Genomic DNA, 225,807 nt, shown 5'->3' with positions numbered 1-225,807 from the left:
CGCGCATCGCGGCGGGTTCGCGGGTCGCGCGGAGCCGGAACGGCAGGAGCGGGACTTCAGCGGTCTTGCCGTCGTCGTCGGCCGGGGCCGGGCCGTACGGCCAGCCGTCGGCGCGGTCGTGGACGTGGGCGGCGACGTAGACGCGGCCGTCGCGCACGACCGGGGCCGCGGACGTGTCGACGGTGAGTTCGTCGAGGTCGCCGCCGGGGACGTCGAGCGATTCGGCGCAGAGGACGACCGGGCCCTGTTCGACGGCGGCGCAGCCGCGGACGGCGTCCACCCGCGGGTCGGGCAGGGTCCAGCGCGGCTCCACGGGCAGGTCGAGGCGGATCTCGTCGCCGGCCTGGAAGTCGGCGGTGACGCGGGCGAACGTGCCGGGCTCGGCAGGCCGGGTCTCGCCGTCCGGGCCGGTGACCGAGGCGCCGGCGGCCCAGGCCGGGACGCGCAGGGAGACAGTGCGCTCGCCGCCGTCGTTGGCCTCGACGCTGACGGTGATCGCGCCGTCGTCGGGGTAGGCGGTGCTGATCCGGAGTGCGAAGCGCGTGCCGGCGACGCGGGTGTCGATCGCCGCCGGGGCGTGCTGGTGGATCTGGACGCCCTGGTCGTCGGCGGTGGCCACGTAGACGGCGAACTGGGCGAAGGTGCGGGCGAGGTTGGTCGGGCAGCAGGAGACGTCGAACCACTTGGCGCGGCGGCCGCCGGCGTGGACGTGCGAGAGGGCGTCGCCGTCGGACGGGTCCGGGTCGGCGGTGCGCTGGTGGAGCGGGTTGGCGTAGAAGAACGCCTTGCCGTCGGGGGCGACCGCGCCCGCGAGGACGTTCCACGCGATCCGCTCGATCATGTCGCCGTAGTGGGACTCGCCGGTGGCGAGCGTCAGGCGCCAGGCGGTCATGACCGCGCCGATGCCGGCGCAGGACTCGGCGTAGGCCCGGTCGGGGCCCAGCGCGAAGTCCCTGCCGAACGCCTCGTCGGCGTACTGGGAGCCCATGCCGCCGGTGAGGTGGGTGCGGCGGGCGACGGTGCGGTCCCATTGGCGGCGGACCGCGTCCAGGAGTTCCCGGTCGCCGGTCTCGACGGCGACGTCGATCGCCCCCGAGGAGAGGTAGAGCGCGCGAACCGCGTGGCCGCGAAGGACCTCGGCGTCGCGGACGGGGACGTCGTCCTGGTAGTAGAACCCGTTCTCCCGCAGGGTCTTCCGACCGTGCCGTTCGATGAAGAGCCGGGCCTGCTCGAGGTAGCGGGCCTCGCCGGTGGCGCGGGCGAACTCGGCGAGGGCGACCTCGATCTCGGCGTGGCCGCAGATCCGCTCGATGCCGCCGGGGCCGAAGGTGTCGCAGACGTGGTCGGCGACGCGGCGGGCGATGCGGACGAACTCGTCCTCGCCGTGGTTGCGCAGCCGGGCGACCGCGGCCTGGATCAGGTGGCCGGCGCAGTAGAGTTCGTGGCCCCATTCGAGGTTCGAGTAGCGGGGCTCCTGCCCGGGGTTGCCGAACGCGGTGTTCAGGTAGCCGTCCTCGTGCTGGGCGGCCCCGATGCGGGCGGTGAGCTCGACGAACGTCGCCTCCAGGTCCGCGTCGCCGGTGCGGCCGATCTCCCAGGCCATGGCCTCGGCGAGCTTGTAGACCTCCGAGTCGGAGAACTCGCGCCCGGCGCGCTGGAACGGCCGGCCCGCCGCTTCGCCCGCCGCGACGCGGTCGAAGTTGGCGATCCAGTCGAGTTCCTCGAGCCAGTGCAGGCAGTGCCTGATGGTGGCCGAGGCGTTCACCGCCTGCCGTTCGCTCCAATGGCCGCCGGTGAGGCGGACTTCCTCCGTCCCCAGGGGTCGCAGGGCACCGGTGGAGGGCATTACGGGTGTTCTCATGATCATCCTTTGATCGCTCCGGACATGAATCCTCGGACGTAGTGGCGCTGGAGCAGCGCGAACAGCACCAGGCACGGCAGGGCCATGACGACCACGCCCGCCTGGGTCGCCCCGAAGTCGACCGCGCCCATCGACTGCTGGCGGAGGTTGGCGATCGCCACCGGCAGCACGGCCTTGTCGGCCGAGCTGATGAGGATGAGCGGGGCGATGAAGTCGTTCCAGGCGGCGAGGAACGAGAACAGGCCGACGGTGATCAGGCCGGGCCAGACCGCGAACAGCATGATGCGGGTGAGGACGCCGAACGTGCCGGCGCCGTCGCACATCGCCGACTCCTCGATCTCCTTGGGGACGGCCTCGAAGCTGATGCGCATCATGAAGACCGCGAACGGCAGCTGGTAGAGGGTCAGCACGAGCGCGAGCCCGGCGAGCGTGTTGCGAAGGCCCAGGTCGCCGAGCATCGAGTAGAGCGGGATCAGCAGGGTCGAGTACGGGACCATGAGGATCGCGAGGGTGAGCAGGAACAGGGTGTCCTTGCCGCGGAAGGTGAACCGGGCGAAGGCGTAGCCGCCGGCGATCGAGAGGGCGAGGGTCAGGGCGACGGTGAGCACGGAGACGTACGTGGAGTTCCAGAGGTACCGCAGGAGCCCGGCGTCGTAGTCGAGGAGGCTCGCGTAGTTGCCGAAGCCGAAGCCGTCCTGCTGGTTGGTGGCGCCGTGCGGGGCGACCGAGGCGTAGCCGGTCCACACCAGCGGGAACAGGAACAGCACGGCGAGGCCGCCGGCGAGCACGTAGTAGGAGGTGCTCCAGAGCCTGGTGCTCATCACGCGTCCTTTCTGAGGGCCCGGAACTGGACGATGTTGAGGACCAGGAGCGCGGCGAGGACGACGACGGAGATTGCGGCCGCGGCGCCGAGATCGAAGCGCTGGAACGCCTCCCGGTAGATGAGCTGGACGACGGTGACGGTGGAGTTGTCCGGGCCGCCCTTGGTGAGGATGAAGAACTGATCGAAGGCCAGGAGCGAGCCGGTGACCGAGAGGATGAGGACGAGTCCGAGCGCCGGCCGCAGGAGCGGGACCGTGACGTGCCAGAAGGACTGCATGCGGCCGGCGCCGTCCAGCCGGGCGGCCTCGTAGACGTCCGGCGGGATGGACTGGAGGCCCACGAGCAGGATGATCATGAAGAACCCGGCGAACTTCCACACGATGAGGACCACTGTGGACCACAGTGCGGCCGTCGGGGTGCCGAGCCACGACACCGGTTCCAGGCCGAGCGCCTCGAGCATCGGGTCGAGCGGACCGATCGCGGGGCTGTAGAAGCCGAAGAACAGCAGCGAGGCGGAGGCGAGCCCGAGCGTGGTCGGCAGGAAGTAGGCGCTGCGGAAGAACCCGGTGCCCTTGCGGCGGTCGGCGACGATGAGCGCCAGCAGAAGCGAGAGTCCGATGAGGAGGACGACGACGATCCCGGTGTACTTGAGGGTGAAGCCGACCGCGGGCCAGAACAGCGGGTTGTCGGCGATCCCCTCGTAGTTCGCGGGGAGGTTGATCCCCCGGTCGCCGGCCAGCAGCGGCCAGTCGGACGCGGACATGCGTCCGACCAGCAGCAGCGGCGCGACGAAGAAGACCAGCACGAACACCGCCACGGGGGCGGCGTAGAGGGCGCCGGCCAGCTTGCGCGAATGTCGCATTGAGTTGTGGTTCCTAACTTCCGAGGGAGGCCGTCACGTCGTCGTTGAGCGCGGTCAGGTCGGCGTCCGGATCGCCGTAGACCGCTTCGCGGACCAGCGGCAGCCACGGGCCCTGCGGGTCGTTGAAGGTCTGGCCGAAGTTGAGCGAGTAGGGGGTGCGGCCGACCTGGACGAGGTCGTTGATGACGGCGGCGTTCGGGTTCTCGGCGTAGTACTCGTTGTCGGCGAGGTCGGTGCGGGCCATGACGTCGCCGTTGGCGGCGAGGAGTTCGACCTGCTGCTCCGCTTCCAGGCTCCAGCGCAGGAAGTCCCACGCCTGGTTCGCGTTCTCGGAGTTGGCGCTGATGCCGATGGAGTCGCCGCCGACGAAGGTGGACTCGCCGCCGTCGAGCCCGGGGATGGGGGCGACGCCGATGTTCATGTCCTCGGGCATGAGGCCGAGCATGGTCGAGGGCATGGGCATGACCCCGATGTTCCCTTCGGGGAAGTAGGACACCCAGGTCGCGCCGGTCTCCTCGTTGTGGCCGGGGGCGACGACGCCGTCCTCGACGAGGCCGCGGTAGGTGGCGTAGACCTCCTGGGCCTCAGGGGAGTCGAGGAGGGACTCGGTGCCGTCCTCGTTCATGACCTCGGCGCCGGAGGCCCAGATGGTGGGCCACCAGGTGAAGACGAAGCAGCCGCCGCAGTTGCCGCCGAAGAAGGTGCCCTCGACGTCGCCGCCGAGGGCGTCGACCGCGCGGGCGTGCTCGGCGAACTCGGCGAAGGTGGTGGGCGGCTGCTCGGGGTCGAGGCCGGCCTGCGCGTAGAGGTCCTTGTTGTAGAACAGGACCGAGAGGTCGAGGGTGTGGGGCACGAGGTACCGGGCGCCGTCGACGGTGCCGACCTCGAGGTGCGAGGGGGCGAGGGCGTCGGCGAAGTCGAGGGCCTCGATCCGGTCGGTGATGTCCAGGTAGGCGCCGGCGGTGGTGAAGTTGGGGGCGAAGACCACGTCGAGCGCGAAGAGGTCGGGCAGCTCCTGGTTGCCCGCGGCGGTGCCGACGCGGGTCTGGTAGTCGTCGGTGGGGATGACGGTGAGTTCGATCTGGTTCTCGTGGCTCGCGTTGTAGGCGTCCACGAGCGCCTGCGACTGGGCCTCGGTGGCGGCGCGGGTCCACATGGTCAGGGTGGTGCCGTCGTCGACGCCTTCGAGGACGACCTCCTGGTCGCCGCCGCTTCCGCCGCCGCTGCACGCGGAGGCGACCAGGGCGGTCGCCGCGGCGAGGACCGCTGCCGCGCGCCGTTTCGGGAATCTCATTGCCTACTCCTCACTGAACAGGGGTTCAAGGGGTCGGGCGGACGGCTACTGCCGCCGCCAGTACAGGTGGTACGGGTCCTCGTCGCCGAGGTGCAGGGGTGCGAAGGTGTAGCCGTCGGCGGTGAAGTGGAGCGGTTCGCCGGTCGGTTCGAACGCCGCGTCGAGGTCGTCGCCGACGGCGATGTCGATCAGGCCGGTGGCGGGGTCGGTGCCGACGGGGCCGTGCTTGATCGCCAAGACCGTCGGTCCGTAGTAGACGGATTGGATCTGCGGGTCGTCCAGGGCCGCTTCGGTGTAGAGGCGCAGGGGCATCGCGATGTCGACGGTGTCGCCGTCGCGCCAGCGGCGCCGTACGGTGGCGTAGGTGCCCGGTTCGGCGTCGATCCACTGGCGGCGGCCGTTGACCTCGACGGTGAAGGTCGTCGCCCAGGAGGGGACGCGCAGTTTGAGGTCGAAGCGGCCGCCGCGGCCGCTGAACTCAAGGCGGCTCGCGCCCTCGAACGGGTAGCCGGTGGTCTGCACGACCTCGGTGCGCCGGTCGGACCAGTCGAGCGTGGACGCCATGTAGAGGTTGACGTAGAGGCCGTCGTCGCCGGCGAAGTAGACCGACTCCTGGTGCTTGGTGTGGTTCTCCATGCCGGTGCCGCCGCAGCAGGTGCCGGTGTTGCCGTAGCCGCGGCGCTGCCCGGGGCGCACGGGCACGAAGTACGTGACGTTCGGGCTCGCGGTGCTGTCGGCGTCGCGGCGGGAGGCGAGGATCTGGTTGAACAGGGCCCGTTCGCAGTACTCCATGTACTTGGGGTCCACGGTGTGGAGGAACAGGTTCCGCGCGAGTTTGATCAGGTTGTAGGCGCAGCAGGTCTCGGCGTGGTTGGGGTCGTTCGGGTACTGCCACAGGGAGCCGGCGATCACGCCGCGGGCGCGGAAGATCTCGCCCACGCCGGTGCCGCCGTGGGCGTAGGCGCGGTGCGGCACCACCATGTCCCAGAACCGCTTCGCGGCGGTGAAGTAGTCCTCGCCCGCGCCCTGCTCGTACATCCGGAGGTAGCCGGTGAACTGCGGGATGTGCTGGTTGGCATGCTTGCCGTCGAGGAGGTCCTCGCCCGCGGCGGTGGCGGCGAGGAGGGCCGTGTTGTCGAAGTACGCCGCGGTCTCAAGGAACTCGGGCCGGTCGGGGACGGCGGCGGCGAGGTCGGCGAGGGACTCGTTGATGCCGCCGTACTCGCCGGCGATGTAGATCGACCACATCCGGTCGAGCCGGGCGCGGTCGAGAACAGACAGTCGCGAGTGGACCCACTCGCCGATTCCCGAGGCGATGTGCAGCGCGTCGGTGTTCCCGCCGACGCGGTGGGCGTCGAGGAGTCCGGCGAGGATCTTGTGGGTGGTGTAGTACGGGGCCCAGATCCCGGCGTTGCCGCCGTAGGTCGCGAACTCCTCGAGCCGCAGGAACTGGGTCTCGGGGTAGGCGGCGAGGAAGCCGGGGTGGCGGCGGCCGTCGTAGGGGGCGACGACCTCCGCGTGCCGGCCGTTTCCGGAGGAGTCGGCGCACACCGGGCCCGGGTCCTCGTCGAACCGGTAGGAGGCGAGGTCGCCGCCCGGCCCGGATCCTTCGGCCAGGGCGGCGACCTCTCCTGCTCCCAGTGCGTGGCTGAAGAGGTGGAACTCGTCCACGTCGGCGCCGAGGTACTGGACGCTCCCCTGCGGGAACTGCCCGCGGCCGATCCAGTTCGCGGCGGTGGCGCCGAGGTCGGCGGGGGTGAGCGCGACCGGGCCGGAGGCCGCGGCGGCGCCGTCGACGTAGAGGGTGGCGGTGCCGCCGCCGAGGACGACCGCGAGGTGCGTCCATGCGCCGGCCGGCAGGGGCGCGGCGGCGGTGACGCGCTGCTCCCCCGCGGTGCCGCCGGTCGTGATGGCGAAGCGCGGGTACGGGTTCGCGTTGTCGGCGCGCACGGTCAGGTACAGGTGCCGGTCGGCGTCCGCCCCGAAGTCGAAGACCTTGGCGCCGTTGAGCAGCGGCGCGGGGTCCTGGCTCGGGTCGGGCAGGCGGGTCCGGTCGATCGCGGCGGGCTTGATCCAGGTCGCGACGGTGAGCTCGGTGAGGGCGTCGACGAGTCCACTGGGGAGCCGCACGTGTTCGGCGTGGCCCAGCGGGGAGCCGGTCAGGCGCAGGGCGGTGCCGCTGCGGCCCGGGACGCGGGGGGTCGCTTCCGCGGCGGCCGCGGCGAGCGCGTCCCGGCATTCGCCGAGCCCGGAGACGAGGTGGTCGAGTTTGCGGCGGTACCGGCCGTCGCCGGTGCTCGCGTACGCCTGGGCGAGCATGGACAGGAAGTGCCCGGAGTAGTGGCCGCGCAGGTAGCCGTTGGCGTCGTCCCAGCTCCCTGGCGGCGCGATGCCGTCGGGGTTGGGGATGCCGGCGTTGGCGCGGAAGTTGTAGAGCATCCGGTCGGGTCCGGCGAGTTCGCCGCGGGCGGCCTCGTAGCCGCTCGCGTAGTGGAGCATCCGGTCGCGCTTGTCGGCGAAGATCCCGTCGCCGAGCGCGACCTCGTCGAGGCCGAAGGGGCGCACCGCCCAGGATGCGGGGCCCTGCAGCTCGGACGCCGCGGGGGCGGCCCCCGCCGGACCCTGGTGCAGGAGCCCGGCGGGGGCCAGGGACGCCAAGGCGCCCAGGCGAAGTGCGTTGCGGCGGTTGAGGTTCATCAGGCGGCTCCCCTGGTCTGGACTACCTTCTGGATGGTGCCGTCGGCGTTGAAGTACAGCCGGTCCATGGCGACCGAGCGGCGGAAGTTCCCGCCGCCGGGCGCGTCGGCGGTGTGGTAGACCATCCACCACTGGCCGTCGAACTGCATGATCGCCGGGTGGTTGGTGGTCGAGGTGACCTGGCCGAGGACGACGCCGCGGTGCGTCCAGGGCCCGGCCGGGTCGGTGGCGGTCGCGTACCGGATGCACGCGTAGGCGGAGCCGGTGACGCAGTCGGCGCCGGCGTTCGAGGCGTAGGCCATGTAGTAGGTGCCGTTCCGTTCGAACATCCAGGGCGCCTCCCAGAAGTCCGTGAGGCCCTGCGGGGTGGTCACGGCGCTCGCGAGCGAGGTCATGTCCTGGTTCAGTCGCACCATGCGCGGCTGCCAGTAGGAGCCCCAGTAGAGGTAGATCCGGCCGTCGGCGGCGCGGAAGACGGTGGGGTCGATGTTGAGGGCCGACGAGTTCGGGGTCGAGTCGGAGATGAGCGGGCCGCCGATGGCGTCCTCGTACGGGCCGAGCGGGTGGTCCGCGACGGCGACGCCGATGTTCATCCACCCGTTGTCGGTGCTGCCGTCGACCGAGACGAACCAGTAGTACCGCCCGTCGGGTCCCTGCTCGACTTCGGAGGCCCAGGCGTTGGCGCCGGCCCAGTCGAAGACGTCGAGGGAGAGGCGGGCGCCGTGGGCGGTCCAGGCGGACCGGCTGTTGGCCGGTGCGGTGGAGGAGTAGGCGTGCCACTCGTCCATGACGAAGGCCTGCTGGCCGGCGGCGGCCTCGTCGCGGCCGGTGAAGAGGTAGGCGGTGTCGCCGACGACGAGGGTGGCCGGGTCGGCGGTGTAGATGTCGCGGATGATCGGGTTGCCGGACTGGGCGGCGGAGCCCTGGCCCCACACCTTCCATTCGAGGACGCCGACCGAGGCGGTGCCGCTCTGGAGGACGGCTCGGAGCGCGGTGGTGGTGACGGCGGTGAAGTCGGTGTGGTTGTAGGCGTTCGCGTTGACGCCGTAGCCGCTGGCGCCGGTGACGGGGGTCCACGAGCCGTTGTTGAGATATTCGATGCGCCAGCTGGAGGGCAGGCGGACGCCGCCGGGGCCGCTGTTGAACGAGTCGTCGAAGAAGTACAGGTCCGATGCGGACACGGTGACCGGGCCGGCCCAGGTCAGCTGCACCCATTGCGTTCCGGTCTGGGGCCAGGTGCCCCAGCGCGGGTTGACGGTGTCGTTGGAGCCGGGCGGTTCGATGCCGTCGTTGACGGCGGCCGTGGTCTCCCACGAGGAGGTGTAGGAGGCCGAGGGGGTCGCCGAGCGGGCGACGTTCACGGCCTGTGCCTGGGCCGGGGTCGCGGTGATCTGGAACAGGGTCCAGGCCAGTGCCGCGGCCAGCGCGGCGGCGAGTGTTCTTCGGAGGGCGAGGTTTCGGTTCGCGGTGCGGTGCATGGTGTTCTCCTGTGCCGGTTGGAGATCAGGTGACGGTGACGTGGGCCTGGGCGCGCAGGGAGGTGCCCGCGATGGCGCCCTGGACGGTGAAGGTGCCGGGTGCGGCGTAGTCGGCGGGGTCGACGGCGTCCCAGGTGACCGCGGTGCTCACGTTGTCCTTGGAGCCGTCGTTGTAGACGGCGGTCACGGTGGGCGGGAGCTGCGGCGCGGTGCCGGCCGGGGTGGTGATCTCCTCGGCCTCGAGCGCGGTGATCTCGACCTGGTCGGTGAGTCTGACGTGGACGGTGGCGTCGGCGGGGAGGGCGAGGCCGGTGACGAGCCCGCCGACGTGGAACGCGGTGGCGGGCTGGGCGACGTCGGCTTCGGTGATCGGGCCCCAGACGACGGGGAGGTCGAGGCGGGTGCCGTCGCCGTAGACGCAGGTGACGGTGGCGGGGAGGGTCGGGACGGCGCCGGCGAGGGTCGGCTGGTGGACGGCGCGGACCTGTTGGGGCGCTTCGGCGAAGACCTTCCATTCGAGGACGCCGACCGAGGCGCCGCCGCTGGTGAGGACGGCGCGGACGGCGGTGGTGGTCACGGGGTCGAAGGCGACGGCGTTGTACCGGTCGGTCGCGGTGCCGTAGGGGCCGTCGGCGGTGACGTCGGCCCACTGGTCGCCGTCGAGGTATTGGATCTTCCAGTCGGCGGGGGCGCGGACGCCGCCGCCGTCGTCGAAGAAGTACATGTCGGAGGCGTCGATGCGGACGGGGGTCGCCCAGTCCAGTCGGACCCACTGCTCGCCGGTCTCGGGCCAGGTGCCCCAGCGGGGGTTGACGGTGTCGTTGGAGCGGGGCGGGTCGATGCCGTCGTTGACGGCGGTGGTGTTCTCCCACGGGGAGGTGTAGGAGGCGGTGGGGGCGGCGAAGAGGGCGGCGTTGGTGCGGTCGTCCGGTTCGGCCACATGCACTTCCACAGTGGAGGCGGTGGTGGCGGTGCCGTCGGCGGCGGTGAGCCGGAGGGTGTAGTCGCCCGGTTCGGTGAAGGTAGCGACGGTGCTCGGCGCGGTCGGGTCCTCGAATACGACCGCGCCGGGCCCGTCGACGGCCGCCCACGACGCGGTCAGCGCGCCGTCGAGGGGGAGGCCGTCGTCTTTGACCGTGCCGGTGAGCAGCCCCTGCATGGGCTGGCGGAAGGAGAGGTCCTGTCTGGCCAGCGCGTAGGGGGCGGTGTTCTCCGGCGGGTCGGCGTCGTGGTCCGTTTGCAGGACTTGGACTTCCTTGAGTCCGGTGGCGCGTCCGTCCTGGTGGTCGAGGAGGATGCGGACGCGGTCGGTGGTGATCTGCGGGAACTGGACCTGGTTGTAGTTGGCGCGCGGGATCGCGGGGGTCTTGGTCTGGTCCTCGACGGTGGCCCAGTCGGTGCCGTCGTGGTACTGGACCTGGTAGACGGCGGGTTCGGCGAGGCCGCCGGGGGTGCGGTCGCGGTAGAAGTAGAGGCGGAGCTCGTCGATGCTCGTCTGCTCGCCGAGGTCCACTTCGTACCAGTCGACGGCGTTGCCGGAGCCTTCGCTGGACCAGATGGGGGCGTTGACGGTGGTGCCGTCGACGGCGCCGTCCGTGCTGGTGCCGGCCGCGGTGAAGGAGGCGGTGGCCGGCCGGCCTTCGGCGAGGTTGTCGGCCTCGCCGGTGAGGTCGGCGCCGGCTTTGGCGAAGACGTCGACGACGCGGCCTTCGAGTGCGACGTCCTCGGGGGCGGAGAGGTGCTTCATCTTGCGGCTCTTGATGACGGCGCCGCCGTCGGCGAGTTCGACGCGGCCGGTGTCGGGGTCCCAGACGGCGGGGACGAGGCTGTCGAGGGTGAAGGCGCGGGTGCCGTCGATGTAGACGGAGTATCCCTCGGGGGCGCCGGGGTAGTGGTCGGCGCCGTCGCCGGGCCGGTCCCAGACGATCGTGAGGTCGGCGTCGCGGTAGCGGAGGTCGTCGACGGTGAAGTGGTCCCAGCCGATGTCGATCGGGGAGAGCTCGACCTTGTCGTCGGTGCGCGGGCGCAGGCCGGCGACGTCCTCCACGTAGGTCCAGATGCTGGAGCCGAGGGTGGTGTGGTGGATCCAGGAGCGGTAGCCGATCTCCTGGCCGTCCCAGTCGGCCCAGAACTCGTTGGCGTCGGGCCAGGCGGTGTCGCCGTCGATGTAGGTGGACCAGGCGTTCCAGTACAAGAGCTTCTTGTAGTCGTCGGTGGTGATGGCGTCCTGGTCGTAGTCGCGCAGCGCAGACGAGAAGAGTCTGAACTGGACGGTGGAGTTGATCTGGGAGAAGTTGTTGGAGCCGGGGTTGCCCTGTTCGGCGGCCTCGGCCTTGTCGGCCTGGTTGGCGGTGTAGAAGGGGAAGACCGGGTACTCGTTCGGGTCGGCGAAGAGGCGGAGGGCGTCGGTGTAGGGCTCCTCGTTCGGGACGGCGCCGACGGCGAACGGGTAGTAGTTGTTGATCTCCTTCCACGGCACGTGGTCGCCGGAGGCGACGTGGACGTGCTCGAAGAGCTGGGTCTCGGGGTTCCAGAGGACGTCGGTGATGGCGCTGCGGATGTTCTCGGCGATGGCGCGCATCTCGTCGGCCTTGGCGGTGTTCCCGGCGAGTTCGTAGGCTTCGGCGGCGGCGAGCGCGCCGGAGTACTGGTAGGCGGATTCGGCGCGGTCGAGGTCGCCGTCCCTCCAGTGGAAGGAGACGGCGTCGGCGTCGTTGCCGGTCATCGCGCCCCAGTCGTACTCGATGAGCCAGTTGCCGTTGGAGTCGAAGGTCTCGAGCTGGCCTTTGACGTCGCCTTCGGCGTAGCGGGCGAGGTTCTCGGCGACCGCGGTCGGGCCGCCGTGGATCTGGTAGGAGCGCCAGGCGGCCTCGGCGATGTACTGGGTGTAGGAGTTCGACCAGTTCTCGGGGTCGCCGGGGTTGTCCATGAAGCGGCCGCCCATCGAGGACTCGCCGGTGGAGACCCAGGGGCCGTAGGAGTAGGCGGGGTCGCGCAGGTACTTGAGGTCGTCGATGAACATCGGGACGGTGAGCGCGATGGCGTTGTTGTAGCCGGTGACGCCTTCGATGGAGGTGGGGAACTGGAAGTCGTTGCCGGGGATGTCCGCGTCGAGGTAGTTGTAGCGCATCAGCCACCAGCGGTAGTAGATGAACTTCTTGTGGGCCTCGTCGGGGACGTCGAAGTAGGGGAGGTTGTCGGCCCACCACTTGTTGTAGGTCTGGACGTGGGCGGCGAAGGCGTCGTCGGGGGCGGCGTCGCGGTAGGTCTCGTACTCGGTCGCGGATTCGGGGATCTCTTCGGCGATCATGCCGAGCTGGACCTTGAAGGTGGCGGATTCGCCTTGGGCGAGTTGGAGTTCGCCGGTGAGGGCGCCGCCGTCGGGGGTGAGTCCGGTGCCGGACAGGCGCGGGAAGACGGTGGTGAGTCGTTCGAGGCGGGAGTTCTGGACGTCGAGGACGCCGGTGAGCTCGTCGCCGTCGGCGGTCCAGGCGAAGTCGGAGTCGACGCGGAGGGGGACGGCGGCGTCGGGGCCGTGGTTGGTGACGGTGACGTTCGCGACCGCGGTGTTGTGGCGGGTGATGAACTTCTGGACTTCGGCGGTGAGGGTGCCGTTGTCGTGCACGGAGGTCCAGTGGCTGGGGGTCTGGCGGCGCTGGTCCACGTTCTCGGTGAAGCCGCCGTCGCCGATGTCGATGGTGAAGCCGTCGGTGTTCGAGGCGCGGTCGAAGTAGGGGTCGTAGTAGGCGAGCTGGCCGCCGAAGCCGATGACGCTCGGCTCGTGGACGCGCATGAGGAGGGCCCGGCCGCGGGTCATGAGCCACTGGTCGCCGGCGGGGTCGGCGCCTTCCCGGGCGAGGAGGCGGTCCATCCAGAAGTCGGTGCCGTCGCCGCCGTCGAGCTCCTCCTCGTACATCGCAGGCATCATGCCGCCGAGCTCGAAGGGGACGGGTTCGTCGGGGACGGCGTCGCCGCCGGTGAACTCGGGGTAGCCGATGGTCTGCTGGGCCGCGGCGGGGACGGCGCCGACGGCGAGGAGTCCTGCGGCGAGTGCGGTCGCGGCGGCGGTGGCGAGGAGTCGGGTGGACGGGGGGCGGTGCACCATTGCGTGCCTCCGTGCGCTTGAGGTGTGCCGGATCGAGTGGGGGGCCGGAAAACCGAAAGCCTCCGAAAACCTTTTCGGAACGCCGTGGAGACGATCGTAGGGGTCCCGGCAACGCGCTGTCAATGCATAGATCCCGATGAATTCCGGCCGGCGCGGGGACCAGCGGAAGTGTGGCCGAAAGCAGGATTAGCGGGATTTCCGCGCGTCGGATACAGTCGAGCCGTCCCGCCCGGCAGCGGGACCCGGCACAAGGAGGACGAGGTGGCCCGACCCCCGGCACCGCGCGGCACCCGCGCCGCCACGCTGACCGACGTGGCCAGGCTGGCGGGCGTCTCGGTCGCCACCGCCTCCAAGGCCCTCAACGGCCGCAACCACGTCAGCGCCGTGACCCGCGAGCGGGTCATGGAGGCGGCCGCCCAGTTGTCGTTCTCCCCCAACTCGCTCGCGCGCGGCCTGCTCGCCGGGCGCACCGGCACCGTCGGGCTGCTCACCTCCGACCTGGTGGGCCGCTTCAGCCTCCCGATCCTCATGGGCGCGGAGGACGCCTTCGGGGCGGGCGAGATGTCGGTGTTCCTGTGCGACGCCCGCGGGGACGCGATCCGCGAGCGGCACCACGTGCAGGCGCTACTGAGCCGGCGCGTCGACGGCCTCATCGTGGTCGGCTCCTCGACCGACCCGCGACCGCCGCTCGCCGCGGCCGTGGACGTCCCGGTCGTCTACGCGTACGCGCCCTCGGAGCATCCCGAGGACCTCTCGATCGTCCCCGACAACGTGGGCGCCGGGCGGATGGCCGTCGAGCACCTGATCGCCTGCGGGCGCACCAGGATCGCGCACATCAGCGGCGACCGCGGGTACAGCGCCGCCCGCGACCGCGTCACCGGCGCGCTCGCCGCCCTCGAGGACGCCGGGCTCGCTCTCGTCGGCGACGTCGCCTACGGCACTTGGGAAGAGGGCTGGGGCCGCGCCGCTGCCTCGATGCTCCTCGACCGCGAGCCGGAGGTGGACGCGATCCTGTGCGGCTCCGACCAGGTCGCCCGCGGCGTGCTCGACACGCTGCGCGAGCGCGGCCGCCGCGTCCCCGAGGACGTCGCGGTCATGGGCTTCGACGACTGGCAGGTCATGACGACCGGCGCCCGCCCGCAGTTGACCAGTGTGGACATGAACCTGGAGGAGCTGGGCCGCACCGCCGCCCGGGCCCTCTTCGAGGCGATCGACGCCGAGCACGGCCGGGGCGTGCGCACCGTCCAGTGCCGAGTCGTCGTCCGCGGCTCCACGGCCCCCGAAGCGTAGATCCGCGGCCCCGTACGGCCGAGTGGCCGGACCGGTCCATAATGGTGTCACCCTCCGCCCCTCGAACGAACGGCCGACGCCTATGCACCCCTTCGGCAGACTCGCCCCCACCGGACTCGCCGCCGCCGCGGCGCTGACGACGGCACTCGCCTTGACCTCCTGCACCGACATCGAAGGCACCCCGGAGGACGCGGTCCGCGACTACTACGCCGACGGGCACCCGGCGATCGCCGGCACGCTCCTGCTCGGCGGCGAAGCCGACGCCATCAGCGACGCCGCAGCGGCGCATTTCTGCGAGGAGTACGTGGGCACCTTCAACGAGTTCGCCGAACGCGCCGACGGCGAGGTCTCCGCGCTGGCGAGCAACCTCACCGATCTCACCGAAGCGGACATCGTCTACGAGGTCGCGATCGTCGAGACGACGCAGGACGGCGAGACCGCCACCGTCGAGGCCGAGGTCTTCGGGCCGACCCTGCCCGACGGCACCGTCACCACCGAGACGAGGACCCTGGACCTCGCCGTCGAAGACGGCGAGTGGAAGATCTGCGGCCCCATCGACTAGGGCAAGTCCTGTCCATCAGAGCGCGGCGGCCGACCGCGCCGGGCGGCCCGGGGCCGCAGCGGCGGCGTTCGACCACGCTGCGACCGTGCCGGTCTGACGTAATGGCGTGCCCCGGAGCCGCCGTTCGCCCGCGGCTCATCAAGGAGCCGCCGCCGCAAGCGCCGGTTCGCCGAGAATTTGGCGATTATTTTCGCGTACAGGACTTCCGATGTAGCCGATTTTCATGGGATCTTGGGTGTGACCCTGCACCCGAACTCCCCCGAAGGCCAGGCCCCCATCGTGCGAACGACCCCGTGGATCGCCGCTGCCGCCCTCACCGCGGCACTCGCCACCGCCCCGCCCGCCCTCGCCCAGGAAGGCACCGACACGGCCGTCCCCGTCGGCGCCGGCTCCGCGGTGATCGCCCCCGGCATCACCCTCGAGTCCTTCGACCGCTGGGAGGACCAGGGCTGGATCCGCGGCGACGCGGCCACCGTCGACCTCACCGCCGGCGCGAGCCCTCAGTACCTCTCCCCCGGGTCGGTCGCCGCGTCCGAGCCCGTCCGCGGCCAGCTCGAATGCGTCGCGGACGCCGTCCTCGCGTTCAACGCCGACTTCTTCGACATCAACGACACCGGCGGCGCCGAAGGCGTCGCGATCGCCGACGGCGAACTCGTCAAGTCCGCCGCCACCGGATCGTCCAATGTGATCGGATTCGACGCGGACGGCACCGCCTCGATCCAGTCGATCGCCTTCGAAGGCACCGCGACCACCGACACCGGCGTCCTGGACCTCCACGGCCTCAACACGACCGCGCTGCCGGCCGGCGGTATCGGCGTGTACGACGCCGCCTGGGGCACCGCGAGCCGCGCCCGCGTCGCCGACGGCGCCCCCGTCACCGAAGTGACCCTTGTCGACGGCATCGTCACGGCCGTCACCGACGCGCCCCAGGAGGGCGCGATCGCCGAGGACGCCGTCAGCCTCGTCGGCAAGGGCACCGGAGCGCAGGCCCTCGCCGCGCTCGCCGTCGGCGACGAGGTCGCGGTCGAATACCGCGCAGTCGAGCACGGCGACGGCGCCGACGGGGACCTCCCCGAGACCGCGGTCTCGGGCCGCCAGATCCTCATCCAGGACGGCGCGATCGTCGACCACGCCGACCAGGCCCGCCACCCGCGCACCGCCGTCGGCGTCTCCGAGGACGGGACCGAGCTCTACGTCCTCACCGTGGACGGCCGGCAGGCCGCCAGCGGCGGGTACACCCTCGAGGAGACCGCCGAGCAGCTCCTCGCCATGGGCGCCCACAGCGCGCTCAACCTCGACGGCGGCGGCTCCTCGACGCTCATCGCCCGCGCCCCCGGCACCGGCGACCTCGTCACCGTCAACAGCCCCTCGGACGGCACCGAGCGCTCGGTGGGCAACGCCCTCGCGTTCACCGTCCCCGCGGGCGACGGCGAGCCGGCCGGATTCGCCGTCGCACCCCAAGCGCCGTTCACGCCCGGCGCCATCGAAGGCGCCGACTACGACCGCGTCTTCCCCGGGCTGACCCGGCCGCTGTCGGTCGCCGCCTACGACGACGCGTACGGGCCCGCCGACGCCGACCCGCGGTGGCGGACCTCGCCGTCCCGCCTCGGCTGGGTCGACGACGACGCGGTCTTCCACGCCCGGGGCCGCTCCGGCACCGCAGTGGTGACCGCGAAGGACGGTTCGGCGAGCGGCTCCACCGAGCTCACCGTGCTCGGCGCGCTCACCGCCCTCGAACCCTCCCAGCGGCTCCTGTCGCTTCCCGGCGGCGACTCGACCGCCGCGTTCCAGGTGATCGGATCCGACGCGCAGGGCTTCACCGCCCCGATCGACCCGCGCGACATCGACCTCGACTACGACGAGGACCTGTTCACGATCGAACCGGACGGGCGCGGCGGGTACACCGTCGCCGCGACGGCCGGCAGCGGCTCCGGCACCGTCGCGATCACCGTGGGCGGCATCGCCACCGCGCTCGCGGTCACCGTCGGCCTCGAAGCGGCGCCCGTGACCGACCTGAGCGACGCCGCGCAGTGGATCTTCTCCACAGCACGGGCCACCGGGTCCATGGCGCCCGCGCCGGGCCACGACGGCGAGGCCGGTCTCGCCCTGACCTACGACTTCACGCAGTCCACGGCGACCCGCGCCGCCTACGCCCGGCCGCCGGCCGCGATCCCGGTCGCGGGCCAGCCGCAGCGGTTCGGCATGTGGATCGAGGCCGAAGGCGACGGCGAGTGGCCGTCACTGCACCTCAAGGACGCCAATGGAACCGATGTGGTGCTCCGCGGCGCGTACCTGACGGAGCCCGGGTGGCAGTGGGTCGAGTTCGAGGTCCCGGACGGCACGAACTACCCGGTGTCGGTGTACCGCTTCTACGTCGCCGAGACCCGGCCCGCGGCCTCGTACCACGGGTCGATCACCATCAGCGGCCTCGTCGCGTACACCGCGCCGGACGTGGAGATCCCCGCCGCGGCGCCGCACGCGGACCCGCTGGTCGCCGGCGACCTCGACGGCGCGGACTGGACGTTCGCGGTCATGTCCGACGGCCAGTTCACCGCCGAGAACCCCGACAGCGCCATCGTCGCCTCGGTCCGCCGCACGCTCCGGGAGGTCAAGGAGTCCGGCGCCGAGTTCCTCATCGTCAACGGGGACCTCGTGGACGAGTGCGAGAGCGACGACCTCGCCCTGGCCGAGCGGATCCTGGACGAGGAGCTCGGCGACGACCTCGAGTGGGTGTACGTCCCCGGCAACCACGAGGCCATGGGGTGCAGCATCGCCGACTGGTCGGCGGTCTTCGGGCCCGCGTACCGGACCTTCGACCGCGGCGGCACCCGGTTCATCACGCTCGACACCTCCGGCCTGACGATCGGCGAAGGCGGCTGGGAGCAGATCCTCATGCTGCGCACCGCCCTTGACGAGGCCGCGGCCGACCCGGAGGTGGACTCGGTCGCCGTCGTCGCGCACGTCCCGACCCGCGACAAGTCCCCGCAGGCCGCGAGCCAGCTCGGCGACCGGCTCGAAGCCGAAGTGGTCGAGGAATGGCTCACCGGATTCGAGACCGGCAGCGGCAAGGAGGCCGTCTACATCGGAGCGCATGCGGGCTACTTCGACGCCTCCCGCGTCGACGGCGTGTCCTACTGGGTCAACGGCAACTCCGGGAAGTCGCCCTCCACGACCCCCGAGGACGGCGGCTTCGTCGGCTGGACCGAGTTCGGCATCGGCGCCTCGGGCCAGGAATGGCTCACGGCGCAGGTCCGGCCCCGGGTCGACGGACTCCGCGTGGACGCGGCCGACCTCGCACCCGGCGAGACCGTCGTGGTGGGAGCCGAACTGACCCAAGGCGATGCGACGATGCCCGTCGTCTACCCGATGGGCGTCGCCTGGTCCGGGACGAACGTCTACATCGGCGAGCACCCGCCCGGGCCGCTCCACTGGTGGCGCTTCGACGCCTGGTTCGACCCCGAGACCCGCGAACTGCGGGCCTGGCGTTCCGGGACCGTGGAACTGACCGCCACCGTCAACGGCGTCGCCGCCGCCGACACGATCACCATCGGATAACGCGCGGCTCGGCGGGGCCCGGACGAGCGGTCCCGCCGAGCGCGCACTCGGGGTCGGCGCCGCCAGGACGCCGACACGCTGGAGTCAATGCAGCGGCCTCACCTCCGCGAGCCCGTGCTCCCGGTGGCCGCGGCGCCGCCGCCCAGGGCAACGGCCCCGGGGCGCTAGGGCAGTTCGGGCACGTGGCAGTCGGCCAGGTGGTCGTCGACCATCCCCACCGCCTGCATCATCGCGTAGGCGGTGGTCGGGCCGACGAAACGGAAGCCGTGCTTCTTGAGGGCCTTCGACAGGGCCGTCGACTCGGGGGTGACGGCCGGGACGTCCGCCAGTCGCTTGGGCCGCTCGCGCCGGTCGGGCGCGTAGGACCACACGAGCTCGCTGAGGCCGCCCACCGCGGTGCCGGCGAGTTCGGCGGCGGCCTTCGCGTTCGCGATGGTCGCCGCGATCTTCAAGCGGTTGCGGACGATGCCCGCGTCGGCCAGAAGCCGCTCGGCGTCGTCGTCGGTGTAGGCGGCGACCTTGGCGATCGAGAAGCCGTCGAACGCCTTGCGGAACGCCTCGCGCTTGCGCAGGATCACCAGCCACGACAGGCCCGACTGGAACGCCTCCAGGCTCACCCGCTCGAACAGCTCGTCGTCGCCGCGCACCGGTCGGCCCCACTCGCCGTCGTGGTAGTCCCGGTAGATCTCCGGGGCCGCACCCCATGGGCACCGCGCCAGGCCGTCCTCGGCCGACATCACCGCGTCACTCATCGCTTCCCTCCTGACCGACGCGAGCCTACGCGCCGGGTCCGACACGTCCTCGCCGATCCGCGACCTCGCGCTCGGGAATGTCGGTGGCTTATTGCAAGATAGTTGCAATAGAGTCCAGGTGTTCGCACCGTACCGAAGGAGCCCCCCATGACCAGCACGCCCACCGGCCACACCCTCCCCGACCTCGTCATGGCCTGGGGCCGCGGCCGCGCCCACTCGCGCATCACCGCGCAGCCCGAGCCGATCGACGGCGGCTTCGAGGTCGCGGTCGGCCCGCCGAGCACCGAGATCCGCCGCGTCTTCCACACCTACACCCCCGAATCCCTCGCCGAGACCGCCGCACGGCTCGACGTCCCCGGCCGCCAGGTCATGATCGCCGGGCCGTCCGAGCTGCTCCGCTCGATCGTCCCCGCCTCCTGGACGATGGACGAGGGCGGCCACCTCATGACCGTCGCGTTCGCACCCGCCGCCTACGCCGTCCCCGACGGGTACCGGCTCACCGTCGAGACCGAAGGGCCGCTCACCGTGGCGCGGGTCTTCCACGCCAACGGCGACCTGGCCGCTTCCGCGCGCCTCGGCCGCACCGACGACTTCGGCGTGTTCGACAAGGTCGTCACCGCCCCGGCCCACCGGCGCCGCGGCCTCGGGACCCTGATGATGCGCGCCCTCGCCGTCCAGGCGCACGCGCTCGGCATGGCCTGGGGCCTGCTCGTCGCCAGCGACGACGGCCGCGCCCTCTACGAGCACCTGGGCTGGTCCTTCGTCTCCGACTTCCCCGGGGCTCGCAGCAAGCGCGATTGAGGCAAATCGCTTGCCGGTCAACGCCACCGCTGTCACAGTGTGCCTATGACCGCGACCTCCGGCGCCCAGTGGCGCGACGCCAACCGGGCCATGTGGGACGAGCGCGTCCCGATCCACGCCGCGAGCCGCCACTACGACCAGGCGGGCTTCCTGGCCGGCGGCGGCGACGTCAACGCGTTCGAAGTCGAGGAGGTCGGCGACGTGACCGGCAAGCGCCTCGTCCACCTGCAATGCCACATGGGGCAGGACACGCTCTCGTGGGCCCGTCACGGCGCCGCCGAGGTCGTGGGGCTCGACTTCTCCGAGCCGGCGCTCGAGGTCGCGCGCGGCCTCGCCGCCGGCCTCGGCTTCGGGCCCGAGCGGGCTTCGTTCGTCGCCGCGGACGTGTACGACGCCCGCGAGGCCCTCGGCGGGCGGACCTTCGACATCGTCTACACCGGCATCGGCGCGCTCGTCTGGCTGCCCGACGTCGAACGCTGGGCCGAGGTCGCCGCCTCCCTGGTCGCGCCCGGCGGGTTCCTGTACCTCGCCGAGTTCCACCCGGTGGCCGACGTCCTCGACTGGGACACCGGCACCCGCTTCGAACGCGACTACTTGGACGAGGAGGCCATGGTCTTCGACGAGCCGGGCACCTACACCGACGGCGAGGCGAACACCCGGAACAACCTCAACTACGAGTGGAACCACTCGCTCGGCTCGGTCGTGTCCGCGATCGCGGCGACCGGGCTGCGCATCGAGTTCCTGCACGAGCGCGACTGGACCCTGTTCCAGAAGTTCGCCTCCCTCGAGCAGACCGGCAGGCACTTCCACCAGCCCGGCGGCGTGCCGCGCGCCCCGCTCATGTACTCGCTCAAGGCGAGCCGGGTGTGACGCCCGGTTCCCATGCTTCTCTGATCCGCCTTCCAGCCGCACCGGGACGAGCCCCCGAAGAATGGCGGAACACGAGGTGAGAGGGGTGGGACAGTGACCGCCAAGCAGGACGTGAAGCCGACCTATGAGGGCCGGCCGTACGCCAGGCCCGACGAGGAGCTGGTCGACCAGGGCCTCCAGTTCGACATCGGGACGCTGCTCAGCCGCCGCGGCGTGCTCGTCGCAGGCGCCGGGGCCGCGGCCCTGGGACTGGCGGCGTGCACGGGCTCGGGCGACGACGGCTCCAATTCCGGGACGGCCTCGTCAGGGGAGCTGACTGAGATCCCGCAGGAGACCGCCGGGCCGTACCCGGGCGACGGCTCGAACGGCCCCGACGTGCTCGCCGAGAGCGGCGTCGTCCGCAGCGACATCCGCTCCAGCTTCGGGAGCAGCACGACCACCGCCGAAGGCGTGCCGATGGGCATCGAGCTGACGGTCTACGACATGGCGAACGACAACGCCCGCTTCGAGGGTGCGGCCGTCTACCTGTGGCACTGCGACCGCGAAGGCCGGTACTCGATGTACTCCGAAGGCGTCGAGGGCGAGAACTACCTGCGCGGGGTGCAGGTCGCCGACGCCGACGGGGTCGTCGCGTTCCAGAGCGTCTTCCCGGCCTGCTACTCGGGCCGCTGGCCGCACCTCCACTTCGAGGTCTACCCGGACGCCGACTCGATCAGCGACAGCGCCAACGCGATCGCGACCTCGCAGATCGCGCTGCCGCAGGACGTCTGCGAGACCGTGTACGCCGAGGAGGGGTACGAGCAGTCGGTCGAGAACCTCTCGCAGGTCTCACTGGAGTCCGACGGGATCTTCAGCGACGACGGCGGCGCCTCGCAACTCGCGACCGTCACCGGCGACGTCGCCGGCGGGTACGCGATCGCGCTCGCGGTCGGCGTCGACACGGCGACCGAGGCGGCCGCCGGCGGGATGTCAGGCGGCGGAGGGGACGGCGGCCCCGGCGGGACCCCGCCGGGCTCGGAAGGCTGAGCGCAGGGAAAGGCCCGCGACCGCGCTGCGGTGGCGGGCCTGCTTGCGTTCGGTTCCGCGCGGCGTCGCGTCGAGCGGGTTCAGATCAGGACCACGAGGCCGGACTCGCCGAAGAGCGTCGCGGCGAGGGCGCCGCGGTTGCCGGCCTTCATCGGGAGCTTCGCGCCGATGGCGTCGATGTGGGGTCCGACGCGCTCAGGGTGCGGGTGGACCGCCTCCAGGCCCACGAGCGGGACGACCGGCAGTTCGTCGGCGGGGTGCGGGGTCAGGCCCCAGTCGATGAGGAAGGGCACGGGGCCGCGGTGGCGGCCCTCGCGGTCGAGGGTCAGGCGCCAGTTGAGGGTGCGGCCGTCGGCGGTCGTGCGGGTCATGTCCCACGGTTCGCCGGGGTCGTATCCGGACTCGCGGGAGGCGGCGACCGCGTCGTCGATGTCCTCGACCCGGACGGCCCAGGTGACGAGCCGGGCGTCGACGAGGTTGTCGATGCCGAACGGGCGGGGCCGCCCGGGGTCGGGCTGCTCCCGGTCCGGGCCGATGATCTCGAGGTAGGCGCCATCGCCGAGGCCGAGCAGGAAGTTCCTGGTGCCCAGGCCCTGGTGGACGCCGCCCGGGACGGGTTGCGTCCCGGTCAGGCGGCCGACCTCCTTGACCGTGGCGGCCAGGTCGGGCGTGGCGAGAACGAGGTGGTCGAGTGAGGACATGGGCCGGAGTTTAGTCACGATGCGCCACAGCCGTAACCGCCGTCCTGAAACCGCACCGAACTCAGCGGCGGCCGGGGTCCGTCAGCGCCTTGAGGACGTCGTCGGCGGGCCCGGCCATGAACCGCTCGAGGACCTCCTCGGCCTCGGCGCGGCCGGGCTCGTAGCCGATGCGGCAGCCGTCGGGCGTGAAGGCGGCGTCGGGCGCGGGCGGCTCGCTGTCGCGGCGCATGAGGTCGCCGATGCCGTGCTCGAGCAGCCCGAACGCGTGGTGGGCGGCGGTGACGGCCCGCTGGTGGAGCTCGTCGATCGGCTCGCCCTCGAGGATGTGGTGGACGTTGACCTCGACGAGGATGTGCTGGGTGTGCAGGAGCTGGGAGGCGACCAGTCGGGAGGTGAGGCGCGGGTGGCCCTCCTCGATGAGGACCTCGGCCAGGAGCACCGCCGACCGGCGGCGGTAGTCCATGGCGCTCACCATCAGCGCGGGGGTGGTCTGGAGGAGGCGCTGGACCTCCAGGAACCGCGGATTGTCGCTCAGGCCCGTCTGGGGGGCGCGGTGCTCGAGCAGCTCCAGGTAGCGGTCGCGCAGGGCCGCGTGCGGGGTCTGGCCGCGCGGCCGCTCGCGCACGACGCGCGCGGGGTCCTCGACGTGGTGCTTCATGCCGCCGATGACGAGGTCTTCCTTCGTCGGGAAGTAGTTGAACACCGTGGCCTTGGAGACCTCCGCGGCGGCGGCGATCTCGGCGACGGAGACGTTCTCGTATCCGCGTTCCACGAACATCTGGAGCGCGGTCGCCTTCAGGCGCCCCCACATGGCGTTCTTCTTGCGTTCGCGCAGGCCGCTCCGTTGTTCCATGCCGCAACTGTATCAGACTTGGATGGACCGAGACCAAAATTAGTCCTGGAAAAACTTTGTACCCGGTCAAAGTTCGGTGCTACGCTCGGCGGCATGACAGGAAACCCACCGCCCGACACCGTCCGCCGGACGGCACCCCCCGCCGGCGGGGAGGACGAACCGGAGGCGTCGATCCTCCGCCTCCTCGCCGACTACCTCCGCCCCCACCGCAGGCCGCTCCTCCTCACGGTCGTCTTCCAGATCGTGCAGACCCTCGCGTCCCTGTACGTGCCCACCCTCAACGCCGACCTGATCAACAACGGCGTCGCGGCCGGCGACACCGGCTACGTGATCCGCCACGGCGCCCTCATGCTCGCCGTCACCGTCGTCCAGCTCACCGCGGCCGCCCTCGGCGTCTACTACGGCGCCCGCGCCTCCATGGGCCTCGGCCGCGATCTCCGCGCCGACCTCTTCGCCCAGGTGCAGCGCTTCTCCGCCGCCGAGATGGACCGATTCGGCGCCCCCTCGCTCATCACCCGCACCACGAACGACGTCACCCAGGTCGTCACCATGCTGGTCATGGGCCTCACCCTGTTCCTGACCGCGCCGATCACCGCGATCGGCGGCCTGTCGCTCGCGCTCACGCTCGACGTGCCGATGACCGGCGTGCTCCTGGCCGCGATCCCCGTCGTCGCCGTCGCCATCTCGTTCATCGTCACAGCGATGATCCCGGCCGGCCGCGTCATGCAGCGGGGCATCGACGGCATCAACCGGGTCATGCGCGAGCACATCACCGGCATCCGCGTCATCCGCGCGTTCGTCCGCGACGACCACGAGCAGCGCCGCTTCAGCGACGCCAACGCCGAACTCACCGCCGCATCCCTCCGCGTCGGCCGCGTCCAGGCGTTCTTCGGCGCCACCGCCATGGCCGTCAGCAACCTCACCTCGATCGCGATCGTCTGGATCGGCGCCGCCCGCATCGCCGACGGCCGCATGCAGATCGGCGACCTGATCGCGTTCCTCACCTACGCCGGGCTCATCCTCGGCTCGGTCATGATGTCCATGGGCGTGTTCATGATGGCCCCGCGCGCGAAGGTCGCCGCCGGGCGCATCCGCGAAGTCCTCGACACGGCGCCGTCGATCATCGACCCCGTCGACGCCGTCGGCGAACTCCCCGGGCGCGGCGAACTCGACATCGACGGCGTCACCTTCCGGTACGCCGGCGCGGAAGAGGCCGTCCTCCGCGGCGTCGACCTCATCGCCCGGCCCGGGCAGACCACCGCGGTCATCGGCTCCACCGGCGCCGGCAAGACCACCCTGCTCAACCTCGTCCCCCGCCTCTTCGACGTGGACGAAGGCGCCGTCCGCATCGACGGCGTCGACGTCAGGGACATGGACCGGGCCCTCATCGCCCGCACCGTCGGCCTCGTCCCCCAGCGCGCCTACCTGTTCTCGGGCACCATCGCCTCGAACCTGCGCTACGGCGACCCCGACGCTGACGACGCGGCCCTGTGGCGCGCGCTCGAGACCGCCCAGGCCGCCGACTTCGTCCGCGCCATGCCCGACGGCCTCGACACCGTCATCGGCCAGGGCGGCACCACCGTCTCCGGCGGACAGCGCCAGCGCCTCGCCATCGCTCGGACACTGGTGGCACGGCCCAAGATCTACCTCTTCGACGACTCGTTCTCCGCACTGGACACGGCCACCGACGCGGCGCTGCGGGCCGCGCTCGCGGCCGACATCGCCGACGCCGCGCAGGTGATCGTGGCCCAGCGGGTCTCGACGATCCGCGACGCCGACCGCATCGTCGTCCTCGACGCCGGACGGGTCGTCGGCACCGGCACCCACGAGGAGCTCCTCGAGTCCAATCCGGTGTACGCCGAGATCGTCAACTCCCAGCTCACCCTTCAGGAGGCGCGGTGACCATGCGCGGACCGGGTCTGGCGGCGCCGACCCTGAAGAAGGCCGACGACTTCCGCGGCACGCTGCGCCGCATCATCGAGCGCCTGCGCCGCGACCGGCTCCGGCTCGCCTCCGTCGTGGGCTTCGGGGTCCTGATGGTCCTCGGGATGCTGGCCGTGCCCGCGGTCCTGGGCCGCGCGACCGACCTCGTCATCGACGGCGCCTCGGCGGGCGACGTGGACTTCGGGGCGCTCGCGCAGGTGCTCGGGCTGGCCATCGCGATCTCGCTGGCCACCTTCGGGATCACCGTGAGCAACGGGCGCACGATCGCGAAGATGGCGCAGCACATGGCGTACCGGCTGCGCGAGGAGGCCGACCGGAAGATCGCGTCGCTTCCGCTGTCCTACTTCGACTCCCGGCCCCGGGGCGAGGTGCTGTCGCGGGTCACCAACGACATCGACAACCTGACGCAGACCGTCGGGCTGGTGACCCAGCGGATCGTGCAGGGCCTGCTGTTCCTCGTGGGCGTGCCGATCATGATGCTCACGATCTCGCCGCTGCTGACGCTGATCGTGGTCCTGACGCTGCCGCTGACGGTGCTGGCGGCGCGGATCATCGGCAGGCGCAGCCAGCCGCGGTTCGCGCAGCAGTGGGCGACGACCGGGAAGCTGAACGGGCACGTCGAGGAGATGATCACCGGGCACCAGCTGGTGACCCTGTTCGGCCGCCGGGCCGAGGGCGCGGCGGTGTTCGAGCGGCACAACCGGGACCTGTACGAGAACACGGTCCGGGCGCAGTGGGTGTCGGCGCTTCTCGGTCCTGCGATGGCGTTCCTGGGGCTGGTGACCTATGTGCTCGTGGCGGTGGCCGGCGGGCTCCAGGTGGCGGCCGGGGCGCTGACCTTCGGGCAGATCCAGGCGTTCATCCAGTACACGGGCCAGTTCTCGAACCCGCTGAACATGCTGGCGGCGCTGTTCGGGCAGGTGCAGTCGGCGGTCGCCTCGGGCGAGCGCGTGTTCGAGTTCCTCGACGCCGAGGAGCAGTCGCCCGAGCCCGCCGCTGCGGGAGACGAGCTGACGGCGGTCGAGGGGCGGGTGGCGTTCGAGGACGTGTCGTTCCGGTACCTGCCCGACGAGCCGCTCATCGAGCACTTGTGGCTCGAGGCGCAGCCGGGTCAGACGGTCGCGATCGTGGGGCCGACCGGGGCGGGGAAGACCACGCTGGTCAACCTGCTCATGCGGTTCTACGACCTGGACGCGGGCCGGATCACCGTCGACGGCGTCGACGTGTCCACGGTGGAGCGGGAGCGGCTGCGGCGCCGGATCGGCATGGTCTTGCAGGACACGTGGCTGTTCGAGGGCACCATCGCGGAGAACATCGCGTACGGCAGGCCGGGAGCGACCCGCGAGGAGGTCGCCGCGGCCGCGCAGGCGGCGCACGCCGACCACTTCATCCGGACGCTGCCGGACGGCTACGACACGATCGTGGGCGCCGACGAGGGCGGGTTGAGCGCGGGCGAGCGGCAGTTGGTGACGATCGCCCGGGCGTTCCTGATCGATCCGTCGATCCTCATCCTCGACGAGGCGACCAGCTCGGTGGACACCCGCACCGAGATGCTCGTCCAGCAGGGGATGGTCGCGCTGCGGCAGGGGCGCACGAGTTTCGTGATCGCGCACCGGCTCTCGACGATCCGCGACGCCGACGTGATCGTGGTGATGGAGCACGGCACGGTAGTCGAGCAGGGCCCGCACGAGAAGCTGCTGACTTCGGGCGGCGCGTACGCGCGGCTCTACGAGGCGCAGTTCGCGCAGCCCGCGGTCGAGGAGGAGGAAGCCGCGGCCCGGACCTGATCTCGGGCGGGGAGACGCTCGCTCAAGCGGAGCCTCGGGCGGGCGAATGCCGCCCGGGATTCGAGACTCGGTGCGCTGCAATGGAAACCAGGGCCCGTAGGAACCGGCGCCCGGGCCGATCGGCCCGGGGCGCCGGTGTGCGTTCGTCGGCCCGCACCGATGGCGGGGTCAGACGGTCGATTCGACGCCGTTGGGGATGCGCTGGAAGGGCTCGCCGATGAGGTTCGCGAGCATGCGGTCGACGATGGCGAGGCCGTCGTCGTTGAGGATCGCGTCGTGGATGGGGTAGACGGCCGGGGCGTCGACGGCGCGGATGAAGTCGATGGCCTCGGCGAGTTTGAGCCAGGGCGCGGCGACCGGCACGAGAAGGGCCCTGACCGGGGCGTCGGGGACGGTGAACGAGTCGCCGGGGTGGTAGATCCCGTCGATGAGGTAGCCGACGTTCTGGACCACGGGGATGTCGGCGTGCGCGAGCGCGTGGTGTTCGCCGAAGACCTTCACTTCGGTGCCGGCAACGGGGATCACGTCGTCGGCGCTGACGACCGTGAACGGGACGTCGGCGAGGGTCGCCGAGACCCCGCTCGGTCCGAATATCCGGACGTCGGGCCGGTCTTCGGCGAGCAGCCGGAGGGCGGGGTCGTTGCAGTGGTCGGGGTGCTGGTGCGTGATGAAGACGGCGTCGGCGCCGTCGAGCGCGGCCGGGTCGGAGAAGACGCCGGGGTCGATGACGACGGCCCCTTCGCCGGTGTCGAGCCTGACGCAGGAATGACCGAACTTGGTGAGTCGCATGGTCCCACCGTAGGACGACGGACGGCCCCACCGGGGCTCGTTCGGACAATGTGCCGCATTGCCGCCGAGGCGGGGAGCGCACCGAACGAAATCGCGGAGCGGGCGTCGCCGACGGCGGGCGGAGGAGTGAAGGGGCCGTGCGGGTGCGCGGATGCCGTTCGTTCGCCGCTGTGACACCGGTGGCGGCTCAGACGGTGAAGGTCCCGGCGGCGACGCTGACGGCGACGGCCGCTGCGGCCGCCCCGGCCGCCAGAGCGATGACCGCCCAGTCGCCCGGGCGCATCCGCTGCTCGCGGGCGTGGGTCCGCGGGATCTCGGTGTCGAAACCGCGGGCGTCCATGGCGGCGGCGAGGCGTCCGGCGCGGCGGATGGCGCCGACGAGGAGCGCGAACATGGTGGAGGCGAAGAGTCTGGTGCGCCGCACGGGGTTCCAGCCGCCTTCGAGGCCGCGGGCGCGGCGCGCGGTGGTGATCTGGTTCCATTCGGCGCCGAGCAGCGGGAGGAGCCGGAGCGCGGCGAGCGACCCGATGGTGAAGCGCGGCGGGGCCTTCAACTGCTGGGTGAGCGCGTCGGCGAGGTCGGTCGGATCGGTGGTGGCGAAGACCAGGACGCCGGCGGTGGCGGCGACGCAGACGCGCAGGCCGATCGCGACGCCGTCGAGGAGCGCGCCGGAGCCGATCGCGACGGGGCCGAGGGTGAGCAGGATGCGGCCGGTCTGCTCGGCGGCGAACAGGGCGTTGACGATGACCACCGTGCCGGCGGCCAGCCACAGCCAGCGCAGGCGCCTGGCGAGGGGCCGGGCCCGGATGCCGGTGAACGGCAGGACGATCAGCATGGCGGCGAGCAGGAGCAGCGGGGTGAGCCAGTCGCCGGCGACGAGCGCGACGACGGTCACCAGCGCGACGGCGGCGAGCTTGGCGACGGGGTTGGCGCGGGCGATCGGCGCATCGGGTCCGCAGACGGGGGCGAAGGTCAGCACCGGACCTCCCCGGCCGTGCACAGGATCGAGGCGGGTCCGCGTACGGCGTCCAGGATCGACAGGGCATCGCCCCGGCAGTCGGCCCTTGCGGTCGACCAGGGGAGGCCGACGACCGGAACCGGGCTCAACACGGCCTCCCCCGCGGTTCGCAGGATCGAGGCGGGCCCGCGTGCGGCGTCCAGACTCGACGGGGCATCGCCCGGGCACTCGGCTCCCGCAGCAGCCCAGGCAAGGCCGAGGACCAACACTGGGCTCAACACGGGACCTCCCCTGCGGTGCGCCCGTTCTCCAGGGCGAGTTCTCGTGCGCCGAGTGCCGCCGCGAAGTCGCGGTCGTGGGTGACGGCGAGGAGCGCGGTGCCCTCGTCGCGGATGTCGGCGGTGAGGTCGACGAGTTCGCCCCAGGTGCGGCGGTCCTGGCCGAAGGTGGGTTCGTCCAGGAGGAGCACGCCCGGAGCGGCGGCGAGGGCGCCGGCGACCGAGAGGCGGCGGGCCTCGCCGCCGGAGAGGGTGTGCGGGTTGGCTTCGGCGAGCGGGGCGAGGCGGAGGCGGTCGAGGAGTTCGGCGACGCGGGCGTCGATGCGGTCCTTCGGCCATCCGGCCTGCTTGGAGCCGAAGGCGAGTTCGTCGCGGACGGTGGCGGTGACGAACTGGTGCTCGGGGTCCTGGAAGACCGACCCGACGCGAGTGGCGAGCCGCCGCGCGGGGAGCCGGTGCAGGGGACGGCGCTCCCCCGGGACGGTCGCGGTCCCGGCGTCGGGCTTGGCGAGTCCTCCGGCGAGGAGCGCCAGTGTGGACTTTCCGGAGCCGTTGGGGCCGGTGACGGCGAGCAGTTCGCCTTGTCGCAGTTCGAAGGTGACGCCGTCGAGGGCGGGCCGGGCCGCCCCCGGGTAGGTGAGCGCGAGGCCGTCTCCGCGCAGGGCGGTGTCGCCGGGGGTGCCGCCGGGACGGTGCGGCAGCGGCGCGCCGGGCACCCAGACGCCTTGGGCGGCGAGCGCGTCGCCGTGGTCGGCGAGGACGCGTGCGGCGGGGCCGTCGGCGATGGGCGTGCCGCCGGGGCCGAGGGCGATGACGCGGTCGACGAGGTCGAGGATGTCGGCGACGCGGTGCTCGACGACGATGAGAGTCGCGTCCGTCTCGGCCAGCGCGGCCCGGAGAGCGTCGCGGACGCCTTGGGCGCCTTCGGGGTCGAGGTTCGCGGTGGGTTCGTCGAGGAGGATCAGCTCGGGGCGACGGGCGAGGACGCCGGCGAGGGCGAGGCGCTGCTGCTCGCCGCCGGAGAGGGCGTGCGTGTCCCGGTCGGGTCCGTAGGGGAAGCCGACGGCGCGGAGGGCGTCGTGGACGCGGGGCCAGATCTCGCCGCGGGGGACGGCCTGGTTCTCGAGTCCGAAGGCGACGTCGTCGCCGGCGCGGGCCATGACGAGCTGCGTCTCCGGGTCCTGGAAGAGGATGCCGACGCGGCCGCGCTGGTCGGCGGCGGACTTGCCGTCGAGGAGGACCTCGCCGTCCTGGTCGCCGGCGTCCTCGGTGAGGAGCCCGGCGAGCGCGGCGAGCAGGGTGGACTTGCCCGACCCGGAGGGGCCGAGCAGGAGCACCCGCTCGCCGGGCTCGACGCGCAGGTCGACGCCCGTGACGGCCTGGGCTCGCCGTCCGGCGTGGCGCCAGGCGTAGCCGCGGAACTCGACCGGGATCACGGGGTCAGATCCGGGCCCGCTCGCGCCCGGCGGGGAACCGGTCGAGGACGCCGGTGGGCAGCATGGCGGCGACGAGCGCCTTGGAGCCGAGGCCGGCGACGATCGCGCCGGAGAGGGCGGCGAAGGCGATGTAGGGGATCTTGAACGCCCAGAGAGCGGTGTCGGGGTACCAGACGACGACGTCGAAGAGGGTGGCGGCGACGCAGGCGAGCGCGCCGGCGGCGACGGCGGTGGCGGTGCCGAAGCGGCGGTAGCGTCCGGCGGCGAATGCGATCTCGCCGCCGAGGCCCTGGAGGAGACCCTGGTAGATGACGAGGACGCCCCACACGGAGCCGAGGAGGGCGGAGACGGTGGCGGCGAGGGCTTCGGTGAGGAGGCCGGCGCCGACGCGGCGGACGATGAGCGGGGCGAGGACGGCGGGGATGAGCCAGACGCCGTAGAGGATGCCCTTGAGCGGGGGCAGGAACGCGAGGACGGGGTCCAGGCCGGCCCAGACGAAGTTCCAGGCCCAGAAGACGACGCCGAAGGCGACGGCGAGGACGGCGCAGGTGAGGATGTCGACGGTGCGCCAGCGGCCGGGGGCGGCCGGAGCGGTGCTGTCGGTAGGCATGGGCTTGCCTTTCAAGTGCATCGAGGGACACGGCGCGACAGCGGCACACGACGACTTCCTACGCCGGTATTACCCGGATCAGGTGTGAGGGTCTGCGGTCGGTTCCGCACTCTCAGCCAATCGGCTCCCCTGTCGGCTTCGACGTTAACACCTGGTGCCGCGTTCGTAGCCGGGCGCGGCCGGGCCAGTGGCCCGGCCCGCCGCGGGGACTGGTCGGGCCGCCGCCGGGCGGGGGCGTCCGGGGTGCCGGTTAGGCTCGCGGGCATGACGACTGAGCAGGATTGGGACCTGGTGAAGCGGGTCGTGGAGGCGCTGCCGGACGGCACGTGGACCTCGTACGGCGATCTCGCCGAGCTCATCGGCACCGGCCCGCGCCAGGTCGGCGCGTACATGCGCGACGGCGACGTGACCCGCGCCTACCGGGTGCTGACCGCGGGCGGCACGGTCTCGGAGGGGTTCCGGTGGTCCGACGGCCGCTCCGGCAGGGACGTGCCCGACCTGCTCCGCGAGGACGGCGTGAGGGTGAACACGAAAGGCCGCGCCGACCAGGCCCAGCGGATGTCGGTCTACGACCTGAAACTCCTTGCCGCCGAGCTGGACGGAGCGGCACCCGCCGAAACAGATGACCGGGATTAACGGCCTAAATCATGATATTTCCGGCTTAAGGGACCCCTGGCGCAAAAGTACACCTGGGGTCCGACATCACTGCACCGCAGCGAACGCGAGCGGGACTCACCCGAGCCGGGAACGCCACCGTCCGCCCGAAGACGAGTCGGCTAAGGCGCGCCCGTTGACTCGCCGCCCTGCACCGGATCCCGAACAGCGGCCCCGTGATCGGTGCCGTGATCGGCGCCGCGTCCGCTGCGGCGACCGTCAGTGCAGGTCCGCGTCTGGTTCGGTCAGGCGCCACGACGTGAACTCGACAGTGAGGCCCGCCCGGGAAGGCGCGCAGCAGAACGGCCCGGCCTCGGCGGGCGCGTCCGGGTCGAGCGGGGCGAGGCGCACGAGGCGCCACGGGTCGTCCTCCCCCGCGCGGGCGCGGATGACGACCGCGTCGTTGAAGCGGGAGGCGCGGATCGTCACCTCCCTGCCGGCCCATTCGGGCACCGGCGCGGTCGACCAGTCCGAGCGGCCGTTGGTGACGACGGCGCCGAGCTGGAGCGCGCCGTCGGCGAATTCGAGACCGGTCTTCACCCAGCGCTCGGCGTCGAGGCGGATGAAGAGACCGGCCTGGTCGAACTGCGCGTCGAAGGCCGCGATGAAGCTCACCTCCACCGCCTGCTCCGGATTCCACGCCTCCAAGAGGGCGTGCTCGCTGTCGTGGACGAACCCGTAGGCGGTGTGCCGCCAGGCGTCGCTGCCCTCGGCCGCGGTGACGCGCAGCCGCCCGCCGGCCTCTTCGGCCGCGACCGGCAGCGCCGTCCAGGCGCCGGACTTCCATGGGACTTCGATCGGTGCGTCGGTGTGCATCGGTCCGAGCCTAGCGGCGGCGCCGCTGTCACACCAGTGCTGTAGAACAGTGCCCATGGCGGGAAGCACCACGGAGACGCTCAGGGACGAGGCCGAGGCGCTGCTGCGCGCCCTCGCGGGCGAGCACGCGCGCCTGCGCGACGACCAGTGGCGGGCGATCGAAGCGCTCTGCACGGGCGGGCCGGAGGAGCCGGGGCGCCGCGTCCTGCTGGTGCAGCGCACCGGGTTCGGCAAGTCCGCCGTCTACTTCACCTCCACGGCGCTGCTGCGGCGCCGCGGCGCCGGCCCCACGGTCATCGTCTCGCCGCTGCTCGCGCTCATGCGCAACCAGATCGAGGCCGCCGAGCGCGCCGGCATCCGGGCCCGCACCATCAACTCCGCCAACCCCGAGGACTGGGACGCCATCGCCGAGGCGATCGCCGAGGACGCGGTCGACGTGCTCCTCATCAGCCCCGAGCGGCTCAACAACCCGTCCTTTCGCGACTACCAGCTCCCCAAGCTCGCCGCCGGATGCGGGATGCTCGTCGTCGACGAGGCCCACTGCATCTCCGACTGGGGCCACGACTTCCGGCCCGACTACCGCCGCATCGCGACGTTCATCGACGACCTGCCCGAACGCGTCCCGGTCCTGGCCACCACCGCCACCGCGAACGCCCGCGTCTCCGACGACGTCGCCGAGCAGCTCGACCGGCCCGGCACCCCCACACTGGTCCTGCGCGGCACCCTCGACCGCGAGTCGCTGCACCTGTCCGTGGCCGATCTCCCGGACAACGCCCACCGCCTCGCCTGGCTCGACGAGGCCCTCACGCGCTTCGACGGCTCCGGGATCGTCTACACGCTCACCGTGGCCGCCGCCGAGGAGGTCAGCGACTACCTGTCGGGCCGTGGCCACGCCGTCGCCTCCTACACCGGCCGCACCGACAACGCCGAGCGCCTCGCGCGCGAGGACGACCTGCTGAACGACCGCATCAAGGCGCTCGTGGCCACCAGCGCGCTCGGTATGGGCTTCGACAAGCCCGACCTCGGCTTCGTCGTCCACTTGGGAGCGCCGTCGTCGCCGGTGGCGTACTACCAGCAGATCGGCCGCGCCGGGCGCGCCCGCGACCGCGCCGAGGTGGTGCTGCTGCCGGGGGCCGAGGACCGCGCGATCTGGGACTACTTCGGGTCGCTGTCGTTCCCGTCCGAAGAGGCGGTGCGCCGCACGCTCGACGTGCTGGCCGCCGAGGGCCGGGCCCTGTCCACCGCGGCCCTGGAGACCCGGGTCGACCTGCGGCGCACCAGGCTCGAGATGATGCTGAAGGTCCTGGACGTGGACGGCGCGGTGCGCCGGGTCAAGGGCGGGTGGGAGGCCACGGGCATGCCGTGGACCTACGACGCCGAGCGGTACGCGAAGGTCGCCGCCGCCCGCCGGCACGAGCAGCAGCGGATGCTCGCGTACGAGGCGACCGACCGGTGCCGGCTGGAGTTCCTGCGCGCCGAGCTCGACGACGCCGAGGCCGCGCCGTGCGGGCGCTGCGACAACTGCACCGGCACCCGCATCGAGGTGAAGGTCGCCGCGGAGGCGGCCGAGGACGCGGCCGCGGCACTGTCGAAACCGGGCGTCACGGTCGAGCCGAAGCGCATGTGGCCCACGGGGATGCAGGCGCTCGGCGTGGACTTGAAGGGCAAGATCGCGCCCGAGCTGGGCGCAGAGCCGGGGCGGGCGCTCGCGCGGCTGTCGGACATCGGCTGGGGCGGGCCGCTGCGCGCGCTCCTGGGCGACGGGGTCGACCGGGACGTGCCCGACGACGTCTTCGGCGCCGTCGTCAAGGTCCTGGCCGCGTGGGACTGGTCCGAGCGGCCCTCGGCGGTGGTCTCGACCGGTTCGCTCTCGCGCCCGCGCCTGGTGGACGGCCTCGCCGAGCGGATCGCGCGGCTCGGCCGCATGGAGTACCTCGGCGCGCTCGGGCGGACCCCGGGCGCGGTCTCCGGCGCGCACCGGGCCAACAGCGCCCAGCGGCTGCACCAGGTCCTGGACGCGTTCACTGTGGACTTCCCGGTGCCGGCGGTGAGCGTGCTGCTCGTCGACGACGTGCGCGACAGCGGCTGGACGGCGACCGTGGCCGCCATGCGGCTGCGCGAGGCGGGTGCCACGGCGGTCCATCCGCTGACGCTCGCGCTCCAGGCGTGACGGCGGTCTCGAAGCCCGTCGGCGGCCCGGCGGGCTGAGCCGCCGGGCCGCCGCTCGTGCGCGGTCAGAGCGCGCCGAGCAGGGCGGGGTAGTAGCCGGAGCTGTGGCCGGCGGCGTTCGGGTGGTAGGGGACGTCGAAGATCGTGAAGCCGTGCAGCCAGGGGGTCCTGGAGCAGATCTCGTGGCCCGCGAACTCGTCCCGCACGTCCACATAGGTGAACCCGTGGCTCTCCGCGGCGGCCTGGATGACCCCGGAGAGCAGGTCGGCGCCCTGGTTCATGCGGATCTGCTCGGCGATGCTGATCGACCCCAGGGCGTCGCAGGCGTTGCGGGCGGCGAAGAGCCGCGGGTAGCCGGTCACGTAGACCTCGGCGTCGGGGGCGCGCGTCTCGATCTCGGTGTAGACGGCGTCGAGCCGGGCCGGCAGCTCCTCGGTCGCCCGCCGCTCGGCCTCCTCGATGGCGGGCGTGCAGTTCTGGAACGGGGTGATGCAGGCGATCACGGCGTCGGACCAGCCGATGTCGTTGCCGCCCACGCCGATCGTGACGAGGTCGGTGCCCGCGTCGAGGGCCTGGACCTGTTCGGCGAGGACGTCTGCGGTGGTCGCTCCGCCGCAGGCGACGAAGGTGAACTCGGCGCCGAGCTCCGCGGCGAGGAGAGCGGGGTGGGCCTTGTTCGAGCGCTGGCAGGCCGCATCGGTGTAGGGGCCGGCGCCCGAGCCGGAGGAGTAGGAGTCGCCGAGGGCGACGTACTCGGTCTGCTGGGCTTGGGCCGCAGCGGGAATGACGAGGAGCGCGGCGAGGGCGGCGATCGCGGTCGTCGCTGATCGTCGGAGTCGGTCCATGGGGGTTCCTTCGCGAGTCGGGGGAAGACTTGCCCCATATTGTGAACTCGCCGGTAACTTGCACGGAACCCTTTCATGCTGATAAATCGGGAAATTTACACATCTCGTTCTGAGGGTGGCGGCGGCCGGGGCGGGTGTGCTTGAGGCGCAGGCGTGCCGGGGCGGTGCTCCGCCCCGGCACGCGGGAACTCACACCGCGTCGGCGACGGCCGGGAGGTAGCCGTTGGCGTGTCCGAGGGCGTTCGGGTGGTAGGACTCCACGGTCGGGAGGCGCAGAGCGTGCAGGTAGGGCTCGAAGTCGCACACGGCGTGGCCGGCGAAGTACCCGCGGACGTCCACATAGGTGAAGTCGTGCCGGGCGGCGGCGTCGGAGAGGACGCCGGCGAGGAGGTCGGCGCCCTGGTTCATGCGAATCTGCTCCTCGACGGTGGGCTGGTCGAGGGCGCCGCAGGTGCGCTGCTCGTTGAACAGGCGCGGGTAGCCGATGACGAGGACCTCCGCGTTGGGGGCCCGGTCGGCGATCGCACTGTAGGTGTCGTCGAGGAGGCCGGGCAGCTCGTTCCGGATGAGCCCCTCGGAGGCCTCGATCTCGTCGGTGCAGTCGGCGAGCGGGGTGATGCAGGCCGTAAGGGCCTCCGCCCAGCCGATGTCGTTGCCGCCGACGGTGACGGTGACGAGATCGGTGGCGCTGTCCAGCGCTCCGAGCTGCTCGGCGAGGAGGTCGGCGGTGGTCGCGCCCGAGCACGCCGCGAAGGCCAGGTCGGCGCCGAGCCGGTCGGCGAGCAGTCGGGGGTAGGCGAGATCGGAGCGGAGGCACTCGTCGTCGAAGTACCGGCCGGCGCCGGTGCCGGAGGAGTACGAGTCGCCGAGGGCCGCATACGCGGTCGGCGGCTTCGCTTCGGCGGCGGCGGGGATCAGGACGAGAGCGGCGGACGCGGCCAACGCCGTCGCCGCCTGACGCACAGGGTTCATTTCGGGCTCCGTTCCAAGTCGGTACGAGATGGAACTGTATTGCCCTGTCTGTACGAATCACCGTAAATTCCGGGTTTTACGGAAGAATCACCTTATATCGCGATATTTCCGCTCTTAAGGGACCCCTGGCGACAAGTGTACCGTGGGGGTATGACACCGCCCGAGCACCTGAAAACGCGAGGAAGTCGCGCATCACGGCGTCGCGAAGCGGACGCCCGGACGGCGCTGCGGGCCTAGGCTGGGTCCATGGGCGAATCGACGGCGCGGCGGCGGGAGAGCATGTCCGACCAGGCCCTCATCGAGGGCACGGGCGCGGACTGGAAGACGTGGCTGGCCCTGCTCGACGAGCGGGGCGCGGCGGCGCTCGACCACACGGCGATCGCGCGGATGCTGGTGGACGAGTTCGAGATCGACGGGTGGTGGGCGCAGTCGATCACCGTCGGGTACGAGCAGGAGCGGGGCATGCGCGAGCCGGGCCAGCGCCCGGACGGGACCTTCAGCGCCACCGCGTCGAAGACCGTGCCCGTCGCGGTCGGAGCGGCCTTCGAGCAGCTCGCCGATCCCGAGCACCAGGCGGCGTGGCTGGGCGGCCTCGAGCTGTCGCAGCGCAGCGCGTCGCCGCCGAAGTCGGTGCGGTTCGACGCCTCGGACGGCAGCCAGGTGTACGCGAACCTCTCCCCGAAGGGCGAGGATCGGACCGCGGTGCAGGTCGAGATCGCGAAGCTCGACTCGGCCGAGGCCGCGGCGGCGGCCAAGGCCGCATGGAAGGACCGGCTCGAGCGCCTCGCCGAGCGCTTGGCCTAGCGTCGGCATGGCCGGGCCGGGGTCGGCCCGGCTCTGTCGCTACGACGTGGCGGTCGGCGCGACTTCCTCCGCCGGCGCGGCGGGCGGGGCCGCCTTCCTGCCCGCGCGGCCGCTCGAGCGGGAGATCGCGACGCCCACCAGGGCGACGGCGCCGCCGGCGAGGGTGAGCCAGGTGGGGACCTCGCCGAGGAGCAGCCAGGACATGACGACCACGATCGCGGGGACGACGTACGTGGTGGCGCCCATCTTCCCGGCCGTCGTGTACCGCAGCGCGTAACCCCAGGTGAGGAACGCCAGCGCGGTCGGGAACAGGCCGAGGTAGAGGACGTGCAGCGTCGCGGAGGCGGGGGCGTCGCCGAGCTGCGAGAAGAGCTGGGGCGCGAACGGCAGGCACAGGACCGCGGCGATGGCGTTGCCGAAGGCGGTGAACTGGAGCGAGGAGCAGTGCTGGAGCGTGGGTTTCTGGACGACGACGCTGACGGCGTAGGTGATGGCCGAGACCAGGCACAGGAGGACGCCGAGGACGGAGGCGGCGCTGTCGCGGGACATGGAGAGGCTCACCAGGGCGACGCCGGCGAAGGCGACGGCGATGCCGAGGAACAGCCGGGGCGGGAAGCCCTCCTTGAGGATCCAGCCGCCGAGGAGGGCGATGAGGATGGGTCCGATGTTGACGATGAGCGCGGCGGTGCCGGCGTCGACGAGCTGCTCGCCCCAGTTGAGGGCGACCATGTAGACGCCGAACCAGAGGACGCCGGCGGTGGCGATGCCGGGCCAGGCGCGCCGGCCGGGGAGTCCTTCGCGGCGGACGGCCCAGACGGCGAGGAGGACCACGGCGGCGACGGCGGCGCGGCCGAGGGTGAGCGGGCCGGGGTCGAGGTGGCGGCCGGCGTCCCGAATGGAGACGAACGCCGAGGCCCAGCAGAGGACGGTGATGCCGACGGCGATCGCCGCGCGGGTGTTGAATCGCTCGCTCATGGGCGATGGCTCCTGTGGGTGGGCGGGTGGGGCGCCGCTGGGTGGCGGGCTCCGGGCTCGGGCGCGGGTCGCACCCGGGAAAACCTAGCACTGGGGTGCGACTCCGGGCATCTGTGAATCGACTGGGAACCGGGGGCCGCGGTGCGGCGTCGAACCGGCATGAGCGGACATGTGATGCGACGGGGGTGGGTGGCGGTGGCGGCGGTGCTCGCCCTCGCGGCCTGCGGTGACGGCGGCGCGGACGAAGCCGGCGGCGCGAGCGGGGCCTCGGACGGCGCGGTGACGGCGGTGGCCGAGGACGCGGTGGTCTACCAGGGTGGGCTGACGGTGCTGCAGAAGGCGGACGCGGACGTGCCGGAGCTGTGCGGGATGGCGACGGCGTCGATCCCGCCTATATGCGGGGGCATTCCGGTGTCGGGCTGGGACTGGGAGTCGGTGGAGCACGAGACGCTGCACGGGGTCCGGTGGGGCGATTACATCGTGACGGGTGTGTTCGACGGGGAGTCGCTGGTGCTCACCGAAGACCCGGTGTCGAAGGCGGAGGTCGACATGGCGGACTATCCGCATCTGCTGCCCGAGGAGCCGGAGTTCCCCGAGCCGGCGGAGGTGCTGCCGGTGGAGGAGCTGGAGGCGTTGGCGAACGAGGTCACGGCGGCGTTCCCGGGGCTCTTGTACTGGGCTCGGGTCGACGAGGCGCACAGCGTGGTGCTGATACACGCGCTGCTGGCGACGCCGGAGTTGGAGGCGTATGCGGCGGAGCGGTTCCCTGAGGGCGCGGTGCTGATCACCTCGGCCCTGGTTCCGATCGGGTAGTCGGCGGGGGTCGGCGTCGGCTCGATGTCGGCGATCGGCGGCCCCGGGTCGGGTTGGGGCCCTGGTTTCGGGGCGCGGGCGGCACCCCTAGGATAGAAAGCGGTATCTATGCGAGTGGTCCGGCATGTGCGACGCCGGACCGGGCCCGATCGGCCCGCCGGAACGATGGCGGACAATGGTCGGGCCCCTCCCGTCGAACCGAGACGAGGCGGTCGCGCTCTTGCGCGGCAGCTCGACGGGAGGGCTGGCAGTCCGGTGGACCGGCGCCCCAGGGCGGGCCGATCCGCCGCCGCGGCGCGGCGGCGGGCGGACCCGGCCGAGCGGCGCCGCCGCCGGGCGGATCGCTGAACGGAAAGGGAACCCTGGCTCATGAGCCGAACCGATTTCTCCTATGTGGAAAGCGTTAGCCCCGGCAGCGGGCGACGCGATCCGCGAGCGGCGCTGGCCTCCGACGCCGCCGCACTCCACCTCGACCGCGACTGGCGATTCCGGCTGGGCGCCGGACTCCACGACACCACCGACGGCTTCGAGGACCCCGCCTTCGACGACGACGCCTGGGACTGGGTCAACGTCCCGTCGATGTGGCAGATGCACGACCTCGACGGCGACGCCCCGTACGGGAAGCCGCAGTACACGAACGTCGTGTACCCCTTCCCGGTCGACCCGCCCCGGGTGCCGGATGCGAACCCCACCGGCGAGTACCGGCGGACGTTCACCCTCCCGGCCGACTGGCCCGCCGGCGGCCGCACCGTCCTCCGCTTCGAAGGGGTCGACTCCTGCTTCGCGGTGTGGGTCAACGGGGTGCGCCTGGGCGACGGGAAGGGCTCGCGCCTGCCCACCGAGTTCGACGCCACCGAGCACCTCGAGCCCGGCGAGAACCTGCTCGCCGTCCGCGTCCACCAGTGGTCCTCCGCGTCCTACCTCGAAGACCAGGACATGTGGTGGCTCTCGGGCATCTTCCGGCCCGTCACGCTCCTGCACCGTCCTGAAGGCGGCATCGAGGACGTGTTCGCCCACGCCGACTACGACCACCGGACCGGCCGCGGCACCCTCACGGTCGACGCCCCCGAAGGCGCCCGCGTCACCGTGCCCGAGCTCGGCATCGACATCGCCGCAGGCGAGACCGCGAGCGCCCCGGTCGAGCCGTGGACCGCCGAGACCCCGCGCCTGTACGACGCCGTCGTCGCCACCGCGAGCGAGCGCGTGAACTTGCGGATCGGATTCCGGACCGTCACGGTCGAAGGCGGCGTCCTCAAGGTCAACGGCAAGCGGACCCTCCTACGAGGCGTCAACCGCCACGAATGGGACCCCGACACCGGCCGGACGCTGTCGGTCGAGGCGATGCGCCTCGACGTCGAACTCATGAAGCGGCACAACGTCAACGCCGTCCGCACCAGCCACTACCCGCCCGACCGGCGCTTCCTGGACCTGTGCGACGAGCTCGGCCTGTGGGTCATCGACGAATGCGACCTCGAAACCCACGGATTCGTCTTCTACGAGTGGCGCGACAACCCCAGCGACGTCCCCATGTGGCGCGAGGCGTACCTCGACCGGATGCGCCGCACCGTGGAGCGCGACAAGAACCATCCGAGCATCATCATGTGGTCCCTCGGCAACGAGAGCCACACCGGCCAGAACCTCGCGGCCATGTCCGCGTGGGCCAAAGATCGCGACCCCGGCCGGCCAGTCCACTACGAAGGCGACTGGGACTCCGGCTACGTCGACGTGTACTCGCGCATGTACGCCGACCACGCCGAGACCGACCGCATCGGCCACCGCACCGAGGAGTCCACCAAGGACCCCGCGCTCGACACCCACCGGCGGAACCTCCCGTTCATCCTCTGCGAGTACGCGCACGCCATGGGCAACGGCCCCGGCGGCATGAGCGAGTACCAGCGCCTGTTCGAGCAGCACGAGCGCTGCCAGGGCGGGTTCGTCTGGGAGTGGATCGACCACGGCGTCCGCCGGCACACCGACGGCCGCGAATGGTTCGCCTACGGCGGCGACTTCGGCGAACCCGTCCACGACGGCAACTTCGTCGTCGACGGCCTCGTCTTCCCCGACCGCGAACCCTCCCCCGGCCTCCTCGAGTTCAAGAAGGTCGTCGAACCGGTCCGCATCGGCGTCGACGCCGGCTCCCGCCGCATCACCGTCGAGAACCTCCGCGACTTCGCCGACACCGGCGACCTCGAGTTCGCGTGGGCCGTCGAGGACGACGGCGACACCGAGCACGAAGGGCGCCTCGACCTCCCCGCGATCGACCCCGGCAACGCCGCGATCGTGCCGTTCCCGCCCGCCGTCGCCGAACTCGGCGAACCGAAGGGCGAGCGCTGGCTCACCGTCCGCGCCGTCCTCGCCAAGGACGAGCCGTGGGCCGAGGCCGGGCACGAGATCGCCTGGGGCCAAGGACGGCTGGCCGCAGCCGTCGCCGCTCCCGCCCCGGCCGGCGCTGCGGCCGCCGAGGCCGCGGACTCGGGCTACCGGCTCGGGAACGCCACATTCGACGCGCTCGGCCGCCTGACCGCCATCGGCGGCCTCGAACTCGACGGGCCGCGCCTGGACCTGTGGCGGGCCCCGACGGACAACGACCTGCGGTCGTGGAACGCGCCCCTGGCCGACAAGTGGAAGGACATGTCCGCGGCCCTGCACCGCCTCGAGCACAAGGTCCTCGGGATCGACGCCGCGGGCGACGGCCTCACCGTCGCCACCCGCGTCGCCGCGGCCGGCGCCGAGATCGGCATGGGCGCGGTCTACCGGTGGCGGTTCGCCGACGGCCGGCTCTGGCTCACCGTCGAGGTGAACCCCGAAGGCGAGTGGGACTTCCCGCTGCCCCGCCTGGGCGTGCGCGCCGCGGTCCCGAAGGACCTCGACGCCGTGTCGTGGTTCGGCGGCGGCCCCGGCGAGGCGTACGCCGACACGCGCGAGGCCGCCCGCATCGGCCGGTTCACGTCCACTGTGCTCGACCTCCAGACCCCGTACGTGTTCCCGCAGGAGAACGGCTCGCGCATCGACGTGCGCTGGGCGAGCCTCTCGGGCGGCGGCCGGACACTGCGGTTCCTGGGGGCCCCGCACTTCGCGTTCACGGTGCGGCCGTGGACGAGCGAGGACCTGGAGGCCGCCAGGCACCGCAGCGACCTGGTCGAACGCGACCGCCTGTACATCAACCTCGACGCGGGACTCCAGGGCATGGGCTCGGCCGCATGCGGACCCGGCGTGCTCCCCGAGCACCGCCTGCTGCCGCGCGCGACCGCGTTCACGCTGGGATTCGAAACGAGCGAGTGAGGTCGGGGCCGCCGGGGCGACGGGTTCGCGCGCATCGGGTGTCCACGGTGTGAACTACCCTGAGTGCGGACCCGTCGCATCCCAACCGGTGAGAGAAGGACCCCTGTGCCCAAGAAGTCGAATGCCGAGGTCGGCAAGCGCCCGACGATCCGGGACGTGGCCGCCCGCGCCGGCGTCTCGGTGCCGACGGTCTCGCGGGTCCTCGCCGGGAACTACCCGGTGGCGCCCGCGACCCGCTCGAAGGTGCTGCGCGCCATGCGCGAACTCGACTACGTGGTGAACGCTCACGCCCGGGCGCTGGCGGGCGCGACGACGAAGACCGTCGCGTTCGTCGTGGACGACGTGACGGGGCCCTTCTACGCGTACATCGCGCGCGGCGTCGAGCAGCAGGCGGCCTCCGAAGGGCGGCTGTGCCTGCTGTGCACCACGCACGGCGACCCCGAGCGGGAACTCGCCGTCGTGGAACTCATGCGGGAGCAGCACGCCGAGGCCGTCATCGTCGTCGGCGGCGGATGGGACAACGAGCACTACCAGGAGCGGATGCGGTACTTCGCGACCGCGCTGGACCGGTCCGGTTCGCGGCTGGTGCTGTGCGGGCGGCCCTCCCCCGGCGACGACGTGCCGGCCACGGTCGTCCACTACGACAACGAGGGCGGGGCATACGCGATGACCTCGCACCTGCTGTCGGCCGGGCACCGCCGGATCTGCTACATGGGGTTCGGCGAGGGCTTGACGACCACGGACGAGCGCATCCGCGGGTTCAAGCGGGCGCACGCCGACCACGGCGTCGAGGTCGACGAGTCGCTCATCCTGCCGGGCAGCTTCAGCAAGGCCAGCGGCCACGAGCTCACCCGCAGGCTGCTCGCCGAACGCGACGACGTCACCGCGGTCTTCGCCGCGACCGACATGGTCGCGGCGGGCGTGCTGAAGGCGCTGCGCGAAGCGGGCGTGAGCGTCCCCGAGGACATGTCGGTCGTCGGGTTCGACGACATCCCGCTCGCCTCGGACCTGACGCCCGCACTGACCACGGTCCACGTGCCGCACGAGCAGCTCGGCCGCGAGGCCGTCCGGCTGGCCCTGCACCGGGGCCCGGAGCTGGACGACCGGGTCGTCCTCGGGACGCACATCGTGGTCCGCGAGACGGTGGCCCCGCCGCGGCGCCGCTGACGGCACGGGCGGAACGTACGAGGGGCCGCGATACAGGGCCCGCGGGAACGGGCACACGAGGGGCCGGGACGATCACGTCCCGGCCCCTTGCCGTCTCCGTCAGCGGCGTTCTTCCCCGCCGCGGCCGGTCATGCGCTCTTTGGCGTCGTGGAGCTTGTCACTGCCCTCTTCCTTGAGGTCGTGCCACTTCTCCTTCGCCTTGCCCTTGAGCTCATCACCGCGACCCTCGTTCTCGAGCGTCTCGTTGTCGGTGGCGTCGCCCCACTGCTCCTTGGCGCGACCCTTCATCTGCTCGCCCTTGTCCTTGGCCTTGTCGAAAGCACCCATGGTTTCCGAACCTCCTTTGGTGCGCGTCGACCGGGGGTTACCCCTTCAGCGGCGGTTCATGCACGGCCCTCACGCCGTGGGCGTGACATAGGTGCTCTGACCTGCGAGTTCAGTCGGATCGTCGGGGTAGGGCAAGGGCACGACCGGGACCCATTTGCCGCCCGGGTTGCCCGACCGGTCGCTGGAGAAGCTCAGCGTGCCCGTCGCGCCGCGCACCACCTGCTCGCTGTTGAGCAGCAGCAGGTGCTCGCGCACGTCCTCGCGCGGCGGCGCCTCGGCCTCGCCCTGGTTCGTGATCCGGACCGCGCCGATCGCCGTCGCCAGCGCGTCGTGGTAGGTCACCGCGTAGCCGTCGGAGAGGGCGGCGGCGTCGCGGCTGACGAGGGTGCGGAAGTGCTCGTGGAAGGCCGCGAAGCCCTCCGGTGCGGGGACCGCGCCGGAGGCCCAGCCGGGGTCGGAGCCGGCCGCGTAGCGGACCTCGAGGTTGCCGTCCCGGATGTGGTCGAGGGTCTCGGTGTCGTGCTGAAGGTCGGTGCCGGTGACGCCGAAGAGGATCGCGAGGGGCTGCTCCTCGCGGCAGGCGCGGATGCTGAGGGCTTCGAGGAAGACGCGCAGGTCGGGTTCGCGTCCGGCGAAGAGGACCGTGTCGGCCTCGGCGGCGCAGATGTTGCGGACGATGGGGTCGAAGACCTCGGGTCCGCCGGTCTCGATAGAGCGGCCGGGGAACGGCTGGTCGGCGCCGTCGAGGTAGGTGCCGAGTTCGGTCTCGTAGGCGGTGCGGAGGGTGGTGGTGTAGCGGTCCTGTGTGGTGCTGTCGTAGACCAGGATCGCCGAGTCGAGGTCGCCGCGGGCGTCGAGGTGGCGGCGGAGGGCGACGGCGAAGTCGGTGTTGCTGGGGGCGGTGCGGACGAGGCCGTCGATGTGGGCGTGGTCGATGCCGTCGGCGGTGGTGACGCCGGTGACCATGGGGACGCCGAGGTCGGACAGGCGTTCGGCGGCGGCGACGGTGGCGTCGCTGCTGACGCCCTGGCCGATGACGGCGACGAGCGGGACCTCGTCGTCGAGGAGGTCTTCGATCTGGTCGACGGCGACCTCCCAGTGGGTCTGGCGGGCGCCTTCGTTGGCGAGGTAGAGCTGGATGTACGGCTGGGGGTCGCCGAGTTCGCGGGTGTGGTTGGCGCGGTGGAGGGCGACGTAGGCGCCTTCGAGGGCGCTCTGGATCTTGTCGGCGCTCATGGCGCTGTCGTCGGTGGTGGTGAGGGTGGTGAGCAGGGCGATGCGCACCAGTGGGAGGTCTTCGGCTTCCGCTTGGGCTGCGGCCCAGTCGTTCTCGGCTTTGATGTTCTCCTGGACCTCGGTGAACTGGGGCTGGAAGACGAAGCTGCCGTCGGTGACGCCGATGCACTCGCGGTCGATCATGCGGATCTGGAGATCGCCGAGGCCGCATTGGAGCCGCGGGTAGGCCCATTGGGCGCCGATGCCGAGGGCGGTCGCGGCGAGGGCGATCGTGGTCCAGAGGGCGATGCGGCGCCGGCGGCGCAGGTGCCGGCGCCACCACTTGGCGCCGGGGCTGGCGTCGATGTGGTCGTCGTCCTCCGACGCCTCGATGTCGATCATCGCGGCCGCTCCTCTCGCGGGTGGTCGTCGGGTGCGGGTTCGAGCGGTTCGCCGTCGGTGACGGCCAGGAACGGGGCGGGGTCGACTTCGGCGCGGTCGAGCCGGTCGGTGACCTCGGTGAGCCGGGCGACGAAGGACCTGCCGGCGTGGGCGTCGGCGTTGCGCAGCAGGGCGACGCAGGAGTACCACTGCTGCTTCGCGAGGCGGCCGCGGCCGTAGGCGAAGCGGAGGTCGCCGAGGAACGCGGCGATGAGGGCGCGGTCGCGTCGGCGCAGTTCGACGTCGCGGGCGGGGCCGGTGACGCGGGGGTGGGCCCAGAGGTTGAGGTTGGCGAGGTAGTCGAGGGGTTCGTCGAGGGCGCCGATGTCGCGGTGGCCGAACCATTTGTAGAAGCTGTAGAGGGTGGGGAAGCGCGCCTGGTAGAGCCCGGCGAGGAGTGCGGGGATGCCGCCGGCGCCGGGCGCGACCTGGCCGAGGACGGCGCCGCCCTCGGCGACGGCGGTGTTCGAGACCGGGTTCGGGGCGAACGTGGATTTGGCGGCCTGCTTGATCTGGCGCTGGGCGGCCCGGTGGTTCCTGAAGTTGATCGACTGCTCGATGACGGCGAGCGCGAACTCGAGGCGGCGGAACTGGAGCCGGGGGTAGGGCTCGCAGCGCTGCATGAGCTGGCGCTTGATCTCGGTGAGGAGGTCGGGGACGGGGTCTTCGGTGAACTCCTGGCAGTTGATGAGCGCGACGGGTGCGCGGCGCCTGAGCTTGTCGTGGAAGTCGCGCAGGAGGTCGGTGCGCTCGGGGAAGGCGAGGACCTTCGGCGGTGGTTCGCCGGGTTTGCGGGCGGTGAGCTGGTCGCGCAGCTCCCGGATCGCGGCGGTGGTGTCGTCGGTGGGCATAGGGGTGTCCTGTCGGGGTGGCGGACTCGGCGCGGGGATCGCACAGGCGACGCGACGCTGCGTCCTGTGAGGTGCATCCTAGTTCACTCGCGGCGGGACCGGTGACCGGTTGTTCACGGTATCGGTTCGGGGGGTTGGGTTCCGGTTCACCACCCGGTCGGTCGACCGATGGTGCGGTGGCGGTCCCGCGCGGCACAATCGCGGGGTGACCTCAGACAGCGTGCTCCAGATCCGTGAAGTGCTTCCGAGCGAATACGACGCGCTCGGCGAGCTGACCGTCCGCTCGTACGACACCGGCGGGTTCCTCATCGGCGGCCTCGAGGACGACTACGTGCCGCACCTGCGGGACGTGGCCGAACGCGCCGCGAACGCGACGGTGCTCGTCGCCGTCGACGGCGACCGGCTCCTCGGCGGCGTCACCGTCGCGTTCCCGGGCAGCCCGCTGATGGAGCTCGGCGGCGAGGGCGACGCCGAGATCCGGATGCTCGCGGTCGACCCGGCCGCGCACGGGCGCGGCGCCGGTTCGGCGCTCGCCGCCGCGTGCGTCGAGCGGGCCCGCGCGGAGCCGGGGACCAAGCGGATCGTGCTGTGCTCGCAGGAGACCATGACGACCGCGCACCGGATCTACCGGCGGCTCGGGTTCGAGCGCGAGCCGGCGCTGGACTGGGAGCCGCTGCCCGGCGTGCGGCTGCAGGCGTTCGCCTTGGCGCTGTAGCGGACCGACCGCTACAGGAAGGCGCCGTAGATGCGCTTGTAGTCGGCCAGCGCGTGGTCGACTTCGGCGCTGCCGAGCCCGTAGCGGGCGAGGTCGTAGCGGTGGTCGCGGGGGCGTGAGGCGAGCGCGGACTCGAGGGCGGCGCGCTCGTCCGGTCCCCATCGGAGGCCGAGGCGCTCGAAGAGCGCCGGGACCTGGTGGCGCGCTTCGCCGGTGAGGTGCCGGTAGGGCACGTCGACGACGGTGTAGGCGGGGAGCCGGGAGCGTTCGGTGCGGGCGCGGTCGACGCCGGTGGCCAGCAGCCCCAGCCACATGCGGCCGATGTCCTTCGGGTCGGCCTCGGTGGTGTTGAGGGCCATGGCGGTCTCGGTCATCGAGCACAGGGAGGCGAGTGCGACGGCCGGGTCGCGGTGGGTCCACACGACCTGGGCGTCCGGGAAGGTCTTCATGAGGGCGCCGAGGTTCCACAGGTGCGCGGGGGCGCGCAGGACCCAGCGGCGGCGGGCGGCGCCGTGCTGGAGGACCTGGAGCGTCTCCTTGAGGTAGCGGTAGTCGGGGGTGTAGTCGCGGTCGAGCATCCACTGGACGTAGCCGGGCGGGTGGACGCGGACGAGGTGCCCGATGCCGTGCGGGAGGACCCACACGCACGAGTCGGGCCGGTCGGGGTGCATGTCGTAGATGCCGCTGAAGCTGGGGATGGCCCGCTGCACGGCCTCGACGGCGCGTTCGGCGCGGCGGCGGCGGTCCTCGTCGGGGGTGCCCGGGAGGCCGGGGTGCATCAGCTCGTGGAGCAGGGGCGCGCGGTGGCCGGCGGGGGCGGCGAGGAGGCGCTGGAGGACGGCGGTGCCGGTGCGGGGGACGCCGGTGACGATGATCGGCCGGTCGATCCGCTCGTCGGCGATCTCGGGGTTGAGGGCGTGGAGTTTGCGGATGCGCAGGCGGTTCTCGAGGCGGTCGGTGATCTCCTGGACGGCGCCGATCCAGCCGAGCGGGGTGAGCCCGGGGGTGTCGGCGTAGGAGCGCAGGAGGAAGCGCAGGTCTTCGACGAAGTGTTCTTCGCCGTGGGCGGTGGATCCGGTGCGGCCCTCGGCTTCGCGGACGGCCCGCTCGATGAGGCGGTCGACCTTCTTGCGCCGGCCGGCGATGGCGGGGGTGAAGACCGTGTTGACGGCCCTGAGCCAGGGCGCGACGCGCTCCATGGTGACTCCTTATGTGCCACTTGCACTGTGCCGCTGAGGAAATGAGGTGAGCCTACAGCCGGTTCCGGCTGCAGGCTCACCTCGGGGACCTGTCTGTGCAGTTTGTTACTGCGACTGGGCGGGTTCGAGCGGGATCGCGGTCGCGAGCTGCGGGATGAGTTCGGCGACGAAGCGGGCGGTCAAGTGGTTGGAGTCGCGGTAGACCAGGAGGTTGCCGACGACGACCGGGCAGGTGCCCTGCTCGACGTCGCAGAGCCACGGGATCGGGTCGACCACTTCGGCGCCGGCGTCGGCGACCGCCTCGATGGTCGCCTCGCGCCGTTCGGGATCGATGACGGACTCGTCGAGGTCGCCGACGCAGACGCTGGCGTTCTGGGGGTTGCTGCCGAGGCAGTCGGGGACGTTGTTGCCGACGTCGGGAGAGTCGGCGAGGTAGTAGACCTCGGCGCCGGTGTCCTGGAGGCGTTCGACCGACGCGACCCAGCCGTCCGTCCACGCCTGGGCGGGGTCGTCGGCGATGATCTCCTTCTCGTCGAGCGCGGTCGCGACGACCACGTCGGGCTCGACCTCCTCGAGCAGGTCGAAGACGCCGTCCTTCCACTCGGGGCACTCGGTGTACTCGCGCTCGAGGACCGGGTCGTACGTGTCGACCTCGGGGACCGAGCAGTTCGACTTGGTCATGACCAGCAGCCGCCAGCCCGACGCCTCGGCGACCTGGTTGAGCGCCGGGAACCACTGGGCGGCATGGGAGTCGCCGAACAGGACGACGGTCTTCTCGCCGTCGGGGTCGCCGTACCAGCAGTCCTCGTTCACGTTCGGGTCGTCGCGGTCGACCTGGCAGCCGTCCTCGTACAGCGCCGGCGTGTCCAAGGTGGCGTCCTCGATGGACGGGGTGAGGTTCACCGGGACGGTGTCGACGTCGGAGGAGTCGTCGAGGAGCTCCCACACGGTCGAGTCGTTGCCGGTGATCTCGGCGGCCTCCTCGTTGGAGGCGACCGGCATCGGCTGGAGCGAGGCCAGGATCGACAGGGCCAGCGCGGCGGTGATGAGCCCGCCGCCCATGGCGAGCGCCCGCGAGGGCACCTGGACGAGCGAGCGGCGGGTGCGGATCGGGTTCTCCACCAAATGGAACGTGACGACGGCGAGGATGAACGCGGCGGCCATGAGCAGCAGGTAGTGGCGCAGGCGCGGCTCGCCGAGGCCGAGGATCGCGGGGCCGATCATGATCAGCGGCCAGTGCCACAGGTACAGGCCGTAGGAGATCTTCCCGACGTACTGGGCCGGTGCGATGCCGAGGAGGGCGGTGGCGCCGAAGCGGTGCGGGGCGCAGCCGGCGGCGATGACGAGCGCGGTGCCGGCGACGGGGAGGGCCGCGGCGGTGCCGGGGAAGGTGGTGCGCTCGTCGATGAGGAGCACGGAGGCGACGACGAGGCCGAGGCCGGCCCACGAGAGCGGCGCGGCGGCCCAGGCCGGGAGCCGGCGCAGGCGGTCCGCGGCCACGGCGACGCCCGCGCCGGCGGCGAGTTCCCATGCGCGCGTGTGGATGCCGAAGTAGGACCAGACGGGGTCGGGGTCGGACCGCGTGGCGCTGAGGTAGAGCGAGCCGGCGCCGACGGCGATCAGGACGATCGCGACGAGGGCGGTGCGGCGCCGGCGCAGGTGGCCGGCGTTCGCGAAGCGCCCGCCCCAGATGCGGCGGGCGAGGAGGGCGACCGCGAGCAGCAGCAGCGGCCAGACGATGTAGAACTGCTCCTCGACCGCGAGGGACCAGAAGTGCTGGAGCGGTGAGGGGGCGGCGTCGGCGTTGAGGTAGTCGGTGCCTTCGCGGGCGAGGCGGATGTTGACGACGTTGAGCGCGGCGGCCGCGGCGTCGGTGGCGATGTCGGGCAGGCGGGTGCGCGGCAGCCACATCCAGGCCGCCGCGAGCGTCGCGGCGAGGACGATGGCGGCGGCGGGCAGCAGGCGCACGGCGCGGCGGGCGTAGAAGCCGGCGATCGAGATCCGGCCGGTCCGGTCCATCTCGCGCAGCAGCAGGGAGGTGATGAGGAAGCCGGAGATGACGAAGAAGACGTCGACGCCGGTGAAACCGCCCGCTGCGTAAGGGAAGCCGATGTGCGCCGCGATGACGGCGCCGACGGCCAGGGCCCTGAGGCCCTCGATGTCCGGTCTCCAGTGGCTGGGGCGCGCACTGGGGGTCTTCGCTCGCGCGGCCGGTGGGTCGGCCGCTTCCTGTATGGGGGCTCCGCCCGAGGGCGTCGCCGTTGGCTCCGCGTTGGTCAGACGCATCTATTCGGTCTCCGCAATGTGCTCCGGGCAGGGACTCGCCGGTCGGGCAAGACCGGCGCGGACGATGGGGGTCGGTACCGGGGACGAACGCCGACCATAACATTCACCTATTACCAGGACCGACCCCCTTGAAACCGGTGAAATCGGTCTCAAGGGGGTCGGTCACTGTCGGTGAAGGGCGTCCTGATCTGCGGGACGCCGCGACCGGGCCGCCACGGGACGGGGTCGCTTCAAGACCGGGCCGCTACGGGACCCCGCCGCTACGGAACGCCGGGGGATTCGGGGGTCTGCCGCAGCAGGCCCTCCTGGGTCGCGGAGGCGATGTGCACGCCCGAGGCGTCGAAGAACCGGCCCTGGGCCAGGCCGCGGCCGTCGGCCGCGGTCGGGGAGACCGAGTCGTAGAGGATCCAGTCGTCGAACCGGAACGGCCGGTGGAACCACAGCGCGTGGTCCAGGCTCGTCCCGAGGTAGCCGCCGGGGCCCCACACCGCGCCGTGGCGGGACAGGACCGAGTCCAGCAGCGTCAGGTCGGAGGCGTACGTCAGGACGCAGATGTGGATGAGCGGGTCGTCCGGGAGGACCCCGTCGGCCTTCATCCACACCCGCTGCCGCTCCAGGGCCGGGCGCTCGCCGGAGGCGGAGAAGCCCGAGCCGCCGATGTACCGCACGTCGATCGGCCGGGGCACGCGCGCCCACATGCCGAGCCGGTCCGGGTGCGACTTGAGCTGCTCGCTCAGGGGCGGGATCGACTCGGGGTCCGGCAGGTCGTCCGGGGCCGGGTCGGTGTGCTCCAGGCCCGGCTCGCCGGTGTGGAACGACGCCGACATGAAGAAGATCATCTGCCCGCCCTGGAGGGCGACCGTGCGGCGCACCGAGAAGGAGCGGCCGTCGCGGATGTTCTCGACCTGGTAGATGATCGGCTTGGTGGAGTCGCCCGGGCGCACGAAGTAGCCGTGCAGCGAGTGGACCCGGCGGTCGGCCGGGACGGTGCGCCCGGCCGCGACCAGGGCCTGGCCGGCGACCTGGCCGCCGAAGACCCGCTGGAGGCCGACCTCGGCGCGCGGCCCGCGGAACAGGCCGGTGTCGATGCGCTCCAGGTCCAGGACGCCGAGGAGCGAGTCCACGGCGTCCTGTCCCACGAGGACCTCGACCATCTACGAGCCGATCTGGTGGACCCGGACCGTGTTGGTCGAACCCGGCGTGCCCGCCGGGGTGCCCGCCACGATGACGACGAGGTCGCCGGGAGCGGCCAGGTGGTGCTCCTGCAGGGTCTTGTCGACGAGCTGGAACATCTGGTCGGTGTGGTCGACGTGCTCGACCAGGTACGAGTCGGTGCCCCACGAGAGGGCCATCTGGTTGCGGACCGACTCGATCGGGGTCAGGCCGTAGATCGGGCGGTCCGGCTTGAGGCGGGCCAGGCGCTTGACGGTGTCACCGGTCTGGGTGAACGCGACGAGGGCCTTCGCGCCGATCGCGTCGGCGATCTCCGCCGCCGCGTGGGTGACCGCGCCGGACTTCGTCTTCGGGTCGTGGAGCAGCTCGCGCAGGCCGATGGGGCCGCACTCGGTGGTCTCCACGATCTTCGCCATGGTCCGGACGGTGCCGATCGGGTACTTGCCGACCGAGGTCTCGCCGGAGAGCATCACGGCGTCGGTGCCGTCGAGGACCGCGTTGGCGACGTCGGAGACCTCGGCGCGGGTCGGGCGCGCGTTCTCGATCATCGAGTCGAGCATCTGGGTGGCGACGATGACCGGCTTCGCGTTCTCGCGGCAGAGGCGCACGATCTCCTTCTGCACGATCGGGACCTCGTCGAGGGGCATCTCGACGCCCAGGTCGCCGCGGGCGACCATGACGCCGTCGAAGGCCAGGACGATCTCCTCGAGGCGCGCGACGGCCTCGGGCTTCTCGACCTTCGCGATGATCGGGCGGCGCACGCCGACCTCGTCCATGACCTTGTGGCCCAGGCGCACGTCGTCGGGGGTGCGCACGAACGACATCGCGATGAGGTCCACGCCGAGGTTCAGGGCGAACTTCATGTCCGAGATGTCCTTCTCGGACAGCGCCGGGACGGAGATCGCCACGTTCGGCAGGGACAGGCCCTTGTTGTTCGAGACCGGGCCGCCCTCGACGACCAGGCACTCCACGTCGGTGTCGTCGGCGCCGAGCACTTCGAGCGCCAGCTTGCCGTCGTCGACCAGGAGGCGGTCGCCCTTGGAGACCTCGCCCGGCAGCTTCTTGTACGTGCAGGAGACGCGGTCGTGGGTGCCCTCGACGTCGTCGGAGGTGATCTTGATCCGGTCGCCGGCGTTCCACTGCTCCGAGCCGTTGGCGAAGGTGCCGAGGCGGATCTTGGGGCCCTGCATGTCGGCGAGGATCGCGACGGGCTTCCCGGCGGCCGCGGCGGCCTCGCGCACCATCTGGTACACGGCCTCGTGGTCGGCTTGGGCGCCGTGGGAGAAGTTCATGCGGGCGACGTTCATACCAGCGTCGATCAGGCCGGCCATGCGCTCGGGCGTGGCGGTCGCAGGCCCGATGGTGCAGACGATTTTAGCTCTACGAGTCACCCTGCGATGTTATATCGGACGCTCACTCGCACTCACGGGGTCACCGCAGTTGAGAGCTGGAATTCACCGCACCGGAAATGCAAAAAGAGCGTAGGCGGAATTGAGCGCAGTGCGTCCGGGGCACGCGCGCCCCAACGCATTTACTGCGCTCAATTCCGCCTATTGCATTTATGCCGCGAGCGGCTGTGCGGACGCGGTGACGGGCGCCGGAAGCGCCGTCTGGCCGCCGAGGTAGCGGTGCGCCGCGGCGGCCGCGGCGCGGCCCTCGGCGATCGCCCACACGATGAGCGAGGCGCCCCGGTGGGCGTCCCCCGCGACGAACACGCCGGGCGCGTCCGTCTGCCAGTCCTCGCCGCAGTCGATCACGTTGCGCCGCGTCCGTTCGATGCCGAGCTGCCGCAGCAGCGGCTGGTCCTCGGTCCCGGCGAAGCCGATCGCCAGCAGGACCAGGTCCGCGGGGACGACCCGCTCGGTGCCCGGCACCGGGATCACGTCGCGGCGGCCCTGGGACTTGTCGACCCGGACCTCGGACAGGCGCATCTGGCGGACGTGCCCGTGCTGGTCGCCGATGAACTCGGCCGCGGCCGAACCGTAGTCGCGCTCCCCGCCCTCTTCGTGGGCCGGGTAGTTGCGGACGATGACCGGCCAGGTCGGCCACGGGTCCTTCTCGGCATCCCGGTCGGCCGGCGGCATCGGGTACAGGTCGAGCTGGCGGACCGAGGCCGCGCCCTGCCGGTGGGCCACGCCCAGGCAGTCCGCGCCGGTGTCGCCGCCGCCGATGATGACCACGTGCTTGCCCTTGGCGTCGATCGGCGCGAACGGGGCCTTGCCCGCCACCACCTGGTTGGCGCCCACCAGGTGCTCCATCGCCTGGTGGATCCCCGCGAGCTCGCGGCCGGGCTGGTCGGTCTCGCGGCCCTCGAGCGCGCCCACGGCCAGCACCACCGCGTCGTGGCGCTCGCGCAGATCGGCGGCGCTCAAGTCGACGCCGACGTTCACGTCGCACAGGAACTCGACGCCCTCGGCCTCCATCTGGGCCACGCGGCGGTCGATGTGGTGCTTCTCCAGCTTGAAGTCCGGGATGCCGTAGCGCAGGAGCCCGCCGGGGGCGTCGTCGCGCTCGTACACCGTCACCGAATGGCCCGCGCGGGCGAGCTGCTGGGCCGCGGCCAGGCCGGCCGGGCCGGAGCCGACGACCGCCACCGACTTGCCGGTCGCGAACGCGGCCGGGCGCGGCTCGACGTTGCCGTCGTCGAAGGCCCGGTCGATGATCTCGACCTCGATGTTCTTGATCGTCACCGGGTCGTCCCCGATGCCGAGCACGCACGCGGCCTCGCACGGCGCCGGGCACAGCCGCCCGGTGAACTCCGGGAAGTTGTTCGTCGCGTGCAGCTGCTCGATCGCCGCGCCCCACCGGTCGGTGCGGGCCAGGTCGTTCCACTCGGGAATCCGGTTCCCGAGGGGGCACCCGTTGTGGCAGAACGGGATGCCGCAGTCCATGCAGCGCGACGCCTGAGCCTTCACCAGCTCGTTCGTCGTGCGGGTGTACACCTCGCGGTTGTCGAGGATGCGCACCGGGATCGGGCGCTTCTTCGGCACCTCGCGCTGGTGCTCGAGGAATCCGCTGGGGTCAGGCATTGGCGGCCTCCGTCTGGGCTTGCTGGAGGGCGAGAACGGCCTTGTACTCGCGGGGGATGACCTTCGTGAAGCCGCTGGCGGCCTTGGGCCAGTTGCCGAGCAGCTCGGCCGCGACCGCCGAGCCGGTCGCCCGGCCGTGGCGCAGCAGCAGCGAGTGGACCAGGTCGATGTCGGAGGCCGACAGCGGGTCCAGGTCCGCGAGCGCGGTGTTGGTGCGGGACTCGTCCAGGCGCCACACGTAGGCGACGCCGCCGGACATGCCGGCCGCGAAGTTGCGGCCGGTCGGCCCGAGGACGAGGACGGTGCCGCCGGTCATGTACTCGCAGCCGTGGTCGCCCACGCCTTCGACGACCGCGACGGCGCCGGAGTTGCGGACGGCGAAGCGCTCGCCGACCTTCCCGCGGATGTACGCCTCGCCGGAGGTCGCCCCGTACAGGAGCGTGTTCCCGGCGATCACGTTGTCCTCGGCCGCGAACGGGGCCCCGGCGTCGGGCGTGAGCACCAGGCGCCCGCCCGAGAGGCCCTTGCCGACGTAGTCGTTGGCGTCGCCGACGAGCTTGAACGTCGCGCCCCGGGTGAGGAACGCGCCGAACGACTGGCCGGCGGTGCCGCGGAAGGTGATCTTGATCGAGTCGTCGGCCAGGCCCTCGCGGTGCGCGCGGGAGACGGCCGCGCCCAGGAGCGCGCCGACGGACCGGTCGGTGTTGCGGATCTGGAGGTCGGCCTCGACCCGCTCGGCGTCGTCGATCGCCGGCCGGGCGAGTTCGACGAGCTTCGCGCCGAGGGTGTCGGCGACGCCGTGGTCCTGGACCGTGGCCTGGACGCGCGGGCCCGCGACCGGCGCGGCGATCACGTTCGCGAGGTCCACCCGGGCGGCCTTGCGGCCGGGGGCGGGGACCTGGCGGAGCCGCTCGACGTTGCCGATCGCCTCGTCGAGCGAGCGGTAGCCGAGCTCGGCGAGGATCTCGCGGACCTCTTCGGCGATGTAGCGGAAGAAGTTCTCGACGAACTCCGGCGAGCCGGTGTAGCGCTGGCGCAGGACCGGGTCCTGGGTGGCGACGCCGACCGGACACGTGTCGAGGTGGCAGACGCGCATCATCACGCAGCCGGCGACCACGAGCGGAGCGGTGGCGAAGCCGAAGCCCTCCGCGCCCAGGAGCGCGGCGACGACGACGTCGCGGCCGGTCTTCATGGCGCCGTCGACCTCGAGCTTGACGCGGTCCCGCAGCCCGTTGCGGACGAGCGTCTGCTGGGCCTCGGCCAGGCCGATCTCCCACGGGGTGCCCGCGTGCTTGATCGAGTTGGCCGGGGAGGCGCCGGTGCCGCCGTCGTAGCCGGAGATGAGGATCGTGTCGGCCTTGGCCTTGGAGACGCCCGCGGCGACGGTGCCGACGCCGACCTCGGAGACCAGCTTCACGTGGACCTCGGCGTCGCCGCCGCCGGCGTGCTTGAGGTCGTGGATGAGCTGGGCGAGGTCCTCGATCGAGTAGATGTCGTGGTGCGGGGGCGGGCTGATGAGCCCGACGCCCGGAGTCGCGTTGCGGGTCTTGGCGATCCACGGGTGGACCTTGTTCCCCGGGAGCTGGCCGCCTTCGCCGGGCTTGGCGCCCTGCGCCATCTTGATCTGGATGGCGTCGGCGGTGGCCAGGTACTCGGAGGTGACGCCGAAGCGGCCGGAGGCGACCTGCTTGATCGCCGAGCGGCGCTCGGGGTCGTAGAGGCGGTCGACGTCCTCGCCGCCCTCGCCGGAGTTGGAGCGGCCGCCGAGGCGGTTCATGGCGATGGCGAGGGTCTCGTGGGACTCGCTGGAGAGCGCGCCGTAGGACATCGCGCCGGTGTGGAAGCGCTTGACGATGGCCTCGACCGGTTCGACCTCCTCGAGCGGGACCGGCTCGCGGGAGTCGTCGAAGCCGAGCATGCCGCGCAGGAGCCCGGAGTCGGCGGCGATCGCGTTCACCTTGTCGGTGTAGCGCTTGAACACCTCGTACTGGCCCGAGCGGGTGGCGTGCTGGAGCAGGAACACCGTCTCGGGGTTGAACAGGTGGACCTCGCCTTCGCGGCGCCACTGGTAGTCGCCGCCCGGGGGCAGCGGCTCGCTGGCCTCGACCGGGCGCTCGTAGGCGGCGCGGTGGCGCTCGGCGACCTCCTTGGCGAGGGTCTGGAGGCCGATGCCGCCGACGAGCGAGTCGGTGCCGGTGAAGTAGCGGTCGACGAAGTCGGCGTCGAGCCCGACGGCCTCGAAGATCTGCGCGCCGGTGTAGGACGCGATCGTGGAGATGCCGATCTTCGACATGACCTTGAGCACGCCCTTGCAGAGCGCGTTGATGTAGTTCTCGACGGCCTGCTCCGGCTTCACGTCGACCACGCCCTGCGCGCACAGCTCCTCGACGGAGTCGAACGCCAGGTACGGGTTGATCGCGGCGGCGCCGTAGCCGAGGAGGACCGCGGCGTGGTGGACCTCGCGGCAGTCGCCGGTCTCGACCAGAAGCGCGACCTTCGTGCGGGTCTGCTCGCGCACGAGATGCTGGTGCACCGCGGCGGTGAGCAGGAGCGACGGGATCGGCGCCAGGTCGGCGGTGGAGTCGCGGTCGGAGAGGACGAGGATGCGCACGCCGTCCTCGATGGCCTCGGACACGTGGCGGCAGATCTCGACCAGGCGGTCCTTCATGCCGCGGGAGCCGTGGCGGGCCTTGTAGACCCCGGAGACGCGCACGGCCTTGAAGCCGGGCATGTCGCCGTCCTCGTCGATGTGAAGGATCTTCGCGAGCTCCTCGTTCGACAGGATCGGGCGGGCCAGTTCGATCTGGCGGCACGAGTGCGGGCCGGGCTCGAGGAGGTTCCCCTCGGGGCCGACGGTGGTGCCCAGCGCGGTGACGAGCTTCTCGCGGATGGCGTCCAGCGGCGGGTTGGTGACCTGCGCGAACAGCTGCGTGAAGTAGTCGAACAGGAGCTTCGGGCGCTTCGAGAGCCCGGCGATGGGCGTGTCGGAGCCCATGGAGACCAGGGGCTCCTCGCCCTTGGCGGCCATGGGGGCGAGGAACATGCGCAGCTCCTCGTCGGTGTAGCCGAAGGTGAGCTGGCGGCGGCGCACGGTCTCGGGGTCGTACGGGACGTGGCGGCGCTCGGGCAGCTCCTCGAGGCGGATGAGCCCGGCGTGGAGCCAGTCCCCGTAGGGGTGCTCCTTCGCGAGCGCGTCCTTGACCTCTTCGTCGTCGACGATGCGGCCGGCCTCGGTGTCGACCAGGAACATGCGGCCCGGCTCGAGGCGGCCCTTCTGGGCGACCTTGGCGGGGTCGATGTCGACGACGCCGGCCTCGGAGGCGAGGACGACCAGGTCGTCGGTGGTACGCCACCAGCGGGCGGGGCGCAGGCCGTTGCGGTCGAGGACCGCGCCGATCTGGACGCCGTCGGTGAAGCAGACCGCGGCCGGTCCGTCCCAGGGCTCCATGATCGAGGCGTGGTAGCGGTAGAAGTCGCGGCGCTTGGGGTCCATGGTCGCGTTGTGCTCCCACGCCTCCGGCACCATCATGAGCATCGCGTGCGGCAGGCTCCGCCCGCCCAGGTGCAGGAGCTCGACGACCTCGTCGAAGTTGAGCGAGTCCGAGCCGCCGGGCGTGTTGATCGGGAACAGGCGGCGCAGGCGGCCGGGCAGGGCCGCGGTCGCGAGCTCGGCCTGGCGGGCGGTCATCCAGTTGCGGTTGCCGCGGATCGTGTTGATCTCGCCGTTGTGGGCGACCATCCGGAACGGGTGGGCCAGCGGCCACGACGGGAACGTGTTGGTGGAGAACCGGGAGTGGACCAGGGCGATCGCGGAGGCCAGGCGCTCGTCGGCGAGCTCGGGGTAGAACTGCGGGACCTGCGCGGGCGTGAGCATGCCCTTGTACACGACGGTGCGGGCGGAGAGGCTGACGATCGCGGCGCCGTCGAGGTGGCGCTCGCGCAGTTCGCGCTCGGCCTGCTTGCGGACGCAGAACGCGAGCCGGTCGAGGTCGATCCCGGAGGCGGCGGCGTCCTCGGCGGCGAGGAAGACCTGGGAGACGCGGGGCTTGGAGGCCAGCGCTGCGGCGCCGAGACCGGACGGGTCGGTGGGCACGTCGCGCCATCCGAGGACGCGGCAGCCCTCGGCGACGGCGTACTTCTCGAGGATCGCGCGGGCGCGGAGGGTCTCGTCGTCGCCTTCGGGCGTGAAGACGAGGCCGGCGGCGTAGTGCCCGGCGGCGGGCAGCGGGAAGTCGACCGCGTCGCGGTAGAAGGCGTCCGGGATCTGCAGCATGATCCCCGCGCCGTCGCCCGAGTCGGGGTCGGGTGCGGTGGCGCCGCGGTGCTCCATGCGCACGAGCGCGGAGAGTCCGCGCTCGATGACGTCGTGGGCGGCCCGGCCTTGCATGTCCGCGACGAAGGCGACGCCGCAGGCATCGTGTTCCCAGGCGGGGCGGTAAAGACCGGGTTCGGTGTGCAGGGCAGAAACCAACCGTGGCCTCCTTCGTCGTCGAGCGCTCGCAGCAGTGTGGGGTCGCCGGAGCACAGCGGTGTTTCATACGGGACGACGTCGGCCCGAGAGAATGCAAAGTGTCAGCCGAGTGTAATGCATCGCTCATCTGGCGGACACCATCGTCCTACGATCCGAGCAGGTCGCGCCGTTTTTCTGAACGCGCGCTCAGGTCGAGCGCAACGGACGCGTAATGGTGTTGTAACAGCGGATCGGTCGGGGGCGGGCCGTGCGGGCCGGTGGATACGGGTGGTTAGAGTGATCCCATATCGCACGGTGCCCATCCCGTGCAAGCACCCCTCTCTCAGAGTACGTTCGCAAGGAGCCATTCACCAATGACCTATCCCCCGCCCCCTGGCTACGGACAGCAGCCGCAGCAGCCGGGCTACCCGCCGCAGCAGCCGGGCGGGTACGCCCCCCAGCCGCAGCAGCCCTCGCAGCCCGGTTACGGCCAGCAGCCCGGCTACCCGCCGCCCCCCGGAACGCCCGGCGGTCCGTACGGCGCCCCGCCCCCGATCCCGCCCGCCGGCGGCGGTGGCGGCGGCGGCCTGGTGTGGAAGATCGCCGTGCCCGTCCTCGCGGTCCTCATCATCGGCGCGGTGTTCGTCTTCCGCCTCGTCCAGAACGACGGCGACGCCGGGAACGCTCTCGACGACCTCACCGACTCCGACACCTCGGCTTCGGTGGCCGAAGGCGACTGTCTGATCGAGGACCTCACCACCACCACGGACACCACCGACACCGACCCGACGGCCGGCCTCACCGCCGAGTGCGAGGCCACCGAGGCGTTCTGGACGGTCAACAAGGTCGTCGACGACCCCGACCTGCGCGCCGACTCGCTCGGCGAGCTCGAGGACTACGCGGGCATCGAGACCGAGTGCGGCGCCGTCGCCCTGCGCGGCGCGTTCGGCCAGGTGTGGGAGTCGTACTTCTACGTGTACGACTGGGACGGCGGCAAGGTCGACTACCTGCTGTGCCTGACCGCCATCGAGAAGGAGAACGCCAACGGCGCGCTCCCGGTCACCCCGACCACCGGCGACTGCACCGACGGCGAGGGCTACAAGATCGACTGCTCCGCGGCCGGCGCCGTCTACATCGTCGAGGAGACCGAGGCCTACGACCCGCCGGTCGAGGAGGCGAGCTGGGACTACACCACCGCCGTCGGCGGGTGCCCGAACTCCGGGTACTACGCGACGCCGCTCATCGGCGGCGACGGGCTCGTCTGGGGCGCCTACTGCTCCAGCGACAACGTCTAACGACGCGGTACATGAGGGCCGCTCCCGCACCGCGGGGGCGGCCCTCGCCGTTTCCGGGCCCGGGATCGAAGAGCCGGTCGCCCGCAGTCGGCCGTCGCCGCATGAGGGTCCCGCGGGCGGAGATCGCCACCGGAGAGCCCCGCGGCCGGAGGCCGTCATCGGAGGGCCCTGTCGCGCAGGCGCAATATGATGGACCCGAACCGCCCCGAGCACGGCCACCCGACGGAGAGCCGCCATGACCTACCCGCCCCCGAACCCCTTCGACCCCTCGCAGCAGCAGCCGGGCTACGGCCAGCCCTCGGCGCCCCAGCACTACACGACGGACGCCGACCCGTACTCGCGCCCGGACACGTACGGGCCCGGCACCGGCTACGGCAACCCGCCGCTGAACGTGCACCCCGGCAGCGCCCCGCCCGGGCAGCCGTACTCCCCCGGCGCGCCCGGCTACGTGCCCGGCCAGCCCACCGGCGGCTTCCAGCCGCCACCGCCGCCCGGCCCGCCGGGAGGCGCCTTCCAGCCCGGCCAGGCCGCGCCTCCGCCGCCGCGCAGCGGCGGCAACACGACGCTGATCGTCGGCCTCGTCGCCGTGATCCTCGTGGTCGCGATCGGCGGCACGGTCCTCGCGCTGAGCCTCGGCGGGAACGAGGACGACCCGGTCGCACAGGAGACGACCGAGGCGGCCGAGGAGACGACGGAGGCCGAGGAGGAGACCTCGGCGGCCGAGCCTTCAGAGGAGGCCACCACCGCCGAGGGCGAGTCGACATACCGCGTCCCCGAAGAGGGCGAGTGCATCGAGAACGTCGAGACCGGGTTCTACGTGGTGGACTGCGAATCCGCGGACGCGTACTGGTACGTCGTCCACATCGAGCAGAGCCCCGCGGACCCCGACCCGACCGATCCGTACCACGCGGTGGCCGCCGCTGACGCGTGCGACGGATTCGAGTGGACCCAGTACTACTACACCGACACCGCGATCGCGGCCGGCCGCGACTGGGACCCCGAGATCGATTCGATCACCGCGATCTACTGCGTCCGACCGGTCGAATAGACGGCTCGGAGCACACCGCCGAGAGGCGCCCGGAAACGCATTCGAATAGCGCGATCATCATTGCGGGCGAGAGCCGCAGCCGCGAATGGGAGCCGAATGGCCTACGGCCCCAACGAGGCCGCTCTCGCCCGCCGTGCGCGTTAGGATCGCCCCATGACCCTGACCGCGAACGACGTCGACCGGTTCGAGGCCGCCCGGCCGCGCCTGGAGGCCATCGCCTACCGCCTCCTCGGCTCCGCCGCGGAAGCGGAGGACGCCGTGCAGGAGGCGTTCCTGCGCTGGCAGGCCGCCGACACCGCCGCGATCGAGGTCCCCGAGGCGTGGCTGACGAAGGTCCTCACGAACCTGTGCCTGAACCAGCTCACCTCGGCGCGGGCGCGCCGCGAGACCTACGTCGGCGAGTGGCTGCCCGAGCCGCTCCTCGGCGGCGACCCGATGCTCGGCCCGGCCGACACCGCCGAGCAGCGCGAGTCGGTCTCCTACGCGGTGCTGACGCTCATGGAGCGCCTGTCCCCCAACGAACGCGCCGTGTACGTGCTGCGCGAGGCGTTCGACTACCCGCACCGCGAGATCGCCGAGATCCTCGACATCAGCGAGGCCGCGAGCCAGCAGATCTTCCACCGCGCCAAGCGCCACATCGCGGAAGGCAAGGCCCGCACCGAGATCGACGGCGCCGCAGCCCGGAAGATCGTCGAGGAGTTCCTCGCGGCCGCCACGAGCGGGTCTGTCGCACCGCTGGTGGAGCTGCTCACCGGCGACGCGACCGCGATCGGCGACGGCGGCGGCAAGATCCCGGCCCGCACGAAGCCCTACGTGGGCGCGACCGCGGTCGCGAAGTTCCTGTGGGGCCTGTTCCGGCCGGCCGAGGCCAAGCGCAAGATCATCGGCGGTTCGCCGGAGGTGTACGCGTGGACCGCCAACGGCGGCCCCGCGGCCGTCGCGGTCCTCGACGGACGCGTCATCGGCGTCATGTGCCTGGAGGTCGGCGAGGACGGCATCGCCGCGTTCCGCAGCCAGGTCAACCCCGACAAGCTCGAGCGGGCGACCGCCGTGTGGGCGACCGCCGAGCACGGCGAGCCCATCCTGCTCGACGCCTTCTGACGCTCCGATTCCACGCCCCGTGACGCCGTGTGGCGTGCTTCATAGCCGGATCCTGTCAGGGATCGCGGGCCTGCCCGGTTCAAGGTGCGAACCCACGCAGACAGGAGCACGACCATGCAGCACCGCATCATCGTCCTCGGCGCCGGCTACACCGGCACCCTCGCCGCCGGCCGCCTCGCGAAGCGGCTGCACCCCGAGGACGTCGCCGTCACCGTCGTCAACGCCGAACCCGACTTCGTCGAGCGCGTCCGGATGCACCAGGTGGCCGCCGGACAGGACCTCAAGCGCCGGCCGTTCAGCGAGATCTTCGCCGGCACCGACGTCGAGGTGAAACTCGCGAAGGTCACCGCCGTCGACGCGGACGCCAAGACCGTCACCGTCGTCGACGCGAACGGCGTCGAACAGCTCGAGTACGACACGCTCGTGTACGCCCTCGGCAGCGGCTGGAACGACCAGGGCGTCCCCGGGACCGCCGAGCACGCCTACGAGATCGCGAGCCGCCCCGGCGCCCTGCGCCTCCGCGAGCGCCTGGCCCGCCTGGACGCCGGGCAGACGGTGACCGTCATCGGCGGCGGCCTCACCGGGATCGAGGCGGTCACCGAACTCGCCGAGTCCCGGCCCGACCTTGATGTCGCGCTGGTCGCCCGCGGCGGCCTCGGCGACTGGGTCTCCCCGAAGGGCCGGGCGCATCTGCAGGAGGTCTTCCGCAGGCTGGGGATCACGGTCCACGAGCACACCGAGGTCGCCGAGGTCCGCGCCGACGCGGTCGTCACCGGCGACGGCGAGGCGATCCCGTCCGCGGTCACCGTGTGGACCGCCGGATTCGCGGTCCACCCGATCGCGGCCGCCACCACCATGGAGACCACCGCGAACGGCCAGATCGTCGTCGACCGGGACATGGCCTCCGTCTCGCACCCGGACGTGTTCGCCGTCGGCGACGCCGGCTACGCGATCGGCGACACCGGGAAGGCGCTGCGCATGTCCTGCGCCTCGGGCACGCCCATGGCGTGGATCGCCGCCGACTCGATCGTCGCCCGGCTCACCGGGGCGACCGCCAAGCGGCCGCCGCTGTCCTACTCGCAGCAGTGCGTCAGCCTGGGCCGCAACGAGGGCCTGATCCAGTTCGTCACCCCCGACGACCAGGCCAAGCCGACGCTGCTCCGCGGCCGCTTCGCGGCGCGGTACAAGGAGTTCATCTGCAAGGGCGCGGCCTGGTTCCCCGCCCACCCGACCTTCGGCCTCCCGGCCCGCCGCCGGCGCCTCGCCGCCGCCCGGCGCCAGGGCTCGACGGCGACCAAGGCCCTGGCCTAGCGACCGACACCCCAGGAAACCGGGCGGGCGCCCTCGGGGCGCCCGCCCTTTCTTCGTCTGTTTCCGGCACCCGCTTATCGGCGGTGCCATTCGGAGGTGCCTCTCGGTGGTGCCGCTCGGTAGTGCTCCTCAGCGGTACTCCGCGCCAGTGCTACTCGTCAGTGCCGTCGGCGGTGATCCGCGGGTGGAGGTCCTCGGCCGGCGGCTCCCACGCGTCCACGTCGACCGTGACCTGGTCGCCCGAGCGGATGTCCTTGATCTGCGTGCCCTCCTCGTTCGCGAAGAGCACGAACGGGATGCCGCGCTTGTCGGCGAACTTGATCTGCTTGCCGAACTTCGCGGCCGAGGGCGAGACCTGGGTCGGGATCCCGCGGCGGCGCAGGCGCTGCGCCAGCGTGTTCGCCTCGGGCCGCTCGTCCTCGTTCGCCAGCGCCACCAGCACGCAGGTCGGGACCTCGCGGGTCGCGTCGAGCCGCCCGGACTGCAGGAGCGGGACCAGGATCCGCGAGACGCCGATCGACAGGCCCACCCCCGGGTACGTGTGCTTGCCGTCCGAGGCGAGCTTGTCGTAGCGGCCGCCCGAGCAGACCGAGCCGAGGCGCTCGTAGCCCTCCATGAACGTCTCGTAGACCGTCCCGGTGTAGTAGTCGAGGCCGCGGGCGATCCGCATGTCGGCCACGACGAAGCCCGGGGCCTCCTTCGCGGCGGCGTCGACCACGGCGGCCAACTCGGTCAGGCCCTCCTCCAGGAGCGGGTCGGACACGCCGAGCGCGCGGACCTCGTCGACGAAGGAGGTGTCGGCGGCGCTGATCGAGGCGAGCTTCAGGCAGGCGTCGGCCTGCTCGGGGGTCGCGTCGACCTCGTCGATGAGGAGCTTCGCGACCGCGTCCGGGCCGATCTTGTCGAGCTTGTCGATGATCCGCAGCGCCTCGTCGGTGTCGCGGATGCCCAGGCCCTGGTAGAAGCCCTGGGAGAGCTTGCGGTTGTTCACGTGCATGGTCACCCGCGGCAGCGGGAGCCCGCGGAGCGCGTCGGCGATCACCAGCGCCACCTCGACCTCGTAGTGGGCCGGGAGCTCCCCGAGGTCCACGATGTCGATGTCGGCCTGCATGAACTCACGGTAGCGGCCGTCCTGGGGGCGCTCACCGCGCCAGCACGGCTGGATCTGGTAGCGGCGGAACGGGAAGTTGAGCTTCCCGGCGTGCTCGAGGACGTACCGCGCGAACGGCACGGTCAGGTCGAAGTGCAGGCCCAGTCCGGCGTCGCCGCCGTCCGCGTCGGCCTGGAGGCGGCGCAGGACGTAGACCTCCTTGGACGTCTCGCCCTTGCGGAGGAGCTGGTCCATCGGCTCGACCGCGCGGGTCTGGAGGTTCGCGAAGCCGTGGAGCTCGAAGGCGCGGCGGAGATGGTCGACGACCTGCTGCTCGACGATCCGCTGCCGGGGCAGCAGTTCGGGGAAGCCCGAGAGCGGCTGAGGTCGTGACATGGGTGTCTCCTAAAGGAATTCGATGGACTGAGCGGAGCGGACGCGCCTAATGCGCGTTCGCGGCCCGCTTCAGGTACGGGTTCCGGGCGCGCTCGGCCGCGATCGTGGTGGCCGGGCCGTGCCCGGGGAGGACGACGACGGCGTCGTCGAGCGGGAGGACCTTCGTGCGGAGGGTCTCCTGCATGGCCGCGTCGGAGCCGCCGGGCAGGTCGGTGCGGCCGATGGCGCCGCGGAAGAGCACGTCGCCGGTGAGCGTGTACGCGGCCTCGTCGCCGGCGGTGTGGAACATGGCCGACCCGGCGGTGTGCCCGGGCGCGTGGTCGACGGTGAAGCGCATCCCGGCGAGTTCGACCACGCCGCCGTCGGCGAGGACCTGCACGTCGTCGGGTTCGGTCCAGTCGAGGCCGGTGCCGACGAGCGACATCATGTTCGCGCTGAAGCCCTGGGCGGGGTCGGCGAGCAGGTGGGCGTCGTCGGCGTGGATGTAGGCGGGGACGTCGTTCGCGCCGCATACGGGGGTCACCGAGAAGGTGTGGTCGAGGTGCCCGTGAGAGATCAGCACCGCAACCGGTTTCAGTTTGTGCTGTTCGAACACGTCGTCGAGCCTGGCCGCGACACCGATACCGGGGTCGACCACAACGCATTCCGAGCCGCGAGCCGAGGAGAGCACGTAACAGTTCGTACCGAACGCATCGGCTACGACTGTTTCGATGAGCACTTGGCTTCTCCCTTATAACCCCGCGGAGGCGGGGACCACGTCGTTCTGACCCATGGTCAACTTGACCACACGGGCTCATCCCCGCGGGAGCGGGGAGCACGGCCCTCTGAGCCGACCCCGGCAGCGCCGATTTTACATACGGCATCCTGCGGTGACGCGCCTGACTTGACCCGGTTAGACTGCGGAACTCGTAACCCCCAACACAAGCGAACGTCATGAGGAGTCCAGGTGCCCGCGAAGTCCAAGCACATGGAGCAGCGCAAGCAGCGCATCGCGAACGCGAAGAAGAACGCGCGCCTCGCGGGCAAGCTGCGCCGTCGCCGCCGGCTCCAGGCGCTGGGCGGGCTCCTCGCCGTCGCGGCCGTGATGACGCTGGCCTACCTGTGGCAGGACGGGTTCTTCGAGGACGAGCCCCCGGCCGAGGAGACCCCCACGTCTGAGGTCTCCGAGTCCGTGGACCCGCTGGCGACCGAGACGGCCGCGCCGACCGACGGCGCGGCGACCCCCACTGCCGAGACCACAACTGCGGAGTCGAGCGCGACTCCCACCGAAACCGAGACCGAGTAAGCACCCCCGCGAAGGAGATCCGACGGTGGCCTCGAAACAGGCACAGCGACTGGCGGCCCGCCAGCAGTTGCAGCAGCGCATGGCCGTCAAGGCCGAGGAAGAGCGCAAGAAGCGCACCGTCGCGTGGAGCATCGGGGGCGTGGCCGCCCTCGTCGCGCTCGGCCTCCTGGCGTGGGGGGCGTTCACCTGGCTCGGCCCCGACGAGGGCGGCTCCTCTGCCGACCCGGACGTCTCGCAGCTCGTGAACGACGCCGAAGCGGCCTCGACCCGCTGCGAGGGCGTCGAGCCCTCCGGCGAGGGCGCGACCGGCACGCCGACCGAAGGGCTCACCGACGGCCGGCCGGCCCAGGACGTCTACCTCGAGTGCCTCCAGATGAGCACCCCGGACGCGTCCGAGACCGAGGCGTGCATGTACACGTCGATGGACGGCGCCAGCCCGGTGCCGCTCTCGACCCAGCCCGCGGCCGGCACGCAGGTCATGACGATCGTGACCAACCTCGGCGTGATCACCGCCGACATCGAGACCGCCGAGGCCCCGTGCACCGCCGGCTCCTACACGTTCCTCGCGCAGGACGGCTACTTCGACGGCCAGCAGTGCCACCGCCTGACCACCGACGGCATCTGGGTCCTCCAGTGCGGCGACCCCGACGCGCGCGCCGCGATCGAGGCCGGCACCCCGGAGATGGCCGGCGCGGGCTCCCCGGGCTACCAGTACGGCGAGGAGAACACCCCGGTCGAGGCCGAGGCGAACTACCCGGCCGGGACCATCGCGATGGCCAACGCGGGCGCCGGCACCACCGGCAGCCAGTTCTTCATCGTCTACGAGGACACCACGCTCCCCGCGGACTACACGATCCTCGGCCGGATCACCTCCGGCCTGGACATCGTCGAGCAGGTGGCGGCCGCCGGCGTCATGTAGCGGTGCCGTCCGGCAGCGGCGGGGACGCCGCTGCCGGCGACGCGAGCGCGTTCCGGCACCGCCGGAGGCGCATGTGACCCAGTCGCGGGCGCAGTCCGGGCAGCTGAAGCGGCCCGGGCGGCCGCCCGCGGCTAGGATTAAGCGTGTCGGGGCCGCACCGCGGCCCTGGACGACTCAAGTGCCGTGGGAGACCGAGGAGGCGTGCGTGGTGACCGAGCGAGCCGCGTCCGGGAGACCCGCTGACGCCGCGCCCACCTCGGGAGGCCCCATCGGGCCCCCGACCGGGCGCCGCATGCGGGCCCGGTTGGCGCGCTTCAACGCGCCCTGGCAGTCCTCGACCCTCCCTGAGGTCCTGGAGCCGCTCGTGGCGGCCCACCGGGCCGCGCACCCGCGTGCGGACGTCCGGCTCCTCCAGCAGGCGTACACGCGCGCCGAGCAGCTCCACAACGGGCAGTTCCGCAAGTCCGGCGACCCGTACATCACCCACCCGCTCGCGGTCGCCTCGATCCTGGCCGAGCTCGGCATGGACACGAACACGCTCGTGGCCGCGCTCCTGCACGACACGGTCGAGGACACCGACTACCGGCTCGAGGAGCTCGGGGAGGAGTTCGGCGGCGAGGTCGCGCTCCTCGTCGACGGCGTCACCAAGCTCGACAAGGTCAAGCTCGGCGACGCCGCGAAGGCCGAGACGATCCGCAAGATGGTCGTCGCGATGGCGAAGGACCCGCGGGTCCTGGTCATCAAGCTCGCCGACCGGCTCCACAACATGCGCACGCTGACGTTCCTGCCGCCCGAGAAGCAGGAGCAGAAGGCCCGCGAGACGCTCGAGATCCTCGCGCCGCTGGCCCACCGGCTCGGCATGAACACGATCAAGTGGGAGCTGGAGGACCTGTCCTTCGCGACCCTCTACAAGAAGCGGTACGCCGAGATCGCGCGCCTGGTCTCCGAGCACTCCCCGCAGCGGGAGATGCTCCTGCAGCAGGTCGTCGCCCAGGTCAAGGACCACCTCAAGGGCTCGCGCATCAAGGCCGAGGTCTCCGGGCGGCCGAAGCACCTGTACTCGATCTACCAGAAGATGATCGTGCGCGGCCGCGACTTCAACGACATCTACGACCTCGTGGGCCTGCGCATCCTCGTCGAGGACGAGCGGGACTGCTACGCGGCCCTCGGTGTGATCCACGCGAACTGGCAGCCGGTGCCGGGGCGCTTCAAGGACTACATCGCGATGCCGAAGTTCAACATGTACCAGTCGCTGCACACGACGGTGATCGGCCCGAACGGCAAGCCCGTCGAAATGCAGATCCGCACGTGGGCGATGCACCGCACCGCCGAGTACGGCATCGCCGCGCACTGGAAGTACAAGGAGACCAAGAACTCGACGGTGGCCGGCCCGCCCGCGCACATCGACGACATGGCGTGGCTGCGCCAGCTCCTCGACTGGCAGCGCGAGGCCGCCGACCCGTCGGAGTTCCTCGACGCGCTCCGCTTCGACCTGGCCTCCTCCGAGGCGTACGTGTTCACGCCCAAGGGCGACGTCATCGCCCTGCCCGCGGGATCGACCCCGGTGGACTTCGCGTACGCCGTGCACACCGAGGTCGGGAACCGCTGCATCGGCGCGCAGGTCAACGGCAAGATCGTGCCGCTGGAGTCGACGCTGTCGAACGGCGACGTGGTCGAGGTGTTCACCTCGAACTCCGAGAACGCGACGCCGAGCGAGGACTGGCTCGCGTTCGTCAAGAGCCCGCGCGCCCGCACCAAGATCAAGCAGCACTTCAAGCGCGAGCGGCGCGAAGAGGCCATCGAGCTGGGCAAGGACGAGCTGACGCGCGCGATGCGCAAGCGCCGCCTGCCCCTGCAGCGGATGCTCACCCACGACAACCTCACCTCGCTCGCGAAAGACCTCAACCTCAAGGACGTCGAGGCGCTGTACGCGGCCCTGGGCGAGCACCACATCACCGCCTCGTCGGTGGTCCAGCGGCTCCTGGAGGTCCAGGGCGGGGCCGAGGGCGCCGCCGAGGACATGGCCGAGGCCACCGCCCCGACCCAGCCGGCCCGGATCGTCCCCGAGGCGCACGGCGACATCCACGCGGCCGTCACGGTCGCCGGGATGGAAGAGGGCGAGATGCCGGTGCGGCTCGCGCACTGCTGCAACCCGATCCCGGGCGACTCGATCATCGGCTTCGCCACCCGCTACCACGTGATCTCGGTGCACCGCAGGGACTGCGAGAACGCCGAGGAGCGCATCGAGCTCCAGCCCGACCGGGTCCTGGAAGTGCACTGGTCGCATGAGGACGACCAGGCCACGTTCGTCGCGTCCGTGCAGGTCGAGGCCCTCGACCGGCACCGGCTCCTCGCCGACGTCACGCAGGTCCTCTCCGGCGAGCGCGTCTCGATCCTGTCCGCGACGGTCACCACCACGCGCGACCGGGTCGCGTTGTCGCGCTTCACGTTCGAGATGGCGAACCCCGAGCACCTCGACCACATCATCAAGGTGATCCGCAAGGTCGACGGCGTCTACGACGCCTACCGCCTCACCGGCGCCGAACGCACGTAGAGGCCTCCTCGCGTCATCGGGATACAGTGTGCCGGTCGGTAACCAGCGCACCAGAAAGCAAGCCCATGACGGAGCTGTCCCAATTCGACGACGACGAGCGCGCCCTCATCCTGAACACGCCGGGAGTGGTGCTGAAGGGGGCCATCGTCTCCGACGGTTCGACCAGTCCGCTCGTGTTCCTCAAGGAGGTCACGGCGGGCGCGAGGGCCTTCAAGCAGGCCCACCGGCACGAGAACGCGTTCGTGAAGTCGGTGGCACTGGCCTTGAAGGAGCGCCCGGCCGACGAGGACTCGGAGCTGCCGGTGACCGAGGAGGCCATGCCGGAGGCCCTGAAGCTCGCCCGCGAGGTCGCCGTGCTGCTGCGCGAGCAGGCCGACCCTGAGGACGCCGCCGCCTACACGGCGTGGCTCGTGCACCTCGCCACCGAGGTGGCCGCCGCGGTCAAGTCCCGCAGCGGCGGCCTCTTCAGCAAGAAGGTCGCGATCAACGACGGGGAGCGCCGGTTCATCGAGGACCTCGAGCACGCGCTCCAGGCCTGACCGGATCCGAAGGCCCGCACCGCGGTGCGGGCCTTCGGCGTGTCACCAGTCGATCGTGTAGCCGTGCTGCCAGGCGGTGCGTTCAGGGGTCGCGAAGCGGGCCATGAAGAACGGCATGAGGGCGTCGCGGAAGCGGGCGGCGATCGGGCCGGCGGCCTTGGACTGGTTGGTGCGGGCGGCCGCGGCGATGACGCGTTCGACCCGGCCGCGGCGGCGGTGCTCGTAGGCGGTGAAGGCCCGCGCGATCGGGAGGTCGCGCAGGCAGCGGGCGAGTTCGACCGCGGACTCGGCGGCGAGGCTGGCGCCCTGGCCGGACGAGGGCGAGGTGGCGTGGGCGGCGTCGCCGGCGATGGCGATGCGGCCGCGGGACCAGACGGGGACGTGCGGGAGGTCCTCGAGCGGCGAGGCCGGGATGAAGTTCTCGGGCGTGACCTGGTCGAGGATGCGGAGTGCGGGTCCGGCGTCGTCGGCGAAGGCGGCCCGCAGGCGGGCCGTCCACTCGTCGAAGGAGGTGGCCCGGAGGGCGTCGCGGTCGAGCCGCTTCTCGGGCAGGTTCGCGAACCAGCCGGTGCGCTCGCCGTCGGAGAGGTACCCGAAGAAGGCGCGGCGGCCGAAGATCATGTGGAACGCGCCGCCGGTGTCGGGGACGGCGGGCCCGCCGGTACCGGGCCCGCCTACATAGCCGCCGAAGCCGATCAGGCCGGTGTAGCGGGGTCCGATCGCGGGGTCGATGAGGCCCCGGACGGCCGAGCGGATGCCGTCGCAGCCGATCAGGACGTCGGCTTCGGCGGTGGTGTGGTCGTCGAACTGGGCGATGACGCTGCGGCCGGTGTCGACGGCCCCTTCGAAGCGCTTGCCGTGGACGACCGTGATCCCTTCGGCTTCGGCGCGGGCCTGGAGGAGCTCGGCCAGGCGTCCGCGCGGGACGGTGGTGACCGCGGGCAGCGCGGGGTCGGAGCCGACCTCCCCGAGGACCTTGCCGGTGCCGGAGTGGATGACCATGCGCGGGGTGGGCGTCCCGGCCGCGGCGACCCCGGCGTCGGCGCCCACGACGCGAAGGGCGTTCAGGCCGTTGGCGGCGAGCGTGAGCGGCCCGCCCTTGGATCCGGTGCCCGGATGGTGGGCCTCGTACACCTGCGCTTCGATGCCAGCCTTGCGGAGCGCCAGGGCGGCGACCGGGCCGGCGACGCCGCCGCCGATGACCAGCGCGGTCCTGGCCTGGTGGAGCTGTGGGTTCGTCATGCGGGCGACGGTATGGCGCAAGCGGCGCGCGGCGCATCGGCCTGCGGTAGCGTTCGGGATTCGACCGGGGTTGTACGGGAAACCGCTCCCGGATTCCGAATCCGCCCATATAGTGATACCGACTCACGTAGGGAGGGGTTCACGTGGAGAAGTTCAACGAGATGAAGGACAAGGCCGGGGGGATGGCCGAGGACGCCAAGGCCAAGGCCGAGGACCTGTACAACAAGGCCAAGGAGTCGCCCGCGGGCGACAAGCTGGACGAGGTCTCCGACCAGGTCAAGGAGAAGGCGCAGGGCCTGATCTCCAAGCTCAAGGGCGGCGCCGAGTCGGCCGGGCTCCCGTGGAGCCTGCCAGCAACGACGCGGCGGGCGGACCAATCGGTCCGCCCGCCGCTTCCGTCGTTCGCTAGCGCCTCCTGCGCTTCTTCGCGCCGCTCGGGCGCGACTGGCCCGACCTCGGGGCCGGGCCACTGCGGGACCCGGACTTGACGGGCTCCTCCAGCAGCTCGAGCGGGATCTCGTCGGACTTGGCTCGCGCCACGCGGTCGTCGTCGTCCTCGTCGTCGTCCGCGGGCTTGCGGGCCGGCTTCTCGGTCTTCTTCTCGGCCTTCGGCTCGCCGCTGCGGGCGGCGGCGACCTTCTTGTTGTGGCGCTGGTAGGCGGCACTGCGCTCGGCCATGTCGACCACCCACGGGGCGGCCAGGAAGATCGAGGAGTACGCGCCGACGATCATGCCGACGAACAGCACCAGCGCGAGGTCCTTCAGCGTGCCGACGCCGAGGAGGCCCACGCCGACGAACAGCAGCGCGCCGACCGGCAGCACACCGATCAGCGAGGTGTTGATCGAGCGCATGAGCGTCTGGTTGATCGCGTCGTTGACGCCTTCGGCGAAGGTCTTGCTCCGGGTCTGGAGCAGTTGGGCCGTGTTCTCCTGGACCTTGTCGAAGACCACCACGGTGTCGTACAGGGAGTACCCGAGGATCGTCAGCATGCCGACGATGGTCGACGGCGTGATCTCGAAGCCGACCAGGGCGTAGATGCCGGCCGTGAGCACGAGGTCGTGGAGGAGCGCCGCGATGGCCGCGATCGCCATGCGCCGCTCGAACCGGATCCAGATAAAGGCGGCCACCAGGACCATGAAGACCGCGAGGGCGATCAGGGCCTGCCGGGAGACCGACTCGCCCCAGGTCGCCGAGACCTCGGAGACCGAGATCGAGTCGAACCCGACGTTCGCCTCCGCCGCGATCGCCTCGCGGATGGCGGCGGCCTCGTCGGTGTCGAGCTCGCCGATGCGGATGATGTAGGACCGGTCCTCGCCCGAACCCACGATCTGGCCGGAGGCGACGTCGGCGCCTTCCGCGGCGGCCGCGCTCTCGACGTCCTCGAGCGTCGCGGAGGTCTCGCCGGCGGGCACGTTGTACTGGACGCCGCCGGCGAAGTCGATGCCGAGGACGAAGCCCTTCGTGAACATGACGACCGCGAGGCCGGCGATGATGACGGCGGAGGCGATGTAGAACTTCCTGCGGTGCGCGACGAACTGGAAGTCCGTCTCGCCCCGGTACAACTGGCTCAGGACGTTGGGGCGCTTCTCGCCGCGTCCGGTCTGCTTGGTGCTCATCGGATCTCCTTAGCCCTTCGCGGCTGCGTCGGCGGTGGCCGGGGTCGCTTTGGAGTGGAGCCCCGACAGGTGGTGGTTGTTGAGGACCCTGCCTCGGGCCATCCACTCGGCCACCGGGTGGGTGAACACGAACACCACCAGGAGGTCGACGAGCGTGGACAGGCCGAGCGTGAAGGCGAAGCCCCGAACCGGGCCGATGGCCAGGATGTACAGGACCACCGCGGAGATCATCGAGACGGCGCTGGCGGACAGGACGGTGCGCCTCGCGCGGACCCAGGCCCGCGGCACGGCCGAGCGGACCGACCGGCCCCCGGCCATCTCCTCCTTTATTCGTTCGAAGTAGACGACGAACGAGTCCGCGGTGATGCCGACCGCGACCACGAAGCCCGCGATGCCCGCGAGGGTCATGGTGAACCCGATCTGGGAGCCCAGGAGGGACACGGTCGGGTACAGGACCGCGGCGGCGACCACCAGGCTGCCGAGCACGACGAAGCCGATGACGCGGTAGTAGATGAAGCAGTAGAGGACCACCAGGAGCAGCCCGATCGCCATCGCGAAGACGCCGGCCTCGAGCTGGTCCACACCCAGGGTGGCGGTGACCTCGTTGACGGTCTCGACCACGAACGTGGTCGGCAGCGAGCCGAAGTTGAGCTGGTCGGCGAGCTGGTTCGCGTCGTCGGCGGTGAAGTCGCCGGAGATCTGGGTGGAGTTGCTCGACGCCTCCTGGATGGTGGGGGCGCTGACGACCTCGTTGTCGAGGACGATCGCGACCTGCGAGCCGACGTTCTCGGTGGTGAGCGTGCCCCACTTCTCGGCGCCGGAGGCGGAGAACTGGACGTTGACGACGAACAGGTTCGGGTTCGCCTGGTCGTTGCCGACGTCGGCGGAGGTGACGTCCGAGCCGAGCACGGTCGCCGGCTGGAGCAGGTACTTGTACGAGACCGTCAGGGACGGGTCGTCGGGCGAGTACGGCTCGGGGGCCGAGCACGCCACGACCTCGATGTCGGCCTGCTGGACGGCGCCGGGCGGGCGGTTGTCGAGCTGCTCGCAGGTGATCTGCGGGACGAAGAACTGGACGTTCGCGGGGAGGAGCGAGACCTCTTCGGGGGTGAGCTCGCCGAACGGCTCCAGGAGCGCCATGGTGGCCTCGTCGGCGGGGGCCGCGGTGAGGGCCTGGGCGGTGGCGGCGGCGTCGGCGCCGACCTTCGCCCACACGTCGTCGAGGGTGACGTCCTCGTCGCTGGTCGGGGCCTGGCCGGAGCCGGACGCCGCTTCGCTGGTGGTCTCCTCGGTCGGGGTGGCCGAGCCGCCGTCGGCGGGGGTCTCGCTCGTGTCGGCGGCGGGCGTCTCGGACGCCGCGTCGGTGGGTTCCTCGGTCGGAGTCTCCTCCGCGAGGGCGTCCTCGATCGCGGAGGTGTCCATGGTGGAGTTGGTGACGATGCGGAACCGGAGCTCGGCGGGGGCGCCGACGTCGCGGAGGGCCTCCTCGTCGAGGTCGTCGCCGGCCACGTTCACGACGATGTTCTCGCTGCCCTCGACGTAGACCTCGGGCTCGGAGACGCCGGTCGAGTTGACGCGGTTCTCGATGATCTGGCGGGCCTGCTCCATCGTCTCCGGCGAGGGCGGCTCATCGCTGCCCTGCTGGTAGGCGGTGAGCATCATGGACAGGCCGCCCTGCAGGTCGAGCCCGAGCTTCGGTGTGGGGAACCTCCACCCGGAACCCGCCAGCGCGGACACCCAAAGCACGGTGAGCACGGCGAGCAGCGCCACGAAGTACGGGGCGACGGGCAGGCGCTTGCGCTGGATCTTCTTCCGTGGGCGGTCGGCGCCCGTTACTGAAGCCAATGGTCGGTCTCTTCCTCAGAACTCGGACAGGGGCGGGCGCAGTGCGACCGCGCAGACGGTAGCGGGCGCCGGTCCGCCGCGGGGGGCGGACCGGAGGGAGTGGGCCCTCGGCGCTGCTTGCGAGCCGTGTCGGCTGCCACACGTACCTTCGGCGGGGCTCATTCTAGGACGGGTGCCGCAAAGGCCGTGCAGGGCCTAGTACTCCTTGCGGTCGGGGTTCCCGGAGTGCTTGTCGCCCTCGGTCTTCTCGTCGCCGTTCGCGAGCGCTTCGAGGTCGGCGTCGGAGAGGGTCGCGTCGGTCTCCTCGGCGGCCTCGTCGGCGGTCTCGGTCTCGGCGGCCTCGGCGGGGGTGACGACCTTGGCGATGGCCTGGCGGGCGAAGACGAGGAAGGTGTCGTCGCTGGCCTCGATGGTGATGGTCTCGTCGTCGGAGTCGACGACGGTGCCGTAGAGGCCGCCGATGGTCATGACGCGGGCACCGGGCTGGACGTTGTTCTGCATGTCCTGCTGCTCGCGCTGGCGCTTGCGCTGGGGGCGGATCATCACGAAGTACATGAGCGCGATGAAGCCGACGATCATGATGATGAACGTCAGGTTGGAGCCGCCGGCTGACTGCGCGAGGACGTCTGCGGATGCGAGCACGGTAGTGCCTTTCGTCGTGGTGGTCACGGTCTGGGAGGGTGACGTGCGCGAAGTTTATCGGGTGCGTGGTGGGACCCCTCCCCCACGGCCCACCCTACGCGTCGCCGCTCCGGAACAGTCCTTCGGCGCTCGGCGGCCGCAGCCCCAGGTGGTGCCAGGCGGCGTCGGTGGCGACGCGGCCGCGCGGGGTGCGGGCGAGGAGGCCGGCGCGGACGAGGAAGGGCTCGCAGACCTCTTCGACGGTGTCGGGCTGCTCCCCTACGGCGACGGCGAGGGTCTTGGGGCCGACGGGCCCGCCGTTGAAGGTCTTGACGAGGGCGGTCAGGACGGCGCGGTCGAGGCGGTCGAGGCCGAGCGGGTCGACGTCGTAGAGGGCGAGGGCCTCGACGGCGACGGCCTCGGTGATGGTGCCTTCGGCGCGGACCTGCGCGAAGTCGCGGACGCGGCGCAGGAGGCGGTTGGCGATGCGGGGGGTGCCGCGGGAGCGGCCGGCGATCTGGGCGGCGCCTTCGGGGGTGATGCCGACGTCGAGGATGGCGGCGGAGCGGTGGACGATGGCCTCGAGTTCGGCCTCGGAGTAGAACTCGAGCTGGCCGAGGAAGCCGAAGCGGTCGCGCAGGGGCCCGGTGAGGAGGCCGGCGCGGGTGGTGGCGCCGACGAGCGTGAACGGTTCGAGTTCGAGGGGGATGGCGGTGGCGCCGGGGCCCTTGCCGACGACGACGTCGACGCGGTAGTCCTCCATCGCGGTGTAGAGGAGTTCCTCGGCGGGCCGGGCCATGCGGTGGATCTCGTCGATGAAGAGGACTTCGCGGGGTTCGAGGCTGGTGAGGATGGCGGCGAGGTCGCCGGAGCGCTCGAGGGCGGGGCCGGAGGTCTGGCGGAGGCTGACGCCGAGTTCGGCGGCGATGATCATGGAGAGGGTGGTCTTGCCGAGGCCGGGCGGGCCGGACAGGAGGATGTGGTCGGGCGGGGTGCCGCGGTGGCGGGCGCCTTCGAGGATGAGGCCGATCTGCTCGCGGACGCGGCCCTGGCCGATGATCTCGTCGAGCTTGCCGGGGCGGATGCCGGCCTCGGCCTTGCGTTCGAGTTCGGTGGCCTCGGCGGCGGTGAGGGCCCGGTCCCATTCCTCCCGGCTGACTTCGAAGTCGCCGGAGCGGTCGAGGTCGTCGTCCATGCGCTACCGCTTCCCGAGGAGTCGGATGGCCTGCTTGAGGAGGGTGGGCACGTCCTGGCCGTCGGCGCCTTCGGCGTCGAGCTTCTCGATGGCGGTCTCCGCCTCCTTCGCGGTCCAGCCGAGGGCCTGGAGTCCTTGGCTCACCTGGGTGCGCCAGCCGCCGGGGCGGCCGCCGCCCTGCTTGGGGACGCCGTGGGGGTCGACGGGGCCGATCTTGTCGGCGAGGTCGAGGACGATGCGCTCGGCGCCCTTCTTGCCGACGCCGGGGATGCGCGAGAGCGTGGCGGTGTCGCCGGTGGCGATGGCGTACCGGAGGGCGTCGGGCCGGAGCACCTCGATGGCGTCGCGGGCGATGCGCGGGCCGATCCGCTGCGCGCTCTGGAGCAGTTCGAACAGGTCGCGTTCTTCGGCGGTGTTGAAGCCGTGCAAGGTGATCGAGTCTTCGCGGACGATCGTGGAGATGGCGAGGACCGCTTGGGAGCCGACCTTGAGGTTGGCGAGGGTGTGGGCGCCGGCGTGGACGGCGTAGCCGACGCCGTTGACGTCGACGACGGCATAGGCCTCGCCGACGGCGGCGACGGTTCCGGTGAGCTGGGCGATCATCGGCGTCCCCTCGCTGCGGCGGCGGCCGCCGCGGACTGCGAGGCGGCCCGGTGCGCGGATTCGATGCGGGCGGATTCGATGCGGGCCTTGACGCCGCCCCTCCACAAGTGGCAGACGGCGATCGCGAGCGCGTCGGCGGCGTCGGCGGGCTTGGGCGCCTCCTTGAGGCGGAGGATGCGGGTGACCATGCTGGTGATCTGGCGCTTGTCGGCGGTGCCGTTGCCGCACACGGCGTTCTTGACTTCGGAGGGCGTGTAGGTGGCCGTGGGCAGGCCGCGGCGGGCGGCGGCGAGGAGCGCGATCCCGGAGGCCTGGGCGGTGCCGATGACGCTGGAGACGTTGTGCTGGCTGAAGACCCGTTCGACGGCGACGGCCTCGGGCTGGTGGAGCTCGAGCAGAGCGCGCAGGCCGTCGTCGAGCGCGAGGAGCCGTTCGGCAAGGGGCGCTTCGGGATCGGTGCGGACGACGGTGACGGCGACCATGGTGCCGGGCGCGCCGGGGCGTCCTTCGACGACCCCGATGCCGCAGCGGGTCAGGCCCGGGTCGATCCCCATCACGCGCACGCACTCCTCCTGTCGCTCGGTTCGCGTCAGCTTATCCGGCCGGTCCGACGTTCGGTCCGCAAGCGCCGCGCGGCGGGTGTTCGAAGCCGACGGGTGCGGGTCGGAAATCGGACTGGTGGCCTTGCCCATAAACCACTTGCCGACCGGCAAGTGACGTGATTTCGTTGTAGTCGGCCGACTGCACCGCACTCGCCCCCCATCGGCGCAACGAGGCGACCCGCGGGGCTCGGCCGCCCCTGCTCCGCTCCGCGAACCACTGGTTTGGAACAACTGTGTCTGCTGCTGCCTTCATGCCGCCCGCCGTCGCCGACGGCCACTCACGACGCTTCATAGCCACCATGGTGTTCGTCCTCGGCGCCCTCTCCGCGACCGCGCCGATCGCGATCGACCTGTACCTGCCCGCCTTCCCCGCCATGGCCGAGGCGTTCGGCACGCCCGAGAGCCGCATCCAGCTCACGCTGACGTCGATGATGATCGGCATGGGCCTGGGGCAGGCCGTCGTCGGGCCGCTCTCCGACCGCTTCGGCCGCCGCAAGCCGCTGCTCATCGGCATGTCGGTGTTCACGCTCGCGTCGCTGCTGTGCGCGGTCGCCACCAGCGCCGACCTGCTCATCGTGCTCCGGTTCCTGCAGGGCCTCAGCGGCGCGGCCGGCGTGGTCGTGGCCCGCGCGGTCATCCGGGACCACTTCGCCGGGGACGACATGACCCGGTTCACGGCCAAGATGATGTTCGTCACGATGCTCGCGCCGATGCTCGGCCCGATCGTCGGCGCCCAGCTCATCCGCTTCGGACCGTGGCAGACCGTCTTCGTGTTCATGGCGGTCCTGTCGGCGCTGTCGACGTTCCTGGTGTGGAAGTTCCTGCCCGAGAGCCTCCCCGCGGAGGAGCGCCGGTCGATGACCGCCCGCGAGTTCGGTTCGGCCCTGGTGACGCTGGTGCGCGACGCCCACTTCATCGCCCCGACCATCGCGGTCCTCATGAACTTCTCGATGCTGTTCACGTACGTGTCGACGTTCAGCTTCATCTCGCAGGAGGAGCTCGGGGCCTCCCCGGGGTTCTTCTCGCTGCTCTTCGCCGTCGGCACCCTCGCGCTGCTGGCGGGCAACCAGGCGAACATGATGGCCATCGACCGCACCCGGTCGAGCAGCCGCATGATCACCGGCATGGCCATCTCGCTGGCCGGCGTCGCATGGCTCGTGGGCGTCCAGGTCGCCGGGGTCGAGAACCTGTGGACGGTCCCGGCCGGGATCGTGCTCATGATGTTCGGCTGCGGCGTGGTCTTCCCGAACGCCGGTGCGGCCGCGATGTCGTCCCAGCCGCCGCAGATCGCCGGCACCGCGTCCGCGTTCATGGGCTCGCTCCAGATGGCGGCCGGCGGCGCCCTGCCGGCGCTGGCGACCGTCGGCGGCGTGACCCTCGCGAGCATGACGCTCGGCATCGGCGTGTACGCGGTGGCGACGGCGGTCGCGGTCGCGTGGACGATCGCGGTCTACCGCCGCGAGCCGGTCGAAGGCATCGAATAGGGGCGATCGAACGAACGCGGAGGGCCCGGAGCGATTCGCTCCGGGCCCTTCGCGTTCGGCGCCGCTACTCCTCGTCGAGCTTGGCGAGGACGTCGTCGCTGATGTCGGCGTTCGTCCACACGTTCTGGACCTCGTCGGAGTCCTCGAGGGCGTCGACGACCCTGAGCACCTTGCGGGCGCCTTCGACGTCGACCTCGATCTGCACGGACGGCTGGAAGCCGGCCTCGGCGGAGTCGTAGTCGATCCCGGCGTCCTGGAGGGCGGTGCGGACCGCGACCAGGTCGGTCGGCTCGCACAGGACCTCGAAGCCGTCCTCGCCCAGGGCGTTGACCTCTTCGGCGCCCGCGTCGAGGACCGCCATGAGCAGGTCGTCCTCGGTCAGGCCGTCGGCGGCCGGGACCATGATGACGCCCTTGCGGGAGAACATGTACGCGACCGAGCCGGCCTCCCCGAGGGAGCCGCCGTTGCGCGTCAGCGCCACCCGGACCTCGGCCGCGGCGCGGTTGCGGTTGTCGGTCAGGCACTCGATCAGGACCGCGACGCCGCCCGGGGCGTAGCCCTCGTACATGAGCGTCTCGTAGTCGACGCCCCCGCCGTCGAGCCCGCCGCCGCGCTTGACGGCGCGGTCGATGTTGTCATTGGGGACCGAGCTCTTCTTGGCCTTCTGGATCGCGTCGAAGAGCGTCGGGTTGCCCGCGGGGTCGGCACCGCCGGTACGCGCCGCGACCTCGATGTTCTTGATCAGCTTCGCGAAGATCTTGCCCCGCTTGGCGTCGATCGCGGCCTTCTTGTGCTTGGTCGTCGCCCACTTGGAGTGACCACTCATCCCGGCGTTCCTCGTTCCTCTTGCTCGTCCGGTCCGGCGTTCGCGCTTCGGACCATGTCCACGAAGTACTCGTGCACCCGCGCGTCGGCGGTCACCTCCGGGTGGAAGGAGGTGGCCAGGCAGGCGCCCGCACGTACCGCGACGATCCTACCGCCCGCGCCATCAGGGCCTCCGTGACCGCTGTCGGCCGCGCTCGCGACCGTCGCCAGCACCTCGACGCCGCCGCCGACCCGCTCGACCCACGGCGCGCGGATGAACACCGCCTTGAACGGGCCGCCGTCGAGGCCCGCGACCTCGATCTCCGTCTCGAACGAATCGACCTGGCGGCCGAAGGCGTTGCGGCGCACCGTCATCGGTATGACGCCGAACGAGCGCTGGTCGGGCCGGCCGTCGAGGACCTCCTCGGCGAGCATGATCATGCCCGCGCAGGACCCGAACGCGGGCATCCCCTCGTCGAGCCGCTTCTTGACCGGGTCGAACAGGTCGAAGATCTCCAGGAGCTTGCTCATGGTGGTGGACTCCCCGCCGGGGATCACCAGACCCTCGACCGCGTCGAGTTCGGCGGCGCGCCGCACCGGCGCGGCCTCGGCCCCGGCGGCCTCGAGGGCGCGCATGTGGTCCACCACGTCGCCCTGCAGGGCGAGCACGCCGATCCGGGGCACGGTCATCAGAGAACTCCAAAACTAGGCGGCTGCGGGCCACTCAAGGGTAATCGCGGACCGCGCGGGCGCCTACCTGGTCGATCGCCGCTGTGACCGAATCCGGCCTGAACTCGGCCGGGAGGTGACGATCCGTTAAAGTCTCGGATCGAACCTGCCGCACCCCTTGACGCCCTGGAGAGAGCGATGCCCAAGAACTCGAAGCGCAACCCGATGCCCCGCGCGGTGCGGGCCGCCCGGAACACCATGTGGCTGGAGGCGCTCCTCGCCCTCGTCATCGGCGGCCTGATCGTCCTGCTCCACCACACCGCGCGCGAGTTCGTGCCGCCCGCGGCCGAGCACGACGTCTACCGCGGCGCGGCGGGCCTCGGCGCCCTCGCGGTGTTCTTGCTGCTCTCGACCCTGCTCATGCACTTCCAGTGGCGGATCCTGTGGATCCTGATCCTGCTCGTCCAGGTGGCCGCGCTGGTCGGCCTCGGCTGGCTGCTGTTCACCGGCGGACTCTACTGGGCGCTGTGCATCGGCCTCGCCATCGTGCCGATTACGATTCTGGGAACGCTTACCGAGCGCTTCGCCCGCCGCTGGTTCAACCACTAGCGGGCGGCGACCGATCCCCGTCTGAGAGGCACGCAGATGCTCCCCCAACCGAACTTCGGCCGCGACCGCGATCCAGGCAAGGGCGCGCCCGAGCCCGAGGGGGACGACCCGAACGCCAGGCCCAAGAAGGTCCTGCGCCTCCAGATCGCCCTGTGGGTCCAGGTGGTCTCCGCGGTGTTCGCCGGCAACTTCTACGCCCTGAACGTCATGTCGAGCCGCTCGACCTCGTACGAGGAGATCCTCGAGTTCTACACCGAGAACCCGCCGGCCGAGGGCACGCCCGAAGCACTCGCGCGGGCCGCCCACGACACCTTCCAGAGCACGGCGTTCCTGGTCGCGGGCTTCACCATCGCCGGGATCACGATCCTCGCCGCGATCATCATGGCGATGTGCACGCTGCGCTTCAAGACCCGCGCCAAGGCCGTCCGCTGGTGGGCCGTCGGCGCGACCGCGGTCTCGTTCCTCGTCGCCATGTTCATGTCGACCCAGTTCAGCCTGCTCGTCGCGCCCTGGGTGTTCGGGGCGGTGCTGGCGCTGTGGTGGCTGTTCTCCTCCGACATCCGCTACTGGATGGACGGCGGCCCGGTCCCCGAGCCGGAGGCTGACGGCGACGCGAAGGACGAGGGCTAAGGCCGATCCCGGTCGCCGCCGCCTGCGCCGTGCCTGCTGATGTAGTCGATGAACGCGGCGCGGGCCAGCGGCTCCGCGCCGCCCCAGTCGCCCTTGGTGGCCTCGCGCCAGATGCTGACGAGGTCGTCGATGGCCACGCCGATCTCCGACACGTCCGGGTCGAGGTCCTCGGCTTCGAGCGCGGTCGGGGTGTGGCGGAACAGTTCGATGAAGAACCGCCAGTCGCGGCGCTCGCGCGCGAGCGCGAAGGCGCGCCGCTGGAGTTCGGGCGTCGGATAGCGGTCGAGATCGGTTGCGTCCATGGCCCCAAGCCTATGCCGGGGGCGCGGTGTGTCGAAGCCGGTTCAGGGGCCCGCGGGTCCTTAGGATCGGCCCATGCGCACACTCGCCGCTCTGAGCGCCGCAGCGCTCGTCGCTCTCAGTCCCGCACCGGCCCATGCCGAACCCGTCCCGGTCGACCCCGGAGCGGGGAACGGCGTCGGCGCCGGGTTCCTGTACCTGGAGGTCGACCGCGAGACCGGCCCGACCGAACGCTCGGCCCTGTCCTGCCCGCACGGGCACGGGCACGACCGCGGCGAGGAGTCGTGCATCCAGCTCACCGGCGTGGGCGGCGAGATCGGGCTCCTCGAAGCCGCGGACGGCATGTGCACCAAGGAGCACGCGCCGGTGACCCTCAAGGGCTTCGGCATCTGGGAGGGCGAGGTGGTCTACTACGAGGGCGACTTCGGCAACCACTGCGAAGGGATGCTCGCGACCGGCGGAGCGCTCTTCGACATCGCCGGGTCCTGAGACGAGACACCGAACGGGCCCGGACGCTGCGTCCGGGCCCGTTCGCGTGCGCGCTACCAGCCGCGCTTGGCGAGCTTCTGCTCCTCGGAGAGGGTGTCGACGTTGATGCCGACCATCGCCTCGCCCAGGCCGCGGGAGACCTCGGCGATGATCTTCGGGTCGTCGTGGAAGGCCGTGGCCTTGACGATGGCGGCGGCGCGCTTGGCCGGGTCGCCGGACTTGAAGATGCCCGAGCCGACGAAGACGCCCTCGGCGCCGAGCTGCATCATCATGGCCGCGTCGGCGGGCGTGGCGATGCCGCCGGCGGTGAAGAGCACGACCGGGAGCTTCCCGAGCCGGGCCACTTCGGCGACCAGCTCGTACGGGGCGCGCAGCTCCTTGGCGGCGGCGTACAGCTCGGTCGAGTCGAGGGTGGCGAGCCGGCCGATGTCCTGGCGGATCTGCCGCATGTGGCGGGTGGCCTCGACGACGTTGCCGGTACCGGCCTCGCCCTTGGAGCGGATCATGGCCGCGCCCTCGCCGATGCGGCGCAGGGCCTCGCCGAGGTTGGTCGCACCACACACGAACGGCACGTTGAACTTCCACTTGTCGATGTGGTTGGCCTCGTCGGCCGGGGTGAGGACCTCGGACTCGTCGACGTAGTCCACGCCGAGGGACTCCAGGACCTGGGCCTCGACGAAGTGGCCGATGCGGGCCTTCGCCATGACCGGGATCGAGACGGCCTCGATGATGCCGTCGATCATGTCGGGGTCGGACATGCGGGAGACACCGCCCTCCGCGCGGATGTCCGCGGGGACGCGCTCGAGCGCCATGACCGCGACGGCCCCGGCGTCCTCGGCGATCCTGGCCTGCTCAGGGGTGACGACGTCCATGATGACGCCGCCCTTCAGCATGTCGGCCATGCCGCGCTTGACGCGGGCGGTCCCGACCTCGGCCTCGGTCTTCTGGGTCTCTGACACGGTCACCGGCTCCATCTGTACGTCCACGGGCTGCTCGGCACGGGCCTGGAGGCTCCGCCGAGGTGGGGGTGCTGACCTGGCCGATTCTACGCCGCGACCCGCCTCACAGCCCCGGTGATACAAACCGGTCGCGGGCGGCCGGGTCACTGGACCGGGTCGTCGATGTCCCAGTACTGGGGGCGCTGGAGCCGGTGGTGGAGGCGCAGGAGGACGGCCATCGGGAGGGACCGGGAGGCGACGGCGTCGCGCACGAAGTCGGTGTGGATCTGGCGGGCCAGGGCCACCCGGCGGTTCGCCGACTCGAGGTCCTCGGTCCAGACCGGGTTCTGGGCGAGTTCGCGCAGCGCGTGGGTGAGGTCGTTCTCGGCGTACTCGCGCAGCTCGCGCTGGCGCTGGGTGTCGGCGGGGACGGCGACCACGGACAGGGCGAGGGCGACGACCTCCTCGAACCCGGGGTTGCCCACGAATTTGAGGACCGTCTCGGCGCGGTCGTCGAGTTTGGCGAGGAGGGCAGCCTCGGCGGCGCGGGCCCGGCGGTGCAGGCGCTCCACACGCGCGACCGTCCACGTCGCGTACGCGCCGACGACGGCCACGATCGTCACGAGCACGGCCAACCACCACATCGGGATCATCGTACGGGCATACGGCCGCGGCCGGAGTTCCGGCCGCGGGTGCCCATGCGGTGCTCGGGGCGGTCGCTACACCTCCCTTCCCGCGGTTCCCGGCTCGCCGCGAGAGCTGCGGACCTGCCAGGCGGCCATGAGGCCGAGCAGGAAGGTCAGCACGCCGACGATGATGTTGTTCCAGATGATGCCCGGGCCCGGGTCGGTGGCGAGCACCCAGGGCGAGAAGCACATCCAGAGGCCGATCGCGCACATCGCCCAGCTCATGCCGTACATGCGCTCCGGCGCGATCGTGAATCCGAGGGCGACGAGCCCGATCGCGATTCCGATGATGAGGTTGTGCGTCGCGAGATCCGCTTGGGCGGCGGCGAACCCGACGACCCAGGGCGAGATCACGCAGTAGAGGCCGACGAGGAAGACGGGCGCGTCGATGAGCGCCACATCCCTGCGGCCGAGCATCTTGTCGTAGCGTGCCCGCATTTCGTGTACGTCAGGGTGCGTGGTGAGGTCACCCCTGTGCGAGACATCGGCCATCCGACTGCCCTCCGTCCGGCCCGCGCGCGTGCGGCTGCACGGGACTACGCGGGCCGTTCGCCCTCATTATGAACCCGATGGGCACGCTCAGTAAAGATCCTGTCACGGACCGAGTTCAGCGGCGCTCGGCGCCCGCTTCGATGGCGGCGCGGTAGACCTCGAGGAGGCGCGCGGCGACCTCGGGCCAGTCGAAGCGCTTGACCCACTCGTTCGCCCGGTCCACGTACGCTGTACGGAGTTCGGGGTGGTCGAGGAGCCGCCCGGCCTTCTCGGCGAGGTCGGCCGCGTCGCCCATCGCGAACAGCTCCCCCGCGCGGCCGTCGTCGAGGACCGACCGGAACGCCTCGATGTCGCTGGCCAGCACGCAGGTGCCCGCGGCCATGGCCTCGGTGAGGATCATCCCGAAGGACTCACCGCCGGTGTTGGGGGCGACGTACAGGTCGACGCCGGCGAGCATCGACGCCTTCTCCTCGTCCGAGACGGCGCCGAGAAAGCGGATCCGGGAGGCGATCGCGGGGTCGAGCCCGGCCACGGCCGCTTCCGGGTCGCCGCGGCCCACGACGAGGAGGTGCAGGTCGGGGCGGTCGGCGGCCAAGCGCGCGAAGGCGTCCCGCAGGATCGGGAAGCCCTTCCGGGACTCGGTGAACCGGCCCATGAACCCGATCGTGGGGCCGTCGGGCTTGTCAGCGAGCGGGGCGGCCTTGCGGTAGAACGCGACCGGCACCCCGTTGGGGATCTCGACCGCGCCGCCGCCGAGGTGCTCGACCTGGACCTTCCGGGCGTAGGGGCTCACCGCGATCCGCGCCGAGAGGTTCTCGAGGACGAGCTGCGCCATGTGCTTCCCGGCCGCCAGGATCCGCGAGCGGGTCATCGCGGTGTGGAACGTCGCCACCACCGGGCAGCGGGCGTTGAGCACCGCCAGGCACGCCAGGCTCGGCGTGAGCGGCTCGTGGACGTGGATCACGTCGAAGCCGCCCTCGTTGCACCACTTGCGGACCCGCGCGGCCGAACGCGGCCCGAACGCGAGCCGCGCGATCGACCCGTTGTACGGCACGGCGACGGCCTTGCCGCCGGGCACGACGAAGTCGGGCAGGTTCGCGGTGTCGGCGGCCGGGGCCAGGACCGAGACGTCGTGACCGGCGTCGATGAGGGTCTCGGCCAGGTCGCGGATGTGGAACTGGACGCCGCCGGGGACGTCGAAGGAATAGGGGCTCACGATGCCGATCCGCAGGTCGCCCATCAGGAGTGCACCTCCATCACGACGGCCCGGTCCACGACGGAGCCCTGCACGCGACGCTCATCATGGCGGTGCCCCCGTCACGGCGCCGGCGCCGGCGCGAAGTCGGCGGTCCAGAACCGCTGGAGCATGTGCCAGTCCGCCGGGTGAGCGCGGATGCCCTCCTCGAACGCGTCCGCCATGCGCTGGGTCGTCGACGCCACACGCTCCCGCAGCGACCCGGTGCCGGTGTCGACCGGCCCGGTGATGTGGCAGACCGCCCGGTCCTCCTCGTAGTGGATCATCGCCGTGAACAGCTCGACCCGGTTGCGGATCGCCAGCAGCGCCGGACCCGACGGGAACGTCGTCGGCTCGCCGAAGAACTTCACCTCGGTGCCCGAGCGGCCCAGGTCGCGGTCGGCCACCAGCGCCACCACGTGCCCGGCGTCCAGTGCTTCGCCAAGGGCCGCCTGGGGATTGCGGTCGCCCCCGGAGGTCGGGATGATGTTCATCCCCAGCGACTCCCGGTACTCCAGGAACCGCCGGTACACCCCTTCGGGCTTGAGGCGCTCGGCCACGGTCGTCAACGGGTCCTTCGCGATCCGCGGCACCCAGGCCCCGGCCAGGTCCCAGTTCCCGCAGTGCGGCAGCGCCACGATCGAGCCCAGGCCCTGCCGCGCGCGCTCGTGGACCGGCTCGTACCCGTTCATCTCGAACCGGCGCAGCAGCAGGTCGTCGTCCATCGACGGCAGCCGGAACGCCTCGATCCAGTACCGGGCGTACGAGCGCATCGCCCGCCGCACCAGCTCCTCGTCCGGCTCGACGCCGACGACCCGGGCCAGGTTGCGGCGAAGCTGCCGCACGCCCCGACCGTTCTTGCGCGCGGCCCGGTCCGCGAAGCGCCGACTCAGGCCGTACGCCGCGGACTCGGGCAGGAGCCGCACCCCGCGCCAGGCGGCCAGATACGCCAGCTCGGTCAGGCGCTCAGGCATCGGCGTGCTCCTCGCTCGCCGCCATCACCGCGCGGGAGTGGAGCAGGCGCTGGACCACCGTGATCGTCGAGATCACCGCCAGCAGACCCATGCCGGCCTCCAGCGCGAACGGGACGGTGAGGACCTCCAGGAGGACCGTGACCGCCGCGAGGATCAGGCGCTCGGGGCGCTCGGCGATCCCGACGTTGCACTCCGCGCCGAGGCTCTCGGAGCGGGCCTTCACGTAGGAGACGAGCTGGCCGGCGACCAGCGCCGTCAGCGCGAGCGCGGAGCCGAGCGGCCGGTCGTCGGCGAGGAGGAAGTAGGCCAGGCTCGCGAAGATCGCGCCGTCGGCGAGCCGGTCGCAGGTCGAGTCGAGGAGCGCCCCGAACCGGCTGGTGGTGCCGTTGACGCGGGCGATGGCACCGTCGAACATGTCGGTGAACGCGGACAGCGTCACCACGATGAGCCCCGCGAGCAGGTGGCCCTGCGCGAGCAGGACGACGGAGGCGGCGACGATGATCGCCGTCCCGGTGAGGGTGACGGCGTTGGCGGACACGCCTACGCGGATGAGGAGCCTCGCGGCGGCGTCGACGTAGCGGCGAACGCCGGCTCGGCCGGAGGTACGAAGGAACTTCGCCATGGTCTCCTGGTTTCTCGGCAGCGCCCAAGTGGGTGTTCGGGCAAGTGGGTGCGGCGCCCGCGCCGGCCGACCGGAGCGGGGCTATGCCTTGACTCTAATAGTGCCCGCCCGGTCACACCCGCTCCCATGCGGCCGCAAGTTGGTCACGGGTGTCCGTCAGGTACTGCGGGAGGGTCTTGGTGCGGCCGATGATCGGCATGAAGTTCGCGTCCCCGCCCCAGCGCGGGACGATGTGCTGGTGCAGGTGGCCGGCGATCCCGGCGCCGGCGACCTGGCCCTGGTTCATGCCGATGTTGAACCCGTGCGCGCCCATCGCCGACCGCAGGACGGTCATGACCCGCTGCGTCAGCGAGCCCATCTCCGCGACCTCGTCGGCGTCCAGGTCGGTGTAGTCGGGGACGTGGCGGAAGGGGACGACCATGAGGTGGCCGGAGTTGTAGGGGTACTTGTTGAGCACGACGAACATGGTCTGGCCGCGGGCGACGATGTTCCCGTCGCGGTCGCCGAGCTTGGGGATCTCGCAGAACGGGCAGCCCTCGATGTCGGCGTCGTCGCCGGTCGGCTTGCCCTCACCTTGGATGTAGGCCATGCGGTGCGGCGTCCACAGCCGCTCGTACCCGTCGGAGACGCCGACGCCTTCGCGCTCTTCCACGCAACGATCCTAGGCCACCGGGCACGGAACCGGTAACGCGACGAAATCCCCAGGACACTCCACCTCGGATAAGCTCCGGACGTGACGTTGACCGGGCTGTACCTCGCAGTGCTCATCGGCTGCGTCACCGTGCTCGTCTCCATCGCCGCGATCCGCGCGACCCACCGGCTCGGGCTCCCCGCGCTCCTGGTGTTCCTGGCGGCCGGCATGATCCTCGGCGAGGACGGCGTCGGCATCCCGTTCGAGGACTTCGAGCTGGCGCAGGTCATCGGCACGTTCGCGCTCGCCCTGATCCTCATCGAGGGCGGCCTGTCGACGCGCTGGCGCGCGATCTCGGGGCAGCTCGCGCCGGCGTCGATGCTCGCGACGGCCGGCGTCGGCTTCTCGGTCACGGTCACCGCCATGGGCGCGCACTACCTGCTCGGCTTCGACTGGCAGACCTCGCTGGTCATGGGCGCGGTCCTGGCGTCGACGGACGCGGCCGCGGTGTTCTCGGAGCTGCGCGGCGTCGGCCTCTCCAAGCGGCTCAGCGGAACCCTGGAGGCGGAGTCGGGCTTCAACGACGCGCCGGCGGTGATCCTGGTGCTGGCGTTCTCGGCGGCCGAAGGGCTGCCGAGCACGTGGGAGCTGCTGGGGCTGCTGGTGTGGGAGCTGGCCGCGGGCTCGGTGATCGGGCTGGCGGTGGGCGCGGGCGGGGCGTGGCTGCTGCGGCGGCTCGCGCTGCCGGTGTCGGGGCTGTACCCGATGGCGGTGTTCAGCCTCGGCATGGCCGCGTTCGCGGCGGCCGGGACGCTGCACGCCTCGGGGTTCATCGCCGCGTACCTGGCGGCGCTGGTGCTGGGGAACTCGCGCCTGCCGCACCGGGCCGCGACGCAGTCGTTCGCGAGCGGGCTCGGCTGGGTGGCGCAGCTCGGCATGTTCGTGATGCTGGGGCTGCTGGCGTCCCCGGACAACCTGATCCACATGCTCGTCCCGGCCCTGATCCTCGGCGCGGTCCTGACACTGGTGGCCCGGCCGGTGTCGGTGTGGCTGTCGCTCGTCCCGTTCCGGTTCTCCGCCAAGGAGAAGACGCTCCTGTCGTGGGCGGGACTGCGCGGCGCGGTTCCGATCGTCTTCGCGACGATCCCGCGCTCGGAGCAGATGCCGGGCGCGCAGTCGCTGTGGGACCTGGTGTTCATCCTCGTGGTGGTGTTCACGCTGTTCCAGGGCCCGACGCTGCCGTGGGTGGCGAAGCGCCTGGGCCTGACGCAGGCGAGCATGGTCCAGGAGGTCGACATCGAGACGGCGCCGCTCGACGCGGTCGACGGCGAGGTCCTCACGATCACCGTGCCCAAGAAGTCCGGTCTCGCGGGCATCCGGATCTTCGAGCTGCGTCTGCCGGAAGGCTCGGCGATCGCCGGCATCGTCCGCGTCGACCGCCTCTTCGTCCCCGCGAAGGCCGACCGGCTCCGCTCGGGCGACCAGCTCATCGTCGTGACGACCCCGAAGCTCCGCGAGGCGACCGAGCAGCGGCTGACGGCCCTCGCACGGGCGGGACGGCTCGCCCGGTGGCTCGGCGAGACGGGCAAGGACTGAACCATGTGATCTTATATAAGAATCACTCCGAACGTGCCGGTGCCGAAGTCCGCATCGCGATGGGTCGAGGCGACACAGCATCGCCTGATGTCCAAAGGCTGTCATACCGCCCCGTCTGCGATCGATCTCATCATCGCTGCCACCGCAGCGCACCACGGACTCGTCATGCTTCATGACGACAACGATTTCGCCACCATCGCCGAGGTCGCGATCGACCTCGACCAGCGGAGCGTCTACGACTTCCCGGGTTAGCACCGTCAGCGCTCCGGGACGCAGTCGCAGCGGCCCTCGCAGTGGTCGCGGAGGCTGTGCGCCTCGCGCCAGAGGTCGTTGAAGCGGTCGCGGAGGGGGCCGGCCGCGAGGTTGCGGGAGTTGACGTGGAGCGCCCAGAACTCGTCCTCGGCCCCGGAGAGGACGAAGTAGAACTCCTCGTCGTCGATGAGGATCATGCTGTAGGAGTCGGTGTGGTGCATCGGCGCCCAGGTCAGCACCTTCGCGAGGTAGTTGAAGCCCTGGTCCTCGGCGGCCTTGACGTACTCGAGCTGCTGCTCGTCGAAGCGGCGGCCGGTGGTCATCACCTCGGCGGCGGTGCCGCTCGACATGATGCGCCGGAAGACGTGCCGCGAGTCGCGCCTGGCCCACTCGAAGCAGGCTTCGAGGTGGCGCTCGAGCTCGATGCGGGGCGCGTTCTCGCGGAACTGGCGGATGTAGCTGACCCACACCGATTCGCGGGCCTTCGCGACGGACATGCGCACGTCGGCGTAGAAGTCGGTGTCGTTGCGGTAGATCCGCGAGTTGTTGGAGCCGAAGTGGCGGACCTCCTCGCGGAGGCGGTCGACGTCGTCGAAGCGGCGGCGCACCTGCTCCAGGGCCGCCAGCGTGTAGGCGTTGGCGACGAGCAGCAGCGGGACGGCCAGCGCGAGGCTGAAGAAGAGCTGGTTGAGCAGGGCCGCGATCGCGACGATCGGGGTGCCGATGATCAGCCCGACGTACAGGGCGCGCTTGGCCCATCTCGCCATGAGCTGTCCGAAATCGATGTTCACGGAAGCCGCACTCCCTTCGCGCCCTTGGGGATCGGACACTGCGGCCGCCTGGCGCGGGCCGTCATGACTCAGAGTGCCAGAGTTCGGCGGTCCGCGTAGTCGGCGGCGGGGAGGCGCGCAGAGGCGACATCTGCGACGAAAAGGCAAGGAGCGCAACCGAACCGGTCGGTCGCGCTCCTTGCCGTGGGCCGTGCGGCCTTGGTGTCGCATTGGCGACACCCGGCGTTCTCCTACTGCTCGGCTGCGGACGGGCCTTCGTTCACGCGGGAGCGGATCACCTCGGTGACGTGGGCGACCGCCTCGTCGGCGGGGACGCCGTTGCGCTGGGAGCCGTCGCGGTAGCGGAAGGAGACGGTGGCAGCGTTCTGGTCGTCGTCGCCGGCGATGATCATGAACGGGATCTTCTGGAGCTGGGCGTTGCGGACCTTCTTCTGCATGCGGTCGTCCGAGTGGTCGACCTCGGCGCGGACGCCCTCGGCGCGGAGGCGCGCGAAGAAGCCTTCCAGGTAGTCGGCGTTCTCGTCGCGGACGGGGATGCCGACGGCCTGGACCGGCGCGAGCCAGGCCGGGAACGCGCCCGCGTAGTGCTCGGTGAGGACGCCGAAGAAGCGCTCGATCGAGCCGAAGAGGGCGCGGTGGATCATGACCGGCTGCTTGCGGGTGCCGTCGGCCGCGGAGTACTCCAGGTTGAAGCGGGCCGGCTGGTTGAAGTCGAGCTGGATGGTCGACATCTGCCAGGTGCGGCCGATCGCGTCCTTGGCCTGGACGGAGATCTTCGGCCCGTAGAAGGCCGCCCCGCCCGGGTCGGGGACGAGGTCGAGCCCGGACTCCTCGGCGACCTGGCGCAGGGTCGCGATCGCCGACTCCCAGAGGGCGTCGTCGCCGATGAACTTCGGCGAGTCGTCCTTGGTGGACAGTTCGAGGTAGAAGTCGTTGAGGCCGTAGTCGCGCAGCAGCGAGAGCACGAACTGGAGCAGGCTTTTGATCTCGCCGGGGGCCTGCTCCTCGGTGCAGTAGATGTGCGCGTCGTCCATGGTGAGGCCGCGGACGCGGGTGAGGCCGTGGACCACGCCGGACTTCTCGTACCGGTACACCGACCCGAACTCCGACAGGCGCAGCGGCAGCTCCCGGTAGGAGCGCCCGCGCGAGCGGAAGATCAGGTTGTGCATCGGGCAGTTCATGGCCTTGAGGTAGTAGTTCGCGCCCTCGAGCTCCATCGGCGGGAACATGGTGTCCGCGTAGTACGGCAGGTGCCCCGAGGTGTGGAACAGGTGCTCCTTGGTGATGTGCGGGGTGTTGACCAGCTCGTACCCCGCTTCCTGCTGCTTCTGGCGCAGGTAGGACTCCATCTCGTACCGGATGATGCCGCCCTTGGGGTGGAACACCGGGAGCCCGGAGCCGAGCTCGTCGGGGAAGGAGAACAGGTCGAGCTGCTGCCCGAGCTTGCGGTGGTCGCGCTTCTCGGCCTCGGCGAGGCGCGCGAGGTAGTCCTTCTGGTCCTGGACGGTGGGCCAGGCGGTGCCGTAGATGCGCTGGAGCTGCGGGTTCTTCTCCGAGCCCATCCAGTACGCGGCCGCCGAGCGCATGAGCTTGACGGCGCCGATGAGCTTGGTCGAGGGCAGGTGCGGGCCCCGGCAGAGATCGGACCAGACGGTCGCGCCGGTGCGGTCGCGGTTGTCGTAGGCGGTGAGTTCGCCGCCGCCGACCTCCATGATCTCGTCGGCGTCGGTGCCCTCGCCCTTGGTCTCGATGAGTTCGAGCTTGTACGGCTCGTTCGCGAGCTCGGCGCGGGCCTCGTCGAGGGAGGCGTACTTGCGGCGGTGGAAGGTCTGCCCCTGCTTGATGATCTGGAGCATGCGCTTCTCGATGGCCTTGAGGTCGTCCGGGTTGAACGGCTCGGCGACGTCGAAGTCGTAGTAGAACCCGTCGGTGATGGGCGGGCCGATGCCGAGCTTGGCCTCGTGGAGCTCCTGGACGGCCTGGGCCATGACGTGCGCGGCCGAGTGGCGCAGCACGTTGAGCCCGTCGGGGCTGTCGAGCGGGACGGGTTCGACCTTGGTGTCGGTCTCGGGGGCCCACGAGAGGTCGCGGAGCCGCCCTTCGGCGTCGCGGAGGACGACGACGGCGTTCGGCCCGTGGACGGGGAGGCCGGCTTCGGCCACCGCGTCGGCACCGGTAGTGCCAGCCGTCACCCAGAGGGGTTCGACGACGCCTGGACTCTGTTTCGGTGCTGCGGAAGCCACGGTTCTCCTCAGTGAATGGGCCGGTCGAAGGGCCGGCGCTTGACGTTCGGGTCCATGGTAGTCGCCGCCCGGCCGCCGGTTCGAGCCCATTACCGGGGCGTGAGGCGTGTCCGGGGAAACTCCCCGCCCGGACTTGACCTTGGTCCCGGCACCAGGGTTTACGGTCGGTGCATGACGACCGCGACAGCACCGTTGACCGTGGGCCGGCTCGCCGAGGCGGCGGGCGTGACCACCGATGCCATCCGCCACTGGGAGCGCGAGGGCCTGTTCCCCGCGCCCGAGCGCAGCGCCGCCGGGTACCGCCGGTACGGGACGGCCGAGCTCGACCGCGCCCGGTTCATCCGGGCCTGCCAGCGCGCGGGCCTGCGCCTGTCGGACATCGCCGACCTGCTGTCGGTGCGCGACACGGGCGCGTGCCCGTGCGAGCCGGCCGGGTCGCACCTGGAGCGGCGGATCGCGGAGGTGTCGGCGGAGATCGCGCGGCTGGAGGGACTGCGGTCGCAGCTCACGGCGATGCTGGGCGCGGTCGAGTCGGGCGGCTGCGGCGGCGGGCCGCTGCCGGAGAACTGGTGTCCGCCCGGGGTTCGGGATGGAGGTGAGTGCGAGTGAGCGACGAGTGCTGCAACTGCTGCAACGACGACGCGTGCCAGTGTGCGGGCGCGGACTGCTGCCACGGCTGCTGCGAGACGTAGCCGGGAACGGAGTACCTGAAGACGCGCCGCCGCCGGGCCCCGATTCGGGGCCCGGCGGCGGCGCGTCTCGGCGTTTCTCCGCGAATCGGGCATTCGCAGGCGCCCCCGGATCCAAGAGTGCCCGGCGGGTCCGACACGCTCGGGGCTGCTCCCAGGGTTCCTCGCAACGGAGAGGAGCCTTGAGCGTCGACCTCGCAGGCTTCCTGGGAGATCAGGACTTCGCGGTGAGGACGATCTTGCCGAAGTGGCCTCCGGCGGCCATGAGGCGGTGGGCTTCGGCGGCGTCGGTGAGCGGGAGGCGAGTGGTGACGACCGGTTTGATGTCGCCGGTGTCGAGGGCGGGCCAGACGTGCTCGAAGACTTCGGCGAGGATCTGGCGGCGCTGTTCGAGGGGGCGGGCGCGGAGGGTGGTGCCGGTGATCGTGGCGCGCTTGGCGAGGAGGCCGCCGAGGTGGATCTGGGCGGCGTTGCCCTTCTGGAGGCCGATGATGGCGAGGCGGCCGTCCTGGGCGAGGGCTTTGAGGTTCGGTTCGAAGTAGGCCGCGCCGATGACGTCGAGGATCGCGTCGGCCCCGCCGGCCTCCTGGGAGAGGGCGGCGAAGTCCTCGCTGCGGTAGTCGACGACGCGGTCGGCGCCGAGGGCTTCGAGCTGCTTGGCGTGCTCGCCGCGGGCGGTGGTCCAGGTCTCGGCGCCGGCGAGCTGCTTGGCGAACTGGACGGCGAAGGTGCCGATCCCGCCGGCGCCGCCGTGGACGAGGACGCGGCGCTTGCCGGGCGCTTCCTCGCCGAGCAGGTAGCCGAGGTTGGAGTAGACGGTCGCGGCGGCCTCGGGCAGGCCGGCGGCGTCGACGACGTCGACGTTCTCGGGGACGGGCAGGACCAGTCCGGCGTCCACGGCGGCGAACTGGGCGTAGCCGCCGCCGGGGAGCAGGGCGCAGACCTCGGCGCCGAGGAGGGTGGCGTTGTCGGCGCTGCCGACGTCGACGATGGTCCCCGAGACCTCGAGGCCGGGCCAGGCGGGCGCGCCCTGCGGCGGCGGGTAGTGGCCGGCGACCTGGAGGAGGTCGGCGCGGTTGACGCCGGCGGCGGCGACCGCGATGAGGACTTCATCGGGGCCGGGCGCGGGTTCGGGCACCTGGGCGGCGGTGAGGCTCCCGCCCGACACGGTCATGGCAAGCATTCCCGCATAGTATGACTGCCCTCGGAACCCAAAGCGACATACCCGTCAGTAAGTCATATCAGGACCCCAGTGCCGAGGGTATCCCGTTGTGCCGCAAGGGTTTACGGGTTCTCGCTGGAGTGCCCGGGGAAGAGGTGCGCGGCCGGGTCGATCGCGACGGCGGCGTTGTTGACGGCCGTGGCGGCCTCCCCGAAGCCGGTGGCGATGAGCTTGACCTTCCCCGGGTAGGCGGCGATGTCGCCCGCGGCGTAGACGCGCGGCAGGCTGGCCGCCATCGTCGAGTCCACAGTGATCTGGCGGTGGTCGAGGTCGAGCCCCCACTCCCCCAGCGGCCCGAGGTCGGCGGTGAAGCCGAGCGCCGCGACGATCGCGTCCGCGGCGAGCTCGCGCGGGCCCTCGTCCTTGACGTCGACGGTCACCCCTTCGACGCGGGCGGTGCCGTGGACGGCGGTGACCTGGGCGTTCACGATGATGGGGACGCCGAGGCCGCGCACTCGCTCGATGGTGCCCTGGTGGGCCCGGAACTTCTCGCGGCGGTGCACGATCACGGTGCTGCGGGCGACCCCGTGGAGGGCCAGCGCCCAGTCGAACGCGGAGTCGCCGCCGCCGACGATGACGACGTCCTGCCCGGCGTGGGCGGCGAGTTCGGGGACGAAGTAGACGATCCCGGCGCCGGGGAAGTCGGCGGCGGCCGGGAGCGGCCGGGGTGCGAAGCTGCCGAGGCCGCCGGTGATGAGCAGGGCCTTGGCTTCGACGCGGACGTCGCCGCTGAGGCCGAGGACGGGCATGCCGTCGGTGCGCTCGAGTTTCCGGGCCTGGTGGCCGAGGAGGTAGAGCGGTTCGAACGGGGCGGCCTGGCGCAGGAGGTTCTCGACGAGGTCGCGGCCGCGGATCTCGGGGAAGCCGGCGACGTCGAAGATCTGCTTCTCGGGGTACATGGCGGTGATCTGGCCGCCGGCCTCGGGCAGGGCGTCGATGACGGCGGTGCGCAGGCCGCGGAAGCCCGCGTAGTAGGCGGCGAAGAGGCCGGTCGGGCCCGCGCCGACGATCGCTAGGTCCACTGTGATGACGGGCAAGGGCGTTCACCGACTTCGTCGTCGAGGCTGCCCGGTCCTGACTGCACGGTGGCGGCAGCGCGTGCCGGGCACGGTCGTCCCCGATCCTAGCGGCGGACGGGGTGCGGTGGGGCCGCGCGAAGCGAGTCGTTCGCGCCCGGTCCGCGCGGCCCCTGCGGGTCAGATCCCGCGGAAGGGACCGGTGACCTCGTAGGTGATGCCGCCGCTGCTGGAGCCGCTGGTGCCGCGCTGGGAGGAGAAGTAGAGGCGGTTCCCGGCCGGGTTGAAGGCGGGGCCGCAGATCTCGGAGGCGCTCTGGCCGGTGATGCGCAGGAACGGGGCGACGACGTCGTCGGGGGTGATCACGCAGATCTCCATGTTGCCGCCGTCTTCGGCGACGAAGAGGTCGCCGCTGCCGGAGGCGCCGGTGATGTTGTCGACGCCGGTGAGCGGGGCGCCGGAGACGTTGTCGTCGTAGACGGTGGCGAGGGTGTTGGCGTCGGCGTCGTAGGCCCAGACCCGGTTGTCGCCCTTGGTGGTGAAGAAGCAGATGCCGTCGGTGTAGTAGCAGCCTTCGCCGCCGTTGAAGCGCCTGGTGCCGGCGACCTGGTTGCGGGTGGCGGTCGGAGAGCCGTCGGGGTCGGGGACGGTGGCCCAGGCGAGGGTCGAGCCGGTCTGGGTGAGGACCTGGAGGGTGCCGGAGGCGAGGTCGCCCCAGGTGGTGGGGCGGAAGCGGTAGAAGGCGCCGTCGGAGACGTCTTCGGTGAGGTAGATGACGCCGTGGTCGGCGTCGGCGGCGGCGGCCTCGTGCTTGAAGCGGCCCATGGCGGGCCGCTGGACGGCGGCGCCGGCGCCGTAGGGGTCGGTCTCGTAGACGAAGCCGCGGTCGACCTCTTCGCAGGAGAGCCAGGTGTTCCAGGGGGTGGCGCCGCCGGCGCAGTTGGTGCGGGTGCCGTCGAGGATGCGGTAGGCGTCGACGATGTTCCCGGAGGCGTCGAAGCGGAGCGCGCCGGCGCCGCCGCCGGTGGAGAGTTCGGCGTTGGAGACGTAGATCCAGCCGTTCCCGTCGGCGAAGCAGGCGCCGCCGTCGGGGGCGCCGTGCCAGGTGTAGGAGGTGCCCGGGACGGTCTGGGAGGAGCGGGCGACGATCCGGGAGGTGAATCCGGTAGGGAGCTGGATGCCGCGGGCGTCGGCGGGTTGGAGGGCGCCGTAGGGGCTCGGGCCGGGGACGGCGGGGTAGGCGAAGGAGGGGCGGGTCATGGTGAAGCCGAGGGCGACCGATCCGGCGCCGGCGACCGCGGCGCGCATGACGTTCCGTCGTTTCATCACAGAGTCCTTTGAAACGGGATGGGGCGCAGCGGGAGTTGCTGCCGCAGGCCAGCGTAGGGAATTCGCGGCTTTTGCGAGCTAACTTCATGTAGCGGTTCCGTGGCCGTCCGCCGACGATCGGCTGAACGCGGAGGGGCCCGCGGAGCACGAACTAGACTCGGGCCGGTGAAGACAGCGCTGATCACCGGCATCACCGGCCAGGACGGCTCGTACCTGGCCGAACTGCTGCTCGCGAAGGGCTACGTGGTGCACGGGGTGGTGCGGCACGCGTCGTCGCTGATCGCGAACACCTCCCGGCTCGACGGGGTCTACCAGGACCCGCACGAGTCGGGCCGGCGGCTGTTCCTCCACAAGGGCGACGTCACCGACGCCGGCCTGCTGGTCAACCTCATCCGGGACATCGAACCGGACGAGATCTACAACCTGGCCGCGCAGTCGCATGTGCGCGTGAGCTTCGACCTGCCCGACTACACCGCGAACGTGACTGCGCTGGGCGCGATCCGGCTCCTGGAGGCGGTGCGGGCCAGCCGGATCGACGCGAAGGTCTACCAGGCGTCCACTTCGGAGATGTTCGGGACCACGGCGCCGCCGCAGAACGAGACCGCCCAGTTCCACCCGCGCAGCCCGTACGGGGTCGCGAAGCTGTACGCGCACTGGGCGACCGTGAACTACCGGGAGTCGTACGGGATGTTCGCGGTCAACGGGATCGCGTTCAACCACGAGAGCCCGCGCCGGGGCGAGACCTTCGTGACCCGCAAGATCACGCGGGCCGTGGCGCGGATCGAGGCGGGCCTGGAGAAGAAGGTCTACCTGGGGAACCTCGACGCGGTCCGCGACTGGGGCTACGCGCCCGAGTACGTGGAGGCGATGTGGCTCATGCTCCAGCACCGCGAACCGGTCGACTACGTGATCGCCACCGGCCGGGCCGCGACGGTCCGCGACTTCGCCGAGGCCGCGTTCGCGCACGCCGGCCTCGACTGGCGCGAGCACATCGAGCACGACGACCGCTACGAGCGCCCCGCCGAAGTGCCCGAACTGGTCGGCGACCCGACGAAGATCGAGCGCGAGATCGGCTGGAAGGCGCGCGTCCACTGGGACGAACTCGCCCGCATCATGGTCGACGCCGACCGTAAGGCGCTGCATGGCGACTCGTTACGGCGTTCGGCGCCGGCCGCCGGCGTCGGACCCCGCCGGTAGCGTTGCAATCGGGGGTCCCCAGGGCGCGTAACGAGTCGAACATCGCGATCGGCGGCGCCCGGACCGCGGGCGCGGTTACCATCGCGGGCATGACTGATCTCAGGGAACCGGTGGAGCTCAACGACGGCCGGACCATGCCCCGCATCGGCTACGGGACCTACAAGGTCGGCGACGACGAGGCCCAGGAGGCCGTCGAGGCGGCCCTCGCCACCGGGTACCGGCTCATCGACACCGCCGAGATGTACGGCAACGAGGTCGGCGTCGGCCGCGCCGTGAACGGCTCGGGCGTCCCGCGCGAGGACGTGCACCTGACCACGAAGGTCTGGAACGACCACCACGGCGCCGCCAAGGCCCGCGCGGCGCTCGAGGCGTCGCTCGAGCGGCTCGGCACCGACTACCTCGACCTGTACCTGATCCACTGGCCCTCCCCCAAGCAGGGCCTGTACGTCGAGACGTTCGCGGCGCTGCTCGAAGCCAAGGACGAGGGCCTGATCCGCTCGGTCGGGGTCTCGAACTTCCTGCCCGAGCACCTCGAGCAGGTCCACGAGGGCACCGGGGTGTGGCCGAGCGTGAACCAGGTCGAGCTGCACCCGTACTTCAACCAGCCGGAGCTGCGCGCCTGGCACGCCGAGCGCGGCATCGCCACCGAGTCGTGGGGGCCGCTGGGCCAGCGCACCGGCTCGGTCCTCGCCGAGGACGCCGTCACCGCAGCGGCCGAGGCCCACGGCAAGAGCCCGGGCCAGGTCGTCATCCGCTGGCACCTGCAGAACGGCTGCATCGTGATCCCCAAGTCCTCCAAGCCGAAGCGGATCGCCGAGAACTTCGACGTGTTCGACTTCGCGCTCGGCGAGGACGAGATGGCCGCGATCGACGCTCTGGAGACGGGCGAGCGCCAGGGCATCGACCCCGCCTCCGGCGAGCGCTGACCTGACGGGACGCGGCGGCCGGGCGGCCCGGCCGCCGCGCCTCGGCCAGCGCCGGTGCGCGTCCTCCAGCGGCGATTCGGCGCGGTCACGTCGCCGACGTCGTCGCGGGCGTTGAGCCGCCGCCCCGAGACGGCGAGTCGGGGCGTTGGCAATCGCGCCCCAGATGAGTAGGTTTGCGCGCATGAGCGAACCGATCACGTCAATCAAGCTTTCCGGTGGAGCCGCGATCCCGCGCTTCGGCTACGGCACCTTCAAGATCGACGACGGGGACGTCCAGGCCGCGGTCGAGACCGCCCTCGAGACGGGCTACCGCCTGGTCGACACCGCGGTCGGCTACGGCAACGAGACCGGCGTCGGCCGCGCCGTCGCCGCCTCCGGCCTCAAGCGCGACGAGGTGTTCCTGACCAGCAAGACCTGGGACCACGGCTACGACGACGTCCGCCGCAACCTCGAGGAGTCCCTCGAACGCCTCGGCACCGAGTACCTCGACCTGTACCTGCTGCACTGGCCGCGCCCGGGCCTGGGCAAGTACGTCGAGTCCTGGCAGGCGCTCCTCGACGCCCGCGAAGAGGGCCTCATCCGTGCCGCCGGGGTCTCCAACTTCACGATCGAGCACCTCGACCGCATCGAGACCGAGACCGGTGCGGCGGCCGAGATCAACCAGGTCGAGCTGCACCCGTACTTCAGCCAGCCCGAGCTGCGGGCCTACCACGCCGAGCACCTCATCGCGACCGAGTCCTGGGGCCCGCTGGCGCTGCGCGGCGGCGGCCTCTTCGACGAGCCGGCCGTCAAGGCCGCCGCCGCAGCCCACGAGCGCACGCCCGCGCAGGTGGCCCTCCGCTGGAACCTCCAGCGCGGCAACGTCGTCATCCCCAAGTCGGAGACCCCCAGCCGCATCCGCGAGAACTGGGAGACCCTCGACTTCACGCTCACCGACGAGGAGCTCGCCGCCATCGACGCCCTCGACACGGGCGAGCGCCAGGGCGGCGACCCCGCAGTCGTCGGCAATTAGCGGACCGAGAGGGCCCCGGGTGACCGGGGCCCTTGCGTTCCCCGCTCGGGCGCACCAGAATCGAGCTGTGGACGATCCGCTTCTGGTACTGGTGCACAGCCCCCTCACCGGCGCGCAGGCGTGGGCGCCGACGGCCGAGGCGCTGCGGTCGCTCGGGCACGTCGTGGCCGTGCCCGACCTGCAGCCGGCGTTCGAGTCCGAAGGCCCCTTCTATCCGGCCGCCGCGGCGCAGGTCGCCGAAGGGCTCCGCGACTACGCGATGCACGAATCGGCCGTCCTGATCGCCCACAGCGGCGCCGGGTCCCTGCTGCCGGCCGTCGCCGAAGCGGTGCCGCGCACCGCGGCCGCCGTCTTCGTCGACGCGCTGCTCCCCCACCCGGGCCAGAGCTGGTTCGACACCGCGCCGGCCGAACTGGGCGACCACCTCCGCCAGGTCGCCGGCGGCGACCTGCTGCCGAAGTGGAGCGACTGGTTCCCGCCCGACGCGATCGAGGACCTCCTGCCCGACGCCGAGGTGCGCGAGCAGTTCACGGCGCATCTGCCGCGGATCCCGCTGGCGTACTTCGAGGAGACCGCCCCGGCCGCGCCGGCGTGGCCGCCCGGCCCCTGCGCCTACGTGCGCCTCAGCGAGGCGTACCTCACGCAGGCGCAGGAGGCCGAGGACAAGGGCTGGCCGGTCACGGACCTCAACACCGACCACCTGGCGATCGTCACCCAGCCGGAGAAGGTCGCCCGGATCCTGAGCGCGCTCCTGCGCGAACTGGTCTGACCGGCCTCAGAACGCCGCGGTCCACTCGGTGGCCGCGGGCGCTTCGCGGAACTCCCACTGGCGGCCGTCCTCGTCGACGACCTCGCCGACGGGGGTGAACTCGATCGTGATCTCGGCGTCGTAGTCGGGGATCTGGAAGACCGCGTGGACCTCGACGCCGTAGCCCTCGACCTCGCTCACGGTCCAGGCGACCGGCTCGTCGGCCTCGCCGCTGGTGAGGACGATGGATCGCTGCGGGTCCAGGTTCCAGGTGAACTCGTCGTAGTCCCGGCACCAGAACGTCGCGACCGTCAGGAACACGCTGCCGTCGGGCGCCCAGCCCAGCTCCTCGTCCCACACGTTGCGCCAAGCGCCCCCGCCGTCGTACTCGCAGGCCAGCCACGTGTACTCGGATCCGTGATCGAAGTAGACCTCGTCGTACCGGTAGCCGGGAAACCCGTCGGAGGTGGAGGCGATCCCGTTGTAGAAGGCGAACACCGGCTCGACGCGCTCGCCGGTGCGCATGTCGACGCCCTGCGCCCGGCCCGTGTCCTCGACCCACAGGACCACCGGCTCGTCGGCCGGGGCGGTCAGGACGACCCAGTCGCCCGGGGCGGGCGCCTCGTCCATCGAGAACTCCCGGTCGCCGATGGTCACCCAGGCCCGTGTCGGCGCATACCCGTACTCGGCCTCCATCGGGTCCAGCGATACCTGGTTGACGACGAACTCGCTGCCGTCCTCGGCGCTGGGCATGTCGGCGAGCGCCGAGGAACGCGCGGCGACCTCGCTCGGCAGCGTGTCGCTGACGAACCGGCATTCGACCGTGGTCGAGAAATGCGGACCGAGGATGTGAATGCCTTCGTCGCCGGTCCAGTCGTCACCGCCGTCCTCGCACCAGGGGTCCGAGTCGGAGCCGAAGTAGAACTCGAATGCCTCGGTGTGTTCGAGCCAGGGAACGGACTCATAGCCACAGGCGCTGCTTGCCAGCAGGAGTGTTGTCAGAGGGGCGAATATGATCTTGTGTTTCAGGGGCACGGGAGAACCTTAGGGAATCACCCAAAGTGACAGCACAAGAGACAGTCACGTTCTGCAATCATCCGATATGATGGCGAACCGTCCCAGAGGGCCCGCATCCAGCTTCACCGACTGCGGTGAGGACCGGGGCGGCCGGCGCGGCGCGGTGGCCGTCGCACCGCGTGCTCAGAAGCGGGCGATCCATTCGGTGGGCGTCGGGCTTTCCATGAAAGCCCATGCCTCGCCGTCCTCGGCCGACTCGACATGACCGAAGGGGGTGAAGGTGATCGCGATGTCGTCGGCGTCCTCGGGCACGGTGAAGACCGCGTCGACGTCCATCGAACCGCTGACGGTCTCCTCCCCGTTCCAGTAGGCGGGGCTGGCACCGTCGACGGTCACGGCCGTCTCAGGGTCGAGGACCCAGACGAGCGTGTCGTACCGGTGGCACCAGTTGAAGCTCACCGTGAGGAAGACCTGGCCCTCGCCGGCCCAGCCGCGGTCCTCGAGCCAGGCGTTGCGGGTCGCGTTCGCCCAAGGGGCCGGACACGTCAGGAACCACGAGTCGCGGCCGTCGGACACCTCGAAGTCCTCGTAGTAGAAGCCTTCCAGGCGGGCCGCCTCCACCGCGAGGCCGTTGTAGTAGCCGGCCACGGGGTCGACGCGTTCGCCCGACCGCAGGTCGAGGCCCTGCGCGCGGCCCTCGTCCTCCACCCACAGCACCGCGTCCTCGTCCTCGGGTGCGGCGACCGCGACGAACTCGCCGTCCGCCGGCAGCGTCTCGAGGTCGAGCCGCTCGTCGCCGACCTGGATCCACGATGCGACCTCGCCCTCGCCGAACTCGGGTTCATAGATGGGCGAGGCGGCGACCTGGGCGACGAGGAGTTCGACGCCGCCTGCCGCGGCCGGGAGGTCCGCGAGCGCGTCGGAGCCGTTCTGCTGCAGCGACTCCGGGATCTCGGTGCCCTGGTAACGGCACTGGATCGACAGGGCGAAGTGCGGGCCTTTGAGATCCGCGCCCTGGTCGAGGAACCAGGCGTCGTCGCCCATGGCGCACCAGGGGCTGTCGCCTCCGGCGCCGGTCAGGAGTTCGTACGCCTCGGTACGCTCGGCGAAGGGCATCGAGGAGCAGCCGGCGGCGAGGACGAGGACTGCGAGCGGGGCGGGGCGGAACCGTGTTCGGTTGTGAGATCGGGGCACCGGGCGATCATATGCGGTCGCGAACGGTCAGACTCAATAGACGGTCACGGCCCGCGATCGATGCCGTGGCGGACCCGCCCAGAGGGCGGCCCGGGTGCGGTCGGCGGCGTCGATGCGGCGGAGCAGGTTCGTCACGTGGGTCTTGACGGTTTCCCCTGGACGCCCCTGACATCGGATCAGATCCCTGGCCTCGGCGAAGAGACCAGGCAGCATGTCCGGGGTCAGAACGAGACCGCCCACTCAGTGATCGCCGGCATGGTCTCCTGCAGGAAGACCTCGCCGCTGTCCTTCTCGACGAGTTCGCCTGCCGGGACGAAGACCAGATGGAAGTCTGCGACGTCGGCAGGGACCTCGAAGACCGCGGTGTACGTCGTGCTGCCGGGCGTGCCGACATACGGTTCGGTGGCCCAGCCGTCGGGGACGCGGTATTCGCCGGCGGTTTCGAGCAGGAGCGCCCGGTCGGTGTCGAGCGTCCAGATCACGTCTTGATAGCTCGCGTCGCACCAACGGAACTGGAAGGAGAGGTACACCGAGCCCTCTGGGGCCCAGCCGCGGTCAGCGGTCCAGGCCGATCGGGTCAACTCGACGATCCGGTCGTGACAGCCCGCGGTCCACCACCATCCGCCGTCTCCCACGAAGCGGACGTCCAGGTACTCGAAACCTTCGAGTTCGTCGGTCCAAAAGCCCAACTCGCCGTAGTAAGCGGCAACGGGATCGATCCGCTCGCCGGTACGCAGATCGAGTCCCTGGGCGCGGCCCATGTCGTCCACCCACAGGACGGCGGGTTCGCCGACCGGCACGCTCGCGACGAGGAAGTCTGCGTTGTCCGGAGGTTCACTCAGCTCGATTCGCTCGGTGCCGACCTCGATCCAAGCTGTGGCCGCGAGCCCGTCGTGACTGAAGTCCGCGAGATAGTCCGCCTGCGTAGCGAACTGGACGAACAAGAACTCGGAACCGGGAGCGGCCGGAGCCAGGGCCCCGAGTTCCGCGCTCAGCGAGGCCTGGTCGGCGGAACCGCGGATGCCTGGAACAGGCACTCCAGGGTGAGTGTGAAGTGGGGGCCGCGGAGATCGGCGTCGGCGGCTTTCACGTTCGACCGGTCGTCCTCCCCGCACCAGGGCTCCCAGTCGTTTCCGGACACCAGCGTGTAGAGATCGGTGACCGGTGTCGGCGGAGCGGCGCTCGCCGAGACGCCGAGGGCGACCGCGGTCGGCAAGGCAACACCGATGGCGAGGCGTTTGAGGAGGAGGGGCATGTACGGGCTCCGTAGGCGGGTCGTGCGCCAGGGCGCCGGTCGGTGGCGGGCGACCATTCGGGCGGGACAGGGGCTTCTCCGAGGGAGCGGTGCCTCGGGAGCACTAGGAGACCCTAAGCGAGCACCGTCGGTGACGACTCAATAGACGGTGGCGTGCCTGCGGTTCACCCGATGCCGTGGCGGACCGCCCAGAGGGCGGCCTGGGTGCGGTCGGCGGCGTCGATGCGGCGGAGCAGGTTCGTTACGTGCGTCTTCACGGTCTTCTCGGAGACGCCCAGGGCACGGGCGATCTGGCGGTTGGTCTGGCCCTTGGCGATGAGGCCGAGGACCTGGCTCTCGCGCGGGGTGAGCGTCGGCGCCGCCGGACCGGTCGAGCCGTTCATCAGGCCGCGCATGGCGACCGGCGAGAGCAGGAGTTGACCTGAATGGACGGTCCGGATGGCGCTGGCGAGAGCGTCGGGGTCGATGTCCTTGTACACGAAGCCGGCCGCGCCGGAGGTGATCGCGGGGGGGACGCGTTCGGCGTCGGTGGCCGAGGTGAGGACGAGGACGCGGGCGCGGGCGTCGCCGAGGCGGTCGAGGACGCCCTGGCCGTCGAGGCCGGGCATCTTGAGGTCGAGGAGCACCACGTCGGGGTCGAGGTCGGCGATGGCGGCGAGGGCCTCCTCGCCGTCGCCGGCCTCGCCGACGACGACGAAGTCGGGTTCGAGTTCGAGGTAGCCGCGCAGGCCGCGGCGGACCACCGGGTGGTCGTCGACGAGGAGGAGGCGGATCGGGTCAGTCACGGCCGGGCCCTTCGTCGGTTTCGGAGGCGCCGCTGCCGGAGCCGCTGTGGCCAGATCCGCTGCGGTGGGTGGCGCTTTCGTTGACGGCGCTGCCGTTGGTGGCACTGTCGTTCGTGGAGCGGTCGCTGGTGGCGGCACTCTCGTCGGTGACACTGCCATTGGAGGCGCCGCCATCGGAAGCGTCGTCAGAGCTGTCGGCGTCCGGATCGCCTTCCAGGCGCAGGGTCACGACGGTGCCCTCGCCCGGGGCGGTCGTGAGGTCGAGGCCGCCGCCGAGGGCCCGGGCGCGTTCGCGCATCGACAGCAGACCGAGCCCGCGGGTCGCGGCCTCGTCGGCGTCGAAGCCGAGGCCGTCGTCGGCGATCGTGATCCGCTCGGACTCGATCGTGAGGAAGACGTTGCGAGCCTTGGCATGGCGGAAGGCATTGCCCAGGGCCTCCTGGACGAGGCGAAGCACTTCGACCTCGCCGTCGCGGGAGAGGTCGACCGGAGAGCGGAGTTCGAAGTGGACGTTCGTGTCGTGGAGGCGGTCGAGGAGCGTCACGTGGCGGCGGAGCGTCTCGACCAGGCCGTGTACGTCGAGGTCGGCGGGCCGGAGCTCGACGATGACGCCGCGCAGCTCGGCGATCGCCTCCGCGGCGAGCTGCTCGACCTCGTCGAGGCGTCCGCGGGCGGCGGCCGGGTCGTCGGGCAGGAGCTTGCCGGCCGCGCGGGCGGACAGCCGCAGCGAGAAGAGCCGCTGCATGACCGCGTCGTGGAGCTCGCGGGCGAGGCGGTTGCGCTCCTCGACGACGGTGAGCTCGCGGCTGCGCTCGTACAGGCGCGCGTTCGTGATGGCGATGGCCGCGTGGGAGGCGAGCAGTTCGATGAGCTCGGTGTCGGCCTCGGTGAAACCGGGCCGGCCGAGGTCGTTGGTGAGGACCACGATCCCGAGGGTCACGTCGCCGTCGCGGATCGGGACGCCGAGCAGCGCCGACATCGCCGGGTGGGCCCTGGGCCACCAGCGGAAGCGCGGATCGCGGCGCAGGTCGTCGAGGCGGATCGGCTCGGTCTCGGTGAGGATCGCCGCGAGCATCCCGTGCTGGCGCGGCAGCGGCCCGATCTTCAGGCGCTGCTCCTCGCCGATCCCGTCGGTGATGAACTCGGCGAAGCCGCCCTCGTCGTCCGGGATGCCGATCGCGGCGTAGTCGGCGCCGACCAGCCGCCGCGACGAGGAGACGATCACTTCGAGGACCTGGTGCACCGACAGGTGGCGGGTGATCGCGCCGACGGCCGCCGACACCTCGTGCAGGAGCTTCGCGGGCTGCGAGAACGGCGGTTCCGGTGCGGGCGGCTCCGGCGAGGCGCCGGCGGCATGGGAGGCGGTCACGGCACGAATCTAGCCCACGAGCCGTCCCGAGCGCCTCGGTCGCAGGTCTTAGGACCTGCGGACCGGGACCGACCGCGACCTCGGCCCGATGTGCGCGCACGCATACCGCCATAGCGTCGGCGTCATGACCACCGAAGCAACCCGCACCGCCGTCGTCACCGGAGCGTCCGCCGGCCTCGGAGAGGCCCTCGCCGAGCGGCTCGCCGCCGACGGCTGGAACCTCGTCATCACCGCCCGCGGCGCAGAGCGCCTCGCGAAGACCGCCGCCCGGATCGGCGCCGCGCACCTCGCCGGCGACCTGGCCTGGGACGCCGAGCACCGCGAGCGCCTCATCGCACTCGCCGGCGGCCGCATCGACCTGCTCGTCAACAACGCGTCCACGCTCGGCGAAGTGCCGCTGCCGACGCTCGCCGAGGCGGACCTGTCGGTCTGGCCCGAGGTGTTCGAGCTGAACATGCGCGCCCCGATCCACCTGGTGCAGCTCGCGCTCCCGTCGCTGCGCGAGCGCGGCGGCGCGGTCGTGAACATCTCGTCCGACGCGGCCACCGGACCGTACCCGACCTGGGGTCCCTACGGGGCCTCCAAGGCCGCGCTCGACCAGCTCTCGAACGTACTCGCCGCTGAAGAGCCCGCCATCCGCGTCTGGGCCGTCGACCCCGGGGAGATGCACACGCAGATGCTCGCCGACGCGGTGGGCGAGGCCGACGCGGCCGAGGCCGGCGACCCCGCCGACGCGGCCGAGGCGATCGTCCGCCTGATCGAGGCGCGGCCCGAGAGCGGCCGCTACGAAGCCAAGGCGTTCAAAGCGGCCGAGACCATCCAGAGAGGAGCCGGAGAGTGAGCACCTTGACCGAGCCGTTCGCATTCGCACTCGACGCCGCCCTGGAGGCGCACCGGCCCGCGGAGGTCCGCGGCACCGGGCGCTCCGACGTGCGGATGCTGGTGACCGACAAGGCCGCCGGCACGATCGGCCACCGGCACTTCGAGGACCTCCCGGCGCTCGTGCGCCCCGGGGACCTCCTGGTCGTCAACAACTCCGCGACCCTCCCGGCAGCGGTCGTGACCAGGCAGGGCCTGCGGGTCCACTTCTCGTCCGTGCGGCCCGACGGGTCGTGGCTGGTCGAGCTGCGCGACCGCGACAAGCCCTACCTCGGCGACGTCATCGGCCGGACCCTCGACCTGCCCGGCGGGTTCCACCTGTACCTGGAGCGGCGCTTCGGCAAGCGGCTGTGGGTGACCCGGCCGCCGTTCGCGTCGGTCCCGGACTACCTCGGCCGCTACGGCAAGCCGATCCGGTACTCCTATGTAGATCAGCAGTGGCCGCTCAGCGCGTACCAGACGGCGTTCGCGACCGTCCCCGGCTCGGCCGAGATGCCGAGCGCGGCACGGCCGTTCACGCCCGTGATCGTCACCCGCCTGATCTCGGCCGGGGTCGGGATCGCCCCGATCACGCTGCACACGGGGGTCGCGTCGCTGGAGAGCGACGAGGACCCGTACCCGGAGTGGTTCGAGGTCGGCGAGTACACCGCGCGGGCGGTGAACTCGGCCAAGGCCGCGGGCGGGCGCGTCATCGCCGTCGGCACCACCGTGGTGCGGGCCCTGGAGACCGCCGCCGCGGACGGCCGGGTCGAGGCCGCCTCCGGGCACACCGAGCGGATCGTCTCCCCCGCCGACCCGGTCTCCGTCGTCGACGGCCTGCTCACAGGCTTCCACGAGCCGCGGTCGACCCACCTGTCGATGCTCGAGGCGATCTGCGAGACCGGGCTCCTGCGCGACTCCTACACCGCCGCGATCGAGGCCCGGTACCTGTGGCACGAGTTCGGCGACGTGCACCTCATCGCGTGAGCTCTGCGGCAACACCCTGTCCGACCTGCGAGTTAGCATCGGTGTGTCGGCCCGGTCCGGGCCGCCGCACCGCCGGAAAGGGGCCCTCGATGTTCACTCCCTCATCAGCGGACGACTTCAAACCCCCGGACCACGGCCGGCAGCCGCGCGAGCGCGGGCGCCTGTCGCTGCCGGATTCGCCGATCGTCACCGGGTTCACCGCCGCGGTGACGATCGCGCTCGCGGTGGTCCTGTTCATCACGGCGATGCCCGGCGAGAACCGGGTGCTCCTCTACCGCGGCGAGCGCGTCGACCCCGGCGGCGTCTGCGAGGCGGTCGACGCGAGCGGCGACACGGTCGTGCGCGCGTGTTCCGAGGTCGGAGGGTGGGAGTCGTATCCGACCGATTGGAGCGTCGTGCCGCTGATCATCGCGGTCGTCCTCGCCGCGGCCGCCGGATACGTGGTCTACCACATCCCCCAGCAGGTCAGAGACCGCAGGAAGCAGCAGCAGGACGCGATGGACCGCCTGACCGGCGAGGACTTCCCGCGGCTGTAAGTCGACGTAGATGTCCGGCTGGAAGTCGGTCTGGCCGGGCACGACCGCGTAGCCGTCGAGGTCGGTGATCCCCTCCTCCGCGAGGAGGTCCTCGACCAGGACCGCGTTGCCGGTGTAGGTGTTCGGGTCCCGCGCGAGGACCGCCAGCGCGGCGTCGGCGACGATCTCGGGCTTGCGGGAGCGGTCGAGCATCGGCTGCCCGCCGAGCGCGAACTCGACGGCGGCGGTCGCGATGGTCGTCTTGGGCCACAGGCAGTTCGCGCCGATGCCGGGCTCGGTCTCGGACGCGCCGAGGGTCATGATCGTCATGCCGTACTTGGTGGCCGTGTAGGGGCCGCCGGAGAACCAGCGCTTGTCGGTGTTCAGCGGGGGGCTGACGGTGAGCAGGTGGGCGTGGTCGGAGCCGCGCAGGTACGGGAGGGCGGCGCTGATCGACGCGAAGGTGCCGCGGAGGTTGACGCCGGCGATGAGGTCGAACTTCTTGAGGGAGAGCTCGCCGATGCCGGTGAGGTCGAGCGCGGAGGCGTTGTTGACGCAGACGTCGAGACCGCCGAACGCGGCGGCGGCGGTGTCGACGGCTTCGCCCACGGCTTCGGCGTCGCGCAGGTCGCCGACGATCGGGAGGGCCTGGCCGCCCGCTTCCTCGACCAGTTTCGCGGTCTCGTAGAGGGTGCCGGGGAGCTTCGGGTGCGGTTCGCCGGTCTTGGCGAACAGCGCGACCTTCGCTCCGGCGGCGCCGAGCGCTACGGCGATGGCCGCGCCGATGCCGCGGCTCGCGCCGGTGACGAACGCCGCGCGTCCCTTGAGGGGGTGGTCCTTGACCAGGTCGGCCCTGACGGCTGGCTCCATTGCTCTGCCTCCAAAGTTCGGTGGACCCTGATATTACTGGAAAGTAACTTCAGGCGGAAGGAGGGAGGCCCCGACACGCCGGCCTTTCTCGCGGCGATTCCTGAACGTCTGCTGGGAGCGCGTGCGGAAGTCGCCTGGAAACGGCCCCGAGACCTGTCACCGCCGTGGACGGTGAAATAGGCTGGGCAACCGATAGGGGTCCCCTACGAGTACTGAGGAGCGGTGGATGACTTCGACCAGCGGGCCTGCCGGTGCCGTACCGCCTGCGGTGCCGCTCCGGGGCGACGGGTCCCCGGCGCGGCTCCTCGTCGTCGACGACGAGGAGAGCCTGGCCGACCTGCTGGTCGAAGCCCTCTCGTTCCAGGGCTACACCGTCACCGCGGCGCGCTCGGGCACCGAGGCGCTCACCGCGGTGGAGTCCGTCCGTCCCGACCTGGTGATCCTCGACGTGAACATGCCCGGGCTCGACGGGTTCGCCGTCGCCGACCGGATGCGCGCCTCCGGCGACGCGACCCCGATCATCTTCCTGACCGCCCGCACCGCCCCCGGCGACCTGCGCGACGGCTACGGCTCGGGCGGCGACGACTACCTGATGAAGCCGTTCCGCCTGGAGGAGCTGTCCCTGCGGGTCTCGGCGGTGCTGCGCCGCACCCTCGGGCGCGAGGCCGCATCGCACCAGCCGGCCGACACCGTCAAGGTCGCCGACCTCATCCTCGACCTGGCCGCGCACCAGGTCACGCGGGACGGCAAGACGATCGACCTGTCCCCCACCGAGTTCCGGCTGCTGCGCTACCTCGCGGCCAACGCCGGCCGCGTCGTGTCCAAATCGGAGCTGCTCAAGCAGGTGTGGGGCTACGACTTCGAGACCGACTCGAGCCTGGCCGAGACGTACGTGTTCTACCTGCGCCGCAAGCTCGACAAGCTCGGTCCCCGGCTCATCCACACCGTCCGCGGCGTCGGCTACATGCTGCGCCCGCCCCAGGCGTAGCCGTGGCCATCAGGACGAAGATCGCCGCGGCCATGGCCGTCCTGCTCATCGTCGCCGTGGCCGTGATCGGGTTCGTGACCGTGCAGACGGTCTCGAACCACCTCATCAACCAGGTCGACCAGAAGCTGAAGGGCCTGATCGACCAGGGCGGCATCCGCTCCGACCCCGGATACGGCGCCGCCGGATCCATCCCCTACAACGAGTTCGCGATCATCATCTTCGACGAGTCCGGCGAGCTCCTCGGCGGCCAGCCCGCCGGCTACAAGGACGCCCCCTACCCGCTGCCCGACGTCTCCTCGCCGCCGACCGAGAGCGGGTACTTCACGGTCCGCAGCGTCGACGGCCAGATGACCTACCGGGTCGCCACACTCGTCGACGTCGAGGCCCAGGTCAACGGGGTCACCGACATCTACACCATCGTCATCGCCACGTCGATCGACGACGTCGAGGCGACCATCTCGACACTGACGCGCACCGTGGTGATCACCGGCCTCGTCGTCGCCGGGCTCGGCATCCTCGCCGCCTGGATCATCACCAGGCGCGGCCTCCGCGTGGTCGACCGCATGGTCACCGACGCCGAGACCGTGGCCTCCGGGCACCTCCAGCACCGCATCGCGGTGGCCGACCCGCGCACCGAGATGGGCCGGCTCTCCTTGGCGCTCAACCGGATGGTGTCGCGGCTGACCGACGCGATCACCCAGCGCGACCGCCAGCACGAGCGGCTGCGGCAGTTCGTGGCCGACGCCGGGCACGAGCTGCGGACGCCGCTCACCGCCATCGGCGGATACGTGCAGCTCTACCAGAACGGCGCGGCCGCGCAGGGCGAGAAGCTCGACCGCGCCATGGACCGGATCGGCTCGGAGAACGCGCGCCTCGCGAAGCTCGTCGACGACCTCATGGTCCTCTCGCGGCTCGACGAGGAGGTCGGCGGCGACCGCGAACTGGTCGAACTGACCCAGCTCGCGCAGGACGCCGTCGACGACGCGGAGGTCGCCGACCCCACCCACCCCGTCGGCCTCACCGCTGGCGGACCGATCACCGTGGTGGCCAACGAGGGCCAGTTGCGGCAGGTGCTGGTGAACCTGCTGACCAACGCGCGCGTCCACACCCCGGCCGGCACCGCGATCGACGTCTCCGTCGCGGCGGCCGACGACGGCTGGGCCGTCCTGCGCGTCGCCGACCACGGTCCCGGCATCCCGCCCGAGCACCGCCAGAAGGTCTTCGACCGGTTCTACCGCGCCGACCCCTCCCGCTCGCGCGCCACCGGCGGGTCCGGCCTCGGACTGTCCATCGTGTCCTCGATCGTCGCCGCGCACGGGGGCCGCATCCGGCTCGACAGCGAAGAGGGCAAAGGCACTTCGGTCGAAGTGCGCCTGCCGGTCGCCCGCCTCGAGTAGCGGATTCCGCTCGGCGCGAAAACCCGGAAGCGCCGCCGGGACCGGCTGCTACGCTCGATCATCGTGACACGACTCCTCCCCGCCTGGTTCGTCGAGCGGATCGATCCCGTCCGCGACGAGGACGACCTGCGAGTCTCCACACTGGAGCTCTTCTTCGACCTCGTCTTCGTCTTCATCATCGCCCAGTTCACCGCGATCATCGCCCACGACCCGCTCCTGGGACTGGTCCAGTCCGCGCTCGTATTCGGGTTCCTGTGGTGGATGTTCGCCGGATACTCCTGGCTCACCAACGTGATCCCGCCCCTGCGCCCGGCCCGGCGCGTCCTCATCCTCTGCGCCATGGCCGGATGGCTGCTCATCGGGCTCACCGTGCCCGCCGCGTTCCACGGCGGCAGCATCTGGCTCGCCGTCGGCATCCTCGTCGTCGTCCTCGTCCACGGCCTCATGTACCTCCAGGCCGCCCGGTCCTTCGGGCCCGTGTTCGCCGCCAACCTGGCCGCGACCGCCGCGGTCTTCGCCGCCCAGCTCGTGGACGACGGCATCTGGCAGTACGTCTGCTGGGGACTGGCCTGCGCGATCGTGTGGTCGGTCCCGATCTGGCACGGCCAGCAGGGCCTGCGCCTGCACCCCGCGCACATCACCGAGCGGCACGGCCTCGTCGTCATCGTCGTCCTCGGCGAATCGGTCGTCGCGATCGGCCTCGGCGCCCGCGCGCTCCCCATCGACGCCGACCTGCTCGTCGCCGCCATCCTCGGCCTCGTCCTGTGCGCGTGCCTGTGGTGGTCGCTGTTCGTGCGCGACCTGCCCGCCACCGAGCACGTCCTCGCCGCGACCAAGGACCCGGTCCAGCGGGTCCGCAAGGTCCTCGCGGGCCTCTCGTACGCGTTCATCCCGGTGCTCATGGGCATCCTCGTCACCGCCGCCGGCATCGAGCACGCCATCGGACACGCCATGGAGCCCTTGGACACCGCGTCGACCTGGCTGCTGTCCGGCGGCGTCGCCGCGTTCCTCCTCGGAACGGCCGGACTGCGCCTCACGATGCCGCTGCCGCGGCCCTGGGACCGGGTCATCCTCGCCGCGGTCGTCCTCGCGCTCGCACCGATCGGCCTGTTCAACACCGCGCTGCAACTCGCGGCCATCGTCATCGCCCTCATCGTCGCGCTCGCACTCGAGAGCCGCACCGCAGCGGCACGAACGCCCGCGACTTAGAACACCAGCGGCACGCACCGGGCGGGACCGCGAGATCGCCGGCCCCGCCCGATGACCGCGAAGACGTGACCGGGAGACCTCGCCGCACTGGTCCCCCGCGCGAGCGCTCGGACGCTGCACCTGGTTCTTGCTCGAGCGCCCGGACCCTACACCCGGTCCCTCGCGCGAGCGCTCGGACCCTACACCCGGTCCCTCGCGCGAGCGCTCGGGATCACCAACGGCGTCCCGGACTCGGGGTCGTCGATGATCCGGCACGGCAGGTCGAAGACCTGCTCGACGGTCTCGGCGGTCACGATGTCGGCCGGGGCGCCCTCGGCGACCACCGCGCCGTCGCGCATCGCGATCAGGTGCGTCGCGTAGCGGGCGGCCTGGTTGAGGTCGTGGAGGACCGCCACGAGGGTGCGGCCCTCGCGGTGGAGCTTCGCGCACAGGTCGAGGACCTCGATCTGGTGCGTGATGTCGAGGAACGTGGTCGGCTCGTCGAGCAGGAGCAGCGGCGTCTGCTGGGCCAGGACCATCGCGATCCACACGCGCTGGCGCTGGCCGCCCGAGAGCTCGTCGACGCCGCGGCCGGAGAGGTCGGCGATGTCGGTGGCCCGCATGGCCTCGGCGACGACGCGCTCGTCGTCGGCCGACCACTGCCGCAGGATCCCCTGGTGCGGGTAGCGGCCGCGGGCGACCAGGTCGGCGACGGTGATGCCGTCCGGCGCGATCGGCGACTGCGGCAGCAGCCCGAGGCGGCGGGCGACGGCCCGCGTCGGCTGGGAGTGGATGTCCTTGCCGTCGAGCAGGACCGACCCGATCGAGGGCTTCAGCATGCGCGCCAGGGCCTTCAAGAGGGTGGACTTGCCGCAGGCGTTGGGGCCCATGATGACGGTGAACTCCCCTTCGGGGATCTCGACCGTGAGGTCCTCGCTGATGACCGTGCGGCCGTAGCCGAGCGTGGCTTGGCGGGCGGCGAGCGGGCTTGCGGTCACGAGAGGACCCCCTTCTTGCGGTGGGCGATGAGCAGCCAGATGAGATAGGCGCCGCCGACCACGCCGGTGACGACACCGGTGGGCAGTTGGTGGCCGCCGACGCCGGCGACGGCGATCATGTCGGCGGCCGTGACGATGAGCGCGCCGACGAGGGCGGAGCACAGGAAGCTGCGGGACGAACCGGTCAGGCGCGCCGCGATGTGCGGTGCGGCGAGCGCGACGAACGCGAGCGGCCCCGCGACGGCCACGGCCGCGGCGGTGAGGACCGAGGCGGTGACGAGGGCGGCCACGCGGGTCGCGCCGACGCGGACGCCGAGACCGGTGGCGGCGGCCTCGCCCAGGCGCAGGGAGTCGAGGCCGCGCGAGAGCAGTGCGATGACGACGATGCCGGCGGCGAGGACGATGGCGACGGTGCGGGCCTGGCCGAAGTCGCGGCCGGACAGGTCGCCGGTGAGCCAGTAGACGGCCCGGAACGCGTCGATGATCGTGGTCCGCGTCAGCAGGTAGCCGTTGACGCCCGCCAGGATCGCCGAGATGCCGATCCCGACGAGGACGAGCCGGTAGCCCGAGGGGTCCCCGCCGCGCGTCAAAGACCAGATGAGCAGGCCCGTGGCGAGCGACCCGACCGCGGCGAGCGCGGTCGTGACCTGCAGGGACGAACCGGTGACGATGATCGACACGAGCGCGCCCGTGGTGGCGCCCTGGGTGAGGCCGAGCAGGTCGGGGCTGCCGAGCGGGTTGCGGGTGAGCGTCTGGAACAGAGCCCCGGACAGGCCCATGCACGCGCCGACGGCGAGGCCGGTGGCCAGGCGCGGCAGGCGCAGCTCCCAGAGGATGAACTCGTCGCCCTTCGGGCCCTGGCCTATGAGGGCGTACCAGACGCGTTCGAGGCCGAGCGAGGTCGAGCCGGTCGCGGCCGACCACATGGCGAGGGCGATGAGCGCGGCGAGCGAGCCGAGGACCGCGGCGAGCACGCGGTGGCGCAGGCGGATCGAGTAGCCGCCGACGCGCAGGACCGTCGCGCGCGCGTCGCTCGAGGCCCTCCGGACCGGGGTGGGCGCGGTGGTCATAGCCTGGCGACCTTCCTGCGGCTGACGAGGTAGATGAAGAAGGGGCCGCCGACGACGGCGCAGACGATGCCGACCTGGACCTCCGCCGGGCGCGCGGCGATGCGGCCGATGACGTCGGTGAGGAGCAGGAACGCCGCGCCGGTGAGCATCGAATAGGGCAGGACCCAGTTCTGGTCGGGCCCGGTGAAGGCCCGCACGACGTGCGGGACGACGAGGCCGACGAAGACGATCGGGCCGCACACGGCCGTGGCGGTCCCGGCGAGGACCGTGATCGCGGCGATCCCGGCGACCCGCAGGACGCGCGGGTCGACCCCGAGGCCGGTCGCGGTGGCGTCGCCGAGCGCGAGCGCGTTCAGCGGCCGGGCCAGGAGGATCCCGACGGCGCTCGCGGCTCCGATGAGGACGACCACCGGGAGGATCGGGGCGGTGTGGGCGTTGACGAGCGACCCGACCGACCAGAACCGCATGGTCTCCAGCGAGGCGGCGTCCATGAGCTGGATCGCTGAGACGTACGCGTACCCGGCGGCGGTGACGGCCGCGCCGGCCAGCGCGAGCCGGGCCGGGGTCGCGGTGGCGGCGCCGGCGATGAGGTAGCAGGCGACGGAGGCGATCGCGGCGCCCGCGAAGGCGAACCCGATGGTCTGGGTGAAGCTGGAGAAACCGAGGAAGTAGGCGGCGGTGACGACCGCGGCGGCCGCGCCGGTGTTGACGCCGAGGAGACCGGGGTCGGCGAGCGGGTTGCGGGTCATGGCCTGCATGAGCGCGCCGGCGAGGCCGAGCGCCGATCCGGCGGCGAGGCCGAGGGCGGTGCGGGGCAGGCGCAGCTCGGTGACGACCGGGTAGGCGTCGGAGGCGGGGTCGGTGAGGCCGGCCCAGACCTGCCCGAGGTCCATGGCGCGGGCGCCGAGCGCGACGCTGGCGACGGTGAGGACGGCGACGGCGCCGATGAGGACGGCCAGTCCGGCGACGCGGCGCCCGGTGCGCGAGCGGGGCGCCGGTTCGCTTGCGCCCCCGGCGGACGCGTGGCCCGCCGCGAGCGGCTGGGCCAGGTCGGGGGCGCGGTGCGCGGTTGACAAGTGCGGTCTCCGGAGGGATAGTTCGGTTTTGTTTAGGCTAACCTAACCCTCGCTCACCCCGCCATGACCGCACACCCCTTCGAAGGAGTCCGACGTGCCACTCCGCGCGTACCCCGCCCTCTCCCGCCGCCGCCTGCTCTCGGCCGCCGGGGGCCTCGGCGCCGCTTCAGTCCTGGCCGCCTGCACCGGCGGCGACGATCCCGCCGAGGAGACCGACGCCGAGTCCGGTCCCTTCTCGTTCCTTGACGAGCGCGACCAGGAGAACGTCGAACTCGAGGCGGTCCCGACGAAGGTGGTGGCGTTCACCGGCCTCGCCGCGGCCCTGTACGACTACGGCGTCGAGGTGGCGGCGGTCTTCGGCCCGACCACCCTCGCCGACGGCGCCCCCGACCTCCAGGCCGGGCGGATGCCCGTAGAGGACTTGACGGTCCTCGGGAACGCCTGGGGCGAGTTCGACGTCGAGAAGTACGCCGAGCTCGGGCCCGAGCTCATCGTGTCGCACTACTACGAGGGCTTCGACCTGTGGTTCGTGCCCGAGGACCGCCTCGAAGAGGTCGAGTCGCTCGCGCCGGGCATCGGCATCGAGGTCTCGCAGCCGACCCTGGACCAGATCATCGACCGGCATGCGGCCCTTGCCGAAGCGCTCGGCGCGGATCTGGGCTCGGAGGAGAACGCCGCGGGAGTGGAGCGCTTCGGCGCGGCCGCCGGCGCCGTCGCCGCGGCGGCCGCCGAGAACCCGCTGAAGGTCCTGGCCGTCGGCGCATGGCCCGACGGGCTCTACATCGCGAACCCGCCCACGTTCAACCTGCTCGCCAAGAGCGTCGAGCTCGGGGTGGACGTCGTGGTCCCCGAGAACCCCGACCAGAACAGCTACTGGGAACTCCTGTCCTGGGAGAACGTCGACAAGTACGCGGCGGACGCGATCTTCCTGGACACGCGGACCGGGAACCTCACCGCCGAGCAGCTCGCCGCCGAGTACCCGACGTGGGCGGCGCTCCCCGCCGTGGCGGCCGGACAGGTGTACGGCTGGAACGCCGAACCGGTGTACTCGCACATCGGCGGTGCCGTTGAGCTGGAACGGATCGCGGAGGGATTGACGTCGGCGCGGGCGCTGTAGACGCTCAGTGGCTGACGCCACGTGAGGGCCCCAGGTCACGGGGTCGGAATCCGATTAGGTTAGCCTAACCTCGGTTCGCCAGCGCCCGGCCGAGTCGGGCGCGCTCCGACCGCCGGTTCCGGCCCCCGCCCGCCCTTCACGAAGGAGAAGCACACATGGCATTCGATGCCGACAAGGTCAAGCTCGGCCGCCGCGGCCTGCTCGCGGGCGGCGGCGCCCTCGGTCTGACGGGCGCGCTCGCCGCGTGCTCCGGAGGCGGGGACGACACCGACACCGCCGCCGAGTCGACCGGCCCGTGGGAGTTCACCGACGACCAGCCCGCCACCGTCGAACTCGACCACGTCCCCACCAAGCTCGTGGCGTACACCGGCATGGCCGCCGCCCTGTACGACTTCGGCATCGAGGTCCCGGCCGTCTTCGGCCCCACCACCAACGAGGACGGCTCCGCCACCAGCCAGGCCGGGAACCTCCCCGTCGGCGACCTGACGGTCTTCGGCAACACCTACGGCGAGTTCGACGTCGAGGCCTACGCCGAATGGGGTCCCGAGGTCCTGCTGACCCACTTCTACTACGACCCGGCGTCCCTCTGGTACGTCCCCGAGGAGTCCAAAGCGGACATCACCGCGCTCGCGGACGTGGTCGCCCTCAGCGCCGACGACGGCGCCAACACCCTCGACGCGGTCATCGGCCGCCACGCCGAACTGGCCCAGAGCCTCGGCGCCGACCTCGAGTCGGAAGCGAACGCCGCCAACAAGGAACGCTACGACGCGGCCGTCGCCGCCCTCACCGAGGCCGCCGCCGCGAACCCCGTCACGGTCCTCGCCTGCTCCGCCGCCGCCGAGACCTTCTACGCCTCGAACCCGGCCATGGGCAACGACATGCGCTTCTTCACCGAGCTCGGCGTCACCTTCGTCCAGCCCGACAACCTCGACGAGGGCGGCTACTTCGAGAGCCTCTCGTGGGAGAACGCCGACAAGTACCCCGCCGACCTCCTCTTCCTCGACTCGCGCGTCCAGGCCCTCCAGCCCGACGCGCTCACCGACTTCCCGACCTGGGCGGCCCTCCCGGCGGTCCAGGAGGGCCAGATCGTGGCGTGGGAGGCCGAGCCGATGTACTCGTACGGACTCGCCGCCGTCTCCATCGAGGCGCTCGCCGAGGCGATCACGAACGCGAAGAAGCTGGTCTGAGGCAGACCGGGTCTTCGACCACCACAACCGAATGCAGAGTGAGCAGGGGCGGGATCCGCGTGGATCCCGCCCCTTCGCCTTGCGCCGCCTGCTACTTGATGTCGAACGTCACGACCGAGGGGTCGTGGTCGGAGACCCCGTAGCGCCCGTATGCGGGCTCCTCGCCGAAGTCGTACGCGTCGGCCGGGTAGTCCGCGTTGATGTGCGCGGACACCGCGGACTCGATCTCGCGCAGCAGGTGCGGAGAGGCCCACATCTGGTCGAGCGTCTGCGTCTGGCCCATGTACGTGTACGAGTAGGCCGCCTGCGGGTGGTCCTCCACCATCAGGTCGTAGAGCGCGCACAGGCCCGAGTCCTCGTACATGCCCGCGAGCTGGTCGGACGGGCCGGTCCAGTCGCCGGCGATGACCTGGCCCTCGGCGAACGGGTCGTCCGGGCGCGGGAAGACGTTGAAGTCGCCGCCCGCCAGGACGTTCGCCTTGCGCTGGTGGTCGAGGATGGTCGCGCTGATCGCCGCCACGTAGTTCGCCTGCTCGGTCCGGTGCAGCACGCGCGTGTTCGGGCCCGACGAGAAGTGGTTGTTGATCAGGAAGATCTCCTCGACCGGACGGCCGTGCTTGTCCTTGAAGTAGAACTTCGCGGCCTGCGCGGCGCGGCTGAACACGTCGTACCCGTTGCAGGCGTACACGCCCGAGCTCTTGCACTGGTCGACGACCGACTGCGGCAGGGCCGCGTTCAGGGCCTTCGGGTTCTGCACGTCGGCGTTGATCGCGTCGGCCTCGGTCGGGTAGTCGATCTCGGGCGAGTCGCCGAAGACCGGGTCCGAGGACTTCACGCTCGACAGGCCGGCCAGCTTCGGCTGGTACAGGAAACCGGTCATGATGCCGCGCGTGTCGGCCGAGTCGAGGTCGCCCACGGCCTTGTAGGTCGGGCCGCCGTACTCGGCGATCACGAGCGCGAGCTCCTGGATCGAGTCGGGGGCGCCGTCGCCGCCGGTGTTCGCCTCGCCGGTGCCCTCGAGGTCGCACACGAGGCGGTCCTCGCCGAGGTCGGCGTCCTTCGTCCACTCGGGGTTGACCGAGCAGACGTCCTGGGCCTCGCCCTCCTGGGTCATGAGGATCGCCGGACTGTGGAGGTCCTCCACGATCTGCGCGGCCTGGCGCCGGAGCTGCGCCTCGTACTCGCCGTAGGAGCCCGGGACGTAGTCGAACGGCGGGCTGACGTTCCCTTCGGGGTCCTCGGGGTCGGTGCAGCCGGTGTTGCCGGCGAAGTCGCAGCCGGAGTTCGGGTTGTCGCGCGTGTCGTACAGGTTCTCGATGTTGTACGAGGCCACGGACGCCTCGTGCTTGCCGGCGGGCTCGACCGGCTCGTTCCCGGCCGGCTCCAGGCCGCCCTCGAGCACCAGGTCCTCGGAGACCTCGACCGCGTACTTCGCGAACGAGAGATAGACGCCGCCGGTCGCGGCCTCGGTGATCACGTCGTAGGTCTTCGCGGGGGCGATGATCGACTCGGTGGTGCCGGCGGTGGCGCGGATGCCGAGGTCGCCGATGACGAACAGGTAGCCGTTGCCGTCGTCGAAGCTGCCTTCGACCGTGTCGAGCGGGTGCGCGTCGCGGTAGGCGCGGGCCGCGTACCCGTCCTGCTGCGCGGCCTCGCTGTCGCCGCGCATCGCCCACACCTCGCCGCCCGAGGAGTAGACGTCGCGCCCGGCGGTCACCACGGACTCGGCCGGGACGGTCATCTGCATGCCGAGGTGGCGGCGCATGTACTCGGTCGACGCCCGCGCGTCGTCCGGCGGGTCGATCTCGACCGCCTCGACCTCGGCGAGCGGGTCGAGGCCCGTCTCGACCACGTCGTAGACGTACGCGGAGCCGCCGGAGAACTGGATGTTCCCGAAGTAGGTGCCGACCACGCCGCGCAGGACGATCTCGTCGCCCACGTTCACGGTCCAGTTGGCGCCCAGCTCCTCGCGGGCGGGCGAACCGGTCAGCGTGCGCAGCGTCGAGAACTTGTTGTTGAAGACGAAGATGCCGTCCGAGGAGTTCGGGTCGCCGTCGGTCGCGTCGGAGCGCTCCTGGATGAAGAAGCCCTTGTTGCCCGACGGGTCGAGGGTCTCCTGGGTGACCACGCCCTGGACGAACACCGTCTGGCCCGCGAGGGGCGAGGCGAAGTTCGTGTCGCCGTCCTCGATCGAGCCCTGGACCGCGCCGATGTGGACGATGTCGGCCTGGGCCTGGGCCTGGGAGGCGAAGAGGAACCCGGAGGCGCCGATGATGACCGCGCCTGCGGCCGCGGCCGCGAGGCGCGCACGCCTGCTGAGGGACTGCACGGGGAAGCTCCAATGCTCTGCCGTCGCCTCGGCGTGTGGCCGGAGGCGGGATGATGGGGCGCTCTTCACTCAACCGCAACACGCGGGCGGGCGCAAGACCTCCAGATGAATTCCTCGTATCATCCCATGTCTCAATTTCGCCACGGCTCCGAACACAAAGGAGGCGGGGCCGCGGGCCCCGCCTCCTCCTCAGTGCGGTCAGTGCCGGCCGTAGCGCGGCGTGTAGTAGTCGGGCACCGTCACGTCGCCGAAGTCCATGTCCGAGGCCATGTAGAAACTCGTGTACTGCGGCTGGTTGTACGTGGTCTGCTGGTTCGCGACGCCGACCCGGTACTGCGGGTCGTGCATCAGCGTGAACAGCTTGTGGTCGGTGACCTCGGTCGAGACGAAGACGCGGATCGCGCTGGAGTCGGCGGTCCGCACCAGCAGCTCCTCGCGCCAGTCGCCGAGCACGTCGGCCACCAGGCCCGGGTTGCCCTTCGTGTAGTTGTTCGTGAGCGTCCCGGCGGCGTCGAGGACGACCCCGTCCTGGTAGTCGCGGATCGTCGTCTCCTCGACCGTGGCGGCGTCCGCGCCGTGCACGAGCTGCGTCGTCAGGTCGGCGTCCCAGCGGATGCTCATGTTGGTGCCGGGCGCCGCCCCCTCGATCGGCTCACCGGTGGCGGTGAACAGGCCTTCGGGATTGCCGGCCTGGTCCGGCGGCAGGCCGGCCCACGCCTCCACGCCCGGGATCGACGGATCGACGTCCCCGACCATGCCGCGCCCGGTGTCGCGGCCGGTGTAGCCGCCCCACAGGACCTCACCCGACTCGGCGTCGCGCATGGCGTAGCCGTACGGCGCCCACGCGCCGCCTTCGAAGACCGAGAAGATCTCCAGCCCTTCGCGATCGGGGTCGAAGTCGCCGACGTGCAGTGCGTCCCCGTGGCCCAGCTTCGCCAGCGCCCCCGGGTTGTTCGAGCCCGCCGGCATCGTCGCGTACGAGGAGTACAGCAGCGAACCGTCGTCGTCGAGCGTCGCCGCCCCGTAGACGATCTCCTGCCTGCCGTCGCCGTCCACGTCGTTGACGCTGAGCGAGTGGTCGCCCTGCGTCGTCAGCGTCCCCCACTCGGGGTCGGGGCCCTCGACGCCGTGGGGCGAGGCGTTGAACGGGTTCGACATCGGGGCGTGCCCCGAGTCAGCCTGCCAGCGCTGCTCCAGGTTCCGGCCGTCCCAGTCGATCGCCGTGATCGTGGTGCGGGTGTAGTAGCCGCGGGCGAAGATCGCCGACGGGTGCTCCCCGTCGAGGTAGGCCACGCCCGACAGGAACCGGTCGACCCGGTTGCCCGGCTCGATGCGGGCCATCGCGTAGTCGCCCCACAGGAGCCCGTCGTCGCCGCGCTCGACCGGGAAGTCGATGGTGTCCATCTCGAGCCCGGTGCGGCCGTTGAAGACCGTGAGGTACTCCGGGCCGTCCAGGATGAAGCCCTCGAAGTTCCGCAGCTGGTTCCTCGCCGAACGGCTCGGCGCGTACACGTCGATGAAGTAGTCGGCGAGCGTCTCGGCGTCCTCCTGCGACAGCGGGTAGGCGAAGTCGAACTGCGCGTCGGCGCCGAGTGCGGCCTCGATCGTCGCGGGCCAGTCACCGTTCACGACCTCGGGGTGCTGGTCCCATCCCCGGAACATCTCGACCAGGTGGTCGTAGTAGCCGGCCGCCGAGAGCCGGTAGTCGTCCTCGTGCGTGACGCCGGCGCGGCGGTCGTCGCGGGGCAGGGTGATGTACTCCTCCTTGCCCTTCACGTACGAGGTGACCTTGGTACCCGGGGCGGTCTTGAGCATGACCTCGGAGATGCCGTCCCCGTCGAAGTCGTAGACGTCGAACTGGGTGTAGTGGGCCCCGGCCCGGATGTTCACGCCCAGGTCGATCCGCCAGAGCAGGTCGCCTTCCTGGGTATAGGCGTCGAGGTAGACCGGGCCGGTGTAGCCGACCTGCGAGACGTCCTTCGAGTTCGAGGGGTCCCACTTGACCACGTACTCGTAGTCCCCGTCCCCGTCGAGGTCGCCGGGGCTGATGTCGTTGGCGCGGTACGTGTACGCATCCCCCTTGGGGGTGACGCCGTCCGCGGGGCGCTGCAGCGGGATGTCCAGGTACCCCTCGGACCAGGGCGAGACCGTCTCGGACGCCTCGTCCGGCCCGCGCTTGACCGCGACGACCTTGTACTCGGCCCCGCCGTCTCCGCTCGTGTCCAGGAAGTTGGTGGAATCGGTGACCGTGGCGATCTTCTTGCCGTCGCGGTAGACCTTGAAAGTCGCGCCCTCAAGACCTGAATCGTTATAACCGGTCACCTCATCGGCGAGCAGCCGCCAGCTCAGGAAAACGCCCTCAGGCGTCACCGCCGCGACGAGCCCACGGTCCAGGTGCTCGAGCTGTATCTCATCGTCATGACCGCGATCACCATGCGCAGCGGCCGTGAACCCGGCACCGGCCAGCACTCCGACCAGCGACACCGCCACAGCCCTGCGAAATCTACTCGGGGGATTCATCGAAGGGGCTCCTCCTATGAGGCCGGGCGCAAACCGAGGGGGCGCGCTCGCGAACCTCAATTGAAACGATTTAACGCATCGAAAACTATCAACATCACCCCGCCCTGTCAAGATCCCCCGCTCCCGAACCCACTCCGTGACCCCGCCCACCAGCCCCACCCCACCACACACCCACCCAACGCAATCCGGTACAGTTACCCCTCGTCCCGGTCGATTAGCTCAGCGGGAGAGCACTCGCTTCACACGCGAGGGGTCACTGGTTCGATCCCAGTATCGACCACCAGCAAAAAGCCCCGGCCACATGAGCCGGGGCTTTCGCGTCAGAGCCAAATCCAGAGCCAATCGGCCTCTTACTTCGGCTCTTCCAGAGTCTCGCCGAACACGCCTTCGAGCAGTTCAACGCCCTTGGTGATGACCGGCCGGAGCTTGACCGTGTCCCCCCGCGTGCCGAAGACATAGACGATGCCCTCGTGCTCATGGCCGTTTCGCTCGCGGGATTCGATCTGGGCGCGCCGGTAGTAACGCTCGGACGATTGCGGCTTCCATCAGGGTTGGTGCCCAAGGAGATCGAGCCGACGTAGCAGCCCTTGGACTCGTCCCAGTAGATCGAGCCGTCACCCCGGCGGGCCTGTTCGCGCGGTTTCTTGGCGTCAGCCACAGCGCACCGCCTCGCACAGCCCCTCATCGAGAAACGCGTCCAGGTCCTTGATGTCAAACCGGACGTACTTGCCGACCTTGCGGTACCGGATGCGCTTTTCGGCAACCAGGCGGCGGATGAACCGCACCGGGACGGACATGTAGGCGGCGGCGTCCTCGACGCCGATCACTCGGGGGCTCATCGGTTGCGGTCCTTTCTGTTGTCGCGGTAGAGCTTTCGTTCAAGCAGGGTCTCGGCGATGGCTTGGGCGTATTCGCGTTCGGCGTCGGTGTCGTGGCCGAAGGCGACCGCTTCCCAGTCGTTGACGACGAGCACGTCGGCCTCGCCGACGCCGAGCGCGTCGAGGGTTTCGGCGAGGCGGAACCGGGCCCGGATGTTGCGCAGCTTCCCGAGGGTGGTCGACCAGGCGCGGGACTTGGTCAGGAAGTGGCCCCGGAAGCCGAGCATGGAGGAGGCCGCCACTAATCTCGGTGGAGAGGGGTCGTGCAGCCGCCAAGCTGCCGGCTCGTCCTCCGGTCCACCTCCGCGCCAACGGAGGTGGACCGACGCTCCAGGGTCTGTCGCTACTGTGGATCGTGGGCAGGACTCCGCGCCTGCGGGGCAGACCCTCGCACTGGAGAACCCCAGATACCCTTGGCGGGCTCATCCCCGCGGGTGCGGGGCAGACCGGTTCGCGGTCCCTTCGTCGTCGTCGGTCGGCGGCTCATCCCCGCGCGGGCGGGGCGCACCTCAAAGCAGTCATGACCGAAGTGGCCGGCCGCCGGCTCATCCCCGCGCGGGCGGGGCGCACACTTGACTACCAAGGGTTTAACCGCCTTGGACTCGTTCGTCAGATCAGTCACCACTATAGACTTTCGACACCGAATCCGCCTCCAGCGTCGGCGGCCGAGGAGTCGCCCGCGTTCGGAACAGCCGCTGACAACGCGCCCATTGGCCATGCTTACTACTGGGGGTTACTCGTGGTTACTCTCCGCTCGACCATGCCACTGGCGGGGAGGACCGATCGTCCTCCCCGCTGCAAGGCCTGCGGCCTGAGCCTTCAGACGGCACAGCATTCGCTTCATCAGCCATCCGCTGAGATTTGCGCCGACACCTCGATACCATCGTTGTCATAGACCTGCTGGAGCGTAGATCCGCTCAATCTCCCGAAGAAATCCCTGCTCATGGTTCGACCCGCACGCCTCACCGAGGCGCCTCAAGAACAGCTCTAACTTGGGGCAGAGCCACTTGCTTGCAGCAATCGGTAGATCGTTTTGCGGCTGACGCCGAACTCGGCGACGAGCTGCATCCTCGGCACTCCGGCCCGAGCAGCGGTCAAGAGCCGTTCCAGCTCGTCGATGTCAAGGCGGTCGCGAACGGCGCGTGGGTGCCGTTGCGCGGAGCCAGTGCGAGTTGGGACAATTGAGTTACGGGTTCGGGTCGGTCGTCGACTGATACGGCATCGATTAGGCCTCTCAGGCGAATCAGCGAGGCTTTGACCTGCGGTGATGAGTTGTAGTAGGACCCAGTAAGGTCCACCACTGGTTTTGTGAATGCTTGTTATCGCTCGTGACTGGCTCTGAACGGTCACAGGTGGGTAGTTCGCCCGCCTCGCATCCAGACTGCGCCTCAACCGTTCGAGGGTTCTCACCACCTAAGCCTTGCGGCAGCGGCATCAACACCGAGGAGTAAGCCCGATTTGATCGACCGGGCTTGGATGGCGGGCCGACTACCCTGTTGGGGGTTGTCTCGTCTCCGTATGCTGAGCGGCGATCCCAAAGCCGAACGGGGAGACGACCGAATGCCCGCGAACGCCTTGATCGCCATTGATTTCGGGACCTCCAACACCGTGGCCGTCCTGCGCCAGGCCGGGTCCGCCGACCGTCCGCTGTTGTTCGGCGGATCGCCGGTCATGCCCTCGGCGGTGTATTTCGACGACGGGCGGTTCCACACCGGGCGGGAGGCCGTACGGATGGCCCAGCTCGACCCTGCCTCCTTCGAACCCCATCCCAAGCAGCACGTCGGCGACAACCTCATCCTGCTCGGGCACCAGGAGCTTCCGGCGGTCGACCTGGTGGCGGTCGTCCTCGCCCGAGTGCGGCAGGCGGCCGTAGAGGTCGTCGGCGAATCACTTCCGGCGGTCCTGACCCACCCGGCCCAATGGGGCCCGCACCGCATCGAGGTCCTGGAGCGGGCCGCGGCCGCGGCTGGCCTGGACGTTGTCCGCCTCGTCGCCGAGCCTGTGGCCGCCGCATACCGGTTCGCTCAGGTCGAGACCGTAGCGACCACCGCTGGTCCCATTGGAGTCTTCGACCTCGGCGGTGGCACCTTCGACATAGCGGTGCTGCGACGTGACCGGACCGGGCGGTTCGCCGTCGCCGCGCAGGGCGGCCAGGCGAACCTCGGCGGCGTGGACCTCGACCAGGCGATCGTGGCCCACCTCGGCGGCCTGATCGAGCAGCGCCATCCCGAACTGTGGCAGCGCATCAGCCGGCCCGAAACGGCCGCCGACCGCCGCGCCCACCGCCAGTTCCGCGACGACGTCCGCGAGGCCAAAGAGATGCTGTCGCAGTCGCCGATGGCCCCCATCGCGCTCCCCGGCCTTGACACTGCGCTGCACTTGACCAGGGATGAGGTCGAGCACCTCGCTGCCCCGCTGGTCGAGGCGGCCGTGGCGCTGACCGGGCGTGTCATCGGCGAGGCGGGATGCGCGCCGTCCGACCTGGCCGGGCTGTTCCTCGTCGGCGGCGCGAGCCGCATGCCACTGGTCGGACGGATGCTCCACCAGCGGCTCCAGGTTCCCCCCACCGTGCTCGAGCAGCCCGAGCTGGCGGTCGCCCAGGGCGCACTCGACGCGGCCGAACAGTCAGCCGCGCCTGAGCCGGAACCGGAACCGGAACCGGAACCGGTGAGTCGACCCGAGCCGGAACCGTACGCGCCCTCCGATCCGGCGCCCGGCGCGTCCCTGCCGCCGGTGTCGGTGCTGCCGCCTCCGGCTCCTCGGCGGCCCTCGAGGACGTCGACGTTCGCCGCCGGGCTCGGCGCGTTCCTGGTCCTGGCCGACTTCACGACCATGGTCGTCGCCGCGCCCACGATCGGTCGAGATCTCGGCGCCTCCGTCACCGCCTTGGGATTGACGGTCGGCAGCTACTCGCTGGTGTCAGCAATGCTGCTGTTGGCGGCCGGGGTTTTGGCCGATAGGTGGGGCTCGAAGCGGATCTACCTGGTCGGTCTGACCGGGTATTGCGCCACCTCTCTCGTCTGCTGGATGGCTCCCGGCATTGACGAACTGCTGGCGGGGCGCGTTCTCCAAGGAGCAGCCGCGGCGGTGGTCCTCGCGCCGTCGATAGCTCTGCTAAACCGCGCCCGCCACGGCGAAGGTCGCGCCTCTACCTTCGGAGTCTGGGGTGCGATCGCCGCGGTCGCAGCCGTGATCGGACTGGTTCTGGCCAGAACGCTGACCGCTCCGAGTTTGCGGACGGTCGTCCTCATCGTGGCGGCCGCTGCGCTGGTAATCGCACCTTCGATGGTTCTGCTAAACCGTGCTCGACGCGACAGGGACCGACCCTCGGCCTTCGGAGTTTGGGGTGCGGTTGCGATTGCCGCCGCCGCGACTGGGCCGATCCTGGGAGGATTGTTGACCTGGTTTCTGGGCTGGAGAAGCATCTTCTTCCTCGAAGCCCTGACTGGAGTCTTCGCGATCAGTCTGAGTGCCATCATGCTGACGGAAACACGGTACGCCGGACAAAGCCGAATCGATCTGCGGGTGCTGCGCTATCCCGGTTTCAGCGGGCCATGCTCGCCACGCTCCTGATATCGACCGCCGCCTTCGGTGCCCTCTTGTACACCTCGATATGGATCCAATCGGACGATGTCGGCTTGGGTCCTAGCGCGGATCTCCCTCTGTGGGGAGCCCTGGCGCTGATGCCGATGGCTGTGGCTGCCCTTGTCGCTTCGGCAGTCCTCGCGAGGGTGGCCCGCAAGTTCGCGCCATGGGTCGGGATCGGTCTGGGGCTGGTCCTCATTGGCGTCGGCGGCTTCTTGCAGACCGATCTGCCGGCCAACGATTGGCGAACCAGCGTCCCAGGCCTCCTCGTATCCGGGATCGGTGTGGGCCTATGCGTTCCCGCGCTCAACGCGGCCGCCTCCGCGGCCGTCCCAAAAGAGCAAAGCGTTTCCGCGGCACGGGCCCTCAACGCATCCAGTCAATTCGGTCTTGTGCTCGGCATCGCAGTCATGGGCACCGTCTTCACTCGCAGCTCGGCCTCCTCCGAAGGTATCGTGAGCGCCCTGAACAGCACTATGGCCATAGCCGGTTCGATCGCGCTGATTGGCGCGATCCCCGCCGCCCTCCTGGCCTCGCGATCCCGCCAGCTCCCGAAAGCTCAAAACAATCCGACCTCGGCCGTGGCCCGACCCGGTCACTGAGACAGGCGAGCGCCTCGGCCCGCTCGTCGAATTCGTCTAGACTGCAGGAAAGATCTTGGGCAGCTGCGGAAGCACACATAATGCAACCGGTGCAGCCGACCTACTGTGGCAGGCCTTCAACCGTTAGTGCTGCACCTCAACTTGCCCGATTCCGGAGAACGGCTCCGGCGGCTCGAGCCCTCGCGACAAGACGCTTGACGCTGCGGTCGCTGATGCCATTCTGGACCGCGAGGACCTTCTGCGGTGTACCACCGCCGTACGCGATGACGATGGCTTTGCGCTGCGCAGCCGTGAGTCGCCGATCGAGCGGGCGCGGCGGCGCGGACGACGCGTCGTTGAGGACGGGACCGCGGTCAAGACGCGGCTTACACGTGAGGCCTGAATTCGAGATACACGACTCGGCGGGCTCCGCGAGGCGTCTAGGCAGCGTTTGAGAACTGAGGGAGCCTCCAGTTAGTTTTGTTGTGTCGCAACGAAACTCAATACGGGAGGCTCCGGGTGTCTAGCGTACCGGCCCCTGCCATGCTCACCGACAATCAGTGGCGTCACCTCAGCCGCCGGCTCCCGCCCCGACCGGCCGACCGATCACCAGATCGCGCCGGACCCTGGTCGACGCGATCGCCTGGCGGGTGCGGACCGGTGCTCCCTGGCGATTCCTCCCGGCCGGCTTCGGCCCCTGGCAGACGGCGTACCGGCTGTTCCGCACCTGACAGACCGAGGGCATCTGGCCCATCATCGTCAAGGCGATCTGGACCTTCCTCGACGCCGCCGAGCGCCTGACCCGGACGGTCAGCGTCGATTCCACCACCGTGCGCGCCCACCACGCCGCGGCCGGCGCCGGGCCCCGACCGGTCCCCGGCGAGCCCGAAGACCATGCACTGGGCCGCTCCAGGGGAGGCTGGACCACGAAGATTCACCTCGCCGCCGACACCAGCCAGACCGTGCTGAGCTTCAAACTCACCGCCGGGCAAGGAGCCGACTCGCCTCAACTCGCACCCGTGCTCGATCGAATCAGCGTGCCCCGCCCCGGTCCGGGCCGACCCCGCACCAGACCCGATCGGGTCCTGGCCAACAAGGGCTACCCGTCACGGGCCAACCGCGCCTACCTGCGCCGCCGCCACATCGAGGCGGTGATCCCCGACCGGCACGACCAGCGAAGGAACCGCAAGGCCAAAGGACGCCTCGGCGGACGGCCCCCAGCCCTTGACCGGGAAGCCTACAAGCAGCGCAACACCGTCGAGCGCGCCATCGGCCGCCTCAAGCGCTACCGGGCCATCTCGACCCGCTACGACAAACTCGCCGTCCGCTACGAAGCGACCATCCACATCGCGATCACCCCGGACCGGAAACCCGACTTCTCAAACGCTGCCTAGCCCCGACGCCGATCGCGAGTTCGGGTCGATCGAGAGTCGCGCCGCTCCATACCGACGGAGAGGATGCGGCACCGGTTTCGGTGCCGCCCCGTCTCGCCGGATCAGTGGGCAACGGTAATGCGGGCCTGCGGAAAGGAGTTGTTCTCGATTTGGTCGATGACAGCTGATGCGAAGTCGGCGATGGTGATGCGGCTGTCGCCGTTGCTGTCGGTAATGGGGGTGTCGCGGGCCTCGGTTCGGTATGCGCCGGTCTTTTCACCGGGGACCAGGTACATCGGAGGCGGGCTGACGTAGGTCCACTGGACGGGGGTGTCGGCTGCGCGGAGGGCGTCGAGCGCGCGGGCCTGGTCGGTCGCGGTGTCGCGGTACTGCTCGGGAAACTGGGGTGTGTCCAGGTATCGCCGGCCGGGGGCGGCTTCGAGGCTGGCGCCGCCGCCGACGAACACCAGCCGGTCGACGCCGGCCTTGGGCAGGGCCTCGAGGAGCGCGGCGGCTCCCTTGGAGACGGTGCGGTCGGGGCCCTTCACGGCGGCGATGACGGCGTCGTGGCCGTTGGCGGCTGCGGCGACGGCGGCGGGGTCGGTGATGTCGGCATCGCGGCTGCCGAGGGCGGTGACGAGGTGTCCGCGCGCTGCGGCTTCGGCGGCGATGGCGCTTCCGAGGTTGCCGGAGGCGCCGAACAGGGCGATCTTCTGCGGTTTCACGTTGTGCCCCTTGATGGTCCGGTCGAGGAATGCGGTCATGAGCGGCACGATGCGGTGCAACTGGTCTTCGAGCGCGAAGTGCCCGGTGTCGAGCAGGTGCACCTCGGCGTCGGGCAGGTCGCCGCGGTAGGCGAGGGCGCCGCTCTCGGGGAAGAACATGTCGCGGCGGCCCCAGAGGATGAGCGTCGGCGGCTGGTGGCGGGCGAGCCAGGCCTGCCATTCGGGGTAGCGCTCGACGTTCGACCGGTAGTCGAAGGCGAGCGCGGCTTGGGCGTCGCCGCGTCCGGGGAGGTCGAGGAAGTGCTGGTCGAGGGTCCAGCCGTCGGGGGCGATCAGCGTGGGGTCGTCGGTGCCGCCTTCGTATTGGCCGCGGGTGGATTCGAGGGAGAACAGACCGCGGACGGTCGCCTCGGCACCGGGCTGGTCGGGGCGGAGCGCGATGAAGTCGCGGGCGAGGGGTGAGAGGCCTTCGGCGTAGGCGTTGGCGTTCTGGATGACCAGTGCGGTCACGCGCTCGGGGTGACGCTGCGCGATGCGGAGGCCGACGGGGCCGCCGAAGTCGAACATGTAGAGCGCGAAGCGTTCGAGGCCGAGGTCGAGCAGGAGCCGTTCGACGATGCGGGCGAGGTTGTCGAAGGTGTAGACGAAGTCGGCCGGCGCTTCGGTGTGCCCGAAGCCCGGGTAGTCGGGGGCGATGACGCGGTAGCGGTCGCCGACGGCGTCGATGAGGCGGGCGAACTGGTGCGAGGCGGAGGGGAAGCCGTGCAGGAGCACGAGAGCGGGGGCGTCGGAGCCGGGGTCGGTCTCGCGGTAGAAGACCCGGACGCCGTCGATGTCGCGGTGGCGGTGGTGGATCTGGGGAATGCCGCTCATGATTCACATGCCTTCTTCAGTGGTTTATGCGTTAGCCAAACGCTAGCACGCGACTAATGGAAGATTCAATAGAGTTGCCATTAGAGACACGCGGCGACACGACTCTTCGGTTACGGCCCCTATCGTCGGCGGCCGCCCCTGCCGACGCGGTGGAACGTCGACCGATCGGTAAGGGCGGCAATACGGTCCGCCGGAGAAATCCGACAAACCGGTTTGGACTCACCGGTTGGCGAGTTCGCGGAGGTCGGCGGCGAATCGGTCGGGACGGAGGAGGCGTGGTGCCTGCCTTCGGCGCCGCCGACGGCATGGCCGAGTTCCTGGTCGCCAGGAGGACGGAGCAGTGATCGGCTACCTTCTGACCGCTCGGGTGCCGACCATGTTCGCCGGCGGAACGCTGCTGCATATCTTGAAACTCGCCGTCGACGAGTCCCGCAGAGGAAGTGCTCCGCCGAGCATGCTCAGGTGATATTCGCTGGTGCCGTTGGCGTCCTCGCGGAGGTCAGTGACGAGGCAGCGGGGAGAGGCGTGCGACGACTCGCCGCAGTACTGCCTCTTCGGTGGCATCCAGGTCGGCGGTCAGCTCGGCGTCGATCGCCGCGGCCAGTTGGCCGCAGGTTTCGAGGAGCGATGTCCCGGCGTCGGTGAGGGCGAGAACCTGGCGGCGGCGGTCGTCCGGGTCGCGCCGTCGAGTGACCGCGCCGAGGGCTTCCAACCGGTCGACCAGTGCGACGATCAAGCTCGGCGCAACCCCCATCAGCTTGGCGATCTGCACCTGGGAGTCGGCAGCGCCTGCCGCCAGGATCGCGAGCACCCCGACCTGCTTGGGCTTCAGGTCGTGCGGCGCGATCGCGGCGGCGAAGCGGTCCGTGACCACAGCTCCGAGGGTTCCGAGTCCGAACGTGAGCGTCGCCGTCAGAGGAGTGCCTTGCTTCGTCATGACCGTCATGCTACTTTCTCTAAATGATTCAGAGTGTGAATGATTCAGGTCGTGTCGTTTCTGTCGGCAGTCGCCTCCACTCGAGTGTCCTGTGGGCGAACCTGGTCCTCGGCCTCGGAACCGCCGCCGCCGCAACCCTGATGCTGGTGCGCCCCGAGCTGATGGTCAGCGGCGGCGACACGTCCAGGTTGTACGCGATCGCCCATGCGGCACGGGCGATCCCGTTCGGCCTGGCGATCGCCGCCCTCATCGGACTGCGGCGTCGGCAGGGCCTCGCCCCGCTACTCGCGGTCGGCGCCGCAGCCCAGCTCGGCGACATCGTGATCGCCGCCGCGACCGCGAATCCGGGCATGGCCTTCGGCGCTGCGCTCTGCGCCGCAGGGCACCTGTGGGGCCTGCTGCTCCTGAGCCGCGCGGTCGGACCCGGTCTCACCGTGCGCGATCGGATCGATGGCGCAACACCGGCGCCTCCTCCGCGAGTGTCAAGCTGAGCGCGAGGGCGCCCACATATATAAACGAACAGTCAGTTATAATCGATCGCATGAGCACAGAACGCCCTCTCACCGGCCGGGTCGCCCTCGTCGCCGGCGCCACCCGCGGCTGTGGCCGCGCGATCGCCGTCGAGCTCGGAGCGCTCGGAGCCACCGTCTACTGCAGCGGCCGCACCACGCGCGACGAGCGCTCCGAGATGGACCGGCCGGAGACGATCGAAGGCACCGCCGAGCAGGTCGACGCGGCAGGCGGGACCGGGATCCCCGTCCGCTGCGACCACGCCGATCCAGCGGACGTCAAGGCGCTGACGGACCGCATCCGCACCGAGCACGGCCGCCTCGACGTGCTCGTCAACAACGTCTGGGGCGGCGACCCGTTCACCCGCTGGGTCAAGGGCGTGTGGGAGCACCCGCTCGAGGACACGCTGCGGATCGTGCGCAACGGGATCGAGACGCATCTCATCACCGCGCACTATGCGCTCCCACTGCTGATCGAGACCGGAGACGGACTGGTCGTGGAGGTCGGCGACGGCAAGGCCGGCGTCCCGTTCCGCGGCGTCGTCGCCTACGACCACGTCAAGGAAGCGGTCGTGCGGCTCGGCTACTCGCTGGCGGCCGAGCTGCGCCCGCACGGCGCGACCGCACTGTCGGTGACCCCCGGCTTCCTGCGATCCGAGGCGATGCTCGAGCACTTCGGCGTCACGGAGGCGACCTGGCGCGACGCCTCCGACGCCCACGGCGGCTACTTCCGCTACTCCGAGACCCCGCACCTGCTCGGCCGCGGGGTCGCGGCGCTCGCCGCCGACCCCGAGCGGGCCCGTTTCGCCGGACAGTGCCTCGGCTCGTGGGATCTCATGCACACCTACGGCTTCTCCGACGCGGACGGCGAGCGCCCGGACTGGGGCGTGGTCGACGCGGAGGCGCGCCTGGCCGACGCCGAAGCCGCACAACCCGGCGCCGAATAAATGCCACGTCCGCGCACCGTCTCCGACGACGACGTCCTGGACGGCGTCCTCGCCCTCGCCCACCGAGTCGGCCCGGCCAAACTCACGCTCGCCGCCGCGGCCCGCGAGGTCGGCCTCTCCCCCGCCACGCTGATCCAGCGCTACGGCACCAAGCACGAGCTGCTGCTCGCCGCCGACCGCCGCGGCGTGGAGCGGTGGGTCACCCCGGTCGAGGAGGCCGAGCACCCCTCGCCACTGGACCGGGTCGTCGAGGGCCTGGTCGGCGCCGTCGACCCGGACATGACGCCGGAAGCGATGGCCAACTCGGTGGCCATGCTGCAGCTCGATCTCGTCGAACCCGACTTCCACGCGGCGACGCTGAGCGGAGCGCGGCGGCTGCGCGCAGCCCTCGAGCGCCATCTGCAGGCGGCCGCAGACGCCGGCGAGCTGCGCGAGGGCATCGAGATCGCCGCGCTCGCCAAGCTCGTCGAGACCGCCTACCACGGCTCGATGATCGGCTGGGCACTGCACCGCGAGGGCTCCCTCCCCGCGTGGATGCGCCAGCAGATCGAGGCCGTGCTCGCCCCGCTGCGGACCTAGACGGGATCGAGCAGCCGCGCCTTCTCGCAGCGGACTGCCCTTGCCAGCGAGGGGTTCACGTGACGGCGCGGACCCCTCGCGGTCGGCCCGGGTCAGCAACGGGCGAGCCGACCAGCCCGGCGATGACGCTGAGGGCGGCGCAGATGCCGAGGACGCGCAGCACGGACCACTTCAGAGCGAAGACGAGCGCGAAGACGGAGATGGCGAGGGCGATCGGTTGGACGCGGCGGTGTTCGACCGCCAGGGAGCCCGCGTACTACTATCTTTAATAGTAGTACGATCGCGACGGGCCGGCCGACGTGTTCCGGGCCGGGGTACCAGTGGCCGTCGTTGGGCGCGGCGGCCCGAATCCGGGGGGATTCGCCCGGCGTCGGATGTCGGTCGGCCTCTACCTGACCGTTCCTGTGAAGGGACTTGGCGACTGCGGGGCGAACGGTCTGCGGCGCCGGGGGCCGCTCAGGGTTCGGCCGGGAACGCGCGCGCGAAGGCGAGCACCGCGGCTCGCTCCGTCCCGTCGTCGGGGATCTCGCGGCGGCGCCAGCGCAGCAGCAGCGCCTCGAGTTCGCGGCCGAACTCCTCGAGTTCGGCCGGATCGAGCCGCAGCCAGACGTGCGCGGCGAACGCGGCGTCGCTCCACGGCTGGTCGGCGGAGGCGAGGAACTGCCGGGCCCGCTCGGTGTCGCGTTGCAGCAGCACCAGATCGGCCGCGGTCGCGGCGGTCTCGGCGGCCGGGCGCCCCGTGTCAGTGCCGGGTCGCCACCGCAGCCCGCGGGTCACCAGTCGCCAGCGGCGCTTCCGGCGGTCGCCTTCGGCCGCGGCCGGCTCGACCAGGCCCGCGTCGACCATGACCTTGAGATGGTGGGAGACGCTGCCGGTGGCCAGCGCGAGTGCCTGCGCCAGTTCCGTGGTGGTCGAAGGCCCGTGGACGGTCAGCGCGTCGAGGAGGCGGGACCGGTCAGGGTGGGCGAGGCAGGCCAGCGCCTGCACGTCGTCGATCTGCCGCACGTCACCGGGCTCACCGTCTCTCATGCAAGCCATCTTAGCAAGCATATTTGCGCAAATCTGCTTGCGGACATATGCTGGTGCCTTCCGAGACCACCCCCTGACGGAGGCCACCGATGCAATACGCGCCGCTCGGGCGCACGGGCATGACCGTGTCGCGATACGCGTTGGGCACCATGATGTTCGGCAGCGTCGGCAACACCGACCACGACGAGTGCGTCAAGATCGTCCACACCGCCCTGGAAGCGGGGATCAACTTCGTCGACACCGCCGACATGTACAGCACCGGCGAATCCGAGCGCATCGTGGGAAAGGCGCTGCGCGGCCGGCGGGAGGCGGTGATCCTGGCGACCAAGGGCCACTTCGGTCTCGAGGAGGGACTGAACCGGAGCGGCAACTCCCGACGCCACCTGCTGAACGCCGTGAACGCGAGTCTGCGGCGACTCGGGACGGACTGGATCGACCTGTATCAGGTCCACCGCCCCGATTGGAGCACCGACCTGGAGGAGACGCTCGGCGTGCTCACCGATCTGGTGCGCGAGGGGAAGATCCGGGCCTTCGGCTGCTCGACGTTCCCCGCCCATGAGCTCGTCGAGAGCCACCGGGTCGCCGAGACCCGCGGGCTGATGCGGTTCCGCACCGAGCAGCCGCCGTACAACCTTCTCGCGCGCGGGATCGAGCGCGACGTCCTGCCGGTGGCGGAACGGTGGGGCATGGGCGTGCTCACTTGGAGTCCCTTGGGGTTCGGGTTCCTCACCGGCCACCACCGCACCGGAGCGGCGGCCTCGGCCCGCGCCAGATTGCGCCCGGCCTGGTTCGATCCCGAGAACCCGCAGGTCGCCCGCAAACTCGCCGTCGCCGAGGAACTGGCTCAAGTCGCCGACGACCTCGGCCGCCCGCTGCCCGCGCTCGCGACCGCGTTCCCGCTCGCCCATCGCGCGGTGACCTCGGTGATCACCGGCGTGCGCACGCTCGAGCAGCTCCGCGCGACCTTGGAGCACGTCGACCTGGTGCTCGACGATGCCGTCCTCGACCGCCTGGATGCCATCGTCCCGCCGGGTACCGACGTCTACGATCCCCAGTCGCCGATGCCCCTCCCCTGGCTCACGGACCCTGCACTGCGACGGCGGACCGCACCGACCGGCTGACCCGCCGCCACCGGCGGCACCGCCGGCGCGGGCCTGCGCCCGCAGGCGCGGCCGCTAATGGCGATCAACTGGCTGCCGACGGTGACCGGCGTTAGGGTGGCGATGTCTCGGCGGTGCCGGAAAAACTTTTGGGAACGCTGTCGATCTGCGGCCGGCCGTTCGACGTAAAGGTGTCAAGCGAGCACGACCCATGGAGGGACAGCAATGGCGCAGTACGCGATCCTCATCTACGCGAAGGCCGACGTCGAAGAGGGCGAGGTCGTGCCCGGGGCACGGGAGGCCCACGACCGGCACTTCGAGGACATGGTCCAGTCGGGTGCCCTGGTCGCGGCCTTCGCGCTGCACCCCGCCGACACCGCCACCGCCGTCCGCGGCGACACGGTGACCGACGGCCCGTTCATCGACGCCAAGGAGGTCGTCGCCGGCGTCGCCGTCATCGAGGCACCGGACCTGGACGCCGCTTTGGCGATCGCCCAGGCGAACCCCGCCGCCCAGCAAGGCGGCGGCGTCGAGGTCCGGCCGGTCGAAGGCGGCTACATCGCGGATCGGCCCGCCGCGGCATGACGCACGCGGAAGCCGCCGTCGAAGCGGCGGTAGCGGACGCGCACCGTCGCGGCTGGGCGCAGGTGCTCGCCGCGACGGTGCGCGTCACCCGCGACTTCGACCTGGCCGAGGAGTGCGTGCAGGAGGCCTACGCCGCGGCCCTGGCAGGCTGGGGCCGCGACGGGATCCCGGACAACCCCCTCGCCTGGCTCACCACCACGGCCAAGCGCCGCGCCCTGGATGCGGTGCGGCGCACGCATACGCTGCGCTCCAAGCTCCCCCTCCTGGTCGAACCCCTGGAGACCGGCGGCGCACCCGCGGACGACGAGCCGGACTCCCTCGACCCGGAGCACGCGGTGGCGGACGAGCGGCTGCGGCTGGTCTTCCTGTGCTGCCACCCCGCGCTGGCGCAGGAGGCGCAGTCGGCGCTGACGCTGCGGCTGGTGTGCGGACTGCCCACCGCCGACATCGCGCGGGCGCTGCTGGTGTCGGAGCCGACGCTCGCCGCACGGATCACACGGGCCAAGAGAAAGATCGCGACCGCGCGGATTCCCTTCAGGCTTCCGGCCGCGGCGGAACTCCCGGACCGGCTGCACGCGGTCCTCGGCGTGATCCATCTGCTGTTCACCGCCGGGCACACCGCCCCGTCGGGTGCGCCGCTGACGCGCCCGGACCTGGTGGCACAGGCGATGCGGCTTGCCCGGATGCTGCGGGAGCTCATGCCCGACGAGCGAGAGGTCCGCGGACTCCTCGCCCTGCTGCTGGTCACCGACGCCCGGAGGGAGACCCGCGTCGACGCCGACGGCCGCCTGCTGCTGCTCGAAGACCAGGACCGGTCGCTGTGGGACCGCGCGGCACTGGCCGAGGGGCACGACCTGATCGCGGGCGCGCTGCGCGGCGGTCGGCCGGGGCGCTACCTGCTCCAGGCGGCGATCGCCTCGCTCTACGCTGAAGCGCCCTCGTACGAGCAGACGGACTGGCCGCAGATCGTGGCCCTCTACGACGCCCTACTGAGGGCATGGCCCTCCCCGGTGGTGGCGCTCAACCGCGCGGTGGCGGACTCGATGGTCTCCGGGCCGACGCAGGCACTGCAAGCCGTTACGGAGCTGGAGCAGGACGGCCGTCTCGCCAGGTACCAGTACCTGCCGGCGGTCAAAGCGGACCTGCTGCGCCGACTCGGCCGCTCCCAGGAGGCCGCGGTCGCCTACCGGCAGGCGTTGGACCTGACCGGGAACGACACCGAGCGCGCATTCCTGGAAGCACGCCTCGCCGACCTGCCGCAAGCCCGGTAGGCCGGCACCTCGCCGCAGTTCCACCGGCGGCCTAGGAGTTCGTCCGGCACTCGGGCGCCGAAGCCGCTCAATGGGGTGCGTCCCCTCCGCCTTGGGCGATTCGCCGAGCTGTTCTCGCCCGCGCCAGCAGCCGCCCCGCCGCGCGGTGCGGCGGGGCCGTCGCTAACCGCTGTAAGCCGAGCACGACGATGTCGTCATGCCGGCACGACGAAGGTCGTCACGCTCTCGGGAGGGAGCGATGCGGTGAAGGCGTTGCCTCTCCCCCAGACGGCGGGCTGCTCGGCGAGGTTCCGCGTCGCGTCGGTGAGCCACTGCCGCGCCTTGCGGACCGCGCGGCCCTTCACCGCGAACGACTGGCTCGCCGATTCGGTGGTCGTGTTGACGGCGACGATGACGAGCGTGCCGTCGTCGCCGGCGTACGCCGAGGTGAGGATGCCGGTCTGCGGCTCCTTCGGGGCTTCGACGCGGTGGTGGCCGGGGCGCACGAACTTCGAGAAGTGCGCCAGCATGCAGCCCCGCTTGCTGATCGCGCCGTCTTCGAGGAGGGGCCCGTAGAAGCGGCGGATGTACCACCAGACGTACGCCTGGAACTCGGCGTCGACCATCGCGTGGTGCACGTGCTCGGCGACCCGGAGGGCCTCGGGCCAGAGGTTCGCCGAGCTCGAGCTGTTCGGGTAGTAGACCTCCGTCATCCACAGCTCCTTGTCCGCGCCGTTCTCCTCGAAGAGCGGGTACGGGAAGTCCTCGACCGAGGTGCCGTAGAGGTGCGCGCCGAGGATGTCGAGGTTCGCGAGCGCCTCGGGGTCTTCGAGGATCGGATCCGAGACGCGCTTCACGTACTGGAAGGACTCCGGTGCGATGATGCGGCAGTCGATCCTCCCGGCGAACTCGGCGAGGAAGCGGTTCATCTCGTCGGTGGTCCACCAGGTCCACTCGTGCGCGTAGTCGGGCTCGTTCTGGACCGAGATCCCGTACAGCTCGACGCCGTTGTCGCGCATGTGGTGCACGAAGCCGTTCAAGTGGTCCGCGTATGCGCCGTACGCGTCGTGGCGCAGACGGCGGGCCTCGCCGGGCGGGGTGTACGCCGCGGCCATGAGGTAGTCGAGGTCCGGCCCGCCCTCGCCGGTCGCGACGACCGTCACCGGCCACTGGCCGGGCGTCATCTGGGCCTGGACCGACTTCCAGGCCCAGGTGCCCGCGTCGGTGCGAGGGAAGAGCACGCCTTCGGCGACCGCGACGCCCGCCACGTGGACGTCGGCGTGCACGTCTCCCGAGGGCGCCGAGTACCTGAACGCGAGGTTCTTGGTGCCGGCCGAGCCGATGACGACGCCGTCGAACTGGACGCTCGCTCCGGCGCCGTCGAAGCGCACATACCCTTCCCCCTGGTAGCCGGGGTTGTCGGTCGCGATGTGCGCGTTCACGAGCGTGGCGTTCTCGGCCTCGTACTGGCTGCCTTGGGGCACTTCGTCGCGCACGAACGGCTCGACGAGGTCGGCCGGCGGGTTCCACGGAGAGGCGAAGACGAGCGCTCCCTTGGCGGCCGCCGCCTGCGCGGTGGCGAGGTCGGCGGACCAGTCGGCGGTGTCCTCGGGCACGGGGATGCGCAGGATCGTGAAGCCGAGGTCGTCGGGACCGTTGTCGAAGGCGGTGTCGCATTGGGACGGGGTCAGCTCGCCGATCCAGCGCGCATGCGTCATGCCGCCGAACCCGCGGATGACCTGGCGGCGGCGTCCGGGCTCGACGACGGCGGGTCGCGGCCGGGTCGGATCGGCATGGGCGGGCGCTCCGGTCAGCCCGAGCGCCAGCGGCACCGAGGCGGCGCCGCCCGCGAGGACGGCGCGGCGGTTGACAGGGGTTTCGGATGGCGGCGTTGCCATGGGGTTCTCGCTTTCTGTGGGGTCCCTGCGCGGGGGTCGCGGCAGGGTCGTTCGCGGATCGTGAGCCGCGTCGGGGGTGTCGTCGAGTACTGGGCGGGGGGGGCCCCCCCCCGGCCGCCCCCCCCCCCGATTTTATGGACGGGGGGGGGGGGGTGGTGTTGTGGGGGGGGGGCGGGCGGGGGGGCGGCCGCCCCGCCAGTCTTTTATTCGGACTCGCTTCGGGCGCGTTCGAGCGCCGTGTTGACGGTCTCGACGAGTTGGCTCGCGCCGAGGCCCTCGATCTCGGTGACGTAGGCGTCCCAGTCGTCCTCGATGGATCGCTGGCCGGTGATGAATGCGGCCGTCGCCGCTTGGACGGCGTCGGTGAGCTGGGTCTGGAGCAGCGACGTCTGCTCGAGCTCGATCTCGTCCAGCAGGGGAGCGGGTGCGGTCGGGACCTGCTCCTTCCCTTCGAGCTGCCGCTCAGTCCAGTCCGCGATCTCGTCGGTCATCATGGAGAAGACGAGGTCCTTCGATGAGCCGTTGGCGAGCAGGAAGACGCCGTTGCTGTAGCCGTAGTCGGCGTTCAGCAGCTTCGGCGCGCCCGCGTTGATCGAGCTCCACCCGATGTCCTCGTTGAGGACGCGGGTGCCGTCGGCGTCGCGGGTGAACGTCTCGCCCTCGACGCCCCACTGAGCGAACTCCAGGCCCTCGTCGGAGTAGTACAGCCAGTCGACGAACTGGAGGAGCGCCTTGAAGTAGGGCTGCTCGGCCGCCTTGCTGCTGATCAGGATGCCGGAGGTGAAACGTCCACTGGGGAGCTTCGAGCCGGCGGGCCCGCCGGGGATCGAGATGAGCCGGATGGGGACGTCTCCGGCGCCGGAGTCGGCGAACTTGGTCCGGTACTCCGCGAGCGTCTGGGTGTTCCCGGAGATCGTCGCGGAGCGGCCCGAGATGAACTTCTGGACGGCCTGGTCGTCGCTCTGGGTCACCTCGGGGTCGAGCAGGCCGGCCTCCACGAGCCCCGCGGCGTAGGAGACGACCTCCTTGTACTCCTCGGTGGTGCCGGTGAACACGTACTCCCCGGCGTCCTCGTCGTAGAACGTGTTGGCGTAACCCCATCCGGCGACCGTGTCGTAGTTCGTGGCCATCACGCTGAGGAGCGAGCCGAGGGTCGTGGCGTCGGTCCAGCGGTCCGACATCGGGTAGTCGAGCTCGGGGTTCGCGTCCTTGACCTTCTGGAGCTGCTCGCGGAACTCCTCCCACGTGGCGGGGTCCTCGGTGACGCCGGCCCGCTCCCAGAGGTCCTCGCGGATCACGACGGAGTACTGCACGTCGGGTGCTTCGCGGACGCCGGGGAGGTGGTAGATCCGGCCGTCGGCCTGGCGCTTGTTCTCGAGGTCGGCTTCGAGGCCCCAGTCCTTGATCTTCTGCTGGAAGTTCGGCATGTAGTCGAAGTAGCTCGAGACCGCGAGGATCGCCCCTCCGGAGATGAACTGGGTCTCGCTGCCTCCGTAGGTGACGGAGATGATGTCGGACGCCTCGCCGCTGCCGATGAGGAGGGACTTCTTCTGGTCGAAGTCGGCCATGGGGATGTCGGTGCGCGCGAAGGTGACGTTGTGGTCCTCTTCGAGGTGGTGGAAGACCGACCAGTCGTCCTGCACCGGGTAGTTGGGGTGGTCGCGGTACATCAGCGAGAACTCGACCGGCTCGGTCGCCTTGAAGGTGACGCCGACGCCGAAGTCGTCCATGGCGCCGACGGAGTGCGCGTCGTCGATGGTGATGTCGCCGGCGGTCTCGTCGTTCGGGCCGTCGGAGCAGCCGGACAGTGCGACGTCGCATGCGGCGATGCCGGCGAGCGCTCCGAGGGCTCTGCGGGTGATGGGCATGGTTCTCTCCTGTCGAGGGATTGCCGTCGTTCGACGGGGTTGGGATTCGAGAGGTGCGGGCGTTCAGCCCTTGACCGACCCGAGCATGACGCCCGAGACGAAGTAGCGCTGGATGAACGGGTAGAGGCAGATGATCGGCAGGACGGTGAGGAGCATCGTCACGGCCTGGATGTTGGAGGCGACCTGGGCGGCCTCGCCGCCGTCGGTGATCTCCTGCGTCCCGGTCGCCGCGGCGATGAGGTTGCGCAGGTAGACGGTCACCGGGAAGAGCGACTTGTCGTCCATGTAGAGGAAGGCGCTGAACCACGAGTTCCAGTGCCCGACCGCGTAGAACAGCGTCATGGTGGCGAGCACCGCCTTGGACAGGGGCAGGACGATGCGGAAGAAGATCCCGTAGGTCGTGAGTCCGTCGATCGCCGCCGCCTCTTCGAGCTCGGTCGGGAAGTTCTCGAAGAACGACTTCATCACCAGCAGGTTGAAGACGCTCAGCGCGCCCGGGACGACGATCGCCAGGATGCTGTTGCGCCAGCCGAGGTAGCTGGCGATGAGGATGTAGTTCGGGATGAGGCCGCCGCTGAAGAACATCGTGAACACGGCGATGCCCACGAAGAACGTCCGTCCTTTCAGGTGCGGTTTGCTGAGCGCATAGGCGTACGTGGAGGTGATCGCCATGGCGATGGCGGTGCCGACGACGGTGTAGAGGACCGTGTTCGCGTAGTTGGTCCAGAACAGGTCGTCGGCGAACACGACCTGGAAGGTGTCGAGGTTGAACCCGCGCGGGATGAGGTTCACTTCGCCGGCCGCGATGTACCCCTCCGAGGAGAACGCCTTCGCGACGAGGTTCACGAACGGGTACAGGGTCACGGCGCAGACGAGCAGCAGCGCGGTCACGTTGACGACGCGGAACACGCGGTATCCGAGTGATTCCCGGATGACGCCGGTCTCGCGGCGGACGTGGGCGAGGTCCGGCTTCCTGGACAGGTCTTCGGTCACCACAGCGAGGTTCCAACCATTCGACGGGACAGGGTGTTCGCGAGCAGCACGAGCACGAGGCCGATGGCGGCCTCGAAGAGCCCGATCGCCGTGCCGTAGGAGAACTGGGCGGACTGGATGCCGACGCGGTACAGGTAGGTCGCGATGACGTCGCCCGTGGAGTAGACGAGCGGGTTCTGCAGCAGCAGCACTTTCTCGAAGCCCACGGCCATGAACGAGCCGATGTTCAGGATGAGGAGCACCATCATCATCGGGCGGATGCCGGGCAGCGTGATGTGCCACGTCTGCTTCCAGCGGCTGGCGCCGTCGACGCGCGCCGCTTCGTAGAGCTGGTCGTCGATCGTGGTGAGCGCCGCGAGGTAGAGGATGGTCCCCCACCCGACGGTCTGCCAGACCTCCGAGGACACGTAGATCGGGCGGAACCACTCCGGCCGCTGCATGAACGGCACCGGGTCGGCGCCGAACGCGGTGGCGACCTGGTTCACCGTGCCGTTGAGGGCGGTCAGTTGGAGCACGAGGCCCGCGACGATCACGATCGACATGAAGTGCGGCAGGTACGAGATCGTCTGCACGATCCGCTTGAAGCGGCGCGACCGCACTTCGTTGAGCATGAGTGCCAGGACGATCGGCAGCGGAAAGGTGACCAGGAGCGTCAGGGCGCCAAGGATCACCGTGTTCCAGAAGACGTTCCAGAACTGCTGGTTGGTGATGAAGGCTTCGAAGTAGTAGAAGCCCACCCACTCGTCGCCGAAGATCGATCCCCCGGGACGGAACCTCCGGAACGCGATGACGTTCCCGAGCATCGGGATGTACTTGAACACCAGGAGGAACACGACCGGCACGACCAGGAACGTGTACAGCCGCCAGTCGCGGGCGAGCGCGCGGCGCCATGTCACGGTCGCGCGCCGGGGCGGCTTCCGGCGGAGGCGGCGCGGGTGTTCCCGTGCGGGCGCGGCCGCCCGCGCCTCGGGCGCGGACTGCGCTTCAACGGAATGAGTCATTCGGAGCTCCACATCGTTGTGGTCTTTCGTCCTCGTCGCCCGCTACGGGGCGAGGACGACGGCGTCGACCTGCGCCTGCAGGCTGAGTTCGGCGGCCTTCAGCGCGTGCTCCTGCGTCATCGCGGTCTCGGTGCGGTCGATGCAGTCGCGGATGAGCCGCCCGAAGTAGGGGAAGCCGGTCATGCCGTTCGCGTTGAACCGGTACTGGCCCTCGTGGTTGACGAGGAGGACCTGTCCTCCGCCGTTGTCGGTGCCGATGTCGATGTACTTGCGCAGTTCGATGTAGCCGTCGGTGCCCAGCAGGAGCGTGCGTCCGTCGCCGAAGACGCCCAGGCCCTCGGGGGTGAACCAGTCCACGCGGACGTATCCGGTGGCGCCGTTGTCGAGGACGACGTGGGCGTCGCCGAAGTCCTGGAGGCCGGGGGTGTCGGGGTGGGCGTAGTTCGCGACCGTCGAGGTCGACACGCGGCCGTCGGCCGCGCCGGAGTAGAAGAGCATCTGCTCGAAGTTGTGGCTGCCGATGTCGCAGAGGATGCCGCCGTACTGCGCGGGGTCGTAGAACCAGTCCGGTCGCCCGCCTCCGATGCGGTGCGGGCCGAAGCACACCACCTGCACGACCTTGCCGATCGCGCCCCGCTCGACGAGCTGGCCGGCGAGGATCGCGGCTTCGGAGTGGATCCGCTCGCCGTAGTAGACCGCGTACTTGCGGCCGGTGCGCGCGGTCGCCTCGCGAACGGCCTTGAGCTGCTCGAAGGTGGTCAGCGGCGCCTTGTCGGCGAACGCGTCCTTGCCCGCTTCGATGGCGCGCAGGCCGATCGGGGCCCGCTCTGAGGGGATGGCCGCCGTCGCGACGAGGCGCACCTCGGGGTCGTCGAGCACCTCCTGTTCCGACGCGGCGACGCGCGCGGTCGGGTAGCGCTTCGCGAACGCGGCGGCCCGGTCGGGGTCGGGGTCGAAGACCGAAGTGACGGTCGCGCCGGCGCCGATGAGGCCGTCCGTCATGCCGTAGATGTGGGCGTGGTCGAGGCCGACGGCCGCGAACGCGAACGCTCCGGGCTCGACGACGGGCTGGGGAAGGGGGTCGAAGGTGTACGGGTGGTCCATTGCGGGGTGCTCCTTAATCGGTGACGTCGTAGGTGCGCAGGCGCCCGCACATGCCGAAGGCGCGCTCGCCTTCGGAGGGGATCGCCTGGTGCACACGGGCTTCGCTCAGGTGCGCGATGTCGCCTCGGGCGACCGCCCGGGTCAGCGCGAGTGACCGCTCGGCCTGCGCGAGGGGTCGCTCGCGCACGAGCCGGCCCCAGGCCTCGGCGCGGGCCTGGACGAGTGCGCCGGCCGCGGCGTGGAAGTCCTTGAGCGGTCCGAGGTCCCCGGAGCGGACCGCGTCGCGCAGGCGGCCGAAGCCGGTCACGGCCAGGTCGCGGCGCGCTTCCACGCGCTCGCTGCGGCCGTACGAGTCGCCGATCGTGGCCACTTCCTCGTACGCCGCGGGGTCGGCGAGGATCTCGGCGGGGAACGTCATGACCGCGTCGCCGGCCTCGGGGAGGCCCGCGTTGCTCATCAGCACAATGATCTTCAGCCCTCCTTGGTTCACGGCGCGGTGGATCGTGCCGGGCGTGAACCACACGACCGAGCCGGCTTCGAGCTCGGTCTCGTGGAAGCCCTCGCCGTCGATCGCCTGGAGCGTTCCCCGGCCCTCGACGACGAGGTACGCCTCCGTGGAGACCAGGTGCATGTGGGGGCTGCCGCCGCAGACGCCGTCGGGCGCGGCGCTCCCGTAGACGTCGAGATGCGACAGGGACGTTCCGCCGGGGAATGTGGACGACGTCATGACGCGGCCTCGGCGAGCGAGCGCTGCTTCTCGTGGAAGTGCGGTGCGTGCTCCACGAGCCGGCCGGCCCGGTAGTAGGCGTCGTCCGCCTGGAGCGGGAGCTGGACGAACGTCCGCTCGATGCCCGACTTGTAGATCGCGGTGACGACCTCGATCGCCGACCTGCCGTCCCGGCCGTCGGCGATCGGGGCCCGCCCCTCGCGGATCGCGGACAGGAGGTCGCCGATCTGCCCCGCGTGCCCGCGGTGGCGCAGCGGCTCGCGCTGTGCGACCACCGCCTCGATGGCGGCCACCAGGTCGGGGTCGCCGCCCTGCTCGGGGAAGCCGGCCTCGTTGGACCGCTCGGCGACGACCTTCCACGGCTGGGACACCCGGGCCTTCTCGCCTTGGACGACGATCTCCTGCTCCTCGCCGTGGTGCACGACCGAGCTCGTCAACTGGGCGAGGCCCTGCTCGAACCGGAACACCGCGACGGAGAGGTCCTCGACTTCGCTGTTGCCGTGCTGCGCGTTCGCGAGCATCGCGGTGATCTCGGTCGGGCGCCCCAGCATCCACAGCAGGAGGTCGATGTGGTGGATGGCGTGGTTGAGCGTGCAGCCGCCGCCTTCCTTCTCCCACGTGCCGCGCCACCACAGGTCGTAGTACGGCAGGCCCCGCCACCAGGCCGAGTCCACTCGGACGTGGGAGACGGAGCCGAGCAGGCCCGAGTCGAGGACGTCTTTGAGCGTGGCGAGGTCGTCGCGGAAGCGGTTCTGCGCCACCACCGAGAGCAGCTTCCCCGAGCGCTCCTGCGCGGCGAGCATCGCGTCGCATTCCTCCAGCGACGGCGCCATCGGCTTCTCCACCAGGACGTTCACGCCCGCGTCCAGTGCCGCCACGGTCAGGGCCGCGTGGGTGGACGGCGGCGTGGCGATGCTCACGAGGTCGAGGCGGGCCTCGGCGAGCATCCGAAGCGGGTCGTCGTACGCGGTCGCGTCCTCCAGCCCGAACGATGCGGCCTTCTCGGCCGCCTTGCCCGCCACCGCATCGGCGAGCGCGACGATCTCGCACTCCTCCGGGAACGCGCGGTACCCCTCGACGTGCGCCCCCGCGATTCCGCCGGTGCCGATGATTCCTACTCTGAGCATGGTCCTCAAGCTATCTACTACGTATTACTAAAACGTAGTAGGTAGTATGAGCACGCTCAAGCCGCGGGGTCAAGGTCTTCGCGAGGATTTCTCAAGATGGAGGATGCATGGCGAAACGGCCGACCAGCCACGACGTCGCTCGGCTCGCGGGGGTCTCGCAGTCGACCGTCTCCCTGGTGTTCACCGGGCGCAGCGGCATCTCGGCCGCGACCCGGGAGCGGGTCCTCCAGGCGGCCGCGGAGCTCAACTACCGGCCCAACCTCGCCGCCCGCTCCATGCGCACGCGCCGGACGGGGCGGCTGGCGGTCGTCATCCCGTTCGCCGGCCTGAACCTCGCGCCCGTCCTCGAGGGCGCCGTGACCACCGCGCGCGAGGCGGGGTACGCCGTCGAGGTCGTCAGCCTGTCGAACGACGAGATCGAGGCGCTCCTCGACTCGTCCGAGTACGAAGGGGTCCTCTCGTTCTCCCCGATGCCGGCGGCTCGGGAATCGGCCGAGGGTTCGACCACCGCGTTCCTCGCGCTCTCCGAGTTCGACGAGGAGATGCACGCCACGGGGGCGTTCAGCGACGCGCAGCCCGTGGTGGAGATGATGGAGCGCCTGGTCGAGCTCGGACACCGGCGGTTCCTGCACGTCGCGGGCCCCTCCAACTTCCCCGCAGCCGTCGCGCGCCGCGACGCCTACCTCGCGACCGTCGACCGGCTCGGGCTCGAGTCGGTCGGGGTCGTGGCGAACAACTGGAGCGGCATCACCGCGAAGGAATGCGTGCTCGCACTGCCGGACGACGTCACCCCGCTCGCGATCGTCGCCGCGAACGACGTCCTCGCGGCGGGCGCGATCCGCGGCTCGGTCGAGCGGGGATGGTCCGTCCCGGGGGACGTCAGCGTGACAGGCTGGGACGACGCGCCGCTGAGCGCCCACTTCATCCCGTCGCTGACGACCGTGTTCCAGGATCGCGTGCGCCTCGGCGCCTACTCGATGCGCCGGCTCGTCGCCGCGATCCGCGGCCAGGAGACTCCCGAGCCGGAGACCGGCCTGCAGAAGGTCATCTGGCGCGAATCGGTCGCCCCGCCCAGCACGCGCTGACCGCCGGCCCGCCGGGCACCGGGAAACCGGTGCCATTCGGAGCAGGGCTGCGCGGGTCCTACTGCCAGGCGGTGAGTTTGTCCGGGTTCCGCATGACCCACAGGTGCCGGACCCGGTCGCCCGCGGTGGCGACGGCGATGACGGCGGTGACGGCGCCGGCCCCGTCCTTCGCGACCAGTCCCGCCCGGCCGTTGACGTCGGCGACCTCGACGGTCAGATCGGGCACCCTGGTGTACACGCCGACCAGCAGGGCCGCGACGTCCGCGGCACCGAGGACCGGCGCGGTCGGGGCGGTGACCCGGCCCCCGCCGTCGGCCACGGCCGCGACGGCGGGATCGAGGAGCGGCAGCAGCGAGTCCGGGTCGCCCTTCCGCCAGGCGTCCTGGAACGCGGCGACCACACGGGCGTGGTCGGCCGGGTCGACCTCCCGGCGCCGGCCCTCGCGGACCCGCCGCCGCGCCGACGAGGCCATCTGGCGGCAGGCGCCGGCGGACCGACCGACGATCGCGGCGATGTCCGCGAACGGGTAGCCGAAGGCGTCGTGGAGCACGAACACGACCCGCTCCGCCGGGGTCATGGTCTCCAGCACCAGCAGGAGCGCGTAGCCGACCTCCTCATCGTGCGCGGCCAGCTCCGCCGGGTCGCCGCCGGCCGCGAACGACGCCGGGACGGGTTCGGGCAGCCACTCGCCGACGTACCGTTCGCGGCGGCGGCGCGCCGACCCGAGCACGTCCAGGCAGATGCGGCTCACGACCGTGACCAGCCAAGCGATCGGCGAGTCGATCGCCTCCCGGTCCGACGCCGAGAGGGCGTACCAGCGGGCGTAGCCCTCCTGCACGGCGTCCTCGGCGTCGGCGACCGATCCGAGCATCCGGTACGCGACGCCCAGCAGCAGCCTTCGGTCCTGCATGGGTCGCCCGCCTTTCGCCTCGCCTCGGATCCGACGCCCACCGTAGCCGGTCGGCACCGCGGCGCCTGTGATGCGCCTCATCCGGTGCCGTCGCGGCCTGACACCGCGGGGGCGCGATTCGTCATGTGGTCACGGGCGCCTCGTTCGCCCCTGAACCGACAAGGAGCACCAGACATGTCAGACGCATCAGTGACCTTCATCAGCGTGTTCGACGTCGCGCCGGAGCGGCAGCAGGAGCTGGTCGACCTCCTCACCGAGGGCGCGGAGCAAGTGGTCAGCCGCCAGCCCGGGTTCGGCTCCATCGAGCTCTACCAGAGCCTGGACGGGAGCCGGGTCGTGAACATCGCCCGATGGGAGAGCGTCGTCGACGCCGCGCGGACCCGCGAGCACCCCGAGGCCGTCGCCTACGCGGCCCGGGCGGCCGAGATCGCCTCGGCGTCACCGGCGATGTTCCGGCGCACGGTGACCGTCCCGCCGCGCTGACCTTGGACCGTCGGTTCCCGCTGCCGCACCGGCAGCGGGAACCGACGATGCTCGAAGTCTCGAGCAGAGCGGATTGGATTCGACACGGCTTCCGCACCCGATGGAAGCCGTCGGCATCTCCCGAAGCGGTCAGCAGCCCGAAGGGGTTCGGAAGGCCGCCGCGTGCGGAATCAGGATCCGGTGGCGGGCGGGGCGGCGCCCCGGTGTTCGGGGCGCCAGCCGAGTTCGCGGGTCGCCTTGTCGTGGCTGACGCGCATGTCGGTGTCGATCATGAGGGCGCCCAGGTACGGGACGGCGAGGCGCAGGAGCCGGTCCGGCAGTCGCATCGGCGGGCGCCCGCCCGCGGCGGCGATCGCGTCGCCCATCGCGCCCCACGTGGACGGCGTGTCGTCGACGAGGTTGTAGGCGGCCCCCGGCGCACCGCGCTCGAGGGCGGCGACGGTCCCGGCCGCGGCGTCGTCGACGTGGATCCAGGACATGACGCCACCGCCGCTGCGGGGTACGGGGATCGACCGCGCGCTCGCTGCCGGGTCGAACCAGGTGCCGGGGCCGTAGAAGCAGCCGTACCGCAGCGCGATCCCGCCGGCGCGGCGAGTCTGGTCCTCTGTGGAGTTCAGTCCGTCGAGGACGTGGTCGGTGAGGTTCCCGGCGGGCTCGCCGAACGGGTCGTCCTCGGTCAGGATCCGGTCGCCGTGGTCGCGGTAGCCGTACCCGAGCACCAGGGACTGGGCGAGCAGCCGGGTGGCGCCGAGGGCGTCCGCGGCGGCCAGCAGGTTCGCGGTCCCCGTCTTGCGGAGGGCGGTGCTCATGTCGCGCTCGTCCAGCGTCCGCTTCGGTTTGGACAGCGCGGTCAACTGGCAGACGACCGCGTCCGCGCTCAGGCCCTCGACCGCCCGCAGCAGGGCGCTGCGGTCCATGGCGTCGGCCCGGACCGGATCCGCCCCGAGCGCCTGGACGGCGTCCGCGGCCTGGGCGCTGCGCGCCAGACCGAGGACCTCGTGTCCGGCCGCGATGAGCGCCCGGGTGAGCGGGCGGCCGATGGCGCCGGTGGCGCCTGCGACGAGTACCTTCATGGCTTGCTCCCTGCATGAGCGGCGAACTTCTGGCACACGTGTCCCACTGCGCCGCATCGGATCCTACGCCGCGAATCCGACCGCGACCGCACGTCGATCCAGGACGAAACCACCCATTCGCCCGCCTGCATCGGTCAGCCGTGCAAGAACCGTGCGGCACTCGTGGGCACTTCGGGTCAGGGGTCGTCACATGCCTTGAGCGGGAACGGTGACCGCGCATGGCTCTGCGCGGTCGGCCGGCGGAGCCCGGCCCGGACGACGGTTCAGTACTCGCGCCGACGCGGGTTCCCGAGCTCGACGCCTGGCGGGACGCCGTCCTCCGTGCGCTGCTTCCTGTCGACGCGCTGGAGCGCCATCGCGGTGATCACCAATGCGACTTCGACGGCGATCGACAGCACCGCGAGCCAGCCGATGCCGGACGTGAGGGCGATGGCGATCACCACGGCGTCGATGACGATGAACGGCATCAGCAGCAGGGCCGCCCGGTTGCGGCGGAAGTTGGACTCCGAGGTGTCCATCCGGCTCTCCGCGATCGCCTGGTGCGGGCGCGTCAGCACCTGCAGCGGCCACAGCACGACCACGAAGAGCGCCAAGGCGAGCAGCAGTCCCGCGACGTAGCCGAGGAGGCCGAACAGGATCGACGGCATCGGGGGGCCGTCGGCGGCGAACCAGTAGTGCCACTCGTCCGCCGCCTGCGCGGCCGCGATGGCGCCCGAGAGGTGCAGCGCGATCTCGGTGGTGAACATCGCGATCACGGCGCCGAGTGCGCCGAAGATCGGGAAGACGAACCAGCGCGCCTGCACCGAGCCCATCGACATGTCGCGGTCGCGCGCCCACGCGAGCTCGAGCGTCGGGAAGGCGCCGGCCACGGCCGGGCCGATGAACATGAGCCAGCTCGCCGGGTTCTCGCCGTCCGGGTCGCCGACGGCGATCACCAGGCCCCAGGCGCTGGCGAGCGCGCCCAGTACCGCGATGATCCGGGCCGGGACGCTGTAGTGGATCGCCAGCCACGCGCGAGCGGTGCCCGGCCGTTCGGTTCGGGGTGGTCGTCCTGCCATGCCGGGATCGTACCAACGGGAGACCACAGGAAATCGCTGCTCAAGCGTCAGGCATACAGCGGCCCAGCAGGGTTCCACCGCAGGTCGCGGTCACGCCGTTCGAGGGTCGGATGCGGCTCGGCGCTTGAGACCGCGCTTGTACCGGGCGCTCAGGTAGATCACTCTCGCGACGGTTCCGACCGCGAACGCCGCCGCCGCGATCTCGGTGAACACCGCGAGCGATGCGCCGCCGGGTTCGCCGGTCCGGTGGGCGGCTCGGCCTTCGGGATCGTAGGTGACGACCACCGGCTCGCCGATGTCGAATCGACGGGAGGGCGTCGTCCGCTGGGAGAGTTCTCCGGCGGTGGGGCAGTCCAGGGTGTGCTCGTATCGGGGCTCGCGGTCGTCGCCGCTGCGGATGTACACCTTCTCCTGCGAGGTGACGGTGCACGTCTCGGTGACGCCGCGTTCGATGAGCACCTGCTCGTTGACGCCGAGGAAGATCAGGAGCGGCATCGCGAAGAGCACCAGGTGGATCCCGATGGCCGCCGCGACCATCACCGTCCGGCCTTCCCGGAGGACGAAGAACCAGATCTGGACGAGGAAGAGCAGGATCGCGACGCCGAGCAGGAGGACGGGGATCGGCGTCCAGAACGAGTCGGCGACGAACATGGAGTACCAGGCGGCCGCGCCGGTGGCGGCGGTGCCGGCGAGGACGAGGACCGCACCGGCGACGATGTCGCGGCCGAGCCTGATCCGGTCTTCGAACCGGTGCTCGGGGCTCGCTCTGCCGGGCGGCGGAACCGGGTGGCCCGCTTCGGAGAGCGGGGGGCGGTAGGGGTGGTTGCTCACGTGGGCACTTCCTCGGGGCTGGAGTGATCACGGCCAACCTAGCGCCTCTACGCGACGGCGATGCCGCCCTTCGGCTTTCCTGCCGCTGTTCCGCCTGTGTCCCGCCCGTGGCCGCCTCTCGCCGCCGACATGACCGGACCCGCGTGCATGGCGGCCACCGAGTCCGGGGCCGCGGCGGCATGTAGCGGCCGCCGCGGCGTGCGCGCTTCGGCTGCGCCGGCATCCTTGCGCCCTCGCTGCGCCGTAACGCGGCAGCGGCATGGGCTATTTCGGCTGCTCTGCGAAGTAGCAGGCGGTGTCGGCGCGGCGCTCCGGGATACCGATGGCGACCATCTCGCGGTAGCAGGCCGAATGGCCTTCCCACCCGGCGCCGAGTGCGCAGGCGTATTGCAGGCGGGGGCCGACGGCGTAACCCCAGTTCCTGAGGTACGTCTCGCACTGGTCCGCTGTCGCGTGGGCCGGTGCCGCAAGGGCGAACAGTGCCGCGGCCGCTGCCGTGAGCAGTACGGTTCCGATTCGGACGTACGGTGTGAAGCGCATGCGCGTCGGGTCCTCTCCGGCCGGTGATCTCGGATGCGCTGAGCGTAGGCGCGATTTCGGCGGCTCACCGACGATCAGGTGGTGCGGAGCATCGGGTTTCCGACACTTCGGTGCCGCTGACGGCGCCGCGGACGCGGATCCGCGCCTGTAGGAGCGGCCGGATTCGGGGCACACGGGAACCGTGCCCCCGCTCGTCCGCGCGAGTGCGTGAACCCGGGCGTCTAAGCTGAGTTCGGCGCCGTCCCCGTCTCACGCCCTTGGAGCCCGTGCCATGAACCAGGACCACGACCTCGATGCCGCCGCTCTCGACACCGCGTTGGATGCGGCTCTGGAGCCGGCCGACGAGGAGGTCGCCGCGGTCACCGCCGAGGTCGTCGCCATGACCACGGTCTACCGGGACCTGCATCGCCAGTCCGACACCAAGGCCGGCCAGTGCCTGACCGTGGTCGGTCTGGTCCTGGCCGCGGCGGCGGCCGTGGTCCCCCGCATGGACGGGGTCGCCTTGGTGCTGGCGGCGATCGCGGTCATCGCGGCGGTGCTCTCCGGCGTCATGTTCGGCTTCGCGCTGAAACCGCACCGGCAGAACAGGGAGCTCATCGAGCGGAGCTCGATGCTCTACGCCGCCGTCCGGCGGATTCGCGACCCGCGCTTCAACCTCGAGTTCGAACTCCGTGACCTGGTGAACGAGGTCAACTTCGTCTCCGCGAAACACCTGCTCATTCGATACGGGATGGGCATGCTGGGCATCACGTTCCTTGCCGCGGTGGCCGCTGCCGTCGCCGCCGTCGTGTCTGCGATGGTCTGACGGCGGCCGCACGGGCCCGCCGGGACGGACGACAGGGTTCATCCGGCCGATCCGGCCCGCGGACCGATTCCGGACCGCCCCAACGGAAATCGAGCGGCACGGTGAGCGCCGGCGCGATGGCGAACACCGGCGCGTCGTTCCTGAGCGCATCTCCGCACGATCTGCGGGTCAGACCTTCCGGTATTTGGCTTGGAAGAAGCAGTAGACGCCGAAGCATGCGATGCCGAGGGCGATCAGGCCGAGGAGCCATGGGCCCCAAGCCGTCCCGGCCAGCGTCTTGAGCGCGGCGTCGAGACCGCCGGCCTTCTCCGGGTCGTAGTTGACCGCCGCTGAGACGATCAGCGCTCCGGCGATGGCGTACGCGATGCCCTTGCTCGTGTATCCCGCCATGCCGAGCCGCTGGACCGTGGGGCGCACCGCCGGTCCCATCCGCCCGGTGTTCAGGTGCTTCTCGAACAGCTTCTTCAGCCCGTACACCACGAGCCCGAGGCCGACACCGGCGACGACGACGCCGGCCAGGCCGACCATGAACCGGCCGCCGCCGGAGTCCATCATGGATGACGCCGAGGACTGCTGGCTCTGCGACTGCGACGGATTCGCGCCGCTGACCACTTTGTAGCCGAGGTAGGCGAAGTAGACGTAGAGGACCGCGCGGCACCCGGAGACGACGCGTTCGGCGATCGCGGTCCGGTCCTGCGGGCCGCCGCTCCCGAGCGCGGCCTCGAACGCCTGCCAGATGGCCAGCGCGACCATGCCGATGACGATTCCGGTGACCAGGAACTCGCCGGCCGGCTGCTGCGCGAGGGTCTTCAGGGCGCCGGACTGGTCGGTCTCGCCGGACGGGTCGCCGAAGGCGACCTGCAGCGCGAGCCACGCGAACAGCAGGTGGATGACGCCGTATGCGATGAAGCCGCCGCGCGCGAGGAGTTCCAGCGGTCTGCTGTTCGCCGCGCGTGAGGCGGTGCGGCGGACGTTGTCGGGGGCGGAGGACATTGTGGAGGACATGCCGCCATGGGTTACCGACGGCGACGGTTCTCAAACGAATCCCGGGCGTCGAGCCGCGGGACGAAGCGCGATATCGTGCCGTGGCCGGGGGCCGGGGTCGGCGACGACCTGCCTCCGTGGCGCGTCGGCTCGGGCGGCGTGCGAGTCGGTCGTGCGGCGAACGTCGAAGTCGCGGCGCTACTGTGCCGTCGCGAGCGCTTTGAGGCCGTCGACGATCGCTTCGGCGTCAGGGGCGCGGTCGGGGTCGATGAGGTGCTGTGCCATGACGCCCATGATGAGCGCGAACTGCACCGCCCCCGCTGCACGGGAGGCGCTCGGCGCGTCGGGGGCGAACGTCCGGCCGAGCCCGATCCGGGCCCGCTCCTCGGTGTCCGCGAGTTGCGCGCGCAGCTCGTCGTCGTGCAGGGTCTGGGCGAGGATCTCGATGTTCGCCTTCCAGAGCGCGGGGTTGCGCCGGAAGGAGTCGATCATGCCCTCCCAGAAGGCGCGGAGCCGGTTCTCGGCCCCGTCGGCGCCGGCGCCGACGGTCATCATCTCCTCGGCGAGCTCGCCGGACATCTCGACCATGGCCGTGAGCAGGAGCTTGTCCTTCGTGCCGTAGTGGTACCCGATCGACCCGAGGTTGGTGCCGGACGCCTGGACGATGTCGCGGGCGGTGGTCCGGCTGTAGCCGCGCTCGACCAGGCAGCGCTTCGCGCCTTCGAGGAGGTCTTCTCGGTGTCCCATGCGGTGATCCTAACCGGACCCACGAGTTTATACATATGTATGGTACGTTTGTATAAATCGGCGTGCGACGCCGCCTGAGAAGGGACCCCGATGAACCTCACCCGCTACACCCGCGGCAACTTCGCCCCCGTCACCGAGGAGACCACCGCGTTCGACCTCCCGGTCACCGGCGCCGTCCCGCACGATCTCAACGGCCGCTACCTCCGCATCGGCCCCAACCCCCTCGGCATCGAAGACCCCGCCGCGCACATCTGGACCCTCGGCGAGGGGATGGTCCACGGCGTGCGCCTGCGCGAGGGCCGCGCCGAGTGGTACCGCAACCGCTGGGTCCGCTCGGCCTCCGTGGCCGACCGCCTCGGCGAACCGCGCCGCGGCCACCCTGTCGACGAACGGTTCGACTTCGCGCCCAACGTGCAGGTCGCCGGGCACGGCGGCCGGTTCTACGCCCTCATCGAAGGCGGCCTGGCGCCCTATGAGCTCACCGGCGACCTCGACACCGTCGGCCCCTGCGACCTCGGCGCGACCCCCGAGGGCTTCAACGCGAACGCGCACACCAAGTTCGACCACCGCACCGGCGAGATGCACTCGCTGTCCTTCCGCTACGGCGCCGACTTCATCCAGCACATCGTCTTCGAGCCCGGCGGGACCGTGCGGCGCACGACGAACATCCCCGCTCCGACGTTCCCGTACCTGCACGACTTCGGGCTCACCGACGATCACGTCCTCATCTACACCTCGCCGCTGGTGTTCGACCCGGAGCTGCTCGCCACCGGCGTGCCCTTCGGATGGAACGACGACCTGCCCACCCGGCTGGGCGTCATGCCCCGCGAGGGCGGGGAGGTGCGCTGGATGGACCTGCCGCCGGGCATGGTCGGCCACACCCTCAACGCGTACGAGGAGAACGGGGCCGTCGTCGCCGACGTGATCGTCCATCCGGGACGGTTCGAGATCGTCGACATCGGCGCGGGCCGCCCGGTGCTGGAGCGATGGACCGTCGACCTCGCTGCCGGGAAGGTCCGCACCGAGCTGCTGCACGACCGGCCGCAGGACTTCCCGCGCCTCAACGGCCGCTACGCGGGCCGCCCCTACCGGTACGGCTACTCTGCCTCGACCGAGCTGTACGCGCCGCCGAGCGTGGCCGAGCCCGACCGGCCCGATGCGGGCTTCTCCAACGCGGTCCTCAAGCACGACCTGGTCGCTGGCACCACCGAGGCGCACGAGTTCGGACGCGACGCCGCCGCGGGCGAGACCGTCTTCGTGCCTGCGGCGCAATCGAAGGCGGAGGACGACGGATACAACCTGCTCTTCGTCCACGACCCCGAGCGAGGCGCCGCGGACCTGGTGATCCTCGCCGCGCAGGATTTCACCGGTGCGCCGCTCGCCCGAATCCACCTGCCGGTGCGGGTGCCGCTGGGCCTGCACGGCAACTGGATCCCTGAGGCGTCCTGAAGGCATCGCAGAGGGACATCCCACCGGACGTCGACCCCCTGAACGCGGCCCGGGCCCGCTCGAGAGCGGGACCCGGGCCGCGCATCGCCTTGGCCCCGAGCTTTCCTCAAGCTGCTTGACAAAATATAAGACATAGATGAGCATCGTTATTACGCTCTTGTGGAGCGTCCCGCATCGAACAAGGGAAGACGCCATGCGATTCAACCGGGCCAAGCGAAGAGGCTTGGCATTCACCGCAGTCGCCGCTGCGGCCATCATGACGACGGGACTCGGGGTCGCCGTCGCCCAGCAGGCCTCCGCGAGCGAGGGCTGCGACGTCGACTACAAGGTGGTCGGTTCCTGGGGCTCGGGATTCCAGGCCGCGGTGAGCATCACCGCCGCCGAGGCGATCGACGGCTGGGAACTGGGATGGGAGTTCCCGGGCGACACCACCGTCTCCCAGGCCTGGAACGTCGAGTGGAGCCAGTCCGGCGCCGATTTCTCCGGCACCGACGTCGGATGGAACGGCTCCATCCCCGCCGGGGAGACCCGGCAGGTGTTCGGATTCATCGGCTCGGGCAGCACCGAAGCCCCCGAGCGGTTCACCCTCAACGGCGTCGTCTGCGGCGACCAGGGCGGGGAACCGACGGACACCCCCAGCGAGACCGAGACGCCCAAGCCGCCCGAAGGCAAGCCGAGCGCCCTCCACGTCGAGGGGAACCGGCTGGTCGACGCCGAAGGCGAGACCGTGGTCCTCAACGGCTTCAACCGCACCGGCACCGAATGGCCGTGCGTCGACGGGTGGGGCTTCATCGACGGCCCCTCGGACGACGCCGCGATCGAAGCCATCGCCTCCTGGCGGCCCAACGCCGTCCGGGTCCCCATGAACGAACTGTGCTGGCTCGGCATCAACGGCGTCGATCCCGAGTGGACCGGCGAGAACTACCGCGCCTTCATCGAGGACTGGGTGGACCGCCTGACCGACGCGGGCATCTACGTGATCCTCGACCTGCACTGGAGCGGGTACGGCGACGAGCTGGTGAGGGGCCAGCAGCTCATGGCCAACGCCGACCACTCCCCCGATTTCTGGACCTCGGTCGCCGAGCGCTTCAAGGACAACCCGGCGGTGCTGTACGACCTGTTCAACGAGCCGCACGACATCTCCGACGCGTGCTGGAGGGACGGCTGCACCACCTCCGAGGGCTGGGAGGCCGCGGGCATGCAGGACCTCCTCGACGCCGTCCGCTCCACCGGCGCCGCCCAACCGGTCATCGTCACCTGCAACGGCTGGGGCAACGGCTGCGGCGGCTACCTCGACTTCATGCCGACCGACCCCGAGGGCAAGATCGTCGCCGGCGTTCACGTCTACGAAGGCACCGGCTGCAACACGCAGGCCTGCTGGGACCGCGACATCGCGCCGATCGCCGCCGAGCTGCCCACGGTCTTCAGCGAGTTCGGCGACGGCGGCTGCGACCACGACTGGAGCGACGGCATGATCGCGTGGGCCGACGCCCGCGGCATCGGCTGGACCGCCTGGAGCTGGTACCCCGACTGCGACATGCCCGGACTGATCGCCGACTGGGACGGCACCCCCACCGGCTACGGCGAGGGGATCAAGGAGGCCCTCGCCAACCGGCCCTGACATTCAGTGCGCGCCAAGGAGAACGACAGGGCGGCCGCCTTCGGGGCGGCTGCCCGCCGGCATCCTCAACCCGCCGAGCCCGGCGCCTCCAGGAGGCTGCGAAGCAGCACCATGGCCGCGCCGAAGGCCGCCGCGTCTTCCGGGCGCTCGGCGAGACGCACCTTCACGTCGTGCACGTGGCGCACGAACACCGACCGGTCGAGCCGGTCCTGGATGGCGTCCCGGTAGCGGCCGCCGAAGCCGGTGAAGGCGCCCCCCGCGAGGACCACCTCGCCGACGTCGAACATGTTCACCAGCGTCACCGCGGCGGTGGCCATATGCCGGATCGAGGTCTCCAGCAGGGCGGCGGCGTCGGCGTCGCCGGCGACGCCCGCGCGACCGACCGCGAGGAAGTTCGCGAGTTCGTCCTCACCGAGGGCGAGCCGCGAACCCAGCGACGGGTGCGCGAGCGCCCGCGCCGAGATCGCCCGCGGGCCCGAGAGGTTGTCGAGGCAGCCGTAGTTGCCGCAGGCGCAGGCCGGCCCGTTCGGGTCCACGGTGATGTGGCCCAGCTCGACGCCGTTGGAGGTCGCACCGCGGTAGGGATTGCCGTCGACGATGACGCCGCCGCCGATGCCGCCGGCCATGAAGACGACCGCGAAGCTCGACGACGCCCCGCCCAGCGCCTGCACCCCGATCCCCGCGGCGGTCGCGTCGTTCTCGATCACCACGGGCAGACCCGTCGCGTCCGAGAGCGTCGCCGCGAGCGGGTACCCCCGCCAGGCCGGGGTGGGCTGCGGTGTCAGCAGCACGCCCGCGTCGCGGTCCTGCGGCCCGTAGGTCGCCAGGCCGATACCGCGGACCTTGGTCCGCGGGACCCCCGACGCGTCGATCATGTCCGACACGGCCTCGGTGAGCTCGGGCAGCGCCTCGTCCGGGTCGCGCGCGCCGACCACCGGCAGCTCGCGCCGGATCACGATGCGCCCGCCCAGGTCCACCAGCACGCCCACCGACGCGAAACGGTCGAACTGCACGCCGACCATGTAGCACGCGTCGGGCTGGAGTCGGAGCAGCCGCCGCGGCGTGCCGCGGCTGATCCGCTCTTTTCCCGCTTCTCGCACGAAACCGAACTCGCTCAGCTTGCGGATCGCGTTCGTCATCGAGGTCTGCGTGAGCCCGGTCGCCTCGGCCAGCTCGACGCGGCTGACGGTGCCCCGCTCGCGGATCAGGTCGACCACCGCGACGAGGGTGGGTTTGCGAACATCGGAGCCGAACGCCCTCAATCCATCCTCCTCGGAGACCCGGCCGGGGCGAACGCCCGCACCGCACACCTTACTTGAGCTGCGTCAGGCCGCCTTCGACGGAAGATGCGAGCGCTGTTCGCGACGGACGAGGCCGGAGGCGATCCGCACCGAAGACGGCACCCGGAATCGATGCGTTCGCGCCGGCACTGGGGAGGCGAGCGGGGCGGCGAACTCCCGGCGCCTGTTACGCATCGATCCCGCCATCGGTTGCCCCGGTACACAAGCGACTTAGGTGAGAACTCCCTCATTGCGCCACAAAGGGAGACACGCCACGATGTGCGGATGAACCTTCTTCGCCTCATGGTGGTCGCAGCCGCCGCGATCGCCTCCTCTCTCTTCCTCGCCGCCCCGGCGAACGCTCAGGACGCCCCGGCGGCCGCTCCGGAAGCCGCCGCTGCGGACGACCCCTGGAACGGCCAGATCTTCCTGACCTTCGACGACGGCCCCGGGGGCTCCTACACCGACGAGATCCTCGACGTGCTCGCGGCGAACGACGCCAAGGCGACGTTCTTCATGATCGGGCAGAACGCCCAGCGCGACCCCGCACGCGTCCGAGCGGTCCTGGAGGCCGGCCACACGCTCGGCAACCACACCTGGGACCACCCCGACATGACCACCCTGACTCGCGCGCAGATGGACGCGCAGATCAGCCGCTCCCAAACCCTCCTGGAGAGCTTCGGCGCCGAGGTCAACTGCTTCCGCCCGCCGTACGGGGCCCACAACACCACCGTCAACCAGGCGATCACCGCCGCCGGGCTCCAAAGGCAACTCTGGAACGAGGACACCCGCGACTGGTCCAAGCCGGGCGTCGACGCGATCGTCGACGTCCTGCTCGGCGCCACCCCCGGCGACGTGGTGCTCATGCACGACGGCGGCGGCGACCGCTCGCAGACCGTGGAGGCGCTGGAGATCGCGCTGCCGCAGCTCGCCGCCAAGGGGTACACGTTCGGCATCACCCCGAAGTGCAGCTCCACCGCTTGACGGGATCCGGCGTTCGGCCGCTTCCCTTGACGCGTTTGCGGTGTCAGGGAAGCGGCCGCTCTGCCGCCGAGCGGACGGCGGGATCGCGATTCGAGCGGCGCCGAAGACGAGTGCGGGCGGACCGGCGCGATGCCAAGGCGTGGCAGGAAAGGACCTGTAGATGGCTTTCCAGATCCTGTGCGCGAGTGCCGGTCCCGGCGATAGTGGTCCGCATGCATGAGAGCGATCAGCCGAAGGTGCTGCGAAACGCCGTCGAAGTCGACGGCCACGAGGCCAGCTACCTGACCGTCGACCAGGACGGCCCGGTGGTGCTGCTGCTGCACGGCACCTACTGGAGCCGGGTCTGGCTCCCGGTGCTCGGCGACCTGGCCGAGGCGGGGCTGCGGCCCGTCGCCGTCGACCTGCCGGGACTCGGGCGTTCGCGGGGCGAACTGGACCTGGAGACCGCCGCGGTCCCGGCCCTCGCGGACTGGGTGGCGCGATTCGCCGCCGCGCTCGGCATCTCCGGACCGGTTTTCATCGCGGGCCATGACATCGGCGGCGCCGTCGCCCAGCACCTCCTCGTCCACAAGCGACTCGATGTGGAGCGGCTGGCCCTGGTCGACTCGGTCACCTACGACTCCTGGCCCGTCTCGAGCGTCGCCCACTTCAGGGACCCCGAAGCCGTCGCCCGGGTCACCGCCGACGAGCTGCTCGCCGCCCGCCGGCAGGCGGTGACGAAGGCGCTGGCCGGTGCCGCCACCGACGCGCTGATCAGCGAGTACGTGGAGCCGTGGACCGACGCGGGCGTGCGCCGCTCGTGGATGAACCTGGCGGGCGCGGCCGATCACCGCTACACCATGGAGCTGCTTCCCGCGCTGCTGCGGTCGACGACGCCCAAGCTCCTGGTCTGGGGCGAGGACGACGTCTACCAGGGCGTGGCCTACGCCGAGCGATTCGCCGCCGAGGTGCCGAACACCACGCTCATCCGCATCCCGGACGCGGGGCACATCCCCATGGAGAACGCGCCCCGAAGCGTCGCCGAGGCGCTCGCCGACTTCTTCACCGCGCGCGGGGCCGCGGTGACGGTTCGGGCCGCGGCACCGGCGGACGCTGCCGACGTCTACCGCCTGCTGCGCGACTTCGCCACCAGCTACCGGCCCGAACGCGCGGTGTTCGAGAACCGCACGTTCCCGGGCGTCCTGGAGGCCGCCGCGGACGGCACGGCCGAGTTCCTGGTCGCGGAGCGGACCGGCGCGGTCGTCGGCTACCTGCTGGCCGCCCGGGTGCCGACCCTGTTCGCAGGCGGGACCGTCCTGGAGATCCTCGAACTCGCCGTCGACGAGGGACACAGGGGCGACGGGATCGGCTCGCTCCTGGTCCGCACGGCGACCGCCCGGGCCCGGCAGGCCGGCGATGTCGAGGTGACCGTGCCGACCCGCCGGGCAGCGGGCTTCGACAACCGCTTGGGGTTCACCGAGACCGCCGCCTACCTCAAGTACACGCCGGGCGACGCGGCCGGCTCCGGCGGCTCGGGGAACGAGGACGGCTGACATGAGCGCACCACCGAACGGATTGCCCGCCTACCGGGTCCTGACCGGCCCCGACGACGAGGCGTTCTGCCGACGCGTGAGCGAGGCGCTCGACCTCGGGTACGAGCTGCACGAAGGACCCGCCGTCACCTTCAACGGTGACCGCGTCATCGTCGCTCAGGCGGTGGTCTGGCCGGCGTCGCGGCGGCGGGCCGACAGGGAATAGCGACCGGGCCGCCGCGGCCACGCACACTGCCGGACCGGCCGCCTTGCGGCGGCTCAGGGGCGGCCGGCGCCACCGGTGCGGATTCCGGCCTGAGCGCGGCCCGGTGGAAGCCGGAGCCTGCGCCCGTCGACTTGAACGCCTTCGCGTCGCTTCGGCAGGCCCGCCTCAGCGCTGCGAGTCGCGCATCCACTGGAGCAGTGTCGGATTGTCGGCCGTCGTGATGAGGCTGACGGTATTGCGGACGTGGCCGCCCGAGTCGAGCAGCTCCAGCATGCCGGCGGCGAGGTCCGCGCGAGCGGTGAACCGGCCGTCGGCGAACCCCTCGACGAGGGTGTACTCGGTGACCGCGGGCAGCTCGAAGAGCCCGCTGGGGCGCACGACGGTCCAGTCCAGATCGCCGGCGCGCAGCAGCGACTCCATGCGCCGCATGTCGTCGTACATCGTCTTGCCCACCACCCGCGTCACGTAGGGCAGCAGCAGCCGGTTGAACAGGAACCCTCCGTCGGAGTACGGGTGCGGCTCGACCCCGCTGGAGCTGACCGCCACGATCCTTCGCACCCCGTGCCGGCTCATCGCGGCCGCGATGTTCGCGGTACCGCGCGAATAGGTGAAGATCGGCTCCTTTCCGGCGGGCACTCCGAGCGTCGACAGCACCGCGTCCTTGTCGGCCACGACGGCGTCGACGGCGGCCGGATCGAGCACGTCGGCGCCGACCACTTGCAGGCAGTCGTGATGCAGCGGAAACGCATCCGGGTGCCTGGTCACCGCGGTGACGTGGTGCCCCGCCGCGAGCGCCTGGCCGGTGAGCAGGCGGCCGGTGGGGCCGTTCGCCCCGAATACTGCGATGTGCATGGTGATCGTCCGTCCTTCCGTGGCGGTGTCCTGTCCCCCGAAGACGAGACAGGGCCGCCCGGTGTGACAGGGCCGGCCCGGTGTGTCAGTGCAGATCGGTGTGACAGGGCGGATCGGATGGCACCGTTCGCGGACGCGGCATGTCACGCACGGCCCCGCCGTTTCGTCACAGAGAGGAGGCCGGAACCGGGATGCGGGAGGAAGCCATGGCGCGCGACGAGACGTTCGAAGAACTGCGGCCGCTGCTGTTCTCGATCGCCTACCGGATCCTGGGCAGTGTCGGCGAGGCCGAGGACGCGGTCCAGGAGACCTGGCTGCGGTTCGAGCAATCCCGGACCGAGCCGGGCTCCACCAAGGCGTTCCTGTCGGCCGTGGTCACCCGGATCGCAATCGACGTGCTGCGTTCGGCCCGGGTCCGGCGGGAGGCGTACGTGGGGCCGTGGCTTCCCGAACCGCTCATGGACGACCCGTACGAGGATCCCGAGCGGTCCGCGGAACTCGCCGACTCCCTGTCGACGGCGGCGCTCCTGCTGCTGGAGCGCCTCAGCCCGCTCGAACGCGCGGTCTTCGTCCTCCGCGAGGTGTTCGGGTTCGAGTTCCGCGACGTCGCCGCCGCCGTCGGGCGCTCCGAGGCGGCGTGCCGGCAGCTCGCGGTCCGGGCCCGGCGGCACATGGCCGAGGGAAGAGCCCGGTTCGAGGCCGACGACGCCGCGCGCGGGGAGCTGGCCGACCGGTTCATCGAGGCGTTCCGGGACGGCGACGTCCAGGGCCTGGCGGCGCTGCTGGCGACCGACGTGCGGATGGTCGCCGACTCGGGCGGCAAAGCGCCGCAATGGAGCCCGTCGTTCACCGGGACCGCGGAGGTCGCCAGAGTGCTCGCCGACCTCGCTTCGCTGTTCGCCGCGGCGCGCGGCACCGTCGAGTCCCGCAGCCTGAACGGCCAGCCCGGCGCGATCTTCCGCGATCGGGACGGCCGCGTCATCAACACCTGGACCCTCGACGTCCTCGACGGGCGGGTGCTCACGATCCGCACCGTGTCGAACCCCGACAAGCTCCGGCATCTCGGCCCGGTCGCCGACGCGCAGTCCATTCTCGATGAAGCGGCCCGGGCCCTGGGCGAAGGCCGCTGACCCGCGGACCCGAGTCCTGGACCCGCCGGACGCGCACGCAGTCGCGGACGGCCAACACGGCCCGGCCCGGGCCCGCCCGGCGAACGCGAACCGGACGTCGAACGTGATCGGCGCCCGTCGCGGTCCGCCGTGATCGCGGCGTCGCACCGCGATCACGGCGATGCCCCGCCGGTGACGGACTTCCGAAGGTCCACGGTGTTCGCCGGCGCCGCCACCGGACCGTCCTCAGAGGTCGAGGACGATTCGCGAACCGCGAGCGCGGGAGACGCACGGGTAGATCACGTCCCGCCGCGCGCGGTCCTCCCCGCTGAGGATGTCGTCGCGGTGGTCGGGCACGCCGTCGAGGACCCGGGTCTCGCAGCTGCCGCACACGCCGTCCTCGCACGAGAAGTCCAGCGTCGGGTCGACGTCCTGGAGTGCGGCGAGGAGGGTCCGGTCCGCGGGGACGCGCACCACCGTGCGCGAGGCCCGCAGCTCGGCCTCGAACGGCGTGTCGGGCCCGGTCTCGCGCTCGCGGGCGGCGAAGCGCTCGACGTGGAGCCGCCCGTGCGGGCACGCGGTCGGCATCAGCGCCTCCACGGCCGCGAGCATCGACGCGGGCCCGCAGCAGTAGACCGCCGTGCGCGGCGGGGCGGCGCGCAGCAGCGCCTCGAGATCGGGGCGCGGGCTCGCGTCGGCGGGCGACAGCACCACCCGATCCGGGTACGCGGCGGTCAAGGACCGCGCGAACGCCATCGCCGCCGGGGACTGCCCGCGGTACACCAGCCGCCAGTCGGCGCCGCGCCGCTCGAGCGCCGCGACCATCGGCACGAACGGCGCGATCCCGATGCCGCCCGCCACGAACAGGTACGACGGCGCGTCCACCAGGCGGAAGTGGTTGCGCGGGCCCCGGATCGCGACCGCCGCGCCCTCCTTCAGCGAGTGGACCTCGGCCGACCCGCCCCGGCCGTCGGGCTCGTGCAGCACCGCGATCCGGTAGGCGGGCGCGGACGGGTCGCCGCACAGCGAGTACTGGCGGACCCGCCCCGACGGCAGCACGAGGTCGATGTGCGCGCCCGGCTCCCACGCCGGAAGCGGCCCGGCACCGGCGAGTTCCAAGGCCGCCACACGGTCGGCCTCGGCCCGCACCGCCGTCACCGTCACAGGGATGCCCTTGGGGCCCTTGGACTTCCGACGCTCCCACGGGGTGCGGCCGCCGGGCTTGAACACCGAGAGCACGGTCGCCGTCCACAGCAGCGCCAGGAACAGCCCCATGAAGATCGCGAGGAGCACGCCGGTGCCGCCCGGTTCGAACGCCGGGTCGGCGGTTCCGGCCGCGAGCCGCTCGATCCAGGTGCTCTCGAACGTCGCCAGCACCGGCAGGCTCAGCGCGATCACGAGCTTGAGCAGCACCCACCAGTGCTTCACCAGACCCCAGGGGGTGCCGAGCGACACGACCGCGCCGGTGATGATCGCGAGGAACACGCTCGGGATCACGATCGCGATGTTGAAGGCGTGCATGATCTCATACGCGCCGTGCCGGATCGCGTGGTCGCCGGTGGTCGCTCCGATGATCGCGAGCGTGAGCATCGCCAGCGAGAGGCCGAGCCATCCGACGCTGATGCCGACGTGAAGCGTGACCCACACGCGCCGCCCGAACCGTCCCAGCCGCGGGAAGCGCGGGCGGAGCGCCACGGTCAGCAGTGTCGAGAGCGCCATGCCCGGCCACGCCACGTCGTGCGCGAGCAGGAACAGGAACTGGCTCGGGATGAACACGAGGTGGAACACGATGAGCGTCTTGCGCGCCCGGCTCGCGAACGCCGGCCTCGCGAACGCGGCCCAGCAGGCGAGCGACACGACCGCCGCCAGCGCGTAGCCGACCGTGCCGGCGCTTTGGAAGAACGGGTGCGGGGCGTCCGGGTGCAGGCCGACCAGCGCCCCGGCGACGCCGGCGAACACGGCGAAGACCGCGGTGAGCGGCCGCGGCTCGAGAAATCTCCTGAAGTCCATGCCGTCAGACTCGCCCGGGCCAGGGGCGCGCGGCATCGGCGGAACTTCGGTTCCGGCGCGCCGAAAGTCGCGCGCCGCGGCGCCGGTGCGTACATCCTTCGGCCGATGCCGCGCTGCCGCGTGCCCGTTAACCTGGGGATCCATGACGGTTCGACGGAGGCTCCGGTTCGGCCGCCCGGTGATCGACGCCGCGGCGGCGCTCCTGGTCGCCGTGTTCACCGCGACCGGCTCGTTCGGGTCGAGCGACTTCTTCGGCCCGAGTCTCGCGGGCCTCGACGCGGACGTGCCGCCTCCGGCCTTCGGGCTCCCGGCCGCGGCGCTCCTCGCCGTCCTCGCCTGGCGGCGGCGCGCCCGTCCGGCGGTGTTCGTCGCCGGGGCGCTGGCGGTGAACGCGGTCGTGTCGGCGCATCTGGCGATCATGGTCGCGCTCTACACGTATGCGGTCCGCCATAGCGCCTGGCCGAGGGTCGTGCCCGTCGTCGTGGCCGCGCTGGTGGTGGTCGGGATCCCGATCTGGCGGTTCGCGGGGGCCGACGGCGCGCTGCCGGTGAGCGTGGCGTTCTGCGTCGCCCCGGCGCTATTCGGCCTGTACGTCGGCACCCGCCGGGAGCTGGTCGAGCGCATCCGCGAGCGCGCCGAGCGGGTCGAGCGGGAGCAGGAGCAGCGGATCGCACGGGCCCGCGGCGAGGAGCGCGCGCAGATCGCGCGCGACATGCACGACGTCATCACCCACCGGGTCGCGGTCATAGTGCTCCACGCGACCGCGCTGGAGGCCACGCGCGGCGAGGACGCGGCGCGCATCGCCGAGCGGATCGGGGCGACCGGCCGCGAGGCGCTCGCGGAGCTGCGCTCTCTGGTGGCGGTCCTCCGCGGCGGGGACGACGCGCCGCTCGTCCCCCAGCCGGGCCTCGCCGACATCGGCGCCCTCGTCGAGGAGTCCCGGCGGCTCGGCGCGGAGGTGACGCTCGCGATGGACGATCCGCCGGAGCCGCGGGCGCCGATGCTCGTCGAACACGCGCTGTACCGTGTCGCCCAGGAGGCGCTCACGAACGTGCACAAGCACGCCGACGCCGCCGCGACGGCCGTCGAGGTGCGGTTCAGGTCCGGGGCGGTGCGTCTGTCGGTGGTCAACGGCCCCGGGAGGCATCCGGCCCGGGGACTGCCCGAGGGCGGGCACGGGATGCTCGGCATCGCCGAGCGCGTCCGCCTCGTCGGCGGGTGCCTGACGGCGGGGCCGACCGCCGACGGCGGGTTCGCGCTCGTCGCCGAGGTCCCTTGGGGAGCGGGGCGGTGAGCGCGGTGCGGACGCTGGTGGTGGACGACGAGTGGATGGTGCGCTCGATGCTCCGCACCATCCTTGAAGCCGCCGGTGACATCACCGTCGTCGGGGAGGCCGGCGACGGTCTCGCGGCCGTCGAGCAGGCGCGGGCGCTGCGCCCGGACGTCGTCCTCATGGACATCCGCATGCCCCGCTGCGACGGCATCGCGGCCACCGAGCGGTTGGGCCGGCTCGAGCACCGCCCTCGCGTGGTGGTGCTGACCACGTTCGACCTCGACGAGTACGTCCACGCCGCGCTCCGCAACGGCGCCGTCGGGTTCCTCCTCAAGGACGCACCGGCAGCGGACATGGCCGCGGCGGTGCGCCACGCCGCCCGCGGCGACGCCGTGCTCTCTCCGCGGGTCACCCGGCGGCTCCTGAGCGCCTTCACCGCGCCCGATCCGGGCCGGCGCAGCGAGGCCGAGCGGCGGCTCGCGGTCCTCACCGGCAAGGAGCGGGAGGTGCTGGCCGCGATCGGCTCCGGCGCCTCGAATTCCGAGATCGCCCAGCGCCTGCACATGAGCGAAGCCACCGCCAAGACCCACGTCAGTCGCATTCTCGCGAAGCTCGACATCGCCAACCGCGTCCAAGCCGCCGTGCTCGCCCATCAGGCCGGTCTTCTCGACTGAGCCGTCCGCTGCGGTCGAAGCCGGTCCGTCCCGTGCCGGTGGGGACGGGGGTTCGGATGAGCAGCCGGCCGGTGGTGGTCACCGTTCGTTCGCGGCGGTGCGGCCGAGTTCGCGGTGGCGGAGGGCCGCCCAGACGGCGAAGGCCGCCAGGGCCAGTCCGCAGATGACGTCCGCGATCACGTGGGTCTGCCGCCACCACGCCATGTCGGTGGCGCCCGGCACGGTGTAGTGCGCGAGGCCGACCAGGCCCGAGAGCGAGTAGACCCCGAGTGCGACCGCGGACCACACGATCGCGCGCCGGCGCCAGAGCAGGATCGCGAGGGCGCCGAATGCGGTGAACACGAACCACGAGACGCCGATCGCCGTGGCCGAGGGGGCCGGGATTCGGCTGTGGGCGTGGGGAACGGGGTAGGCGTCGTAGTTCGCGTAGTTGTCGGCGTAATGGACTATCGAGACCGCCACGGCGATCGCGAGCGTCCAGTACAGGAATCTGCCGGCTCGTTCGTACATGTGCCTGCTCGCTTCCTCGAGTGAAGGGCCGGGGGTCGGCCGGGGCGGGGCGACGCCCCGTCCGATCCACCATACCATACAGTATGGTATGGTCATGGCGGAGGTGACGCGATGCCGACAGCATCGAATGAGCGATGGCTCGACGAGGGCCTGGCGCTCCTCGCGGAATCGGGTGTGAACGCGGTGACGATCGAAGCCCTCAGCGACCGTCTCGGGTTGAGCAAGGGCTCCTTCTACCACCACTTCAAGGGCATGCCCGGGTATCACGCCGCACTGCTGGCCCACTTCGAGAAGCGCGAGACACAGGCGTTCATCGACCTCGTCGAGGCGCTCCCGGTCGAGGACGGCGCGGCGAAGCTGCGGGCGCTCATCGACGCGGCCGTGGCCGACGAGGCGAGCGTGGCCATCGAGCCGCAGGTGCGGATCTGGGCGAGCCGCGATCCCGTGGCCGAAGCCACTATGGAGCGAGTCGACGCGAAGCGGATCGAATACCTGCGGCGCCAGTGCCGCGCCATCGTCGACTCGGATCGGGCCGACGACGTCGGAACGATGATCTACCTCGTCGGCATCGGATCCGGGCACCTCGTCCCGCCGATTCCGGTGCCGGACCAGGTGCGCATGTGCGGCCTGCTCATCAGCGACCTCGAGGCCGCGGCGGAACGCGGCGCACCGCGAACGAAGGGAAACGAACCATGACCCAGCGGAGAAACCGCGCCGTCGTCGCCGGCGGCGCGATCATCACCTTGTGCGGCATCGGCCATTCGGTCATCGCCCTCATCCAGGTCATGCCGCGCCACGGCGAGGCGTGGCTCGACGGCGCCCTGTGGGAGCAGGTCAACCGGAACGTCACCGGGTTCACGCCGGTCACCGGCGCGTTCTGGTACAGCTTCAACAGCTTCGGGCTCCCGCTCCTGCTGCTCGGCGCCACGGTCCTCGCGCTCGGACTGCGGGGCATGGCACCGCCCCGGGTGGTTCCCTGGGTCATGATGCTGTGGACGGTCGTGGGCGAGACCGCCTCCGGGCCATCGCCGCTCCTGCTGCTCCTCGTCGCCGGCGTCCTCATGCTGGTCGGCGCCTCGCGCCGGACAGCGGCACCGCCGCCCACCGCGGTGGAGGCGGAGGCGAGAGTCCCATGACCGGGGCGAGGCCGCTCGGCCTGCAACGGATTTGATCGCAGATCACGGAAGGACGACTGACGAATGCCGAACCGACACCCCGAGGCAGCGGACACCGAACGGACACAGGGCGGGACGGCTGCCGCACCGGCCGCCACCGGCGCGGCCGGCGGTCCGGCGGCGAAGCGGATCGCGATCGCGACCTGCGCCGCCCTGCCCGACGGCTTCGAGGACGACCGCGAAGCGGTGGCGCTCCTCGGCGGCCGGTACGCCGCGTGGAACGACGACGGCGTCGACTGGCAGGGCTTCGACCGCGTCCTCATTCGCAGCACGTGGGACTACACGTCGAACCGAACCGAATTCGTGCGGTGGGCGCACTCGGTCGGAGCAGGGCGGCTGCTCAACGCTCCCGCCCTGGTCGAGTGGAACTCCGACAAGAGCTATCTGCGCGAGATCGACGCGCCGACCGTCCCGACGACGTTCGTCGGTCCCGGCGATCCCGTTCCCGGGCTCCAGGGCGAGGTCGTCGTCAAGCCGACGGTCTCGGCGGGTGCCGTCGACACTGGACGGTTCAGCCCCTCCCATCACGACCGGGCGCGCGATCTGGTGCAGCGCATCACCGACTCGGGGCGCACGGCGATGATCCAGCCGTACCTGGACGGCATCGGCACGAAAGGGGAGACCGCGCTCGTCTTCATCGACGGCGAACTGTCCCACGTGCTGCACAAGAAGCCGGTGCTCCGGCCGAACGAGATCGCTCCCCTCGCGGAGGCCGTGGGCTCGGTCGTCGCCGCCGCGGCGATGTTCGACCCGGACCTCGTCACCGCCGGCAAGGCCGAATCTGCCCAGATCGCCGTCGCGGAACGGGTCGTCGGCCAGGTCGCCGACCGGTTCGGCGTCCCGACCTTCGCACGCGTCGACCTGGTGCCCGGGCCGGACGGCGAGCCGATCCTGCTGGAGCTCGAAGCCGTCGAACCGTGCCTGTACCTCGATACCGCACCGGGGGCCGCCGCGAGGCTCGCCGACGCCGTTCTCCGCTCGTGACGAGCGAACACGAGCGCCGGTCCGAGGACGACCCCTGCGCGCCACCCGACTCCCGGTCTTCGCGACCACCCCGCCGCTCCCCCGCACCGCCCCGCCCCTCCGGCGGGGGAACGCGGCCCCCCGGCAGGGGGAGGCAGCGGCGGGCCCGACGGCGGCACGATGAGGACATGATGCTCGATTCGCCTGACCCGCAACCGACTCGACGCAGCGTCGCCGGGGTCGGGGCCATCGCCGCTACTGTGCCCTATGTGGTGCTCAAGGTGCTCTGGCTCTCGGGAAACCTGGTCGGGGTCCCGGCCGATTCCCCCGCCGCCGGACGGGAGTTCGTGTACGCGAATGCGATCACGCTCGGCATGGACGCGTTCGTGGTGGTGCTCGCGTTGGCGCTCACACAGCGCTGGGGGATGCGGGTGCCGGCCTGGCTGCTCTTGGCGCCCTTGTGGATCGGGACCGGCCTGCTCGTGCCCGCCGCGCTCCAAGCCCTCGCGGGCGGGCTCGCCTGGACGGTCACCGGCGGGCGGGCGATGCGGTTGGAGGGCGGACTGGTCGAGCCGTGGGTGTACGCGGTCGTCGGGGCGTCGTTCGCGCTGCAGGGGGTCTTCCTCGCGGCCGCGTTCCGGTGGTACGCGAAAGCGCGCTGGAGCGACGTGTTCCAGCCGGCCGGACCGGCTCAGGGCGCCACGTACGCGGTGCAGGCGGTGCTCGTGCGCGGGGGCGCCGGGGCCGCGGTGGTCATCGCGATCGGGTACGCGCTCTGGGTGTTCGGGAACGCGGGCCCGTTCGGCGAGTACGAGCCGGGGTGGGAGGTGTCGCAGCGGATGCATTCGGTGATCGCGGCCGCGACGGCCCTCCTCGCCGCGATCGGCGCCGTCCGGATGCTCAGACCCACGGCGCGGGTGCCGTTCGGGCGCGCCGCGGTGTTCGCGTGGGTCGGCTCGGGCAGCCTGTGCGGCTGGGGGCTCTATGAAGTAGTGGTCGTCCTCTCCGGAGCGTCGCTGGCCCAGGACGTGTCGCCGGCCGCGAATCTGATGCAGCTCGCCTCGGTGCTCACCGGGTTCGCGCTCGCCTTGGCGGGCGTGCTCAGGATCGTCGAACGGCGCGCGCTCGCCGGCGCCGATCCGGCGCCGATCTGAACCTGCGCTTTCACTCGTGCTGCGCCGCAAGGGCTTGAAAGCGCCCCGAAAGCAGCGCACTCGCTCCCCGGGACGCCGGCAGTACTCGGGCAATAGGGCCGATGACCCCTGTCCCGGGCAATCGCCCGGGCCCCTCCGAATCAGGTCCAGGCTGCGGCGAGCGCCCGCTCAATGGTCTGCTGCCACCCCTTGGGGGCGTGGGGTTCACGGCTGGCGATGCCGGCGAGCCAGACCAGGGCCTGGAGGTCGTCCTCGGTGAAATCGGGCGAGAGGACGCCTTCGCGGTGGGCTTCGCGGACCAGGTCGTTGCCCAGGGCGGTCGAGTGCTCGCAGATGCCCAGGAGGGCGACGGCGTCCGGGTAGCGGCGCAGGATGGCGTCGTTCAGGGCCGGATCTCGGCTCTGGAGCTCGATCATGCCGTGGACGAAGGCTTCGAGCCGCTCCCGCACGGTCGGCCTGGCGAGCACGTCGGCCCCGAGGGCCTTGAGCCGTGCGCCGGCCACGTCGGGGATGACCGCGTCGATCAGCGCCTCCCTGGTGCCGAAGCGGTTGTAGAGCGTCCCGATGCTCACCCCGGCGGCCCGCGCGACTTCCTCCAGCGGCGCCCCGAGCCCTTTGGCCAGGAAGATCTCCAGCGCGGCGGCGCGGAGCCGGGCCGCGTTGTCGCGCGCGTCGCGGCGCAGCGGTTTCGTGTCGGGCATATCGCTCCCCTCACATGTTGAGGACACCCTCAACTTAAGTGGTACCGTCGATCTTGAGGCACCACTCAAGATACAGGAAGGCGGTCCTCCCATGACAGCGCGAACCGCGACCGAATCCTCGACCCGGCTGACCGTCGACGTCTGGGCAGACGTGCTCTGCCCCTGGTGCTACCTGGGCGAGCACCGCCTGCAAGCCGCGATCGAGCGGTCGGGCCTCGCCGACCGCATCGACGTGAGCGTCCACACCTTCGAACTCGCCCCGCACGCGGGTGCCGAGGTGGTCCCCGCCCTGGAGTACCTGGCGGCCGAGAAGGGCGTCTCGGCCGGGCGGGCGCGTGCGATGGAGCGGCACATGGCCGATCTGGCCGCGGCCGAGGGCCTGCCCTACGCGATCGACCGCCCGGTCGCCAACTCGAACGACATGCTGCGCCTGGTCCACCTCGGCGCCGAGCACGGCCGCGGCTGGGCCTACCTGCGCGCGATGCAGGCCGCGGTCTTCAGCGGCGACCACCGGTCCTTCGAGCCCGCCACGCTCATCCGCCTCGGCGGAGAGCTCGGCATCCCCGCCGACCGGATCCGCGACGTCCTCGAAAGCGACCGGTACGCCGCGGCCGTCCGAGCCGACCGCGCCCGCGCACTCGAACTCGGCGCGCGCGGTGTCCCCTTCACCGTCCTGGGCGGGCGCCTCGGGATTCCCGGCGCCGTCGGCACCGCCGAGTACGCCGCCGCGATCGAGCAGGCATGGGAGCAGGTCAATGGCTGACCGCACGGCCGCGACCGACCCGCCGCCGCACCTCATCGCAGCCGAAGCCGAGGGCTACTGCGACCCCGACACCGGCATCTGCGTCCTCCCCGCGAGCACCGGCGCCGACGAGACCGATCCGGACGCGCAGGCGGCCCCCGCCACCACCGAACGCTGACCACCGAACCGAAGGAGCACATCATGCCCGTCATCGCCATCGTCGGGGCCGGCCCCGGCCTCGGATACGAGATCGCCCGCGCCTTCGGCGGCGAGGGCTTCACCGTCGCCCTCGTCGCACGCAACGCCGAGAAACTCGACGCCCTCGCCGCCGAACTCGGAGGCGAGGGGATCGCGGCCGCCGGATTCACCGCCGACGTCACCCGGCCCGACACCGTCGCCGCCGCGTTCACCCGGATCAAGGAACGCTTCGGGCGCATCGACGTCCTGGAGTTCTCCCCCGCCGACCGGGCCCTCGACGCCGCCGGCGTCCTGGACGTGGCCCCGGAGAACCTGCAGCCGATGTTCGACTTCCACGTCGGTGCGGTCACAGCGGTCAAGCAGGTCGCCCCGGACATGATCGCCGCGGGCGAGGGCACGATCCTCGTCACCACCGGTGGCGGCTCGATCAACCCGGTCCCGTTCTTCGCGAACATCAACTTCGCCGCCGCCGGGCTCCGCAACTGGACCCTGAACCTGCACAACGAACTCAAGGAGCACGGGGTCTACGTCGCCCACGTCGCGATCAGCGCCTGGATCGGCGCCGGACACCCCGACGCCGAACCCGACGTCATCGCCCGCAAGTACGTCGAGCTCTACCGGACCCGCACCGAACCCGAGCACCATCACATCGCACTGGACCGGTAACCCGCCCTGCGACGCCTTCGGGTGCGAACACCGAAGGCGTCCAGACGATGTCAAAACTTCGCACCCGTCAGCGGCCATCGATCCGATGGCCGCTGACATCGTTCCGTCCCCCGGTGCCGTGCGGACGGCGAGGGGCGGGGAACCCAGAGAAGGCAGGAGTCAGGCAGCGCGGGCGACCGGTCCGAACTGGGCGCGAAGCAGCGTGAACCGCCGCCGCGCAGTACGGCCCTCGTTCGCGTGCGGGCCCCGGTAGTAGTACCCCGGTACCCCTCGACGCCTCCGGATTCACTCCGCGAGCCGATGGATGCGAGGTCGGGGAGCCGTAGCGTCGGCGGCATCATCCACCCCTTGGCCCTCAACGTGGATGTCCTTGCACGCCCCCGAATCCTGGAGCTTCACAGTGACCATAAGGGACTCCATAGCTCTCCGATACTCCTACAACGACCTCACCCGGAACAAAGGCGTCAACCTGGCGCTGATCGTGATCCTGGTGTTCAGCGCCTTCCTGATGGCCACCGGGTCCATGGTCATCGAACGCGTCCTCAGCTCGATGGACCAGTTCTTCGACGAGGCCCGGCCCCCGCACTTCCTCCAGATGCACAAAGGCGCGTACGACCGCGCCGAGCTCGAACGCTTCGCGTCCGAGCACCCCGAGATCGACGCGTGGCTGATCGAGGAGATGCTCGGCTACGACAGCGCCGCGATCGCCTGGGAGCGCTCCTCCACGGGTGAAGGCGGCGACCTCGCCGACAGCCTCATCGACAACCTGTTCGTCACGCAGAACGCGGAATTCGACTTCCTCCTGGACGAGAACGGCTCGATCCCCCGGCCCGACGCCGGCGAGGTCTACGTGCCGGTGGCCTACCGGGAGCAGTTCGGGATCGAGGTCGGCGACCTGCTGCGCGTGCAGACCGCCGAAGGCGTCCAGGAGCTGCGCGTCGAGGGCTTCGTCCGCGACTCGCAGATGGCCTCCTCGCTGTCGCAGTCGACCCGCTTCCTCATCTCGGAGGACGACTTCGCCGCCATGTCCGCCGCCGGAGGCGCCATCCCCGAGATCATCGTCGAGTACCGGCTGACCGACACCTCTCTGGTGCAGGACTTCCAGACCGCGTACGAATCCGACGACGCCCTGCCCAAGAACGGAGAATCCGTCCCTTACCAGTTGCTCCGCATCGTCAACGCCCTCAGCGACGGACTCGTCGCCGCGGCGCTCATGTTCGCGAGCCTCCTGCTCGTCGCCATCGCGCTCCTCAACGCCCGCTTCGTCATCCGCGGGACCCTCGAAGACGAGGTCCGACAGATCGGCGCGATGAAGGCCATCGGCCTGCCGAACCGCACGATCAGCGGACTGTACCTGGCGAAGTACCGGGCGATGACGTTCCTCGCGTGCGTCGTCGGCGGGCTCTTGGCGATCGCGGCGGCGCAGATGCTCACCCGCACCGTCCAGGTCGATTACGGCGCAGCCGAGGTCGACCTGGTCAGCGTGCTCGTCCCGGTCCTCGCGCTGGCGTTCGTGTACGTGTTCGTCATCGCCATCTGCCGCAGGGTCTTCGGGAAGATCCGCAGGATCGAGGTCGTCAACGCCCTCGTCCACGGCAGCACGCTGGACGACCGGCAGACCGCGCGCCGCGCCGCGCGCGAAGTGAAACGGGTGCGGCGCACCAGCCTCGCCGCGTTCGGCGGCGGGAACCTCAACCGGCGCCTGGCCCTGCTCGACCTGCGGGCCGAGGCGCGCCAGTGGGTGCTCATCCCGATCGTCATGTTCCTCGCCGCAGTGCTCATGACGCTCCCGATGAATCTCCTCAGCACCCTCTCCGACCCCGCGTTCGTCACCTTCATGGGCTCACCGGAGAGCGACCTGCGCGCCGACCTCGAGTTCTCCGAGGACGTCGACGCCGTCCACGGGGACCTTCTCGCCGCGATGTCGGCCGACGAAGGGCTGGAGAACGTCCGGGCCTTCGCCAACGTCCTGTACGAGACCGAGGGAGAGGAAGGCTGGGAGGTCCTGCGCGTCGACGTGGGCGACTTCTCCAGCGCCGCAATGCCCTTCATCGAAGGGGGCCCGCCCGGGACCGGCGAGATCGCCCTCTCGGTGATGAACGCCGAGAAGTACGGCCTGGCGACCGGGGACGAGATCCTCGTGCGCCTCGACGGCGAGCCGTCGAATCTCACCGTCAGCGGCGTCTACCAGGACATCACCGGCGGCGGTCTCTCCGCCAAGATGCAGGGCGAGGTCGACGCCGGCGCGGCGAGCTACACGGTCTTCGCCGACACCGCAGCGGGCGCCGACACCGCCGAACTCGTCGCCGAGTACGCCGACGCGTTCCCCTCGGCCAAGGTGACCCCGATGCGCGAGTTCATGGAGCAGACGCTCTCGTACGTCACCGACGCCGTCCGCAACGCCGCGTTGCTGACGTTCGCATTCGGGCTCGGCGTGGCACTGGTCATCACGAGCCTGTTCTTGAAGCTGCGGCTCACGAGGGACCGGCAGAAGATGGGCATGCTCTCGGCCGTCGGCTTCTCCACGAACGAGCTCATCGCGCAGGTGCGGGGCAAGACGCTCGCGGCCGTCGTCGTCGGCACCGTCCTCGGATCGGTGTTCGCGGCCACCGGCGGCGAGAGCGTGGCCGGCTCCCTCCTCGCCCTGGCGGGGCTCGGCATCGTCGACCTCGAGTTCCTCCCGAACCCGTGGCTCGTCTACCTCGCCTACCCGCTCCTGCTCATCAGCGCCGGCTACTTGGGCGCCGTATTCCTGACCTCCCGCCTCCGCGGCGCCGACAAGAGCTCATGGCTCAGAGGATGAAAGAAGGACCACTCATGTCGAACGATGACCGCATCACCTTGGAGTGCAAGGAACTCACCAAGACGTACTTCTCGACCGAACCGCCGGCGAAGGTCCTCCACGGGATCGACCTCGCCGTGCGGACCGGCGAGTTCCTCGTCGTGATGGGCGCCTCCGGATCGGGCAAGTCCACGCTGCTGTACAGCATCAGCGGCATGGACCGGCCCACGACCGGAAGCGTCCTGTTGGAAGGCAGGGAGCTCACCTCCCTCGACGACGCCGAGATGAGCCGGGTCCGGCTCACCCGCATGGGCTTCATATTCCAGCAGGCGTACTTCTTGAGCAACCTGAACATCCAGGACAACATCCTGCTGCCGGCGCTCAAGGCCGCGCCCGGGGACAGGGACGCAGTGGTCGAGCGCGTCGACGCCCTCATGGAGCGGTTCGGCATCGGCCACGTGAAGCGCCACGGCGTCACCCAGGTCTCCGGAGGGCAGCTCCAGCGGGCCTCGATCTGCCGCGCCCTCGCCGGCCGGCCGGCGGTGCTGTTCGCCGACGAGCCCACCGGCGCGCTCAACAGCAGCATGTCCGCCGAGGTCATGAACGCCCTCACCGACGTCCACGGCGACGGCGCCACCATCGTCATGGTCACCCACGACCCCGCCTGCGCCGCAAGGGCCGAACGCGTCGTCTTCCTCCGCGACGGCCTCCTCGTCGACACCCGCGAACAAGGCGCGTGGACCGCGGAGACCGCGAAGCAGCGCGAGGACGACCTCTTCTCGTGGCTGAGCTCCAACGGCTTCTGACCCGGCTCGGAGGCGTCGAGCACCGAAACGACCGATTAAGAGGGGCGGGGCCGTGCGGCCCCGCCCCGACTACGTCCGATCCGAACCAGACACCACCACCGCCGACAGCCCGGAGTCACGACATCAGGGCGTGCGACTCTGGTTCACGGACTGCCTCATAATGAGCGGGACATGACCGATCACGACAAGAAACCGCTGCTGTTCCTCGATGTGGACGGGACCCTGATCCCGTTCGGACGGCACCAACGGCATGCACCCCTCGACACCACGTCAGACTCCTATCTTTCGAGGCTCGATCCACAGACCGGGACTCGACTCGCGGCACTGCCCTGCCAACTGGTCTGGGCTACCACCTGGGAGAACGAAGCGAATACAGAGGTCGCACCTCGGATCGGGCTACCGCCGCTGCCGGTGGTGCACTGGCCGCAGCCCACATCGGCAGGTGAACTCGAAGACCAGTGGTTCAACCTGCATTGGAAGACCCGGCCCTTGGTCACCTGGGCGGCCGGGCGCCCGTTCGTCTGGGTCGACGATGAGATCAACGAAGCCGACGAGACCTGGGTCGCCGCACACCACCCCGGAGGCGCCCTCCTCCACCGCGTCGAAGCCGCTCAAGGAATCATCGATGCCGATCTGAAGACCATCGAGAAATGGCTGAAGGCGACATAGCCGGCACGAAGCTCGGAGGCCGGCAGAATGCTCCCGGTGCCACGCACGGAGGCGATCCTCTCCAGAAAACGCGCCGATACCCGGTCATGCATCAGGGCTTCACCAAGTTCGCCGCTGTTCTCATCTGCTGGTGACGACTTGCAGGTACCTCTGGGCCGTACCGGTGTGAGATGACCACGGTGGCGACGAGCCAGGAGGCCCCGCGATCGGCCTGGAGCTCATGACGCCTGGCTCCGAGTTGTAGTCTTCCGCCCGGTGGAGCGACCATCGCGAGCTGACGAGATCGAGGACCGATTCAGGAGGGTCATGTGGAGGACGAAGAGCTCATACGATTCTCTGAAATCGATATAGACGACGTCGACTATGCGGTCAAGATGTTGTCGATGGATGAACTTGTTGCGGCTCACGAGCTTTCGAAGGAGCGGCGTTGGGGAGCCGCTTGGAGTTCAACTGATGCTCTGAGAGCGGAGGTGGATCCGTCCTCCCCGACGTTTCTGCTCCCTGCCATGAGAAATGCGGCTGGTGACATGGAGGTCGAGTCCTTGCGTTGCCATCTCTGGTTTCTTCCTCGTCAGGGGCCAAAGCTCGGTCGCGCAACGACCTTCGATATCGAGCTCACTCGCTTTCGAGGACTTCGCGAAGTTCCCCAGGACAAGGCCTCCGCCGCTTTGAGACTCCTGATCGCCTGGCACCCTCTTTCTACCACCGGTTAGCTCAACAGGTCAGCTTGGGGCATTGGCCTTTGGCGACTGTTTCGACCACGCGCGGTTGCCGCGGCCCAGCCCATTGGTTCCGGGGCGTTTCGTCTGCTTGCCCGGGTCATGACGGGCGGCTCGGCGACGGTTCTGGGTGTCCTTGGGCCGGCCGGGGCCGGGCCGGGCGGGTTTCACGACACTGGCGGGACGCAGCGCAAGATAAGCAGGTCAATACATAAGTTTATCAGCTCGATGTCGCTTGGTGGATGGGTATGTCCGGTTGCTTCGCCTGGTGCGGCGGCGCGGTCGGGTCCGGTTGGGAGCCGGAGCCGTGCGCGCGCCGCCGTCATCGGGCGGGTGGTCGTGATGTCAGGCGATTCTCCATTGCTGGGCGGCGTTGTTGAGGCAGGTCCATTGCCGCACTTCGGCTCCGGGCTGGGTTCCGAAGTTGTAGTTGTCGAGGCACAGTCCGCTGTAGCGGTTGACGAGGTTCACGTAGCCGCCGCCGGCGTCCACGACGCGCCATTGCTGCACGGTCTGGTTGTTGCACGTCCATTGCCGCACTTCGGCTCCGGGCTGGGTTCCGAAGTTGTAGTCGTCGAGGCACAGGCCGCTGTAGAGGTTGAGGATCGCGTGGTACCCGTTGCCGAGGTCGTTGAGGTGCCAGTCCTGGACGGCGTAGTCGTTGCACGTCCACTGCCGGACCTCCGCGCCGGGCTGGGTGCCCCAGTTGTAGTCGTCGAGGCAGAGGTTGCTGTGCCGGTTGCGGATCGCCGCGGGCGGGACGTTCGGTTCGCCCGAGGGCCCCTGCAGGACGGTCGTGGTGGCGACCGGGACGCCCAGGTTCGGGGTGCCGTCGGCGTTCCACGAGATCTTCTGGACCCGAGTCGTACGCGTCGTGCCGCACCCGTCCGACGCCGAGTCGTTGGCGTGGTACGCGATCCACGTCTCCGTCCCGTCCGGCGAGGTGAAGAACGAGTGGTGCCCGGGCCCGTAGACGCCGGCCGCGTCGTTGCGCTGGAACAGCGGCGTCGAGCGCTTGGTCCACGAGCTCATCTGGAGCGGGTTCGACCCGGTGTACTCGAGCATCCCGATCTTGTAGTTCGGCCCGTTGCAGTGGCTGGCCGAGTAGGTCAGGAACGTGCGCCCGCCCCGCTGCAGGGCGAAGGAGCCCTCGTTGACCGCGCCGTTCTGCGTCTCCCACGACAGGGTCGGCGCCGAGATGCGGGTGCCGTGCGCGCTCGCGGTCCACGGGTTCGACATGGGTGCGATGTACAGCGACTGGAGGCCGTCGCCGGCGAACGCGGAGAAGGTCATGTACAGGTTGCCGTTCAGGCGCAGCGGGGCCGCGTCGATCGCCCACCCGTTGTTCGGCATCAGGTCGAGGATGCCGAGCTTGGTGTAGGGGCCCATCGGGTCGGCGCCGGCGCTCTGGGCGACGTGGGTGCGGCGGGCGGCGCAGCACTGCTCGACCGAGTAGTACAGGTACCAGCGCCCGTCGAGCATCTCCAGGTGCGGCGCCCACATCGTGTCGCCGCCGGTGTCGACCACGACCTGCTCGGGCGCGGTCTTCAGGCCGGCGATGGTCGCCGACTTGCGCATGACCACCTGGGACGACCAGGTCGTCGCCACGTAGTAGTAGAAGCCGTTGTGCTGGACGAGCGTCGGGTCGGCGCTGTTGGGCACGTCCACCACCGGGTTGGTGAACGACGTGCCCGGCGCCGCTTCAGCGCGATCGGCGCCGGCGAAGACGAGGACGGACAGGGCGAGGATCGAAGCCGTGATGAGCACGGCGGTCTTTCGGAACACGGCACGCGGATGGATCGTCGGCATGACTTCTCCTGGTGAGGAGGTGAGGGACCGCGCGGATGCGCGGCAGGGTACTTGGTGGCCACCAGGTGATGTTCACGCTAACACGATAGAGGTCCCCGGTCAATGAAGTGACATGTTTGGATACAAGGGGCGGCTCTCGCCGCGCGAACCGGGCTGAACCGCAGCTTGTCCACGCGCTCGGGGCGTGCCGGGAGCGTGCAGTCGACGCCTGGAAGACCGGGCCTGAACGCTTGCACGGCAGTGCCTCCGTGTCCGGCGTCGCATTCGAGCGGACTTCGGTCAGTACATCATTTCCGGCCGCTTGCCGTGGCGCTCTTGATAGGCCGCCTTGATCTCCTCCGCGACGTCCTCCCCCGCGTGGAGCCGCACGAGCAGCGGTACGAGCCAGTCGAGTTCGGCCGCTTGGAACTCCATGTCGAACTGCGGGTTCAGCCCGGTCCGGTCCTCGTCGAGCACGTTCCCGAGCGGCACGAGCCCCCCGACGTTCACCACGTGCGGACCGATCGAGAACGCCAGCACCGAGTCCGCACCGTTCGGTTCCACCCCGACCTCGATCGGATGCGGATAACCGCCGCCCGACCCGGTCCGCGCCACCACGATGAATCTCGGCGGCGCCGCGCGCTTCCGTTGTCTCCCCATGCGCCCATTCGAACACACGACCGCATCGTGCGCGGGCCGGGCCCGGACGGGCCCGGAGCGGAACCCTCGGGCTGCGTCCCGAACCGCTCGCGCGGGCGGGGCCGACGTCCACCGTCACGGAAGACGATGCGGCGCCGGCCGCCCCGGATGCGGTCGTCCGGGGTTCGGCCGGCGGCCCGCTGGTCGGTGCGGGCGCCCGTGTCAGGAAGGGAACAGTCGCTCAGCCCGCCGCCGGCTCCGGTGGCGAAGGCCCGTTCGACGACTGAGCCGAGGCCAGTCCAGGATGGATGACCGCTCCGGTCAGGCGGGCATCACGCCCGATCCGGCGCGGGCCATTTCCCCGGGTTGAGGTGGTAGGAGGTCAGGGCGGTGGCGTGTCCGTGGCCGAGGCCGTGTTCGGACTTGAGCCAGTCGACGAGCGCTTTGTGGCCGGTGAGACCGCTGGCCTTCATGTCGCTGAGCCAGTCGGCGATCGGCCGCCCGTACTTCTGCTCGATCGCGGGGAAGTAGGAGGTCGGCCCCTTGGACTGTGCGTTCATTGTCGTACTCCTTTGGAATGCGGGTGTCGTCGGTGGGGAAACGGGGCGGCGCTACCGGTGCGTCCGGAGCTGCTGGAGCGTGACGGCCGACGCCCACAGCCAGATGAGCGCGCCGCCGGCGAGCATCGCCCGGAAGTCGGCCGCGGCGAAGGAGGTCACGATGAGAACCAGGTACAGGGCCGGAACGGCGTAGCAGGCCGCGCGCCATCCGGTCCGGCGCTCGGCGCGGAATCGGCGTGCGAAGACGAAGCAGGCGGCGAGCAGCGTCAGCCCGGCCCCGGGCGCGGCGAACGCGTGCAGGATGCTGTGCCAGCTCTGCTCGGCGGGAGCGCCGTCGGGAGTCCCGATCGGATAACCGAAGGCCGGGTCGGCGACGAAGACGCCGCCCCAGACCAGAGCGATCCCGTACAGGCCGAACAGGCGCGGTCCCCACTTGGAGGCGGGGCCCCCGGCGAGCGCGCGGCGCAGCCCCACGGCTCCCGCCAGGGCCAGCAGGCCGGAGACGATGAAGTTGGCGATCTGGAGCCAGCCGAGGTCGCCGAGGCTGAGCAGGCTCAGCGGGTGCACGACGGGGTCGAATCCTTCGCGGGTCGCGGCTTGGGCGACGGTGAGGCCGACGAACAGCGGTCCGGCGGCGACGCCGCACCCGAGCAGGCCGCGGACGAGGGCGGTGTCGGTCGCCGCCGGGGCGGCCGGGGACAGGGTGGCGGTCGCGGTGGTCATGTGTGCGCTCCTTGGGACGGGTAATTGCGGTTGTGTTCAGATGGACGAGGCGGCGGCCGCGGATTCATCGGTGGCGACGACCGTCACCAGTGAAGTGCGGCGGCCTCGAGACGCGCGGCCGGGCAGCGGTCCCGCGGTCGGTCGTGCCGGATCCCTTCCGGTTCCCGGCACCGCCGTCCGGCACCTCGTGCGAAGACCACTCTGCGTCCGGCCTGCGCCGCCATCAAGACCGTTCCGGGCTACAGTCGTTGCGTCCGACGCAACGATGGAGGCCGACGTGCTCGAACGCACCGACATCGAAGTGCTCTTGACCCTCGCCGACGAGCTGCACTTCGGTCGCACCGCCGATCGGCTGCGGCTGTCGACCGGGCAGGTCAGCCGTATCGTCAAACGCCTCGAGCGCCGCATCGGGGCGCCCTTGTTCACCCGCACCAGCCGCACTGTGGCCCTCACTCCGATCGGCGAGCGGCTCGTCGTCGACCTGCGGCCGCTCGTCGCGCAGATCGACGAAGCCGAGCGGCGCGCGATCGATTCCGGACGCGGCATCGACGGTGAGCTGCGCGTCGGCTTCGTCGGCGCGGCCGCCAGCCAGGCCCTCCTCAAGGCCGTCGCCCGGTTCGGCGATCGGCATCGGGACTGCCAGGTCCGCATTCACGAAGCGCAGCTTCACGACGCCTGCGAGCGCGTCATGTCCGGGCAGCTCGACGTGTTGATCACCGCCCTGCCGGTGGAAGGGGTGCGGGTCGGGCCGGTGCTGTTCACCGAGCCGCTCGTGCTGGCCGTCCCCGAAGGCGACCGGCTCGCGCGCGGGAGGGAGACGACTCGTGAGGCGTTCGCGGCCCGTCCGGTCATCCAGCCGAAGGGCCTCCCCGATGAGGCGATCCGCTACCGCATCCCGGCCGTGACCCCCTCCGGCCGCCCGGTCCGGCCCGGGCCGACGGCGGAGACCTTCTCCGAGATCCTGGCACTGGTGGCGACGGGACAGGGCATCTGCCCGGTCGGGGCGCACGCCGCGCGCTTCCATCCCCGCCCGGGTGTGGCCTACCTGCCGATCACCGACGCACCCGAACTCCAATGGGCACCGGTCTGGTTGGAGTCCAACGAGACCAGCCGTGTTCGCGCCTTTGTGGAGTGTGCGGCGCAGGACGTGCACGACGGCTGACGTCCGGGCGGCGGAGCCGATGCGGGCCGGGGGCGCGAGTTCAGCGGATTGTAAGGATGATTCGCGTGTTCGGCGGCGCCGCAGCGGGACAATTCCTTCATGGACGAACTCCCCTTCGCGTTCGCGCTCATCGCCGGCGCGGTCGCCGCGGTGAACCCCTGCGGGTTCGCCCTGCTACCGGTCTACGCCGGCTTCCTCATCGGCGGCGAACCGGGAGAGCAGGTGACGCGGGGGCGGGCCCTCGCCAGGGCGGGCCTGTTCTCGCTGGCCGTGACGACCGGATTCGTCGCGGTCTTCGGCGCCTTCGGCCTCGTCATCTCCTTGGTCGCGGTGAACCTGGCGGGGATCCTGCCGTGGATCACCGTCGGCGTCGGGGCGGCGGTCGCGATCGTCGGCGTGTGGCTGCTGCTCGGGCGGGAGCTGCCCTCGTTCCTGCCGCGCATCGGCGGCCGCACGGTCCACCGCTCGCTCGGCTCGATGACGGTGTTCGGCCTGCTGTACGCGCTCGCCTCGCTGTCGTGCACCGTCGCCCCGTTCCTGGCGGTCACGGCGCAGACCTTCCAGTCGGCGTCCGTCCTCGGCGGGGTCCTGGTGTTCCTGACGTACGCACTCGGCATGGCGCTGGTCGTCGGCGCCGTCTCGGTCGCGATCGCGCTGGCGCGCCAGGGACTGGTCGCCTGGATGAGGCGGCAGTACTCGAAGGTGACGCGGGCGGTCGGCGTCCTGCTCCTCGCCGCCGGCCTGTACGTGGCGTACTACGGCTGGTGGGACATGCGGGTCCTCGCCGGCGGCGACCCGTCCGACCCGGTCGTCGAAGGGGCACGGACGGTGCAGCGGTTCCTCGAGGAGACGGTGCGGTCGGTGCTCGGCGGCTGAACGCGGCGGTCGCGCGCCGGGGTCAGGAGAGGTCCGCGACCTTCGCTTCGAGCTCGTCGCCGGAGAAGGAACCGCTGTCGACGATCGCTCCCGCGGAGTCCAGCAGCACGTACGTGCTCTGCGAGGTCACGCCGAACCGGGTCCACAGCTCGCCGTCGGGGCTCTGCAGATGCGTCGCATCCTCCGTGCCGGTGTCCTCGACGAATTCCTGGCGGTCGCGATCGGTGCTGTCGTGGTACAGGCCGGTTCCGGCGATGCCGACGACGGCGACCCGGTCCCCGTGCGCATCGATCAGCGCCGCGACGTCCGGTCCCTGGCTCTGGCAGATCGGGCAGTCCTCCTGCCAGAACCACAGCACCGCAGGGGAACCGGCGAGCGACGCGCCCTCGAAGTCATCGCCGTCCACTGTGGTTGCGGTGAAGTCGAGGAGCTCGGGAACGGCCGCAGCCGCCTCGGAGGTCGATTCGGCGGACGACTCGACGGCGTCCTGTGTGGACGCAGCCGGGTCCGTGGTGTCGGCCTCGGGTTCTCCTGAACCGCAAGCGGCGAGAACGAGAACAGCCGATGCGGCGACGGCCGCCGCGCGGATGGCGGAGCGAATCATCGCGGCCTCCCTTTCGTCAATTGTGCCACCGCTCCATCCTGCCGGTTCGGTTCGCCGTCGGGAGCGCTGGAATCCTTACGATCCGATGAAGAACCGCCGGGTGACGCCGACCCGCGGGCGGAGGCCCCGCGTCGGCGTCGCATCACCCGGACACCGGTCTGGCCTCACCGCGATCCCGTCCCCCGCCTTCGCATCGCCGACGACAACCCGGCCGACTCCGATATGGACTCCCGAGCGTTCGCTGCGGTGACCGGAGTGTCCATGGTCTCCGCGCGGTCTTTCCATGCTGGTGTCGAAGTGGACGGCGTCGTCGTCGAGTCCGCCGGTGCGGACGGCGGGTTCAGCGGCTTCGGTTCCCGCTGAACACGCCGTCCAGAGGCTCCCCGACCGCGGCCCAGGGTCCTCTGGACGACCCGAACCGCCCCGATGCTCCGCTTTCGACTCGGCCCTCCGCTAGGCCGGTCGCAGGGCGTCGCCGGGAACGGCGGCGGCCCGGCGTGCGGGCAGGTCGTGTGCGAAGGACCAGACCGCGATGCGGCACAGCGCTTCCTTGTACCGCGAGGCCGCCTTTCCGGTCAGGTACGTCCGCTTCGGACGGTCGTCCGCGGTGACGAACTGCACGACGGCGTCCGCGCGGCCGATGCTGATCGTCTGGTGGAAGTACCGGATGCGCAGGCGCGGCGGGCGACGGCTCGTCAACCGGGCCGCGATGTGGCCGGCGGCGATCCAGGCGGTCGGCATCCCGGAGGAGCACGACATCCGCAGCGCCCGCCCTCCCGGGCCCTCGGCCCAGGCGGCATCGCCGATGACGTCGACGTCCGGGTGCGAGAGCGACCGCATCGCACGGTCGACCGGCACCCGGCCGCAGTCGTCCGTGTCCAGCCCGGCCGCGGCCGCGATCGGGTTCGCCGCGAATCCGGTCGCGGCGATCGACACCTGCGCCGGCACGAGGACTCCCTCGCGTGCGACCGCGCCGGCGGCGGTGAACCGGTCGACCCGGACGCCCTCGAGCACGTCGATGCCGAGGCGGTCGAACCCCCGGCGCAGATGCTCTCGGGCTCCGGGGACGAGCCAGTCGCCCAACCCGCCGGCGGTCGCCAATGCGACCGCGAGTCCGGGTCGGGACTCGGCGATCTCCGCGGCGATCTCCAGGCCGGTCAGGCCCCCGCCGACGACGAGGACCCGGTCGCCCTCGCCCGCCCGTGCGAGCCTGTCGCGCAGGCGAACCGCCGCACCGGGCGAGCCCGCGTTCCACGCGTGCGCCTCGGCGCCGGGCATCGCGGCGGCGGCGCTGCCGAGTGCGTAGACGAGCGTGCCGTACCCGAGCTCGCCCGCATCGGTGAGGACGGTGCGCCGGTCCACGTCGACGGCGGCGACCCGGGCGACGCGCACCCGCACCCCGGTCCCTGCGAGCAGATCGGCGAGGCGGTGGCGGGGCAGGTCCTGCCCGGCGGCGAGCTGGTGGAGCCTGATGCGTTCGATGAAGTTGGGCGTGTCGTTGACCAGGACGATCTCGGTGCCGGTGCCGCGCAGCAGGGTGCTGAGCCTGCGGGCGGCGGTGAGGCCGGCGTATCCGGCCCCGAGCACGAGTACACGGTGTTGCATTGCTTCCTCCTCGGCTGTCGTGACGCCGCTTGAAGAACCAGCGCGGCGGTTCCTGACAGGCCGAAGCCGGATGCGGTGCAGATCACCACGATTCGACGAGTGGAGCCTCAGCGGCGCGACTGCGCCACTGGCGGTCGAGGTAGGCGAGTTTGGCGGGGTCGGCGAAGGTGCGGACGGCCGCGATCCTCCCCTCCACGAGAGACAGCGCCATGACGCCGGCGACATGGTCGTCGACGACCGCGACCAGCGCGGGCGAGCCGTTGACGACCGCCGCGTGCACGGCCGGCGCGCCTCCGAGCAGCCGCCGCTTGCCGGGCGTGGGCTTGTACGCGGCCCGCAGGTAGGAGGCGATGCGCTCGGCGCCGACGTACTCGTACGGGATGGTCGGGACGGTGCCGCCGCCGTCGCCGGTCGCCGTGGCGTCGTCGCGCAGCAGCGCGACCAGGCGCTCGGTGCGGCCCGAGGCCGCGGCGTCGAGGAACGCCTCGGCGACCGCTCGGGCCGCGGCCGCGTCCACCCGGTCCTCGCGCCGGACCTCGCCGATGCGTTCGCGTGCCCGGTGCAGGTGCTGCTGGCTGGCGGCCTCGGTGATGTCCAGGATCCGGGCGATCTCGCGATGGCTGTGCGAGAACGCCTCGCGCAGCACGTAGACGGCCCGTTCGACCGGTTTCAGCCGTTCGAGGAGGACGAGCACGGCCAGCGACACCGACTCGTGCAGCTCGGCGGTCGCGGCGGGGCCGCCGAGCAGCGGATCGCCGTCGAGGACGGGCTCGGGCAGCCACTGCCCGAACGAGCGCTCGCGCCGCACGCGCCCGGATGAGAGCCGGTCGAGGCACAGGTTCGTCAACGCCTTCGTCAGCCAGGCCTCGGGCGATCGGATCCCGGCGCGGTCGGCGGCCTCCCAGCGCAGGAATGCGTCCTGCACCGCGTCCTCGGCCTCGGACGCCGAGCCGAGGAGGCGGTAGGCGATGGCTCCCAGCCGATGTCTGGCGGCCTCGAACAGCTCCACCTCGCGCGCGGTCAGCGGCATGCGCCGATCCTAACCGGGCGACGCGGCCTCGCCGGCGGGCTCGGTGAGTGCACAGTGGCGTACGGCTCAACCTGATCTCCGGGCGTTCCCGGCCGCGTGGACCACCGGCATCGCCCCCCGCTCCGGCACATCGGTGCCGGTCCGAGGCTCGTGACGGACCGTTCGAAGCCGGGAGCGCCCGGCCGGTCCTATTGCTCGACCTGGAACCGCTTGAAGCCCGCGAACGGGGCGGTGTTCTCGGTGGTTCCGGCCGGCGCGCCGGGATCGCCGGTGACGAGCGTGAACTCGCCGCTCCAGGGCTGTTCGAGGAACGCCGCGGGACTGGTGATGCCCTCGGCGGTGAGCGTGCCCTTCAGCTGTTGCTCGGCTCGCAGGCTGCCGGCCGGGTCTTCGACGGTGAGCTTGAGCGTGAGCTCCATGCGGCCGGTGTAGGCCGGGGGCAAGGCGGCGGTGGCGTCGAGGACGACCTCCGCGTTGCCGACCAGTTCGAACTGGATGTCGCCGTAGGTCTCGGATTCGCCCTCCAGGGACAGGCCGATGATCGGGGTGCTCACCTCGGCGGCCTCCCGGGCGAGCCCGGCGGTGAGCTCGCCTTCCAGCTCCACCGGTTCGTCGGCGTCGCCCGACTGCTCCAGGGCGGCCCACTCGACTATCGCTTCCGTCGGCCATGTGCGGGGCTCGGCGACCGGGGCGCCGGCGGCGCCACTCCCGACCGCCAGGGCCAGGCATGCGCCTGTGGCCGCCGCCGCGAGTCGGGCCCGTCTGTCGTGCGTCTTGGTCATGCTCGTACCTTTCAGTGCGCGAAGACTACTCATGGTCATGTATCAGTTTCGCGCAGTCACCCTCGCGTGCGGGCCGCAATGCCGCCGCGCCCGAACGCGGGAGGCCTGACTCGTCTGTCGGGTTTCCGACAGTGACGAAGGGCCGAGCGCGGATTCGACGGTTCAAGGGCGTCTCGCATGGGACACGCCGGTCCCGTCAGCGCCTGAAGTCCCCCGCGGCGATGATGTCGTCGTAGCCCGAGCGGTAGTCGGGGTATCGCAACGTTCCGAGCAGCGCCTTCAGTCGCCTGCCGGAGATGATGTGCCCGCTGGGCCCGGTCGGCAGCGCCGGCGGCGGCGGGATCCGAAGCCGCCGGGCGATGTGATCGGCGACCTCGCCGCGCGTGGCCGGATGACCATCGACGGCGTGCAGCGTCGAGGGCGGCGTCGACATGCGCAGCAGTTCATGCAGCGCCCGGACCAGGTCGCTCTCGTGGATCCGGTTGGTGCGCCGGTTGCGGTCGATCGGGAGGCCGCGGGCCACTTGGCGGATCAGATGCTCGCGGCCCGGACCGTAGATGCCCGCCGGGCGGATCACCACGGCGTCGAACAACCGGCGGGCCTCGATCTCGCTGTCCAGAAGTGCTTGCGCGCGTTGACTTGCAGGGGCCGGCGCGTCGTCCTCCGTGAGCTCCCGAGCGCCCGGATCGCCGTCGAACACGCGGGTCGAGGACACCAGGATCACGCGCCGCGGACGTGCGGGCAGGGCCGCCGCGAGGCGGCGCAGCGGGTTCACGAGGTCGGGTGATTCGGGCTCGGTCGCGTCCGGTGTCAGGGTGATGACCATCGAGTCGACCGATGGGAGCGCCACGGCGAGCGGCCGGCGGTAGTCGAGCGCGATTCCCGTGAACGTCCGGGGAAGCGCCTCGATGCCGCGCCGTGCCGCGAACACCCGATGCCCCGATTCGGTCAGCGCTTCACCGAGTCGAATGCCGACCTTCCCGCAGCCGAACAGGAGTACGGAGGACTCGGGGTTCCCCATGACGCGGCCCTCCTCCTCACTCGGTTCACAATTGTCTCACGAGTGATCGGCGCGGCCGACTTCCGAGGCCTCGACTCGATGACGGCCCGTCGGCCGCCGCGGATCAGCCGACCCACAGGAACAGGACGCCGAGGCTCGCGGCGGCTCCCGCGAAGCATGCCGCGGCCGCGAGCGGGCTCGGCTCGGCGATCCCTGAGCTGCGGCCGCTGAGCATCGACTCGAGCTGCTCGCGCAGCTCCTCGTTGAACGCCAGCCCGGCCGCGAGGATCAGCGCCGACGGCAGCGCGTATACCGCGGTGTAGCCCGCGAGGACGGCCACCGCGGCCGGGGCCGCGACGTCGGCGTCGATGAGGCGATCGACGGCCAGGACGACCGGGAACGCGTTCGGGAGGTCGCCGACCGTGGCGAGCATCCCGAACGGCAGCGCGCTCCAGGCGTTCACCCACGGCGGCAGCGCATAGCCCTTGCGCTCGCGGGGCCGGAGCCTGCGCACGCCCATGACCACCAGGGCGATCGCCAAACCGGTGAACAGCAGGCGGCGCAGCCACAGCGTGACCCCGTCCAGCACCGAGTCCGCGAACGACAATCCGAAGTAGCACATCAGCGCGAAGGCCAGGAACGACGCGACCGCCCCGAGCATGAACGCCCACCCGGTCGGCGCCGGGCGCCTCGCGCCGAGCAGGATCACGATGACGATCCAGATCGTGGTGGCGTTGACCGAGTCGAGCAGCGCCAGTCCCGTCAGGCCCCACAGCAGCCCGCCCGTCACCGGACACCGCCCGGCCGGTCGGCGCACGCCGTCGGATCGACTGCGTTGCGGCCCATGCGAATCCCTCCCGAACGGCGCAACCCGCGCCGCACATCGTGTCGAGGCCGGCGCGCGCCGCCCGACCGCACAGTACCCGCCCCGTCCCACGCCACGGCGCCGCGGACTACCGCACCGGTGTCGGGCGCTCCCGTTCTTCGTCGCGGGGCTTCGCGCGCTGCCTGGCCATGAGCATCCAAGCGGCGACGGCCAAGGCGACGAGAAGGGCGACCCCGACGATGGCGGCGGTGTTCGATCCGGTCGATTCGGCACTCGTCTCAGGGTCGGCACCGGCGTCCTGGGCGGCGGCGGTATCGGTCGAGAGCATGTCGGGAATGGACTCGACGCTGAAGGTCAGGGTGCTCTCGAGGCTTTCGCCGCTTTCGAAGACGGCGACGACGGTGACGGTGTACTCGCCCGGTTCGCTGTATCGCATCCGCTGGATGAGGACGGTGTCGTGGACGGCGGGCGGCTCCGTCTCGATCGGCGCCAGGTCGGGACCGGTCACGGTGACCTCGCTGGAGGCGGGGTCGAGCGGTTCGGAGAAGGTCAGCGCGATCTCGCCGGGAGCGGCGTCCAGTGCGGCGCCGTCTTCGGGCGAGGTCGCCCACAGTACGGGTTGCGCGGACGCCGGGGACGGCAGTGCCAAGGCCATGGCGACGGCCCCGAGTACGGCGATCGCGAGACGGGCGGGTGCGGTGCGGCGGCCACGCGATGCGGGACGGCCCTTGGCGTCGTGGTGCTGGTCGGTATACAACGGGATGCTCCTCTGGATTGCGGGGATCGGTGGAATCGGGATCCTCATTGGACCGTGAGGTCGAGGACGGCGGTGTGGGATTCGAATGCGGACGCGCGGACCTGGACGGCGAGCTCCCAAGTCCCGGCGAGCGGAAGGTCGATGACACAGTGGTACTCGCCCGGGCCGAAGTGATGGACCTGGGCGTCGAGGGGCCCGAAGTCGCGTTCGGGCAGGGTCGCGCTGATCGAGGGGACCTCGAGCGGTTCGAGCGGGAGGCCGTCGGCGCCGGTGAGGGTGAGCATGAGCGATTGCGCTCCGGTGCCGTCCACCGTCCCTTCAAGCAGTGCTTCTCCCCCGCCGAGGTCGGCTCGGAGCGCGATGGCCGCCGGTGCCGCGGCGGGCGTTTCAGGCGTGGGGGCGGGTTCGTCGCCGCCCGGTGGCAGGTTGACGAGGACGCCGGTGAGTGCGATGACGCCGGCGACGACCGCGGCTTCGGCGCGGACGAGGCGTCGCAGTCGCGGCAGGGCCGCGGCGGCGCCCGTGCCGCGGATCAGCGGGACGAGCCGGAACCGGTTCCAGGCGGCGAGGCTCATCGCGAGGGCGACGAGGGCGACTTTGACGAGCAGGGCGCGGCCGTGGTCCGAGGCGGCGACGCCGTCCCAGTCGCGGTGGATCGCCCAGGCCATCGCGACACCGCCGGCGCCGAGGGCCGCCACGGTGATCCCGGCCCAGGTCGAGAAGCGCGCGACGACGACCGCGGCGTCATCGGTGCCGACGCGCTCGCGGGCGAGATTCCGGAAGAGGACGAGCAGTCCGGCGAGGCCGCCGGCCCAGACGGCGGCTGCCGCGAGGTGGACCGCGTCGGCGGCGACCATCAGCCAGCGCGGCCCGAAGGCCATCGAGTGTCCGATCAGGATCGGGGCGGCGGCCGCTGCGGCGGCTCCGGTGAGCGCGAGGACATCGCTGGAGCGGCCGCGGCGTCGGGTGAGGGCGGCGTAGGCGAGGCCGAGTCCGGCGGCGGTGGCCGTCAGAGTCAAGAGCGCTCCTGGTTGGACGGTCGGGGTCCAGGCGCCCGGGTCGAGGATCCGGCCGGGCGGCAGGCCGGCGAGGTCGAGGGCGCCGACGGGGACGGCGAGTGCGGCGGTGAGGATCGCGAGCGTCCCGGTGGCCCGCACGAGTCGGTGCCGGGGCCGGGTCGGGGCGAGTTCGCGCGCGATGGCGACGCGGAAGCAGATGGAGCCGCAGCACACGAGCAGTCCGAGGTAGAAGAGGGCGTTGACGGTCTGCACCGGCCAGGGACGGTCGGGTTCGGTGTCGGCGGTGTCGGGCGGCGCGGCCGGAGCGGTGCCGGCGCCGACGGTGAAGGAGAGGACTCCGGATATGGGGTGCGCGTCGGCGGAGATGACGCGCCAGTTCAGGTAATAGGCGCCGTCGTCCAGGTCCGGGAGATCGATGAGGACGGCGGTGCCGCTCGCGGTGGCCGGGACGGTCTGGTCGGTGCCGGCGGCGTCGACGAGTCGGGTCGCGTCGCCCACCGGTTGGACCGCTTCGTTGAAGGTCAGGGTGACCGTCTCGGGCGCGGTGTCGAGGACGGCGCCGTCTTCGGGGTCGGTGGCCAGGAGCACGGCGTGGGCGCTCGCCGGGGCGGCGGGCGCGAGGGCGATGAGGAGGGCCGCCAGGGCGAGCAGGATCGCCCGCCCCGGCGCTGAGGTGCGGCGTCGCATCACGTGGCGTGTCGTCCTCGAATCAGGGCGAAGGCGCCGAGTCCGGCGCCGATCATGCCGATGGCGAGGGCGACATAGGTGACCGGGTCGGTTCCGTCGTCGTCGGCGGCGTCAGTGTCGTCGGTGTCGGTGTCGTCGCCTTCGGCGGCGGCGTCGGCGGCCTCCTCGGATTCGTCGACGTTCGCTGCGGCCGCCACGGTGATCGACGGGGCGGGCGACTCGAGCTCGTCGGGGTTCTGGCCGTCTGCGGGGATCTCGATCCAGGGGTGGTCCCCGATGGTGCAAGTCTGGACGGTCGGGAAGTACAGGGTCTGGTCGGCGGTCTCCTCGGGCAGGCGCAGGGAGAGCTCGAAGGTGTCGCGCAGGCCGTCCGGGAGCGGTGTGATCGCGGTGTAGACGACCTGGTCGACCCGTTCGGTGATCTCGTTGCCGTGGCTGTCGGTGACGGGTTCGGGCAGGTCGGCCATGACCTTCTCGACTTCCCAGTTCGGGTTGACCGTGGGTGTGACGGCGTTGACGGGCTCGGGGATCTGGATGGCGACGGCGGTGGTGGCCTCGCCGTCGCAGCCATGGGGCACGGAGACGGTGAGCACGGTGTAGGAGCCGGCGACGGCGGCGGGGGCCGAGATGCTGACGTGTGCGGCGGACGGCCCGGCGGCGGCCAGGACTGCGAGGACGGCGGCAGCGGCGCCGGCGGCGGCGCGCGCGAGGGCACGCCCGATGACGGTTCGAGGCATGGTGGAAGCGGCTTTCTCGGGAGGTTCGCGGCACTGTCGGGGCCGCGGCGGACGACGGGGGACGGGGCGCGGCCGGTGCCGGGCGGTCCTCGCAGTCCGACCGCACCGACCGCCTGCCGGTGCCCGGATCTCGTTCGGTGATACTGCATCGCTCCGGAGGGCTTCGGCGGCACGCGTCCGAGTGCTTGCAGAAGGGCGATCAATCGGCTTGCGGCCGTGGCGAGGTGCTCGCCCAGGTCGGTGAGCGCCGGTTCGACGCGGACGACCCAGAGCACCGCGACCAGGGTCGCGGCGAGGTGAAGTGTAAACATGGCGGGTCCGACGCCGTGGGCGCCGTGGCCGCCGCCAGTCTGCGCGAAGGCGCTGTGGAGCAGGGCTTGCGAGACGGTGAAGACACTGAAGAGCCAGCCGGCCCGGCGCGGCCCGCACCGCGCGAACATGTACGCGATGGCGGCGGTCGGCATACCCGCCAAGGTGATCGATTCCGGAGCGAGCGCGCCGCCGGCGAGCAGGTGGGCTCCGGCCGTGAGGGGGACGGACACGGCGGCGAACGCCACGGCCTTGGCGGCGGTGAGCAGCGACTCCCGGATGAACACGCTCCCATCATCCCAGAAGATCGACAAATATCAATCCCATCGCCGCTGTCTTCGCGAGCCGGGCATCGCGACCGACGGTCCGTACCGGCCACCGACCGGACCGAGCGGCGGCACCTTCACCGACGAGCGGACGAACCGGCCTCCCGCCTCGGCGTTCCGGAGTCCGCTTCGCGCGGAACGCTATTCGACGAGGGCCGCGTCGAGATCGGAGCGATGGTCGCGGACCCAGAGCGAGGACGTGCGGATCCAGCCGGGCACGCCCATCTCGACGAGCTTCACCTTGGCCGCATCACCCGCCGCGGCCTCGGCCTCGATCCCCCGCAGGCAGCGGTCCTGCCACCACAGCACGGTGTCCACGAGGCGGGCGCGCCCGTCGCGGTCCAGGCCGTACGCGTCGGCGACGAGGCGCATGCGCCGGGCGGTCTCGGGAAGATCGGTGACGAGCGTGCCGAGCCGCAGGTACTGCCAGCAGAGATGGGCGACATCGTGAATCCGCTCGCCCGGAGCGGCCGCGTCCCAGTCGATGAACGCGACCGGCAGCGCGCCCGGGGATGCGTCGGCGTAGACGGTGTTGCGCGGAGCCAGATCGTTGTGGCAGACCGTCTCGGCATCACCGCAGAGGTCCGTCCCGGCGGTGAGGTCGTGGAACCGGCGAACCATCGCGGCCAACCGGGCCAGGCCGGCATCGGATTCGGCGTACGGCGAGCGGTCCAGATCGAAGGGGACGTGGCCGTCGACGAAGGTCAGCATCTCCCGGCCCTGCTCATCGAAACCGAGCAGGCGAGGCGCTCCCTGCCATCCGCAGCGCTCGAAGTGCTCGAGCAGGCGGTGCGTGAACGGCGAATGCGGGCCGACCGGCCGGCGCACGCTGCCGTCCTTCAACACGACCTCGTTGATGAACCCACCAGCAAGCGGTATCTCATCGGCCATCCGGCGAGTCTCCTCTGGCGCTCCCGCATACGCAACTGAATACCCTGCGCTCGCGCGGCCGCGACGAGCCCCGCACCGGCACTGCGCCGCTCAGTCGGCCTTGGTGTAGTAGTCGCTGCTGTGGGTGTGGTCTTCGAGCGCGTAGGGGTAGAGCTCGAGCTGCTCGTCCTCGGTGAAGAGCAGGCTGCCTCCCACTCCGTCGAGGTCGCTCTCGGTATCGATGTACTCGCCCGAGTCGGACTCGACGCACTCGGGGCTGCGCTGCCTGCCGCCGTCCTCGGTCGTGATGTAGATGCTCGCGCAGAGCCGCCAGCGCCCGTCGAATTCGCCTGCCGGCACCTCGTACCCCAAGCGCACGCTGAAGCTGGAGGGCTCGGCCGTGAAGGTGCCGTCCTCGCGGAACTCGATGGTCTCGCCATGCCCGTTCTCCCAGAGCCCGACCACCTCGTCATAGCGGACCGGGTCTGCGGGCGGGTCTTGGATGGGAGCGGCGAGACCGCAGGCGGCCGTGGCGAAGACGGCTCCTGCGGCGAGCACGGTCCGGGCCCGGGCGATCGGTCGGAGGGCGGGCTTCGATGCCCGGAGGGCGACGCCGTTCGCGACGGTCTCGCGGCGGGAGTGGGATTCCATCGTGGCTCCGTCCGAGCGGGCCTGCCGAGCAGGTCAGTTTTTGAACAGGTTCATTTCCGTTCGAAGCCTACACCGGTCTTGAACTTGTTCAAGAAAACTGTCGGTCGGTTCACGCGCGGAGCCGGGACCCGCCAAAGCCGAGGTGCCAGTCAGGGACCTCTGGAGGTGCGGTGCGGATCGCCTCGGGCGGTGCTGGAGCACCACGCGCCCAGGCCCTGACCCCGGAGCCGAGTCGCTTCTCAGATCCCGTCCCGGTGGAGCCACGCGGCGATCTCGGGAGTGGTGAGCTCGTCGATCCGGGCCCGGTACCGCTCCAGGTCGGCGTCGTCGAGCAGGTCCTTCCACTGGCCGCTCGTCCCCTTGTTGAAGAACACGGTGCGGTCCTTCCACAGCGTGTTCTCGGGGGCGAGCGTCTCGGCCCTGCCCCGGACCTCGTCGAAGGTGGCGGCGCGGACCAGTTCCGGCCAGACCCGCTCGTCGATCGCGATGCCGAGGGTCGCGGCGAGGGCGCGCATCTGGCCTTCGAGGTCGGTCTTGAGGTCGTCGAAGTGCAGCAACACGACGTTCGGGTCGTCGCGGTGCTCCCAGAAGCCCTCCACGTGGCGGAGCATCGCGGCGAGGCCGATGAGCTCGTCGTCGGCGTACACCCAGTTCCAGAACCGCTCGTACAGGGTCGGCGCCGGCGGTTCCATCGCCGCGGCGAAGTCGCCCGCTTCGGGCCCGATGGCCATGGCGCGCAACCGCATGGCCTTCTCCATGTCCATGTTGGCGATGTGGTTGTCGATCGAGACGCCCACATCGCGGGGGTCGCGGCCGATGCTCACATAGGTGACGCGCTCGTCGCGGGGAAGGCCGTCGAAGGGCGTGTGCGACTTGATGAAGCGGCGGTGGTCCTGCGCCTCCAGGAGCGCGAGCATCTCCTCGTGGGGGCGGAAGTAGGCGTCCACCCAGATGGAGAGTTCGTCGAGCGGGCGCGGCAGCTCCGGCCGGCCGAACACCAGGAGGCCGCAGATGATCTGCGTCCAGGTGGTGCCGCATTTCGCCGGGGTGGAGATGACGATGTCGCCTTCGCGGAGTTCGACGCCGTCCCAACGGGCGTTGTCCATGAAGATGTTCCGGTAGCGGGGGGTGGGTGCGGCCACGGTTGTTTCTCCTTGCAAGAGAGCGCGATCGGCTCGGCGTACGTCCGGGATGGACCGTCGACGCCCCCACACTACGAGTGACCCGACGATGGCGCAAGGAAATGATCTTGTGGCGGCACGATCCCAGCAGAGGACCTCGCCGCCAGGTTCCGCCTGGGGTGGGACTCGATTCCCCGACCTCGCCGAGGCACGGCAGGCGGCGGCGGAGAAACCGGTTTGCGCGATGCCGGTCGCCTTGCGTACGGTGCAGGCGTGGTGAATCCAAAGGCAGACGAGGTGGGGGCTTTCGGTCATCCCGTCAGCCCCCTTGCACCAGCGCAGGCGTAGTCCTGCCCCGCCGCTCCGCGGCGGTCGAGGCTGACCGTGGTGACGAGACGTCCCGTCCGATCGCTCATCACCTTGGAGTCCTTCCATGCCTCTTGCCGTCTATTTCCTCGCCGTGGCCGTGTTCGCCATGGGCACTTCAGAATTCATGCTCGCCGGCCTGCTGCCCGACCTGGCCGCCGATATCCACGTCGATCTCGGAGCCGCCGGCCTGCTGACCTCGGCCTTCGCGGTCGGCATGGTCGTCGGCGCCCCGCTGACGGCCGCGCTCGCCCGCACCTGGCCGCAGCGCTCGAGCCTGCTGGCTTTCATCGCCGTGTTCGCGGCAGCGCACGTGCTCGGCGCGGTCACCGACGACTTCGCCGCGCTGCTGGCGACCCGCGTGATCGCGGCGGTGGCGAACGCGGGCTTCCTCGCCCTCGCCCTGACCGCCGCCGCGGGGCTGGTCGCACCCGACCGGAAGGGCCGGGCACTGGCGGTCCTGCTGTCGGGCACGACCGTCGCCACCGTCGTCGGGGTGCCCGGCGGCGCCCTGCTCAGCGCGCTGCTGGACTGGCGCGCCACCTTCTGGGCGGTCGCGCTGCTGTGCCTGCCCGCCGCACTCGGCATCCTGCGGGGCGTCCCGGCGCGCGTCGAGGCGTCCGAAACGCCCGCCGCGCCGGCGCTCGCCGCCGAACTCGCGCAATTGCGCCGCCCACGGCTGCTCCTCGTCATGTTCTTGGGCGCGTTGGTGAACGCGGCGACCTTCGGTGTGCTCACCTACCTCCATCCGATCGTCACCGACGTCGCAGGGCTGGAGGAACTGTGGGTGCCGGTCGCACTGGTGCTGTTCGGGATCGGTTCGTACGCCGGCGTCACCGCCGCTGGACGCCTGTCCGATCACCGTCCCGGCCCGGTGATCGCCGTCGCCGGGCCGCTGCTGCTGGCCGGCTGGGCGGCCATGGGCGCATCGGCGGCGAACCCGGTCGCGCTGCTCGCGCTCGTCTTCGTGCAGGGCGTCCTCGCGTTCGCCGTGGGGAGCACGCTGATCGCGCGGGTGCTCTACGAAGGCGCCGGGGCGCCGACCCTGGCCGGGGCCTACGCCACCGCCGCGCTCAACGTCGGCGCGGCCGCGGGCCCGCTCGCCGCCGCGGCCGCGCTGGGCACCGGCTCGGGCGGGACCGGCCCGGTGTGGGCGGGCGCGGTCCTGATGGCCGCGGCGCTGCTGACGGCGGTTCCCTTCCGTCGAGTGTTCGCCGCCGGCCGAACCGCCGCGATGTCCCGGGACTGAAGCGGCGGGCACGAGCTGCTGCTAAGCTCGCGCGCGCCGACACCCCTCGCCCCCAACGCAACAGGAGGAACCCCATGGCCGACCCCACGTCCCTCGCCGAGGTCCGCGCGCGGATCGACGCACTCGACGGTGAACTGGTCCGCATCCTCGCCGACCGGGAGGCCCTGGTCCGGCGGGCGGCGGCGTTCAAGACCGACGAGCAGGCGGTCCGCGCGCCCGACCGAGTGGAGCAGGTCGTGCGGTCGGCCCGCGAACGGGCCGCCGGCGCGGGGCTGTCTCCTGACGTGGTCGAGGCGGTGTGGCGGGCGATGATCGCCGCGTTCATCGACCTCGAACTGGTCGAGCACCGGTCCGCCGGCGACTAGGTGCTCCGTCCGGTGCATCAGGACGAGGCGGTATCCGAAGCCGATCCTTCACAGGCCCGGCCCTAAGAGACCGCGCTCGTATGCGCCGGTCGTGAAGGAGTCCCGGCCGGGCCGGGGCGGTTGAGGTCGCGAACGTGCCAGCATCTCCTGGCGGCGCCTGCTGAGGTTGAACGCACGCAACCCGTCAGGGCCTAGAGGACTGGACACGTTCATGCACACAGCCGCCCCGCCCCGCACGACCACGACCGCGCCGGCGAGTCGCTTCACCGGCACCGGCCGGCCGGCGGTGGTCTCGGTGATGATGGCGATCTTCGCGATCGTCACCACCGAGATCCTGCCGATCGGCCTGCTGACCTCCATCGGCGCCGACTTCGGCGTCTCCGACGGCATGGCCGGGCTGATGATGACCATGCCGGGCCTGCTGGCCGCCGTCGCCGCTCCGCTGGTGACCGTCACGACGGCGCGCTTCGACCGGCGGATCATGCTGTGCGCCTTCATACTGCTGCTCGCGATCGCCAACGTGCTCGCCGCGGCGGCCGCGGACTACTGGCTGCTGCTCGTCTCCCGCGTGCTCGTCGGCGTCACCATCGGCGGTTTCTGGTCGATCGGCGCCGGCCTGGCGAGCCGGCTCGTGCCCCCGCGATCGGTCGGCCGGGCGACGGCGGTGATCTTCTCCTCGGTCCCACTGGGATCGGTGCTCGGCGTCCCGGCCGGCACCTTCATCGGCGAGATCGCGGGCTGGCGCGCGGCGTTCGTCGCGATGGGGATCCTGAGCACCGCCGTCCTGGCCGCGCTCGTCATCACGGTCCCGGCGCTCCCGTCCGAGCGGCCGACCCGCATGTCCGAGCTGGGCGGACTGCTTCGAGGGACCGGCACGCGATTCGCGCTGACGGTGACGTTCCTGGTCGTGGCGGCGCACTTCAGCGCCTACACGTACGTCACGCCGTTCCTCGAAGCGGTCACGCGGGCGGACTCGGCCGCGATCACGGTCGTCCTGCTCGTCTACGGCGCGGCCGGAATGGCGGGCAACTTCCTGTGCGGCTCCACAGTGTCCCGATTTCCGCGGGCGACGCTCGGTGCGGTGGCGATCGCGATCGCGGCGGGCACACTGCTGCTGCCCGTGCTCGGCGACGGGCTTTTCGGAGCGATCGCGCTCCTGACGATCTGGGGGATCGCCTACGGCGGCGTACCGGTCTGCTCGCAGACCTGGTTCGCCAAGTCGGCGCCGCGGTCGATCGAGGCGGCGTCGGTGCTGTTCACCTCGTCGTTCCAGGCGACCATCGCCTTCGGGGCGCTCGCCGGGGTCTCGTCGTCGACCGCTCGTCGCCCGCGGCGGTCATGGTCGCCGCAGGCGCCACCGCCGTGCTGGTGGCGCTGGTCGCCTACGCGCACTACGCGAAGCGGATCCCTTGGCCCGACCCGCAGGGTTGACCGTCTCTACAGGACTCGGGCGGGCGTCAGGGTCGGGACAGGACCGCGGCGAGTCGCGCGAGGGCGGATTTGATCGCCGACGGTGAGAGCCCTTGCGCGCGTTGGTGAGCGAAGACGTCGGGGGCGAGGGGCGCGAGGAGCGCGTCAGCGAGGGCCTCGGGTGTGGCGATCTCGGCCTCCCGGAGCAGCGACATGACGTGCGCCCGCCAGAACCCGTAGGCGCCGATCTCGAAGCGGCGTCCGCCGACCTCGGTGGCCAGCGCGAGATCGCCATGGGCCTCAAGGAGATCGACCATGGCCGCGTAGAACGCCGCGAGGCGTTCGGCGGGCGGGGCGCCGGGGCCGAGGGGCGGCGGGCCTTGCAGGAGGTCGTGTTGGAGGCGCTGTTCGTGCTCGTCGAGCAGGGCGACGGCGATGGAGGCGACGTCGGGGTAGCGGCGGTACAGGGTGCCGCGGCCGACACCGGCGGCTTTGGCGATGTCGTCCATGGTCACCGCCCGCGGGTCCTTGGCGGCGAATATCGCGGCCGCGGCCTCCAGGACCTTGGCGCGGTTGCGGGCGGCGTCGGCGCGCTCTGGCCTCATGGTGGCGAGCATAACAGGTAAGCGGACAGACTGACCGGTTACACTCGCCAAGTAAGTGGACATCGTGTCCGCTTTGATTGCCGAGGAGGAACCGTGCTACTGCACCTCGACGCCAGCGCCCGCCGCCGCTCCTTCAGCCGCGAGATCGGCGACGCCGTGGCCGACGCCTGGAAGCGGGCGCATCCCGACGACGCGTACGTCCGCCGGGACCTCGCCCTCGAGCCGCCGCCGCCGATCGGCGAGGCGTGGACGGAACTGTGCGACTACGTGCTGGAGCACCAGATCACCGACCCCGCCCGGTACAAGGAGGCCGTCCGCACCGCCGCGCAGGCCGAGGCGTGGGCGGTCGTCGAGCCGCTTCTGACCGAACTCGTCGCCGCCGACACCCTGCTCATCGCGACGCCGATGTACAACTTCTCCGTGCCCGCCGTCCTCAAGGCGTGGATCGACCAGGTGACCTTCCCGCGCATGTCGCTGGCCGGCACCCGCATCGTGGTCGCCTACGCCCGCGGCGGCGCCTACGGCCCCGGGATGCCGCGGGAGCCGTTCGACCACCACGAGCGGTACCTGCGCGACTTCTTCTCCGGCCACTTCGCGGTCGACGACGCCGTGTTCGTGGGCACCGAGATGGTCAACGCGCTGCTCGATCCGGCCCTGGCCGCACGGCGCGGCGAGCACGAACGCTCCCGCGCGGCGGCGCTGGAGGCCGCCGACCGGATCGGGGCCCCGCTGTGAGCTGGTGGGTCCTCGTCGCCGCGGGCGTCGTGGAGATCGCGTGGGCGCTGAGCATCAAGCCCACCGACGGCTTCACCCGCCCCTGGCCCACCGTCCTGTGCGTCGCGCTCATGGCGCTCGCCGCGTTCCTGCTGTCGGTCGCGATCCGGGACCTACCGACCGGCACCGCGTACGCGGTGTTCACCGGCATCGGCGCCGTCGGCGCGGTCACCGTGAGCGCCGTCGTCAACAAGGACCCCTTGACGGTCGGCCGCGTCGCGGCCATCGCCCTGATCTGCTGCGGGGTCGTCCTCGCCAGGATCACCACCCCCGCCGAGTAGCGCCCCGGCCCGACCACAAGTCGGGCATGGACGGTCAAGGCCCGCGACATTCTCAACTGCCGCTGAGGCATCGGCAGCCGCATGACGCGCATGCGGCTGCCGGGGCGAGCGGTTCAGGCGGGCGTTCCCGAGCGGCGCGCCCGCATCGGTCAGTGATGTCCGGTCGCGGCGCGCTGCGCGAGGTCGCTGAGGACGGCGACGCATTCGGGCCGGTAGAACGGTCCGACGTGGGGCGCCGCGACGGAGTGGACTTCGGTCGGGTTGTCCGGGGTGAGGCGGTCGGCCTCGGCGATGAACCGGTCTTGCAGCGCCGGTGGGATCAGCCGGTCCTCGGTGAAGCGCACGTAGGTCCGGGGGATGCGGCCCCACCGCTCCGCGTCGACGCGGGTCTCGGCCATGGGGATCGCTGACGGCTCGTCGGGTTGGAACAGGTTGAGCGTCCGCGTCAGCTCCTCGTCGGTGAATCCCCCGGCCAGGCATTCCCGGATGCCGTCCAGCAGTTCGGGATCGGCGGTGCGCCAGTTGACGCGGGCCACGCCGAGCTCGGCCGGGTCGCCCGCGAGCGCGGCGGTGACCTTGTGGACCAGGCTGCCGGCGTTCTCGGGTTCGGCGAGGTAGGCCGCCATGCTCGGCAGGTCGACGCAGCAGTACGCCGCCATGTAGACGATGTGGTCGATCAGTTCGGGGACGGCGTTCCCGACTCGGCTGAGGGTGACGCCGCCCTGGCTGGCGCCGACGAGGATCACCGGCCCGTGCCGGCGGGCGCGGCGCACCACGTCCTCGACCCGTGCGGCGTAGTCGTCCAAGGTGTACGCGGCGAGCGGCGAAGGCTCCTCGGCGAGGGCCGCCAGGTCCTGCGGCGCCTGGTAGGACTGCGGGTAGAACCCGTCGATGCCGTGGCCGGGAAGGTCGACGGCGACGGTGCGGTACCCGCGCAGGGCCAGCTCGGCGGTGAGCCCGACCCAGCTGAACGAGGAGACGTGCGTGCCGTGCACGAGCACGACGGTGGGAACGGCGGACATGGATGGTTCTCCTTTGCTGATCATTTGTGGACGGAGCCGGTTGCGGGGCGCCGCATCGGGAAGAGCGGCGGGGCGTCGTCGACGCGAACGGGCTCGCCGAGGTCGGCGAACCTGTGCCGCAGGTACAGGTCGCGGCTGCGCGCCGAACTCGCCTCGAGGTAGACGGCGTCGCCGTCGCGGTCGGCGACCTCCAGCCCCTGCCGGAGCATCGCGGCGCCGATCCCGCGGCCTTGGCTTCCGGCGGCCACGCCCATGACCGCCAGGTAGCGGTGCGGTTCCTCGACGGGATGCCGGTCGGCGAGCGCCGCCCCGACGGCGGCGAGGCGGGCGAGCGGCCCGGCGGTGGGACCGTCGCCGGGCAGGGTCTCGTTCGCCTTGAGGCGCAGCCAGATCGCGGCGCCCTCGGTGCCGGTCAACTGGGTCTCGGCGCCGGGGTGGTCGAGCAGCGACCGGTAGAACCCCTCCTGGTACCCGGTCCGGCGGGCCGGATCGGGGAAGAGCCACGCCGCGAGCGGGTCGGCGCCGAACGCGGAGACGAGGATTTCGACGATCACCGACGACCGGACCGCACTGGATGCGTGCGTTGTATCACCGTTCATGCGTACAACGGTTCCACGTGAGATCCCTTGAGCACAAGGGAAACTCAGACGAAGTGAACTAGTCCGGATTGAAGTGACCTAGTGCGGTCTGCTGGTAGTCTCGGACCAGTCCCCGACACCGGAGGTCGCTGTGCCCGCGCGAACACCCGCAGATCCCCCGTACCGGCAGATCGCCGCCGAACTGCGCGCGGGCATCGCCGCCGGAGACCTGCGCCCGGGCGACCGGGTGCCGTCGGTTCGGCAGATCGCCCAGCGGTGGGGCGTCGCCGTCGCCACCGCGAACCGGGTCATGGCGACCCTGCGAGACGAAGGGCTGGTGGAGACGCGAGTCGGGGCCGGCACCGTCGTCAGTGGACGCGCGGACCGGCGAACGGCACCGCGTGCCGCCGAGGTCGCGACGCGGGCGGCGCGACCGGCGCGTCGGCGCGGTCTGCTTCCGCCGCCGCTGACGGCCGCGCGGATCCGGAGCACCGCCGTGGCCATCGCCGACCGGGAGGGCCTGGAGTCGGTCACCATGCGCCGCATCGCCGCCGAACTCGGCGTGGGCCCGATGTCGCTGTACCGGCACGTCGCGACCAAGGAGGAACTGGTCCTCCAGATGGTCGAAGAGATCGTCGGCCCCGACGACCTCCCGATTCCGGGCCCCGATGGGTGGCGGGCCAAGCTCGAACTCGTCGCCCGGCGCCAATGGGAGCTGTACCGACGGCACCTGTGGGCGGCGCGGGCGATCTCCTTCACCCGGCCGCTGCTGGTGCCGGGGCTCGCCGCGTATACCGAGTGGACATTGCGAGCCCTCGACGGCCTCGGGCTGCCGGCGCGGACCTGCGCCCAGGAAGCGATGGCCCTGCATGCACTCGTGCACGCAGCGGCCCTGTCGGTCGCCGACGAGGTCGAGGCCGAGGAGGAGACCGGCGTGAGCATCGACCGATGGCGGCAGGCGCAACGGGAGCGGACCGCAGCGCTTCTCGACGGCGGACGGTTCCCGCTCCTGGCGGCGGCCCAGTCCGACGTCTTCACCGACCTCGACGGGCAGTTCGAGTACGCACTGGCCCGCCACCTCGACGGCTTCGCCGTCCTCCTCGACGATTCGCCGGGGCGACCGCTGGGCTGAACTCGGTCCATCGCGGGAGAACTCCGAAGCCAAAACCAGATCTCGTTCTCGCACTCCAAGGGCCGCATCCCAAGACCAGGACTCCACAAGGGGCAGACGGCTGCCGCGATTCCGGCACGGATGCCGACCTGCGGTACACGGAAGCGGCCGGTCCGATGGACCGGCCGCTCACTTGTAGTCGAAGTGGAGTGGAGGTGGAGTCGCGCTAGCGGATCGGCGGCGCCGGACGCTGCTGAACCGCGGTGGCGGCCATCGTGCCGGGGACGTCCTCATCGGGGCAGCTCAGGCCCGCTTCGGGGAGGGTGCCGTCGACGAAGTACGCGTTCACCGCCTCGGTGACGCACGAGCGGAACCCGTAGGCGGTGTGCTCGTAGCCCTCGTAGGTGATCAGGTGCCCGCCGGCCTGCTCGGACGCGGTGACCGACCACTCGTAGAGCGTGGCGGCGTCGTAGTGGTTGCCGATGAACACGATCGGCGGCGCCGACCGGTGGACGTCGAGTTCGTCGAAACCGTTGCGGTGCTCGATGTCCGAGCCGAGGCATGCGGTGACGGAGCCGGCGTACGGCGACCACTCCACGTTCGGCGAGTCGGCGGCCATGTCGGCCGCGATCTGCGCGAACTCCTCGTAGCCGTCGATCTCGTACCCGAAGTCCTGGCACCAGGCCGGGGTGTACAGGTTCTCGACCAGGACCGGGTCCTGCCGGGCGGCGAGCGCCCCGTGGAGCATCTCGCCGTCGCGCATCGCCGCGTACTCGGTCGCCAGCGTGGACCACCAGAACTTCGAGGTCGAGTAGAAGGTGTAGAAGCCCGACAGGGTGTAGAAGTCGAGCTGGTCGCCGAAGTAGGGATCGATGAGGTCTCCGGCCCGGGCGCGCGCCTTCAGGTCCGCGTACAGGGTCTCGACGTCCTCACCGTAGAGCGCGCACTCCGGAGTGGACTCACACCAGTCCGCGAACTCGCCGAACGTCTCCTCCACCACCGCGGTCTGGGAGAGCATGAACTCCGAGGCGGAGTCGAGGCTGTGGTCCATGTTGCCGTCCAGGACCATCGTGCGGATGTTGCGCGGGTACTTCTCGGCGTACTGCTGGCCCATGAGCGTGCCGTAGGAGAAGCCGAGGAAGTTCAGGTCGCCTTCGCCGAGCGCGCGGCGGATGCGCTCGATGTCCTCGACGGTCTCGAGGTTCGAGACGCGGTCGAACAGCCGCCCGGTGTGCTCGCGGCAGTCGGCCGTCAAGGCGGCGTTCGCCTCGGTCAGGGCCTCGTACTCGGCCTCGCTCTCGGGGTACGGCGCCGACCAGGCGTCGATCAGCGCCTCCTCGCTGCACAGCACCTGCGTGGAGGTGTTGACGCCGCGCGGGTCGAATCCGATGAGGTCGTAGCGTTCCTCGGCTTCGCCGTCGAGCACGTTGACGGACTTGACGAAATCGACACCCGAGACACCCGGGCCGCCGGGGTTCACCACGATCGAGCCGATGCGCTCGTCGGGGTTCGTCGCCTGGCGGCGGGCCAGGCCGATCTCGATCTTCCCGTGCCAGGGGCGGCGGTAGTCGAGCGGCACTTCGATGGTCGCGCATTCGACGCCTTCGGCGGGGTCGACGTCCGGGCATGGGGCCCAGTCGATGCCGCGGCCGTGCCCGGCGGAGGCCGCCTGCGGGCCGACTGCGAGGAGTGTGGCCGCGAGCAGCGCCGATACTGCTGAGGCTATGAGGAATCGTGGGGTGAATCGCATGCTGGATTCCGTCCAGTCGAAGGGAACCCGGACACAACTGGGGTCCAGTCCAGGTGTTCAGTTCCATCGCGATTCTAGGCGAGGACGGCCCGGATCGGGGTCCCCGAGAACGCCCGTGTCACAAAACGGCGGGATCGGCATCGAGGCGGCGGCCGGAACGTGATCGATTGTGCCACAAGACCCCCGGTCCCGAATAGTCCCTTGTAGACGTAGGTCGCGACGAATTGGCGCGAACCTGGGCGACGAGTATTTACAAAGCGGACCCGAGGCGCCGCACGGCTCGGTATTCCGGGCACGGTGGCTTGGTGATCGCCAAATAGGCGATTGCGGCAGTGAGCAGGCCCAGTCCCCACACCGTGTATCCGGGGATCACCGTCAGTGTCCACCACAATGGATAGTCTGCTGCGAGGTCGCCGCGGATGATGTAGGTGCCGCCGACCAGACCGAAGTACCCGGCGAGCCCCCCGCCGACCATGAACGCCGGCACGAGCACGACCCATCGCGGCACCGGACGCCCGGCGAGCGGGCCCGTCCAGCGCGGCCAGATCCGGCCCCAGCGGTGTGCCAGCGCGAGCGGCAGCAGCGAGCCGGCGGCGGCGTACGCGGCTAGGAACGCGATCCCCGCGGGCTCGGCCGGCGACCACGGGAGCCCTGCGACCAGTTCGGCCGCAAGGCGAACGGTCGCACCGGCCACGGCCGCATAGGCTCCGGCCCAGGCCCACCGCGGGACCCGGCCGGTCCGCCCCGGCCCCGGGTGCGCGAGCCGCCCGCACCGCTCGCAGGCGCCCCGCACCCGCCGCTGCACGGTCACCGACCACCGCATCGTCAGCACCGCGCACAGCACGCCCAGGCCGCGCGCGAGAAACCCCGGCCAGTCGAGGGCCTCGCCGAACAGCACCGAGGCCAGGTCGAGCGCGAACATGAACGAGTAGACCGCCAGCGCGCCTCCGGCCGCCCAGCCGAGCATCACCGCCGGCCACCGATCGCGGCCCGCCAGCACCACCGCCAGCGCCACGCCGGCGATGACGACCGGCGTCCACTCCCCCGGCACGAACGACTCGCCGAACGAGTCGAACTCGGGCCCGCCGGCAGTCGCCCACCACACGTGGACGGCCGCGTACACCGCGAGCGGGACCGCCGCCCAGAACCTCGAATCCATGCCACCAGGCTCCAACAGCGGCAACACCACCGCTTCCCTCGACGAGGGGACCGGCCTCCCCCGGCGGGGTGAAGGGCACGCGGGTCGATCGGGGCCGCGCCTCGCGGCCGTGGGATTCAGCCGGGCCGCTCCCCCGCCGGGCGGGACTGCGGCCGGCTCGGCGGTTGGAGGCGGCCCCGATGGGGCAGGAAGCGGCGGCCGGGGCAGGGCTCCGGCCGCCTTCGTTTGCGCGGGTTCAGCTTTCGAGGACCTGCTGGGCGGTCTCGAGGTTCGAGCGGATCTCGTCCTGCCAGGCGTACACGTCGGTCTCGATCGCGAGGTAGTGGTCGTTGCGGGAGTCGGCCCACGCCTGCTCGGCGGTGTCGCGGTACCCGGTCTCGTCACCGCAGGCGGCGAGGTCGACGGCGAACGCGATCTCGAACGCCTTCTTGCCTTCGTAGTCGGCGGGGGCGTCGTCGGGGAGGTCCGGGTGGTCGTGGACGTCGGCGGCGCCCTCGTACAGCTCGTAGAAGTAGTCGCTCAAGGGCAGCGTGCCCTCCTCGTCGAACTCCCAGCCGGAGCGGCCCTTGCCTTCGAGGCAGTCGATCAGTTCGCCTTGGACCGGTGCGAGCGCCTCGCGGTAGGCGATGTCGGCCTCTTCGATCGAGGCGAAGTCGTCCATCGGATTGTCGGGGCGCCAGGCCCAGTTCGCGGAGCGGTACTCGCCGCCTTCGGGGTCCTCGACCAGGCGGAGGTCGTCGTAGAGGGCATCGATCATCTCCCTCTGGCAGCCGCCCGGTTCGGGCTGCACGTAGTCGAAGTCGCCGCCGAGGTCGATCTCGCCGCCGGAGCCGCCGTCGGCGGCCTCGGGGGCGTCGTCTCCGAGCAGGTGGCCGTTCTCTCCGGCCGCGGTGGCCTCGCCGTAGAAGGCGACGTACCAGTCGTACCGGTCCTGCGGTGAGAGCGCCTCGAACTCGCCGTTGTCGGGCAGGTTCGCGCCGCCGCCGCCGGCGGCGGTCTCTGGCGAGCCAGCGTCGGCGGTGAAGCCCTGGTGCTCGCGGTAGGCGTCGAGGTCCTCGTCGGCCTGGCCTTCGGCGGTGGTCGCCCAGACGCCGAGGCCGTACTCGGCGGCCTCGGCGGATTCGGGCAGCCAGTCGCCCCAGTCGCCGGCGCTGTAGAGGGCGTCCTGCGCCTCGGGTTCGACGGTGCTGAACCAGAGCTGGTCGTGGACGGTGAAGCCTTCCCGTTCCAGGCAGTTCTGCACGATCCGGTTCTCGGCGTTCTCCAGTTCGTACAGGAGGCGGGCGCTCTCGTTGACCATGGTGACCAGGCGGTCTTCTTCGAACACCTCGCCCGCGTCGGGATCGGCCGGGCCTCCGGCGGGACCGCCGCCGTCATCGGTGCAGGCGGCGGTCGCCAGGGCGAGCGCGGCGATCAGGGCGCCGGCGGCGCGGATCCTCGGTTGCATCGGTGCGCGTTCCTCTCGTGTCGGTGGACGGTCCGACGCTCCTGGTACGCGGTTCGCCGAGCGCGGGTTGCCGCGGCTGGGTTGCAGTTGGGCCGCGGATCCCGTGGGGACGCACCGGTTTGCGCGCCTACCCGGCCGGGAGGACTTCGATGCGGAGAATGCGGTCGTCTCCCGGTCGGGGGTCGGTGCCGCCCCAGGTCGCCTGGTCGGTGTTGGAGGTGACGATCCACAGTGCGCCGTCGGGGGCGACTTCGACGGTACGGATGCGGCCGTACTCGCCGACGAAGTGCTCGATCGGGTCGCCGGCGGCGTCGGGCCCGTCGACGGGGAGCTGCCAGAGGCGCTGCCCGCCGAGGGCGCCCATCCACAGTGAGCCTTCGGCGTAGGCGATGCCGGACGGGGAGGCGTCGTCGGGGTGGATGGTGAAGATCGGCGGCTCGCCCGTGTCGCCTTCGACGCCCTCGGTCTCCGGCCAGCCGTAGTCGAGGCCGGCTTCGAGGACGTTGACCTCGTCCCAGGTGCGGTGGCCCAGTTCGGAGGCGTAGGCGGTGCCGTCGGGGCCGAAGGCGAGGCCCTGGACGTTGCGGTGCCCGCTGGAGTAGATCGCGGTGCCGGAGGGGTTGTCGTCGGGGATGGAGCCGTCGAGGCCGATGCGCAGGATCTTGCCGTTGAGGGAGTCGTCGGTGGCGGCGTTCTCGGGTTCGAAGGCGTCGCCGGTGCCGATCCACAAGTGCCCGTCGGGGCCGATGCGCAGGCGGCCGCCGTGGTGGCGGTCGGCGGTCTCGATGCCTTCGAGCAGGACGCGTGTTTCGGTGACCGACTGGAAGTCGTCTCCGATCCGCAGGGCGACGATCCGGTTGGTCGGGGACGCGGACACGTAGGCGAACACGGTCCGGTCGGTCGCGAAGTCCGGTGAGGCGGCCAGGCCGAGCAGGCCGCCTTCGGCGCTGGTCTGGACTCCCGGCACGACGCCGACGAGTGCGGCTTCGCCGCCGTCCGCCGGGATGCGCCGGATCTCGGCGGTCAGGCGCGAGGAGACCAGCGCCGAGCCGTCGGGGAGGAACGCCAGGCCCCAGGGCGAGTCGAGTCCGTTGGTGAGCTCGACCGGTTCGCCGAGGGTCGCCTGGCCTCCGTCGGCGCTCGCGTCGGCGCCGGTGCTGGGGCTGTACCGGGGCTCGGGTTCGCGTTCGGCGGTGCAGGCGCTCAGAGCGAGCGCCATGGTGAAGGCCGCGATGGCGGCGGACGGCTGGTTGAGTCGCATGACCCCTCCTTGCGATCGACGATCGTGTTATCAACGATAACGCTACATTGTTTTCTGTGATATACAAGTGGTAGCGGGATTCTGTTATCATCGGTTCATGAGCGAGCGAGAGGCAGTGCGGCGTCGGATCGTCGGCGCCGCAACGCGTCTGCTGGAATCCGAGGGCCGCGAAGCGGTGACCACCCGCGCGGTGAGCGCGGCCGCGGGAGTGCAGCCGCCGACGATCTACCGGCTGTTCACCGACATGCGGGGGCTCCTGGAGGCGGTGGCCGAGAGCGGGTTCAACGAGTACCTGGCGCGCAAGCGCGAGCAGCGGCTGACCGACGACCCGGTGGCCGACCTCCACGCCGGCTGGGACCTCCACGTCCAGTTCGGACTCGACTACCCGGCCCACTACCTGCTCATGTACGGCCAGACCGGCCAAGGCCACGCCGTTCCCGCGGTGAACGAGGGCCTCGCGCGGCTGCGGATGCTCGTCGAGCGCATCGCCGCGGCCGGGCGGCTCACGGTCGGCGTCGACACCGCGATCGCCATGGTCCACGCCGCCTGCGTCGGGACGACCCTCGGCCTCCTCGCGTCCGCGCCCGCCGAACGCGACCTCGATCGCTCCCGCCGGCTGCGCGAGTCGACCATCGGCGCCGTCACCGGGCGGCCGGTCGCCGCGACCGATGACCTCGCCCAGCGCGCGGTCGGACTGAAAGCGGCCCTCGACCAGGCCGGCGGCATGCTCACCCCCGGCGAACACGCGATCCTCGGCGAACTGCTCGACCGCCTCGCCGGCCACCGGGCGCCCCGAGCGGACCGCCGGGCCTGAAGACGAGGGGCGCAGCGGTCCGCGGAACCGCGGCCCGCGAAACCGCAGCCTGCCAAACAGCGCCCTGCGAAACAGCGGTGCCCGCCGGGCGGTCACGCCATAATGGACCGCGGAGGCGGCCATGAGCGTTCTGATTCCCTCGAGCCGGCGGCGGTCGTCGTCGGAGCTGTACGACCGGATCGACCTGGGCCACGGCGACCGGTCGGCCAAGCGGTCCGCCTACTGGACGATGCTGGTCCTCTCCGGCGTGATCGCGACCGCCGGCGTCATCGCGGACTCGACGGCGACCGTGATCGGCGCGATGATCGTCGCTCCACTGTCGACCCCGATCCTGGCCGTGGGCCTGGGCATCGTGAGCGGACGCCTCTCGCTCGTCGGGCGCTCACTCCTGTACGTCGCGGCGAGCGTGGCGGCCGTCGTCGCGATCGGCTACCTCGTCGCCCTCGTCCTTCCGAACCCGACGAACGTGCTCGCGAACTCGCAGGTGACCGGCCGCGTCTCCCCCACCCTGACCGACCTCGCGGCGGCGGTGGCCACCGGGTTCGCCGGCGCGATCGCGATCGCCCGCCGGGACGTCGGCGACGTCCTGCCCGGCGTCGCCATCGCCATCTCCCTGGTACCGCCGCTCGGAGTGGTCGGCGTGTGCCTCGGCTCGGGCGAGCCCGGACTCGCACTCGGCGCGCTGATCCTGTTCGCCTCCAACACGGTGGTGCTCATCATCGCCGCCGTGGTCGTCCTCATGGCCGCCGGTTACGCACGCGAGTCGGCCGAGCCGCCCGCCGCGGCATGGCGGGGCCGCGCGTACACGGCGCTCGCCGTCGCGTTCCTCGCCGTCGGCATCCCGATGACGCTCAACACCCTCACCTCGTTCTGGGCCGGGCAGGTGGGGTCGCTCGCCGAGACCTGGCTCGGCGGCACCGCCCAAGCCGAGGTCGGCGACGTCACCTGGCACGGCCACGGCCTCGTCGTCGAGGTCCGCAGCCCGCAGGGACTCCCCGACCTCGCCGAACTGCAGGACGCGGTGAACGGCGCCCTGCCCACCGACCCGCCGGTGACCGTCGTCCACACGGTCGGCGAGCGCATCACCGAATGACAGCGGTGTTCGATCCGGACGCAGGCGCACGCGACGCTCGACCCGGCCTCCCCGGCCTCCCCGCCTCGACGCCGGCCGACCAGTGTCCGCAGATTCATGCGAAACGGCCGCCGTTTGGCATCCAATGGAGAGAAGCCGCACGAAGCAAGCCGCATGAAACGGGGGGTCGGTGCGATGGACGGGGCGACGCAGCGATACGTGTTCGCGTTCCACGAGGGCGACAAGGACCACAGGGACCTGCTCGGAGGCAAGGGGGCGAACCTCGCCGAGATGACGAATCTCGGCCTGCCCGTCCCGCCGGGGTTCACGATCTCCACCGACGCGTGCCGCCGCTTCCTCGCCGACGGCCAGGAACCGCCGGAACTGCACGCGCAGATCAGCGGGCACCTGGCGCGGCTCGAGGCCGAGCGCGGCAAGCGCCTCGGCGCGGCCGTGGACCCGCTGCTGGTCTCGGTGCGGTCGGGCGCGAAGTTCTCCATGCCGGGAATGATGGAGACCATCCTGGACATCGGACTGGGCGACGAGTCCGTGGACGGGCTCGCGGCGGCCTCCGGAAGCGAGCGCTTCGCCTGGGACTCCTACCGGCGGCTCATCCAGATGTTCGGCTCCACCGTGCTCGGCATCGACGCCGCCCGGTTCAACGACGCGCTCGAGGCGGCCGAGCGGGAGCACGGCGCGACCGGCGACCTCGACCTCGACGCGGACGCCCTGCGCGGCGTGGTCGCGGACTACAAGGCGATCGTCCGCGACGCGACCGGCCGCGACTTCCCGCAGGACCCGCGCGAGCAGCTCGACATGGCGGTCCGGGCCGTGTTCGCCTCCTGGAACACCGAACGCGCCCGCATCTACCGCCGCCAGGAGCGCATCCCGCACGACCTCGGCACCGCCGTGACCGTGATGGCGATGGTCTACGGCAACCTCGGGCCCCACTCCGGCACCGGCGTCGCGTTCACCCGCGACCCCGCGACCGGCGCGCCCGGGGTCTACGGCGACTACCTGTCCGAGGCCCAAGGCGAGGACGTGGTCGCCGGGATCCGGACCCCCGTCCCCCTCCAGGAGCTGGAGCGGCTGCAACCGGCCGCCTTCACCGAACTCATGCGCATCATGGCCCTGCTCGAAGGCCACTACCGGGACCTGTGCGACGTGGAGTTCACCATCGAGCGCGGGAAGCTGTGGATGCTCCAGACCCGCGTCGGCAAGCGCACCGCGGCGGCGGCGTTCCGGATGGCGGTCCAGTTCCTCGACGACGGGCTCATCGACGTCAAGGAAGCCCTCGGCCGGGTCACCGGCGAACAGCTCGCGCAGCTCATGTTCCCGCAGTTCGACCCGGCGTTCGAGGCCAAGCCGATCGCCACCGGCGTGCCGGCGTCGCCGGGCGCGGCCGTCGGCGTCGCCGTCTTCGACTCCGAGTCCGCCGCCCGCAGCGACCTCAAGTCGATCCTGGTGCGCCGCGAGACCAGCCCCGACGACCTCCCCGGCATCATCGCCGCCGAAGGCGTCCTCACCAGCCGCGGCGGCAAGACCTCCCACGCCGCGGTCGTCGCGCGCGGCATGGGCAAGACCTGCGTGGTCGGCGCCGACGCACTCGAGATCGACCTCGAGCACCGGCACTTCACCACCGCCGACGGCGTCATCGTGCGCGAAGGCGACACCATCTCCATCGACGGGACGACCGGCCGTGTCTACTCGGGGATGATCGACGTGGTCCCCTCCCCGGTCGTCGAGTTCTTCGAAGGCCGCCTCAGCGACGACGAACGGCAGCGCGACCCGGTGGTCCAGGCGGTCTCCCGCCTGATGATCGCCGCCGACGAGCACCGGCGCCTCGGCGTCCACGCCAACGCCGACACGCCCGCCGACGCGAAGCGGGCCCGCCGGTTCGGGGCCGACGGCATCGGCCTGTGCCGCACCGAGCACATGTTCCTCGGCGAACGCCGCCGCCGCGTCGAAGAGCTCATCCTCGCCGAGTCGGAGGCGGAGCAGGACAAGGTGCTCGCCGAACTGCTGCCGATGCAGCTCGGCGACTTCGTCGGCGTCCTCGCCGCGATGGACGGCCTGCCGGTGACGATCCGGCTCATCGACCCGCCGCTCCACGAGTTCCTCCCCGACCTCACCGAGCTGTCGGTCAAGGTCGCGCTGGCCGAAGCGCGCGGCGAGGTCGACGAGGGCGACGCCCGGCTGCTCAAGGCGGTCCGCCGCCTGCACGAGCAGAACCCGATGCTGGGTCTGCGCGGCGTGCGGCTCGGCCTGGTCGTGCCGGGCCTGGTGGCCATGCAGGTCCGCGCCATCGCCGAGGCGGCCGCGGCCCGGATCAGGGCCGGAGGCGACCCGCGACCGGAGATCATGGTGCCGCTCATCGGCGGGGCCGAGGAGTTCGAGCTCATGCGCGAGGAGATCCGGCGCGTCCTCGACGACGTCGCGAACACGTCCGGGCTCTCGATCCGCGCCGCGATCGGCACCATGATCGAACTGCCGCGGGCCGCGCTCACCGCCGGGCGCATCGCCGGGCACGCCGAGTTCTTCTCGTTCGGGACCAACGACCTGACGCAGACGACCTGGGGGTTCTCTCGCGACGACGTCGAAGGCTCGTTCTTCCCCGCGTACCTCGAGCAGGGGATCTTCACGGTGTCGCCGTTCGAATCCCTCGACGAGGAGGGCGTCGGGCGGCTCGTGTCGATCGCGGTCGAGGAGGGACGCGCCGCGCGCAGGGACCTGGTGATCGGGGTGTGCGGCGAGCACGGCGGCGACCCGTCCTCGGTCCGCTTCTTCGACCGGGTCGGCCTCGACTACGTCTCGTGCTCCCCGTTCAGGGTGCCGGTCGCGAGGCTCGAGGCCGGCCGGGCGGCGGTGCTCCAGAAGTCGGACGAGACCGACACGCGCTGACGCCGAGCACCGTAGGACCGACCTCGTCTTCTCCCGCCCGCCGAAGCCCTCCGCGAGACAGCAAGCCGGCGGCGCGCGACCTCCGATGCGCTGGTCAGGGCAGCGCCTTCAGTCCGGCCGCGGTGAGCATGTACCCGGCGGCGAGCACCGCCGTGTCGGTGCCGACCAGGTCGAGCACCGCCGTCCCGGCCAGCTCGGGGGTCAGCGGGTCGCCGAGCCGCTCCAGGAACGTCTCCTCGGTCTCGCCGTTGCGGGCCGCATAGGCGCGGATGCCGCGGGCACCGACCTCGCCGTGCGGCGTGATCCGAGGCAGCACCGCGGTCACGGCGAGGCCGAGCCCGGCGCGGTCCGACTCGTCCTGGGCGTAACCGGCGATGAACCGCTGCGCCGCCTTCGCCCCCGCATAGCCGCCGCTCACCGGCGAACCGCCGATGGCCGCACCGCTGCTGACCACCACGATCCGGCTGCCGGGCGGCAGCGGTTGCAGCAGCGCCTCACGCAGCCACGTGAACGCGATCTTGACGTCGGCGTCCCAGTTCACGGAGAACGTGTCCCAGGTGTGGTGGTGCAGCGGCCGCATCACCGGATTGGCGCCGGCGGCCAGGACCAGCACGTTCGGCGCGTACCGGTCCAGCATCCGCCAAGCGGTCTCGGGCTCGGCCGCGTCGGCGGCCTCGGTCCGGATGCCGGCGCCGGCCGGCTCGTCGAACGCGGGGCGCCGGCGCGCCACCGCGACCACCGAGGCCCCGGCCTCGGCGAGCGCGAGCGCGATGCCGCGCCCCAGCCCGCGGCCGGCTCCAACGACGAGGGCGGTCGTCCCATCGAGGTCAGCCATTGCCGGCCGCCTGGAGGTAGGTCGCCATGTGCCGTTCGAGCGCCTTGGTGGGCCCGCCGTCCCAGCCCAGGGTCGTGGACGACGAGAGCGGGTCGGGGAAGATGTCCTCCTCGCCCTTCTCGACGCCGTCGAACACGCGGCTCGCCACCGCTGCCGGTGCGGCCTTGGGGATGTCGAAGCCGCGGGTCATGTCGGTGTCGGTGGGGCCCAACAGCACCGCGTGGACCCCGACGCCCTCGCCGGCCAGGAGCATCCGCAGCGACTGGGTCATCGAGAACGCCGCCGCCTTCGACATCGAGTAGGACGGCTGGAGCGGCATGGCGGCCACGCCCGACAGGGACAGGACGTTGACGATCCGGCCCCGCGAGCGCGTCAGCGCCGGCAGGAACGCCTGCGTCACCGCGTACGCCCCGAAGCAGTTGACGGCGAAGTGGCGTTCGAGCGCGGCGTCGTCGCCGAAGGTCTCCGGGAGGGCGATCCCGGCGTTGTTGACGAGGACGTCGAGCGCGCCGACCGTCGCCGCCGCGGCCTGGACCTCGGCGGAGTCGGTCACGTCGATCTGGACCGGGACGACCCGCGCGTCCGGGTGGGTCATCGGCACGCGCGTGCCCGCGTACACGCGGGCCGCGCCCCGTTCCAGGGCCTCGGCCACCAGCGCCCGCCCCAGGCCGCGGTTGGCTCCGGTGATCAGGACGGTCTTGTCCGTGAACGTCATGGTTGCTCCTTCAGGATCGGTCTCTCGAAGGGGTAGGCACCGCCGGCGGGCAGAATTGGTCGGGCCCGAAGCGACCAGTTCGCGGCCCGGCCGGTGTCACAACTGAAGAGGGGTTTTCCGATCCGAGCGGAGTGATGACACGTGATGGCGACCGAACTGCTCACCGAGGCGCGAGCGGGCGACGGCGAGGCGTTCCGGCGTCTGACCGAGCCGTACCGGCGCGAGCTCCAGGTCCACTGCTACCGGATGCTCGGCTCGGTCCAGGACGCCGAGGACGCGCTGCAGGACACGCTGCTCGACGCCTGGCGCGGACTCGACGGTTTCGAGGGCCGCTCGTCGATTCGGACCTGGCTCTACCGGGTCGCCACGAACCGGTGCCTCAACGCGCTGCGCACGGCGCGACGCCGCCCGGCGCGGGCGTGGAGCAACCCCGACGTCGATCCGCCCGAGCCGACCCGGTGGGGCGAGGTCGCCTGGCTCGAGCCGTACCCCGACGCGCTGCTCGAAGGCGCGCTGGCCGCGGTGCCGGGCCCGGAGGCGCGGTACGAGCAGACCGAGGCGATCTCGCTCGCCTTCACCACCGCGGTGCAGCTCCTGCCGGCCCGCCAGCGCGCGGTGCTGATCCTGCGCGACGTGCTCGGCTACCGCGCCGACGAGGTGGCGGACATGCTCGACTCGACCACCGAGTCCGTCCACAGTGCTCTCAAGCGCGCCCGCGCGGGCCTCGAGCGGCGGCTGCCGGACGGGCGGGAGCCGGCCCCCGGGCCGGACACGGCCGCCGAGCGGGCCCTCGTCGACGGTTTCGTCCGCGCGTACGCCTCAGGGGATGTCGACGCGCTCGTCGCGCTGTTCGCCGAGGACGTGCGCATCTCCATGCCGCCGGTGCCGCACGAGTACGAGGGCCGCGAGGCGGCGGCGGGCTTCTTCGCCGCGGTCATGGGCGACGACTGGTCGCTCACGCTCGTTCCGGTGCGCGCGAACGGCCAGCCGGCGTTCGCGGGCTACGACGGGTCGGCGTCCGGCGGGCCGCGCCCGGGAACCGGCATCACCGTGCTCACCATCGCCGGGGACAGGATCAGCGCCCTCGTGAAGTTCGACGGCGCCCTGCTCCCCCGGTTCGGCCTGCCGGAGTCGCTGCCGGGCTGATGTGCGTTCGCCGCAAGCGAACTCGGGACGATTCGTCAGACCTCTCGTTGAATGCTCTTTTTGTTTGATGAGCCGATCAAACATTGACACTCGCCCGTTCCGCATAGCAGTATGTCCATATATCGCGCTAAAGCCGCATCCGAGGCGCGATCCGACACAGACTGTGCCCGAGGGCGATCCGACCGCTCCGCGCACGGGAAGGACAAGGTCATATGAATGCCATCAAGAGCAGGACGGCCGCAGGCCGGGCGGCCCTCGTCGTCCTCGTGGTCGCGGGGCTCCTGGGCCTCGCGTCCCCGGCGCAGGCGCAGGTGTACTCCACGTGCGACCGGTGGGGCAGCCACACGCAGGGCTCCTGGACGGTCTACAACAACATCTGGGGCGAGAACCACGGCACGCAGTGTCTGACCGTCAACAGCATCAAGTCCTGGTACGTCGACGCGAACCACTCGGGCGGCGGGATCAAGAGCTACCCGAACACGTCGGTCTCGCCCCGGACTCCCTTGTCGCAGATGAATTCCGCGGGCTTCTGGTACAACACGTCCTCGGCGCCCGTCGCCGGCGCGGACCACTGGAACTGGACCAGCGACATCTGGTCGTCCGGCAACCAGGACGAGATCATGGTCTTCACCAGCTGGGCCGGGGGACCCGCAGGCAGCTGGGGGCAGCAGATCGCGTCCAACGTGACCATCGGCGGCGTTCTCTACGCGTCGGTCTGGCAGGCCGACCCCGGCTGGAACGTCCTGCAGTTCATCCCGGCGCAGCAGAGCACGAGCGGCACCATCGACGCGCTCGGCGTCTGGTGGTGGGCCGCGTCGCAGGGCCTGCTGCGCAACACCACCTTCGACACGATGCAGTTCGGCCTCGAGATCACCTCGACCAGCGGTGTCCAGAAGCGGTACTCGCTGAACGCCTACAGCGCCTGGTGGAGCAACACCTCCGGCGGCGGGTCGAGCATCTGACCGCCGGCGGTCCGCCGCCTCGGTGACGAACCGTTCCCATTGGCACGCAACCCGTCCGGGCCCCGCGGGGCCCGGAGGTCGGTGCCGGGCGCCCTCGCCGTGCGCTATCCAAGGCCGGGCCCGCATCGGCGGTCGACCCGCCGTGATCAGGGCGGGGGCTGGACCGGCTCGTCCGGGAACGGCCTGAGCGGATCGTCCACGGTGGGCGCTCCGGGCTCGGGCCGGTCCGGGTCGGGCTCGTGCGGATCGACGGGCTCCGGCGGCACCGGGTCGGGGTCGTTCGGATCGGCCGGCCCGTCCGGGATCGGCTCCAGCGGGTCCGTCTCGGCGGGCACGGGATCGCCGGGGTCGGACCCGCCCGGCGCGCCCTCGTCCTCGGGGATCTCGGCGGCGAGCTGCTCCTCAAGGGGCGTGCCCTGGCGCTCCTCCCGCGGCGTCATGCCGTACTTGTCCGCCTCCTGGAAGTCCTCCGCGTCGAGGATCGCGTCCTCGAGCCCTTCCTCGTTCGGCTGCTCGTCGTCGATGAACCCGAAGGTCTCGTGCTCGGCGGCGTCGTAACCCGTGTTCCCGTCGGTCATGGAACCCCCCTTTCGGTCGCGGCCCCAGAGGTACCCCGGCCGTGGGCGAACATGCGCCAGGACGGCTCCGCGACTTCGCGGCGGCCCCGTACACGCGACCGGAGCCTCCCAAGCTGCCGCGGCGGCCGCCGTGCCGGGCCCGGCCGGTTCACTCCTGCGGCGCCGGCGTCGGAAGCAGCGCGGTGCGGCGGTGTCCGCGGGCTCGGGCGCGGCCGGCCGTTCGGTACCACTGGAGGGCGATGACGGCGGCGAGAGCGAGTTCGACCAGGTCGCCCCCGTAGTACATGAGCTGTGCGGCGCTGTGGAGGTCGGCGGTGGCGACGGCGGTGCCCGGCGGCGGTGTCGTGTAGAGGGACTTGGCGAGGACGGCGTGCGCGGCACCGGCGGCGAGGAGGCTCCCGCCGCGCCAGACCGGGCTCCAGCGGCGGCGGACCGGGTCGACCTGACAGACCGCGAACGTGAACAGGACCCCCGCGGCGATGACGTGCAGTTGGACGAGCGTATGCGCCGCCGGCAGGTGCTGGACCGCGGCGAACACCGGAGTTCGGTACAGCAGCCACAGCCCGCCGACGTCCAGCAGCGCCGCCGCGGGCGGGAACGCGAGCCACGCTGCTGGCCGGGACCTTGCGAGCGCCAGGAGTGCGCGGCGGGGCCGGCCCGGGCGCAGGGCGCGGAACGCGAGGGTGAGCGGGCGGGCGAGGACCAGGAGGAGCGGCGCCGCCATGCCGATGACCAGATGCCGTCCCATGTGGGCGGTGAACGGCCCGCCCGGGAGCGGGCCAATGAACGCATAGGCCACCGCCCAGGCTCCGGCGGTGAACCCGGCCTCGCGAACCCACGGCCAGGCGTCGCCGCGTCGGCGGAGCCGGTCGGCGCCCCGCGAGTAGGCCAGGATCGCCCCGATCGCGGCGGCCGCCACGAGCAGGTCGAACGCGCCGACCATCGCGTGTTGCGGATGCGGCCCGCTCATTGCGACCGCCGCGCGGGTGGGCGGCGGTGCACGCGGACGGCCAAAACCGCGCCCACGGCCAGCAGCGCCAGCGCGGCGCCGTTCCAGGCCAGGTCGTACGGCAGCGGGTCGACGCCATAGCGGATCTGATGCAGTCGCAGCAGCTTGTGGTCGACGATGCCGTCGAAGAGCTGGAAGCCGCCCAGGCCGAGGAACAGCCCGGCCCGGGCGTGGGCCCGGGACAGGGCACCGCGGCGGCGCAGGTCGGCGTACCAGGTGAACCCCGCGACCAGACCCAGTAGCTCGGCAGTGTGCAGGATCCCGTCCGAGACCAGGCCGACCGTCGAGGTCGACCGGTCGAAGAAGTGGTGCCAGTGCAGGATCTGGTGGAAGACGATCTCGTCGACCGCGGCCATGACCGCCGCGCCGATCACCGCGCATGCGACCATCGACCGGCCCGGCCGCAGCACCGGCCCCGATGGCGCGGGGCGCGCCGCACCTGCCCGCGGTCGGGGCGCTTCGTCGTTCACCACCGCCGGATACCGCCCGGGCTGCGGGCCAAACCCGCTCGCCGGGGTGGTCAGGCCGGGTCGGCGGCCTCTGCCGGCTGCGGTTCGCGGTCGTCCCGGTCGGCGTGCGGCCTCCCGCGCAGCGCGAGCGCCACGCCGATCGCTACGACGGCCAGGCCCGCCCACGAGAGGGAGTGCAGCTCGTCGCCGAACATGAGCCACGCCCAGAGCATCGTGGTCGGCGGGGTCAGGTAGAGCAGGCCCGATGCCGTCGTCGCGCCCGAGCGGTGCACGACGGCCCAGTACAGGCCGTAGCCGCCGATCCCGGCGAACACCACGGTCCAGGCCACGCCGGTCCAGAAGTCGGCCGTCATCGGCGGCTCGAGCGTCCCGGTCGCCGCCGACAGGCATCCGAACACGACCGCGGCGACCAGGAAGTGCAGGGCGAGCGCCTCGGTCTGGCCGAGGTCGTCCGGGTCCTCGCGCCGCTCGATCACGGTCCCGGTCACGATGCTCACGACCGCTGCGTACGGGAGCGCGAAGGCCCAGAGCGGCGCCGTTCCTCCGCCGGCGTCGGCCCACACGACCAGGCCGACACCGGCCAGTCCCACGGCCAGGCCGACGATCTGCACCTTCGTGGCGGGCTGTCCGAGAAAGCGCGAGGCGGCCACTGCCATGACGATCGGCTGGAGCGCGGCGATGAGCGACACCAGGCCCGGCGCGACGCCGAGCTGCGCCGCGTATCCGATCCCCGCCAGGTACCCGACCTGCGCGAGCAGCGCCACGGCCACGTGCACCCCGAGGTGACGCCGGCTCGGAAGCGACCGGCGCCGCAGCCGCCACCACAGCCACAGTGCCGCCGGAACCGCCAGGACCAGGAACCGCCATGCCAGCAGGGTCGGCGCCGGCGCGTCGCGCGTGCCGATCTCGATCCCGATGAACCCGCCGCTCCACGCCACCACGAACCCTGCCGCGAACATTCGGTCCGTCACGCTCATGCCACCGGATAACCGGAACGGGCGCCGGTAACCGCCGCGGGTCGGAGTGCCGTGCCGGCACCCGGCCCGAGGCGGCCGGTTCGCGGACGGCCCCGTGTCGGCGTCCGGCGAGTACGCGGCCCGAGGTGGCCGAGGGCCATCTGCGCGGAGGACCGTTTCGCGGCACCGTCCCGGCGCCCGGCGATACTCGACCCGAGGCGGCCGAGGGCTATCCGCGCGGCGGCCGGCTCGCGTCCGCGTCGGTGCGGCGGGCGGTTCCGGCCTGCGGCAGGCCGGCGAGCAGTTCCGGCCGGCGTCCAGATTCGGCGCCGATCCACTCGGCGAGCAGGACGGTCGCGTCGTCGGTGAGTTTGCCCCCGTGGTGGTCGAGGATGCTGCGAATGAGCCGGCGCAGCGTCTCCGGCGCCGGAAGCTGGTCGGTGTGGTGGCGGATGAGGAAGTCGGTGAACCGCTCCAGACCGAACTCCCGCCCTTCGTGGTTGCGCGTCTCGGCGATCCCGTCGGTGTAGAGCACGATGCGGTCGCCCGGCTCGAGCTGCTCGCGGCACACCGCGGCTTCGAGTCCCAGATCGGTGCCCATGGGATGGGCGGGAGGGCATTCCAGGCCGGTCGACCAGCGCTTGCCCCGGATGATGATCGGGGCCGGGTGCCCCCGGTTGATCCAGGTCAGCACGCCGGTGCGGGTATTGAGGGTGGCGAGGACGCCGGTCACGTACTGCTCGCCGTCGAACTGGTCGAGGAGGACCCGCTCGATGACCGCGCCGGTCTCGACCAGGCCGACGTCCTTCCGCCGCTGGTTGCGGTAGGTCGCTACGGCGATGTTCGCGGCGACTCCGGCGGCGGTGTCGTGCCCCATGGAGTCGAACACCGCCAGATGGACCTCGTCGTCGGCGACCGCGTAGTCGAAGGCGTCGCCACCGACTTCGTACGCGGGTTCCATGAGCCCGCTGACGACCACGTCGGAGTCCGCGTACGTTCGCGGCGGCATCAGCTCCCATTCGAGTTCGGCGACGATCTTCATCTTCTGGGTGCGCAGCAGCCGGGGATACGCGTCGCTCGAACCGCGGCGTGCGATGAGCACCAGCGCGGTCATGGACGCGAGGAGTTCGCTGCTCTTGCGCGCTTCAGGTCTGTCGTCGGCGCTGCTCACCCGCAGGACGCCGAGTCGCTCGGTGCCCTTGATCAGCGGTGTCCACCAGACGGACCTGCCCTGATCGTCCGGGTGTCCCTGGACGAGCCGCCCGTACTGGAAGGCGCGGCCCGCCAGGGTGCCTTCGACGGCGTACTCGGCGGGGACGCCCTGCTTGGCGTCGGCGCCGAGCCCGGTCATCTCGCGGAGCACCTCCTGCCGGATGTCGACCAGGAAGATCGCCGCGTCCTGCAGGCCGGCCATGGCGCCGTGCCGGTTCACCTCCACGGGGATGTCCCTGAACGCGACGAGGTGGCTGCGGTCCAGGAGCCCGGCGAGCATGGCGAAGCCGCCGTTCTCGTACTGCGTGTCCATGACCTGCTCCTCCACGGCCGGTCGGCGCCCTGAGA

At 71.2% G+C, this 225,807-nt stretch carries 200 protein-coding genes, 1 tRNA gene, 5 pseudogenes and 1 riboswitch (1 of these 207 running past the window's edge); of the genes and pseudogenes, 88 read left to right on the top strand and 118 right to left on the bottom strand.

The genetic code is table 11. The annotated features are described in order from the left end of the window. The 7 genes in view from GFD30_RS04625 to GFD30_RS27470 are tightly spaced (at most 45 nt apart) and all read right to left on the bottom strand, a layout consistent with a single transcriptional unit that may run on beyond the window. Positions 1–1,861, bottom strand: partial view of a glycoside hydrolase family 127 protein gene (locus GFD30_RS04625; protein WP_153024028.1) — the 5' portion only. 20 nt of this gene lie to the left of the window's left edge; only the first 1,861 of its 1,881 coding nucleotides appear in the window; its start codon is at positions 1,859–1,861; its stop codon lies off the left edge, out of view. Between the two features lie 2 nt (positions 1,862–1,863). After that, positions 1,864–2,682 (bottom strand): carbohydrate ABC transporter permease, encoded by an 819-nt coding sequence (locus GFD30_RS04620; RefSeq protein ID WP_153024027.1) that lies wholly within the window; start codon positions 2,680–2,682, stop codon positions 1,864–1,866. Continuing rightward, complete coding sequence (locus GFD30_RS04615) at positions 2,682–3,545, bottom strand: carbohydrate ABC transporter permease (protein WP_153024026.1); 864 nt, start codon at positions 3,543–3,545, stop codon at positions 2,682–2,684. Before GFD30_RS04615 ends, GFD30_RS04620 begins: the two co-directional genes overlap by 1 nt. A 13-nt stretch (positions 3,546–3,558) precedes the next feature. Then, positions 3,559–4,839 carry an ABC transporter substrate-binding protein gene (locus tag GFD30_RS04610; RefSeq protein ID WP_153024025.1) on the bottom strand — a complete coding sequence of 427 codons (1,281 nt, stop codon included), beginning with the start codon at positions 4,837–4,839 and terminating at the stop codon, positions 3,559–3,561. Positions 4,840–4,884: 45 nt separating this feature from the next. Further along, the gene (locus GFD30_RS04605; protein ID WP_153024024.1) at positions 4,885–7,536 is read right to left on the bottom strand and encodes a beta-L-arabinofuranosidase domain-containing protein; all 2,652 of its coding nucleotides are present in this window, start codon (positions 7,534–7,536) and stop codon (positions 4,885–4,887) included. After that, complete coding sequence (locus tag GFD30_RS04600; RefSeq protein ID WP_153024023.1) at positions 7,536–9,014, bottom strand: family 43 glycosylhydrolase; 1,479 nt, start codon at positions 9,012–9,014, stop codon at positions 7,536–7,538. The genes GFD30_RS04605 and GFD30_RS04600 overlap by 1 nt, the downstream gene beginning before the upstream one ends. 25 nt (positions 9,015–9,039) lie before the next feature. Next, positions 9,040–13,119, bottom strand: a complete 4,080-nt coding sequence (locus GFD30_RS27470) for an Ig-like domain-containing protein (protein WP_153024022.1) — start codon at positions 13,117–13,119, stop codon at positions 9,040–9,042. 261 nt (positions 13,120–13,380) lie between these two features. On the opposite strand from GFD30_RS27470, the gene GFD30_RS04590 reads away from it, so the two are divergent. The 3 genes from GFD30_RS04590 to GFD30_RS04580 all read left to right on the top strand — a co-directional run bounded on the left by GFD30_RS04590 (position 13,381) and on the right by GFD30_RS04580 (position 18,526). Further along, positions 13,381–14,409, top strand: coding sequence for a LacI family DNA-binding transcriptional regulator (locus GFD30_RS04590; protein ID WP_322632938.1), 1,029 nt, complete (start codon positions 13,381–13,383; stop codon positions 14,407–14,409). An 82-nt stretch (positions 14,410–14,491) separates the two neighbouring features. Next, positions 14,492–14,971, top strand: coding sequence for a nuclear transport factor 2 family protein (locus tag GFD30_RS04585; RefSeq protein ID WP_153024021.1), 480 nt, complete (start codon positions 14,492–14,494; stop codon positions 14,969–14,971). 237 nt (positions 14,972–15,208) lie between these two features. Then, positions 15,209–18,526 carry a phosphodiester glycosidase family protein gene (locus GFD30_RS04580; RefSeq protein WP_153024020.1) on the top strand — a complete coding sequence of 1,106 codons (3,318 nt, stop codon included), beginning with the start codon at positions 15,209–15,211 and terminating at the stop codon, positions 18,524–18,526. Positions 18,527–18,690: 164 nt separating this feature from the next. Here the strand turns inward: GFD30_RS04580 and GFD30_RS04575 are convergent, their stop codons facing one another. Next, the gene (locus tag GFD30_RS04575; RefSeq protein ID WP_153024019.1) at positions 18,691–19,278 is read right to left on the bottom strand and encodes a DNA-3-methyladenine glycosylase I; all 588 of its coding nucleotides are present in this window, start codon (positions 19,276–19,278) and stop codon (positions 18,691–18,693) included. Positions 19,279–19,425: 147 nt separating this feature from the next. Here GFD30_RS04575 and GFD30_RS04570 point away from each other — a divergent pair, with 147 nt between their 5' ends. From GFD30_RS04570 to GFD30_RS04560, 3 genes are all read left to right on the top strand, one after another. Then, positions 19,426–20,079 carry a GNAT family N-acetyltransferase gene (locus tag GFD30_RS04570; RefSeq protein ID WP_227995817.1) on the top strand — a complete coding sequence of 218 codons (654 nt, stop codon included), beginning with the start codon at positions 19,426–19,428 and terminating at the stop codon, positions 20,077–20,079. Between the two features lie 45 nt (positions 20,080–20,124). Beyond that, positions 20,125–20,949 carry a class I SAM-dependent methyltransferase gene (locus GFD30_RS04565; RefSeq protein WP_153024018.1) on the top strand — a complete coding sequence of 275 codons (825 nt, stop codon included), beginning with the start codon at positions 20,125–20,127 and terminating at the stop codon, positions 20,947–20,949. Positions 20,950–21,042: 93 nt separating this feature from the next. Beyond that, entirely contained in the window at positions 21,043–21,975 is a 933-nt protein-coding gene (locus GFD30_RS04560; RefSeq protein WP_322632937.1) for an intradiol ring-cleavage dioxygenase, read from the top strand. A gap of 80 nt (positions 21,976–22,055) precedes the next feature. Here GFD30_RS04560 and GFD30_RS04555 read toward each other — a convergent pair whose 3' ends face one another. Next, positions 22,056–22,676, bottom strand: a complete 621-nt coding sequence (locus tag GFD30_RS04555; protein ID WP_153024017.1) for a VOC family protein — start codon at positions 22,674–22,676, stop codon at positions 22,056–22,058. A gap of 61 nt (positions 22,677–22,737) precedes the next feature. Beyond that, positions 22,738–23,529, bottom strand: coding sequence for a TetR/AcrR family transcriptional regulator (locus GFD30_RS04550; protein WP_153024016.1), 792 nt, complete (start codon positions 23,527–23,529; stop codon positions 22,738–22,740). A gap of 93 nt (positions 23,530–23,622) precedes the next feature. Between GFD30_RS04550 and GFD30_RS04545 the strand changes: the two genes are divergently transcribed. Both GFD30_RS04545 and GFD30_RS04540 read left to right on the top strand, forming a co-directional pair. Beyond that, positions 23,623–25,431 carry an ABC transporter ATP-binding protein gene (locus GFD30_RS04545; RefSeq protein ID WP_153024015.1) on the top strand — a complete coding sequence of 603 codons (1,809 nt, stop codon included), beginning with the start codon at positions 23,623–23,625 and terminating at the stop codon, positions 25,429–25,431. A 2-nt stretch (positions 25,432–25,433) separates the two neighbouring features. After that, a complete protein-coding gene (locus GFD30_RS04540) occupies positions 25,434–27,260 on the top strand; it encodes an ABC transporter ATP-binding protein (protein ID WP_153024064.1) in 1,827 nt (608 codons plus the stop codon). Positions 27,261–27,428: 168 nt separating this feature from the next. Here the strand turns inward: GFD30_RS04540 and GFD30_RS04535 are convergent, their stop codons facing one another. The 4 genes from GFD30_RS04535 to GFD30_RS04520 all read right to left on the bottom strand — a co-directional run bounded on the left by GFD30_RS04535 (position 27,429) and on the right by GFD30_RS04520 (position 31,331). After that, entirely contained in the window at positions 27,429–28,049 is a 621-nt protein-coding gene (locus GFD30_RS04535; RefSeq protein WP_153024014.1) for an MBL fold metallo-hydrolase, read from the bottom strand. Between the two features lie 187 nt (positions 28,050–28,236). Continuing rightward, the gene (locus GFD30_RS04530; RefSeq protein ID WP_322632936.1) at positions 28,237–29,028 is read right to left on the bottom strand and encodes an energy-coupling factor transporter transmembrane component T family protein; all 792 of its coding nucleotides are present in this window, start codon (positions 29,026–29,028) and stop codon (positions 28,237–28,239) included. 253 nt (positions 29,029–29,281) lie between these two features. After that, positions 29,282–30,721 (bottom strand): ABC transporter ATP-binding protein, encoded by a 1,440-nt coding sequence (locus GFD30_RS04525; protein ID WP_322632935.1) that lies wholly within the window; start codon positions 30,719–30,721, stop codon positions 29,282–29,284. Between the two features lie 4 nt (positions 30,722–30,725). After that, on the bottom strand, positions 30,726–31,331 hold the full coding sequence (locus GFD30_RS04520) for an ECF transporter S component (RefSeq protein ID WP_153024013.1): 606 nt from the start codon (positions 31,329–31,331) through the stop codon (positions 30,726–30,728). A 38-nt stretch (positions 31,332–31,369) separates the two neighbouring features. Then, a riboswitch (TPP riboswitch) is annotated at positions 31,370–31,472 on the bottom strand. 123 nt (positions 31,473–31,595) lie between these two features. On the opposite strand from GFD30_RS04520, the gene GFD30_RS04515 reads away from it, so the two are divergent. Beyond that, a complete protein-coding gene (locus tag GFD30_RS04515) occupies positions 31,596–31,967 on the top strand; it encodes an MGMT family protein (RefSeq protein WP_153024012.1) in 372 nt (123 codons plus the stop codon). Between the two features lie 237 nt (positions 31,968–32,204). On the opposite strand, the gene GFD30_RS04510 is transcribed toward GFD30_RS04515, so the two are convergent. Next, positions 32,205–32,801 carry a DUF1349 domain-containing protein gene (locus GFD30_RS04510; protein ID WP_153024011.1) on the bottom strand — a complete coding sequence of 199 codons (597 nt, stop codon included), beginning with the start codon at positions 32,799–32,801 and terminating at the stop codon, positions 32,205–32,207. 55 nt (positions 32,802–32,856) lie between these two features. On the opposite strand from GFD30_RS04510, the gene GFD30_RS04505 reads away from it, so the two are divergent. Then, the gene (locus GFD30_RS04505) at positions 32,857–34,971 is read left to right on the top strand and encodes a RecQ family ATP-dependent DNA helicase (protein ID WP_153024010.1); all 2,115 of its coding nucleotides are present in this window, start codon (positions 32,857–32,859) and stop codon (positions 34,969–34,971) included. Between the two features lie 64 nt (positions 34,972–35,035). On the opposite strand, the gene GFD30_RS04500 is transcribed toward GFD30_RS04505, so the two are convergent. Together GFD30_RS04500 and GFD30_RS04495 are read right to left on the bottom strand one after the other, a co-directional pair. Continuing rightward, on the bottom strand, positions 35,036–35,815 hold the full coding sequence (locus GFD30_RS04500; protein ID WP_153024009.1) for an SGNH/GDSL hydrolase family protein: 780 nt from the start codon (positions 35,813–35,815) through the stop codon (positions 35,036–35,038). Positions 35,816–36,004: 189 nt separating this feature from the next. Then, positions 36,005–36,787, bottom strand: coding sequence for an SGNH/GDSL hydrolase family protein (locus tag GFD30_RS04495; protein WP_153024008.1), 783 nt, complete (start codon positions 36,785–36,787; stop codon positions 36,005–36,007). Between the two features lie 246 nt (positions 36,788–37,033). Here GFD30_RS04495 and GFD30_RS04490 point away from each other — a divergent pair, with 246 nt between their 5' ends. Then, positions 37,034–37,591: a hypothetical protein gene (locus GFD30_RS04490; RefSeq protein ID WP_153024007.1), complete on the top strand. Its 558-nt coding sequence runs from the start codon at positions 37,034–37,036 to the stop codon at positions 37,589–37,591. Positions 37,592–37,630: 39 nt separating this feature from the next. Here GFD30_RS04490 and GFD30_RS04485 read toward each other — a convergent pair whose 3' ends face one another. Further along, positions 37,631–38,566 carry a DMT family transporter gene (locus GFD30_RS04485; protein ID WP_153024006.1) on the bottom strand — a complete coding sequence of 312 codons (936 nt, stop codon included), beginning with the start codon at positions 38,564–38,566 and terminating at the stop codon, positions 37,631–37,633. A gap of 195 nt (positions 38,567–38,761) precedes the next feature. On the opposite strand from GFD30_RS04485, the gene GFD30_RS04480 reads away from it, so the two are divergent. The 3 genes from GFD30_RS04480 (at position 38,762) to GFD30_RS04470 (ending at position 43,828) form a co-directional block, all read left to right on the top strand. Next, positions 38,762–39,379, top strand: a complete 618-nt coding sequence (locus GFD30_RS04480; protein ID WP_153024005.1) for a hypothetical protein — start codon at positions 38,762–38,764, stop codon at positions 39,377–39,379. Between the two features lie 369 nt (positions 39,380–39,748). Further along, positions 39,749–42,661 carry a glycoside hydrolase family 2 TIM barrel-domain containing protein gene (locus GFD30_RS04475; protein WP_153024004.1) on the top strand — a complete coding sequence of 971 codons (2,913 nt, stop codon included), beginning with the start codon at positions 39,749–39,751 and terminating at the stop codon, positions 42,659–42,661. A gap of 105 nt (positions 42,662–42,766) precedes the next feature. Continuing rightward, on the top strand, positions 42,767–43,828 hold the full coding sequence (locus GFD30_RS04470) for a LacI family DNA-binding transcriptional regulator (protein WP_322632934.1): 1,062 nt from the start codon (positions 42,767–42,769) through the stop codon (positions 43,826–43,828). Positions 43,829–43,927: 99 nt separating this feature from the next. On the opposite strand, the gene GFD30_RS04465 is transcribed toward GFD30_RS04470, so the two are convergent. From GFD30_RS04465 to GFD30_RS04455, 3 genes are all read right to left on the bottom strand, one after another. Next, entirely contained in the window at positions 43,928–44,155 is a 228-nt protein-coding gene (locus tag GFD30_RS04465; RefSeq protein WP_153024003.1) for a CsbD family protein, read from the bottom strand. A 69-nt stretch (positions 44,156–44,224) separates the two neighbouring features. Then, the gene (locus GFD30_RS04460; protein WP_153024002.1) at positions 44,225–45,772 is read right to left on the bottom strand and encodes a type 1 periplasmic-binding domain-containing protein; all 1,548 of its coding nucleotides are present in this window, start codon (positions 45,770–45,772) and stop codon (positions 44,225–44,227) included. Beyond that, on the bottom strand, positions 45,769–46,662 hold the full coding sequence (locus GFD30_RS04455) for a hypothetical protein (RefSeq protein WP_153024001.1): 894 nt from the start codon (positions 46,660–46,662) through the stop codon (positions 45,769–45,771). Before GFD30_RS04455 ends, GFD30_RS04460 begins: the two co-directional genes overlap by 4 nt. Positions 46,663–46,867: 205 nt before the next feature. Between GFD30_RS04455 and GFD30_RS04450 the strand changes: the two genes are divergently transcribed. Continuing rightward, positions 46,868–47,377: a GNAT family N-acetyltransferase gene (locus GFD30_RS04450; protein WP_322632933.1), complete on the top strand. Its 510-nt coding sequence runs from the start codon at positions 46,868–46,870 to the stop codon at positions 47,375–47,377. Positions 47,378–47,388: 11 nt separating this feature from the next. Here GFD30_RS04450 and GFD30_RS04445 read toward each other — a convergent pair whose 3' ends face one another. The 6 genes from GFD30_RS04445 to gltB form a co-directional block, all read right to left on the bottom strand. Then, positions 47,389–48,576 carry a sulfotransferase family protein gene (locus GFD30_RS04445; protein ID WP_153023999.1) on the bottom strand — a complete coding sequence of 396 codons (1,188 nt, stop codon included), beginning with the start codon at positions 48,574–48,576 and terminating at the stop codon, positions 47,389–47,391. Between the two features lie 105 nt (positions 48,577–48,681). Beyond that, the gene (locus GFD30_RS04440; protein WP_153023998.1) at positions 48,682–50,862 is read right to left on the bottom strand and encodes an acyltransferase family protein; all 2,181 of its coding nucleotides are present in this window, start codon (positions 50,860–50,862) and stop codon (positions 48,682–48,684) included. Positions 50,863–51,122: 260 nt separating this feature from the next. Further along, a complete protein-coding gene (locus GFD30_RS04435; RefSeq protein WP_153023997.1) occupies positions 51,123–52,016 on the bottom strand; it encodes an acyl-CoA thioesterase in 894 nt (297 codons plus the stop codon). Beyond that, the gene (pyk, locus tag GFD30_RS04430; RefSeq protein ID WP_322632932.1) at positions 52,017–53,426 is read right to left on the bottom strand and encodes a pyruvate kinase; all 1,410 of its coding nucleotides are present in this window, start codon (positions 53,424–53,426) and stop codon (positions 52,017–52,019) included. A gap of 168 nt (positions 53,427–53,594) precedes the next feature. After that, positions 53,595–55,064: a glutamate synthase subunit beta gene (locus GFD30_RS04425; RefSeq protein ID WP_153023996.1), complete on the bottom strand. Its 1,470-nt coding sequence runs from the start codon at positions 55,062–55,064 to the stop codon at positions 53,595–53,597. Further along, a complete protein-coding gene (gene gltB, locus GFD30_RS04420) occupies positions 55,057–59,535 on the bottom strand; it encodes a glutamate synthase large subunit (protein WP_153023995.1) in 4,479 nt (1,492 codons plus the stop codon). The genes GFD30_RS04425 and gltB overlap by 8 nt, the downstream gene beginning before the upstream one ends. Before the next feature lie 353 nt (positions 59,536–59,888). Here gltB and GFD30_RS26150 point away from each other — a divergent pair, with 353 nt between their 5' ends. The 4 genes from GFD30_RS26150 (at position 59,889) to GFD30_RS04400 (ending at position 64,269) form a co-directional block, all read left to right on the top strand. After that, positions 59,889–60,809 (top strand): hypothetical protein, encoded by a 921-nt coding sequence (locus GFD30_RS26150; RefSeq protein WP_194201844.1) that lies wholly within the window; start codon positions 59,889–59,891, stop codon positions 60,807–60,809. Positions 60,810–61,044: 235 nt separating this feature from the next. Beyond that, on the top strand, positions 61,045–61,857 hold the full coding sequence (locus GFD30_RS04410; protein WP_153023994.1) for a hypothetical protein: 813 nt from the start codon (positions 61,045–61,047) through the stop codon (positions 61,855–61,857). Positions 61,858–62,010: 153 nt separating this feature from the next. Next, positions 62,011–62,958 carry an RNA polymerase sigma-70 factor gene (locus GFD30_RS04405; RefSeq protein WP_153023993.1) on the top strand — a complete coding sequence of 316 codons (948 nt, stop codon included), beginning with the start codon at positions 62,011–62,013 and terminating at the stop codon, positions 62,956–62,958. Between the two features lie 114 nt (positions 62,959–63,072). Further along, positions 63,073–64,269, top strand: a complete 1,197-nt coding sequence (locus GFD30_RS04400) for an NAD(P)/FAD-dependent oxidoreductase (RefSeq protein WP_153023992.1) — start codon at positions 63,073–63,075, stop codon at positions 64,267–64,269. Between the two features lie 151 nt (positions 64,270–64,420). On the opposite strand, the gene hisS is transcribed toward GFD30_RS04400, so the two are convergent. Then, entirely contained in the window at positions 64,421–65,755 is a 1,335-nt protein-coding gene (hisS, locus tag GFD30_RS04395) for a histidine--tRNA ligase (RefSeq protein ID WP_153023991.1), read from the bottom strand. Positions 65,756–65,801: 46 nt separating this feature from the next. Beyond that, positions 65,802–66,473, bottom strand: a complete 672-nt coding sequence (locus GFD30_RS04390) for an MBL fold metallo-hydrolase (RefSeq protein WP_322632931.1) — start codon at positions 66,471–66,473, stop codon at positions 65,802–65,804. Between the two features lie 228 nt (positions 66,474–66,701). Between GFD30_RS04390 and GFD30_RS04385 the strand changes: the two genes are divergently transcribed. The 4 genes from GFD30_RS04385 (at position 66,702) to GFD30_RS04370 (ending at position 71,052) form a co-directional block, all read left to right on the top strand. Then, positions 66,702–67,040, top strand: a complete 339-nt coding sequence (locus GFD30_RS04385; RefSeq protein ID WP_153023990.1) for a hypothetical protein — start codon at positions 66,702–66,704, stop codon at positions 67,038–67,040. Positions 67,041–67,065: 25 nt separating this feature from the next. Beyond that, complete coding sequence (locus GFD30_RS04380; protein ID WP_153023989.1) at positions 67,066–67,959, top strand: peptidylprolyl isomerase; 894 nt, start codon at positions 67,066–67,068, stop codon at positions 67,957–67,959. A 103-nt stretch (positions 67,960–68,062) separates the two neighbouring features. Beyond that, entirely contained in the window at positions 68,063–70,513 is a 2,451-nt protein-coding gene (locus GFD30_RS04375; protein WP_407648966.1) for a RelA/SpoT family protein, read from the top strand. Positions 70,514–70,578: 65 nt separating this feature from the next. Beyond that, on the top strand, positions 70,579–71,052 hold the full coding sequence (locus tag GFD30_RS04370; protein WP_153023988.1) for a hypothetical protein: 474 nt from the start codon (positions 70,579–70,581) through the stop codon (positions 71,050–71,052). Between the two features lie 42 nt (positions 71,053–71,094). Here the strand turns inward: GFD30_RS04370 and GFD30_RS04365 are convergent, their stop codons facing one another. Then, positions 71,095–72,294: an FAD-dependent oxidoreductase gene (locus tag GFD30_RS04365; protein WP_153023987.1), complete on the bottom strand. Its 1,200-nt coding sequence runs from the start codon at positions 72,292–72,294 to the stop codon at positions 71,095–71,097. A gap of 143 nt (positions 72,295–72,437) precedes the next feature. On the opposite strand from GFD30_RS04365, the gene GFD30_RS04360 reads away from it, so the two are divergent. Continuing rightward, on the top strand, positions 72,438–72,782 hold the full coding sequence (locus GFD30_RS04360) for a YtxH domain-containing protein (RefSeq protein WP_153023986.1): 345 nt from the start codon (positions 72,438–72,440) through the stop codon (positions 72,780–72,782). On the opposite strand, the gene secF is transcribed toward GFD30_RS04360, so the two are convergent. The 6 genes from secF to ruvC all read right to left on the bottom strand — a co-directional run bounded on the left by secF (position 72,700) and on the right by ruvC (position 78,738). Continuing rightward, a complete protein-coding gene (gene secF, locus GFD30_RS04355; RefSeq protein WP_153023985.1) occupies positions 72,700–73,911 on the bottom strand; it encodes a protein translocase subunit SecF in 1,212 nt (403 codons plus the stop codon). The two genes, GFD30_RS04360 and secF, sit on opposite strands and share 83 nt — an antisense overlap. 9 nt (positions 73,912–73,920) lie before the next feature. After that, positions 73,921–75,756, bottom strand: coding sequence for a protein translocase subunit SecD (gene secD / locus GFD30_RS04350; protein ID WP_153023984.1), 1,836 nt, complete (start codon positions 75,754–75,756; stop codon positions 73,921–73,923). 195 nt (positions 75,757–75,951) lie between these two features. Further along, positions 75,952–76,398 (bottom strand): preprotein translocase subunit YajC, encoded by a 447-nt coding sequence (yajC, locus tag GFD30_RS04345; RefSeq protein ID WP_322632929.1) that lies wholly within the window; start codon positions 76,396–76,398, stop codon positions 75,952–75,954. A gap of 94 nt (positions 76,399–76,492) precedes the next feature. Continuing rightward, on the bottom strand, positions 76,493–77,572 hold the full coding sequence (ruvB, locus tag GFD30_RS04340) for a Holliday junction branch migration DNA helicase RuvB (protein ID WP_153023983.1): 1,080 nt from the start codon (positions 77,570–77,572) through the stop codon (positions 76,493–76,495). Positions 77,573–77,575: 3 nt separating this feature from the next. Next, entirely contained in the window at positions 77,576–78,175 is a 600-nt protein-coding gene (gene ruvA / locus GFD30_RS04335) for a Holliday junction branch migration protein RuvA (protein WP_153023982.1), read from the bottom strand. Further along, positions 78,172–78,738: a crossover junction endodeoxyribonuclease RuvC gene (gene ruvC / locus GFD30_RS04330; protein ID WP_407648960.1), complete on the bottom strand. Its 567-nt coding sequence runs from the start codon at positions 78,736–78,738 to the stop codon at positions 78,172–78,174. The genes ruvA and ruvC overlap by 4 nt, the downstream gene beginning before the upstream one ends. A 272-nt stretch (positions 78,739–79,010) precedes the next feature. Here ruvC and GFD30_RS04325 point away from each other — a divergent pair, with 272 nt between their 5' ends. Then, positions 79,011–80,261, top strand: a complete 1,251-nt coding sequence (locus GFD30_RS04325) for a multidrug effflux MFS transporter (RefSeq protein ID WP_322632928.1) — start codon at positions 79,011–79,013, stop codon at positions 80,259–80,261. Positions 80,262–80,325: 64 nt separating this feature from the next. On the opposite strand, the gene GFD30_RS04320 is transcribed toward GFD30_RS04325, so the two are convergent. Both GFD30_RS04320 and pdxT read right to left on the bottom strand, forming a co-directional pair. Beyond that, positions 80,326–81,087: a YebC/PmpR family DNA-binding transcriptional regulator gene (locus GFD30_RS04320; RefSeq protein WP_153023981.1), complete on the bottom strand. Its 762-nt coding sequence runs from the start codon at positions 81,085–81,087 to the stop codon at positions 80,326–80,328. Continuing rightward, positions 81,084–81,755: a pyridoxal 5'-phosphate synthase glutaminase subunit PdxT gene (gene pdxT / locus GFD30_RS04315; protein WP_153023980.1), complete on the bottom strand. Its 672-nt coding sequence runs from the start codon at positions 81,753–81,755 to the stop codon at positions 81,084–81,086. The genes GFD30_RS04320 and pdxT overlap by 4 nt, the downstream gene beginning before the upstream one ends. A gap of 177 nt (positions 81,756–81,932) precedes the next feature. On the opposite strand from pdxT, the gene GFD30_RS04310 reads away from it, so the two are divergent. Further along, positions 81,933–82,343, top strand: coding sequence for a hypothetical protein (locus GFD30_RS04310; protein WP_153023979.1), 411 nt, complete (start codon positions 81,933–81,935; stop codon positions 82,341–82,343). Between the two features lie 36 nt (positions 82,344–82,379). After that, positions 82,380–82,973 (top strand): hypothetical protein, encoded by a 594-nt coding sequence (locus GFD30_RS04305; RefSeq protein WP_153023978.1) that lies wholly within the window; start codon positions 82,380–82,382, stop codon positions 82,971–82,973. On the opposite strand, the gene GFD30_RS04300 is transcribed toward GFD30_RS04305, so the two are convergent. Beyond that, on the bottom strand, positions 82,970–83,275 hold the full coding sequence (locus GFD30_RS04300; RefSeq protein WP_153023977.1) for a hypothetical protein: 306 nt from the start codon (positions 83,273–83,275) through the stop codon (positions 82,970–82,972). The two genes, GFD30_RS04305 and GFD30_RS04300, sit on opposite strands and share 4 nt — an antisense overlap. A 73-nt stretch (positions 83,276–83,348) precedes the next feature. On the opposite strand from GFD30_RS04300, the gene GFD30_RS04295 reads away from it, so the two are divergent. Then, on the top strand, positions 83,349–83,762 hold the full coding sequence (locus GFD30_RS04295; RefSeq protein ID WP_153023976.1) for an SSI family serine proteinase inhibitor: 414 nt from the start codon (positions 83,349–83,351) through the stop codon (positions 83,760–83,762). Positions 83,763–83,815: 53 nt separating this feature from the next. On the opposite strand, the gene pdxS is transcribed toward GFD30_RS04295, so the two are convergent. The 7 genes from pdxS to GFD30_RS04260 form a co-directional block, all read right to left on the bottom strand. After that, positions 83,816–84,736 (bottom strand): pyridoxal 5'-phosphate synthase lyase subunit PdxS, encoded by a 921-nt coding sequence (gene pdxS / locus GFD30_RS04290; protein WP_153024057.1) that lies wholly within the window; start codon positions 84,734–84,736, stop codon positions 83,816–83,818. A 128-nt stretch (positions 84,737–84,864) separates the two neighbouring features. After that, on the bottom strand, positions 84,865–85,344 hold the full coding sequence (locus GFD30_RS04285) for a hypothetical protein (protein ID WP_153023975.1): 480 nt from the start codon (positions 85,342–85,344) through the stop codon (positions 84,865–84,867). A 75-nt stretch (positions 85,345–85,419) separates the two neighbouring features. Beyond that, positions 85,420–85,878: an SPW repeat protein gene (locus GFD30_RS04280; protein ID WP_153023974.1), complete on the bottom strand. Its 459-nt coding sequence runs from the start codon at positions 85,876–85,878 to the stop codon at positions 85,420–85,422. A gap of 115 nt (positions 85,879–85,993) precedes the next feature. Continuing rightward, positions 85,994–87,109 carry a glycosyltransferase family 4 protein gene (locus GFD30_RS04275; RefSeq protein ID WP_153024056.1) on the bottom strand — a complete coding sequence of 372 codons (1,116 nt, stop codon included), beginning with the start codon at positions 87,107–87,109 and terminating at the stop codon, positions 85,994–85,996. 86 nt (positions 87,110–87,195) lie between these two features. Beyond that, a complete protein-coding gene (locus GFD30_RS04270) occupies positions 87,196–88,086 on the bottom strand; it encodes a phosphatidylinositol mannoside acyltransferase (protein ID WP_153023973.1) in 891 nt (296 codons plus the stop codon). After that, complete coding sequence (pgsA, locus tag GFD30_RS04265) at positions 88,079–88,708, bottom strand: phosphatidylinositol phosphate synthase (protein ID WP_153023972.1); 630 nt, start codon at positions 88,706–88,708, stop codon at positions 88,079–88,081. Before pgsA ends, GFD30_RS04270 begins: the two co-directional genes overlap by 8 nt. Positions 88,709–88,820: 112 nt before the next feature. After that, positions 88,821–89,360, bottom strand: coding sequence for an HIT family protein (locus tag GFD30_RS04260; protein WP_322632927.1), 540 nt, complete (start codon positions 89,358–89,360; stop codon positions 88,821–88,823). Between the two features lie 81 nt (positions 89,361–89,441). On the opposite strand from GFD30_RS04260, the gene GFD30_RS04255 reads away from it, so the two are divergent. Both GFD30_RS04255 and GFD30_RS04250 read left to right on the top strand, forming a co-directional pair. Further along, positions 89,442–90,935 (top strand): potassium/proton antiporter, encoded by a 1,494-nt coding sequence (locus GFD30_RS04255; RefSeq protein WP_322632926.1) that lies wholly within the window; start codon positions 89,442–89,444, stop codon positions 90,933–90,935. Positions 90,936–90,968: 33 nt separating this feature from the next. Beyond that, a complete protein-coding gene (locus GFD30_RS04250) occupies positions 90,969–91,187 on the top strand; it encodes a PIN domain-containing protein (protein WP_153023971.1) in 219 nt (72 codons plus the stop codon). Between the two features lie 5 nt (positions 91,188–91,192). Here the strand turns inward: GFD30_RS04250 and GFD30_RS04245 are convergent, their stop codons facing one another. After that, a complete protein-coding gene (locus GFD30_RS04245) occupies positions 91,193–91,978 on the bottom strand; it encodes a hypothetical protein (RefSeq protein ID WP_153023970.1) in 786 nt (261 codons plus the stop codon). A gap of 230 nt (positions 91,979–92,208) precedes the next feature. Continuing rightward, positions 92,209–94,170: a threonine--tRNA ligase gene (gene thrS / locus GFD30_RS04240; protein ID WP_322632925.1), complete on the bottom strand. Its 1,962-nt coding sequence runs from the start codon at positions 94,168–94,170 to the stop codon at positions 92,209–92,211. Between the two features lie 222 nt (positions 94,171–94,392). Here thrS and GFD30_RS04235 point away from each other — a divergent pair, with 222 nt between their 5' ends. Further along, a complete protein-coding gene (locus GFD30_RS04235) occupies positions 94,393–94,830 on the top strand; it encodes a MerR family transcriptional regulator (protein ID WP_153023968.1) in 438 nt (145 codons plus the stop codon). Between the two features lie 294 nt (positions 94,831–95,124). Here the strand turns inward: GFD30_RS04235 and GFD30_RS04230 are convergent, their stop codons facing one another. The 3 genes from GFD30_RS04230 to GFD30_RS04220 all read right to left on the bottom strand — a co-directional run bounded on the left by GFD30_RS04230 (position 95,125) and on the right by GFD30_RS04220 (position 98,474). Next, positions 95,125–96,093 (bottom strand): NAD(P)H-quinone oxidoreductase, encoded by a 969-nt coding sequence (locus GFD30_RS04230; protein ID WP_153023967.1) that lies wholly within the window; start codon positions 96,091–96,093, stop codon positions 95,125–95,127. Between the two features lie 101 nt (positions 96,094–96,194). Then, positions 96,195–97,169: an NAD(P)/FAD-dependent oxidoreductase gene (locus tag GFD30_RS04225; RefSeq protein WP_153023966.1), complete on the bottom strand. Its 975-nt coding sequence runs from the start codon at positions 97,167–97,169 to the stop codon at positions 96,195–96,197. 159 nt (positions 97,170–97,328) lie between these two features. Beyond that, on the bottom strand, positions 97,329–98,474 hold the full coding sequence (locus GFD30_RS04220) for an alkaline phosphatase PhoX (protein ID WP_153023965.1): 1,146 nt from the start codon (positions 98,472–98,474) through the stop codon (positions 97,329–97,331). Between the two features lie 168 nt (positions 98,475–98,642). On the opposite strand from GFD30_RS04220, the gene gmd reads away from it, so the two are divergent. The 4 genes from gmd to GFD30_RS04200 all read left to right on the top strand — a co-directional run bounded on the left by gmd (position 98,643) and on the right by GFD30_RS04200 (position 102,381). Continuing rightward, the gene (gene gmd / locus GFD30_RS04215; protein WP_322632924.1) at positions 98,643–99,674 is read left to right on the top strand and encodes a GDP-mannose 4,6-dehydratase; all 1,032 of its coding nucleotides are present in this window, start codon (positions 98,643–98,645) and stop codon (positions 99,672–99,674) included. An 89-nt stretch (positions 99,675–99,763) separates the two neighbouring features. Next, the gene (locus GFD30_RS04210; protein WP_153023964.1) at positions 99,764–100,600 is read left to right on the top strand and encodes an aldo/keto reductase; all 837 of its coding nucleotides are present in this window, start codon (positions 99,764–99,766) and stop codon (positions 100,598–100,600) included. A 181-nt stretch (positions 100,601–100,781) separates the two neighbouring features. Then, the gene (locus GFD30_RS04205) at positions 100,782–101,612 is read left to right on the top strand and encodes an aldo/keto reductase (protein WP_153023963.1); all 831 of its coding nucleotides are present in this window, start codon (positions 100,782–100,784) and stop codon (positions 101,610–101,612) included. Positions 101,613–101,679: 67 nt separating this feature from the next. Beyond that, a complete protein-coding gene (locus GFD30_RS04200) occupies positions 101,680–102,381 on the top strand; it encodes an alpha/beta fold hydrolase (protein WP_227995814.1) in 702 nt (233 codons plus the stop codon). A 6-nt stretch (positions 102,382–102,387) separates the two neighbouring features. Here GFD30_RS04200 and GFD30_RS04195 read toward each other — a convergent pair whose 3' ends face one another. The 6 genes and pseudogenes from GFD30_RS04195 to GFD30_RS04170 form a co-directional block, all read right to left on the bottom strand. Further along, the gene (locus tag GFD30_RS04195; RefSeq protein WP_153023962.1) at positions 102,388–103,395 is read right to left on the bottom strand and encodes a hypothetical protein; all 1,008 of its coding nucleotides are present in this window, start codon (positions 103,393–103,395) and stop codon (positions 102,388–102,390) included. A gap of 165 nt (positions 103,396–103,560) precedes the next feature. Then, positions 103,561–104,571, bottom strand: coding sequence for a hypothetical protein (locus tag GFD30_RS04190; RefSeq protein ID WP_153023961.1), 1,011 nt, complete (start codon positions 104,569–104,571; stop codon positions 103,561–103,563). A 221-nt stretch (positions 104,572–104,792) separates the two neighbouring features. Continuing rightward, complete coding sequence (locus GFD30_RS04185) at positions 104,793–105,608, bottom strand: hypothetical protein (RefSeq protein ID WP_153023960.1); 816 nt, start codon at positions 105,606–105,608, stop codon at positions 104,793–104,795. After that, the gene (locus GFD30_RS04180) at positions 105,563–105,826 is read right to left on the bottom strand and encodes a hypothetical protein (RefSeq protein ID WP_153023959.1); all 264 of its coding nucleotides are present in this window, start codon (positions 105,824–105,826) and stop codon (positions 105,563–105,565) included. Before GFD30_RS04180 ends, GFD30_RS04185 begins: the two co-directional genes overlap by 46 nt. A 164-nt stretch (positions 105,827–105,990) precedes the next feature. After that, the gene (locus GFD30_RS04175; protein WP_194201847.1) at positions 105,991–106,611 is read right to left on the bottom strand and encodes a response regulator; all 621 of its coding nucleotides are present in this window, start codon (positions 106,609–106,611) and stop codon (positions 105,991–105,993) included. Positions 106,612–106,819: 208 nt separating this feature from the next. Then, a pseudogene (locus GFD30_RS04170) lies at positions 106,820–107,902 on the bottom strand (GAF domain-containing protein); the annotation flags it as partial. A 202-nt stretch (positions 107,903–108,104) separates the two neighbouring features. On the opposite strand from GFD30_RS04170, the gene GFD30_RS04165 reads away from it, so the two are divergent. Further along, a complete protein-coding gene (locus tag GFD30_RS04165; RefSeq protein WP_153023957.1) occupies positions 108,105–108,821 on the top strand; it encodes an SDR family oxidoreductase in 717 nt (238 codons plus the stop codon). Then, complete coding sequence (locus tag GFD30_RS04160; protein WP_322632922.1) at positions 108,818–109,825, top strand: S-adenosylmethionine:tRNA ribosyltransferase-isomerase; 1,008 nt, start codon at positions 108,818–108,820, stop codon at positions 109,823–109,825. Before GFD30_RS04165 ends, GFD30_RS04160 begins: the two co-directional genes overlap by 4 nt. Before the next feature lie 536 nt (positions 109,826–110,361). Here GFD30_RS04160 and GFD30_RS04155 read toward each other — a convergent pair. Further along, positions 110,362–111,210 (bottom strand): annotated as a pseudogene (locus GFD30_RS04155) (SDR family oxidoreductase); the annotation flags it as partial. Between the two features lie 226 nt (positions 111,211–111,436). On the opposite strand from GFD30_RS04155, the gene GFD30_RS04150 reads away from it, so the two are divergent. From GFD30_RS04150 to GFD30_RS04140, 3 genes are all read left to right on the top strand, one after another. Continuing rightward, positions 111,437–112,198 (top strand): response regulator transcription factor, encoded by a 762-nt coding sequence (locus GFD30_RS04150; protein WP_153023955.1) that lies wholly within the window; start codon positions 111,437–111,439, stop codon positions 112,196–112,198. 2 nt (positions 112,199–112,200) lie between these two features. Further along, a complete protein-coding gene (locus tag GFD30_RS04145; protein ID WP_153023954.1) occupies positions 112,201–113,595 on the top strand; it encodes a sensor histidine kinase in 1,395 nt (464 codons plus the stop codon). A 63-nt stretch (positions 113,596–113,658) separates the two neighbouring features. After that, positions 113,659–114,804 (top strand): low temperature requirement protein A, encoded by a 1,146-nt coding sequence (locus GFD30_RS04140; RefSeq protein ID WP_194201843.1) that lies wholly within the window; start codon positions 113,659–113,661, stop codon positions 114,802–114,804. 179 nt (positions 114,805–114,983) lie between these two features. Here the strand turns inward: GFD30_RS04140 and GFD30_RS04135 are convergent, their stop codons facing one another. From GFD30_RS04135 to GFD30_RS04125, 3 genes are read right to left on the bottom strand one after another with little or no spacing between them, the layout of a single operon-like run. After that, positions 114,984–115,781: an ABC transporter ATP-binding protein gene (locus tag GFD30_RS04135; protein WP_322632921.1), complete on the bottom strand. Its 798-nt coding sequence runs from the start codon at positions 115,779–115,781 to the stop codon at positions 114,984–114,986. Then, positions 115,778–116,851 (bottom strand): FecCD family ABC transporter permease, encoded by a 1,074-nt coding sequence (locus GFD30_RS04130; RefSeq protein ID WP_153023952.1) that lies wholly within the window; start codon positions 116,849–116,851, stop codon positions 115,778–115,780. The genes GFD30_RS04135 and GFD30_RS04130 overlap by 4 nt, the downstream gene beginning before the upstream one ends. Continuing rightward, positions 116,848–117,927 carry a FecCD family ABC transporter permease gene (locus tag GFD30_RS04125; protein WP_227995813.1) on the bottom strand — a complete coding sequence of 360 codons (1,080 nt, stop codon included), beginning with the start codon at positions 117,925–117,927 and terminating at the stop codon, positions 116,848–116,850. Before GFD30_RS04125 ends, GFD30_RS04130 begins: the two co-directional genes overlap by 4 nt. 94 nt (positions 117,928–118,021) lie before the next feature. On the opposite strand from GFD30_RS04125, the gene GFD30_RS04120 reads away from it, so the two are divergent. Both GFD30_RS04120 and GFD30_RS04115 read left to right on the top strand, forming a co-directional pair. Further along, positions 118,022–119,044: an ABC transporter substrate-binding protein gene (locus tag GFD30_RS04120; protein ID WP_153023951.1), complete on the top strand. Its 1,023-nt coding sequence runs from the start codon at positions 118,022–118,024 to the stop codon at positions 119,042–119,044. Positions 119,045–119,199: 155 nt separating this feature from the next. Further along, on the top strand, positions 119,200–120,231 hold the full coding sequence (locus tag GFD30_RS04115) for an ABC transporter substrate-binding protein (RefSeq protein WP_153023950.1): 1,032 nt from the start codon (positions 119,200–119,202) through the stop codon (positions 120,229–120,231). A 91-nt stretch (positions 120,232–120,322) separates the two neighbouring features. On the opposite strand, the gene GFD30_RS04110 is transcribed toward GFD30_RS04115, so the two are convergent. Together GFD30_RS04110 and GFD30_RS04105 are read right to left on the bottom strand one after the other, a co-directional pair. After that, positions 120,323–122,560, bottom strand: a complete 2,238-nt coding sequence (locus tag GFD30_RS04110) for a hypothetical protein (protein WP_153023949.1) — start codon at positions 122,558–122,560, stop codon at positions 120,323–120,325. A 198-nt stretch (positions 122,561–122,758) separates the two neighbouring features. Next, entirely contained in the window at positions 122,759–125,080 is a 2,322-nt protein-coding gene (locus tag GFD30_RS04105) for a rhamnogalacturonan lyase (RefSeq protein ID WP_153023948.1), read from the bottom strand. Between the two features lie 208 nt (positions 125,081–125,288). Here GFD30_RS04105 and GFD30_RS04100 point away from each other — a divergent pair. Beyond that, positions 125,289–125,363 (top strand) — tRNA-Val (locus tag GFD30_RS04100). Between the two features lie 367 nt (positions 125,364–125,730). Here the strand turns inward: GFD30_RS04100 and GFD30_RS04095 are convergent. From GFD30_RS04095 to GFD30_RS28200, 3 genes are all read right to left on the bottom strand, one after another. Further along, entirely contained in the window at positions 125,731–125,907 is a 177-nt protein-coding gene (locus GFD30_RS04095) for a helix-turn-helix domain-containing protein (protein ID WP_322632920.1), read from the bottom strand. A gap of 8 nt (positions 125,908–125,915) precedes the next feature. Then, positions 125,916–126,365, bottom strand: a complete 450-nt coding sequence (locus GFD30_RS27780) for a replication initiator (RefSeq protein WP_322632941.1) — start codon at positions 126,363–126,365, stop codon at positions 125,916–125,918. Positions 126,366–126,945: 580 nt separating this feature from the next. After that, entirely contained in the window at positions 126,946–127,308 is a 363-nt protein-coding gene (locus tag GFD30_RS28200; RefSeq protein ID WP_407648965.1) for a helix-turn-helix domain-containing protein, read from the bottom strand. A 210-nt stretch (positions 127,309–127,518) separates the two neighbouring features. Here GFD30_RS28200 and GFD30_RS04080 point away from each other — a divergent pair, with 210 nt between their 5' ends. From GFD30_RS04080 to GFD30_RS04070, 3 genes and pseudogenes are all read left to right on the top strand, one after another. Beyond that, the gene (locus GFD30_RS04080; RefSeq protein ID WP_194201841.1) at positions 127,519–129,531 is read left to right on the top strand and encodes an MFS transporter; all 2,013 of its coding nucleotides are present in this window, start codon (positions 127,519–127,521) and stop codon (positions 129,529–129,531) included. A 158-nt stretch (positions 129,532–129,689) separates the two neighbouring features. Beyond that, positions 129,690–130,145 (top strand): MFS transporter, encoded by a 456-nt coding sequence (locus GFD30_RS04075; RefSeq protein ID WP_153023943.1) that lies wholly within the window; start codon positions 129,690–129,692, stop codon positions 130,143–130,145. 539 nt (positions 130,146–130,684) lie between these two features. After that, a pseudogene (locus tag GFD30_RS04070) lies at positions 130,685–131,518 on the top strand (IS5 family transposase). Between the two features lie 101 nt (positions 131,519–131,619). Here GFD30_RS04070 and GFD30_RS26140 read toward each other — a convergent pair. Then, positions 131,620–133,095, bottom strand: a complete 1,476-nt coding sequence (locus GFD30_RS26140; RefSeq protein ID WP_194201840.1) for an alpha/beta fold hydrolase — start codon at positions 133,093–133,095, stop codon at positions 131,620–131,622. A 499-nt stretch (positions 133,096–133,594) separates the two neighbouring features. After that, on the bottom strand, positions 133,595–134,032 hold the full coding sequence (locus tag GFD30_RS04060) for a MarR family winged helix-turn-helix transcriptional regulator (protein ID WP_153023942.1): 438 nt from the start codon (positions 134,030–134,032) through the stop codon (positions 133,595–133,597). Positions 134,033–134,178: 146 nt separating this feature from the next. Here GFD30_RS04060 and GFD30_RS04055 point away from each other — a divergent pair, with 146 nt between their 5' ends. Genes GFD30_RS04055 through GFD30_RS04045 form a run of 3 tightly spaced genes read left to right on the top strand, consistent with a single transcriptional unit; the run spans position 134,179 to position 136,067 of the window. Then, positions 134,179–134,523: a hypothetical protein gene (locus tag GFD30_RS04055; protein ID WP_153023941.1), complete on the top strand. Its 345-nt coding sequence runs from the start codon at positions 134,179–134,181 to the stop codon at positions 134,521–134,523. 50 nt (positions 134,524–134,573) lie between these two features. After that, positions 134,574–135,488 carry an SDR family oxidoreductase gene (locus tag GFD30_RS04050; protein WP_153023940.1) on the top strand — a complete coding sequence of 305 codons (915 nt, stop codon included), beginning with the start codon at positions 134,574–134,576 and terminating at the stop codon, positions 135,486–135,488. Then, a complete protein-coding gene (locus tag GFD30_RS04045) occupies positions 135,489–136,067 on the top strand; it encodes a TetR/AcrR family transcriptional regulator (protein ID WP_153023939.1) in 579 nt (192 codons plus the stop codon). 456 nt (positions 136,068–136,523) lie between these two features. On the opposite strand, the gene GFD30_RS04040 is transcribed toward GFD30_RS04045, so the two are convergent. Further along, positions 136,524–137,096: a helix-turn-helix domain-containing protein gene (locus GFD30_RS04040; protein ID WP_227995812.1), complete on the bottom strand. Its 573-nt coding sequence runs from the start codon at positions 137,094–137,096 to the stop codon at positions 136,524–136,526. Positions 137,097–137,185: 89 nt separating this feature from the next. Here GFD30_RS04040 and GFD30_RS04035 point away from each other — a divergent pair, with 89 nt between their 5' ends. The 3 genes from GFD30_RS04035 to GFD30_RS04025 all read left to right on the top strand — a co-directional run bounded on the left by GFD30_RS04035 (position 137,186) and on the right by GFD30_RS04025 (position 140,052). Beyond that, positions 137,186–138,217 (top strand): aldo/keto reductase, encoded by a 1,032-nt coding sequence (locus tag GFD30_RS04035; protein ID WP_153023937.1) that lies wholly within the window; start codon positions 137,186–137,188, stop codon positions 138,215–138,217. A gap of 204 nt (positions 138,218–138,421) precedes the next feature. Next, a complete protein-coding gene (locus GFD30_RS04030) occupies positions 138,422–138,781 on the top strand; it encodes a YciI family protein (RefSeq protein WP_153023936.1) in 360 nt (119 codons plus the stop codon). Then, complete coding sequence (locus tag GFD30_RS04025; RefSeq protein WP_153023935.1) at positions 138,778–140,052, top strand: RNA polymerase sigma factor; 1,275 nt, start codon at positions 138,778–138,780, stop codon at positions 140,050–140,052. The genes GFD30_RS04030 and GFD30_RS04025 overlap by 4 nt, the downstream gene beginning before the upstream one ends. 194 nt (positions 140,053–140,246) lie before the next feature. Here GFD30_RS04025 and GFD30_RS04020 read toward each other — a convergent pair whose 3' ends face one another. From GFD30_RS04020 to GFD30_RS03990, 7 genes are all read right to left on the bottom strand, one after another. Next, entirely contained in the window at positions 140,247–141,929 is a 1,683-nt protein-coding gene (locus GFD30_RS04020) for a CBM35 domain-containing protein (protein ID WP_153023934.1), read from the bottom strand. A gap of 203 nt (positions 141,930–142,132) precedes the next feature. After that, positions 142,133–143,797, bottom strand: a complete 1,665-nt coding sequence (locus GFD30_RS04015) for an ABC transporter substrate-binding protein (protein WP_153023933.1) — start codon at positions 143,795–143,797, stop codon at positions 142,133–142,135. A gap of 63 nt (positions 143,798–143,860) precedes the next feature. Beyond that, positions 143,861–144,730, bottom strand: a complete 870-nt coding sequence (locus tag GFD30_RS04010) for a carbohydrate ABC transporter permease (protein WP_407648964.1) — start codon at positions 144,728–144,730, stop codon at positions 143,861–143,863. 56 nt (positions 144,731–144,786) lie between these two features. Continuing rightward, the gene (locus GFD30_RS04005) at positions 144,787–145,791 is read right to left on the bottom strand and encodes an ABC transporter permease (protein WP_153023932.1); all 1,005 of its coding nucleotides are present in this window, start codon (positions 145,789–145,791) and stop codon (positions 144,787–144,789) included. Positions 145,792–145,833: 42 nt separating this feature from the next. Further along, positions 145,834–146,895, bottom strand: a complete 1,062-nt coding sequence (locus GFD30_RS04000) for a Gfo/Idh/MocA family protein (protein ID WP_153023931.1) — start codon at positions 146,893–146,895, stop codon at positions 145,834–145,836. Between the two features lie 13 nt (positions 146,896–146,908). Further along, on the bottom strand, positions 146,909–147,622 hold the full coding sequence (locus GFD30_RS03995) for a cupin domain-containing protein (protein WP_153023930.1): 714 nt from the start codon (positions 147,620–147,622) through the stop codon (positions 146,909–146,911). After that, a complete protein-coding gene (locus GFD30_RS03990) occupies positions 147,619–148,749 on the bottom strand; it encodes a Gfo/Idh/MocA family protein (RefSeq protein WP_153023929.1) in 1,131 nt (376 codons plus the stop codon). Before GFD30_RS03990 ends, GFD30_RS03995 begins: the two co-directional genes overlap by 4 nt. 107 nt (positions 148,750–148,856) lie before the next feature. Between GFD30_RS03990 and GFD30_RS03985 the strand changes: the two genes are divergently transcribed. Further along, entirely contained in the window at positions 148,857–149,834 is a 978-nt protein-coding gene (locus GFD30_RS03985; RefSeq protein ID WP_153023928.1) for a LacI family DNA-binding transcriptional regulator, read from the top strand. Positions 149,835–149,892: 58 nt separating this feature from the next. Here the strand turns inward: GFD30_RS03985 and sigJ are convergent, their stop codons facing one another. Beyond that, entirely contained in the window at positions 149,893–150,744 is an 852-nt protein-coding gene (gene sigJ, locus GFD30_RS03980) for an RNA polymerase sigma factor SigJ (protein WP_153023927.1), read from the bottom strand. Positions 150,745–150,918: 174 nt separating this feature from the next. Here sigJ and GFD30_RS03975 point away from each other — a divergent pair, with 174 nt between their 5' ends. Next, on the top strand, positions 150,919–151,227 hold the full coding sequence (locus GFD30_RS03975) for an antibiotic biosynthesis monooxygenase family protein (protein WP_153023926.1): 309 nt from the start codon (positions 150,919–150,921) through the stop codon (positions 151,225–151,227). A 170-nt stretch (positions 151,228–151,397) separates the two neighbouring features. On the opposite strand, the gene GFD30_RS03970 is transcribed toward GFD30_RS03975, so the two are convergent. The 4 genes from GFD30_RS03970 to GFD30_RS03955 all read right to left on the bottom strand — a co-directional run bounded on the left by GFD30_RS03970 (position 151,398) and on the right by GFD30_RS03955 (position 154,729). After that, positions 151,398–152,300 carry an NAD-dependent epimerase/dehydratase family protein gene (locus tag GFD30_RS03970; protein ID WP_153023925.1) on the bottom strand — a complete coding sequence of 301 codons (903 nt, stop codon included), beginning with the start codon at positions 152,298–152,300 and terminating at the stop codon, positions 151,398–151,400. A 263-nt stretch (positions 152,301–152,563) separates the two neighbouring features. Beyond that, positions 152,564–153,358: a hypothetical protein gene (locus GFD30_RS03965; protein ID WP_153023924.1), complete on the bottom strand. Its 795-nt coding sequence runs from the start codon at positions 153,356–153,358 to the stop codon at positions 152,564–152,566. 90 nt (positions 153,359–153,448) lie between these two features. After that, positions 153,449–154,189 (bottom strand): hypothetical protein, encoded by a 741-nt coding sequence (locus tag GFD30_RS03960; protein WP_153023923.1) that lies wholly within the window; start codon positions 154,187–154,189, stop codon positions 153,449–153,451. A 264-nt stretch (positions 154,190–154,453) separates the two neighbouring features. Next, a complete protein-coding gene (locus GFD30_RS03955) occupies positions 154,454–154,729 on the bottom strand; it encodes a hypothetical protein (protein WP_153023922.1) in 276 nt (91 codons plus the stop codon). A 271-nt stretch (positions 154,730–155,000) separates the two neighbouring features. On the opposite strand from GFD30_RS03955, the gene GFD30_RS03950 reads away from it, so the two are divergent. After that, positions 155,001–155,534, top strand: coding sequence for a hypothetical protein (locus tag GFD30_RS03950; RefSeq protein WP_153023921.1), 534 nt, complete (start codon positions 155,001–155,003; stop codon positions 155,532–155,534). A 168-nt stretch (positions 155,535–155,702) separates the two neighbouring features. Here GFD30_RS03950 and GFD30_RS03945 read toward each other — a convergent pair whose 3' ends face one another. Together GFD30_RS03945 and GFD30_RS03940 are read right to left on the bottom strand one after the other, a co-directional pair. Further along, positions 155,703–156,539 (bottom strand): DUF1206 domain-containing protein, encoded by an 837-nt coding sequence (locus tag GFD30_RS03945; RefSeq protein WP_227995811.1) that lies wholly within the window; start codon positions 156,537–156,539, stop codon positions 155,703–155,705. A gap of 177 nt (positions 156,540–156,716) precedes the next feature. Next, on the bottom strand, positions 156,717–157,265 hold the full coding sequence (locus tag GFD30_RS03940) for a TetR/AcrR family transcriptional regulator (protein WP_153023920.1): 549 nt from the start codon (positions 157,263–157,265) through the stop codon (positions 156,717–156,719). A 90-nt stretch (positions 157,266–157,355) separates the two neighbouring features. On the opposite strand from GFD30_RS03940, the gene GFD30_RS03935 reads away from it, so the two are divergent. Continuing rightward, positions 157,356–158,714 carry a carotenoid oxygenase family protein gene (locus GFD30_RS03935; protein WP_153023919.1) on the top strand — a complete coding sequence of 453 codons (1,359 nt, stop codon included), beginning with the start codon at positions 157,356–157,358 and terminating at the stop codon, positions 158,712–158,714. Between the two features lie 223 nt (positions 158,715–158,937). After that, positions 158,938–160,335 (top strand): cellulase family glycosylhydrolase, encoded by a 1,398-nt coding sequence (locus GFD30_RS03930; RefSeq protein WP_194201839.1) that lies wholly within the window; start codon positions 158,938–158,940, stop codon positions 160,333–160,335. A gap of 65 nt (positions 160,336–160,400) precedes the next feature. Here the strand turns inward: GFD30_RS03930 and GFD30_RS03925 are convergent, their stop codons facing one another. Beyond that, the gene (locus tag GFD30_RS03925; RefSeq protein WP_153023917.1) at positions 160,401–161,597 is read right to left on the bottom strand and encodes an ROK family transcriptional regulator; all 1,197 of its coding nucleotides are present in this window, start codon (positions 161,595–161,597) and stop codon (positions 160,401–160,403) included. Positions 161,598–161,900: 303 nt separating this feature from the next. Between GFD30_RS03925 and GFD30_RS03920 the strand changes: the two genes are divergently transcribed. From GFD30_RS03920 to GFD30_RS03910, 4 genes and pseudogenes are all read left to right on the top strand, one after another. Beyond that, entirely contained in the window at positions 161,901–162,599 is a 699-nt protein-coding gene (locus GFD30_RS03920; RefSeq protein WP_194201838.1) for a polysaccharide deacetylase family protein, read from the top strand. A 212-nt stretch (positions 162,600–162,811) separates the two neighbouring features. Beyond that, positions 162,812–163,645: pseudogene (locus tag GFD30_RS28190) on the top strand (alpha/beta fold hydrolase); the annotation flags it as partial. Positions 163,646–163,660: 15 nt separating this feature from the next. Beyond that, entirely contained in the window at positions 163,661–164,131 is a 471-nt protein-coding gene (locus GFD30_RS28185; protein ID WP_407648963.1) for a GNAT family N-acetyltransferase, read from the top strand. 1 nt (position 164,132) lies between these two features. Next, positions 164,133–164,336: a DUF1737 domain-containing protein gene (locus GFD30_RS03910; RefSeq protein WP_153023914.1), complete on the top strand. Its 204-nt coding sequence runs from the start codon at positions 164,133–164,135 to the stop codon at positions 164,334–164,336. A 165-nt stretch (positions 164,337–164,501) separates the two neighbouring features. Here the strand turns inward: GFD30_RS03910 and GFD30_RS03905 are convergent, their stop codons facing one another. Then, on the bottom strand, positions 164,502–165,188 hold the full coding sequence (locus GFD30_RS03905) for an NAD(P)-dependent oxidoreductase (protein ID WP_153023913.1): 687 nt from the start codon (positions 165,186–165,188) through the stop codon (positions 164,502–164,504). A 206-nt stretch (positions 165,189–165,394) separates the two neighbouring features. Between GFD30_RS03905 and GFD30_RS03900 the strand changes: the two genes are divergently transcribed. After that, entirely contained in the window at positions 165,395–166,318 is a 924-nt protein-coding gene (locus tag GFD30_RS03900) for an RNA polymerase sigma-70 factor (protein WP_153024045.1), read from the top strand. A 225-nt stretch (positions 166,319–166,543) separates the two neighbouring features. Here GFD30_RS03900 and GFD30_RS03895 read toward each other — a convergent pair whose 3' ends face one another. Then, positions 166,544–168,307, bottom strand: coding sequence for a PDR/VanB family oxidoreductase (locus tag GFD30_RS03895; RefSeq protein ID WP_153023912.1), 1,764 nt, complete (start codon positions 168,305–168,307; stop codon positions 166,544–166,546). A gap of 142 nt (positions 168,308–168,449) precedes the next feature. Between GFD30_RS03895 and GFD30_RS03890 the strand changes: the two genes are divergently transcribed. After that, the gene (locus GFD30_RS03890) at positions 168,450–169,601 is read left to right on the top strand and encodes a sensor histidine kinase (protein WP_153023911.1); all 1,152 of its coding nucleotides are present in this window, start codon (positions 168,450–168,452) and stop codon (positions 169,599–169,601) included. Beyond that, complete coding sequence (locus GFD30_RS03885; protein ID WP_322632917.1) at positions 169,598–170,254, top strand: response regulator transcription factor; 657 nt, start codon at positions 169,598–169,600, stop codon at positions 170,252–170,254. The genes GFD30_RS03890 and GFD30_RS03885 overlap by 4 nt, the downstream gene beginning before the upstream one ends. Positions 170,255–170,332: 78 nt before the next feature. Here the strand turns inward: GFD30_RS03885 and GFD30_RS03880 are convergent, their stop codons facing one another. Next, the gene (locus GFD30_RS03880) at positions 170,333–170,764 is read right to left on the bottom strand and encodes a hypothetical protein (protein ID WP_153023909.1); all 432 of its coding nucleotides are present in this window, start codon (positions 170,762–170,764) and stop codon (positions 170,333–170,335) included. A 111-nt stretch (positions 170,765–170,875) separates the two neighbouring features. On the opposite strand from GFD30_RS03880, the gene GFD30_RS03875 reads away from it, so the two are divergent. The 4 genes from GFD30_RS03875 to GFD30_RS03860 all read left to right on the top strand — a co-directional run bounded on the left by GFD30_RS03875 (position 170,876) and on the right by GFD30_RS03860 (position 174,056). Next, positions 170,876–171,460 carry a TetR/AcrR family transcriptional regulator gene (locus tag GFD30_RS03875; RefSeq protein ID WP_153023908.1) on the top strand — a complete coding sequence of 195 codons (585 nt, stop codon included), beginning with the start codon at positions 170,876–170,878 and terminating at the stop codon, positions 171,458–171,460. Further along, positions 171,457–171,900 (top strand): DUF6463 family protein, encoded by a 444-nt coding sequence (locus GFD30_RS03870; RefSeq protein ID WP_153023907.1) that lies wholly within the window; start codon positions 171,457–171,459, stop codon positions 171,898–171,900. The genes GFD30_RS03875 and GFD30_RS03870 overlap by 4 nt, the downstream gene beginning before the upstream one ends. Positions 171,901–171,963: 63 nt before the next feature. After that, positions 171,964–172,923 (top strand): ATP-grasp domain-containing protein, encoded by a 960-nt coding sequence (locus GFD30_RS03865; RefSeq protein WP_153023906.1) that lies wholly within the window; start codon positions 171,964–171,966, stop codon positions 172,921–172,923. Positions 172,924–173,090: 167 nt separating this feature from the next. Beyond that, on the top strand, positions 173,091–174,056 hold the full coding sequence (locus GFD30_RS03860; protein ID WP_153023905.1) for a hypothetical protein: 966 nt from the start codon (positions 173,091–173,093) through the stop codon (positions 174,054–174,056). 140 nt (positions 174,057–174,196) lie between these two features. Here GFD30_RS03860 and GFD30_RS03855 read toward each other — a convergent pair whose 3' ends face one another. Next, positions 174,197–174,757: a TetR/AcrR family transcriptional regulator gene (locus tag GFD30_RS03855; protein ID WP_153023904.1), complete on the bottom strand. Its 561-nt coding sequence runs from the start codon at positions 174,755–174,757 to the stop codon at positions 174,197–174,199. Between the two features lie 91 nt (positions 174,758–174,848). Between GFD30_RS03855 and GFD30_RS03850 the strand changes: the two genes are divergently transcribed. The 7 genes from GFD30_RS03850 to GFD30_RS03820 all read left to right on the top strand — a co-directional run bounded on the left by GFD30_RS03850 (position 174,849) and on the right by GFD30_RS03820 (position 181,333). Beyond that, positions 174,849–175,520 (top strand): DsbA family oxidoreductase, encoded by a 672-nt coding sequence (locus tag GFD30_RS03850; protein WP_153023903.1) that lies wholly within the window; start codon positions 174,849–174,851, stop codon positions 175,518–175,520. Next, positions 175,513–175,677, top strand: a complete 165-nt coding sequence (locus tag GFD30_RS03845) for a hypothetical protein (protein WP_153023902.1) — start codon at positions 175,513–175,515, stop codon at positions 175,675–175,677. The genes GFD30_RS03850 and GFD30_RS03845 overlap by 8 nt, the downstream gene beginning before the upstream one ends. A 23-nt stretch (positions 175,678–175,700) precedes the next feature. Then, the gene (locus GFD30_RS03840) at positions 175,701–176,363 is read left to right on the top strand and encodes an SDR family NAD(P)-dependent oxidoreductase (RefSeq protein ID WP_153023901.1); all 663 of its coding nucleotides are present in this window, start codon (positions 175,701–175,703) and stop codon (positions 176,361–176,363) included. Between the two features lie 400 nt (positions 176,364–176,763). Then, positions 176,764–179,166 (top strand): ABC transporter permease, encoded by a 2,403-nt coding sequence (locus tag GFD30_RS03835; protein WP_322632916.1) that lies wholly within the window; start codon positions 176,764–176,766, stop codon positions 179,164–179,166. Positions 179,167–179,180: 14 nt separating this feature from the next. Next, a complete protein-coding gene (locus GFD30_RS03830; protein WP_153023899.1) occupies positions 179,181–179,951 on the top strand; it encodes an ABC transporter ATP-binding protein in 771 nt (256 codons plus the stop codon). A 171-nt stretch (positions 179,952–180,122) separates the two neighbouring features. Then, positions 180,123–180,620, top strand: coding sequence for an HAD domain-containing protein (locus GFD30_RS03825; RefSeq protein ID WP_153023898.1), 498 nt, complete (start codon positions 180,123–180,125; stop codon positions 180,618–180,620). A gap of 308 nt (positions 180,621–180,928) precedes the next feature. Further along, positions 180,929–181,333 (top strand): hypothetical protein, encoded by a 405-nt coding sequence (locus tag GFD30_RS03820; protein ID WP_153023897.1) that lies wholly within the window; start codon positions 180,929–180,931, stop codon positions 181,331–181,333. A gap of 351 nt (positions 181,334–181,684) precedes the next feature. Here the strand turns inward: GFD30_RS03820 and GFD30_RS03815 are convergent, their stop codons facing one another. The 4 genes from GFD30_RS03815 to GFD30_RS03800 form a co-directional block, all read right to left on the bottom strand. Then, the gene (locus tag GFD30_RS03815; protein ID WP_153023896.1) at positions 181,685–183,148 is read right to left on the bottom strand and encodes a family 43 glycosylhydrolase; all 1,464 of its coding nucleotides are present in this window, start codon (positions 183,146–183,148) and stop codon (positions 181,685–181,687) included. A gap of 279 nt (positions 183,149–183,427) precedes the next feature. Then, entirely contained in the window at positions 183,428–183,787 is a 360-nt protein-coding gene (locus tag GFD30_RS03810; protein ID WP_153023895.1) for a hypothetical protein, read from the bottom strand. 311 nt (positions 183,788–184,098) lie between these two features. Next, positions 184,099–184,326: a DUF4287 domain-containing protein gene (locus tag GFD30_RS03805; RefSeq protein ID WP_153023894.1), complete on the bottom strand. Its 228-nt coding sequence runs from the start codon at positions 184,324–184,326 to the stop codon at positions 184,099–184,101. A 51-nt stretch (positions 184,327–184,377) separates the two neighbouring features. Then, a complete protein-coding gene (locus GFD30_RS03800; RefSeq protein ID WP_153023893.1) occupies positions 184,378–185,049 on the bottom strand; it encodes a DUF998 domain-containing protein in 672 nt (223 codons plus the stop codon). Positions 185,050–185,119: 70 nt separating this feature from the next. Here GFD30_RS03800 and GFD30_RS03795 point away from each other — a divergent pair, with 70 nt between their 5' ends. Together GFD30_RS03795 and GFD30_RS03790 are read left to right on the top strand one after the other, a co-directional pair. Continuing rightward, entirely contained in the window at positions 185,120–186,211 is a 1,092-nt protein-coding gene (locus GFD30_RS03795; protein ID WP_322632915.1) for a LysR family transcriptional regulator, read from the top strand. 99 nt (positions 186,212–186,310) lie between these two features. Then, positions 186,311–187,087, top strand: coding sequence for a cytochrome c biogenesis CcdA family protein (locus GFD30_RS03790; protein ID WP_153023892.1), 777 nt, complete (start codon positions 186,311–186,313; stop codon positions 187,085–187,087). Between the two features lie 22 nt (positions 187,088–187,109). Here GFD30_RS03790 and GFD30_RS03785 read toward each other — a convergent pair whose 3' ends face one another. The 12 genes from GFD30_RS03785 to GFD30_RS03730 all read right to left on the bottom strand — a co-directional run bounded on the left by GFD30_RS03785 (position 187,110) and on the right by GFD30_RS03730 (position 199,432). Continuing rightward, positions 187,110–187,691, bottom strand: coding sequence for a redoxin domain-containing protein (locus GFD30_RS03785; protein WP_153023891.1), 582 nt, complete (start codon positions 187,689–187,691; stop codon positions 187,110–187,112). 453 nt (positions 187,692–188,144) lie between these two features. Further along, positions 188,145–189,296, bottom strand: a complete 1,152-nt coding sequence (locus GFD30_RS03780; protein WP_153023890.1) for an NAD(P)/FAD-dependent oxidoreductase — start codon at positions 189,294–189,296, stop codon at positions 188,145–188,147. An 82-nt stretch (positions 189,297–189,378) separates the two neighbouring features. After that, a complete protein-coding gene (locus GFD30_RS03775) occupies positions 189,379–190,320 on the bottom strand; it encodes a sigma-70 family RNA polymerase sigma factor (protein ID WP_153024043.1) in 942 nt (313 codons plus the stop codon). A gap of 194 nt (positions 190,321–190,514) precedes the next feature. Next, on the bottom strand, positions 190,515–191,108 hold the full coding sequence (locus GFD30_RS03770) for a hypothetical protein (RefSeq protein ID WP_153023889.1): 594 nt from the start codon (positions 191,106–191,108) through the stop codon (positions 190,515–190,517). A 196-nt stretch (positions 191,109–191,304) separates the two neighbouring features. After that, positions 191,305–191,934 carry a sugar nucleotide-binding protein gene (locus tag GFD30_RS03765; protein ID WP_227995809.1) on the bottom strand — a complete coding sequence of 210 codons (630 nt, stop codon included), beginning with the start codon at positions 191,932–191,934 and terminating at the stop codon, positions 191,305–191,307. A 298-nt stretch (positions 191,935–192,232) separates the two neighbouring features. Next, positions 192,233–192,898 carry a GAP family protein gene (locus tag GFD30_RS03760; protein ID WP_194201836.1) on the bottom strand — a complete coding sequence of 222 codons (666 nt, stop codon included), beginning with the start codon at positions 192,896–192,898 and terminating at the stop codon, positions 192,233–192,235. Positions 192,899–193,061: 163 nt separating this feature from the next. Further along, positions 193,062–193,691 carry a copper resistance CopC family protein gene (locus GFD30_RS03755; RefSeq protein ID WP_194201835.1) on the bottom strand — a complete coding sequence of 210 codons (630 nt, stop codon included), beginning with the start codon at positions 193,689–193,691 and terminating at the stop codon, positions 193,062–193,064. A gap of 44 nt (positions 193,692–193,735) precedes the next feature. Beyond that, positions 193,736–195,397, bottom strand: coding sequence for a copper resistance CopC/CopD family protein (locus GFD30_RS27465; protein WP_265575389.1), 1,662 nt, complete (start codon positions 195,395–195,397; stop codon positions 193,736–193,738). After that, entirely contained in the window at positions 195,397–196,134 is a 738-nt protein-coding gene (locus GFD30_RS03745; protein ID WP_153023884.1) for a YcnI family copper-binding membrane protein, read from the bottom strand. The genes GFD30_RS27465 and GFD30_RS03745 overlap by 1 nt, the downstream gene beginning before the upstream one ends. 776 nt (positions 196,135–196,910) lie before the next feature. After that, entirely contained in the window at positions 196,911–197,660 is a 750-nt protein-coding gene (locus tag GFD30_RS03740; protein ID WP_153023883.1) for a phosphotransferase, read from the bottom strand. Between the two features lie 90 nt (positions 197,661–197,750). After that, entirely contained in the window at positions 197,751–198,290 is a 540-nt protein-coding gene (locus tag GFD30_RS03735) for a hypothetical protein (RefSeq protein ID WP_153023882.1), read from the bottom strand. A 239-nt stretch (positions 198,291–198,529) separates the two neighbouring features. Further along, positions 198,530–199,432, bottom strand: coding sequence for a sulfotransferase domain-containing protein (locus GFD30_RS03730; protein WP_322632914.1), 903 nt, complete (start codon positions 199,430–199,432; stop codon positions 198,530–198,532). Between the two features lie 412 nt (positions 199,433–199,844). Here GFD30_RS03730 and GFD30_RS03725 point away from each other — a divergent pair, with 412 nt between their 5' ends. From GFD30_RS03725 to GFD30_RS03715, 3 genes and pseudogenes are all read left to right on the top strand, one after another. Continuing rightward, complete coding sequence (locus GFD30_RS03725) at positions 199,845–201,026, top strand: Cmx/CmrA family chloramphenicol efflux MFS transporter (protein WP_153023881.1); 1,182 nt, start codon at positions 199,845–199,847, stop codon at positions 201,024–201,026. A 74-nt stretch (positions 201,027–201,100) separates the two neighbouring features. Beyond that, on the top strand, positions 201,101–201,391 hold the full coding sequence (locus GFD30_RS03720; RefSeq protein WP_153023880.1) for a chorismate mutase: 291 nt from the start codon (positions 201,101–201,103) through the stop codon (positions 201,389–201,391). 211 nt (positions 201,392–201,602) lie between these two features. Then, positions 201,603–202,822 (top strand): annotated as a pseudogene (locus GFD30_RS03715) (MFS transporter). Positions 202,823–202,848: 26 nt separating this feature from the next. On the opposite strand, the gene GFD30_RS03710 reads toward GFD30_RS03715, so the two are convergent. Next, a complete protein-coding gene (locus GFD30_RS03710) occupies positions 202,849–203,406 on the bottom strand; it encodes a TetR/AcrR family transcriptional regulator (RefSeq protein ID WP_153023879.1) in 558 nt (185 codons plus the stop codon). A 93-nt stretch (positions 203,407–203,499) separates the two neighbouring features. Between GFD30_RS03710 and GFD30_RS03705 the strand changes: the two genes are divergently transcribed. Both GFD30_RS03705 and GFD30_RS03700 read left to right on the top strand, forming a co-directional pair. After that, positions 203,500–204,141, top strand: coding sequence for an FMN-dependent NADH-azoreductase (locus GFD30_RS03705; RefSeq protein ID WP_322632913.1), 642 nt, complete (start codon positions 203,500–203,502; stop codon positions 204,139–204,141). Further along, on the top strand, positions 204,138–204,461 hold the full coding sequence (locus GFD30_RS03700) for a DMT family transporter (protein ID WP_322632912.1): 324 nt from the start codon (positions 204,138–204,140) through the stop codon (positions 204,459–204,461). Before GFD30_RS03705 ends, GFD30_RS03700 begins: the two co-directional genes overlap by 4 nt. Positions 204,462–204,610: 149 nt before the next feature. Here GFD30_RS03700 and GFD30_RS03695 read toward each other — a convergent pair whose 3' ends face one another. Then, on the bottom strand, positions 204,611–205,483 hold the full coding sequence (locus GFD30_RS03695; protein WP_153023877.1) for an alpha/beta fold hydrolase: 873 nt from the start codon (positions 205,481–205,483) through the stop codon (positions 204,611–204,613). Positions 205,484–205,503: 20 nt separating this feature from the next. Beyond that, entirely contained in the window at positions 205,504–206,082 is a 579-nt protein-coding gene (locus tag GFD30_RS03690) for a GNAT family N-acetyltransferase (protein WP_153023876.1), read from the bottom strand. 130 nt (positions 206,083–206,212) lie between these two features. Here GFD30_RS03690 and GFD30_RS03685 point away from each other — a divergent pair, with 130 nt between their 5' ends. Then, entirely contained in the window at positions 206,213–207,193 is a 981-nt protein-coding gene (locus GFD30_RS03685; RefSeq protein WP_322632911.1) for a GntR family transcriptional regulator, read from the top strand. 205 nt (positions 207,194–207,398) lie between these two features. Here GFD30_RS03685 and GFD30_RS03680 read toward each other — a convergent pair whose 3' ends face one another. The 4 genes from GFD30_RS03680 to GFD30_RS03665 form a co-directional block, all read right to left on the bottom strand. After that, a complete protein-coding gene (locus GFD30_RS03680) occupies positions 207,399–208,922 on the bottom strand; it encodes an alpha/beta fold hydrolase (protein WP_153023874.1) in 1,524 nt (507 codons plus the stop codon). A gap of 250 nt (positions 208,923–209,172) precedes the next feature. Further along, on the bottom strand, positions 209,173–210,081 hold the full coding sequence (locus tag GFD30_RS03675) for a hypothetical protein (RefSeq protein ID WP_153023873.1): 909 nt from the start codon (positions 210,079–210,081) through the stop codon (positions 209,173–209,175). A gap of 235 nt (positions 210,082–210,316) precedes the next feature. Beyond that, entirely contained in the window at positions 210,317–211,528 is a 1,212-nt protein-coding gene (locus tag GFD30_RS03670; protein WP_153023872.1) for a hypothetical protein, read from the bottom strand. A 127-nt stretch (positions 211,529–211,655) separates the two neighbouring features. Then, complete coding sequence (locus tag GFD30_RS03665) at positions 211,656–212,789, bottom strand: PQQ-dependent sugar dehydrogenase (protein WP_153023871.1); 1,134 nt, start codon at positions 212,787–212,789, stop codon at positions 211,656–211,658. 97 nt (positions 212,790–212,886) lie between these two features. On the opposite strand from GFD30_RS03665, the gene GFD30_RS03660 reads away from it, so the two are divergent. From GFD30_RS03660 to ppdK, 3 genes are all read left to right on the top strand, one after another. Further along, positions 212,887–213,603 (top strand): TetR/AcrR family transcriptional regulator, encoded by a 717-nt coding sequence (locus GFD30_RS03660; protein WP_153023870.1) that lies wholly within the window; start codon positions 212,887–212,889, stop codon positions 213,601–213,603. A 121-nt stretch (positions 213,604–213,724) separates the two neighbouring features. Continuing rightward, positions 213,725–214,696 carry a DUF389 domain-containing protein gene (locus GFD30_RS03655; RefSeq protein ID WP_153023869.1) on the top strand — a complete coding sequence of 324 codons (972 nt, stop codon included), beginning with the start codon at positions 213,725–213,727 and terminating at the stop codon, positions 214,694–214,696. Positions 214,697–214,849: 153 nt separating this feature from the next. Then, the gene (gene ppdK / locus GFD30_RS03650; protein ID WP_227995807.1) at positions 214,850–217,576 is read left to right on the top strand and encodes a pyruvate, phosphate dikinase; all 2,727 of its coding nucleotides are present in this window, start codon (positions 214,850–214,852) and stop codon (positions 217,574–217,576) included. A gap of 94 nt (positions 217,577–217,670) precedes the next feature. On the opposite strand, the gene GFD30_RS03645 is transcribed toward ppdK, so the two are convergent. After that, a complete protein-coding gene (locus GFD30_RS03645; RefSeq protein ID WP_153023868.1) occupies positions 217,671–218,411 on the bottom strand; it encodes an SDR family NAD(P)-dependent oxidoreductase in 741 nt (246 codons plus the stop codon). Continuing rightward, on the bottom strand, positions 218,404–219,126 hold the full coding sequence (locus GFD30_RS03640; RefSeq protein WP_153023867.1) for an SDR family NAD(P)-dependent oxidoreductase: 723 nt from the start codon (positions 219,124–219,126) through the stop codon (positions 218,404–218,406). Before GFD30_RS03640 ends, GFD30_RS03645 begins: the two co-directional genes overlap by 8 nt. A 144-nt stretch (positions 219,127–219,270) precedes the next feature. Here GFD30_RS03640 and GFD30_RS03635 point away from each other — a divergent pair, with 144 nt between their 5' ends. Continuing rightward, positions 219,271–220,272: a sigma-70 family RNA polymerase sigma factor gene (locus tag GFD30_RS03635; RefSeq protein ID WP_153023866.1), complete on the top strand. Its 1,002-nt coding sequence runs from the start codon at positions 219,271–219,273 to the stop codon at positions 220,270–220,272. A gap of 212 nt (positions 220,273–220,484) precedes the next feature. Continuing rightward, positions 220,485–221,234, top strand: coding sequence for a glycoside hydrolase family 12 protein (locus tag GFD30_RS03630; RefSeq protein WP_153023865.1), 750 nt, complete (start codon positions 220,485–220,487; stop codon positions 221,232–221,234). 146 nt (positions 221,235–221,380) lie between these two features. Here GFD30_RS03630 and GFD30_RS03625 read toward each other — a convergent pair whose 3' ends face one another. From GFD30_RS03625 to GFD30_RS03605, 5 genes are all read right to left on the bottom strand, one after another. Continuing rightward, on the bottom strand, positions 221,381–221,812 hold the full coding sequence (locus GFD30_RS03625) for a hypothetical protein (protein ID WP_153023864.1): 432 nt from the start codon (positions 221,810–221,812) through the stop codon (positions 221,381–221,383). 148 nt (positions 221,813–221,960) lie between these two features. Next, positions 221,961–222,782, bottom strand: a complete 822-nt coding sequence (locus GFD30_RS03620) for a cytochrome c oxidase assembly protein (protein ID WP_227995806.1) — start codon at positions 222,780–222,782, stop codon at positions 221,961–221,963. Beyond that, the gene (locus GFD30_RS03615; protein WP_153023863.1) at positions 222,779–223,210 is read right to left on the bottom strand and encodes a DUF2243 domain-containing protein; all 432 of its coding nucleotides are present in this window, start codon (positions 223,208–223,210) and stop codon (positions 222,779–222,781) included. Before GFD30_RS03615 ends, GFD30_RS03620 begins: the two co-directional genes overlap by 4 nt. Positions 223,211–223,341: 131 nt before the next feature. Next, positions 223,342–224,268, bottom strand: a complete 927-nt coding sequence (locus GFD30_RS03610; RefSeq protein WP_153023862.1) for a DMT family transporter — start codon at positions 224,266–224,268, stop codon at positions 223,342–223,344. 208 nt (positions 224,269–224,476) lie between these two features. Further along, a complete protein-coding gene (locus GFD30_RS03605; protein ID WP_227995805.1) occupies positions 224,477–225,772 on the bottom strand; it encodes a PP2C family protein-serine/threonine phosphatase in 1,296 nt (431 codons plus the stop codon). Positions 225,773–225,807 lie beyond the last annotated feature (35 nt).

This window comes from Glycomyces albidus (assembly GCF_009451885.1).
Classification (GTDB): Bacteria; Actinomycetota; Actinomycetes; order Mycobacteriales; family Micromonosporaceae; genus Glycomyces; species Glycomyces albidus.
Note: the sequence above shows the minus strand (reverse complement) of the source record. Positions and strands in the feature narration are given on the sequence as shown.

What these genes read in the sequence shown, in the direction of transcription:
- GFD30_RS03765 (WP_227995809.1), bottom strand. Translation starts at nt 191,934, where the DNA reads ATGGTCATCACCCTGACACCGGACGCGACCGAGCCCGAATCACCCGAC.
- GFD30_RS03635 (WP_153023866.1), top strand. Translation starts at nt 219,271, where the DNA reads ATGGCGACCGAACTGCTCACCGAGGCGCGAGCGGGCGACGGCGAGGCG.
- GFD30_RS04310 (WP_153023979.1), top strand. Translation starts at nt 81,933, where the DNA reads ATGCCCAAGAACTCGAAGCGCAACCCGATGCCCCGCGCGGTGCGGGCC.
- GFD30_RS03725 (WP_153023881.1), top strand. Translation starts at nt 199,845, where the DNA reads ATGCCTCTTGCCGTCTATTTCCTCGCCGTGGCCGTGTTCGCCATGGGC.
- GFD30_RS03825 (WP_153023898.1), top strand. Translation starts at nt 180,123, where the DNA reads ATGACCGATCACGACAAGAAACCGCTGCTGTTCCTCGATGTGGACGGG.
- GFD30_RS04505 (WP_153024010.1), top strand. Translation starts at nt 32,857, where the DNA reads ATGGCGGGAAGCACCACGGAGACGCTCAGGGACGAGGCCGAGGCGCTG.
- GFD30_RS03695 (WP_153023877.1), bottom strand. Translation starts at nt 205,483, where the DNA reads ATGTCCGCCGTTCCCACCGTCGTGCTCGTGCACGGCACGCACGTCTCC.
- GFD30_RS03810 (WP_153023895.1), bottom strand. Translation starts at nt 183,787, where the DNA reads ATGGGGAGACAACGGAAGCGCGCGGCGCCGCCGAGATTCATCGTGGTG.
- GFD30_RS04575 (WP_153024019.1), bottom strand. Translation starts at nt 19,278, where the DNA reads ATGAGTGACGCGGTGATGTCGGCCGAGGACGGCCTGGCGCGGTGCCCA.
- GFD30_RS04205 (WP_153023963.1), top strand. Translation starts at nt 100,782, where the DNA reads ATGAGCGAACCGATCACGTCAATCAAGCTTTCCGGTGGAGCCGCGATC.
- GFD30_RS04585 (WP_153024021.1), top strand. Translation starts at nt 14,492, where the DNA reads ATGCACCCCTTCGGCAGACTCGCCCCCACCGGACTCGCCGCCGCCGCG.
- GFD30_RS04305 (WP_153023978.1), top strand. Translation starts at nt 82,380, where the DNA reads ATGCTCCCCCAACCGAACTTCGGCCGCGACCGCGATCCAGGCAAGGGC.
- GFD30_RS04295 (WP_153023976.1), top strand. Translation starts at nt 83,349, where the DNA reads ATGCGCACACTCGCCGCTCTGAGCGCCGCAGCGCTCGTCGCTCTCAGT.
- GFD30_RS04485 (WP_153024006.1), bottom strand. Translation starts at nt 38,566, where the DNA reads ATGAGCGAGCGATTCAACACCCGCGCGGCGATCGCCGTCGGCATCACC.
- GFD30_RS04600 (WP_153024023.1), bottom strand. Translation starts at nt 9,014, where the DNA reads ATGCACCGCACCGCGAACCGAAACCTCGCCCTCCGAAGAACACTCGCC.
- GFD30_RS04280 (WP_153023974.1), bottom strand. Translation starts at nt 85,878, where the DNA reads ATGGCCGATGTCTCGCACAGGGGTGACCTCACCACGCACCCTGACGTA.
- GFD30_RS04475 (WP_153024004.1), top strand. Translation starts at nt 39,749, where the DNA reads ATGAGCCGAACCGATTTCTCCTATGTGGAAAGCGTTAGCCCCGGCAGC.
- GFD30_RS03665 (WP_153023871.1), bottom strand. Translation starts at nt 212,789, where the DNA reads ATGCGACTCAACCAGCCGTCCGCCGCCATCGCGGCCTTCACCATGGCG.
- GFD30_RS04460 (WP_153024002.1), bottom strand. Translation starts at nt 45,772, where the DNA reads ATGATCGACATCGAGGCGTCGGAGGACGACGACCACATCGACGCCAGC.
- GFD30_RS03670 (WP_153023872.1), bottom strand. Translation starts at nt 211,528, where the DNA reads ATGCAACCGAGGATCCGCGCCGCCGGCGCCCTGATCGCCGCGCTCGCC.
- GFD30_RS03745 (WP_153023884.1), bottom strand. Translation starts at nt 196,134, where the DNA reads ATGCCTCGAACCGTCATCGGGCGTGCCCTCGCGCGCGCCGCCGCCGGC.
- GFD30_RS27470 (WP_153024022.1), bottom strand. Translation starts at nt 13,119, where the DNA reads ATGGTGCACCGCCCCCCGTCCACCCGACTCCTCGCCACCGCCGCCGCG.
- GFD30_RS04440 (WP_153023998.1), bottom strand. Translation starts at nt 50,862, where the DNA reads ATGCGTCTGACCAACGCGGAGCCAACGGCGACGCCCTCGGGCGGAGCC.
- GFD30_RS04115 (WP_153023950.1), top strand. Translation starts at nt 119,200, where the DNA reads ATGGCATTCGATGCCGACAAGGTCAAGCTCGGCCGCCGCGGCCTGCTC.
- pgsA (WP_153023972.1), bottom strand. Translation starts at nt 88,708, where the DNA reads ATGGCGAAGTTCCTTCGTACCTCCGGCCGAGCCGGCGTTCGCCGCTAC.
- GFD30_RS04570 (WP_227995817.1), top strand. Translation starts at nt 19,426, where the DNA reads ATGACCAGCACGCCCACCGGCCACACCCTCCCCGACCTCGTCATGGCC.
- GFD30_RS04150 (WP_153023955.1), top strand. Translation starts at nt 111,437, where the DNA reads ATGACTTCGACCAGCGGGCCTGCCGGTGCCGTACCGCCTGCGGTGCCG.
- GFD30_RS04540 (WP_153024064.1), top strand. Translation starts at nt 25,434, where the DNA reads ATGCGCGGACCGGGTCTGGCGGCGCCGACCCTGAAGAAGGCCGACGAC.
- GFD30_RS04035 (WP_153023937.1), top strand. Translation starts at nt 137,186, where the DNA reads ATGCAATACGCGCCGCTCGGGCGCACGGGCATGACCGTGTCGCGATAC.
- GFD30_RS03920 (WP_194201838.1), top strand. Translation starts at nt 161,901, where the DNA reads ATGAACCTTCTTCGCCTCATGGTGGTCGCAGCCGCCGCGATCGCCTCC.
- GFD30_RS03990 (WP_153023929.1), bottom strand. Translation starts at nt 148,749, where the DNA reads ATGCTCAGAGTAGGAATCATCGGCACCGGCGGAATCGCGGGGGCGCAC.
- GFD30_RS03935 (WP_153023919.1), top strand. Translation starts at nt 157,356, where the DNA reads ATGAACCTCACCCGCTACACCCGCGGCAACTTCGCCCCCGTCACCGAG.
- GFD30_RS03875 (WP_153023908.1), top strand. Translation starts at nt 170,876, where the DNA reads ATGCCGACAGCATCGAATGAGCGATGGCTCGACGAGGGCCTGGCGCTC.
- GFD30_RS03800 (WP_153023893.1), bottom strand. Translation starts at nt 185,049, where the DNA reads ATGACCACCGCGACCGCCACCCTGTCCCCGGCCGCCCCGGCGGCGACC.
- pdxT (WP_153023980.1), bottom strand. Translation starts at nt 81,755, where the DNA reads ATGACCGTGCCCCGGATCGGCGTGCTCGCCCTGCAGGGCGACGTGGTG.
- GFD30_RS04105 (WP_153023948.1), bottom strand. Translation starts at nt 125,080, where the DNA reads ATGAATCCCCCGAGTAGATTTCGCAGGGCTGTGGCGGTGTCGCTGGTC.
- GFD30_RS04445 (WP_153023999.1), bottom strand. Translation starts at nt 48,576, where the DNA reads ATGGAGCGCGTCGCGCCCTGGCTCAGGGCCGTCAACACGGTCTTCACC.
- GFD30_RS04210 (WP_153023964.1), top strand. Translation starts at nt 99,764, where the DNA reads ATGACTGATCTCAGGGAACCGGTGGAGCTCAACGACGGCCGGACCATG.
- GFD30_RS03615 (WP_153023863.1), bottom strand. Translation starts at nt 223,210, where the DNA reads ATGGTCGCATGCGCGGTGATCGGCGCGGCGGTCATGGCCGCGGTCGAC.
- GFD30_RS04455 (WP_153024001.1), bottom strand. Translation starts at nt 46,662, where the DNA reads ATGCCCACCGACGACACCACCGCCGCGATCCGGGAGCTGCGCGACCAG.
- GFD30_RS03905 (WP_153023913.1), bottom strand. Translation starts at nt 165,188, where the DNA reads ATGCACATCGCAGTATTCGGGGCGAACGGCCCCACCGGCCGCCTGCTC.
- GFD30_RS03655 (WP_153023869.1), top strand. Translation starts at nt 213,725, where the DNA reads ATGAGCGTTCTGATTCCCTCGAGCCGGCGGCGGTCGTCGTCGGAGCTG.
- GFD30_RS04320 (WP_153023981.1), bottom strand. Translation starts at nt 81,087, where the DNA reads ATGAGTGGTCACTCCAAGTGGGCGACGACCAAGCACAAGAAGGCCGCG.
- GFD30_RS04300 (WP_153023977.1), bottom strand. Translation starts at nt 83,275, where the DNA reads ATGGACGCAACCGATCTCGACCGCTATCCGACGCCCGAACTCCAGCGG.
- GFD30_RS04130 (WP_153023952.1), bottom strand. Translation starts at nt 116,851, where the DNA reads ATGACCACCGCGCCCACCCCGGTCCGGAGGGCCTCGAGCGACGCGCGC.
- GFD30_RS04615 (WP_153024026.1), bottom strand. Translation starts at nt 3,545, where the DNA reads ATGCGACATTCGCGCAAGCTGGCCGGCGCCCTCTACGCCGCCCCCGTG.
- GFD30_RS04060 (WP_153023942.1), bottom strand. Translation starts at nt 134,032, where the DNA reads ATGACGAAGCAAGGCACTCCTCTGACGGCGACGCTCACGTTCGGACTC.
- GFD30_RS03890 (WP_153023911.1), top strand. Translation starts at nt 168,450, where the DNA reads ATGACGGTTCGACGGAGGCTCCGGTTCGGCCGCCCGGTGATCGACGCC.
- GFD30_RS03950 (WP_153023921.1), top strand. Translation starts at nt 155,001, where the DNA reads ATGAACCAGGACCACGACCTCGATGCCGCCGCTCTCGACACCGCGTTG.
- GFD30_RS03630 (WP_153023865.1), top strand. Translation starts at nt 220,485, where the DNA reads ATGAATGCCATCAAGAGCAGGACGGCCGCAGGCCGGGCGGCCCTCGTC.
- GFD30_RS03770 (WP_153023889.1), bottom strand. Translation starts at nt 191,108, where the DNA reads ATGACCAAGACGCACGACAGACGGGCCCGACTCGCGGCGGCGGCCACA.
- GFD30_RS03815 (WP_153023896.1), bottom strand. Translation starts at nt 183,148, where the DNA reads ATGCCGACGATCCATCCGCGTGCCGTGTTCCGAAAGACCGCCGTGCTC.
- GFD30_RS04620 (WP_153024027.1), bottom strand. Translation starts at nt 2,682, where the DNA reads ATGAGCACCAGGCTCTGGAGCACCTCCTACTACGTGCTCGCCGGCGGC.
- GFD30_RS04365 (WP_153023987.1), bottom strand. Translation starts at nt 72,294, where the DNA reads ATGACGAACCCACAGCTCCACCAGGCCAGGACCGCGCTGGTCATCGGC.
- GFD30_RS03845 (WP_153023902.1), top strand. Translation starts at nt 175,513, where the DNA reads ATGGCTGACCGCACGGCCGCGACCGACCCGCCGCCGCACCTCATCGCA.
- GFD30_RS03910 (WP_153023914.1), top strand. Translation starts at nt 164,133, where the DNA reads ATGAGCGCACCACCGAACGGATTGCCCGCCTACCGGGTCCTGACCGGC.
- GFD30_RS04000 (WP_153023931.1), bottom strand. Translation starts at nt 146,895, where the DNA reads ATGGACCACCCGTACACCTTCGACCCCCTTCCCCAGCCCGTCGTCGAG.
- GFD30_RS04285 (WP_153023975.1), bottom strand. Translation starts at nt 85,344, where the DNA reads ATGTGGTGGTTGGCCGTGCTCGTGACGATCGTGGCCGTCGTCGGCGCG.
- GFD30_RS27465 (WP_265575389.1), bottom strand. Translation starts at nt 195,397, where the DNA reads ATGCGACGCCGCACCTCAGCGCCGGGGCGGGCGATCCTGCTCGCCCTG.
- GFD30_RS04435 (WP_153023997.1), bottom strand. Translation starts at nt 52,016, where the DNA reads ATGGTCGAGGTCCTCGTGGGACAGGACGCCGTGGACTCGCTCCTCGGC.
- ppdK (WP_227995807.1), top strand. Translation starts at nt 214,850, where the DNA reads ATGAAACGGGGGGTCGGTGCGATGGACGGGGCGACGCAGCGATACGTG.
- pdxS (WP_153024057.1), bottom strand. Translation starts at nt 84,736, where the DNA reads ATGGAGCCGGTGACCGTGTCAGAGACCCAGAAGACCGAGGCCGAGGTC.
- GFD30_RS04555 (WP_153024017.1), bottom strand. Translation starts at nt 22,676, where the DNA reads ATGTCCTCACTCGACCACCTCGTTCTCGCCACGCCCGACCTGGCCGCC.
- GFD30_RS03975 (WP_153023926.1), top strand. Translation starts at nt 150,919, where the DNA reads ATGTCAGACGCATCAGTGACCTTCATCAGCGTGTTCGACGTCGCGCCG.
- GFD30_RS04500 (WP_153024009.1), bottom strand. Translation starts at nt 35,815, where the DNA reads ATGGACCGACTCCGACGATCAGCGACGACCGCGATCGCCGCCCTCGCC.
- GFD30_RS03645 (WP_153023868.1), bottom strand. Translation starts at nt 218,411, where the DNA reads ATGGCTGACCTCGATGGGACGACCGCCCTCGTCGTTGGAGCCGGCCGC.
- GFD30_RS04180 (WP_153023959.1), bottom strand. Translation starts at nt 105,826, where the DNA reads ATGCCCCTCCTCCTCAAACGCCTCGCCATCGGTGTTGCCTTGCCGACC.
- GFD30_RS04005 (WP_153023932.1), bottom strand. Translation starts at nt 145,791, where the DNA reads ATGACTCATTCCGTTGAAGCGCAGTCCGCGCCCGAGGCGCGGGCGGCC.
- GFD30_RS04220 (WP_153023965.1), bottom strand. Translation starts at nt 98,474, where the DNA reads ATGAAACGACGGAACGTCATGCGCGCCGCGGTCGCCGGCGCCGGATCG.
- GFD30_RS03840 (WP_153023901.1), top strand. Translation starts at nt 175,701, where the DNA reads ATGCCCGTCATCGCCATCGTCGGGGCCGGCCCCGGCCTCGGATACGAG.
- GFD30_RS04270 (WP_153023973.1), bottom strand. Translation starts at nt 88,086, where the DNA reads ATGCCTGAGCGCCTGACCGAGCTGGCGTATCTGGCCGCCTGGCGCGGG.
- GFD30_RS03680 (WP_153023874.1), bottom strand. Translation starts at nt 208,922, where the DNA reads ATGCGATTCACCCCACGATTCCTCATAGCCTCAGCAGTATCGGCGCTG.
- GFD30_RS04495 (WP_153024008.1), bottom strand. Translation starts at nt 36,787, where the DNA reads ATGAACCCTGTGCGTCAGGCGGCGACGGCGTTGGCCGCGTCCGCCGCT.
- GFD30_RS03855 (WP_153023904.1), bottom strand. Translation starts at nt 174,757, where the DNA reads ATGCCCGACACGAAACCGCTGCGCCGCGACGCGCGCGACAACGCGGCC.
- GFD30_RS04050 (WP_153023940.1), top strand. Translation starts at nt 134,574, where the DNA reads ATGAGCACAGAACGCCCTCTCACCGGCCGGGTCGCCCTCGTCGCCGGC.
- GFD30_RS04045 (WP_153023939.1), top strand. Translation starts at nt 135,489, where the DNA reads ATGCCACGTCCGCGCACCGTCTCCGACGACGACGTCCTGGACGGCGTC.
- hisS (WP_153023991.1), bottom strand. Translation starts at nt 65,755, where the DNA reads ATGTCACGACCTCAGCCGCTCTCGGGCTTCCCCGAACTGCTGCCCCGG.
- GFD30_RS03865 (WP_153023906.1), top strand. Translation starts at nt 171,964, where the DNA reads ATGCCGAACCGACACCCCGAGGCAGCGGACACCGAACGGACACAGGGC.
- GFD30_RS03965 (WP_153023924.1), bottom strand. Translation starts at nt 153,358, where the DNA reads ATGGCAGGACGACCACCCCGAACCGAACGGCCGGGCACCGCTCGCGCG.
- GFD30_RS03860 (WP_153023905.1), top strand. Translation starts at nt 173,091, where the DNA reads ATGATGCTCGATTCGCCTGACCCGCAACCGACTCGACGCAGCGTCGCC.
- GFD30_RS04040 (WP_227995812.1), bottom strand. Translation starts at nt 137,096, where the DNA reads ATGAGAGACGGTGAGCCCGGTGACGTGCGGCAGATCGACGACGTGCAG.
- GFD30_RS04080 (WP_194201841.1), top strand. Translation starts at nt 127,519, where the DNA reads ATGCCCGCGAACGCCTTGATCGCCATTGATTTCGGGACCTCCAACACC.
- GFD30_RS03675 (WP_153023873.1), bottom strand. Translation starts at nt 210,081, where the DNA reads ATGGATTCGAGGTTCTGGGCGGCGGTCCCGCTCGCGGTGTACGCGGCC.
- GFD30_RS04545 (WP_153024015.1), top strand. Translation starts at nt 23,623, where the DNA reads ATGACAGGAAACCCACCGCCCGACACCGTCCGCCGGACGGCACCCCCC.
- GFD30_RS03690 (WP_153023876.1), bottom strand. Translation starts at nt 206,082, where the DNA reads ATGAACGGTGATACAACGCACGCATCCAGTGCGGTCCGGTCGTCGGTG.
- GFD30_RS04015 (WP_153023933.1), bottom strand. Translation starts at nt 143,797, where the DNA reads ATGCCCATCACCCGCAGAGCCCTCGGAGCGCTCGCCGGCATCGCCGCA.
- GFD30_RS04550 (WP_153024016.1), bottom strand. Translation starts at nt 23,529, where the DNA reads ATGGAACAACGGAGCGGCCTGCGCGAACGCAAGAAGAACGCCATGTGG.
- GFD30_RS04605 (WP_153024024.1), bottom strand. Translation starts at nt 7,536, where the DNA reads ATGAACCTCAACCGCCGCAACGCACTTCGCCTGGGCGCCTTGGCGTCC.
- GFD30_RS04565 (WP_153024018.1), top strand. Translation starts at nt 20,125, where the DNA reads ATGACCGCGACCTCCGGCGCCCAGTGGCGCGACGCCAACCGGGCCATG.
- sigJ (WP_153023927.1), bottom strand. Translation starts at nt 150,744, where the DNA reads ATGCAGGACCGAAGGCTGCTGCTGGGCGTCGCGTACCGGATGCTCGGA.
- GFD30_RS04510 (WP_153024011.1), bottom strand. Translation starts at nt 32,801, where the DNA reads ATGCACACCGACGCACCGATCGAAGTCCCATGGAAGTCCGGCGCCTGG.
- GFD30_RS26140 (WP_194201840.1), bottom strand. Translation starts at nt 133,095, where the DNA reads ATGAGCGGCATTCCCCAGATCCACCACCGCCACCGCGACATCGACGGC.
- GFD30_RS03830 (WP_153023899.1), top strand. Translation starts at nt 179,181, where the DNA reads ATGTCGAACGATGACCGCATCACCTTGGAGTGCAAGGAACTCACCAAG.
- GFD30_RS03940 (WP_153023920.1), bottom strand. Translation starts at nt 157,265, where the DNA reads ATGGGACACCGAGAAGACCTCCTCGAAGGCGCGAAGCGCTGCCTGGTC.
- GFD30_RS04610 (WP_153024025.1), bottom strand. Translation starts at nt 4,839, where the DNA reads ATGAGATTCCCGAAACGGCGCGCGGCAGCGGTCCTCGCCGCGGCGACC.
- GFD30_RS03735 (WP_153023882.1), bottom strand. Translation starts at nt 198,290, where the DNA reads ATGGAATCCCACTCCCGCCGCGAGACCGTCGCGAACGGCGTCGCCCTC.
- GFD30_RS04520 (WP_153024013.1), bottom strand. Translation starts at nt 31,331, where the DNA reads ATGCCTACCGACAGCACCGCTCCGGCCGCCCCCGGCCGCTGGCGCACC.
- GFD30_RS04030 (WP_153023936.1), top strand. Translation starts at nt 138,422, where the DNA reads ATGGCGCAGTACGCGATCCTCATCTACGCGAAGGCCGACGTCGAAGAG.
- GFD30_RS04515 (WP_153024012.1), top strand. Translation starts at nt 31,596, where the DNA reads ATGACGACTGAGCAGGATTGGGACCTGGTGAAGCGGGTCGTGGAGGCG.
- GFD30_RS03660 (WP_153023870.1), top strand. Translation starts at nt 212,887, where the DNA reads ATGAGCGAGCGAGAGGCAGTGCGGCGTCGGATCGTCGGCGCCGCAACG.
- GFD30_RS04465 (WP_153024003.1), bottom strand. Translation starts at nt 44,155, where the DNA reads ATGGGTGCTTTCGACAAGGCCAAGGACAAGGGCGAGCAGATGAAGGGT.
- GFD30_RS04165 (WP_153023957.1), top strand. Translation starts at nt 108,105, where the DNA reads ATGACCACCGAAGCAACCCGCACCGCCGTCGTCACCGGAGCGTCCGCC.
- GFD30_RS03895 (WP_153023912.1), bottom strand. Translation starts at nt 168,307, where the DNA reads ATGGACTTCAGGAGATTTCTCGAGCCGCGGCCGCTCACCGCGGTCTTC.
- GFD30_RS03605 (WP_227995805.1), bottom strand. Translation starts at nt 225,772, where the DNA reads ATGGACACGCAGTACGAGAACGGCGGCTTCGCCATGCTCGCCGGGCTC.
- GFD30_RS04230 (WP_153023967.1), bottom strand. Translation starts at nt 96,093, where the DNA reads ATGCTTGCCATGACCGTGTCGGGCGGGAGCCTCACCGCCGCCCAGGTG.
- GFD30_RS04410 (WP_153023994.1), top strand. Translation starts at nt 61,045, where the DNA reads ATGACCTACCCGCCCCCGAACCCCTTCGACCCCTCGCAGCAGCAGCCG.
- GFD30_RS04400 (WP_153023992.1), top strand. Translation starts at nt 63,073, where the DNA reads ATGCAGCACCGCATCATCGTCCTCGGCGCCGGCTACACCGGCACCCTC.
- GFD30_RS03620 (WP_227995806.1), bottom strand. Translation starts at nt 222,782, where the DNA reads ATGAGCGGGCCGCATCCGCAACACGCGATGGTCGGCGCGTTCGACCTG.
- GFD30_RS03870 (WP_153023907.1), top strand. Translation starts at nt 171,457, where the DNA reads ATGACCCAGCGGAGAAACCGCGCCGTCGTCGCCGGCGGCGCGATCATC.
- GFD30_RS03740 (WP_153023883.1), bottom strand. Translation starts at nt 197,660, where the DNA reads ATGGCCGATGAGATACCGCTTGCTGGTGGGTTCATCAACGAGGTCGTG.
- GFD30_RS04020 (WP_153023934.1), bottom strand. Translation starts at nt 141,929, where the DNA reads ATGGCAACGCCGCCATCCGAAACCCCTGTCAACCGCCGCGCCGTCCTC.
- GFD30_RS03985 (WP_153023928.1), top strand. Translation starts at nt 148,857, where the DNA reads ATGGCGAAACGGCCGACCAGCCACGACGTCGCTCGGCTCGCGGGGGTC.
- secF (WP_153023985.1), bottom strand. Translation starts at nt 73,911, where the DNA reads ATGAGCACCAAGCAGACCGGACGCGGCGAGAAGCGCCCCAACGTCCTG.
- GFD30_RS03970 (WP_153023925.1), bottom strand. Translation starts at nt 152,300, where the DNA reads ATGAAGGTACTCGTCGCAGGCGCCACCGGCGCCATCGGCCGCCCGCTC.
- ruvA (WP_153023982.1), bottom strand. Translation starts at nt 78,175, where the DNA reads ATGATCGCCCAGCTCACCGGAACCGTCGCCGCCGTCGGCGAGGCCTAT.
- GFD30_RS26150 (WP_194201844.1), top strand. Translation starts at nt 59,889, where the DNA reads ATGACCTATCCCCCGCCCCCTGGCTACGGACAGCAGCCGCAGCAGCCG.
- GFD30_RS03780 (WP_153023890.1), bottom strand. Translation starts at nt 189,296, where the DNA reads ATGCAACACCGTGTACTCGTGCTCGGGGCCGGATACGCCGGCCTCACC.
- GFD30_RS03850 (WP_153023903.1), top strand. Translation starts at nt 174,849, where the DNA reads ATGACAGCGCGAACCGCGACCGAATCCTCGACCCGGCTGACCGTCGAC.
- GFD30_RS04025 (WP_153023935.1), top strand. Translation starts at nt 138,778, where the DNA reads ATGACGCACGCGGAAGCCGCCGTCGAAGCGGCGGTAGCGGACGCGCAC.
- GFD30_RS03785 (WP_153023891.1), bottom strand. Translation starts at nt 187,691, where the DNA reads ATGATTCGCTCCGCCATCCGCGCGGCGGCCGTCGCCGCATCGGCTGTT.
- ruvB (WP_153023983.1), bottom strand. Translation starts at nt 77,572, where the DNA reads ATGGACGACGACCTCGACCGCTCCGGCGACTTCGAAGTCAGCCGGGAG.
- GFD30_RS04370 (WP_153023988.1), top strand. Translation starts at nt 70,579, where the DNA reads ATGACGGAGCTGTCCCAATTCGACGACGACGAGCGCGCCCTCATCCTG.
- GFD30_RS03610 (WP_153023862.1), bottom strand. Translation starts at nt 224,268, where the DNA reads ATGAGCGTGACGGACCGAATGTTCGCGGCAGGGTTCGTGGTGGCGTGG.
- GFD30_RS03900 (WP_153024045.1), top strand. Translation starts at nt 165,395, where the DNA reads ATGGCGCGCGACGAGACGTTCGAAGAACTGCGGCCGCTGCTGTTCTCG.
- GFD30_RS03995 (WP_153023930.1), bottom strand. Translation starts at nt 147,622, where the DNA reads ATGACGTCGTCCACATTCCCCGGCGGAACGTCCCTGTCGCATCTCGAC.
- GFD30_RS03710 (WP_153023879.1), bottom strand. Translation starts at nt 203,406, where the DNA reads ATGAGGCCAGAGCGCGCCGACGCCGCCCGCAACCGCGCCAAGGTCCTG.
- GFD30_RS03955 (WP_153023922.1), bottom strand. Translation starts at nt 154,729, where the DNA reads ATGCGCTTCACACCGTACGTCCGAATCGGAACCGTACTGCTCACGGCA.
- GFD30_RS03625 (WP_153023864.1), bottom strand. Translation starts at nt 221,812, where the DNA reads ATGACCGACGGGAACACGGGTTACGACGCCGCCGAGCACGAGACCTTC.
- GFD30_RS03945 (WP_227995811.1), bottom strand. Translation starts at nt 156,539, where the DNA reads ATGTCCTCCACAATGTCCTCCGCCCCCGACAACGTCCGCCGCACCGCC.
- GFD30_RS03790 (WP_153023892.1), top strand. Translation starts at nt 186,311, where the DNA reads ATGGACGAACTCCCCTTCGCGTTCGCGCTCATCGCCGGCGCGGTCGCC.
- GFD30_RS04405 (WP_153023993.1), top strand. Translation starts at nt 62,011, where the DNA reads ATGACCCTGACCGCGAACGACGTCGACCGGTTCGAGGCCGCCCGGCCG.
- GFD30_RS04535 (WP_153024014.1), bottom strand. Translation starts at nt 28,049, where the DNA reads ATGCGACTCACCAAGTTCGGTCATTCCTGCGTCAGGCTCGACACCGGC.
- GFD30_RS03880 (WP_153023909.1), bottom strand. Translation starts at nt 170,764, where the DNA reads ATGTACGAACGAGCCGGCAGATTCCTGTACTGGACGCTCGCGATCGCC.
- GFD30_RS04425 (WP_153023996.1), bottom strand. Translation starts at nt 55,064, where the DNA reads ATGCCTGACCCCAGCGGATTCCTCGAGCACCAGCGCGAGGTGCCGAAG.
- GFD30_RS03720 (WP_153023880.1), top strand. Translation starts at nt 201,101, where the DNA reads ATGGCCGACCCCACGTCCCTCGCCGAGGTCCGCGCGCGGATCGACGCA.
- GFD30_RS03640 (WP_153023867.1), bottom strand. Translation starts at nt 219,126, where the DNA reads ATGACGTTCACGGACAAGACCGTCCTGATCACCGGAGCCAACCGCGGC.
- GFD30_RS03805 (WP_153023894.1), bottom strand. Translation starts at nt 184,326, where the DNA reads ATGAACGCACAGTCCAAGGGGCCGACCTCCTACTTCCCCGCGATCGAG.
- GFD30_RS04235 (WP_153023968.1), top strand. Translation starts at nt 94,393, where the DNA reads ATGACGACCGCGACAGCACCGTTGACCGTGGGCCGGCTCGCCGAGGCG.
- GFD30_RS04490 (WP_153024007.1), top strand. Translation starts at nt 37,034, where the DNA reads ATGGGCGAATCGACGGCGCGGCGGCGGGAGAGCATGTCCGACCAGGCC.